The 222,840-nt window shown below is 66.5% G+C and carries 205 protein-coding genes, 4 tRNA genes and 1 riboswitch (1 of these 210 only partly in view); of the genes, 122 read left to right on the top strand and 87 right to left on the bottom strand.

Annotation, left to right across the window (positions count from 1 at the left end; genetic code table 11):
• Positions 1-175, bottom strand: the start of a protein-coding gene (locus tag AC3WMR_RS01045; RefSeq protein WP_492262313.1) for a deaminated glutathione amidase. 617 nt of this gene lie to the left of the window's left edge; 175 of the gene's 792 nt are visible here — the first part of the coding sequence; its start codon is at positions 173-175; its stop codon lies off the left edge, out of view.
• A 185-nt stretch (positions 176-360) separates the two neighbouring features.
• On the opposite strand from AC3WMR_RS01045, the gene AC3WMR_RS01040 reads away from it, so the two are divergent.
• From AC3WMR_RS01040 to AC3WMR_RS01000, 9 genes are all read left to right on the top strand, one after another.
• Positions 361-1,629 (top strand): amino acid deaminase, encoded by a 1,269-nt coding sequence (locus AC3WMR_RS01040; RefSeq protein WP_492262312.1) that lies wholly within the window; start codon positions 361-363, stop codon positions 1,627-1,629.
• 111 nt (positions 1,630-1,740) lie between these two features.
• Positions 1,741-3,300, top strand: a complete 1,560-nt coding sequence (locus AC3WMR_RS01035) for an ABC transporter substrate-binding protein (RefSeq protein WP_492262311.1) — start codon at positions 1,741-1,743, stop codon at positions 3,298-3,300.
• 94 nt (positions 3,301-3,394) lie between these two features.
• On the top strand, positions 3,395-4,336 hold the full coding sequence (locus AC3WMR_RS01030) for an ABC transporter permease (RefSeq protein ID WP_025136906.1): 942 nt from the start codon (positions 3,395-3,397) through the stop codon (positions 4,334-4,336).
• A gap of 126 nt (positions 4,337-4,462) precedes the next feature.
• Positions 4,463-5,329, top strand: coding sequence for an ABC transporter permease (locus AC3WMR_RS01025; RefSeq protein WP_492262310.1), 867 nt, complete (start codon positions 4,463-4,465; stop codon positions 5,327-5,329).
• Positions 5,330-5,331: 2 nt separating this feature from the next.
• Positions 5,332-6,339: an ABC transporter ATP-binding protein gene (locus AC3WMR_RS01020; RefSeq protein WP_025136904.1), complete on the top strand. Its 1,008-nt coding sequence runs from the start codon at positions 5,332-5,334 to the stop codon at positions 6,337-6,339.
• On the top strand, positions 6,336-7,337 hold the full coding sequence (locus AC3WMR_RS01015) for an ABC transporter ATP-binding protein (RefSeq protein ID WP_175190873.1): 1,002 nt from the start codon (positions 6,336-6,338) through the stop codon (positions 7,335-7,337). The genes AC3WMR_RS01020 and AC3WMR_RS01015 overlap by 4 nt, the downstream gene beginning before the upstream one ends.
• 37 nt (positions 7,338-7,374) lie before the next feature.
• The gene (locus AC3WMR_RS01010; RefSeq protein ID WP_025136902.1) at positions 7,375-8,247 is read left to right on the top strand and encodes a MurR/RpiR family transcriptional regulator; all 873 of its coding nucleotides are present in this window, start codon (positions 7,375-7,377) and stop codon (positions 8,245-8,247) included.
• 14 nt (positions 8,248-8,261) lie between these two features.
• Positions 8,262-9,749 carry an N-acyl-D-amino-acid deacylase family protein gene (locus AC3WMR_RS01005; RefSeq protein ID WP_492262857.1) on the top strand — a complete coding sequence of 496 codons (1,488 nt, stop codon included), beginning with the start codon at positions 8,262-8,264 and terminating at the stop codon, positions 9,747-9,749.
• A complete protein-coding gene (locus AC3WMR_RS01000; protein ID WP_492262309.1) occupies positions 9,746-10,177 on the top strand; it encodes a RidA family protein in 432 nt (143 codons plus the stop codon). Before AC3WMR_RS01005 ends, AC3WMR_RS01000 begins: the two co-directional genes overlap by 4 nt.
• A gap of 579 nt (positions 10,178-10,756) precedes the next feature.
• On the opposite strand, the gene lolA is transcribed toward AC3WMR_RS01000, so the two are convergent.
• Positions 10,757-11,392, bottom strand: coding sequence for an outer membrane lipoprotein chaperone LolA (lolA, locus tag AC3WMR_RS00995; protein WP_025136899.1), 636 nt, complete (start codon positions 11,390-11,392; stop codon positions 10,757-10,759).
• Entirely contained in the window at positions 11,392-13,770 is a 2,379-nt protein-coding gene (locus tag AC3WMR_RS00990) for a DNA translocase FtsK (RefSeq protein WP_025136898.1), read from the bottom strand. The genes lolA and AC3WMR_RS00990 overlap by 1 nt, the downstream gene beginning before the upstream one ends.
• A gap of 42 nt (positions 13,771-13,812) precedes the next feature.
• On the opposite strand from AC3WMR_RS00990, the gene trxB reads away from it, so the two are divergent.
• Genes trxB through AC3WMR_RS00975 form a run of 3 tightly spaced genes read left to right on the top strand, consistent with a single transcriptional unit; the run spans position 13,813 to position 15,771 of the window.
• Positions 13,813-14,772, top strand: coding sequence for a thioredoxin-disulfide reductase (gene trxB / locus AC3WMR_RS00985; protein WP_025136897.1), 960 nt, complete (start codon positions 13,813-13,815; stop codon positions 14,770-14,772).
• Positions 14,759-15,445, top strand: coding sequence for a Smr/MutS family protein (locus AC3WMR_RS00980; protein WP_492262308.1), 687 nt, complete (start codon positions 14,759-14,761; stop codon positions 15,443-15,445). Before trxB ends, AC3WMR_RS00980 begins: the two co-directional genes overlap by 14 nt.
• A complete protein-coding gene (locus AC3WMR_RS00975) occupies positions 15,442-15,771 on the top strand; it encodes a DMT family transporter (protein WP_492262307.1) in 330 nt (109 codons plus the stop codon). Before AC3WMR_RS00980 ends, AC3WMR_RS00975 begins: the two co-directional genes overlap by 4 nt.
• 37 nt (positions 15,772-15,808) lie before the next feature.
• Here AC3WMR_RS00975 and AC3WMR_RS00970 read toward each other — a convergent pair whose 3' ends face one another.
• Together AC3WMR_RS00970 and AC3WMR_RS00965 are read right to left on the bottom strand one after the other, a co-directional pair.
• A complete protein-coding gene (locus AC3WMR_RS00970; protein ID WP_492262306.1) occupies positions 15,809-17,902 on the bottom strand; it encodes a sodium:solute symporter family protein in 2,094 nt (697 codons plus the stop codon).
• Positions 17,902-18,180 carry a DUF4212 domain-containing protein gene (locus AC3WMR_RS00965; RefSeq protein ID WP_492262305.1) on the bottom strand — a complete coding sequence of 93 codons (279 nt, stop codon included), beginning with the start codon at positions 18,178-18,180 and terminating at the stop codon, positions 17,902-17,904. The genes AC3WMR_RS00970 and AC3WMR_RS00965 overlap by 1 nt, the downstream gene beginning before the upstream one ends.
• 751 nt (positions 18,181-18,931) lie before the next feature.
• Here AC3WMR_RS00965 and kdpF point away from each other — a divergent pair.
• The 9 genes from kdpF to dapA all read left to right on the top strand — a co-directional run bounded on the left by kdpF (position 18,932) and on the right by dapA (position 29,414).
• On the top strand, positions 18,932-19,021 hold the full coding sequence (kdpF, locus tag AC3WMR_RS00960; protein WP_042884659.1) for a K(+)-transporting ATPase subunit F: 90 nt from the start codon (positions 18,932-18,934) through the stop codon (positions 19,019-19,021).
• Positions 19,021-20,817, top strand: coding sequence for a potassium-transporting ATPase subunit KdpA (gene kdpA / locus AC3WMR_RS00955; RefSeq protein ID WP_492262304.1), 1,797 nt, complete (start codon positions 19,021-19,023; stop codon positions 20,815-20,817). Before kdpF ends, kdpA begins: the two co-directional genes overlap by 1 nt.
• Positions 20,818-20,839: 22 nt before the next feature.
• Positions 20,840-22,999 (top strand): potassium-transporting ATPase subunit KdpB, encoded by a 2,160-nt coding sequence (kdpB, locus tag AC3WMR_RS00950; RefSeq protein ID WP_492262303.1) that lies wholly within the window; start codon positions 20,840-20,842, stop codon positions 22,997-22,999.
• A gap of 30 nt (positions 23,000-23,029) precedes the next feature.
• Positions 23,030-23,638, top strand: coding sequence for a potassium-transporting ATPase subunit KdpC (gene kdpC, locus AC3WMR_RS00945; protein ID WP_492262302.1), 609 nt, complete (start codon positions 23,030-23,032; stop codon positions 23,636-23,638).
• A gap of 51 nt (positions 23,639-23,689) precedes the next feature.
• Positions 23,690-26,476: a DUF4118 domain-containing protein gene (locus AC3WMR_RS00940; protein ID WP_492262301.1), complete on the top strand. Its 2,787-nt coding sequence runs from the start codon at positions 23,690-23,692 to the stop codon at positions 26,474-26,476.
• Between the two features lie 9 nt (positions 26,477-26,485).
• A complete protein-coding gene (gene kdpE, locus AC3WMR_RS00935; RefSeq protein WP_025136886.1) occupies positions 26,486-27,178 on the top strand; it encodes a two-component system response regulator KdpE in 693 nt (230 codons plus the stop codon).
• Between the two features lie 103 nt (positions 27,179-27,281).
• Complete coding sequence (locus AC3WMR_RS00930; protein ID WP_492262300.1) at positions 27,282-28,043, top strand: TorF family putative porin; 762 nt, start codon at positions 27,282-27,284, stop codon at positions 28,041-28,043.
• 141 nt (positions 28,044-28,184) lie between these two features.
• Complete coding sequence (locus AC3WMR_RS00925) at positions 28,185-28,508, top strand: hypothetical protein (RefSeq protein ID WP_232786520.1); 324 nt, start codon at positions 28,185-28,187, stop codon at positions 28,506-28,508.
• A gap of 3 nt (positions 28,509-28,511) precedes the next feature.
• Positions 28,512-29,414 (top strand): 4-hydroxy-tetrahydrodipicolinate synthase, encoded by a 903-nt coding sequence (gene dapA / locus AC3WMR_RS00920; RefSeq protein WP_492262299.1) that lies wholly within the window; start codon positions 28,512-28,514, stop codon positions 29,412-29,414.
• On the opposite strand, the gene AC3WMR_RS00915 is transcribed toward dapA, so the two are convergent.
• The 4 genes from AC3WMR_RS00915 to icd form a co-directional block, all read right to left on the bottom strand.
• The gene (locus tag AC3WMR_RS00915) at positions 29,392-30,936 is read right to left on the bottom strand and encodes a methyl-accepting chemotaxis protein (RefSeq protein ID WP_492262298.1); all 1,545 of its coding nucleotides are present in this window, start codon (positions 30,934-30,936) and stop codon (positions 29,392-29,394) included. The two genes, dapA and AC3WMR_RS00915, sit on opposite strands and share 23 nt — an antisense overlap.
• A 162-nt stretch (positions 30,937-31,098) precedes the next feature.
• On the bottom strand, positions 31,099-32,373 hold the full coding sequence (locus tag AC3WMR_RS00910; RefSeq protein ID WP_492262297.1) for an O-antigen ligase family protein: 1,275 nt from the start codon (positions 32,371-32,373) through the stop codon (positions 31,099-31,101).
• A 139-nt stretch (positions 32,374-32,512) separates the two neighbouring features.
• Positions 32,513-33,490 carry a glycosyltransferase family 9 protein gene (locus AC3WMR_RS00905; protein WP_492262296.1) on the bottom strand — a complete coding sequence of 326 codons (978 nt, stop codon included), beginning with the start codon at positions 33,488-33,490 and terminating at the stop codon, positions 32,513-32,515.
• A 222-nt stretch (positions 33,491-33,712) separates the two neighbouring features.
• On the bottom strand, positions 33,713-34,969 hold the full coding sequence (gene icd, locus AC3WMR_RS00900) for an NADP-dependent isocitrate dehydrogenase (protein WP_175190855.1): 1,257 nt from the start codon (positions 34,967-34,969) through the stop codon (positions 33,713-33,715).
• A gap of 204 nt (positions 34,970-35,173) precedes the next feature.
• Here icd and AC3WMR_RS00895 point away from each other — a divergent pair, with 204 nt between their 5' ends.
• Positions 35,174-35,599 carry a DUF1841 family protein gene (locus AC3WMR_RS00895; protein WP_025136878.1) on the top strand — a complete coding sequence of 142 codons (426 nt, stop codon included), beginning with the start codon at positions 35,174-35,176 and terminating at the stop codon, positions 35,597-35,599.
• Positions 35,600-35,686: 87 nt separating this feature from the next.
• Here AC3WMR_RS00895 and AC3WMR_RS00890 read toward each other — a convergent pair whose 3' ends face one another.
• On the bottom strand, positions 35,687-36,049 hold the full coding sequence (locus AC3WMR_RS00890; protein WP_492262295.1) for a c-type cytochrome: 363 nt from the start codon (positions 36,047-36,049) through the stop codon (positions 35,687-35,689).
• 12 nt (positions 36,050-36,061) lie between these two features.
• Positions 36,062-36,415 (bottom strand): c-type cytochrome, encoded by a 354-nt coding sequence (locus AC3WMR_RS00885; protein ID WP_025136876.1) that lies wholly within the window; start codon positions 36,413-36,415, stop codon positions 36,062-36,064.
• A 178-nt stretch (positions 36,416-36,593) separates the two neighbouring features.
• Between AC3WMR_RS00885 and AC3WMR_RS00880 the strand changes: the two genes are divergently transcribed.
• Both AC3WMR_RS00880 and AC3WMR_RS00875 read left to right on the top strand, forming a co-directional pair.
• Positions 36,594-37,475, top strand: coding sequence for an AAA family ATPase (locus AC3WMR_RS00880; protein ID WP_175190853.1), 882 nt, complete (start codon positions 36,594-36,596; stop codon positions 37,473-37,475).
• Positions 37,476-37,501: 26 nt separating this feature from the next.
• A complete protein-coding gene (locus AC3WMR_RS00875; RefSeq protein ID WP_492262294.1) occupies positions 37,502-38,674 on the top strand; it encodes a vWA domain-containing protein in 1,173 nt (390 codons plus the stop codon).
• Between the two features lie 29 nt (positions 38,675-38,703).
• Here the strand turns inward: AC3WMR_RS00875 and AC3WMR_RS00870 are convergent, their stop codons facing one another.
• The 3 genes from AC3WMR_RS00870 to AC3WMR_RS00860 form a co-directional block, all read right to left on the bottom strand.
• Positions 38,704-39,261 carry a GNAT family N-acetyltransferase gene (locus AC3WMR_RS00870; RefSeq protein WP_492262293.1) on the bottom strand — a complete coding sequence of 186 codons (558 nt, stop codon included), beginning with the start codon at positions 39,259-39,261 and terminating at the stop codon, positions 38,704-38,706.
• 92 nt (positions 39,262-39,353) lie between these two features.
• Positions 39,354-39,734, bottom strand: coding sequence for a hypothetical protein (locus tag AC3WMR_RS00865; protein ID WP_025136872.1), 381 nt, complete (start codon positions 39,732-39,734; stop codon positions 39,354-39,356).
• A gap of 296 nt (positions 39,735-40,030) precedes the next feature.
• Positions 40,031-40,630 carry a GNAT family N-acetyltransferase gene (locus tag AC3WMR_RS00860; protein WP_492262292.1) on the bottom strand — a complete coding sequence of 200 codons (600 nt, stop codon included), beginning with the start codon at positions 40,628-40,630 and terminating at the stop codon, positions 40,031-40,033.
• Between the two features lie 128 nt (positions 40,631-40,758).
• Here AC3WMR_RS00860 and AC3WMR_RS00855 point away from each other — a divergent pair, with 128 nt between their 5' ends.
• The 5 genes from AC3WMR_RS00855 to AC3WMR_RS00835 all read left to right on the top strand — a co-directional run bounded on the left by AC3WMR_RS00855 (position 40,759) and on the right by AC3WMR_RS00835 (position 48,708).
• The gene (locus AC3WMR_RS00855) at positions 40,759-43,512 is read left to right on the top strand and encodes a M16 family metallopeptidase (protein WP_492262291.1); all 2,754 of its coding nucleotides are present in this window, start codon (positions 40,759-40,761) and stop codon (positions 43,510-43,512) included.
• A 294-nt stretch (positions 43,513-43,806) separates the two neighbouring features.
• Complete coding sequence (locus AC3WMR_RS00850; protein ID WP_492262290.1) at positions 43,807-44,196, top strand: DUF4148 domain-containing protein; 390 nt, start codon at positions 43,807-43,809, stop codon at positions 44,194-44,196.
• Between the two features lie 330 nt (positions 44,197-44,526).
• Entirely contained in the window at positions 44,527-45,039 is a 513-nt protein-coding gene (locus AC3WMR_RS00845) for a sigma-70 family RNA polymerase sigma factor (RefSeq protein WP_492262289.1), read from the top strand.
• A gap of 19 nt (positions 45,040-45,058) precedes the next feature.
• Positions 45,059-46,060 carry a FecR domain-containing protein gene (locus AC3WMR_RS00840; RefSeq protein ID WP_492262288.1) on the top strand — a complete coding sequence of 334 codons (1,002 nt, stop codon included), beginning with the start codon at positions 45,059-45,061 and terminating at the stop codon, positions 46,058-46,060.
• A 233-nt stretch (positions 46,061-46,293) separates the two neighbouring features.
• Positions 46,294-48,708, top strand: coding sequence for a TonB-dependent siderophore receptor (locus tag AC3WMR_RS00835; protein WP_492262287.1), 2,415 nt, complete (start codon positions 46,294-46,296; stop codon positions 48,706-48,708).
• A 116-nt stretch (positions 48,709-48,824) separates the two neighbouring features.
• Here the strand turns inward: AC3WMR_RS00835 and dnaJ are convergent, their stop codons facing one another.
• The 7 genes from dnaJ to hrcA form a co-directional block, all read right to left on the bottom strand.
• Positions 48,825-49,952: a molecular chaperone DnaJ gene (gene dnaJ, locus AC3WMR_RS00830; protein WP_025136868.1), complete on the bottom strand. Its 1,128-nt coding sequence runs from the start codon at positions 49,950-49,952 to the stop codon at positions 48,825-48,827.
• A gap of 109 nt (positions 49,953-50,061) precedes the next feature.
• Positions 50,062-51,987: a molecular chaperone DnaK gene (dnaK, locus tag AC3WMR_RS00825; RefSeq protein WP_025136867.1), complete on the bottom strand. Its 1,926-nt coding sequence runs from the start codon at positions 51,985-51,987 to the stop codon at positions 50,062-50,064.
• Positions 51,988-52,068: 81 nt separating this feature from the next.
• Complete coding sequence (locus AC3WMR_RS00820; protein WP_025136866.1) at positions 52,069-52,473, bottom strand: thioredoxin family protein; 405 nt, start codon at positions 52,471-52,473, stop codon at positions 52,069-52,071.
• Positions 52,474-52,487: 14 nt separating this feature from the next.
• Positions 52,488-53,045: a nucleotide exchange factor GrpE gene (gene grpE, locus AC3WMR_RS00815; RefSeq protein ID WP_492262286.1), complete on the bottom strand. Its 558-nt coding sequence runs from the start codon at positions 53,043-53,045 to the stop codon at positions 52,488-52,490.
• A 101-nt stretch (positions 53,046-53,146) separates the two neighbouring features.
• Positions 53,147-53,380: a hypothetical protein gene (locus AC3WMR_RS00810; protein ID WP_492262285.1), complete on the bottom strand. Its 234-nt coding sequence runs from the start codon at positions 53,378-53,380 to the stop codon at positions 53,147-53,149.
• Between the two features lie 12 nt (positions 53,381-53,392).
• Complete coding sequence (gene hemH, locus AC3WMR_RS00805) at positions 53,393-54,484, bottom strand: ferrochelatase (RefSeq protein WP_492262284.1); 1,092 nt, start codon at positions 54,482-54,484, stop codon at positions 53,393-53,395.
• Between the two features lie 45 nt (positions 54,485-54,529).
• A complete protein-coding gene (hrcA, locus tag AC3WMR_RS00800; protein ID WP_492262283.1) occupies positions 54,530-55,534 on the bottom strand; it encodes a heat-inducible transcriptional repressor HrcA in 1,005 nt (334 codons plus the stop codon).
• A 143-nt stretch (positions 55,535-55,677) separates the two neighbouring features.
• On the opposite strand from hrcA, the gene AC3WMR_RS00795 reads away from it, so the two are divergent.
• Positions 55,678-56,577, top strand: coding sequence for an NAD kinase (locus AC3WMR_RS00795; RefSeq protein ID WP_025136861.1), 900 nt, complete (start codon positions 55,678-55,680; stop codon positions 56,575-56,577).
• A 13-nt stretch (positions 56,578-56,590) separates the two neighbouring features.
• Positions 56,591-58,252, top strand: coding sequence for a DNA repair protein RecN (recN, locus tag AC3WMR_RS00790; protein ID WP_492262282.1), 1,662 nt, complete (start codon positions 56,591-56,593; stop codon positions 58,250-58,252).
• 148 nt (positions 58,253-58,400) lie between these two features.
• On the opposite strand, the gene fur is transcribed toward recN, so the two are convergent.
• On the bottom strand, positions 58,401-58,820 hold the full coding sequence (gene fur / locus AC3WMR_RS00785) for a ferric iron uptake transcriptional regulator (protein WP_006223539.1): 420 nt from the start codon (positions 58,818-58,820) through the stop codon (positions 58,401-58,403).
• A 157-nt stretch (positions 58,821-58,977) separates the two neighbouring features.
• Between fur and AC3WMR_RS00780 the strand changes: the two genes are divergently transcribed.
• Positions 58,978-59,514: an outer membrane protein assembly factor BamE gene (locus AC3WMR_RS00780; protein ID WP_492262281.1), complete on the top strand. Its 537-nt coding sequence runs from the start codon at positions 58,978-58,980 to the stop codon at positions 59,512-59,514.
• Positions 59,515-59,532: 18 nt separating this feature from the next.
• Positions 59,533-60,324, top strand: coding sequence for a 4-hydroxy-tetrahydrodipicolinate reductase (gene dapB, locus AC3WMR_RS00775; protein WP_492262280.1), 792 nt, complete (start codon positions 59,533-59,535; stop codon positions 60,322-60,324).
• 114 nt (positions 60,325-60,438) lie between these two features.
• On the opposite strand, the gene murB is transcribed toward dapB, so the two are convergent.
• On the bottom strand, positions 60,439-61,476 hold the full coding sequence (gene murB, locus AC3WMR_RS00770) for a UDP-N-acetylmuramate dehydrogenase (RefSeq protein WP_492262279.1): 1,038 nt from the start codon (positions 61,474-61,476) through the stop codon (positions 60,439-60,441).
• 298 nt (positions 61,477-61,774) lie between these two features.
• Between murB and AC3WMR_RS00765 the strand changes: the two genes are divergently transcribed.
• The 4 genes from AC3WMR_RS00765 (at position 61,775) to AC3WMR_RS00750 (ending at position 63,553) form a co-directional block, all read left to right on the top strand.
• Positions 61,775-61,850: transfer RNA gene (locus tag AC3WMR_RS00765), tRNA-Gly, on the top strand.
• A gap of 279 nt (positions 61,851-62,129) precedes the next feature.
• Positions 62,130-62,561, top strand: a complete 432-nt coding sequence (locus AC3WMR_RS00760) for a hypothetical protein (protein WP_492262278.1) — start codon at positions 62,130-62,132, stop codon at positions 62,559-62,561.
• A gap of 122 nt (positions 62,562-62,683) precedes the next feature.
• Entirely contained in the window at positions 62,684-63,016 is a 333-nt protein-coding gene (locus AC3WMR_RS00755; RefSeq protein ID WP_492262277.1) for an immunity protein Imm33 domain-containing protein, read from the top strand.
• A 63-nt stretch (positions 63,017-63,079) separates the two neighbouring features.
• A complete protein-coding gene (locus AC3WMR_RS00750) occupies positions 63,080-63,553 on the top strand; it encodes a hypothetical protein (protein ID WP_492262276.1) in 474 nt (157 codons plus the stop codon).
• Here the strand turns inward: AC3WMR_RS00750 and AC3WMR_RS00745 are convergent.
• Positions 63,534-64,991, bottom strand: coding sequence for an MFS transporter (locus AC3WMR_RS00745; RefSeq protein WP_492262275.1), 1,458 nt, complete (start codon positions 64,989-64,991; stop codon positions 63,534-63,536). The two genes, AC3WMR_RS00750 and AC3WMR_RS00745, sit on opposite strands and share 20 nt — an antisense overlap.
• Positions 64,992-65,305: 314 nt before the next feature.
• Here AC3WMR_RS00745 and AC3WMR_RS00740 point away from each other — a divergent pair, with 314 nt between their 5' ends.
• Positions 65,306-66,208: a LysR substrate-binding domain-containing protein gene (locus tag AC3WMR_RS00740; protein WP_492262274.1), complete on the top strand. Its 903-nt coding sequence runs from the start codon at positions 65,306-65,308 to the stop codon at positions 66,206-66,208.
• Between the two features lie 48 nt (positions 66,209-66,256).
• Here the strand turns inward: AC3WMR_RS00740 and AC3WMR_RS00735 are convergent, their stop codons facing one another.
• Both AC3WMR_RS00735 and AC3WMR_RS00730 read right to left on the bottom strand, forming a co-directional pair.
• A complete protein-coding gene (locus AC3WMR_RS00735; RefSeq protein ID WP_492262273.1) occupies positions 66,257-66,874 on the bottom strand; it encodes an FMN-dependent NADH-azoreductase in 618 nt (205 codons plus the stop codon).
• Positions 66,871-67,317 carry a GNAT family N-acetyltransferase gene (locus AC3WMR_RS00730; RefSeq protein WP_492262272.1) on the bottom strand — a complete coding sequence of 149 codons (447 nt, stop codon included), beginning with the start codon at positions 67,315-67,317 and terminating at the stop codon, positions 66,871-66,873. The genes AC3WMR_RS00735 and AC3WMR_RS00730 overlap by 4 nt, the downstream gene beginning before the upstream one ends.
• Positions 67,318-67,447: 130 nt before the next feature.
• On the opposite strand from AC3WMR_RS00730, the gene pdxR reads away from it, so the two are divergent.
• A complete protein-coding gene (pdxR, locus tag AC3WMR_RS00725) occupies positions 67,448-68,863 on the top strand; it encodes a MocR-like pyridoxine biosynthesis transcription factor PdxR (protein WP_492262271.1) in 1,416 nt (471 codons plus the stop codon).
• Positions 68,864-68,926: 63 nt separating this feature from the next.
• On the opposite strand, the gene AC3WMR_RS00720 is transcribed toward pdxR, so the two are convergent.
• A complete protein-coding gene (locus AC3WMR_RS00720; RefSeq protein ID WP_492262270.1) occupies positions 68,927-69,406 on the bottom strand; it encodes a carboxymuconolactone decarboxylase family protein in 480 nt (159 codons plus the stop codon).
• Positions 69,407-69,594: 188 nt separating this feature from the next.
• On the opposite strand from AC3WMR_RS00720, the gene AC3WMR_RS00715 reads away from it, so the two are divergent.
• The 5 genes from AC3WMR_RS00715 to AC3WMR_RS00695 all read left to right on the top strand — a co-directional run bounded on the left by AC3WMR_RS00715 (position 69,595) and on the right by AC3WMR_RS00695 (position 71,129).
• Positions 69,595-69,670, top strand: a tRNA-Gly gene (locus tag AC3WMR_RS00715).
• A 187-nt stretch (positions 69,671-69,857) separates the two neighbouring features.
• Positions 69,858-69,933, top strand: a tRNA-Gly gene (locus AC3WMR_RS00710).
• A 54-nt stretch (positions 69,934-69,987) separates the two neighbouring features.
• Positions 69,988-70,061: transfer RNA gene (locus tag AC3WMR_RS00705), tRNA-Cys, on the top strand.
• Positions 70,062-70,167: 106 nt separating this feature from the next.
• Complete coding sequence (locus AC3WMR_RS00700; protein WP_492262856.1) at positions 70,168-70,512, top strand: hypothetical protein; 345 nt, start codon at positions 70,168-70,170, stop codon at positions 70,510-70,512.
• Positions 70,513-70,514: 2 nt separating this feature from the next.
• Positions 70,515-71,129 (top strand): DUF2946 family protein, encoded by a 615-nt coding sequence (locus AC3WMR_RS00695; RefSeq protein ID WP_492262269.1) that lies wholly within the window; start codon positions 70,515-70,517, stop codon positions 71,127-71,129.
• 36 nt (positions 71,130-71,165) lie between these two features.
• Here AC3WMR_RS00695 and AC3WMR_RS00690 read toward each other — a convergent pair whose 3' ends face one another.
• Complete coding sequence (locus tag AC3WMR_RS00690; RefSeq protein ID WP_492262855.1) at positions 71,166-71,609, bottom strand: nuclear transport factor 2 family protein; 444 nt, start codon at positions 71,607-71,609, stop codon at positions 71,166-71,168.
• Positions 71,610-71,720: 111 nt separating this feature from the next.
• A complete protein-coding gene (locus AC3WMR_RS00685) occupies positions 71,721-72,122 on the bottom strand; it encodes a DoxX family protein (protein WP_175191110.1) in 402 nt (133 codons plus the stop codon).
• A gap of 134 nt (positions 72,123-72,256) precedes the next feature.
• On the opposite strand from AC3WMR_RS00685, the gene AC3WMR_RS00680 reads away from it, so the two are divergent.
• From AC3WMR_RS00680 to AC3WMR_RS00660, 5 genes are all read left to right on the top strand, one after another.
• Positions 72,257-73,189: a LysR family transcriptional regulator gene (locus AC3WMR_RS00680; RefSeq protein ID WP_492262268.1), complete on the top strand. Its 933-nt coding sequence runs from the start codon at positions 72,257-72,259 to the stop codon at positions 73,187-73,189.
• A gap of 10 nt (positions 73,190-73,199) precedes the next feature.
• The gene (locus AC3WMR_RS00675) at positions 73,200-73,781 is read left to right on the top strand and encodes an NUDIX hydrolase (protein WP_006393199.1); all 582 of its coding nucleotides are present in this window, start codon (positions 73,200-73,202) and stop codon (positions 73,779-73,781) included.
• The gene (gene aat / locus AC3WMR_RS00670; protein ID WP_492262267.1) at positions 73,778-74,572 is read left to right on the top strand and encodes a leucyl/phenylalanyl-tRNA--protein transferase; all 795 of its coding nucleotides are present in this window, start codon (positions 73,778-73,780) and stop codon (positions 74,570-74,572) included. Before AC3WMR_RS00675 ends, aat begins: the two co-directional genes overlap by 4 nt.
• Positions 74,573-74,650: 78 nt before the next feature.
• Entirely contained in the window at positions 74,651-75,406 is a 756-nt protein-coding gene (locus AC3WMR_RS00665; protein WP_492262266.1) for an arginyltransferase, read from the top strand.
• 51 nt (positions 75,407-75,457) lie between these two features.
• A complete protein-coding gene (locus AC3WMR_RS00660) occupies positions 75,458-76,501 on the top strand; it encodes a quinone-dependent dihydroorotate dehydrogenase (protein ID WP_492262265.1) in 1,044 nt (347 codons plus the stop codon).
• 121 nt (positions 76,502-76,622) lie between these two features.
• Here the strand turns inward: AC3WMR_RS00660 and phaP are convergent, their stop codons facing one another.
• Complete coding sequence (phaP, locus tag AC3WMR_RS00655) at positions 76,623-77,201, bottom strand: TIGR01841 family phasin (protein WP_175190832.1); 579 nt, start codon at positions 77,199-77,201, stop codon at positions 76,623-76,625.
• A 383-nt stretch (positions 77,202-77,584) separates the two neighbouring features.
• Here phaP and AC3WMR_RS00650 point away from each other — a divergent pair, with 383 nt between their 5' ends.
• A complete protein-coding gene (locus tag AC3WMR_RS00650; protein WP_025136844.1) occupies positions 77,585-78,562 on the top strand; it encodes a tripartite tricarboxylate transporter substrate binding protein BugD in 978 nt (325 codons plus the stop codon).
• A 123-nt stretch (positions 78,563-78,685) separates the two neighbouring features.
• Here AC3WMR_RS00650 and AC3WMR_RS00645 read toward each other — a convergent pair whose 3' ends face one another.
• The 3 genes from AC3WMR_RS00645 to AC3WMR_RS00635 form a co-directional block, all read right to left on the bottom strand.
• Positions 78,686-79,549 carry an IclR family transcriptional regulator gene (locus AC3WMR_RS00645; RefSeq protein WP_025136843.1) on the bottom strand — a complete coding sequence of 288 codons (864 nt, stop codon included), beginning with the start codon at positions 79,547-79,549 and terminating at the stop codon, positions 78,686-78,688.
• Positions 79,550-79,710: 161 nt separating this feature from the next.
• Positions 79,711-80,523, bottom strand: coding sequence for a competence/damage-inducible protein A (locus AC3WMR_RS00640; protein WP_492262264.1), 813 nt, complete (start codon positions 80,521-80,523; stop codon positions 79,711-79,713).
• Between the two features lie 46 nt (positions 80,524-80,569).
• A complete protein-coding gene (locus tag AC3WMR_RS00635; protein WP_492262263.1) occupies positions 80,570-81,373 on the bottom strand; it encodes an EI24 domain-containing protein in 804 nt (267 codons plus the stop codon).
• 63 nt (positions 81,374-81,436) lie between these two features.
• Between AC3WMR_RS00635 and AC3WMR_RS00630 the strand changes: the two genes are divergently transcribed.
• Positions 81,437-81,820: a thioredoxin family protein gene (locus tag AC3WMR_RS00630; RefSeq protein WP_492262262.1), complete on the top strand. Its 384-nt coding sequence runs from the start codon at positions 81,437-81,439 to the stop codon at positions 81,818-81,820.
• A 92-nt stretch (positions 81,821-81,912) separates the two neighbouring features.
• On the opposite strand, the gene AC3WMR_RS00625 is transcribed toward AC3WMR_RS00630, so the two are convergent.
• The 3 genes from AC3WMR_RS00625 to AC3WMR_RS00615 all read right to left on the bottom strand — a co-directional run bounded on the left by AC3WMR_RS00625 (position 81,913) and on the right by AC3WMR_RS00615 (position 84,869).
• Entirely contained in the window at positions 81,913-83,406 is a 1,494-nt protein-coding gene (locus AC3WMR_RS00625) for a DEAD/DEAH box helicase (RefSeq protein WP_492262261.1), read from the bottom strand.
• 381 nt (positions 83,407-83,787) lie between these two features.
• A complete protein-coding gene (locus AC3WMR_RS00620) occupies positions 83,788-84,123 on the bottom strand; it encodes an AzlD domain-containing protein (RefSeq protein ID WP_025136838.1) in 336 nt (111 codons plus the stop codon).
• The gene (locus AC3WMR_RS00615) at positions 84,120-84,869 is read right to left on the bottom strand and encodes an AzlC family ABC transporter permease (protein WP_492262260.1); all 750 of its coding nucleotides are present in this window, start codon (positions 84,867-84,869) and stop codon (positions 84,120-84,122) included. The genes AC3WMR_RS00620 and AC3WMR_RS00615 overlap by 4 nt, the downstream gene beginning before the upstream one ends.
• 183 nt (positions 84,870-85,052) lie before the next feature.
• On the opposite strand from AC3WMR_RS00615, the gene AC3WMR_RS00610 reads away from it, so the two are divergent.
• From AC3WMR_RS00610 to AC3WMR_RS00595, 4 genes are all read left to right on the top strand, one after another.
• Positions 85,053-85,973: a branched-chain amino acid transaminase gene (locus tag AC3WMR_RS00610; RefSeq protein ID WP_025136836.1), complete on the top strand. Its 921-nt coding sequence runs from the start codon at positions 85,053-85,055 to the stop codon at positions 85,971-85,973.
• Between the two features lie 77 nt (positions 85,974-86,050).
• A complete protein-coding gene (locus AC3WMR_RS00605; protein WP_025136835.1) occupies positions 86,051-86,269 on the top strand; it encodes a zinc-finger domain-containing protein in 219 nt (72 codons plus the stop codon).
• A gap of 35 nt (positions 86,270-86,304) precedes the next feature.
• The gene (locus AC3WMR_RS00600) at positions 86,305-86,727 is read left to right on the top strand and encodes a YybH family protein (RefSeq protein WP_025136834.1); all 423 of its coding nucleotides are present in this window, start codon (positions 86,305-86,307) and stop codon (positions 86,725-86,727) included.
• A gap of 14 nt (positions 86,728-86,741) precedes the next feature.
• Entirely contained in the window at positions 86,742-87,842 is a 1,101-nt protein-coding gene (locus AC3WMR_RS00595; RefSeq protein ID WP_492262259.1) for a YheT family hydrolase, read from the top strand.
• A gap of 39 nt (positions 87,843-87,881) precedes the next feature.
• Here AC3WMR_RS00595 and AC3WMR_RS00590 read toward each other — a convergent pair whose 3' ends face one another.
• Positions 87,882-89,390: a M48 family metalloprotease gene (locus tag AC3WMR_RS00590; RefSeq protein ID WP_492262258.1), complete on the bottom strand. Its 1,509-nt coding sequence runs from the start codon at positions 89,388-89,390 to the stop codon at positions 87,882-87,884.
• 72 nt (positions 89,391-89,462) lie between these two features.
• On the opposite strand from AC3WMR_RS00590, the gene galU reads away from it, so the two are divergent.
• Positions 89,463-90,314 carry a UTP--glucose-1-phosphate uridylyltransferase GalU gene (galU, locus tag AC3WMR_RS00585; protein WP_492262257.1) on the top strand — a complete coding sequence of 284 codons (852 nt, stop codon included), beginning with the start codon at positions 89,463-89,465 and terminating at the stop codon, positions 90,312-90,314.
• Positions 90,315-90,384: 70 nt separating this feature from the next.
• Here galU and AC3WMR_RS00580 read toward each other — a convergent pair whose 3' ends face one another.
• From AC3WMR_RS00580 to AC3WMR_RS00560, 5 genes are all read right to left on the bottom strand, one after another.
• A complete protein-coding gene (locus AC3WMR_RS00580; protein ID WP_492262256.1) occupies positions 90,385-91,260 on the bottom strand; it encodes a cytochrome c oxidase assembly protein in 876 nt (291 codons plus the stop codon).
• An 87-nt stretch (positions 91,261-91,347) separates the two neighbouring features.
• A complete protein-coding gene (locus tag AC3WMR_RS00575) occupies positions 91,348-92,454 on the bottom strand; it encodes a porin (RefSeq protein ID WP_492262255.1) in 1,107 nt (368 codons plus the stop codon).
• A 57-nt stretch (positions 92,455-92,511) separates the two neighbouring features.
• Positions 92,512-95,313 carry a magnesium-translocating P-type ATPase gene (mgtA, locus tag AC3WMR_RS00570; RefSeq protein WP_492262254.1) on the bottom strand — a complete coding sequence of 934 codons (2,802 nt, stop codon included), beginning with the start codon at positions 95,311-95,313 and terminating at the stop codon, positions 92,512-92,514.
• A 422-nt stretch (positions 95,314-95,735) separates the two neighbouring features.
• On the bottom strand, positions 95,736-96,068 hold the full coding sequence (locus AC3WMR_RS00565; protein WP_445658272.1) for a hypothetical protein: 333 nt from the start codon (positions 96,066-96,068) through the stop codon (positions 95,736-95,738).
• Between the two features lie 456 nt (positions 96,069-96,524).
• Positions 96,525-97,529, bottom strand: a complete 1,005-nt coding sequence (locus AC3WMR_RS00560; protein ID WP_492262253.1) for a sodium:calcium antiporter — start codon at positions 97,527-97,529, stop codon at positions 96,525-96,527.
• Positions 97,530-97,608: 79 nt separating this feature from the next.
• Positions 97,609-97,771, bottom strand: a riboswitch (yybP-ykoY riboswitch).
• A gap of 137 nt (positions 97,772-97,908) precedes the next feature.
• Here AC3WMR_RS00560 and AC3WMR_RS00555 point away from each other — a divergent pair.
• A complete protein-coding gene (locus AC3WMR_RS00555; RefSeq protein WP_492262854.1) occupies positions 97,909-99,252 on the top strand; it encodes an aminopeptidase P N-terminal domain-containing protein in 1,344 nt (447 codons plus the stop codon).
• A gap of 28 nt (positions 99,253-99,280) precedes the next feature.
• Here AC3WMR_RS00555 and AC3WMR_RS00550 read toward each other — a convergent pair whose 3' ends face one another.
• Positions 99,281-99,745 (bottom strand): TM2 domain-containing protein, encoded by a 465-nt coding sequence (locus AC3WMR_RS00550; protein ID WP_025136824.1) that lies wholly within the window; start codon positions 99,743-99,745, stop codon positions 99,281-99,283.
• 80 nt (positions 99,746-99,825) lie between these two features.
• On the opposite strand from AC3WMR_RS00550, the gene AC3WMR_RS00545 reads away from it, so the two are divergent.
• From AC3WMR_RS00545 to ruvA, 6 genes are all read left to right on the top strand, one after another.
• Entirely contained in the window at positions 99,826-100,995 is a 1,170-nt protein-coding gene (locus AC3WMR_RS00545; protein WP_492262252.1) for a UbiH/UbiF/VisC/COQ6 family ubiquinone biosynthesis hydroxylase, read from the top strand.
• Between the two features lie 82 nt (positions 100,996-101,077).
• Positions 101,078-102,100 (top strand): tRNA dihydrouridine synthase DusB, encoded by a 1,023-nt coding sequence (dusB, locus tag AC3WMR_RS00540; RefSeq protein WP_042884647.1) that lies wholly within the window; start codon positions 101,078-101,080, stop codon positions 102,098-102,100.
• 36 nt (positions 102,101-102,136) lie between these two features.
• Complete coding sequence (locus tag AC3WMR_RS00535; protein ID WP_492262251.1) at positions 102,137-102,376, top strand: helix-turn-helix domain-containing protein; 240 nt, start codon at positions 102,137-102,139, stop codon at positions 102,374-102,376.
• A gap of 4 nt (positions 102,377-102,380) precedes the next feature.
• Complete coding sequence (gene purH, locus AC3WMR_RS00530) at positions 102,381-103,970, top strand: bifunctional phosphoribosylaminoimidazolecarboxamide formyltransferase/IMP cyclohydrolase (protein WP_492262250.1); 1,590 nt, start codon at positions 102,381-102,383, stop codon at positions 103,968-103,970.
• The gene (gene ruvC / locus AC3WMR_RS00525) at positions 103,970-104,518 is read left to right on the top strand and encodes a crossover junction endodeoxyribonuclease RuvC (RefSeq protein WP_492262249.1); all 549 of its coding nucleotides are present in this window, start codon (positions 103,970-103,972) and stop codon (positions 104,516-104,518) included. The genes purH and ruvC overlap by 1 nt, the downstream gene beginning before the upstream one ends.
• Positions 104,519-104,612: 94 nt before the next feature.
• A complete protein-coding gene (gene ruvA / locus AC3WMR_RS00520; protein WP_025136819.1) occupies positions 104,613-105,185 on the top strand; it encodes a Holliday junction branch migration protein RuvA in 573 nt (190 codons plus the stop codon).
• A gap of 27 nt (positions 105,186-105,212) precedes the next feature.
• Here ruvA and AC3WMR_RS00515 read toward each other — a convergent pair whose 3' ends face one another.
• The 5 genes from AC3WMR_RS00515 to AC3WMR_RS00495 all read right to left on the bottom strand — a co-directional run bounded on the left by AC3WMR_RS00515 (position 105,213) and on the right by AC3WMR_RS00495 (position 110,743).
• Positions 105,213-106,133 carry a complex I NDUFA9 subunit family protein gene (locus tag AC3WMR_RS00515; protein ID WP_492262248.1) on the bottom strand — a complete coding sequence of 307 codons (921 nt, stop codon included), beginning with the start codon at positions 106,131-106,133 and terminating at the stop codon, positions 105,213-105,215.
• A gap of 115 nt (positions 106,134-106,248) precedes the next feature.
• Complete coding sequence (locus tag AC3WMR_RS00510; protein WP_025136817.1) at positions 106,249-107,214, bottom strand: threo-3-hydroxy-L-aspartate ammonia-lyase; 966 nt, start codon at positions 107,212-107,214, stop codon at positions 106,249-106,251.
• Between the two features lie 94 nt (positions 107,215-107,308).
• Complete coding sequence (ruvB, locus tag AC3WMR_RS00505) at positions 107,309-108,382, bottom strand: Holliday junction branch migration DNA helicase RuvB (protein ID WP_025136816.1); 1,074 nt, start codon at positions 108,380-108,382, stop codon at positions 107,309-107,311.
• Positions 108,383-108,485: 103 nt separating this feature from the next.
• The gene (locus AC3WMR_RS00500; RefSeq protein ID WP_492262247.1) at positions 108,486-110,042 is read right to left on the bottom strand and encodes a sensor histidine kinase; all 1,557 of its coding nucleotides are present in this window, start codon (positions 110,040-110,042) and stop codon (positions 108,486-108,488) included.
• Positions 110,042-110,743, bottom strand: a complete 702-nt coding sequence (locus AC3WMR_RS00495; RefSeq protein WP_492262246.1) for a response regulator — start codon at positions 110,741-110,743, stop codon at positions 110,042-110,044. The genes AC3WMR_RS00500 and AC3WMR_RS00495 overlap by 1 nt, the downstream gene beginning before the upstream one ends.
• A gap of 221 nt (positions 110,744-110,964) precedes the next feature.
• Here AC3WMR_RS00495 and AC3WMR_RS00490 point away from each other — a divergent pair, with 221 nt between their 5' ends.
• Together AC3WMR_RS00490 and recQ are read left to right on the top strand one after the other, a co-directional pair.
• A complete protein-coding gene (locus AC3WMR_RS00490) occupies positions 110,965-112,257 on the top strand; it encodes a fimbrial protein (RefSeq protein WP_492262245.1) in 1,293 nt (430 codons plus the stop codon).
• 94 nt (positions 112,258-112,351) lie between these two features.
• The gene (recQ, locus tag AC3WMR_RS00485) at positions 112,352-114,181 is read left to right on the top strand and encodes a DNA helicase RecQ (RefSeq protein ID WP_492262244.1); all 1,830 of its coding nucleotides are present in this window, start codon (positions 112,352-112,354) and stop codon (positions 114,179-114,181) included.
• Between the two features lie 15 nt (positions 114,182-114,196).
• Here the strand turns inward: recQ and AC3WMR_RS00480 are convergent, their stop codons facing one another.
• Positions 114,197-115,252 carry a cytochrome d ubiquinol oxidase subunit II gene (locus tag AC3WMR_RS00480; protein ID WP_025136811.1) on the bottom strand — a complete coding sequence of 352 codons (1,056 nt, stop codon included), beginning with the start codon at positions 115,250-115,252 and terminating at the stop codon, positions 114,197-114,199.
• Positions 115,249-116,592, bottom strand: coding sequence for a cytochrome ubiquinol oxidase subunit I (locus AC3WMR_RS00475; protein ID WP_492262243.1), 1,344 nt, complete (start codon positions 116,590-116,592; stop codon positions 115,249-115,251). The genes AC3WMR_RS00480 and AC3WMR_RS00475 overlap by 4 nt, the downstream gene beginning before the upstream one ends.
• A 137-nt stretch (positions 116,593-116,729) precedes the next feature.
• Here AC3WMR_RS00475 and AC3WMR_RS00470 point away from each other — a divergent pair, with 137 nt between their 5' ends.
• Positions 116,730-118,496, top strand: a complete 1,767-nt coding sequence (locus AC3WMR_RS00470; RefSeq protein WP_175190810.1) for a glutamine--tRNA ligase/YqeY domain fusion protein — start codon at positions 116,730-116,732, stop codon at positions 118,494-118,496.
• 359 nt (positions 118,497-118,855) lie between these two features.
• Here the strand turns inward: AC3WMR_RS00470 and AC3WMR_RS00465 are convergent, their stop codons facing one another.
• The 3 genes from AC3WMR_RS00465 to AC3WMR_RS00455 are packed head-to-tail and all read right to left on the bottom strand — an operon-like array spanning position 118,856 to position 122,108.
• Positions 118,856-119,851 carry a Bug family tripartite tricarboxylate transporter substrate binding protein gene (locus AC3WMR_RS00465; RefSeq protein ID WP_492262242.1) on the bottom strand — a complete coding sequence of 332 codons (996 nt, stop codon included), beginning with the start codon at positions 119,849-119,851 and terminating at the stop codon, positions 118,856-118,858.
• A 47-nt stretch (positions 119,852-119,898) separates the two neighbouring features.
• Complete coding sequence (locus AC3WMR_RS00460) at positions 119,899-121,185, bottom strand: CaiB/BaiF CoA transferase family protein (protein WP_492262241.1); 1,287 nt, start codon at positions 121,183-121,185, stop codon at positions 119,899-119,901.
• Entirely contained in the window at positions 121,182-122,108 is a 927-nt protein-coding gene (locus tag AC3WMR_RS00455; protein WP_492262240.1) for a hydroxymethylglutaryl-CoA lyase, read from the bottom strand. The genes AC3WMR_RS00460 and AC3WMR_RS00455 overlap by 4 nt, the downstream gene beginning before the upstream one ends.
• 103 nt (positions 122,109-122,211) lie before the next feature.
• On the opposite strand from AC3WMR_RS00455, the gene AC3WMR_RS00450 reads away from it, so the two are divergent.
• The 4 genes from AC3WMR_RS00450 (at position 122,212) to minE (ending at position 125,082) form a co-directional block, all read left to right on the top strand.
• Positions 122,212-122,943, top strand: a complete 732-nt coding sequence (locus tag AC3WMR_RS00450; protein WP_492262239.1) for an IclR family transcriptional regulator — start codon at positions 122,212-122,214, stop codon at positions 122,941-122,943.
• Between the two features lie 90 nt (positions 122,944-123,033).
• Complete coding sequence (minC, locus tag AC3WMR_RS00445; RefSeq protein WP_492262238.1) at positions 123,034-123,921, top strand: septum site-determining protein MinC; 888 nt, start codon at positions 123,034-123,036, stop codon at positions 123,919-123,921.
• A gap of 84 nt (positions 123,922-124,005) precedes the next feature.
• Positions 124,006-124,821 (top strand): septum site-determining protein MinD, encoded by an 816-nt coding sequence (gene minD / locus AC3WMR_RS00440; protein ID WP_025136805.1) that lies wholly within the window; start codon positions 124,006-124,008, stop codon positions 124,819-124,821.
• A 3-nt stretch (positions 124,822-124,824) separates the two neighbouring features.
• On the top strand, positions 124,825-125,082 hold the full coding sequence (minE, locus tag AC3WMR_RS00435) for a cell division topological specificity factor MinE (protein WP_025136804.1): 258 nt from the start codon (positions 124,825-124,827) through the stop codon (positions 125,080-125,082).
• Between the two features lie 178 nt (positions 125,083-125,260).
• Here minE and AC3WMR_RS00430 read toward each other — a convergent pair whose 3' ends face one another.
• From AC3WMR_RS00430 to AC3WMR_RS00405, 6 genes are all read right to left on the bottom strand, one after another.
• Positions 125,261-125,485, bottom strand: coding sequence for a YMGG-like glycine zipper-containing protein (locus AC3WMR_RS00430; protein ID WP_025136803.1), 225 nt, complete (start codon positions 125,483-125,485; stop codon positions 125,261-125,263).
• A 188-nt stretch (positions 125,486-125,673) separates the two neighbouring features.
• Positions 125,674-126,207, bottom strand: coding sequence for an isochorismatase family protein (locus tag AC3WMR_RS00425; RefSeq protein WP_492262237.1), 534 nt, complete (start codon positions 126,205-126,207; stop codon positions 125,674-125,676).
• 70 nt (positions 126,208-126,277) lie between these two features.
• Positions 126,278-126,655 (bottom strand): type II toxin-antitoxin system VapC family toxin, encoded by a 378-nt coding sequence (locus AC3WMR_RS00420; RefSeq protein ID WP_081821580.1) that lies wholly within the window; start codon positions 126,653-126,655, stop codon positions 126,278-126,280.
• A complete protein-coding gene (locus AC3WMR_RS00415; RefSeq protein WP_492262236.1) occupies positions 126,642-126,851 on the bottom strand; it encodes a type II toxin-antitoxin system VapB family antitoxin in 210 nt (69 codons plus the stop codon). The genes AC3WMR_RS00420 and AC3WMR_RS00415 overlap by 14 nt, the downstream gene beginning before the upstream one ends.
• Positions 126,852-126,975: 124 nt before the next feature.
• On the bottom strand, positions 126,976-128,649 hold the full coding sequence (gene ettA / locus AC3WMR_RS00410; RefSeq protein WP_025136800.1) for an energy-dependent translational throttle protein EttA: 1,674 nt from the start codon (positions 128,647-128,649) through the stop codon (positions 126,976-126,978).
• Positions 128,650-128,715: 66 nt separating this feature from the next.
• Positions 128,716-129,660, bottom strand: coding sequence for a DMT family transporter (locus AC3WMR_RS00405; protein WP_492262235.1), 945 nt, complete (start codon positions 129,658-129,660; stop codon positions 128,716-128,718).
• A gap of 99 nt (positions 129,661-129,759) precedes the next feature.
• Here AC3WMR_RS00405 and AC3WMR_RS00400 point away from each other — a divergent pair, with 99 nt between their 5' ends.
• Together AC3WMR_RS00400 and AC3WMR_RS00395 are read left to right on the top strand one after the other, a co-directional pair.
• The gene (locus AC3WMR_RS00400; RefSeq protein WP_492262234.1) at positions 129,760-130,575 is read left to right on the top strand and encodes an AraC family transcriptional regulator; all 816 of its coding nucleotides are present in this window, start codon (positions 129,760-129,762) and stop codon (positions 130,573-130,575) included.
• A gap of 125 nt (positions 130,576-130,700) precedes the next feature.
• Entirely contained in the window at positions 130,701-131,231 is a 531-nt protein-coding gene (locus tag AC3WMR_RS00395; protein WP_492262233.1) for a hypothetical protein, read from the top strand.
• A gap of 448 nt (positions 131,232-131,679) precedes the next feature.
• Here AC3WMR_RS00395 and AC3WMR_RS00390 read toward each other — a convergent pair whose 3' ends face one another.
• The 6 genes from AC3WMR_RS00390 to AC3WMR_RS00365 form a co-directional block, all read right to left on the bottom strand.
• On the bottom strand, positions 131,680-132,669 hold the full coding sequence (locus AC3WMR_RS00390; protein WP_492262232.1) for an ABC transporter ATP-binding protein: 990 nt from the start codon (positions 132,667-132,669) through the stop codon (positions 131,680-131,682).
• Complete coding sequence (locus tag AC3WMR_RS00385) at positions 132,666-133,667, bottom strand: ABC transporter ATP-binding protein (RefSeq protein WP_492262231.1); 1,002 nt, start codon at positions 133,665-133,667, stop codon at positions 132,666-132,668. The genes AC3WMR_RS00390 and AC3WMR_RS00385 overlap by 4 nt, the downstream gene beginning before the upstream one ends.
• Before the next feature lie 8 nt (positions 133,668-133,675).
• On the bottom strand, positions 133,676-134,590 hold the full coding sequence (locus AC3WMR_RS00380; protein WP_025136794.1) for an ABC transporter permease: 915 nt from the start codon (positions 134,588-134,590) through the stop codon (positions 133,676-133,678).
• Positions 134,590-135,579 carry an ABC transporter permease gene (locus AC3WMR_RS00375; RefSeq protein ID WP_025136793.1) on the bottom strand — a complete coding sequence of 330 codons (990 nt, stop codon included), beginning with the start codon at positions 135,577-135,579 and terminating at the stop codon, positions 134,590-134,592. The genes AC3WMR_RS00380 and AC3WMR_RS00375 overlap by 1 nt, the downstream gene beginning before the upstream one ends.
• A 63-nt stretch (positions 135,580-135,642) precedes the next feature.
• Positions 135,643-137,214: an ABC transporter substrate-binding protein gene (locus AC3WMR_RS00370; RefSeq protein WP_492262230.1), complete on the bottom strand. Its 1,572-nt coding sequence runs from the start codon at positions 137,212-137,214 to the stop codon at positions 135,643-135,645.
• A gap of 189 nt (positions 137,215-137,403) precedes the next feature.
• Positions 137,404-137,895, bottom strand: coding sequence for a MarR family winged helix-turn-helix transcriptional regulator (locus AC3WMR_RS00365; RefSeq protein WP_025136791.1), 492 nt, complete (start codon positions 137,893-137,895; stop codon positions 137,404-137,406).
• A gap of 370 nt (positions 137,896-138,265) precedes the next feature.
• Here AC3WMR_RS00365 and AC3WMR_RS00360 point away from each other — a divergent pair, with 370 nt between their 5' ends.
• From AC3WMR_RS00360 to AC3WMR_RS00295, 14 genes are all read left to right on the top strand, one after another.
• Complete coding sequence (locus AC3WMR_RS00360) at positions 138,266-140,494, top strand: thiamine pyrophosphate-dependent enzyme (RefSeq protein ID WP_492262229.1); 2,229 nt, start codon at positions 138,266-138,268, stop codon at positions 140,492-140,494.
• A gap of 11 nt (positions 140,495-140,505) precedes the next feature.
• Positions 140,506-142,062: an indolepyruvate oxidoreductase subunit beta family protein gene (locus AC3WMR_RS00355; RefSeq protein WP_492262228.1), complete on the top strand. Its 1,557-nt coding sequence runs from the start codon at positions 140,506-140,508 to the stop codon at positions 142,060-142,062.
• Positions 142,063-142,086: 24 nt separating this feature from the next.
• On the top strand, positions 142,087-143,064 hold the full coding sequence (locus AC3WMR_RS00350; protein WP_492262227.1) for a PDR/VanB family oxidoreductase: 978 nt from the start codon (positions 142,087-142,089) through the stop codon (positions 143,062-143,064).
• A gap of 26 nt (positions 143,065-143,090) precedes the next feature.
• Positions 143,091-144,410 carry an aromatic ring-hydroxylating dioxygenase subunit alpha gene (locus AC3WMR_RS00345; RefSeq protein WP_492262226.1) on the top strand — a complete coding sequence of 440 codons (1,320 nt, stop codon included), beginning with the start codon at positions 143,091-143,093 and terminating at the stop codon, positions 144,408-144,410.
• Positions 144,407-144,898, top strand: a complete 492-nt coding sequence (locus AC3WMR_RS00340; protein ID WP_492262225.1) for an aromatic-ring-hydroxylating dioxygenase subunit beta — start codon at positions 144,407-144,409, stop codon at positions 144,896-144,898. Before AC3WMR_RS00345 ends, AC3WMR_RS00340 begins: the two co-directional genes overlap by 4 nt.
• Before the next feature lie 9 nt (positions 144,899-144,907).
• Positions 144,908-146,539: an AMP-binding protein gene (locus tag AC3WMR_RS00335; RefSeq protein WP_492262224.1), complete on the top strand. Its 1,632-nt coding sequence runs from the start codon at positions 144,908-144,910 to the stop codon at positions 146,537-146,539.
• Entirely contained in the window at positions 146,536-147,711 is a 1,176-nt protein-coding gene (locus AC3WMR_RS00330) for a thiolase family protein (protein ID WP_492262223.1), read from the top strand. Before AC3WMR_RS00335 ends, AC3WMR_RS00330 begins: the two co-directional genes overlap by 4 nt.
• Positions 147,708-148,949: an SDR family NAD(P)-dependent oxidoreductase gene (locus tag AC3WMR_RS00325; RefSeq protein WP_492262222.1), complete on the top strand. Its 1,242-nt coding sequence runs from the start codon at positions 147,708-147,710 to the stop codon at positions 148,947-148,949. Before AC3WMR_RS00330 ends, AC3WMR_RS00325 begins: the two co-directional genes overlap by 4 nt.
• A 45-nt stretch (positions 148,950-148,994) precedes the next feature.
• Complete coding sequence (locus tag AC3WMR_RS00320; RefSeq protein WP_492262221.1) at positions 148,995-149,780, top strand: cyclase family protein; 786 nt, start codon at positions 148,995-148,997, stop codon at positions 149,778-149,780.
• Between the two features lie 22 nt (positions 149,781-149,802).
• On the top strand, positions 149,803-150,531 hold the full coding sequence (locus tag AC3WMR_RS00315) for an SDR family NAD(P)-dependent oxidoreductase (protein ID WP_492262220.1): 729 nt from the start codon (positions 149,803-149,805) through the stop codon (positions 150,529-150,531).
• A gap of 185 nt (positions 150,532-150,716) precedes the next feature.
• On the top strand, positions 150,717-151,865 hold the full coding sequence (locus AC3WMR_RS00310; protein WP_025136780.1) for an ABC transporter substrate-binding protein: 1,149 nt from the start codon (positions 150,717-150,719) through the stop codon (positions 151,863-151,865).
• 208 nt (positions 151,866-152,073) lie between these two features.
• Positions 152,074-153,114, top strand: coding sequence for a branched-chain amino acid ABC transporter permease (locus tag AC3WMR_RS00305; RefSeq protein WP_492262219.1), 1,041 nt, complete (start codon positions 152,074-152,076; stop codon positions 153,112-153,114).
• Complete coding sequence (locus AC3WMR_RS00300) at positions 153,111-154,907, top strand: branched-chain amino acid ABC transporter ATP-binding protein/permease (protein ID WP_492262218.1); 1,797 nt, start codon at positions 153,111-153,113, stop codon at positions 154,905-154,907. Before AC3WMR_RS00305 ends, AC3WMR_RS00300 begins: the two co-directional genes overlap by 4 nt.
• Complete coding sequence (locus AC3WMR_RS00295) at positions 154,904-155,644, top strand: ABC transporter ATP-binding protein (RefSeq protein WP_492262217.1); 741 nt, start codon at positions 154,904-154,906, stop codon at positions 155,642-155,644. The genes AC3WMR_RS00300 and AC3WMR_RS00295 overlap by 4 nt, the downstream gene beginning before the upstream one ends.
• A gap of 66 nt (positions 155,645-155,710) precedes the next feature.
• Here AC3WMR_RS00295 and AC3WMR_RS00290 read toward each other — a convergent pair whose 3' ends face one another.
• Positions 155,711-156,646 (bottom strand): glycosyltransferase family 2 protein, encoded by a 936-nt coding sequence (locus tag AC3WMR_RS00290; RefSeq protein WP_492262216.1) that lies wholly within the window; start codon positions 156,644-156,646, stop codon positions 155,711-155,713.
• A 225-nt stretch (positions 156,647-156,871) separates the two neighbouring features.
• Between AC3WMR_RS00290 and AC3WMR_RS00285 the strand changes: the two genes are divergently transcribed.
• Both AC3WMR_RS00285 and AC3WMR_RS00280 read left to right on the top strand, forming a co-directional pair.
• Positions 156,872-157,828: a LysR family transcriptional regulator gene (locus AC3WMR_RS00285; protein WP_492262215.1), complete on the top strand. Its 957-nt coding sequence runs from the start codon at positions 156,872-156,874 to the stop codon at positions 157,826-157,828.
• Positions 157,829-158,645: 817 nt separating this feature from the next.
• On the top strand, positions 158,646-158,774 hold the full coding sequence (locus AC3WMR_RS00280) for a hypothetical protein (RefSeq protein ID WP_006226408.1): 129 nt from the start codon (positions 158,646-158,648) through the stop codon (positions 158,772-158,774).
• Between the two features lie 105 nt (positions 158,775-158,879).
• Here the strand turns inward: AC3WMR_RS00280 and AC3WMR_RS00275 are convergent, their stop codons facing one another.
• The 3 genes from AC3WMR_RS00275 to AC3WMR_RS00265 are packed head-to-tail and all read right to left on the bottom strand — an operon-like array spanning position 158,880 to position 161,262.
• A complete protein-coding gene (locus tag AC3WMR_RS00275) occupies positions 158,880-159,803 on the bottom strand; it encodes a sugar kinase (protein WP_492262214.1) in 924 nt (307 codons plus the stop codon).
• Positions 159,796-160,440: a bifunctional 4-hydroxy-2-oxoglutarate aldolase/2-dehydro-3-deoxy-phosphogluconate aldolase gene (locus tag AC3WMR_RS00270; RefSeq protein ID WP_492262213.1), complete on the bottom strand. Its 645-nt coding sequence runs from the start codon at positions 160,438-160,440 to the stop codon at positions 159,796-159,798. Before AC3WMR_RS00270 ends, AC3WMR_RS00275 begins: the two co-directional genes overlap by 8 nt.
• A gap of 24 nt (positions 160,441-160,464) precedes the next feature.
• A complete protein-coding gene (locus AC3WMR_RS00265; RefSeq protein WP_492262212.1) occupies positions 160,465-161,262 on the bottom strand; it encodes an IclR family transcriptional regulator in 798 nt (265 codons plus the stop codon).
• A gap of 243 nt (positions 161,263-161,505) precedes the next feature.
• Here AC3WMR_RS00265 and uvrA point away from each other — a divergent pair, with 243 nt between their 5' ends.
• From uvrA to AC3WMR_RS00250, 3 genes are all read left to right on the top strand, one after another.
• Positions 161,506-167,265, top strand: a complete 5,760-nt coding sequence (gene uvrA, locus AC3WMR_RS00260; RefSeq protein WP_492262211.1) for an excinuclease ABC subunit UvrA — start codon at positions 161,506-161,508, stop codon at positions 167,263-167,265.
• An 8-nt stretch (positions 167,266-167,273) separates the two neighbouring features.
• Complete coding sequence (locus tag AC3WMR_RS00255; protein WP_492262210.1) at positions 167,274-168,410, top strand: aminodeoxychorismate synthase component I; 1,137 nt, start codon at positions 167,274-167,276, stop codon at positions 168,408-168,410.
• An 86-nt stretch (positions 168,411-168,496) separates the two neighbouring features.
• Positions 168,497-169,129: an aminotransferase class IV family protein gene (locus tag AC3WMR_RS00250; protein ID WP_492262209.1), complete on the top strand. Its 633-nt coding sequence runs from the start codon at positions 168,497-168,499 to the stop codon at positions 169,127-169,129.
• A 24-nt stretch (positions 169,130-169,153) separates the two neighbouring features.
• On the opposite strand, the gene AC3WMR_RS00245 is transcribed toward AC3WMR_RS00250, so the two are convergent.
• Complete coding sequence (locus AC3WMR_RS00245; RefSeq protein ID WP_492262208.1) at positions 169,154-170,056, bottom strand: LysR family transcriptional regulator; 903 nt, start codon at positions 170,054-170,056, stop codon at positions 169,154-169,156.
• Positions 170,057-170,211: 155 nt separating this feature from the next.
• Here AC3WMR_RS00245 and AC3WMR_RS00240 point away from each other — a divergent pair, with 155 nt between their 5' ends.
• From AC3WMR_RS00240 to AC3WMR_RS00230, 3 genes are read left to right on the top strand one after another with little or no spacing between them, the layout of a single operon-like run.
• A complete protein-coding gene (locus AC3WMR_RS00240) occupies positions 170,212-171,447 on the top strand; it encodes an aromatic ring-hydroxylating dioxygenase subunit alpha (protein ID WP_492262207.1) in 1,236 nt (411 codons plus the stop codon).
• A gap of 3 nt (positions 171,448-171,450) precedes the next feature.
• Positions 171,451-171,924 carry an aromatic-ring-hydroxylating dioxygenase subunit beta gene (locus tag AC3WMR_RS00235; RefSeq protein ID WP_492262206.1) on the top strand — a complete coding sequence of 158 codons (474 nt, stop codon included), beginning with the start codon at positions 171,451-171,453 and terminating at the stop codon, positions 171,922-171,924.
• Between the two features lie 15 nt (positions 171,925-171,939).
• Complete coding sequence (locus tag AC3WMR_RS00230) at positions 171,940-172,251, top strand: non-heme iron oxygenase ferredoxin subunit (protein ID WP_492262205.1); 312 nt, start codon at positions 171,940-171,942, stop codon at positions 172,249-172,251.
• Between the two features lie 4 nt (positions 172,252-172,255).
• On the opposite strand, the gene AC3WMR_RS00225 is transcribed toward AC3WMR_RS00230, so the two are convergent.
• The 4 genes from AC3WMR_RS00225 to AC3WMR_RS00210 all read right to left on the bottom strand — a co-directional run bounded on the left by AC3WMR_RS00225 (position 172,256) and on the right by AC3WMR_RS00210 (position 178,290).
• Positions 172,256-173,086 carry a tRNA threonylcarbamoyladenosine dehydratase gene (locus AC3WMR_RS00225; RefSeq protein WP_199168079.1) on the bottom strand — a complete coding sequence of 277 codons (831 nt, stop codon included), beginning with the start codon at positions 173,084-173,086 and terminating at the stop codon, positions 172,256-172,258.
• A 635-nt stretch (positions 173,087-173,721) separates the two neighbouring features.
• Positions 173,722-175,143: an efflux transporter outer membrane subunit gene (locus tag AC3WMR_RS00220; RefSeq protein ID WP_492262204.1), complete on the bottom strand. Its 1,422-nt coding sequence runs from the start codon at positions 175,141-175,143 to the stop codon at positions 173,722-173,724.
• 5 nt (positions 175,144-175,148) lie between these two features.
• Positions 175,149-177,107: a MacB family efflux pump subunit gene (locus tag AC3WMR_RS00215; RefSeq protein WP_492262203.1), complete on the bottom strand. Its 1,959-nt coding sequence runs from the start codon at positions 177,105-177,107 to the stop codon at positions 175,149-175,151.
• 1 nt (position 177,108) lies between these two features.
• Positions 177,109-178,290, bottom strand: a complete 1,182-nt coding sequence (locus tag AC3WMR_RS00210; protein ID WP_492262202.1) for an efflux RND transporter periplasmic adaptor subunit — start codon at positions 178,288-178,290, stop codon at positions 177,109-177,111.
• Positions 178,291-178,707: 417 nt separating this feature from the next.
• Between AC3WMR_RS00210 and AC3WMR_RS00205 the strand changes: the two genes are divergently transcribed.
• From AC3WMR_RS00205 to purU, 6 genes are all read left to right on the top strand, one after another.
• Positions 178,708-179,916 carry an MFS transporter gene (locus tag AC3WMR_RS00205; protein WP_492262201.1) on the top strand — a complete coding sequence of 403 codons (1,209 nt, stop codon included), beginning with the start codon at positions 178,708-178,710 and terminating at the stop codon, positions 179,914-179,916.
• Positions 179,917-179,918: 2 nt separating this feature from the next.
• Positions 179,919-180,581 carry a gamma-glutamylcyclotransferase gene (locus tag AC3WMR_RS00200; protein ID WP_492262200.1) on the top strand — a complete coding sequence of 221 codons (663 nt, stop codon included), beginning with the start codon at positions 179,919-179,921 and terminating at the stop codon, positions 180,579-180,581.
• A 127-nt stretch (positions 180,582-180,708) separates the two neighbouring features.
• The gene (gene pdxH / locus AC3WMR_RS00195) at positions 180,709-181,338 is read left to right on the top strand and encodes a pyridoxamine 5'-phosphate oxidase (protein ID WP_175190774.1); all 630 of its coding nucleotides are present in this window, start codon (positions 180,709-180,711) and stop codon (positions 181,336-181,338) included.
• Between the two features lie 45 nt (positions 181,339-181,383).
• Positions 181,384-181,905 (top strand): flavin reductase family protein, encoded by a 522-nt coding sequence (locus AC3WMR_RS00190; RefSeq protein ID WP_025136754.1) that lies wholly within the window; start codon positions 181,384-181,386, stop codon positions 181,903-181,905.
• Positions 181,902-183,005: an NAD(P)/FAD-dependent oxidoreductase gene (locus AC3WMR_RS00185; RefSeq protein ID WP_492262199.1), complete on the top strand. Its 1,104-nt coding sequence runs from the start codon at positions 181,902-181,904 to the stop codon at positions 183,003-183,005. The genes AC3WMR_RS00190 and AC3WMR_RS00185 overlap by 4 nt, the downstream gene beginning before the upstream one ends.
• 77 nt (positions 183,006-183,082) lie before the next feature.
• Positions 183,083-183,937 carry a formyltetrahydrofolate deformylase gene (purU, locus tag AC3WMR_RS00180; protein ID WP_492262198.1) on the top strand — a complete coding sequence of 285 codons (855 nt, stop codon included), beginning with the start codon at positions 183,083-183,085 and terminating at the stop codon, positions 183,935-183,937.
• Here purU and AC3WMR_RS00175 read toward each other — a convergent pair.
• Positions 183,934-184,827 (bottom strand): LysR family transcriptional regulator, encoded by an 894-nt coding sequence (locus tag AC3WMR_RS00175; RefSeq protein WP_492262197.1) that lies wholly within the window; start codon positions 184,825-184,827, stop codon positions 183,934-183,936. The two genes, purU and AC3WMR_RS00175, sit on opposite strands and share 4 nt — an antisense overlap.
• A gap of 142 nt (positions 184,828-184,969) precedes the next feature.
• Between AC3WMR_RS00175 and AC3WMR_RS00170 the strand changes: the two genes are divergently transcribed.
• From AC3WMR_RS00170 to AC3WMR_RS00155, 4 genes are all read left to right on the top strand, one after another.
• Complete coding sequence (locus tag AC3WMR_RS00170; protein ID WP_492262196.1) at positions 184,970-186,673, top strand: acyl-CoA dehydrogenase family protein; 1,704 nt, start codon at positions 184,970-184,972, stop codon at positions 186,671-186,673.
• A gap of 133 nt (positions 186,674-186,806) precedes the next feature.
• On the top strand, positions 186,807-187,787 hold the full coding sequence (locus tag AC3WMR_RS00165) for a Bug family tripartite tricarboxylate transporter substrate binding protein (RefSeq protein ID WP_492262195.1): 981 nt from the start codon (positions 186,807-186,809) through the stop codon (positions 187,785-187,787).
• Between the two features lie 12 nt (positions 187,788-187,799).
• A complete protein-coding gene (locus AC3WMR_RS00160) occupies positions 187,800-188,921 on the top strand; it encodes a CaiB/BaiF CoA transferase family protein (RefSeq protein ID WP_492262194.1) in 1,122 nt (373 codons plus the stop codon).
• 269 nt (positions 188,922-189,190) lie between these two features.
• Positions 189,191-190,597, top strand: coding sequence for an APC family permease (locus AC3WMR_RS00155; protein WP_492262193.1), 1,407 nt, complete (start codon positions 189,191-189,193; stop codon positions 190,595-190,597).
• Between the two features lie 64 nt (positions 190,598-190,661).
• Here AC3WMR_RS00155 and ggt read toward each other — a convergent pair whose 3' ends face one another.
• Complete coding sequence (gene ggt, locus AC3WMR_RS00150) at positions 190,662-192,419, bottom strand: gamma-glutamyltransferase (protein ID WP_492262192.1); 1,758 nt, start codon at positions 192,417-192,419, stop codon at positions 190,662-190,664.
• 135 nt (positions 192,420-192,554) lie between these two features.
• Here ggt and AC3WMR_RS00145 point away from each other — a divergent pair, with 135 nt between their 5' ends.
• Entirely contained in the window at positions 192,555-193,445 is an 891-nt protein-coding gene (locus AC3WMR_RS00145; RefSeq protein WP_492262191.1) for a LysR family transcriptional regulator, read from the top strand.
• Positions 193,446-193,542: 97 nt separating this feature from the next.
• Here AC3WMR_RS00145 and AC3WMR_RS00140 read toward each other — a convergent pair whose 3' ends face one another.
• A complete protein-coding gene (locus AC3WMR_RS00140) occupies positions 193,543-194,535 on the bottom strand; it encodes a tripartite tricarboxylate transporter substrate binding protein BugE (RefSeq protein WP_492262190.1) in 993 nt (330 codons plus the stop codon).
• A gap of 246 nt (positions 194,536-194,781) precedes the next feature.
• Between AC3WMR_RS00140 and AC3WMR_RS00135 the strand changes: the two genes are divergently transcribed.
• Entirely contained in the window at positions 194,782-195,681 is a 900-nt protein-coding gene (locus tag AC3WMR_RS00135; protein ID WP_492262189.1) for an AEC family transporter, read from the top strand.
• A gap of 361 nt (positions 195,682-196,042) precedes the next feature.
• On the opposite strand, the gene fumC is transcribed toward AC3WMR_RS00135, so the two are convergent.
• Entirely contained in the window at positions 196,043-197,434 is a 1,392-nt protein-coding gene (gene fumC, locus AC3WMR_RS00130; protein ID WP_492262188.1) for a class II fumarate hydratase, read from the bottom strand.
• Positions 197,435-197,605: 171 nt separating this feature from the next.
• On the opposite strand from fumC, the gene tsaE reads away from it, so the two are divergent.
• The 4 genes from tsaE to AC3WMR_RS00110 all read left to right on the top strand — a co-directional run bounded on the left by tsaE (position 197,606) and on the right by AC3WMR_RS00110 (position 200,921).
• Entirely contained in the window at positions 197,606-198,145 is a 540-nt protein-coding gene (tsaE, locus tag AC3WMR_RS00125; RefSeq protein ID WP_492262187.1) for a tRNA (adenosine(37)-N6)-threonylcarbamoyltransferase complex ATPase subunit type 1 TsaE, read from the top strand.
• The gene (locus AC3WMR_RS00120) at positions 198,073-199,452 is read left to right on the top strand and encodes an N-acetylmuramoyl-L-alanine amidase (RefSeq protein ID WP_492262186.1); all 1,380 of its coding nucleotides are present in this window, start codon (positions 198,073-198,075) and stop codon (positions 199,450-199,452) included. The genes tsaE and AC3WMR_RS00120 overlap by 73 nt, the downstream gene beginning before the upstream one ends.
• Positions 199,453-199,872: 420 nt before the next feature.
• Complete coding sequence (locus tag AC3WMR_RS00115) at positions 199,873-200,334, top strand: mobile mystery protein A (RefSeq protein ID WP_492262185.1); 462 nt, start codon at positions 199,873-199,875, stop codon at positions 200,332-200,334.
• Complete coding sequence (locus AC3WMR_RS00110; protein WP_492262184.1) at positions 200,325-200,921, top strand: mobile mystery protein B; 597 nt, start codon at positions 200,325-200,327, stop codon at positions 200,919-200,921. Before AC3WMR_RS00115 ends, AC3WMR_RS00110 begins: the two co-directional genes overlap by 10 nt.
• Positions 200,922-200,968: 47 nt before the next feature.
• Here the strand turns inward: AC3WMR_RS00110 and AC3WMR_RS00105 are convergent, their stop codons facing one another.
• Positions 200,969-201,607, bottom strand: a complete 639-nt coding sequence (locus AC3WMR_RS00105) for a VTT domain-containing protein (protein WP_492262183.1) — start codon at positions 201,605-201,607, stop codon at positions 200,969-200,971.
• A gap of 97 nt (positions 201,608-201,704) precedes the next feature.
• Between AC3WMR_RS00105 and mutL the strand changes: the two genes are divergently transcribed.
• From mutL to AC3WMR_RS00090, 3 genes are all read left to right on the top strand, one after another.
• Positions 201,705-203,675, top strand: coding sequence for a DNA mismatch repair endonuclease MutL (mutL, locus tag AC3WMR_RS00100; protein WP_492262182.1), 1,971 nt, complete (start codon positions 201,705-201,707; stop codon positions 203,673-203,675).
• 3 nt (positions 203,676-203,678) lie between these two features.
• Positions 203,679-204,638 carry a tRNA (adenosine(37)-N6)-dimethylallyltransferase MiaA gene (gene miaA, locus AC3WMR_RS00095; RefSeq protein WP_492262181.1) on the top strand — a complete coding sequence of 320 codons (960 nt, stop codon included), beginning with the start codon at positions 203,679-203,681 and terminating at the stop codon, positions 204,636-204,638.
• A gap of 84 nt (positions 204,639-204,722) precedes the next feature.
• Entirely contained in the window at positions 204,723-205,217 is a 495-nt protein-coding gene (locus tag AC3WMR_RS00090) for a hypothetical protein (RefSeq protein WP_492262180.1), read from the top strand.
• A 61-nt stretch (positions 205,218-205,278) separates the two neighbouring features.
• Here AC3WMR_RS00090 and purM read toward each other — a convergent pair whose 3' ends face one another.
• Positions 205,279-206,328, bottom strand: a complete 1,050-nt coding sequence (gene purM / locus AC3WMR_RS00085) for a phosphoribosylformylglycinamidine cyclo-ligase (protein WP_175190754.1) — start codon at positions 206,326-206,328, stop codon at positions 205,279-205,281.
• A gap of 305 nt (positions 206,329-206,633) precedes the next feature.
• Here purM and hda point away from each other — a divergent pair, with 305 nt between their 5' ends.
• The 4 genes from hda to AC3WMR_RS00065 are packed head-to-tail and all read left to right on the top strand — an operon-like array spanning position 206,634 to position 209,894.
• The gene (gene hda, locus AC3WMR_RS00080) at positions 206,634-207,335 is read left to right on the top strand and encodes a DnaA regulatory inactivator Hda (RefSeq protein ID WP_025136728.1); all 702 of its coding nucleotides are present in this window, start codon (positions 206,634-206,636) and stop codon (positions 207,333-207,335) included.
• A complete protein-coding gene (locus AC3WMR_RS00075; protein ID WP_025136727.1) occupies positions 207,332-208,030 on the top strand; it encodes an HAD family hydrolase in 699 nt (232 codons plus the stop codon). The genes hda and AC3WMR_RS00075 overlap by 4 nt, the downstream gene beginning before the upstream one ends.
• Entirely contained in the window at positions 208,031-209,407 is a 1,377-nt protein-coding gene (gene pcnB, locus AC3WMR_RS00070) for a polynucleotide adenylyltransferase PcnB (RefSeq protein WP_025136726.1), read from the top strand.
• A 4-nt stretch (positions 209,408-209,411) separates the two neighbouring features.
• Positions 209,412-209,894 carry a 2-amino-4-hydroxy-6-hydroxymethyldihydropteridine diphosphokinase gene (locus AC3WMR_RS00065; RefSeq protein WP_492262179.1) on the top strand — a complete coding sequence of 161 codons (483 nt, stop codon included), beginning with the start codon at positions 209,412-209,414 and terminating at the stop codon, positions 209,892-209,894.
• An 82-nt stretch (positions 209,895-209,976) separates the two neighbouring features.
• On the opposite strand, the gene AC3WMR_RS00060 is transcribed toward AC3WMR_RS00065, so the two are convergent.
• From AC3WMR_RS00060 to AC3WMR_RS00045, 4 genes are read right to left on the bottom strand one after another with little or no spacing between them, the layout of a single operon-like run.
• A complete protein-coding gene (locus tag AC3WMR_RS00060) occupies positions 209,977-210,891 on the bottom strand; it encodes a sugar kinase (RefSeq protein WP_492262178.1) in 915 nt (304 codons plus the stop codon).
• Positions 210,892-210,898: 7 nt separating this feature from the next.
• Positions 210,899-211,732, bottom strand: a complete 834-nt coding sequence (locus AC3WMR_RS00055) for an HpcH/HpaI aldolase/citrate lyase family protein (protein ID WP_492262177.1) — start codon at positions 211,730-211,732, stop codon at positions 210,899-210,901.
• Positions 211,729-212,922 (bottom strand): CaiB/BaiF CoA transferase family protein, encoded by a 1,194-nt coding sequence (locus AC3WMR_RS00050; RefSeq protein WP_492262176.1) that lies wholly within the window; start codon positions 212,920-212,922, stop codon positions 211,729-211,731. The genes AC3WMR_RS00055 and AC3WMR_RS00050 overlap by 4 nt, the downstream gene beginning before the upstream one ends.
• Positions 212,919-213,749 (bottom strand): HTD2 family dehydratase, encoded by an 831-nt coding sequence (locus AC3WMR_RS00045; RefSeq protein WP_492262175.1) that lies wholly within the window; start codon positions 213,747-213,749, stop codon positions 212,919-212,921. Before AC3WMR_RS00045 ends, AC3WMR_RS00050 begins: the two co-directional genes overlap by 4 nt.
• A 133-nt stretch (positions 213,750-213,882) precedes the next feature.
• Between AC3WMR_RS00045 and AC3WMR_RS00040 the strand changes: the two genes are divergently transcribed.
• Positions 213,883-214,788, top strand: coding sequence for a LysR family transcriptional regulator (locus tag AC3WMR_RS00040; RefSeq protein WP_025136720.1), 906 nt, complete (start codon positions 213,883-213,885; stop codon positions 214,786-214,788).
• Positions 214,789-214,839: 51 nt separating this feature from the next.
• Here the strand turns inward: AC3WMR_RS00040 and paaG are convergent, their stop codons facing one another.
• Genes paaG through AC3WMR_RS00025 form a run of 3 tightly spaced genes read right to left on the bottom strand, consistent with a single transcriptional unit; the run spans position 214,840 to position 218,029 of the window.
• The gene (gene paaG / locus AC3WMR_RS00035) at positions 214,840-215,667 is read right to left on the bottom strand and encodes a 2-(1,2-epoxy-1,2-dihydrophenyl)acetyl-CoA isomerase PaaG (protein ID WP_492262853.1); all 828 of its coding nucleotides are present in this window, start codon (positions 215,665-215,667) and stop codon (positions 214,840-214,842) included.
• A gap of 26 nt (positions 215,668-215,693) precedes the next feature.
• Positions 215,694-216,806: an acyl-CoA dehydrogenase family protein gene (locus AC3WMR_RS00030; RefSeq protein WP_492262174.1), complete on the bottom strand. Its 1,113-nt coding sequence runs from the start codon at positions 216,804-216,806 to the stop codon at positions 215,694-215,696.
• Between the two features lie 32 nt (positions 216,807-216,838).
• On the bottom strand, positions 216,839-218,029 hold the full coding sequence (locus tag AC3WMR_RS00025) for an acyl-CoA dehydrogenase family protein (protein ID WP_492262173.1): 1,191 nt from the start codon (positions 218,027-218,029) through the stop codon (positions 216,839-216,841).
• A gap of 218 nt (positions 218,030-218,247) precedes the next feature.
• Here AC3WMR_RS00025 and AC3WMR_RS00020 point away from each other — a divergent pair, with 218 nt between their 5' ends.
• The 4 genes from AC3WMR_RS00020 to AC3WMR_RS00005 all read left to right on the top strand — a co-directional run bounded on the left by AC3WMR_RS00020 (position 218,248) and on the right by AC3WMR_RS00005 (position 221,942).
• Complete coding sequence (locus AC3WMR_RS00020) at positions 218,248-218,649, top strand: Zn-ribbon domain-containing OB-fold protein (protein WP_492262172.1); 402 nt, start codon at positions 218,248-218,250, stop codon at positions 218,647-218,649.
• Positions 218,646-219,818 carry a thiolase family protein gene (locus AC3WMR_RS00015; protein ID WP_492262171.1) on the top strand — a complete coding sequence of 391 codons (1,173 nt, stop codon included), beginning with the start codon at positions 218,646-218,648 and terminating at the stop codon, positions 219,816-219,818. The genes AC3WMR_RS00020 and AC3WMR_RS00015 overlap by 4 nt, the downstream gene beginning before the upstream one ends.
• A gap of 173 nt (positions 219,819-219,991) precedes the next feature.
• Positions 219,992-220,969, top strand: coding sequence for a Bug family tripartite tricarboxylate transporter substrate binding protein (locus tag AC3WMR_RS00010; RefSeq protein WP_492262170.1), 978 nt, complete (start codon positions 219,992-219,994; stop codon positions 220,967-220,969).
• A gap of 34 nt (positions 220,970-221,003) precedes the next feature.
• Entirely contained in the window at positions 221,004-221,942 is a 939-nt protein-coding gene (locus AC3WMR_RS00005; RefSeq protein ID WP_492262169.1) for an NAD(P)H-dependent flavin oxidoreductase, read from the top strand.
• Positions 221,943-222,840 lie beyond the last annotated feature (898 nt).

The raw sequence follows: 222,840 nt of genomic DNA, 5'->3' as shown, positions 1-222,840 counted from the left end.
GCGCGGCCTTCAGAACGATCTGGGGATCGGTGATATCGCGCGCCAGGATGCCTTCGGGCAGCACCAGCAGGCCGGCGCCGCCCTCGCGGGCGCGCCGCATGAGATCGACACAGACCTGAGCGTTTTCTTCCCAGACGCGGCTGACGGCGAACTGGCCCAAAGCGACTTTCAGCATGACTCTTCCTTGTGTGGGGCAACGGGCGGCAGGCCCGCGAATTCCTCGGCGAATCGCCTATTGTCGCGCCAACCGGTCCGACCCGCCGCCTACGGGTAACTCCCAACTGCCGCTTGTAAATTCTTTTCACGATAATGAAAAAAAACGGATTTGCCGTAAATATTTTCCATAAGCAGGCGCCCACCATGACCCATTCCTCCTCCCCCGCAGCCCCTCTGGACGTCAACGGCAAAGGCCTGGGCGCCTTCCCCGAGGCCTGTACGACCGCCGACGTGGCGACGCTGAACTGGAACCTGCTGGCCGAAGACGTCAGCCTGCCCGTGGCGGTGCTGTACGAGGCCCGGGTGCGGCACAACCTGCAATGGATGCAGCGCTTCATGGAAGCGTATCGCGTCAAGCTGGCGCCGCACGGCAAGACCACCATGAGCCCGGCGCTGTTCAAGCGCCAGATCGACAACGGCGCCTGGGGCATCACGCTGGCGACCGCCCCGCAAGTCGCCGCCGCCTATCAGCACGGCATCCGCCGGGTGCTGATGGCCAATCAACTGGTCGGCCGCGCCAACATGGCCTTGATCGCCAAGCTGCTGCGCGACCCCGCCTTCACCTTTTTCTGCATCGTCGACTCTGCCGCCAATGCCGCCCAGCTGGGCCGCTATTTCGGCGAGCAAGGGCTGGTGCTGCCCGTCCTGATCGAGCTGGGCCCCACGGGCGGGCGCACCGGCGTGCGCGACGACGCGCAACTGCAGGCCGTGGTCGAGGAAATCGGACGCTGGCCCGGCCTGGCCCTGGCCGGCATCGAAGTCTACGAAGGCGTGTTGCAGGAAGAGGCCGCCATCCGCGCCTTCCTGCGCCGCGCCACCGACGCGCTGCGCGGCCTGGCCACCGCCGGCCGCCTGCGCAAGCACGGCCCGGCGCTGATCTCCGGCGCCGGGTCGGCGTGGTTCGACGTGGTGGCCGAGGAATTCTCGCAGCTGGACATCGGCGCGCCGCTGGAAATCGTGCTGCGTCCGGGTTGCTACCTGTCCCACGACGTGGGCGTCTACCGCTCGGCGGCCGAACGCATCAACACCCACAACCCCGTGGCCCACAAAATGGAGCCGGGCCTGCAGCCCGCGCTGCAAGTCTGGGCCTACGTGCAATCGCTGCCCGAGCCGGGCCGCGCCATCGTGGCCATGGGCAAGCGCGACGCGGCCTTCGACGCCGGCCTGCCGACGCCGTCACTGCACTACCGCCCCGGCCAGGCCGCCCCGCAGGGCGCGCCCGCGCAATGGAAGCTGACCGCCATGATGGACCAGCACGCCTTCATGCAGATCGGCGAGGCCGACGACATCCAGGTCGGCGACATGATCGCCTTCGACATTTCCCACCCCTGCCTGACGTTCGACAAGTGGCGCCAGGTGCTGCTGGTGGACGAGCAGTACCGCGTCACCGACGTGGCCGAGACCTTCTTCTGAACGCCCCCTGCCTGACGCATCAGCGCCAGGCCCCAAGGGGGCACATTGGGGAACCCGGCGCCTTTTCCGAATTACGCGACAACCTGTTTTTGACCCTCTGGAGAGAGAATCATGAACTTCCGTACCTCCCGGCGAGGCGGTGGGCTGAAGAGCCTGCTCGCGGCCGGCGCAATTGGCTTGACCGCATTGTCGACCCCCGCCCTCTGTGCCACGCCGGTCAAGGGAGGCACGATTTCGGTGGCCACCATCGGGGAGCCGCCGACGCTGGATCCGATGAGCAGCACCGCCGACCTGGTGGGCATCCTGACCCAGCATTTCTTCGAAACGCTGTACACCTTCGACGCCAAGTGGAACCTGACCCCGCTGCTGGCCGACAAGATGCCCGAGGTGACGCCGGACGGCCTGGTCTACACCATCGCCCTGCGCCAGGGCATCTCGTTCCATGACGGCTCCAAGATGGATTCGTCGGACGTGCTGGCCTCGCTCAAGCGCTGGACCGAGACCGCCACCCGCGGCAAGATGGCCGCCAAGGTCATCGCCAACATCGAAGCGCCCGACGCCAACACGATCCGCATCACGCTCAAGCAGCCCTACGCGCCGCTGACCGCGCTGCTGGCCATGAACAACGCCGCCGCCGTGATCATGCCCAAAGGCAAGATCGCCCCGGTGCTGACCGAGATCGTCGGCACCGGCCCCTACCAGCTCAAGGCGCGCGTGCCGGACCAGTACATCCAGCTGACGCGCTTCGAAGGCTACAAGCAGCGCGAAGGCGAGCCCGACGGCTACGGCGGCGCGCGTAAGCAATACCTGGACGAAATCCGCTTCGTGCCGGTGGGCAACGCCAACACCCGTTCCGAAGCCGCCGCCGCGGGCCAGTTCGACTACGTCGATTCGCTGCCGGTCGAAGCGCTGGACAAGCTCAAGGGCGGCCGTTCCGACCCGGTGATGCTCAAGCCGTTCGGCTGGCCCCGCCTGGTGCTCAACACCAAGCAAGGCATCATGTCCAACCTGGCGGTGCGCCAGGCCGTGCAGTTGGCGCTGAACGAAGAAGACATGCTGTACGCCGCCTTCGGCAACAAAGAGTTCTACAAGCTCAACGGCGACCTGTATCCGGAAGGCTACCCCTGGGCCACGTCGCTGGGCGGCAAGGTCTACAACAAGGCCGACACCGCCGCCGCCAAGAAGCTGCTGGACGGCGCCAACCTGCAAGACAAGAAGATCCGCATCCTGACCAGCCAGCAGTACGAGTTTCACTACAAGATGGCGCTGGTGGCCGCGGAATACCTGAAGGCCGCCGGCTTCACGGTGGACATGCAGGTGGTGGACTGGGCCACGCTGACACAGCGCCGCCAGGACCCCGCCGTGTGGGACATCTTCATTACCCATAGCGTATTCCTGCCCGAACCGGCGTTGATCGACTTCCCGTCCAAGGACGCCCCGGGCTGGTGGGACACGCCGCGCCGCGCACAGGTGATGGACGCCTTCAACCAGGCCCGCACCCAGGAAGAACGCGTCAAACGCTGGGCCGACGTGCAGCAGGCCGTGTACGACGAAATCCCCTTCGTGAAGGTGGGTGATTTCAACGCCCAGGCCGCGCGCTCGCCGTCGTTGCAAGGCGTCAAGCCCGCCCCGTGGCCGTACTTCTGGAACGCCTGGAAGTCGGCGAAGTAACAGCCGCCCCCGCAAGCCAGGCCCCGGGATGGGCCGACACCGGCCCATCCCGCCCGGCGCCTGCCATCCGCGCACTGATCTTTAGGATTCCACTGTGTTGCGTTATCTCTTGAACCGGCTGATCGGGCTGGTGGCCGTGATGTTCATCGTCGCGACCATCGTGTTCGTGATCATCCGCGTCACGCCCGGCAACCCCGCGGCCGTGATGCTCGGGCCCCAGGCCAGCCAGGCGGACATCGCCGCGCTGGAACATCAACTGGGGCTGGACCGCCCCCTGCCCGTGCAGTACGTCTCGTGGCTGGGCAAGCTGGTGCAGGGCGACCTGGGCCAGTCCATCTTCATGAACAAACCGGTGCTGTCGGCGCTGGCCGATCGCGCCGAACCGACCCTGCTGCTGACGCTGATGTCGCTGCTGATCGCCACCGCGATCGCATTGCCGGTGGGCATCCTGTCGGCGGTCAAGCGCGGCACCACGCTGGACCAGTCGGTGCTGTCGTTCTCGATGTTCACGTCCAGCGTGCCCAGTTTCTGGCTGGGCCTGTTGCTGATGCAGCTGTTCTCGGTGAAGCTGGGCTGGCTGCCGGTGTCCGGCTATGGCGGCCCCGATGCGTCGCTGGCGACCCGCGTGTCGCACCTGATCCTGCCCGCCGTGGTGCTGGGCCTGGTCAATTCGGCGCTGATCACCCGTTTCATCCGCGCCAGCATGCTGGACGTGCTGCGTGACGACTACGTACGCACCGCCCGGGCCAAGGGCCTGCCGGAAAGCAAGGTCATCCTGAAGCACGCCGTGCGCAACGCGTTGATCCCGATCCTGACGGTGCTGGGCTTGACAACCGCCCTGCTGATCAGCGGCGCCGTGGTGACCGAAACCGTGTTCGGCCTGCCTGGCGTGGGCAGCCTGGTGGTGTCGGCCGTGCTGCGCCGCGACTACCCCGTCATCCAGGGCGCGCTGCTCATCATTGCCGCGATCTACGTCCTGATCAATCTGTTCATCGACCTGCTCTACCTGCTGGTCGACCCCCGAGTGCGTTACTGAAAGCATGAATCCCACCCCCGACGCGCCTATGGCGCCTCCCCCTCAAGGGGGAGCCCCCAGCGGCCCGGCAAAGCCGGCTCCGCGGCGGCCCCAAGCTGATGTGCCGCGAATGGAGCGGCTGAGATAATGAACAACACTCCTGCAACTTCCGGCGTCGACCGCTGGCAGGTCCTGCGCCTGCTGGTGGCGCGCAAGACGGTGCTGATCAGCCTGATCGTCATCGTCGTGCTGGTGGCCGCCGCGCTGCTGGCCCCCTGGGTCAGTCCGTTCGACCCCTACAAGCTGTCGATCATGAACCGGCTCAAGGCGCCCAGCGCCACCCACTGGTTCGGCACCGACGACTTTGGCCGCGACGTGTTCAGCCGCGTCATCCATGGCGGCCGGCTGTCGCTGATGGTGGGCTTCTCGGTGGTGATCCTGTCCAGCGTGCTGGGCATTGCCCTGGGCTTGATCGCGGGCTTTTTCCGGTCGGCCGACAAGTTCGTGTCGCGCCTGATCGACGCCATGATGGCCTTCCCGGACATCCTGCTGGCCATCTCGCTGGTGGCCGCGCTGGGGCCGTCGCTGGTGAACGTGGTGATCGCGCTGGGCATCGTCTACACGCCGCGCCTGGCCCGCATCGTGCGCGCCTCGACGCTGGTGATCCGCGAACTGCCGTTCGTGGAAGCCGCCCGCGCCCTGGGCGTCAGCACCTGGCGCATCGTCACGGTGCACGTGCTGCGCAACCTGCTGTCGCCCATCCTGGTGCAGGGCACCTTCATCTTCGCCTACGCGATCCTGGCCGAAGCCGGCCTGTCGTTCCTGGGCGTGGGCGTGTCGCCCGACATTCCCACCTGGGGCACCATGATCAACGCCGGCCAGCAGTACATGGGTTCGGCCGACTGGATCATGATTTTCCCCGGCATCGCCATCGTCCTGTCCGTGCTGTCGCTGCAATTGGTCGGCGACGGACTGCGAGACGTCCTCGACCCGCGCCTGCGCAAGGAGCTGTAATCATGACCGCAAGCACCCGAGACGTCGTGCTGTCGGTGGAAGGCCTGAAAACCTGGTTCCACAGCCGCGACGGCATCGCCAAATCGGTGGACGGCGTCACCTTCGACCTGGCCCGCGGCGAAACGCTGGCCATCGTCGGCGAATCCGGTTCCGGCAAGTCCGTGACCAGCCTGTCGATCATGGGCCTGTTGCCCAAGCCGGCCGGCCGCATCGAGGCGGGCAAGATCCGCTTTCGCGATCGCCGCGGCCAGGAACACGACCTGGCCCACGCGTCGGCCTCGACCTTGCGCCGCATCCGCGGCGCCGAGATCGCGATGATCTTCCAGGAACCCATGACCAGCCTGAATCCGCTGTACACGGTGGGCGACCAGATCGCCGAGGCCGTGCTGCAGCACGAAGGCGGTTCGCACGCGGCGGCCATGAAGCGCGCCCGCGAGATGCTGGACCGCGTCGAGATTCCGGCGGCCGACCGGCGCGTGAACGAGTATCCGCACCAGATGTCGGGCGGCATGCGCCAACGCGTCATGATCGCGCTGGCGCTGGCCTGCAACCCGGCGGTGCTGATCGCCGACGAGCCCACCACCGCGCTGGACGTGACGGTGCAGGCGCAGATCCTGGACCTGCTGCGCCGCCTGCAGGCCGAGATGAACATGAGCATCCTGTTCATCACGCACAACCTGGGCGTGGTGGCCGAGATCGCGCATCGCGTCGCTGTCATGTACGCCGGCCGCGTGGTCGAGGACGCCGGCGTCTACGACCTGTTCGAAAAACCTACCCACCCCTATACCCGCGGCCTCTTGTCCTGCCTGCCGACCGCGGCGCTGCTGGCTTCGGGCGAGCGCCTGCGCGCCATTCCGGGCAACGTGCCCAGCGTCCTGTCGCTACCTGCCGGCTGTACGTTCGCGCCGCGCTGCGAGCTGGCTGACGACAATTGCCTGCGCGCCGTGCCCGACCTGGTGACGGTGCAGGACCAGCACCGCGCCCGCTGCATCAAGGTGACCCCGCTATGACCGCAAGCCCCCAGCCCATCCGCGCTGCCGATCCGCTGGTGCGCATCGAGGACCTGAAGGTCCATTTCCCCACGTCGCAAGCTCGCAACGCCCCGGTGGTGCGGGCCGTGGACGGCGTCAGCTTCGACGTGCCGCGCAACACCATCGTCGGCCTGGTGGGAGAATCCGGCTCCGGCAAGACCACCACCGGCCGTGCCCTGCTGCGCCTGTTCGCACCCACCGCCGGCCGCCTGCTGTTCGATGGTCAGGACATCACGCACCTGTCCGAAAAGCAGATGCTGCCCTGGCGCCGCCGCATGCAGATCGTGTTCCAGGACCCCTACGCCAGCCTGAACCCGCGCATGACGGTCGCCGAGATCCTGGGCGAGGCGCTGGACACCCACCGCCTGGCCCAGACCCGCCGCGACGCGCGCATCGGCGAATTGCTCGAACGCGTCGGCCTGAACGCCGACCACAGCCGCCGCTACCCGCACGAGTTCTCGGGCGGGCAGCGCCAGCGCATCGGCATTGCCCGCGCACTGGCGGTAGAACCGGACTTCATCGTGGCCGACGAGCCCGTGTCGGCCCTGGACGTGTCGGTACAGGCGCAGGTGCTGAACCTGCTGCAGGACCTGCAGCGCGACCTGGGTCTGACCATGCTGTTCGTGGCGCACGACCTGGCCGTGGTCGACTACCTGTGCGACGAAGTGGTCGTGATGTACCTGGGCCGGGTGATGGAACGCGGCCCGACCAGCGAGGTCTATGCCCGGCCGCGCCATCCCTACACCCGCGCGCTGCTGTCGGCCGCGCCGGTGCCGGATCCGCGCGCACCGCGTTCGCGTATTCTGCTCAAGGGCGACATCCCCAGCCCGGTCAACCCGCCGTCGGGATGCGTATTCCGCACCCGCTGCCCGCACGCCATCGAGGCCTGCGCCACCACCGAAGCGCGCGACGTCAATGTCGGGCCAGGCCACTTCGCGGCCTGTTCGCGCCTTGGCGACCCTGAGCTGGCCGCGTAGGGGCACACGCCCGCCCGAATCGATCCAGGAATTGCACATGAACATCATCCGCGACATCGTCTTCCAGATCCGCAGCCGCCGGGACGACCTGAGCGTGACCGAGCGCAAGGTGGCCGACGCCATCCTGGACAACATCATCTGGAGCGCCAGCGCCACCGTCGACCAGCTGGCGGCCAAGGCCGGCGTCAGCATCGCCACGATCTCGCGCTTTGCCCGCACGGTCGGCTGCGACGACACCCGCGACCTGAAGATGAAGCTGGCCCAGGCCAGCACCGTGGGCAGCCGCTTCCTGGATCAGAACGCCCCGGCCGAGGAAAGCACGTTCTACGCACGCATCTACGCCGACATCGAAAGCACGCTGCGCGCCCATCTGCCGACCTTCACCGAGCCGCTGTTCGAGGCCGCTGCGTCCATCGTCGACGGCGCCCGCATGATCTACGTATTCGGCATGGGCGGCGCGTCGGCCGTGCTGGCGCAGGAAGTGCAGTCGCGCCTGGTGCGCCTGGGCTATCCCATTGCCGTCTACAGCGACGCCGTGCTGTTGCGCATGGTCGCCGCCACGCTGGACGAGCGCGACGCCGTGCTGGTCCTGTCGGCCTCGGGCCTGACGCCGGAAATCGTCGGCGCCGCCCGCATCGTCAAGCAATACCGTGCGCGCCTGGTCGCCATCACCGACGCCACCTCCGAGCTGGCCAAGCTTGCCGACGTGGTGCTGCCGATCCGCACGGACGAAACCGACTTCATCTACAAACCCTCGGCGTCGCGCTACGCGATGATGCTGGCCATCGACCTGTTGTCCACCGAACTGGCCATGCTGAACCAAGAAGAAAACCGCGAACGCCTGCGCCGCATCAAGCTGGCGCTGGACGAGCACCGCGGCGGCCCCAACCGGCTGCCGCTGGGCGATTGAACCTGGAAACCATGATGTACGACACCCTCATAGGCAACGTCCGCGTCCTCGACGGCTCGGGCGGCGCCGACTACGTCGCCAGCGTCGCGCTGGCCGACGGCCGCATTGCCGCCATCGGCGAACTGCCCGGCGCCACGGCACGCCAGGTCATCGACGGCAGCGGCCTGGCGCTGGCCCCCGGCTTCATCGACGTCCACACCCACGACGACACCAACGTCATTCGCACCCCCGGCATGCTGCCCAAGCTGTCGCAGGGCGTGACCACCGTGGTCGTGGGCAACTGCGGCATCAGCGCCTCGCCCGTCTCGCTGCGCGGCGACCCGCCCGATCCGATGAATCTGCTGGGGCAGCGCGACGACTTTGCCTACCCCACCTTTGCCGCCTACACCCGCGCCATCGAAGCCGCGCAACCGGCGGTGAACGTCGCCGCGCTGGTGGGCCACACCGCCTTGCGCAACAACCACATGGACCGCCTGGACCGCGCCGCCACCCGCGACGAAGTCCTGGCCATGCGCGAACAACTGCGCGACGCCCTGGCGCACGGCGCCATCGGCCTGAGCACCGGCCTGGCCTACGGCTCGGCCATCGAAGCCGACACGGCCGAGGTCAAGCTGCTGGCCGAAGCCCTGGACGAATTCGGCGCGCTCTACACCACCCACCTGCGTTCGGAATTCGCCGCCATCCTGGAAGCCATGCAAGAGGCCTTCGACATCGCCCTGCACGCCCGCGTGCCGGTGGTGGTGTCGCACCTGAAATGCGCCGGCGCCGGCAACTGGGGCCGCACCAGGGAAGTGCTGTTCACGCTGGAAAACGCCGGCCGCCTGCAACACGTCGGCTGCGACTGCTACCCCTATTCCGCCAGCTCGTCCACGCTGGACCTGAAACAGGTCACCGACGAATTCGACATCGACATCACCTGGTCCGTGCCGCACCCCGAGCAGGCCCGCCGCAAACTCGCCGCCATCGCCGCCGACTGGGGCGTCAGCCTGCTCGAAGCCGCCCAGCGCCTGCAACCCGCCGGCGCGGTCTATCACAACATGCACGAAGACGACGTGCGCCGCGTGCTGTCGCACCGCCTGACCATGGTGGGCTCGGACGGCCTGCCCAACGACCCCATGCCGCACCCGCGCCTGTGGGGCGCCTTTCCCCGCGTGCTCGGTCACTACAGCCGCGACGTCGGCCTGTTCCCCCTGGCCGAAGCCGTGCACAAGATGACCGGCCTGTCCGCCGCCCGCTTCGGCCTGGCCGAACGCGGCCTGATCCGCCAAGGCTTTCACGCCGACCTGGTGCTCTTCAACCCTGACACCGTCATCGACCGCGCCACCTTCGCCGCCCCCGTCCAGACCGCCGCCGGCATCGAAGCCGTCTGGGTCAACGGCGCCCTGTCCTATCACCAAGGCCAGCCCACCGGCGACCGCGCCGGCCGCTGGTTGCCCCGCAACGGCGACCTGCGCGCCAGCTTCGCCGCGTCCACCCCCTCTTCCTCCCAGGAGCCCACATGAGCAACGCCCCCACCCCCGACAACAACGGCATCACCCGCTACGGCGTCGCCGGCGGCACCGGCCAAGGCGGCTCCCACATGCCCTTCGCCCGCGCCGTCGCCGCCGACGGCTGGCTCTACGTCTCGGGCCAGGTCCCCATGGAAAATGGCGAAGTCATCGAAGGCGGTACCGTCGCCCAGTGCCACAAGGCCATCCAACAAGTCCTGGCCATCCTGCAGGAAGCCGGCTACGGCCCCGAACACGTCATCCGCTGCGGCGTCTGGCTGGACGACGCCCGCGACTTCCCGTCGTTCAACAAGGTGTTCAAGGAATACTTCGGCAACAACCCGCCCGCACGCGCCTGCGTGCAGTCGCCGCTGATGGTGGACGCCAAGGTGGAAATAGACTGCGTGGCGTATAAGCGCCCCCACGCTGCGCTCACTGCGTGAGCTTGCTGCCCCCCAAGGGGGCTGCCCGGCCTTCGGACGGCCGTGCGACTGGGAGATGAGCCCCCACGCTGCGCACTTCGCGCTTGCTGCCCCCCAAGGGGGCTGCCCGGCCTTCGGGCGGCCGTGCGGCCGGGCGACTATCCTGGCGCGGCGCCTACGCTGCGCGACATAGAAATCTCAACACGGCGCAAGCGCGCAGCGCCAACGCCACGACGCAGCACACTGCCGAAGCCCCAAAAGGCCGCCCGCGCGGCCGGCCTGGGGCAAGCGACGCAAACCTCTCCCCCACCCCTCGGTCTGGCAGCACCCCATTTCTCGCAACCGGTAGCCCGGCGCGGGGTGCGCATACGCTGAGCGCGCCGTCGATGCGCCCGAGGGAATCTGAAGGCCGTCGCCGAAGGCGACAACGAAGATGACGAGGGGGAAGTCCGGAGCGAAGGCTCCGGACCGCAATCGTTGGCGCGCTCAGCGTATGCGCACCCCGTGCCGGGCGGCCTACGAAGCAAAAACTTCAAGCCAACAAAAGACAAGCAGAAGAATAAGACCGCGCCCGTCGCGCGCAGCGACTAGGCCTCAAGCCTACATCTTGACTACATCAACGCCCTTAGGCGCCACAAACTGAAATTCCTTATCCGCCAACTTGGGATTAGGCACAATCCCGGAAAGATCCACCCGAGTCGTCTGCCCAAAAGAATCCAGCAATTCGACCCGAACGGGCAGATTGTCCTTCATCCCGATATCCACCCGCGAAAACCCCGCATCCGCGGTCCGCGGCTTGGCCCGCAGCCAATCGACGCCATCCTTGGAAGGCAAGGCAGACACATCGAACGACTGCTCCAGCGACCCCGACCCGAACAGGATCGCGGCCGGCGACGTGCCGATGGCGGCATCCACCTTGCGCTCGGTCACCTGTGCCAGATCCGGATCGAACTGGAACACCTGACGGCCGTCCGAAATCACGAGTTGTTCATACGGCTTTTGCACCGCCCACTTGAACTTCCCCGGCCGCTGGAACGAAAACACCCCCGTCTGCGCCGGTTGCGTACGCCCTTGCGTATTCACCGTGTACTGCGAAAAAGACCCCGTTGCCGCCGTCACCGTGCTGACGAACGAGCGCAACTGCTCTTGCGCGCTGGCCGCCACGGCCGAAACCGGAACCAGCGCGGGAGCCACGCAAAAAGCCAGGGCGGCGGCCAGGCCGCGAAACGTCTTCATCATGCTTCCTCTCGAGCGGCGGCGGCAGGAACCAGGATTTCCCGGTTGCCATTGGACTGCATCGCCGACACCATACCCGATTGTTCCATCTGCTCGAGTAACCGCGCCGCACGGTTGTAACCAATGCGCAAATGGCGCTGCACCAGCGAGATCGAGGCGCGGCGATGCTTGAGCACCACCTCGCAGGCCTGGTCGTACATCGGGTCGGACTCGGCGTCGCCGCCGATGCCCGTGACGCTGCTGGCGCCTTCGCCGCCGTCGCCATCCAGCCCGCCTTCCAGCAGGCCTTCGATGTAGTTCGGTTCACCCTGCGCCTTCAGGCTTTCGACCACGCGGTGCACTTCATCGTCGCTGACGAAGGCGCCGTGCACACGCACCGGCAACCCCGTGCCCGGCGGCATGTAGAGCATGTCGCCCTGACCCAGCAGCGTTTCGGCGCCCATCTGGTCAAGAATGGTGCGCGAATCGATCTTGGACGACACCTGGAACGCGATGCGGGTCGGGATGTTGGCCTTGATCAGGCCGGTGATCACATCCACGCTGGGGCGCTGCGTCGCCAGGATCAAATGGATGCCGGCCGCACGCGCCTTCTGGGCCAGGCGGGCGATCAGTTCTTCGATCTTCTTGCCCACCACCATCATCAGGTCGGCCAGCTCGTCGATGACCACCACGATGGTGGGCAGCGGCGCCAGCGGCTCGGGCTGGTCAGGCGTCAGCGAGAACGGATTGGGAATCGGCTCTTCGCGCTTGATCGCGTCGCGGATCTTGGTGTTGTAGCCGGCCAGGTTGCGCACGCCCATCTTGCTCATCAGGCGGTAGCGTTTTTCCATTTCGCCCACGCACCAGTTCAGCGCATTGGCGGCCTGGCGCATGTCAGTGACCACCGGGGCCAACAGGTGCGGAATACCTTCGTAGACGCTCATTTCGAGCATCTTCGGGTCGATCAGGATCACGCGCGTGTGGGAGGCGTCGGCCTTGTAGAGCAGCGACAGGATCATGGCGTTGATCCCGACGGACTTGCCCGAACCGGTCGTGCCCGCCACCAGCAGGTGGGGCATCTTGGCCAGGTCGGCCACCACCGGGTTGCCGGCAATGTCCTTGCCCAGCGCCATGGTCACGACCGAATGGCTGGCGTGATAGGTCTGCGACCCCAGGATCTCGGACAGCCTGACCATCTGGCGGCGCGGGTTGGGCAGTTCCAGGCCCATCAGGTTCTTGCCCGGTATGGTTTCCACCACCCGGATGCTGACCAGGCTGAGCGCCCGGGCCAGGTCCTTGGCCAGATTGACGATCTGGCTGCCCTTCACGCCAGTGGCCGGCTCGATTTCGTAGCGCGTGATCACCGGACCGGCCTGCGCCGCCACCACGGTGACGGACACGCCGAAGTCGGCCAGTTTCTTCTCGATCAGGCGCGAGGTGAATTCGATAGTCTCGGCAGACACCGTTTCCTGGTTGGCCAGCGGCGGGTCGAGCAGGCTGATCGCCGGCAGATCGCCTTCGCCGCCCGATGGCGCGAAGAACAGCGACTGCTGCTTTTCCTTTTCGACGCGTTCGGACTTGGGCACCACGGTGATGGCCGGTTCGATCCGCACCGGCTGCTCGTGCACCAGCTTTTCCTGCTTGGCCACGACCTGCTCGGTACGCACGGCCTTGGCCACTTCGCCGACCTTGCGGTCTTCGCGGGCGGCGTAGGAATTGCGCACGCGGCGCACCATGCCTTCCATCCAGGAGCCCACGCGCTCCGCCACGGTCAGCCACGAGAACGAGAAGAACAGGCTCAGGCCGATCGCCAGCATGACCAGGAAGGCCAGGGTGCTGCCGGTAAAGCCGATGCTGCGGCTGGTCAGTTCGGCCAGGGTATGGCCGATGACGCCGCCGGCGCCGCTGGCGTTTTCCGAGGCGCCCGGCAGATGGGTGCCACGGCTGGCCAGGCGCAGGGCTTCCATGCCCAGCGAACCGAACAGCAAGAGGAAGAAGCCGATGCCCTCTTCCCAGTGGACGCGCGGCAACACTTCCGGTTGCTTACTATTGGTAACACGAAGATGGCTGGCCAGGCGGCGGTAGCCCGCCCGCACCCGGTGCAGCAGCAGGATGACCCACCACCAGGCGGAAAAACCGAAAAGATAGAGCAGGATGTCCGCCAGGTAGGCGCCCAGCGTTCCACCCTTGTTGTGAATGGCGCCGGCGGGGACGGAATGCGACCAGCCAGGATCGGCGGCGCTCCAGGTGGCCAGCACCAGCGTGAGCCAGGCCGCCAGGGCGGCGAAGAGAATCCAGCGGGCCTCGCGCAGCAGCGCGGAGATACGCGTCTGCAGGGGCGATGGCCCGTTACGGGTGTTGCGCGAAGCGCGCGGAGAAGCAGTCGAGATACGCGGCATGCGGCTCATTATAATTGGGCGTTAACCTAAAGATACCCGCCCATGTCCACGCCTACGCACGCTAAAGTTTTGATACTCGGTTCCGGCCCTGCCGGTTACACGGCGGCCGTCTATGCGGCACGCGCCAACCTGAGCCCTGTTCTTGTTACAGGTCTGGCCCAAGGCGGCCAGCTCATGACCACCACGGACGTCGACAACTGGCCGGCCGACGCCGATGGCGTGCAGGGCCCCGACCTGATGCAGCGCTTCCAGAAGCACGCCGAACGCTTCAACACCGAAATGCTGTTCGACCACATCGCCAAGGTCGACCTGTCCAAGCGCCCGTTCACCCTCACGGGCGACACCGGCAAGATCTACACCTGCGACGCCCTCATCATCGCCACGGGCGCCTCGGCCAAGTACCTGGGCCTGCCGTCCGAAGAGGCCTTCATGGGCCGCGGCGTGTCCGGCTGCGCCACCTGCGACGGCTTCTTCTACCGCAACCAGGACGTGGTCGTGGTCGGCGGCGGCAATACCGCCGTCGAAGAAGCCCTGTACCTGTCCAACATCTGCCGCAAGGTCACCCTGATCCACCGCCGCGACAAGTTCCGCGCCGAGCCGATCCTGGTCGACAAGCTGATGAGCAAGGTCGAAAACGGCAACATGGAACTGAAAGTGTTCCATACGCTGGAAGAAGTGCTGGGCGACGACAGCGGCGTGACCGGCGTGCGAGTGCGACACGTCGATACCGGCGCCACCGAAGACCTGAAGGTCACGGGCGCGTTCATCGCCATCGGCCACCAGCCCAACACCGAGATCTTCCAGGGCCAGCTGGAAATGAAAGACGGCTACATCGTCACCAAGAGCGGCCTGTCCGGCATGGCCACCATGACCTCCGTTCCGGGCGTGTTTGCCGCCGGCGACGTGCAGGACCACGTCTACCGCCAGGCCATCACCAGCGCCGGCACGGGCTGCATGGCCGCCCTGGACGCACAACGGTGGTTGGAGAATGCGGGGCAGTAAGGTCGGCCAGGCCGACCTGAAACGCCTGAAGAAAGACCTTCAGGCCGAGCAAGAGCGCGCCGCCCTCGCCCAGCGGGTGGCGGCGCTGAAAAAGCCCGCGGCCGCCGCGTCGGCGGATGTCGATCCGGCCGACGGCCTGGCCGCGTTCCGCCGCAGCATGCAGTCGGTCAAGCCGATCAAGCATGCGCCTCGCGTCGAACACAAGCCCGCGCCTGAACCCGCTCCGGCCCTGCGCCGCGCCAACGCCCTGGGCGAAACGCCGCACCGCGCGGATGCCGGCGTGTCCGACGGCGGCGAGATCACGCACCTCTTGTCCGAAGGCGGCACGGCATTCGTGCGCAGCGACGCCGCCCCCGACACCGCACGCAACCTGCGCCGCGGCCAGTGGCGTGCCGGCGCCGAACTCGATCTGCACGGCCTGCGGGTCGAACAGGCGCGCCATGCCCTGCTGTCGTTCCTGGACGAATGCCAGGAACACGGCATCCGCTGCGTGCGCGTCGTGCACGGCAAGGGCTATGGCTCGGAAGGGCTCGAACCCGTGCTGAAAGACAAGGCGCGCACCTGGCTGGTGCAAAAGAACGAGGTGCTGGCGTTTTCCGAAGCCCCCGAACGCGAAGGCGGCGCCGGCGCCCTGCTGGTGCTGCTGCGCCAATCCGAAGGACCGCGCAAATGAAGTGGCTCTACCTGGGCATCGCCATCATCGCCGAGATCTTCGCCACCAGCGCACTGAAAAGCTCCGACGGCTTTTCGCGCCTGGCCCCGTCGATCATCACGGTGTTCGGCTACATGATCTCGTTCTATTTCCTGTCGCTGACGCTGCGCGAAGTGCCCGTGGGCATCGCCTACGCCATCTGGTCGGGCGTGGGCATCGTGCTGATCTCCATTGTCGGCGCGCTGTTCTTCAAGCAGCACCTGGACACCCCCGCGCTGATCGGCATCGGCCTGATCATCGCCGGCGTGGTGGTCATGAACGTCTTCTCGAAGTCCGTCTCGCACTGACTTCGGCCGACCAGGCCCGCCCGCCTGGCGCGGTCGCTCAGGCCTGGCCCTCTTCGAGCGGCGGTTTGGTGGCGCCCGGATTGCGCAGGTAATCCACCAGCGCCAGCGTGGCCCGATCCGGCGGCGGCGTCAGCAACGACACCACGATGATGGTCAGGAACGCCACCGGCGCGCCGAACACGCCCGCCGCGATCGGCTGGATTCCCCACCACAGATCCACCGGCTGCGTACGCGAAATGCCCAGCACCCACTCGCGCAGCCACGGATGCGTGTGCGTCATGTAGGCGAACGTCACCGCCAGCCCCGCCGCCATGCCCAGCGTGGCGCCCCATTTGTTGGCGCGGCGCCAGAACACGCCCATCACCAGCGCCGGAAAGAACGATGAGGCCGCGAACGAGAACGCCGCCGACACCATGAACAGGATGTCGGCCGGCTTGCGCGCCGCCACCCAGGCAGCGCCAAAGGCCACCACCAGCAAGAGAATCTTGGACACCATCACCCGCCGCGCGGCCGACATGCGCGGGGACACCATCCGATACCACATGTCGTGCGACAGGGAATTGGACAGCGTCAGCAACAGGCCGTCAGCGGTGGACAGCGCAGCAGCCAGGCCGCCTGCCGCCACCAGCGCCGAAATCACATAAGGCAGCCCGCCGATCTCGGGCATGGCCAGCACCACCACGTCCGCGCCGATGCTGATTTCGCTGAGCTGCACCACGCCGTCGCGATTGATGTCGGTCACATCCAGCAGGTTGCTGTCGACCGCGCTCCAGGCATGGACCCAGTTGGGCAGGCTGAGGAAATTGGAGCCCACCACTTGCGTGTAGACCTCGTACTTGACCAGCAGCGCCAGGGCCGGCGCCATAAAGTACAGCAGCAGGATGAACAGCAGCGACCAGCACACCGATTTGCGCGCCTCGACCACCGAGGACGTGGTGTATGACCGCATCAGGATGTGCGGCATCCCTGCCGTGCCCAGCATCAGGCACAACACCAGCGCCAGGAAGTTGATGCGCATGTTGCGCCGCTCTTCGGGGTCCTTGGACGGGAACGGCTCGGCGTGCGGTGTCAATGGCGCGGCGCGCGCCTCGAAGGTCGCCTTGGCCTGGGACCAGGCAATCCGCGCTTCGTCGGCATTCGGCGGAAACGCGGCCAGTTCCCGTTCGACCGAGCGGATCTCGACCATGGGCGCATCGCCCGCGTTCAGTTGCGCCAGGCGGCTGCGCAGCTTGTCTTTTTCCAGTGTCCAGGACTCGGGCAGGTCGCGCACCCGCTGCGCCATCTCGTCGGCGCGCTCCTGCCACAGCCGCCGCACTTCGATCTCGGCCGGGTCGTTCTGCAGGTAGACCTCTTTTTCCGTCACCTGCTGCAGCACCACTCCGGCCGACAGCTGGGGAATCGGCATGTCGGTGTGCTTGATGGACAGCCACACCACGGGCACCAGGTAGGCGATGACCAGGATGATGTACTGCCCCACCTGCGTCCACGTGACGGCGCGCATGCCGCCCAGGAACGAACAGACCAGCATGCCGCCCAGCGCCACGAAGATGCCCAGTTCGAACGAAATGCCCGTCATGCGGGTGGTGATGATGCCCACGCCATAGATCTGCGCGACCAGGTAGGTGAACGAACAGAGAATGGCGCAGGCCACGCCCGCCAGCCGCGGCAGGTTGCCGCCATAGCGCGCGCCCATGAAATCGGGAATGGTGTATTGGCCGAAGCGCCGCAGGTAAGGCGCCAGCAGCATCGCCACCAGCACATAGCCGCCGGTCCAGCCCATGATGTAGGCAAGGCCGCCGTAGCCTGTCAGGTAGAGCGTGCCGGCCACGCCGATGAACGAGGCCACCGACATCCAGTCGGCCGCGGTCGCCATGCCGTTGTAGATGGCCGGCACCCGCCGCCCCGCCACGTAGTATTCAACCTGGTCCGAGGTGCGGCAGACGATGCCGATGCCCGCGTACAGGCTGACCGTGACCAGCAGAAACACATAGCCGATCCAGTTGCGCGGCAGGCCCAGGATCTCGGCCAGCGCCATCAGCAGGATCATCAGCGCAAAGCCCGCCGTGTACAGCACATAGATGCGGCGCAGCCGGATATTGAGTTCCTGTGGGGTGTCTCCGCCGAAAGGCATCAGCGGTTCCCCTTGGCCTCTTCGGCGCGGCGATCTTCGCGGTTCATGATCCGCGCGTACACCGCAATGATGACCAGGTAGGCCAGCGGCGCCCCATAGGCCGCCATCCAGAACGAGAACGGCCAGCCGATGAAGTCGAACGACAGGCTACGAGCGAAATAAGACGGAATGAAGGTCAGCGCGGCCCAGACGACCAGCAACAGCACGATCAGCCAGACGTTGCGGCGCCAATAGCGGGTGGGGACGGGCGTAGGGGAGGAAACGCGGGATTCGGGCATAGCTCTAGCGTAAGCAAGACCTGGCGAATAACGCGAAACGCGGCGCTAGAAAAACCCTGGGCGGATGAAATGCGGGATTTTTATGCGACAACGGCCGGCACTGCCTGGTGCCAGCCGTTGTGCGTTTTGCTTTTTTTGAGTACTGCTACTTTTTTATGTACCGGTGCCGCCGGTAATTGCCCATGCAGGGCTTTGTCTCCTCACCTGCATGGGAAGAGATTCTGCACCAGATGCGGGAATGCCACACTAGGGGAATGCCCTAATTCGGCGCATTCATTTACATATTACCTGCACCACATTAGTGCATTTTCGGCGTCGCGTTCCAAATGTTGGGATTTTTAGGCCGAAAACTCGGGTTTTCCGATCCCTGGGCGCCTCCCGGAAACGCCCGATCTTGAGCATGCCTCAAAAAAGAGGCTGTCCCGTGCCCACATCCGGGCCTCCCGCAGGGCGTCGTGGCCGTGTTTTCACCCCGCCATTGTGCCGCGCCGTCTTTACGTTCCGTTTACACCCCCCCGCCAAAGCTATACCCCGTTTTTACCCCCTGCTCCGTAACCTGCCGGTGTCCTGATTGGTCACACCGGCCGCGCGGTCCGCATCCCCTATGCCGCGCTGGTTCGTCGTTCGAAGGGAGCCTGGCTCCCGGGAGGAAAAACGTGGATGCCATCTATATCGCCGTCTTCGCCGTCATGGCCGGGCTGACCTACGCCCTGGTCGCGTTCTGCGACGTCTTGTCTTCGGGAGAGCAACCATGACCTGGCTCTATTGGCTGAGCGGCGTCACGGCCGCGCTGCTGTTCGTGTACCTGCTGGTTGCCCTGTTCAAACCGGAGAAGTTCTGATGACTGCCGAATTCGTCGGACTGCTGGTCGTGTACCTGGTAGTCCTGCTCGCGATCTCGCCCTTTTTGGGGCGCTATATCCGCATCGCCATGGAAAACGGGCAATCCCGGCTGACCGCCTGGGGCCGTCCGCTGGAACGCGGTATCTACCGGCTTGCGGGCATCGACCCGCAGGCCGAAATGGGCTGGAAGCGCTATGCGCTGGCGGTGCTGGCCTTCAACGTGCTGGGCGTGGTGGTCGTGTATGCCCTGCAACGCGTCCAGGGCATGCTGCCGCTGAACCCGGCCGGCCTGGGCGCCGTGTCGCCCGATTCGTCGCTGAACACCGCCATCAGCTTCGTGGCCAACACCAACTGGCAAGGCTACGGCGGCGAATCGACGATGAGCTACCTGACGCAGATGCTGGCGCTGACGGTGCAGAACTTCGTCTCGGCTGCCACCGGCATCGCCGTGCTGTTCGCATTGATCCGCGGGCTGGCGCGCCACTGCTCGGCCACGCTGGGCAACTTCTGGGCCGACATGGTCCGCTGCACGCTGTATGTGCTGCTGCCCCTGTCGCTGGTGCTGGCGCTGGCGCTGGTCAGCCAGGGCGTGATCCAGAACTTCAGCCCCTACCAGGACGTGCAGACGGTGGAAGCCCTGCATTACGACCAGCCGCGCGTGGACGCCCAGGGCCAACCGGTGCTGGACGCCAAGGGCCAGCCCGTCACCGACCCGGCCGTCACCCAGACGCAGACGCTGGCCATGGGCCCGGTGGCCTCGCAGGAAGCCATCAAGCTGCTGGGCACCAATGGCGGCGGCTTCTTCAACGCCAACTCGGCCCATCCGTTCGAGAACTCGACGGCGCTGTCGAATTTCCTGGAAATGCTGGCGATCCTGGCGATACCCGCGGCCCTGTGCTTCACCTTCGGTGAAATGGTCGGCAACCGCCGCCAGGGCATCGCCATCCTGGCGGCGATGACCGTGCTGTTCGCCGTGTTCGCGCTGACCACGGCCTATTTCGAACAGCAGGCCAATCCCATGGCCGCGCAGGCCGGGGCCGACAGCGCCATGACGGCGTTCTCGCCTGGCGGCAACATGGAAGGCAAGGAAACCCGCTTCGGCATTGCCGCCACGTCGCTGTTCGCCACCATCACCACGGCGGCCTCATGCGGCGCGGTCAATGGCATGCATGATTCCCTGACGGCCATGGGCGGCCTGTCGCCGATGCTGCTGATGCAACTGGGCGAAGTGATCTTCGGCGGAGTCGGTTCGGGGCTGTATGGCATGTTGGCCTTCGCCATCCTCGGCGTCTTCATCGCCGGGTTGATGATCGGCCGCACGCCGGAATACCTGGGCAAGAAGATCGAAGCCTACGACATGAAGATGGTGTCGATCGTGATTCTGGCCACGCCGTTGCTGGTGCTGGGCGGCACGGCGCTGGCGGTCTCGGTGACCGCGGGCCAGGCGGGGGTGCTCAATCCCGGCATCCACGGCTTCTCGGAAATCCTGTACGCCCTGTCATCGGCCGCCAACAACAACGGCAGCGCCTTTGCCGGCCTGTCCGCCAACACGCCCTTCTACAACGTGCTGCTCGGCATCGCGATGTGGTTCGGCCGCTTCGCCATCATCGTCGCGGTACTGGCGATGGCCGGCTCGCTGGGGGCCAAGCGCCGCCTGCCCGCCGGACCCGGCAGCATGCCCACCACCGGCCCGCTCTTCGTAGTGCTGCTGATCGGTGCGGTGCTGCTGGTGGGCGCCCTGACATATGTGCCCGCGCTGGCCCTGGGCCCGGTCGCGGAACACCTGCAACCCTGAATGCAACAGGCTAGGAAAGAAAATGGCCAAGATTGAAATGCCAACCCAAGGCGCCGGCGGCGGCGCCGCCCGCGCGCCTTCGGCCGCTGTGCAAGAACGCAAGTTCGGCATGTGGTCGGGCGCGCTGGTCGGCCCCGCCCTGCTGGACAGCCTGCGCAAGCTCTCGCCGGCTGCGCAATTGAAGAACCCCGTCATGTTCGTGGTGTACGTGGGCAGCATCCTGACCACGATCCTGTGGGTCATGGCGCTGCGCGGCCAGGCCGAGGCCCCCGCGGGATTCATTCTCGCGATCTCGGTGTGGCTGTGGTTCACCGTGCTGTTCGCCAACTTCGCCGAGGCGCTGGCCGAAGGCCGCGGCAAGCAGCAGGCCGCCACGCTGCGCGGCCTGCGCACCACCATCAACGCACGGCTGCTCAAGGGCTTTCGTGACGAAGACGCCAGCCGCGCCCTGCCGGACCTGTGGCGCAACCAGGCGGTCAGCCAGCCATCTGGCCTGCTGCGTCGCAATGACGTGGTGCTGGTCGAGGCCGGCGAAACCATCCCCGGCGATGGCCAGGTGATCGCGGGCGTGGCATCCGTGGACGAAAGCGCCATCACCGGCGAATCGGCCCCGGTCATCCGCGAGTCGGGTGGCGACTTCTCGTCGGTCACGGGTGGCACCCGCGTGCTGTCCGACTGGATCTTCGTGCGCATCGCCGCCGATCCGGGTGAAAGCTTCCTGGACCGCATGATCGCCATGGTCGAAGGCGCCAAGCGCCAGAAGACGCCCAACGAGCTGGCCCTGACCATCCTGCTGGTCGGCTTGACGGTGGTGTTCCTGCTGGTGGTCGCCACCCTGATGCCGTTCTCGATCTACTCGGTATCGGCTGCGGGCGGCGGCAGCGCCGTCACGGTGACGGTGCTGGTGGCCCTGCTCGTGTGCCTGATCCCGACCACCATCGGCGGCCTGCTGTCGGCCATCGGCGTGGCGGGCATGAGCCGCATGATGGGCGCCAACGTCATCGCCACCTCGGGCCGCGCGGTCGAAGCCGCGGGCGACGTCGACGTGCTGCTGCTGGACAAGACCGGCACCATCACCTTCGGCAACCGCCAGGCGTCCACCTTCCTGCCCGCGCCCGGCGTCTCGCCGCGTGAGCTGGCCGATGCCGCCCGACTGGCCTCGCTGGCCGACGAAACGCCCGAAGGCCGCAGCATCGTGTCGTTGGCGGACAAGTCCATCCATGCCCCTGCCAACCGTGCGGCGGACGCCGAGTACGTGCCATTCACCGCGCAATCGCGCATGAGCGGCGTGAACCTGAAAGACCGCATGATCCGCAAGGGCGCCGTCGACGCCGTGCAGGCCTGGCTGGCCGCGCAGGACGCCGTGGTGCCGGATCAGGTGCTGCGCCTGGCCGAAGACGTGGCGCGCCGCGGCAGCACGCCGCTGATGGTCAGCGACGGCAACCGCGCGCTGGGCGTGGTCGAGCTCAAGGACATCGTCAAGCCGGACATCCAGTCGCGCTTCGCCGAACTGCGCCGCATGGGCATCAAGACGGTGATGATCACCGGCGACAACAAGCTCACCGCCGCGTCCATCGCGGCCGAAGCGGGCGTCGACGACTTCCTGGCCGAAGCCACGCCGGAAGCCAAGCTCAAGCTGATCCGCGCCTACCAGAGCGAAGGCCGCCTGGTGGCGATGACCGGCGACGGCACCAACGACGCGCCGGCGCTGGCCCAGGCCGACGTGGCGGTGGCGATGAACTCGGGCACGCAGGCCGCCAAAGAGGCCGGCAACATGGTGGACCTGGACTCCAACCCCACCAAGCTGATCGAGATCGTTGAAATCGGCAAGCAGATGCTGATGACGCGCGGCGCACTGACCACCTTCAGCGTCGCCAACGACGTGGCGAAGTACTTCGCCATCATTCCGGCCGCCTTCGCCACCGTGTATCCGCAACTGAACGTGCTGAACATCATGGGCCTGTCCACGCCGGCCTCGGCCATCCTGTCGGCCGTGATCTTCAACGCGCTCATCATCATCGTGCTGATCCCGCTGGCCCTGAAAGGCGTGCGCTATCGCCCGCTGGGCGCATCCATTCTGTTGCGCCGCAACCTGCTGATCTACGGGCTGGGCGGCCTCCTGGTGCCCTTTGTCGGCATCAAGCTGGTCGACATGGTGCTGGCCGCCCTGGGCTGGGTCTGACCCGCGCCCGTCACTGGAAAGGAAACCATCATGAAACAAGCACTCTCCCTGCCGCGCCAAGGCGGCATCCTGCGCCCCGCGCTGGTCGTCTTCGCCGCCCTGTCCCTGGTGACCGGTCTGGCCTACCCCTTCCTCACCACCGGCATCGCCGCCGCCGTGTTCCCGCACGAAGCGTCCGGCTCGCTGATCCGCCAGGGCGACAAGGTAGTCGGATCGGAATGGATCGGCCAGTCGTTCAGCGCGCCCCAGTACTTCTGGGGTCGGCCGTCGGCCACCTCGCCCATGCCGTACAACGGCGCCAATTCGGGCGGCTCGAACCTGGGCCCGCGCAACCCTGCGCTGGCCGAGGCCATCCAGGCCCGCATCGCCGCGCTGAAGGCCGCGGACCCGGACAATCCCACGCCGGTGCCGGTGGACCTGATCACGGCTTCCGGCAGCGGCCTGGACCCGCACATCAGCCCGGCAGCCGCCGCCTATCAGGCCGCCCGCGTAGCCCGCGCCCGCAACCTGCCGCGCGACCAGGTCGACGCCCTGATCCAGGCCAACACCACCAAGCCCTGGCTGGGCGTGCTGGGCGACCCCGTGGTCAACGTGCTCATGCTGAACCTGGCGCTGGACAAGCTGGCGCCGGTCAAATGAAGCGCGGGCGTATAGTATTGCCAGCCGTTCCCACCCTTCACTTGCGCGTCCATGGCTGACAATGCTGGCGAGCGTCCCGATCCGGACGCGCTCCTGAAAACCCTAGACGACGCCGCGCGCCAGGCGGTGCGCGGCAAGTTGCGGGTCTACTTCGGGTCCTCGGCCGGCGTGGGCAAGACCTACGCCATGCTGGTCGCGGCACGCGCCCACGCCGCGCAAGGCGCCCGGGTGCTGGCCGGCATCGTCGAAACGCACGGCCGCCGCGAAACCGCCGCCCTGCTCGACGGCCTGGCGGTCCTGCCCCTCAAAGACGTTTCATACCGCGGCCACTCGCTCAAGGAATTCGACCTGGACGGCGCGCTGGACGCCCACCCCGACCTGGTGCTGGTCGACGAACTGGCGCACTCGAATGCGCCCGGCTCGCGCCACGCCAAGCGCTGGCAGGACATCCAGGAACTGCTGGCCGCCGGCATCGACGTCTGGACCACGCTGAACGTACAGCACCTGGACAGCCTGAACGAGGCCGTCGGCAGCATCACCGGCGTGCGGGTCTGGGAAACCGTGCCCGACGAAGTCTTCGACGCGGCCGACGAAGTCATCCTGGTGGACTTGTCGGCCGACGAACTGCTGCGCCGCCTGAAGGAAGGCAAGGTCTACCTGCCCGAACAGGCGCGCCACGCCACCCGCAATTTCTTCCGCAAGGGCAATCTGATCGCGCTGCGCGAACTGGCGCTGCGTCGTACGGCGGACCACGTTGACGATGACGTCCAGGCCTACCGCCGCGACCGCGCCATCGAACCGGTCTGGCGCACACGCGAAGCCGTGGTTGCCTGCATCGGTGCAGACAGCGATGCGGAATACGTCATCCGCAGCGCCCACCGCCTGAGCCAGCAGCTGGAATGCGACCTGCACGTCGTCACCATCGACGTGCCGCGCGCAGCCCCGCCGCCGCAAGCGGAACAGGAGCGACTGCAACGCAGCCTGGCCCTGGCCGACTCGCTGGGCGCACGCAGCGAAACCCTGGCCGGCGGCGACATGGTCGATGCCGTGGTGCGCTACGTGCGCCGCCACAATATCACCAAGGCCATCGTCGGGCGCACCCGCGCCAGCGGGTTGCAGCGTTTGAAGCTGTCGCTTTCGGCGCTGCTCAATGCGGCCCTCAGCCCCGGTTGGCTCTGGCGCCGCCACAGTTTTGCCGACATGCTGGCCGCCGGTTGCCCCGAAATCGACATCATCCGGCTCGGCGCACCGCCCCTGCCGGCCACCAGCGCGCCCGGACGTGATCCCTTGACGCTTGGCCGCCGCCAACGCCAGGCGGCGGACGAACGTGGCTCCCAAGCCCTGGCCGGCTATGCCTGGGCGCTGTGCTATTGTGCCGCCGCCACCGCGCTGTCGACGCTGGCGTTTCCGGCGCTGCACCAGACCAACATCGTGATGCTGTTCCTGCTGGCCGTGGTGGCCGTGGCGCTGCGCCACGGCCGCGGCCCGGCAGCGCTGGCATCCGTCGTCAGCGTGGGCCTGTTCGACTTCTTCTTCGTTCAGCCCCTGGCCTCCTTCGCCGTATCGGACGTGCAGTACCTGCTGACCTTCGGCGTGCTGCTGGCCGTGGGCCTCTTGATCGGCCAGCTCACGGCAGGCCTGCGCTTGCAGGCGCAGGCCTCGGTCAAGCGCGAGGCCGACGCCCGCAGTCTCTATGAATTCGCCCGCGAGCTGTCGTCCGCGCTGCTGCCCGAGCAGATCGTCGCGTCGGCGGGCGCCTTCGTCCACGCCACCTTCGGCTCGCGTTGCGCGCTTTACATCCTGGGGCTGGACGACCGCCTCAAACTGGCTTCGCCTGCGGCCGACGACATGCCGCCGCTGGAATCGGCGCTGGCGCAATGGGTCTACGACCACGGCCAGCCCGCCGGCGCCGGCACGGCCACCCTGTCCAACAGCGACCTGCTCTACCTGCCGCTGAAGGCGCCGATGCGCACCCGCGGCGTGCTGGCCCTGGCTGCGCCCCGTCGCAGCCTGTTCTCGCATCCGGATTCGCGCCGCCAGATCGAAGCCTACGCCACCCTGATCGCCATCGCGCTGGAACGCCTGCACTACGTCGAAGTGGCGCAGCAGGCCCTGGTCAGCATGGAATCCGAAAAGCTGCGTAACTCCCTGCTCGCCGCCGTATCGCATGACCTGCGCACGCCGCTGACCAGCCTGGTCGGCATGACCGACACGTTGATGCGTCGCCAAGGCGCGCTGCCGGACGACATCCAGGACACGGTCCGCGCCATGCGCGACCAGGCGCAGCGCATGCATGCCCTGGTGGCCAATCTGCTGGACATGGCCCGCCTGCAAAGCCGCGATACGCCGCTGCGGCCGGAATGGCAATCCATCGAAGAGCTGGTCGGCGCGTCACTGGCCGCCATGCGCGAGGCGCTGGCCGCGCACCGCGTCTCGGTCGACAGCCTGTCGGGCCTGCCGCTGGTCGAATGCGACGGCGTGCTGATCGAGCGCGTGCTGTGCAACCTGCTGGAAAACGCCGCCAAGTACACCCCGGCCGGCAGCACCATCCGCCTGCACGCCACGGCGCAGGACGGCGAGCTGCGCGTCGCCGTCTGCGACAACGGCCCCGGCGTCGCGCCCGGCGCCGAACGCCGCATCTTCGAAAAATTCACCCGCGGCGAACGCGAATCGGCCACCCCAGGCGTCGGCCTGGGCCTGGCGGTATGCGAAGCCATTGTCACCGCCCACCACGGCCGCATCTGGGTCGAGCACGCCCCCGGCCAGCCGTCCGGCGCGCAGTTCGTCTTTACGCTCCCCTTGGGCACCCCGCCCCCGATCCAACCCGAAATCGCCTGAGTCCACCGCATGTTCGACTTTCAGCCCACCGTTCTCATCATCGAAGACGACGCCAATATCCGCCGCTTCGTGCGCCAGGCCCTGGAAAGCGAGGGCTGCGCCGTGTATGAAGCCGACACGGTCAAGCGCGGCCTGATCGAGGCCGGCACGCGCCAGCCCGACGCCGTGGTGCTGGACCTGGGCCTGCCCGACGAAGACGGCATGACGCTGATCCGCGAACTGCGCGGCTGGACCGAAGTGCCCGTTCTGGTCCTGTCCGCCCGCACCGCCGAGGCCGACAAGGTGGCAGCGCTGGACGCAGGCGCCGACGACTACCTGACCAAGCCGTTCGGCGTCAGTGAACTGCTGGCGCGGCTGCGCGTGCTGCTGCGGCGCCATGCCCGTGGCGGGGCCGGCAGCGCCGCCGAGATCAGCTTCGGCGACGTACGCGTCGATTTCGCCAAGCGCGTGGTGGAACGCGGCGGCCAACACGTGCACCTGACTGCCATGGAATACCGCCTGCTTGCCGCCCTGCTGGCGCACCGCGGCAAGGTCATGACGCACCGCGAACTGCTGCGCGAGGTCTGGGGCCCGTCGCACGTGGAAAGCAATCACTATCTACGCATCTACATGGGGCACCTGCGCCAGAAGCTGGAAGCCGACCCCGCGCAACCGGTCTACCTGCTGACCGAGATCGGCGTGGGGTATCGCTTCGCGGGGTAGCCGCGCGCGTTGATACGCCTTTTACGCGGGCCAGGTCAGTCTTGTCTCGCCGTTTATGCCGCTTCTCCTATTGTGGCGATCCCGTCCAACACAGGAGAAGTCCATGTCCCGCAATACCCTCGCCGCGCTCACGCTGCTGGCGCTTGCCGCCCCCGCACACGCCGCCGACGCACCTGCCGCCAGCGAGCCCGCCCCGGAATATTCGCTGACCGCCAACGTCACCCTGGCCAGCCAATACCGCTACCGCGGCCTGATGCAGACCAACAACAAGCCCGCCATCCAGGGCGGCTTCGATTTCACCCATGCCAGCGGCCTGTACCTGGGCAACTGGAACTCCAGCATCAGCTGGCTGGGCGACAGCAACCATGACGTGTCCGCCCCCGTGGAAATGGATTTCTACGGCGGCTACAAGGGCAACCTGGCGCAAGACGTCCCGTTCGACCTGGGCGTGCTGCAGTACTACTACCCTGGCGACTACCCCTCGGGCTTCACCAGCCCCGACACCACCGAACTCTACGCCGGCCTGGGCTATGGCCCGGTCATGTTCAAGTATTCCGTCGCCGTGACCAACCTGTTCGGGTTTGCCGACAGCAAGTACAGCCAGTACTTCGACCTGACGGGCAACTTCGACACCGGCGTGTGGGGCCTGACCGTCAACGCCCACGTTGGCCGCCAGACGGTGCGCAACGTCAACGACGGCTCGTACACCGACTGGAAACTGGGGCTGACCAAGGATTTCGGCCAGGGCCTGGCGGTTTCCGTCGCCTATCTGGACACCAATGCCGACCGCGCCGTCTACACCAACAGCCACGGCCGCTACATGGGCCGCGCCACCGGCCTGCTGTCGCTGACCAAGACCTTCTGAACCAGCCCGGGCGTTGACGCGCTTTTTACGCGCCGCGCCCGTATTTATCGGCAGGTTTTATGGCCCGCTTTCTATAGTGGAATCGTCATCAACCAACCGGATACGCGGCACGCCGCCCCAGCGGCCCCGCCCCGCAATGCCATGATCCCCCGACAAGAACGCAGCAGGTCCGCTTCCTTTGACCGTCCGGCCCCGTCCCAGGCGCCGCACGCCCCCGAGATGGTCTCGCTGACCGTCAGGATCGACACGCTGGACGCCTTGAAGGTGCGGCTGGCCCTGCACCGCGAACTGGGCGAACGCATCGGCGTCTATGTGCTGTCGGTGGACCATGCGCATGGCCAGAGCGTGCTGCAGCTGCACTGCGCCCAGGACCAGGTCGATGCGTTGATGCACGCCGTGATGTGCGGCCTGCCCCAGGCGGAGTTCGGCCCGCTGCGCCGCGCCGCTGCCGTCACGGTGCAGTAAGCCATGGATACGCCCATGCAAACCGCCTCTTTCGAAGGTCTCTGGCTGCCGATGGTCACGCCCATGCGTGGCGGCTACGTGGATTGCGAGGCCGCCCAGGCGCTGGCGCGCTACTACCGCAACGCCGGCGTCGCGGGCCTGGTGCTGTTCGGCTCGACGGGCGAAGGCAATCTGTTGGCCATACCCGAAAAGATCGACATGATCGAGGCCATCCGCCAGGATCCGCATGCCCTGCCGCTGGTGTTCGGCGCCGGCGGCGTCGACACGCGCGGCGTGGCCGCCGCCATCCGCCGCCTGGACAAATACGCCCCCGCCGGCTACCTGGTGCCGCCGCCCTATTACCTGGGCCCCTCGCAACAAGGCATCCTGTGGCACTACCGGCAGATCGCCTGGGCCACCGAGCGCCCCATCATCCTGTACAACATTCCCAAGCGCGCGGGCGTCACCATGACGGTCGAAACCATGGAAGCGCTGGCCCTGCTGCCCAATTTCAGCGCCGTCAAGGAATGCAACCCGCCCGTGTTGATGGCCCTGAACGCCCGTGGCCACCTCAATGCCCTGTGCGGCGAAGACCAGGCCCTGCTGGATCACTTCCTGACGGGCGGCCGCGGGGCGATTCCCGCGGCGGCGCACCTGTTCCCCGAGCGCTTCGTCGAAGTCATGCAACTGGCCCGCGACGGCCACGCCGAGGCCGCGCGCGAACTGTTCGAGCCGTTGCGCGGCCTGATCCGGCTGCTGTTCGCCGAACCCAATCCCGCGCCCATCAAACGAGCGCTGGCGCTGCAAGGGCTTATCGCCGACGAACTGCGCCTGCCCATGACCAGCGCCAGCCGTGAACTCACGCCCCGCCTGCAACGCGCCATGAGCGTGGTGCAGGGCTCGCCTAGTAGGCTGCAGACAGCTTGAACACCGCCACTGCGCGTGCCAGGTCGTCGGCCTGATCGTGCAAGGTGGCGGCCGACGCCGCGAACTCCTCGACCAGCGCCGCGTTCTGCTGCGTCACGCTGTCCAAGTGCGTCACCGCCTGGTTGATCTGCTCGATGCCCACGCTCTGCTCGGCCGACGCGGTGGCGATCTCGCCCATCAACGGCGCGCTGGTGGCGGCCGATTCCAGCACGCTGCTCATCGTGGCGCTGGCCTGCTCGACCCGCAGGCTGCCGCGCGACACCGAATTGGAGGAGGCCTCGATCAGCGTCTTGATTTCCTTGGCCGCGGTGGCCGAACGCTGCGCCAGCGCCCTCACCTCGCCCGCCACCACGGCAAAACCGCGGCCTTGCTCGCCGGCCCGGGCCGCTTCCACGGCCGCGTTCAGCGCCAGGATATTGGTCTGGAACGCAATCTCGTCGATCAGGCGAATGATTTCGTCGATACGCTGGGAACTCTGCGAAATCTCGCGCATGGCATCGATGGCGTGCTGGGTTTCCTCGCTGCCCTGGCGCGCCAGTTGCGCCGATTCCCCCGCCAATGCGCTGACTTCACGCACGTGGTCGGCGCTTTGCTTGGACGTTGCCGTGATCTGTTCGACACTGGCCGCGGTCTGCTCCAGCGCGGCGGCTTGCTTCTCGGTGCGGTCGTGCAGGTCCATGCTGCCCGCCGCGATCTGCCGCGACGCCGCCGCGATCGAGCCGGTCGAATGGACGATGCTGCGCACGGCCACGTCCAGGCGCTCCTGCATCAACGCCATGGCGTCGAACAGCCGGCCGATTTCGCCACGATGGTGCCGTGAAATGATGCTGGACAGGTCGCCGTGCGCCACCCGCTCGCAGACCGCCACGGCGTCATCCAGCGGACGAATGATGTGCGACCGGAAGAACCGCAGGGCCGCTGCCAGCAGCAACGCCAACAGCACCAGCGTCACCGCGCCCTGGCGCCACAGGGTCTTGAAGAAAGCCGCGTCAACGTCATCCACGTACAGGCCGGTGAACATCAGCCAGCCCCATTCCTTGTCATAGGCCGCGTAGCTGACCTTGGGCAGCGCCTCGTCGGCGCCCGGCCGCGGAAAGCGATATTCCACGAAGCCGCCACCGTCCTTGCCTTGGGCGTAGAGGTTCTCGAATATCGGTGCGCCGTCGCTATCCTTGATCACGCGCACATTCGTGCCCGCGAGCTTCGCATCGGGGTGCACCAGCAGCGCATAGCCATCGTCGAACACGCCGACATACCCATCTGCGCCATAACGCAACTGGCCCAGCCGCTGTGCGACGTTGTGCTTGGCCTGCTCTGCAGTCAGCCCCTCGTCGACCGCGCGCTGCTTGCCGTTCTGCACGATGCTCTTGGCCAGGTCCAGCACGTGCCGCAATTCCGTCTTGCGTTCGGCCAGCATCTCGGCGCGCCGCTCCCAGGCGTCCCAGGCGCCCAACGCCAGCACGGCAGCGCCGATGGCGAACACGAACCACAGCAGCTCACGACGCAAGCTTGAATTATTCATAGCCCCTCTTCTCCATGCCCCAACCCGCCTAATAACCAAAGGCAGCGAAATGTGACGGTTTATATGTTGCGTACCGTCAGAATACGAGGGCGCGGCAGGGTTTTCACCTACCGCAGGGGGGCTGCTTGATCTACATCAAGCCGGACGGGTATTTGGATGCGCTCAGGATTTTGCCGCGGCCAGGCGCTGTTGCGCCAAACCCGTTCGAGCCGAGGTCAGGGCGTACAGCACCACCACGGTGACCGCGTAGATCGGCACGCTGCGCATGTTGCGGAACATCATTTCCGACAGGCTGAAGGCAAAATAGCCCAGGCAGAACAACAAGCCCACTTGCGACCCCACATGCACGACCGGATCGTTGCTGCGCGAGCGCCGCCAGAACACCACAGCGGGAATCAGGTACAGCGCCAGCATGCTCAGCAACCCCAACGCCCCGTAGCCCGCCAGGGCGCCGAGCATGTCGTTATGCGGCTCGCCGTAATCCGTCGAGACCAGCTTGGTGACGATGCCTTTTTCTTCCAACTTGGCGAGCTCGGACCGGAAACTGGCCCCGCCCACCCCAACGATCGGACTCTCTTTGAACATCAGCCAGGAGGCGTTCCAGAGCTGGATACGAATGCCGACCGATGTGTCGCGATCGTCTTTGGCATAGCTGGTCACGTCGGTCACGACGCCCCGCCAGCGACTTTCCGTCGAATTCCAGGAAACCACCGCCACCACGGCCAGCAGGGCGACCATCGCGGCGACGAAAGAGGCCTTGACCCGCAGCGACCATTGGCGTTTGGTCACCAGATACACGAAACCGAAAACCAGCAGAAGCACCCAGCTGCTGCGCGTCTGCGACAACCAGACCCCGTAGATCGTCAAGGGTACCGCCAGGATCTTCAAGGCGGCTTCCACCCTGGGCCAGGGTGACAGCTTCCAAGGCAACATCAGACAGGACGCCAGCCCGAAGAACATCGTCAGGTCAGCGAAGGCGACGGCGTTGTAGCGGCCACCGAAGTCGGACACCGCGCCCCGCCCCAATTCGGGCGTCAACATGATCACCAGCAACATGATGCCGCCCGCATAGGCCCCGAACAGCATGCTCCATTGAACCTGCTGCAGCCAATTGCGGGGCGCGCGCAAAAGCACCCAGCACACGGGTACGGCCAACGCGAAACGCAGCAATTTCTCGATCTCGGAAGAGCTCCAGATACCAAGATAGAGACTGCTGATCAGCATCGCGATCGCCGGCGCGGTCAACGCAATGGTCATCGCGCGCATCTCGTGAAACTCAAAGGGCTCACGTCGCCGCACGGCGTTGTAGCCCAACGCGAACAGCGCAATGAGTGCGGTCAGGTAGATGACGGCGGGTCCGCCGACGGCACTGGTCAGGGCCAGGGCGGGCACCAGCAATGCCAGGACGACGATAGTGCGTAGACAAAAGGAAGGCATAGGTAGCAAGGGTTCGCCCAGTCAGGACATCGGCCGGGATTTCTAATCAGGGGGGTTCAGGCCGCAGCACCATCATGCTGCGTGCAATGCGAATCTGCCTATAGGTCGTCGACTACGGCACGGCACGGTTCAGCAGGGATCAAAATCGGACCCGTTTCAACGGCGTGATCGATTTCTTGTAGTCTCGCGTCAAACCCTCGAAAGCTGCCATGACGCTGCCTGGCCGCAGCCACTCTCGCCACAGGCGGTCACGCCAGCGACCACCGGGAATATAGACGGGATACGCAATGCGCGACATCGACCAACCGGGTCGCCAGGCCTTCGTACGGGTGGGTCGCCCCGTCAAGGTCAACGTCGGCACGCCGACGCTCGAGGCAAGGTGCCCGATGCCCGATTCGTTGCCGATGAACCAGCCACATTCATGGATGAACGCCGCCACGTCCGCCAGCGATGGCGATTGCTGGATCGCCAGGCCCGCATCGGTCAGGCAGGTCCATTCGGCCCGTTCGTGGGGCGCCAGGATGAACACCGGGTCGTAGCCCTGGCGCTTCAATCTCAACCCCAGCTCGACGAAATGCCGAGGAGCCCAGCATCGCTGCGCCCCGGTGGACGAGGGATGCACCGCCACCCGGGTTTCATAGTGGCGGTGCCGGCCAGCCAGCGGCGGCCGCAGGCCGATATCCGTACCAGACAGCGGCAAGCGCAACACATCGCGGCAAAAATCGCTGATCTGGTTGAGTTTCACGAAGCCCTTGCCGGTAATGACTACGTGGGCGTCGTAATAGAAATAAGACTTCGCGTGCGCATGCAAGGCGTAAGGCCAGCCCACATGCATCTGGGCGGCACAGTCGTAGTCCGCCAATACCGCCGCGGCGTCCTGCTCCAGCAAGGACGGGCGAATATCCAAACCTGGGAACCAGCTGCGCAAGCCGTAGGCAAAATCGCCGAATATGGTGACCTCGCGCCCGTGTGCGACCAGGTTATGGGCCATGGTCATCATCAACAGCGTGTCACCCAGCCTGGGCGCCATCAATAGCGCAATCCGCTTGGCGTCGCGCAGGCCGCGGACACATGCCGGAGCATCGTAAGGCGGCATATCGGAAGCAGGTTGTGCCATATCTAGGAAAAATAAGCGGGACTGGAAAATGGCCGCAAGGGGGCGACGAATTATACTGCTCTGAAACTAACAACCTGATTCAATTTGACGTATATATACGCATCAACATATATACATCAGTCTGATTTTCCATAATGGCCAAGGCGCCGCCTGACGCGAAAAAACCCGCAGGCCTGCGCAGGCTTGCGGGTTTTTCATCAACGATGGTCGGACCGGCCCCGATCACATATTTTCGATCATGACCTGCCCGAACCCCGAGCAGGACACCTGGGTGGCCCCTTCCAGCAGGCGGGCAAAGTCGTAAGTGACCTTCTTGGACAGGATGGATTTTTCCATGCTGGAAATGATCAGGTCGGCCGCTTCGGTCCAGCCCATGTGGCGCAGCATCATTTCGGCCGACAGAATCTCGGAACCCGGGTTGACGTAGTCCTTGCCGGCATACTTGGGCGCCGTGCCGTGGGTGGCTTCGAACATGGCCACCGAGTCCGACAGATTGGCCCCCGGCGCGATGCCGATGCCGCCCACCTGTGCGGCCAGCGCGTCGGAGATGTAGTCGCCGTTCAGGTTCAGCGTGGCGATGACGTCGTATTCGGCCGGGCGCAGCAGGATCTGCTGCAGGAACGCGTCGGCAATGACGTCCTTGACGATGATCTCGCGGCCCGTCTTGGGATTCTTGAACTTGCACCACGGGCCGCCATCGATCAATTGCGCGCCGAACTCCTTCTGCAGCAGTTCATAGCCCCAATCGCGGAAGCCCCCTTCGGTGAACTTCATGATGTTGCCCTTGTGCACCAGGGTCAGCGACGTGCGATCGTTGTCGATGACGTACTGGGCGGCCTTGCGCACCAGGCGCTCGGTGCCTTCGCGCGAGACCGGCTTGATGCCGATGGACGAGGTGTTGGGGAAACGGATTTTCTTGACGCCGAGCTTAGTCTGCAGGAACTGGATCAGCTCCTTGGCCTGCTCGCTTTCGGCCATGTATTCGATACCCGCGTAAATGTCTTCCGAGTTCTCGCGGAAGATGACCATGTTGGTCTTTTCGGGTTCGCGCACCGGCGAGGGCACACCCTTGAAATAGGCCACGGGGCGCAGGCAGACGTACAGGTCCAGTTGTTGGCGCAGCGCCACGTTCAGCGAACGGATGCCGCCGCCCACCGGCGTGGTCAGGGGGCCCTTGATCGAGACCACGTAGTCTTTGACGACTTCCAGGGTTTCATCGGGCAGCCAGACGTCCGGCCCGTAGACCTTGGTGGCCTTTTCGCCGGCATAGACTTCCATCCAGTGGATCTTGCGCTTGCCGCCGTAGGCCTTTTGCACTGCCGCATCGACAACCTTGATCATCACGGGGGTGATGTCCGCACCGGTGCCGTCGCCCTCGATATAGGGGACGATGGGCTGTTCAGGCACATTCAGCGAGAAATCAGCGTTGACCGTGATCTTCTGGCCCCCAGCGGGCACCTTGATATGTTGATAGGACATGAATGCTCCATTTGCTCCGGGTGGTTTTTCTGCACGCGCGCGCCGCATCGGCTGGCGTGCCGTCCGCGGGCCGCACGGCCTGGCGAAATGCGCACGGGATGGCGGATAGCAACCAATTCTATATCGCATTGGCGGCTTCGGGCGGCCGCCACGGCGGCGGGCGGTAAAATAAAGCCCTCTCTAGCCCGTATGGCGTCCCCCCAGATGTTCAACCCCTCCCGCGACCAAGTCCGCGAATTCTTCATCGAAACCTGGCGCAAGCATCGTGCCAACGAGGTCCTGACCCCGCTGGAAGCGATGGCCCTGGACTGGATCATCGAGCACCCCGAGTACCACGGCGACCTCGAAAGCCCCGAAGCCATGACGGCGGAATACGCCGTCGAAAAGGGGCGTACCAATCCGTTCCTGCACCTGTCGATGCACCTGGCCATCGCCGAGCAGTTGTCGATCGACCACCCGCCGGGCATCCGCGCCGCCTACCAGCGTCTGGTGGCCCGCAGCGATGCACACCAGGCCGCGCACGAAATCATGGAATGCCTGGGCCGTGTGGTCTGGGAAGCCCAACGCCTGGGCACGCCGCTGGACAGCGACACCTACATCGACCTGATCCGCCAACGCGCCGAGCGCTGATGCCCGGCCCCGCGTACGCGGGCTGCCCGCCCAAGAAAAAACCCTCGGCTGACCGAGGGTTTTTCGTTGGCGCGGCCCTGGCACGCGCTATTTGCGCACACCCAGGTCGCTGGGCAGGGACGCCAGCCAGGCCGACACGTTGGTGATGTCCTGGTCGGACAGTTGTCCGGCCAAGGCACCCATGGTGGGATTCTTGCGCACATTGGCCGTTGCCGCGCTGCCCGAGGCGCCGCGGCGATAGGCCTTGAGCGCATGGACCAGGTAATCGGCATGCTGCCCCGCCAGTATCGGGTAGGCCGGGTCAGTCACCGTCTTGCCGTCGGCGCCGTGGCAGGAAATGCAGGCGGCCTTCTCGAAAACAGCCTTGCCGGCCGCCAGGTCCTGAGCCTGGACGGTGGCGCCCGAAATGGTCAGCGTTGCGCCCGCGAGGGCAAGCATGATGCGGTTCATGTGGTTGCCCCCTTATTTCAGATTCGAGTAGTACGCGGCGAGATCGGCGATGTCCTGATCGGACAGGCTGCCGGCAATGGCGTCCATCGTGGGATGGCTGCGCGCGCCTTTCTTGTACTCGTTGAGGGCGGCCTCGATGTATTTGGCGTTCTGGCCGGCGATCTTCGGAACGTGGTACAGCTCGGGGAACGTCGCTTTGTAGCCTTCGATGCCGTGGCAACCGATGCACATCGAGACCTTGTCGCGGGCGTTCTGGACATTACCGACCGGCGCTGCGTCTGCAGCAATTGCCTGGCCGGCGATCGCACAGGATGCCACTGCGGCCAACACGGAAACCGTGCACTTCAGAGAGAATCGCAACTTCATTGGGATGGCTCTTCTTGGTATGGCTTATGGACTAGGGCCTGCTCACACGAAAAGGCCCCCGGCAAACACGTTGCGGGTCGAACCCAACTGCAAAACCGCCTGATTGTACGATAATTGCTCAGGATTAATACCTTAAGATGGTCTTGATCCCCGTCAACCCCGAGAAGCCCGCCGATCCATGTCCGCAGCCCAGACCGCCCCTTCCGCATCGCCCGTCCGCTTCGATGGCACCGACAGCTACGTCGCCACCGATGACCTGAAACTGGCCGTGAACGCCGCGCTCACGCTGCAGCGCCCGCTGCTGATCAAGGGCGAACCCGGCACCGGCAAGACCATGCTGGCCGAAGAAGTCGCGCGTGCGCTGGGCCGTCCACTGCTGCAGTGGCACATCAAGTCCACCACCAAGGCGCACCAGGGCCTGTACGAATACGATGCCGTGTCGCGTCTGCGCGACTCGCAGCTTGGCGACGAAAAAGTCCGAGATATTCGCAACTACATCGTGCAGGGCACGCTGTGGCAGGCCTTCGATGCCGAGGAACCGGTGGTGCTCTTGATCGACGAAATCGACAAGGCCGACATCGAATTCCCCAACGACCTGCTGCGCGAACTGGACCGCATGGAATTCCATGTGTACGAAACGCGCCAGACCATTTCCGCGCGCCACCGGCCGCTGGTGATCATCACGTCCAACAACGAAAAAGACCTGCCGGACGCCTTCCTGCGCCGCTGCTTTTTCCACTACATCCGCTTTCCCGATCGCGAAACCATGCGCGAGATCGTGGGCGTGCACTTCCCCGAGCTCAAGCAGGACGTGCTGCGCGCGGCGCTGGACACTTTCTTCAGCCTACGCGATGCGCCCGGCCTGAAGAAAAAGCCGTCCACCTCCGAATTGCTGGACTGGCTGCGCCTGCTGCTCGCCGAAGACGTCAGCGCGGCGCAGATCGATGCGCACACCGCCACCGCGGTACCGCTCATGGCCGGCGCCTTGCTCAAGAACGAACAAGACGTGCACCTGCTGGAACGCCTGGCCGCCATGACCCGCGGCGCACCGCGCCGCTGACCACGCCGTCTGCCCTGGCCGCGCCCATGCTGATCGATTTCTTCTACCACCTGCGGGCCCACAAGCTGCCCGTCTCGGTGCAGGAATACCTGACGCTCGTGGATGCGCTGCGCCAGGACCTGATGACGCCCACGCTGGACGATTTCTATTTCCTTGCCCGCGCCACGCTGGTCAAGGATGAATCACTCTACGACCGCTACGACAAGGCCTTCGGCGCCTACTACAAGGGCATCGAGGCCGCGCTGCCGGCCGGAAAAGACATCCCGCTGGATTGGCTCATCAAGCAGTTCGAGAAAAGCCTGTCGCCCGAAGAAAAGGCCGCCATCGAAAAGCACGGCTGGGACAAGCTCATGGAGCTCTTCAAAGCGCGCATGGAAGAGCAGAAAGAACGCCACGCAGGCGGCAGCAAATGGATCGGCACGGGCGGCACCTCGCCGTTCGGCAATGGCGGCTACCACCCCGAGGGCATCCGCGTGGGCGGCCAGTCGGCCGGCAACCGCAGCGCGGTCAAGGTCTGGGACATGCGCCAGTTCAAGGACTACGACGACCAGGTCGAACTGGGCACGCGCAATTTCAAGGTCGCGCTGCGGCGGCTGCGACGCTTCGCGCGGCAAGGCGCCGAACTCGAACTCGACCTGGACGACACCATCGCCAGCACCGCGCGCAATGCCGGCCACCTGGACCTGCGCATGGTGCCCGAGCGCCACAACACCGTGAAGGTGCTGATGCTGCTGGACGTCGGCGGCAGCATGGATGACCACATCGGCCGCGTCGAGGAACTGTTCTCGGCGGCGCGCAGCGAGTTCCGCAATCTCGAGGTCTACTACTTCCACAACTGCCCCTACGAAAGCCTGTGGCAGAGCAACCGGCGACGCCAGAACGAGCGCTTCGACACCTGGGACGTGCTGCGCAAGTACAACCCGGACTGGCGCCTCATCATCGTCGGCGACGCCACCATGAGCCCCTACGAGATCCTGCAGCCCGGTGGTTCGGTCGAACACTACAACAAAGAACCCGGCGCGCAATGGATGCGCCGCCTGCTCGATGCCTGGCCCAAGTCCGTCTGGCTCAACCCCGAGCCCACGGCGTCCTGGCAGTACCGCCAGTCCATCGCGCTGATGCGCGACATCATGCAGGACCGCATGTACCCCGTCACGGTAGCCGGCCTGGAACAGGCGATGCGGGTGCTCTCGAAATAGCTCGGCCGCAGCCGTTCAGCCGGCCTCGCTCAGCCATCGACGGGCTGTGTCGGCGTGTCCAGCGTCAGCTGGTAGAACGCCAGGTCCAGCCAGCGGCCGAACTTGAAGCCGGCCTCGCGGATGGTGCCCGAATGCGTGAAACCCAGTTTCTCGTGCAGCCGGATGCTGCCCTGGTTGGCGGCATCGATGCCGCCGATCATCAGGTGCACCTGGTTGGCGCGGGCCCGTTCGATCAGCACGCGCATCATCGCCTCGCCCAGGCCCTGCCCGCGAAAACGGCCATCGACGTAGACGGAATGCTCGACCGAATACTTGTAGGCCGGCCAGGCGCGGAAAGTGCCGTAGCTGGCAAAGGCCATCAGGTCACCCGCTGCGTTCTCGAACCCCACCACCGGAAAACCGCCGTTGGCCTTGGCCTGGAACCAGCCCAGCATCGCCTCGCGCGGCCGCGGCTTGTAGTCGTACAGCGCGGTCGACGTGGCGATGGCGTCGTTGAAGATGGCAAGGATCTGGTCCGCATGCCGCTCGTGCGTGCAATCGACCAGGGTGGCGCCTTCCGGGGCGCCGAAGTCTGCGTACGTAGTCATGGCGCAAATTGTAGCGAGCCGTACGCATGGCACCATAAAAAAAACCGGCGATATCGCCGGTTCAGTGAGGGTACTGCCGCTTCTGGCCACTCTCAGGCGGCGCGGCTCTCCACAGATCGGTTGGCGGCATCGGCCATGCCGCGTACGCCCGGACACTGGCGCCACGACAGTTCATCCGCGTCCATGTCCAGGTCGAACAGGTCGTTGGCGGCGGGCCAGGGATGCTGGCGCGCCGCGGCGCCCTCCATCTCGAGCACATGCCCCGCAAAGCCCCTGGGCGAACCGCCGCACTCGGCGAAATAGCGCTGGGTGCTCAGGTCCACCACGTAAGTGGTCATGTCATGGGTCAGTATGGCCACGAATTGGCCGTCATCACTGGCATAGGCGTACTGAAACTGTCCTTTGATGCGGTCGCCGCTCATGGGGCTGCCGGTCAATTGGGACAAGGCACGCGTGACGATCTCGGTCAGCATGGGTCGTTCCTCCGAAAGATGCGCCGGCAGGATGCCGGCGGCGAAGGCGCGAACGACAAGCACCGTCGTCGCCTGCGGAGCAAGAGGGCCAGGACCGGCGAACAACCGATCCCGCTGCCCGCCGAGGCGGCGGCTGGCGTTGGACGGGAAGCCTGTAGACGGCTGTCGCGCATCCCGTCGGCAACAGCAACTACGTTCTGGAAAGCTTACACCCGCGACCGCTCCCACCTCAAATTTGCCCCGCCACGCCAGGACATTGCAGCGCAACATTGCATATTGGCGCGGCTTTGCGCCGTCTATGCCGCGGCAACCGGCGTGCCGCCTGCATTCGCGTCACCATTTTTCTGTGCCTGCCAGGCGTCTCGTTCCAGTCGGTACAGGACGTGGGTCTTCAGGGGATGGCCGTCGGGCACGGCCGGATGCTCGAAGCGTTGCGGCATTTCCCGCATCCCCAGGCGGCGCATCACTGCGCGCGAGCGTTCGTTTTCCAGCACTGTGAACGAGACAATCTCGGGCAGGCCGACCTGCTCGAATCCCACGCGCAGCGCGGCTTGCGCGGCTTCACTGGCGTAGCCCCTGCGCCAATAGGGGCGCGCCAGGCGCCAGCCGATTTCCACGCCGGGCGCGAACGGCAGCGACGGGGGTAATGCCTTGATACCGACAAACCCGATGAAGGGCGCCACCCCGGGGGCCTCGACCGCCCAGAAGCCCCAACCATATTCATCGATGCCCGCGGCCAGCCGATCGGCCAGGGCATCGCTTTCCTGCGCCGTCATGGGCAGCAGGTAGCGGGTGACCTGTGCATCCGTATTCATGTCGGCGAATGGCTTGCGGTCGGCGGCCCGCCATTGGCGCAGCACCAGGCGGGGCGTTTCTATTTCCAGTGATAAGGACATGCGCGATTTCCAGGTCAGGGCCGTGGAACGGCCCGATGCCACGGCGGGCGACGCGGCCGGGCGCGCCCTGAACCATTCCCACCGTATACACTCCAACGGATTCTGCCATGCCAAAGGAATAGTCCGCCATGCGCCTGTCCATATCGAAGCTGCCGCGCCCATTGGGTGCGCTGCTGTTTTCATCCTTCCTGGCCTTCCAGGCCGGAGCCGCCAGCCTGCCGGCCGGCGTCACGGAGGCCGCCTCGATTGAAGGCATCACCGAATATCGCCTGAGCAACGGCTTGCGCGTATTGCTGGTTCCCGACGAATCCAAGCCCTCGACCACGGTCAACATGACCTACCTGGTCGGCTCACGCAACGAAAACTACGGCCAGACGGGCATGGCCCACCTGCTCGAACACATGCTGTTCAAGGGCACGTCCACCACCCGCAACGCCATGGGCGAGTTCTCGCGCCGCGGCCTGCAGGCCAACGGCTCGACCTCCAGCGACCGCACCAATTACTTCGCCAGCTTCGCTTCCAACCCCGACACCCTCAAGTGGTACCTGGGCTGGCAAGCAGACGCCATGGTCAATTCCCTGATCGCCAAGGAAGACCTGGATTCCGAAATGACCGTCGTGCGCAACGAGATGGAAAGTGGCGAAAACAGCCCGTTCCGCATTCTCATGCAAAAGATGCAGTCCGCCGCCTACCAGTGGCATAGCTATGGCAAGAACACCATCGGCGCGCGTTCCGACGTCGAGAACGTCGACATCGGCCAATTGCGCGCTTTCTACCACGAGTACTACCAGCCCGATAACGCGGTGCTGATCGTGGCCGGCAAGTTCGATCCGCAGGCCACGCTGGCCGACATCGAGGAAACGCTGGGCAAGCTGCCCAAGCCCGACCGCAAGCTGCCACCCGAGTACACCGTCGAGCCCACCCAGGACGGCGAGCGCGCCGTGACCCTGCGCCGCACGGGCGGCACGCCGCTGGTCGCCGCGATGTACCACATCCCCGCCGCCGGCAGCGCCGATTTCGTACCGCTGGACCTGGCCGCCACCATCCTGGCCGACACGCCGTCGGGCCGTCTGTACCACGCGCTGGTGCCCACCAAGCTCGCGTCCGGCGTGTTCGGCTTCACCATGGAAAACCTGGATCCTGGCCTGGCGATGTTCGCCGCGCAGTTGACCCCGGGCAAGAGCCTGGATGCCGCCATGAAGGCCCTGACGGGCACGCTGGAAACGCTGGGCAAGAAACCCTTCACCCAGCAGGAACTGGACCGCGCGCGCAGCAAGTGGCTGACCTCGTGGGAGCAGACCTACAGCGATCCCGAGCAAGTCGGCGTGGCGCTGTCCGAAGCCATCGCCGCCGGCGACTGGCGCCTGTTCTTCCTGCAGCGCGACCGCGCCCGCAAAGCTACGCTGGCCGAGGTGCAGCAGGCCGCCACGACCTACCTGGTGCAGAGCAACCGCATTGAAGGCCGCTACATCCCCACCGAGAAACCTGAACGTGCGCCGCAGACGCAACGCGTCGACTTGACCGCGGTCTTCAAGGACTACAAGGGCGACCCGGACTTCAAGGCCGCATCGGCCTTTGATCCCACGCCGCAAAACATCGATCGCCTGACCCAGCGCAAGAAACTGGACCTGCCCAACGGCCCCGTCCAGCTGGCGCTCCTGCCCAAGGCCACCCGCGGCAATCGCGTGCAGGCCCAGATGCTGATCCAGTTCGGCAACGAAAAAGACCTGCTCGGCGAACGCGTCAATTCCGGCGCCGTCGCCGATCTGCTGACCCGCGGCACCGCCAAGCTGTCGCGCCAGGAGATCCAGGACCGCCTGGACAAGCTGCAGGCCGAACTGGGCTTCAGCGGCGCGGGCACCACGCTCAAGATCGCCATGTCGACCAAGCGCGAAAACCTGCCCGAACTGACCCGCCTGGCGCTGGACATCGTGCGCAACGCCAACTTCCCGAAGGATCAGCTCGAGGAATACCAGCGCCAGCTCGAAACGTCGATCCAGAACGCCATGACCGAGCCCCAGGCGCTGGCCGGACGCGCCCTGGCTCGCCAGGACAATCCGTGGCCCATCAACGACCTGCGCTACGTGCCGACGTTTGAAGAATCGCTGGCCGGCGTGCGTGCGCTGAACCGCGATGCGCTCGTCAAGTTCCACGCCAAGTTCTATGGCGCGGGCAAGATCGAATATTCGGCCGTGGGCGATTTCGAACCCGAAGCCGTCGAAAAAGCCATCAAGGACGGCCTGGCCGGCTGGAAGCGCGCCCCCGCCTACACCCGCGTGGGCAACCCGTACCGCGACATCCCCGCCAAGCAATTCGACATCGATACGCCCGACAAGGCCAATGCGTTCTACGTGTCGCGCATGCCCCTGAAGCTGCAGGATACCGATGCCGACTACCCGGCGCTGTACCTGGCCAACTATCTGTTCGGCGCCTCTGAAACCTCGCGCCTGTGGAACCGGGTGCGCGAAACCGAAGGCCTGTCCTACAACGTGCGCAGCTCGCTGTCGGTCTCGTCCTTCGAACCCAGCGCCAGCTGGACCATGTACGCCATCTACGCCCCGCAGAACCGAGAACGCCTGGAAAAGGCCATCGGCGAAGAACTCTCCCGTGTCCTGAAGGACGGTTTCACGGACAAGGAAATCTCGGACGGCATCACTGCCTTGCTGAACTACCGCAACCTGGCCCGCGCCCAGGACGACGTGCTGGCCGGCACCTGGCTGGACTACCTGCAACGCGGCCGCACGTTCGAATGGTCCGCCGAGATGGACAAGAAGATCACCGCGCTCACGCCCGACGCGGTCAACGCCGCCCTGCGCAAGTACCTGCGCCCGGATGGCTTCAGCACCGCAGTGGCTGGCGACTTCAAGAAAAAGGCGCCCTGACGCCCTCTGCCTACCCCGGTAGCCTCCAAGCCCCTGCCTCGGCAGGGGCTTTTTCATGGGCCAATGGGTCGTCGCCTACCTCTTCTTAACGGGTTCTATGGCAGAGACCATGCCATTCACGGGGAGATATTTTCATAATTCGGTGATTACACGGTTATTTGGAAAGATGTTTTCAAGATATACGGGTTTATCCCAGGTGGGATGGCGCGCACAATTCAGTCATCGGGAACAAACAACGAACCACGACGGAGGGCCGCCGGATTCGGCCCCGTTTACGACGAATTGGAGGTCATTATGAAAACCCTGACAACTACCCTGCTGATTTCCCTAGCCCTGGTGGGCGCTGGCGCCCAAGCGGCCGGCGTCGAGCAAGCCAAGTCGAGCGCCCAGGTCGCCACCGAGCTGCAACAAGCCAAGATCAGCGGCCAGTACACCTTCGGTGAACTGGACTACCCGCCCGCCCTGCCCCAGGCCACCAGCCTGAGCTCGCAGGAAGTGCAAGCCCAGCTGCAACAAGCCAAGACCAGCGGCGAATACACCTTCGGTGAGCTGCAATACCCGCCCGTCAAGGCAACCCCGGCCGCCGCCAAGTCGCGTGCCGACGTCCAGCAGGAACTCGCCCAGGCCAAGGCCAGCGGCCAATACACGTTCGGCGAACTCGAATACCCGCCGATCACCCGGTGAGCTGCTTGCTGTAGCCCGGCCGGCCTCAGGCGGCATCATGGCCTGGGGTCGGTTTTTTCCGGCAACAGCGGCGGATCTTCAGCAGTAGAAGTAGCAGTACCTGTAGTCGCAGTATGAAGTCGTAGTTGCGGTACGTAGTCGCTGTAGCAGTAATTGATAGCCGTACGAAGTAGCAGTACGAAGTAGCAGTTGATGGAAGCAGTAGCAGTACCGGCAGTACGAACCGCGGCGCAAGCCGCGGTTTTTTTTCGTCTGCCCGGCAGCGCCATTTCACGGAGCATCCCGGCAATTCAATATAATAATTCTCATTAGCAAATAAATGAGCCTGCCTTGAGTTGCCTTCCCATCGCCTCGTCGGACCTCGCCAGCGACCTCTACCGCGACCACCACGGCTGGCTGCTGACATTCCTGCGGCGCAAACTGAATGGCGACCGCGACAATGCCGCGGACCTGGCCCACGACACCTTCGAGCGGGTGCTGCGGCAAGACATCCGCCCGATCCTGCTGGCGCCGCGCGCTCACCTGACCACCATCGCCAAAAGCCTGGCCATCGACCAGTTTCGTCGGTCGGCACTGGAACGCGCCTACCTGGACGCCCTGGCGCGGCAACCCGACGCACTGGCGCCCTCGCCCGAGCAACTGGCCCTGGTGCTGGAAGCGCTGGACACCCTCTCCGTCATGATCGACGGCCTGCCGCGACGCGCACGCGCGGCCTTCCTCATGGCGCAGCTGGATGGCATGCCCTATGAACAGATCGCCCGCCGGTTGAACGTGTCGGTCAATGTCGTGCAAAAAGACATGATCAAGACCTGGCAGCGCTGCTACCACGTGATGTACGCCTGATGATCAGGAACCTCAGGCCATGACCGCGCCTCCCCTGCTTTCCCCCTTGCGGATCGACAGCTGCACAGCAGTGCCGGCAGACATGGTCGCCCAGGCCGCTGAATGGCTGGTGCGCCTGCACGCGGGTAGCGATGAACACACCCGCCGGGCCTGCGAACAGTGGCGCCAGTCGGATCCCCGCCACGAGCTGGCCTGGCAGCGTCTGCAGGCCATGAGCCAGGGCCTGGGACGTGTCGGCAGCCATGCGCCGGCTGGCGCCGCATCCACCACGGTATTGGCCGCGTCCGTCGAACAGGCCCGCCGCCGCGCTCTCAAATGGATGCTCACGGGCGCAGGCGCGAGCGGTGTGGCCTGGCTCTGCCGCGACCCCCAAGCGCTCTGGACCCGGGGCGATCGCTATCAGACCGCCGTGGGTGAGCAACGTCGTTTTACGTTGCCGGACGGCACCGCCCTGGTGCTGAACACCCGCACTGACCTCTACGTGCAATTCCACGCCCGGGAACGCCGCATCCTGTTGCGTGACGGCGAGATCCAGGTCACGACTGGGCACGAGCCGGAGGACCGCCCCTTCAAGGTCGTCACATCCAATGGCGACCTGGTCCCCCTCGGCACCCGCTTCATCGTCCGCGAACGCATGGACGAAGGCCGCCATAGCCTGGTGGCCGTGCAGGAAGGCGCCGTCGCCATCCATGCGGGCGGTCCCGAGCAAGTGATCCAGGCTGGCGAACAGGCGCTGTTCGGCCCCGCGGGCGCGCAAGCCGCAACCCCGCTGGATCGTGTCACCGCCGCCTGGACGGACGGCATGCTGGTGGCCAACCGCATGCGGCTGGATCGGTTCCTGGTTGAACTGGGACGCTACCGGCCTGGCATGCTCGGGTGCGACGCCGCGCTGGCCGGCAGGCTGGTCACCGGCGCCTTCCGTGTGGACGACACCGATCAGGCGCTAGCGCTGCTGGCCCGCGTGTTGGGAGTGCAAGTCCGCTACCGGACGCGATATTGGGTCACCATCGTCCCGGCCTGATCCTTGCTCCATGCATCGCCGTTCAAGAAATTTGTAACTCTCCGGCAGGTTTTCCGATCTCGTTCGAAAGACAGGCAGACGAACGCGAGGCGCCCGCGTTCCATCGCCCCCAATACGAGACAGGAACATCGACCATCATGGCCAGATCGCAATACCCGCGCACGTTCAGGCGCGGCCCCTTCCCTGAACCGCGCGGCGCCCGCCCCCAGCCATTGCTCGGGACGGCGTTGACCATGGCCCTGCGCACGCTTCCGCTCGTGGCCGGCGCCACCGCATTGACGGCGCCCGAAGCCGTCCAGGCCCAACACGCCGCCACCGATATCTCGTTCGCCATTGACGCCGGCCCGCTGGACCCAGCCCTGGGCGACTTCGGCAGAGCCGCGCAGATCAATATCGCTGCCGCCCCCGAGCTGACCGAGGGCCGTTCGACGGCCGGCCTGCAAGGCCGCTACCCCATCGAACAGGGGCTGCACCGGCTCCTGGCCGGCAGCGGCCTGATGGCCGTGCCGACGCAAGCCGGCGGATTCCTGTTGCGCCGCACGCCCGCGGCCCAAGCCGACGCCGCCCTGTTGGAGCCCGTGACGGTATTGGGCAGCCACGAGGCCACCACAGAAGGCACGGGTTCCTATACCAGCAGCGCAGCCACCATCGGCAAGGGCGCGCAGTCGCTCAAGGACATTCCGCAATCCATCAGCATCGTGACGCGCCAGCGGCTGGACGAGCAATCGCTGACGTCCATCTACGATGCCTTGGCCAACACCACCGGCATCACCCTGCAGCAAAGCCCTCAGGCCGGCAAATATGTGTACTCACGGGGCTTTCGCAATACCTCATACCAATACGACGGCATCCCGCTGGACCGAAGCATGTACGGCCGCGCCAGCAACTTCAGCGGCGGCACCGCGATCTACGACCGCATTGAAGTCCTGCGCGGCGCCGCGGGCCTGCTGCAAGGCGGCGGCGAGCCCGGCGGCGCAGTCAACCTGGTGCGCAAGCGCGCGCAGGCCGAGCCGGGGTTCAGCGTCACCACCAAAGCGGGGCAGTGGGATCACTACGGCCTGCAAGTCGACGGCGGCGGCCCACTGAACGAGTCCGGCACCTTGCGCGGGCGCGCCGTGGCCGATTATGAAACGCGGCGCTCGTACGTCAACGACGTCGACAGCCGCGACCAGACGTTCTACGGCACGCTGGAATACGATCTGACGCCCGACACCCTGGCCAGCCTGGGCTTTAGTTCCGAAGCGACCCGCGGGCGCCCCAACATGCGGGGCTTTCCCGCCTATGCCGACGGCAAGCCGCTGGACGTCTCCCGCGCCTACTTCATGGGCGCCGACTGGAATCATCGCAAGTCCACCACCGAGACGTTCTACTTCGATCTGTCTCACCGGTTCAACGATCACTGGCAGGGCAAGCTGACCGCCATCCGGCTGCGTGAGCGTCACGACATGAAGTATGCGGGGGCCATGCGGGAAGTCGATCCCGAGACCCACGTCGGCGCCGTCTCCGCCGACATCACCGAAGCCGACATCGGCATCACCGGCCTGGATGCCAACCTGCTGGGCAAGGTGCAGGCGTTCGGACGGACGCACGAATGGGTGCTGGGCGCCAACTACGCCCGCAACGATGTGGACACGACGTACGGCGGCATCAACGATTACTGGGTCGGCGATGTCTACGCCTACCGCCCCGGCCAGTTGCGCGACCCCAGCCGCCAGGAGTTGTACTCGTCCTCGCGCGAGCACCGCAACGGCAAGGGCCTGCAATACGGAATCTACAGCGCCGCACGCCTGCAGCTGGCCGACCCGCTCAAGCTGGTGCTCGGCGGCCGCGTCAGCTGGTACGACACGGTCTGGGACACCCGTACCACCGGCCAGGAATACAACGAAGTATCGACCTACGGCACGCGTGAAAATGGCAAGTTCACCCCCTATGCCGGCCTGATCTATGACCTGACGCCGCAATGGGCGGCCTATGTCAGCTACACGGACATCTTCAAGCCGCAAAGCGAAAAAACTCAAAGCGGCCAGCCCCTGAAACCGCTGCTGGGCACGAACTACGAGATCGGCCTGAAGGGCGAATTGCTCGACGGCAGGATCAACACATCGTTTGCCTTGTTCCGCATCGACCAGAAAAATCGTGCCCAGACCGACTACAGCAGCAGTCCCACTTGCGATTCCGGCTGGTATTGCTCGATCGCGTCCGGCAAAGTCCGCAGCCAGGGCCTGGATGCCGAGATCAGCGGCGAGATCCTGCGCGACTGGAACCTGTTTGCGGGCTATACCTTCAACACCACCCGCTACCTGCAGGACGAATCCAACGAGGGCAAGCCGCTCAGCTCGGTGACGCCCAAGCACATGCTGCGCATCTGGACCACTTACAAGCTGCCCGGTGCCTGGAACCGGCTGACGCTTGGCGGCGGCGTCAATGCCGAAAGCAACAGCTACGATGCCGGCTCGATCCGCGTGAACAGCCCCGGCCGCGCCGTCTGGAGCGCCTATGCGCGCTACCAGCTGGACAAGCATTGGGCCGCGTCGCTCAACGTCTACAACCTGTTCGATAAGACGTACTACACCAGCATCGGCAGCAACAACGGCAACTTCTATGGAGAACCCCGCAACGTCATGCTGACGCTGCGCGGGACTTTCTAGGCGAAGCCCCAGCGCCCCGCACGCGAATGGATGCCGCAATAAAAACAGCCCAAGCCCGGCGTCATCCGGTCTTGGGCTGTGGCACACCGCCAGGCGGCGCGATCAGGTCACGCCATTCAGCTAAAGAATTCCTTCACGCGGTCGGTCCAGGACTTGCTTTGCGGCGAGTGGCGATCGCCCCCGTCGTTCAGCGAAGCCTCGAACTGGCGCAGGATGTTCTTCTGGTCGTCGCTCAAGCGCACCGGCGTCTCGACCACCACGTGGCAGTACAGGTCGCCCGGATAGCTGCCGCGCACGCCGCGAATGCCCTTGCCGCGCAGGCGGAAGGTCTTGCCGGACTGCGTGCCTTCGGGAATCGAGATCTCGGCCTTGCCGCCCAGCGTCGGCACCTGTAATTCGCCGCCCAGGGCCGCCGTGGTGAACGGAATGGTCAGCTCGCAGTGCAGATCGTCGCCATCGCGCTGGAAAATCTTGTGCTGCTTGATGTGGATTTCCACATACAGGTCGCCCGGCGGGCCGCCGTTGATGCCCGGTTCGCCATTGCCGCTGGAGCGGATGCGCATGCCGTCATCGATGCCGGCAGGAATCTTGACCTGCAGCGTCTTGTTGCGGCGGATGCGGCCCACGCCGTCGCAGGCGGGACACGGATCGGTGATTTCCTTGCCGTTGCCGTGGCAGGTCGGGCAGGTCTGCTGCACGCTGAAAAAGCCCTGCTGCATGCGCACCGCGCCAGAACCGCCGCAGGTGCGGCAGGTCTTGGGCGACGTGCCGGCCTTGGCGCCGGAGCCGTGGCAGGTATCGCAGTTTTCCCAGCTGGGCACGCGGATCTCGGTGTCGAAACCGGCCGCGGCCTGTTCCAGCGTGATTTCCAGCGCGTATTTCAGGTCGGCGCCGCGGTACACCTGCGGGCCGCCGCCACGACGGCCACCGCCGCCACCACCGAAGATCTCGCCGAAGATGTCGCCGAAGGCATCGGCGAAACCGCCGCCCATGCCCCCGCCCATGCCGGCGGCGTTGGGGTCCACGCCGGCATGGCCGTAGCGGTCGTAAGCGGCGCGCTTCTGTTCATCACCCAGGACCTCGTAGGCTTCCTTGGCTTCCTTGAACTTCTCTTCGGCTTCTTTGCTGTCCGGATTGCGGTCCGGATGGTATTTCATGGCCAGCTTTCGATAGGCCTTCTTGAGTTCGTCGTCCGAGGCGTTTTTCGCCACGCCCAGGACTTCGTAATAGTCGCGTTTTGCCATGATCCGTGGGCTCAAAAAAGAGCCTTCTTTTCAGTGCTACAGAATGAGTTCGCCCGGTAGGCGGATTTCTCCGGCTACCGGGCGGCAGAGGCTGGTCAGCGCCCGGCCATTATTGGTCGCGCTTGACTTCCTTGAAGTCGGCATCGACGACGTTGTCGTCCACCGGCTTCGCGTTGTCGGCCGCTTGCTGCTGGCCGGCGGCTTGTTGCGCCTGCATGTCGGCGTACATCTTTTCGCCCAGCTTCTGCGAGGCGGTCGACAGGGCTTCCACCTTGGCGTCGATCGCGGCCTTGTCGCCGTCCTTCAGCGTGTCTTCCAGGGCCTTGATGGCGGCTTCGATGCTTTCCTTTTCGGACGCCTCGAGCTTGTCGCCGTATTCGGTCAGCGACTTGCGGGTGGCGTGCACCAGCGCATCGGCCTGGTTGCGGGACTGGGCCAGCTCGGCCACACGGTGATCTTCCTCGGCGTTGGCCTCGGCATCCTTGACCATACGCTGGATCTCGTCTTCCGACAGACCCGAGTTGGCCTTGATGGTGATCTTGTTTTCCTTGCCGGTGCCCTTGTCCTTGGCCGACACGTGCAGGATGCCGTTGGCGTCGATGTCGAACGTGACTTCGATCTGCGGCATGCCACGCGGCGACGGCGGGATCCCTTCGAGGTTGAACTCGCCCAGGGCCTTGTTGCCCGCAGCAATTTCGCGCTCGCCCTGGAACACCTTGATCGTCACGGCCGGCTGGTTGTCGTCAGCGGTCGAGAAGGTCTGCGAGAACCGGGTCGGGATGGTCGTGTTCTTCTGGATCATCTTGGTCATCACGCCGCCCAGGGTTTCAATACCCAGGGACAGGGGGGTGACGTCCAGCAGCAGCACGTCCTTGCGGTCGCCCGACAGCACGGAACCCTGGATGGCGGCGCCAGCGGCGACGGCTTCGTCGGGGTTCACGTCCTTGCGCGGATCCTGGCCGAAGAATTCCTTCACCTTTTCCTGGACCTTGGGCATGCGGGTCATGCCGCCGACCAGGATCACGTCGTCGATGTCGGAAACCTTCACGCCGGCGTCCTTGATGGCCACGCGGCAGGGTTCGATCGTGCGTTCGATCAGTTCTTCGACCAGCGCTTCCAGCTTGGCGCGCGTGATCTTCAGGTTCAGGTGCTTCGGACCCGAGGCATCGGCCGTGATGTACGGCAGGTTGATTTCGGTCTGCTGGGCCGAGGACAGCTCGATCTTGGCCTTTTCGGCGGCTTCCTTCAGGCGCTGCAGGGCCAGCACGTCCTTGGACAGGTCAACGCCTTGTTCCTTCTTGAACTCGGCAATGATGTAGTCGATGATGCGCTGGTCGAAGTCTTCGCCGCCCAGGAAGGTGTCGCCGTTGGTCGACAGCACTTCGAACTGCTTTTCGCCATCCACGTCGGCGATTTCGATGATGGACACGTCGAACGTGCCGCCGCCCAGGTCATACACGGCGATCTTGCGGTCGCCCTTTTCGGTCTTGTCCAGGCCGAACGCCAACGCGGCCGCGGTGGGCTCGTTGATGATGCGCTTGACTTCCAGGCCGGCGATGCGGCCGGCGTCCTTGGTGGCCTGGCGCTGGCTGTCGTTGAAGTAGGCCGGCACCGTGATGACAGCTTCGGTCACTTCTTCGCCCAGGTAGTCCTCGGCGGTCTTTTTCATCTTGCGCAGCACGTCGGCCGACACTTGGGGAGGCGCCATCTTCTTGCCGCGCACTTCCACCCAGGCGTCGCCGTTGTCGGCGCGGGCGATGGTGTAGGGCATCAGGTTGATGTCCTTCTGCACCGCTTTTTCTTCGAACTTGCGGCCGATCAGGCGCTTCACCGCGTACAGGGTGTTGCGCGGGTTGGTGACTGCCTGGCGCTTGGCGGGCGCGCCCACCAGCGTTTCGCCGTCGTCCATGTAGGCGACGATCGAGGGGGTGGTGCGGGCGCCTTCGGCGTTTTCGATGATCTTGACCTGGCCGCCGTCCATGACAGCCACGCAGCTGTTGGTCGTGCCCAGGTCGATGCCAATAATTTTGCTCATGGTCGGGTTACCTTGAATAAATCTATGAAAATAGAGAGAAAATTCCTGTCCCCACATAACTGGGGCTACCTGCAGGGTTTTTCAAGACGCCTGGCCCGATTTTTCAGCCGGCGCTTCCTGCAGGCGGTGGATCGCCGCCGTGAACTGGGGCAATCCGGGCCAGCCGGTAATGCGTCCTAGCCGTTTTCCGGCCCGATACAGCACAAAAGTGGGGACGCCATGCAGCGAAAAGCGGCGGCCCAGGGGTTCGTCGGCGTAGACGTCGGCCTCGAACCAGCTCAAACCCAGGCCCAGCAAGGTGTCCTGGTGCAGCAGGGCGGCCTGTTTGAAGAGATTGCAGTTATAGCAATCCTGGCCCCACAGGAATACGCAGCGCAGGTCCGATCCCGGCGCCTGGACCACGGCCGCGTCGAATCCCGCGGTATCGACATGACGCATGCCGAATACCGCGAAAACCTGAGCCGGATCGAAACGGGGATCGTTCATGGCGCGCTTGCCGCTCAGCCTTGGCCAGCGGACACCACCACCAAGGCCGGACGCAGCGTGCGGTCGGCGATGGCATAGCCCTTTTGCAGCACTTGCACCACCGTGTTGGCGGGCTGCGGGGCGGGAATCGACGAAATGGCCTGATGCAGGTGCGGATCGAACTTGTCGCCCTGGGCCGGCGCGATTTCCTTGAGCAGGTTGCGCTCGAAGGCCGCGGCCAGTTGCTTGAGGGTGACTTCGACGCCTTCGCGCAGCGTTTCCACGGTCTGGTCGGCCTGGGCCAGGGCGGCCTCGAGGCTGTCCTTGACCGGCACCAGACTTTCGGCGAACGACTCGATGCCGAACTTGCGGGCCTTGGACACTTCTTCCTGGGCGCGGCGGCGGACGTTCTCGGCCTCGGCGTGCACGCGCAGCAGTTGGTCATGCTGCTCATTGACGGTAGCCTGGGCCGCGTCCAGCTGGGCGCGCAACTCGTTCAGCTCGGCCTGCGTGGCGTCCTGGGCGGCGGGGGCCGCATCGGCGTTTTCGCCGAATCCGGGCGTCTGATCTACAGGCTCGTTGGGTGCCGACATGGGGAATCCTCCAAAAAGAATGGCTTTCGCAGACATGAATGGGGGCCAATACCCCTATTTCAAGCCCGGGAAAGCAAATATTCCCCCGCCCGCCGATCAGGTCATTTCTTGTGCGGCTGCGCCGGTGCAACTGCGTCGCTGGCGGGAAAGCTTTCCTTCAGGGCGCGGTCGACCCGGGGATCGTCGTCGGGTTCGGGGTTGATGGCGATCGGGTCGCTGGCCGGAAAAGTCTCGGCCAGCGCTTCGTCCAGCTCGTGTTCGACCTGATCTTCATCGACTGGGGTGCTGACGCGCCCCTTTTTCACAATCTTGCCCGTCTTGGGATCATGGTGCATGCGCCCTCTCCTTCAAGTCCGTGGATGCGTGGGCCACCCCTGCAAGTGCCGTTCCACCAGGCTGGCCAACCCTGCGATCCAGGCCGGATCGTCGTTGATCGCCGGAATGTAACGGAACTGCTTGCCGCCGGCCCCGATAAAGGCGTCGCGGCATTCCAGGCTGATCTCTTCCAGGGTTTCCAGACAGTCTGCCACAAATCCCGGACACACCACATCCACCTCGGTCACGCCCGACGCGGCCAGCGCCTTGAGCGTGGGTTCGGTATAGGGTTCGAGCCAGCGGGCGGTGCCGAAGCGGCTCTGGAAGGTCACTTCAATCTGCTCGCGCGGCAGCGACAGGCGCTGCGACAGCAGCCGGGCGGTTTCCATGCAGTCGCGGTAATAGGGGTCGCCCAGCTCGATGGAATAGCGCGGCAGGCCATGAAAGCTCATGACCAGCTTCTGCGGCCGGCCATGTTCGGCCCAATAGGCCTCGATGCGGGCGGCCAGGGAATCCAGGTAGGCAGGTTCTTCGTGGAAGCGCTTGATGAATCGCAGTTCCGGCTGGTCGCGCAGGCGCCCGGCATGGCGCGTAACGGCATCGACCACGGTGGCCGTGGTGCTGGCGGCGTATTGAGGGTAGAGCGGCACGGTCAGGATGCGTTCGCAGCCTTTTGCCCGCAGGCGCGATATCGCGTCGGGAATCGACGGATTGCCATAGCGCATGCCCAGTTCCACCACCGCGTCGACGCCAGCCGCCGTCAGGGCCGCCTGCACGCCTTCGGCCTGGCGACGGCTGTAGACCATCAGGGGCGAACCTTCCTTGAGCCAGACGCCGGCGTAGCGCGGCTCGAGCTTCTTGGGCCGCATGGTCAGCACCAGCCCGTGCAGGATCGGCTTCCAGAGGTAGCGCGGGATCTCGATCACACGCGGGTCCGACAGGAACTCGCCCAGGTACTTGCGGATGTCTTTCTTGCTGGGGGTGTCCGGCGTGCCCAGGTTCACCAGCAGCACGCCGACCTTGCCCGGGCCCCGCGGCGGCGGGTCCTCGTTGAAAGGATCGTCCTGCTCGGTTTCGGGCAGGTAGCGTTCAGGCCAGAGATACTTGAACAGGCGAAGAAACACAAAAACTCCCCTTCCTCCGCAAGGAGGATGTCGGTTCGAATGGAACTACTGGTTGTGGCTGAGGGCGTTGGACAAGAGACGCGCCGTGATGTCCACGATGGGAATGACGCGTTCGTAGGCCATGCGGGTGGGGCCGATCACGCCGAGCGTGCCGACCACCTTGCCGTCCACGCCGTAGGGCGCGGTGATGACCGAGACTTCTTCCATCGGCACCAGTTGGGAATCGCCGCCGATGTAGATCTGCACACCCTGCGCCCGGCTGGACACGTCCAGCAGTTGCAGCAGGTCGGTTTTCTTTTCGAACAGCGAGAACATCTTGCGCAGGCGGTCCATGTCGGACGCGATGTCGGTCACGTCCAGGAGCTTGCGTTCGCCGGAAATGACCACGGCGTCGCCGTCTTCGGCGGCCTCGGCGCTGGCCTCGACCGCAGCCTGCATCAGGCGCGAGATGTCTTCGCGCAGTTGCGCCAGTTCGGTGGACAGGGTGCGGCGCACCGCGTCGAACGACTTGCCGGCGAAATGGATGTTGAAGAAATTGCCGGCTTCCAGCAATTCGGCTTCGACGTAGTCGCGCTGCACGAACAGGATGCGGTTCTGGACGTCGCCATCGGGGGTGACGATGATCAGCAAGACGCGCTTGTCGGACAGGCGGATGAATTCGATCTGGCGAAACACCTGGGCCCGCTTGGGCGTGAGCACAACGCCAGCGAACTGCGTCAGGTTCGACAGCAACGCCGCCGCGGCATTGACTGCGCGGGTGGGTTCGGCCGCCGACAGCATCTCGCCCATGTTGTGGGGCTGAATCTGATAGGACTGCACCGCCAGCAGGGAATCGACGAACATGCGGTATCCGCGCGGCGTGGGGACGCGCCCCGCCGACGTATGCGGACTGTGGATCAGTCCCAGCTCTTCCAGATCCGCCATGACATTGCGGATGGTGGCGGGCGACAGATCGAAAACTTTCGAAAGCGTCCGCGAACCGACTGGTTGCCCATCGGCGATGTAGCGTTCGATCAACGCCTTCAGTAATGCGCGTGCGCGGTCATCCATAGCGTGTATTTTAGGGAATCTTTTCCAATTAAGGCGATTTTTGTCCCGCCAACCGATATGCGGCCCCATATAATCGGCTAAGCGGCCGCTTATCGGGCCGATTTCGCCTTCGCTGTTTGGCTTTTCAGATTCGCCTTGCCACCATGCACTTTCCTACCGTCGCGCTGATCGGCAGATACCAGGACACCGGCCTGGACGCCCCGCTAAGAGCGCTTGCGCACGCGCTGACGCAAGCGGGCAGGCAGGTGCTGGTCGATGCCGACACCGCCCGCAACACCGGCCTGACCGAATACCCGGTCGCCACGCTCGAACAGATCGGCCAGAGCGCATCGCTCGCGGTCGTGATGGGCGGCGACGGCACCGTGCTGGGCGCCGCGCGCCACCTGGCGCCCTACGGCGTGCCGCTGGTGGGCATCAACCATGGCCGCCTGGGCTTCATCACCGACATCCCGCTGCAAGATGCACACGGCGCGCTGGCGCGCGTGCTGGAAGGCAGCTACCAGATCGAAGCCCGCATGCTGCTCGAAGGCAGCGTCTGGCGGGGCAACCAGAAAATGTATTCCGCCACGGCCCTGAACGACGTGGTGCTGAACCGCGCCGGGCGCGGCGGCATGATCGAAGTTCGCGTCGAACTCGACGGCGCCTTCATGTACACGCAGCGCGCCGACGGCCTGATCATCGCCACGCCCACCGGCTCGACCGCCTACGCGCTGTCGGCCAACGGCCCCATTCTGCACCCCGGCATGAACGCCATGGTGCTGGTGCCGGTGGCGCCCCAGACCTTGTCCAACCGCCCCATCGTCATCCCCGACAGCGGCGTGCTGAACATGACGCTGACGGCCATGGGCCGCGTCGAAGTCGGTGCCAGCGTGCATTTCGACATGCAGACCTGGTCCGACCTGCAACCCGGCGACCGCATCGTCGTGCAGCGCGCGCCCTATACCATCCGCTTCGTGCATCCGGAAGGCTACAGCTTCTTTTCCACCCTGCGCCGCAAGCTGCACTGGAACCTGATGCCGCAAGCCACCGACAACGTAGAGTAAATAGCGCCCAGACATGCTGCGCACCCTGCACATCCGCGACTTTGTCATCGTCGAACAGACCGAGATCCATTTCGGTCCTGGCTTTACCGTCTTTTCCGGGGAAACCGGGGCAGGCAAATCCATTCTTATCGATGCCCTGGCGCTGGCGCTAGGCGAACGCGGCGACGTCAGCGTGCTGCGTGAAGGCGCCACGCGCGCCGACATCACCGCCGTATTCGACACCCCGCGCGTGCTGCACGCGTGGCTGGCCGAACGCGAGATCGACGCCGACGAAGAACTGGCGCTGCGCCGCGTGATCGACGCGCAAGGCCGCAGCCGTGCCTACATCAACGGCACCCCGGCCACCGTGGCGCAGTTGCGCGAACTGGGCGACAGCCTGGTCGACATCCATGGCCAGCACGCGCACCAGAGCCTCATGCGCCCCGACGCCCAACGCGACCTGCTCGATGCGCACGGCGGCCATGGCGACCTGCGCCAGGCCGTGGGCCAGGCCTGGAAGCAATGGCGCGCCCTGGCGCGCCAACTTGAAGCTGCCGAAAAAGACGCCGCCAGCCTCGCCACCGAACGCGAACGGCTGCAATGGCAGGTCGACGAGCTCGACCGCCTGGGCCTGGCGCCCGACGAATGGGATGCGCTCCAATCCGAACACACCCGTCTGGCGCATTCGCAATCGCTGCTCGATGGCGCCACACAGATCCTCGAAGCCCTGGACGGTGAAGGCGATTCCGCGCATCACCGCCTGACGTCGGCCAACCATCGCATCCAGCAGATGCTGCGCCATGACACCGGCCTGCAAGGCATCTACGACGAACTGGAATCGGCCCGCATCGCCATCAGCGAAGCCGTATCCGACCTGAACAACTACGTCAGCCGCGTCGACCTCGATCCTCAGCGCCTGGCCGACGTCGAAGCGCGGCTGGGCGCCGTCTTCGAAACCGCCCGCAAGTTCCGCACCGAGCCCGACGCCCTGTGCGAACTGCGCGACAGCCTGCACGCCGAACTGGCCGCGCTGCAGGCCGCCACAGACATCGACGCCCTGCGCGCACAAGCCCAGACGGCGCAGGCGCAGTACGACGCCGCCGCCGCCAAGCTGTCCACGGCCCGCCGCAAGGTCGCCAAGGACCTGGGCAAGCAAGTCACGCAGGCCATGCAGACGCTGGCCATGCAGGGCGGCAAGTTCGAGCCGTCGCTGTCGGCCGCTGCCCCCTCGGCCCACGGCAACGAACAGGTCGAATTCCTGGTGGCCGGCCATGCCGGCACCACGCCGCGCCCCTTGGCCAAGGTGGCCTCGGGCGGCGAACTGTCGCGCATCTCGCTGGCGCTGTCCGTCATTGCCAGCCGCGCGGCCCGCGTGCCCACCCTGATCTTCGACGAAGTCGACAGCGGGGTGGGCGGCGCGGTGGCCGAGGCCGTCGGCAAGCTGCTGCGCGAGCTGGGTGAACGCCATCAAGTGTTGTGCGTGACGCACCTGCCCCAGGTGGCCGCCTGCGGCAACAGCCAGTTCCTGGTCAGCAAGACCGAATCGCGCGGCACCACCCGGTCCCGCATCGAAGAACTGGACGACGGCGCCCGGGTCGAGGAAATCGCCCGCATGCTGGGCGGCATCAAGCTCACCGCCACCACCCGCGAACACGCCCGCGAAATGCTGGCCGGTTTCGGGCGTACGCCAGCCTGACCCTCACGCCCGGCTCGCTGGCCGGGCAGCCATCCGCTTTTCATCCCGCCCGCAGGAATAAAAAAAGCCCCTTCCTGGAGAAGGGGCTTTTGCCTTCACTGCACCACGGCGAGCGCGGCCGTGGCCAGTGGGTCCCGCGAGGAAAAGCTCAGCGACCTTTCAGGCAGCTGCCGCAGATGCCGTACAGCACCATCGCGTGGCTTTCCAGCGCGAAGCCGTTGTCCTTGGCGATCTTTTGCTGGCGCTTTTCGATGTCCGGGTCCGAGAACTCGACCACCTTGCCGCAGTTCGTGCAGATGAGGTGATCGTGGTGATCGCCGTCGTTGAGCTCGAACACGGCCTTGCCGCTGTCGAACTGGCTGCGGGCAAGGATGCCGGCCTGTTCGAACTGGGTCAGCACGCGGTAGACGGTAGCCAGGCCGATTTCGACGTTTTCGCCGATGAGGGCCCGGTAGACGTCTTCAGCGCTGAGGTGGCGCTGGTCGGACTTACGGAAGATATCAAGAATTTTCAGGCGGGGAAACGTCGCCTTCAAACCCATGTTTTTCAGTTCGCTTTGGTCGCTCATGGTGTAATCGCTCTCCGTCCGCGTTGGCATGGGCAAGGATACCGGGTAACCGCGAGCCGGCCCCACCAGAATTCCTGCCGCCCCGCAGAACTATCCTTATGAAACCTTTATGATAACGGTTTTGTCTGCTTCCAAATAATAGGGGCGCGTAGTGTCCATGATTGCACGAATTCCTTCCCGCTCGCTCAAGACCGGATTGGCCATCGCCGCCCTGGCCGTCGCCCTCGCGGGTTGCTCGGGAAACAAATGGGGCTTCCCCTATAAGGCAGGCGTCCAGCAAGGCAACTGGATCACCCAGGAGCAGGTTGCCCTGCTGCAGCCCGGCATGACGCGCGAGCAAGTGCGCTTCGCCCTGGGCAGCCCCACGCTGACCAGCGTGCTGCACGCCAACCGCTGGGACTACCCCTACTACTTCAAGCCCGGCTATGGCGAGGCCCAAGAGCGCAAGTTCACGGTCTGGTTCGAAAACGACCGCCTGACGCGCTGGGAAGGCGACAAGCAGCCTGACCTGCAACCGTACCAGCTGAACACGCCCAACGCCGTCGCCGACGAAAAAGCCGACAAGCGCCTGAGCGAAGACGAAGCCCGGATCAAGCAGGAACAAGAGCAGAAGAAGCGTGACGCTGCTGCCCCCGTCAGCCCCATGAACCAATACCCCGGCCAGCCCGGCAACTCGCCCGAGCCGCTGCGCTAACCCCCAAGGATTCACCACATGCGTATTGCAATCGCCGGCGCCAGCGGCCGTATGGGCCAGATGCTGATCGACGCCGTCCTGAAGGCCGACGGCCTGCAACTGGCCGTCGCGCTGGACCGCAAGGGCTCGAACGCCCTGGGCCAGGACGCAGGCGCCCCGCTGGGCCAAACCACCGGCGTCGCCATCACCGACGACCTGAACGCCCTGGCCAACGCCGACTGCCTGATCGACTTCACGCGCCCCGAAGGCACGCTGGAACACCTGCAAGCCTGCGCCAGGCTGGGCGTGAAGGCCGTCATCGGCACCACCGGCTTTGACGACAACGGCCGCGCCGCTATCGAAGTGGCCGCGCAGAAAACCGCCATCGTGTTCGCCCCCAACATGAGCGTCGGCGTCAACGCCACGCTCAAGCTGCTGGACATGGCCGCGCGCATCCTGAATTCCGGCTACGACGTCGAAGTCTTCGAAGCGCACCATCGCAACAAGGTCGACGCGCCTTCCGGCACCGCGCTCAAGATGGGCGAAACCATCGCGTCCGCCTGGGATGTCGCCCTGCCCGACGTCGCCACCTGGAGCCGCCACGGCGACACCGGCGTGCGCAAGCCCGGCACCATCGGCTTCTCGGTGCTGCGCGGCGGCGACATCGTCGGCGACCACACCGTGTCGTTCTGCGGCATCGGCGAACGCATCGAAATCACCCACAAGTCGGCCAGCCGCGCCACCTACGCCGAGGGCGCGCTGCGCGCCGCGCGCTTCCTGCAAGGCAAGCACAACGGCCTGTACGACATGCAGGCCGTGCTGGGGCTCTGAGCCGGGCAGCGCTTGGAGGGGGCCAGGCATTGCCGGCCCTATAAAAAAAGGACCCTCGGGTCCTTTTTTTCGTCGGTGGAGAGGCTACCGCTGCCGCGCAGCGTGCCGCCCCGCTTACACCACCACGGGCTCAGGCTCCAGCAACACGCCAAAACGCGCAACGACGTCTGCCTGGATAGCGCGCGCCAAGGCCATGATGTCGGCCGCCGTGGCCCCGCCCCGGTTCACCAGCACCAACGCCTGTCGATCGTGCACGCCGGCCGCGCCCAGGCTGCGGCCCTTCCAGCCGCACTGGTCGATCAACCAGCCGGCCGCCAGCTTGTAGCGCCCGTCCGGCTGCGGATACGACACCAATCCCGGGTGTTCGCCTGCCAGCGCGTCGCGCTGCGCGGCCGAGACGATCGGATTCTTGAAGAAGCTGCCGGCATTGCCGGTGACCGCGGGATCAGGCAGCTTGGCGCGCCGGATTTCGCAGACGGCCTCGAAGATATCGTGCGCCGTCGGCGAACCCTGGGCCAACCGCGGATGACGCTGCAGGTCCGGATACCCCAGCACCGGCTGCCACGGTCGCGGCAGGCGCAAGCGCACCGACACGATCACCCAGTTGCCCGGCGGTTGATGCTTGAACACGCTGTCGCGGTAGGCATAGCGGCAATCCGCCGCGCTCATCTCGACATAGCGGCCGGCACGCACATCCCAGGCGGTCAGACTGTCGAACCGGTCGGCCAGCTCGACGCCATAGGCGCCGATGTTCTGCACGGGCGCCGCGCCCACCGTGCCGGGGATCAAGGCCAGGTTCTCCAGGCCGTCCCACCCCTGCCGCACACACTCGGCCACGAAGCCATGCCAAGTCTCGCCGCCCGCGGCCTCCACCAGCCAGGCATCTGGCGTGGCCCGCAACAGGCGCACTCCGCGCAACGCCACCCGCGCCACCAGCCCCGGCACGGACTGCGGCAACACCAGGTTGCTGCCGCCGCCCAGCACCAGCAGCGGGCCGCTGCGGGCTGCCAATGCGGAAAGCGCCGGTAATTGGGCAGCGTCTTCCACGGACACGTAAGCCTCGGCCGTTGCGGCCAGGCCCAGCGTATTCAGGGCGGAAAGGTCCTGTTGCCGGGGTACCAGCACAGGCGCCGTAGCGGGAGAATTTGACATGGATACTACTGGCTATGCTATATTTTTGGTCTTCGCTCATATTACTTGATTGAGCTTGGCAGGACGGCTCAGCCGATATCGCCAAGGTCATTGCGATCCGCCAGCGCCAGTGGCAACCCCAACGGCCAGCACGATCCCAAAAATTCATGTAGAATGCGCGCCTTCTGATCGATAACCAAGTTGATCGGGCAACTACCCCGGAACGGTAACCGCAAGGGCACCCGCCAGGCAGTTGGCAATAAAAAATGGTTTGCACGCCGCAAGGCAACCCGCGTCAAGCTGGGCACTGCGAACCCATGCGGGAGTAGCTCAGTTGGTAGAGCGCAACCTTGCCAAGGTTGAGGTCGCGAGTTCGAGACTCGTCTCCCGCTCCAGATTTTGATGCGCAGCGCGCCAACCGCCGCTGCGTAAATTGACGAAAGGGCCTGCGGGCCCTTTTTTCATTGGTGCGCGCATCGCAACCCACGTCGTCGCCCACGCTTGCCCCCCCGCCGCTTTCAGAACTTTCCTAGTCTTTTTCACATCCCGCTCGTCTAGAGTCGCGGGATGAACGGAATATCCCTCAAAGTGTCTCGCTGCCCGGCAGGTGAAAGCCGCGCACGACGCACGCTCCCGACCAGCCCGCGCGCGCGCCCGCGCCGCAAGGCCCTCGAATGAAACGCGGCGTCTTCCTCTTCTGGGGTGGCATGGATGCGCTATATGCCATCCACTTCATCGCATCGAACATCCATCGCGGACGCGTCCCGATCTACGCGGACCTGGTCGAGTTCCATCAGCTGCATCACTCGCCAGCATTCCAGACGCTGGTATTTGGCCTGTCCGTCCTGCTCACGCTCTCCATCGCGGCTTCGGCCATCCTGTTCCTGCGCGGCAATCGCTACGCACCGCGCCTGGCATACGCCCAAGTGCCGCTACGGCTGCTGCTGGCAGTGCCTTCGCTGTCATTCATTCCCCTGTTGCTGCCGCTCTCGGCCACCCCCAGCCTGGCGCTGAACCTCACCTTGTTGCTGGGCTCGGAGGCGCTGAAGGTCTTGACGCTGTACTGGGCCAAAGCGGGCGACAGGGTTGCGGCCAATGCCGGATAGCGCATCCCGCTCAACGCCCCGTTCGGGGATATCATCTAGGCGCTCCACCCTTTCTTTTCTTTCTACGTTTGCATGCGCTTCGGGCAATGCGTCCTATGGCGTAAGCCCCGACCGCTGACCGAATGAACCCTGCTACGTCTGACTCCCTGGCGCAAGCCGTCTGCGCCGCGCACGGCTTGCCGGCCAATCCGCCCGAAGACCACGTGGCGGTGGCCATCTCGACCCTGGGGCAGATGCCCGTCTATGGCACGCGTATCGTCCTGCCGGAAAACGGCACGGTCAGCTGGTTCGTTCACTGCGGCGACTATTCCGATGCGGATGATTTCTATCAGCCTGTCCACACGGCACACCTGGCGGACATGCTGCCCCTGATCGTCCGCTACCTGCACCTGCCGCCCGGAGCGAAATTCATCGTAGATGACCAGGGTTACGAAGACGTGTGGATGGCGCCATGACCCCATGGACGCATTGGACTGACGCCTCGCGTTGAAGCGCGTCGTACATCCCTGGAGAGCGTCATGGCGATATATTTCAATCTAGCGATCGATTGCGGCCCGAACGAACGCGTGGCCTCGGCCGTCATGGCGCACTTCCATGATCTTGTGATCGAACTGCCCGGCAACCCGCCCGCCGTCTGCTCGGCAAGCCATAGTCACCAGCGGGGTCTGTGGTTTGTCGAGGTGTGGCCACTGGGAATGGGTTACGGCATCCCTTCGACGCTGCCGTCACGGCCCGAGCTATGCGATGCCCGTCCGTTGGACATGATCAGCCGCGCGCTCTATGCGCGCCTTCAGGCGCTTTCAGAATATCGTCGCGCGGTTTTTGGCGCCGAAGTCTACGACCTTCTGGCATCCGCTACTGCCGCAGAAGATAACGACCTGGATTATGTGGGGCTGGTCTTTTCTCAAGCCGCGTTCCCTGATGTGCCTGCCGGGTGCGCGATCGAGCCGTTCGCGCCCGGTTACGCCCGGATCACCGAGGTCCGCCGCTGACGGCGCCACGCATCAGCACGGCAACCGCCACCGAGGCCAGCAAGGCCAGCACCGCCGCCGCCAGGAATGCGCTCGAGAAGCCCCGGCCGTAACTGTGGTGGGCGAGGCTGACCAGCGTTTCGCCCAGTGCATGGGGGTACAGCGCCTTGGCGCGCTCCAGGTCACCCGCAACAACGTCATCGGCGAACCCTGCCTGGAGCGGAATTCCAGCACGCAGCATGCCCGCCTGGATCGCCGACCGGACTGCGCTGGCCAGCACGGCCCCCAGGCTGGCAAACCCCAAGAGGATGCCCGAAAACCTGGCGGTGGTGCTGATGCCCGACGCCATGCCTGCACGATGACGCGGCACGGTGCCCATGATGGCTTTGGTCGTTTCGCCGTTGAGCAGCCCGCCCCCGCTGCCAAGCAGCGCCATGGAGGCCACCAGCAACCATTCGCTGTGCTGCGTCGCGGCCACCATCATGGCCAGGTTTCCCGCGCCCACGATGGCCAGGCCGAGCACCAGGATCTGGGGCGATTTCAAATACCTCGACAGCCGACGGCCGATTTGCGGAAACGCCAGCATGGCGAGCGCGAAGGGCAGCATCCCCAGCCCGGCCATCAAGGCGGTCTGCCCTTTTGCATTCTGCAGGAACAGGGGCAGCAGCGACGCCATGACCTGCGCCGAGGCCGCATAGGCGAACATGGCAATCACAGCGCCCAGAAACGCCGGAGCAGCGAAGAGCGACAGATCGAGCATCGGATGCGGCTTGCGGCGCTCGACCCCGCAGAACGCCAGGAACAGTGCGGCACCCGCGACAAGACGAACGACGAACGCCTGGCTGGTCCAGCCGTGCCCGGGGCCGACGATAAGCGCCCAGGTGAGCGCAAACATGCCGCACGCAAATAGCAGAATGCCGGCGAAGTCCAGCGGGCGAGGCGTGGGGTCCTTCGATTCATCCACGATCCTGGCGACCGCCAGCGCCAGGGCCGCACAGATCGGCACGTTGATATGGAATGCCCAGCGCCATCCCAGGGCCGCGCTGACCGCGCCGCCCAGCAAGGGCGACAGGACCATGGTCAGGCCCATGATGCCGCCCCACACCGCCCAGGCGCGCGCCCGCTCGTGCTCTTCGTGGAAAGCATGGCCGATGATCGCCAGCGCGGGCGCCAGCAGAAACGCCGCGCCGACCCCCTGCGCGCCGCGCGCCACGTACAACGCCGTGGCGGTGGGCGCCAGGCCGCAGGCCAGCGATGCCAATGCGAACAGGCAGAGGCCGATCTGGAAGACACGTTTCCTGCCATAGCGATCTGCGACGGACCCGGCAGGCAGGAGCAGCGCGGCAAAACAGAGCACGTAGGTACTGATGACCCACTCGATCTGCGCGAAAGACGCGTTCAGGTCGCGTGCGATGGCAGGCAGGACGATGCCGACGACATTGGTGTCGAGCACGGTCATGGCACACCCCAGGGACCCGACCAGCAGCACGGCGGTTCCACGGTTGATCGAGGCAGAGGCGGCGGTGATTGAACTCATGGTCGGCACTTTTTTCGTTTTGTGCGCCAGGGACTGTTGCGGCAGCCCCAGCCGTATGGACGCCCCGGAGAGCACGTTGAAGGATCTGCGGCCATTGGAGCACCGGCCAAGCATTCCATTCAATAGAACAAAAATTCATCTTTATTAGCTTTAAACTAATTCAAGCCGAGCGAAGGGTGGTCCACCCCAAGGCCTTCATGGCCACGTTGCCCGGCGGCATTGAAAGGAAACAGGAAATGGAGCTGAGACATCTGCGCTACTTCATTGCGGTTGCAGAGCAGCTGCATTTCGCCCGCGCCGCGGAACTGCTGGATATCTCGCCGCCCACGCTGACCGTGCAGATCAAGGAACTGGAGACCAGCCTGCAAGCCCGCCTGTTCAATCGCACCAAGCGGTCCGTGACCCTGACGTCAGCCGGAGAAACCTTTCTGCAGGAAAGCCGCGCGGTCATCGAACGGATGGAGCTGGCAGTGAACGCAGGCCGACGGGCCGGCCGCGGCGAGATCGGCCGAGTCGACATCGGCTATGTCGGCTCGGCGGCGTTTGCCGGTGTCTTGCAAGCACAGGTGCGCGGCTATCGCGCCGCGTGGCCGGACGTGCAGGTCCAGGTCAGCGAATTGCCCATGGACGAGATGCCGGCGCTGCTGGAAGCGGGCAAGGTGGATGTGGCGTTCGTACGCCTGCCGGTGGCCCTGCCGACAGCGCTGTCCAGCCACGTCGTCAGCCGCGACCACTTTTGCGTGGCGTTGCCGGCCGAACACCCCCTGGCCCATGGGCAAGAACCCCTGCCGCCCAGAAAGCTCGCGGCAGAGACCTTCATCGTGCCTGAGCAGGATCTGGGCCTGCGAGAAGTCGCGCATCGGGGCAAGTTCACGCCCCTCATCGGCGCGGTACCGGGCAGCCTGCTGTCCGTGCTGACCCACGTATCCCTGGGCACGGGCGTCGCCATCGTGCCCAACCTGCTTGAAGACGTGATTGCGCTGCCCAACGTGGTCTATCGGCCTATCTCGGGGCCACCGATTGCGTCCGAGGTCGCTGCCGTGTTTCGAAAATACGAACGGGCCCCGGCGGTCGTGCAGATGATCAAGCAATTGCGGCAAGCCTCGCCATCGGATCGCCAGCCCGACCGCCGCGCATGAAAAACGTCGCCCGGCGAATGGCGGCGTGCCCCTCTTTGCAGGGCGGCATTACCGCGCCGCGAAATGCCCCGCGATCTGCTCCTGGGCGCGCTGTCTTGCCGCCTCCAGCGCCTGGCCGCCCATGGCGGTGCCTTCCACCGAAAAGAAGGTCAGGCGCTTCAGGCCGATCGTAGCCAGGGCCACTTTCAGGTAAGGCGTCAGGAAGTCGGGCTGTCGCGCATCCGGCCCAGAGAACAATCCGCCCGACGAGGCCGCGACATACACCGGCCGGTCGGCCAGCACGCCGACCTTGCCCTCGCGCGTGACGCTGAAGGTGCTGCGCACTCGCACCACATGGTCGATCCATACTTTCAGCGCCGACGGCACGGTGTAGTTGTGCATGGGCGTGGCGATGACGACGTAGTCGGCTTCGGACAGCGACTGGATCAACTGGTCGGACTGGCGCAACGAACCGCGGCCGCAGACCTCGGCATCCGGATCGGCGGGCGAACCCAAGGCGCAGGCGTAGTCCACGTCCACGTGGGGCAGCAGGTTGGCATCGATTTCGACGATGTCACGCCCTCGCACGGGATCGTGCCGCGCCAGTTGATCGACGACGATCCGGGACAGGCGATGGCTCTCTGATTCCACGCCACGCGGGCTGCAAGTCAAACGCAGGATACTCATGCTGCCTGGCCTCCCAGCACTTTCGAAAAACGCATGGCGCCGGTCAACAGGCCCTGGCGGAAATAGAAGCGCTGCGCCAGGGCGTTGGCCAGGCCGGTGTCCAGCACCAGCTTGGCGCACCCGGCCTCGCGGGCGATGCCTTCCAGCGCCTGCAGCAGGCGCGCGCCGTGGTGGCCACCGCGGCTGCGCTCGGTGGTCACCAGGTCGTCCACATACAGGAAACGGCCGTAGATCAGGTTTTCCTGGTAGCGGTAGCCTGCCAGCGCCACCGGCTCGCCGCCTTCCCAGACGGCCAGCAGCGCATAGTTTTCGGCACGCATGCGGGCAACGCGGGCGGCAAAATCAGACTCGTCGGCCAGGTGCGGACGCAGTTCCTGCATGACGGGAAAAGCAGCGCGCAGCTCGTCGGCGGTTTCTATGTGGCGGATGTTGGGGTCGCTCATGTGTTGGTAGTCCTAACCTGGCAGTCTTGCCGTGAATCGGGCCTGCGGCCGGAACCGACCGAAGCAGACACCATGCTAGTCAGCCCATGCCATAATTTGAAGAACCATAAATTGAACTTTGGACTAGGCCATGACGCGGTCTCCCATTGATAGCCTTCCGCCCGCCGCCGCCAGTGACGAACCGCTGTACCGCCAGATCTACGACCGGTTCCGCGGGGCCATTGCGCAGGGCATGCTCAAGCCCGGCGACCGGATTCCGTCGGCTCGGGCGCTGGCCAAGGACCTGGGCGTGGCCCGCGGCACGATCGAGATGGCCTACTCGCTGCTGCACGCCGAAGGCTATGTGCAGCCTCGCGGGCAGGCCGGGACCGTGGTGACACCGGGATTGCAGGCACACACCGTGACCAAGCCGGCGCCCGCCCCGGTCAAGCCGGACCCTGACACCTGGCGCCACCCGCCGTCGGTACTGCCCTTCCAGATGGGACTGCCTGCGCTGGATGCATTTCCACGTAAGATCTGGGCGCGACTGGGCGCCCGCCACCTGCGCGCCACGCAGGCGGCCGATCTGTCATATCCGCCGGCCGACGGGCTGCCCGCGCTGCGTACGGCAATCGCCGCCCACCTGCAGGTGGCGCGCGGCATCCATTGCACGCCCTCGCAAGTGTTCATCACCTCCGGCTATCGCGAAAGCCTAAACCTGGTGATCCAGGCATTGCTTCAACCGGGCCAGCAAGTGTGGGTCGAAGATCCGGGCTACCCGCCCACGCGCGAACTGCTGATCCACGCCGGCCTGGAACTGGCCCCGATCGAGGTGGATGCCGAGGGCATCATGGTCGCGCGCGGCATCGAACAAGCGCCACGGGCCAGTGCCGCGGTCGTGACGCCCGCCCACCAAAGCCCGCTGAGCGTGACCTTGTCGCTGACCCGCCGCCAGGCGCTGCTGGAGTGGGCCGAACGCAACCAGCGCTGGATCGTGGAAGACGACTACGACGGCGAATACCGCTACATCAGCCGGCCGCTGCCGGCGCTGAAAAGCCTGGATCGCCATGGCCGTGTGCTGTACGCGGGCACTTTCAGCAAGGTCATGTTTCCCGGCATCCGCTTGGCCTACCTGGTTGTTCCCGAAGCCCAGATCAGGCGTTTCGAGGACGTCAATCGCGTGCTTGGCAATGGCATCCCCGGCCTGACCCAGGCGCTGGTCTGTGCGTTCATGAACGAGGGTCATTTCGCACGGCATATCCAACGCATGCGGCGGCTGTATTCCGAGCGCCGCGAGGCCACGGCAGCGGGATTGTCCAAGGTGTTCGGCCCGGACATGCCCATCAATCCGCAACCGGGCGGCATGCATCTGCTGGTCAGGATGCAGGGACACCACACCGACCGACCGCTGGCCCGCCGCATGGTCGAGAACGGCATCTATGCGCACGCGCTGTCGCGCTGGTCGACGGCCGCGCCCTGCGGCTCGGGACTGTTGATGAGCTTTACCAACATCGAATCGCAGGAACGGGCCGAGCAGCTTGGCCGCAGGATTCTTGCGCTGATGTGAACAAGGCCTGCCCCGACGGGCAGGCCTTGGCAGACCACGATACGGACCAACGCCCGCCGCGCCTCAGTTCAACCCGGCCTTGTCCAGGCCGAACGCGGCATCCGCCGAGCCGGGCTCGGTGCGAAAGGCAACGTTCAAGCGATTCCAGCCGTTGATGCCCACGACCAGGAAGGTCAGGTCCGAGATTTCCGCTTCGGACAACTGGCTGCGGACCTGTTCATAGACCGCGTCGGACACGCCGTGCGGATGCAGCACGGTCAGGGCTTCGGTCCATTCCAGCGCGGCGCGTTCGCGTGCGCTGAACAGGGGGGATTCGCGCCAGATGGCGATATGGTGCAGGCGCAGTTCGCGCTCGCCGCCGATCTTGGCCTGCTTGACGTGCATGTCCAGGCAGAAGCCGCAGCCATTGATCTGCGAGGCGCGGATGGTCACCAGGTCATTGAATTCCTCGATGACGGCCTTCTTTTTCAGGGAGGCGCTGAAGTCCAGGTAGTGCTTGGACAGTTCGGCGGACACCTCGAAGTAATTCAAACGCTGGCTCATTTCACTCGTACCTTTCTTCAATGGGTTGCGGACGACACCGCGTACCGACATAGTGCAACGCGGCCGCCTGGCGAAAAAGCGCCAAGAAGCGCAATTTGGCCTGGGCCATGATGCGCGCGCCCTTCATTGACCCTTGGCGGATTTGATGTATACTCTCGCCTCTTCAAAGCAGTACCGCAGTGCCCAGCGCGGGAGTAGCTCAGTTGGTAGAGCGCAACCTTGCCAAGGTTGAGGTCGCGAGTTCGAGACTCGTCTCCCGCTCCAACACTTACGCAGCAGGCCGGTTTCATTTCGGCGGCGACGTTGTTGGAAGATCCGGTTTCCGGCTCACGCATCGGCACATTTCGGAAAACTGTGTATAATCGCTGTCTTTGGTGGACACGGCCTTTTTTTAGAAAGCCCCGCCAAGACAAGTGAAGTAAGGCTTGAAAACAAGCCCAGCGGTACCCAAGCGGGAGTAGCTCAGTTGGTAGAGCGCAACCTTGCCAAGGTTGAGGTCGCGAGTTCGAGACTCGTCTCCCGCTCCAAATACAAAAAGGAAGCACCGGCCAACACCGAGCTTCCTTTTTTCTTGCAGTACTGGCGCAATGGCAGAGTGGTTATGCAGCGGATTGCAAATCCGTGTACGTCGGTTCGATTCCGGCTTGCGCCTCCAGTAACTCCCCTCCTGCAATACCCCCCCTGCATCTCGTTACCCATCCCTACGCCCGGTCAATCGATTGGTTGCTAAGGTGACGCCGTTTTCATTGAACGACGAAGCCATGCCCCACAATCAGAAAAACCATACCCTGCGGCGCGCGCCCTCTACCCTGCTCGCCTTGTCCGCGGCGACGTTGATGACGCTGGCGCCGCTGGCGGCCGAGGCGGACTCCGACCGCCATCACCACCGCCATAAGCACGGCCATGGCCGCGGCGAGTATAAAGAGAAGTACTGGGACGGCGCCTGTGAGGTCGAGCGCAAATGGAAGCGCAATGGCGACTACCGCGAAAAGCGCAAGTGCCGCGACGACTACCGTTACGGCTACGGCGCGCCGCAACCGGTCATGGTACCGATGCCGGCGCCCGCCATTGTCATCAACCCGCCGCCCATCATCATCCGCCCCTGACCATGGACCCTTCGGTGAAAGACGCCATCGCCCGCTGGCCCGACGTGCCGGCGGTGTTCGGCTGGCTGTCGCTGGACGCACGCGGACGCTGGCGCCTGCATCCGCAAGGCCAGGCCGCGCAAGGCGGCCCGGGCGAGTCCATCACCAACGCGCAGATCCTGGGCTTCATCAACCGCAATTACGAACACGACGAGGCCGGTCGCTGGTTCTTCCAGAACGGCCCGCAGCGCGTGTACTTGCGACTGGATGCAGCGCCCTACGTGCTCCGATTGAGCGATGACAGCCGCACACTGGTGACGCACACCGATGCCGCAGTGGATACCGTCAGCGGCTGGTGGCTGGACGACAGCGGCCAGCTCTATGCCATGACCCCGCTGGGGCCGGGCATCGTGCTGGACCGCGACCTGCCTGCCCTGCTGGACCGGCTGACGACCGAAAAAGACGCGCCGCTGCTGGACGCCCTGGACGGTTTGACTTCCGGGCAAGCCATCGGCGTCAAGCTCCCGAATGCCTATCCGGCTGCGCCGCTGCGCCTGATCGATCAGCGCGATCTGGCCGCCACGTTCGGCTTTCAAACGAACCCCGTCGACGAGGCCGCTCCAGGCCGCGGCGAGTAAGGCAGGTGCCGCCAACGGCTCTCGCGGCGAGCCGCCTCAGAACATGCCGTTGGTATTGGCCGATTGCTCGGGAATCGGCTGGACCGCATCCCAGTGCTCGACGATCTTGCCTTTTTCCAGACGGAAGATGTCGATAATGGCGTTGCCGCGCGAGCCGGGCTCACGCACCGCATGCACGTGCAGGATCACGTAGTCGCCGTCGGTGAAGACGCGCTTGATCTCGCTTTTCGACTGCGGGTATTTGTCGCGCAGGAAGGCGACGAATTTACGAAAGCCCTCGGGCCCGTCGGCCGCGTTGGGGTTGTGCTGCACATAGCGGTCACCGACGTATTTCAGGGCGGCGTCCGCATCCTTTTGGTTCAGGCCCTTTTCGTAGAAGGCCAGCACGGCCTCTTTGTTGGCGGCTTCCTGCTCGGGCGAGGCGTACGCCACGGACGACAAAGCGGCGGCAATCAGGGCAGCGCCAAGAGCGCGTTTCATGAACGTCATGGAATCTCCAGATAAAAAATACCGGGGCGGCCGGACCATTCTAGGAGCCGGCCGCCCCGGGGGCGACGTCCAATCCGGTAGACAGACTGATGCGCGAGGCGATCAGCCGCGACCGCTCTTGACCAATGCGAACTTGCCATCGCCCAGCAGCGCCAGCACGGCGGCCGCGACCGACAGGAAGATCGGGTATTCCCAACCGCCGTTCGGATTGCTGAAGCCCCAGCCGTTGCCGAAGTGGACGGTGGACGCCACGAACAGCTGCACGGTGGCGATGACGGCGATCCAGCGCGGCACCACGCCCAGGATCAACAGCACGCCGGCGCCGATTTCAAAGAAGGTCACCGGATAGGCCAGCCAGCCGGCAAAGCCGATCTTGGCAAAGAACTGCGCGGTGCCCGGCAGGGTGAACACCAGCAGCTTGGTCAGGCCATGGGCCAGGAACATCACGCCCAGCGCGATGCGGAGCAAAAGCGCGGCATAAGGCGCGGTACGGGTATCGATCATTGCACTCTCCGTGAGCGAATCGCCCAGGACGGGAAGATTCTTCATGGCCGCTATTCTTGCGATTCCAAAAACAAAGATAAACATGCAAAATCGCAACTTATTGTTCCCCGATTGGTAACAATACCGGACACGCCATGGACACTCACACCGCGATGCAGACCTACGCCCGGGTCGTCGAACTGGGCTCTTTCGCGGCCGCCGCGGACAAGATGGGCCAGGCCCGTTCCGTGGTCACGCGGCAGATTGCCTACCTGGAAGAAAAGTATGGCGTGCGGCTGCTGAATCGCACCACCCGCAAGCTCAGCATGACCGACGCGGGCCGCGCCTTCTATGAGCGCGTGCGGCCGATACTGGCGGAAGTGGCCGACCTGGAACTGTCGCTGCAGGCCGAAGGCCAGGCGCCCAGCGGCCGCCTGCGGGTCAGCGCGCCGGTGTCGTTCGGCATCCTGCACCTGGGGCCGGCCATCGCCGAATACCTGCTGCGCTACCCGAACGTCGTGATCGACCTGGACCTGAACGACCGCGTGGTGGACCTGGTCGAAGACGGCTACGACGTGGCGGTGCGCATCGGGCCGCTGCAGGATTCGTCGCTGGTGGCACGGCCATTGGCAGCGCAGCAGCTGCTGGTGTGCGCGGCGCCCGCCTACCTGGAACGCCACGGCGTCCCGCAGACGCCCGACGACCTGAAGCAGCACCGCTGCCTGCACTATGCCTATGCCAGCACGGGCAACGAATGGCATTTCGAGAAAGACGGCATCACCCACCTGGTACGGGTCAATGCAGCCTTGCGGGCCAATAACGGCGACGTGCTGCGCACCGCCGCGCTGGCCGGCCACGGCGTGATCCTGCAGCCGGAGTTCCTGGTGGGCGACGATGTGCGTGCGGGCCGGCTGGTGGCGCTGCTGCAGGATTACGGCCACACCCCGATCTCCATGTATGCCGTGTACCCCCACCGGCGCTTCCTGTCGCCCAAGGTGCGTTCGTTCGTCGAACACCTGGACGAACGCTTCGGCAGCCGGACCCCGGCGCCCCCGGCCCGGCGCGCCAGCCGGCGCCGCAGCCGGTAGAATCGACCCCATGACCGCCAAATCGCCCCTCGAATACTTCCCCGCGCCCCGCCGTGCGAATTTCTGCAGCCAATGCGGCTCGCCCGTGAACCGCCGGGTGCCCGAGGGCGACAACCGCGAACGCGACATCTGCGACCACTGCGGCGCCATCCATTACCAGAACCCCCGCCTGGTGGTGGGCACGGTGCCGGTGCTGGACAATCGCGTGCTGCTGTGCCGCCGCGCCATCGAGCCGCGCTACAACACCTGGACGCTGCCGGCCGGCTTCATGGAACTGGGCGAAAGCACGGCACAGGGCGCCGGCCGCGAAACACTGGAAGAATCCGGCGCGCGCATCCGGCTGGGCGAGATCTACACCATCATCGACGTGCCGCAGATCGAGCAGGTGCACGTCTTCTACCTGGCCGAGGTGCTGGGCCCCGAGCTGGATCCCGGCCCGGAAAGCCTGGAAGCCCGCTTCTACGACGAGGCCGACATTCCCTGGGACGACCTGGCGTTTCGCACCGTGGCCACCACGCTGCAGCGCTATTTCGAGGACCGCAAGCGCGGCACGTTCGGCCCTCACCACTACACCCTCGAATCGCACCGTTGAAGCTGCCCTGGCTTGCTGCAGACACGCCGTTTCCGCCGGCCGAATTCGCGCTGACGGATCCGGATGGCCTGTTGGCGGCCGGCGCCGACCTGACCACCGACCGGCTGATCCAGGCCTATTCCAACGGCATCTTCCCCTGGTATTCCGAAGGCGAACCCATTCTGTGGTGGAGCCCGAATCCGCGCATGGTGCTGGCATGCAAGGACTTCGCCCCTTCGCATTCGCTGCGCAAGCTGCTGCGCCAGGTCGCCAGCCAGGAAATCGCTCCGGCCCCGCGCATCGAAGTACGGGTCGACACGGCGTTTGCCGACGTGATGGCGGCATGCGCCGCGCCGCGTGACGGCCAGCCGGGCACCTGGATCACCGCCGCCATGCGCCAGGCCTATCGCGCCTGGCACGAAGCCGGCTATGTCCACAGCATCGAGACCTGGATCGACGGCGAATTGGCCGGCGGCCTGTATGGCATCAGCCTGGGCCGCATGTTCTTCGGCGAATCGATGTTCACGCGCGTGCCCAATGCGTCAAAGATCGCGCTGGCCTACCTGGTGCGCTATGTGACGGCCCAGGGCGTGCAGTGGATCGATTGCCAGCAGCAGACCCGCCACCTGGCCAGCCTGGGCGCCAAGCCCGTGCCGCGCTCCCGTTTCCTGGCGCATGTGCGCGCCGCGACCGCCGCCCCCGCCATCGCCTGGGCGCCCGGCCGCCTGGACAGCGCCGGCCGGCTGATTCCCCTGGCGGCGGGCGCCAGCCGCCAGGGCACCGCTGCGGACTATCCCCAAGCTGGCGCCTGACGCCACATCGGCGTCCGGGTTAGGCGTTAATATGTACCCATCCCGTCACGGACTTGGCGCCGCACGCCGGGACCCAAGATGAGCCAGCTTAAAGAATTACCCTTCTCCACGCTGCAGTTCTACGCGACCGCCCCCTACCCTTGCAGCTACCTGCCAGGACGCCAGGCACGGTCGCAGGTCGCCGCGCCCGGCCACCTGATCAACGCCGGCACGTATTCCCAACTGGTGGAACAAGGCTTTCGCCGCAGCGGCCTGTTCACCTACCGCCCGCATTGCGACAACTGCCACGCCTGTGTGCCGGTGCGGGTCGACACCGCCGGCTTCGCCCCCAACCGCAGCCAGCGGCGCGCGTGGCGCGACCACCGCAACCTGCAATCGTTCGTGGCGGAACTGGCCTGGTCGCCTGAACACTACCGGCTGTACACGCGCTACCAGCAGGGCCGCCACCCCGGCGGCGGCATGGACGAAGACAGCCGCACCCAATACGCGCAATTCCTGCTGACCAGCCGCGTCAATACCCGGCTGGTCGAATTCCGCGATCCCGGCGGCATCCTGATGATGGTGTCCATCATCGACGTGCTGGACGACGGCCTGTCATCGGTCTACACCTTCTACGACCCCGACGTGCCGGGCAGCCTGGGCACCTACAGCATCCTGTGGCAGATCGAACAATGCCGCACGCTGAACCTGCCATGGCTGTACCTGGGCTACTGGATCGAAGACAGCCGCAAGATGTCATACAAGGCCAGCTTCCACCCCGCCCAGTACCTGATCGACGGCAGTTGGCGTGAAGCCCCTGCGCCGACCACGCCCCCGCCTGCCGATCCGGCCTGACCCCAGCCGGTGGCGCCAGGGGCGGCCAAAGACGCTTTACAATCCCGCTCCATGTCGATCCTCTTCCACGCCTATCCCCTGGCCCGCCCGGCGCTATTCGCCATGGACGCGGAAACCGCTCACGAAGTCACCCTGTCGGGACTGCAACGGGCCTACGATTGCGGCGCCACGCGCAAGCTGCTGCACGCGCAGCCCAAGGCGCCCTGCACCCTGATGGGCATGCAACTGGCCAACCCGATCGGCCTGGCTGCGGGGCTGGACAAGAACGGCGCGTATATCGACGCGCTGGGCAACCTGGGATTCGGCTTCGTGGAAGTGGGTACGGTGACCCCGCGCGCGCAACCCGGCAACCCCAAGCCGCGCATGTTCCGGCTGCCGCGCGCCAATGCGCTGATCAACCGCCTGGGTTTCAACAACCAGGGCCTGGATGCCTTCCTGGCCAATGTGCAGCGCAGCCAGTGGCGCAAACAAGGCGGCATCCTGGGGCTGAACATCGGCAAGAACGCCGATACCCCGATCGAACACGCCGCGGACGACTACCTGATCGGCCTGGCGGGCGTGTACCCGCATGCCGACTACGTGACAGTGAACATTTCGTCGCCCAACACCAAGAACCTGCGCGCATTGCAAGGCGGCGACGAGCTGTCTGCCCTGCTGGCGCTGCTGGCGGACAAGCGCCGGGCGCTGGAAGACCAATACCAGCGCCGTGTGCCGATGGCCGTAAAGATCGCCCCCGACCTGACCACCGAACAGATCGACGCCATCGCCGATGCCCTGCCCCGGCACGGCATCGACGGGGTGATCGCCACCAACACGACGCTGTCGCGCGAGGCTGTCACGGGCATGGCGCATGCCGAAGAAGCCGGCGGCCTGTCGGGCGCACCGGTGCATGAATTGTCGCTGGCGGTGATCCGCCGCCTGAAGGAGCGCCTGGGCGACAGCCTGGCGATCATCGGCGTGGGCGGGGTGCTGTCGGGCCGCCAGGCCCAGGAGAAAATGCAGGCTGGCGCCGATGCGGTACAGCTGTATACGGGCCTGATCTACCGTGGCCCCGCCCTGGTGGGCGAATGCGTGCGCGCCGTCGCGCGCCCCTGAAGACAGGCAGAAACGCAGGCAAAAAAAGAGGCCACCCGAAGGGTGGCCCTAATTCCAGCTCTGCTCTGTCACTCAACAGTACTACATAACTGCGATTTGCGCAGCACTGCGCGCCAAATACTTAGGCGCTGCGGCGGCTGCGGCTGGCAACCTTGGTGGCGGCGTCGGCGGCATCCGTCGCAGCCTTGAAGGTCGCGTTCGCGGCGGCATTCAGGTTGGACTCGGCGACTTCGGCGGCCTGCTTGGCGGCCTTGGTCAGCGAATCGTAGGCGCTGTTGGCGGTGGCCAACGACGACTTGATCAGGGCAACGGCGCTTTCCGAACCCGTGGGGGCGTTCTTGGAGAACTGCTCGACGGCGTCGGTCAGTTGCTGTTGGCCTTCGGCGATTTGTTCTTCGGTCAACTTGACCAGATTACCTTGCACGCCGGCAACGATGTCATACACATGCTTGGTGTACGCCAGGGCCTTTTCGGCGCCCGGTTGCAGCAGGCCGGAGGCGAACGCCGCGGCTTCTTGCGGGTCCTTCACTTCGGTGGCTTGTTGCGACTTCTGGGCGACTTCGTCCAGGGTGGCGCGCACGACCTTCAGGTTCAGCTCGACCAGCTTTTCGAAACCGGCGAACACAGCCGACTGGGCGGCCACGAAGGTGTTGATGCTGGCTTTTTGACGGTCCAGGACTTGTTGCGGAATAGCGCTCATAGAATTGCTCCTTTTAGGGGTAGCCGGAGGCTTTCCGGCAGGTAAGGATGGTGTCTGCGACGAAATTAAAAACGTGCGCGGAAACTGGTACTACAAGCTACCGCCGGCCCGTTTGATGCACTGCACAATTCACATTCTACGGGCCAAAAAAAACCTGTCAAGCAATATTGGTGCAACGCAACAACTATTTGCACTTTAACAGTGCATGCCCCTGCGCGCGTTTGATCCCGCGCAAGGATTTCCCATGATTCGGGAAATACCGGACATGACGGCGTATCAATTCTTTTCTACACTGCTTGCACGCTGATGACAGACAAACATAAACGATAAGTCAGCGATCAAAAACACATCGCAGCAAGCAAAACCCTGCAATCGGAGACTTCATGACCTTCATCCCCCGCACGCTTTCGGCCCTGCTCGCGGCCAGCGCCATGCTCGCGGCCGGCGCCGCCCACGCGGAATTCCCGGAACGCCCCATCAACATGGTGGTGCCTTTCGCCGCCGGCGGTCCGACGGACAACGTTGCGCGTTCGCTGGCAGAAGCCATGCGTCACTCCCTGGGCCAGACCGTCGTGGTCGAAAACAAGGGCGGTGCGGGCGGCACCATCGGCACGACGCAAGTGGCGCGGGCTCAGCCGGACGGTTATTCCGTGCTGCTGATGCACGCCGGCTTCTCGACCGCACCGTCCCTGTACAAGAATCCGGGGTACGACCCCTACAAGAGTTTCGAGCCTATCGGCCTGGTGGTCGATGTGCCCATGACCATCATCGCGCGTTCGGACTTCCCGCCCAACACCATCCAGGAACTGGCCGAGTACGTCAAAAAGAACAAGGACAAGGTTTCGCTCGCCAACGCCGGCATCGGCGCGGCCAGCCACCTGTGCGGCACGATGCTGGTCGAAGCCCTGGGCGTGCAACTCTTGACCATTCCCTACAAGGGCACGGCGCCGGCCATGAACGACCTGCTGGGCAAGCAGGTGGACCTGCTCTGCGACCAGACCACCAACACCACGCAGCAGATCGACAGCGGCAAGGTCAAGGCCTACGCCGTCACCAGCCTGCAACGCGTGCCGACCCTGCCGAAGCTGCCGACCATGGACGAGTCCGGCTTCAAGGGGTTCGAAGTCGGTATCTGGCATGGCATGTGGGTGCCGAAGGGCACCCCCAAGCCGGTGGTGGACAAGCTCATCAAGAGCCTGCAGGCTGGCCTGGCGGATCCGAAGTTCCAGGAACGCATGAAGCAACTGGGCGCCACGGTGCTGACCGCCGAAGCCAATCCCCAGTCGCTGGACGCCAAGGTGAAGCAGCAGGTGCCGCAGTGGGCCGAGCTGTTCAAGAAGGCCGGCGTCGAGCAGCAATAACGCTGGCGCGCCTGTTGGACACGTCCGCCACGGCGGGCGTGTTTGCACGGCGCCCCTTCCGGCTCGCGCCAACATTGAAAAAGCCCCTTGCGGGGCTTTTTTTCGTTCGGGCGCAAGCGCCGGTCAGGAGCGCATGGCTTCGGCCGCCAGGCCCAGGCCGCTGAAGCCGCTGGAAACAGAAGGCTCGTAGCCCAGCGCTTCGGAAATGCTGGCGGCGGTATCCACCAGGGCCTTGATCCAGTCGTCCTGCAGCCGCTCGGCGGGAGCCGAGATCGACAGGCCCGCCACCAGCTTGCCCGTGTCGTCGAAAATACCGGCGGCGATGCAGCGCACGCCCAGTTCCAGCTCTTCGTTGTCACGCGCATAGCCGTGGCGCCGCACCAGCGCCAGTTCGCGTTCGAGGCGATCGAGATCGGTCAGGCTGTTGCGAGTATGACCGGCCAGGCCCGTGCGCAGGGCATAGGCGCGCACCTGGCGGGTGTCGCCGGTGGACAGAAACAGTTTGCCGGTGGACGTGAGATGCAGCGGTGCGCGTCCGCCAATGGCCCGCACCACCTGCATGCCGGAGCGCTCGCTCCAGGCGCGGTCGATGTAGACGATTTCGTCGCCCTGCTGAACCGACAGGTTGATGGTCTGGCCGGTCAGCTTGTGCAGCGAACGCATGGCCGAGATGGCGGCCTCGCGCACATTGAGCCGCCCCTTGACCAGCGAGCCCAGTTCCAGCAGCCGCATGCCCAGTTGATACAGGCCGTTGTCCACCCTTTCGACGTAGCGGCCGACAACCAGGTCGTTCAGGATGCGGTGCGCGGTCGAGGCGTGCAGCCCCGTGGTCGCGGACAGTTCCTTGAGCGTGACGGGTTCGGGCTGCGCGGCCAGCGCATCGAGCAGGCGCATGGCACGCTCGATGACCTGGATGGCGATGGGATGGGACGACGCGCCATCGGCCTCGGCGTCCAGGGCATTGCGGGTGGTGGGAAGACGGGACATAGGAAGGGAAAGGGGCTCGCGCGGCGCCACCGAAAGAGACCAGTCTTGCGGCAACGCAGCAAACAGTTCTTTCCCGTATTGTGAAATTTGCGGGAAGATTTGGCAACCGCTTTTTTATCCATCAAAACGGGGACGCCCCCCCGTTTTGATCGTATCCGGCTTCAGTTGGCAGGCGGTGCCAGCTTGCCGCCCAGGCGCAGCACTTCGCCCCGCAGGTACTCCAACGCCTCGGCGGCCGCCCCGGGTTCGCCCTTGACGCCCAGGTCGATATGCGGCGTTCCACCCGCTTCGCCAACGCTGGGCAGGCTGAAGGCGCGCACACCCGGCCAGCGACTTTCGACGGTTTGCATGGCGGGGGTGATGCGCGATTCGGGCATGCTGAACACCAGGAAGGAATGCTCGGCGTGGTGGCGCACATGCTGCAATGCACGATAGCGCGTGTCGAGCGTCCATTCGAGCATCGGCCAGGCCATGACCGGAAAGCCCGGCACGAAGGTATGGTCGCGAATGAAGAACCCGGGAATGCGGTTGTAGGGGTTGGGAACGATCTCGCAGCCCTGCGGAAAGACGCCCATCTGCAGGCGCTGCTGGTTTTCGGGCGCGCTCATGTCGGCCGTGCCCTGCCCCTTGGCCGCCATCTCGGCGGTGCGCAGGGCGATGGCCTGTTCGGCCTCGGGATGCAACGCCAGCGGCAGATCCAGCGCCGCGGCCGCCGCCTGGCGAGTGTGGTCGTCGGGCGTGCCGCCAATGCCGCCGCACGAGAACACCACGTCGCCCGTGGCAAAGCTGCGCCGGTAGGCGGCCACCAGCGTGTCGCGCTCGTCGGGCAGGAATTGCGCCCAGCTCAGTTGCATGCCGCGCGCGGCAAGCAGTTCGACGACCTTGGAGAAATGCTTGTCTTGCCGGCGGCCCGACAGGATTTCGTCGCCGACGATGATGAGGCCGATGCGGCGGGAGGCAGATTCTGCAGCCATGTCCGGTTCCAGATTGAGGCGGTTGAATGAGGGAAAGGCAGGGACGTCAGTCGACGTCGATCGTGCGTTCCTGGCGCAGGCGCTGCACGGCGTCCAACCCGTAGTGTGCATAGACCAGCGCCGAAAACACCGGCAGGATGACCCACGCGGGCGGCAGCAGGTTCAAGAGTGAGCAGATCAGACCGATGATCCAGAAGCCGCCGTTGTTGCGCTTGAGGATGATCTTGCGTTCGGCGGGGCTGGCGTGTTCGACGATGGCGTCCAGGCGCATCATGCGCGAGAACGCAAAGGCCCACCAGAACACCGACAGCACCACGGCCATGGGCGGCACCAGCCACAGGGGCAAGGTGAGCAGCCAGCCGGCGGCGAACGCCGCCGACACCCAGACCGCGTTCCAGACGCTGACGGCAGTGGAAAACTTGCCCTGCCGTCCCAGGCCGGCGTATTCGCGCTGGCCGACATGGCGCAACACCAGCGGCATGACGAATACGGCCGCGATGGCCAGGCCCAGGATGCCCGACACCGGCAGCAGGATGGCGGCCGCGATCACCGGAATCAGGTAGATCTTGAGCGAAAAAAGCCCCATCGCCACGAGCCATTCGTCGGTGCGGTTGACGAAGTCCCAGTGTGAAGCCTCGACGCGCAGCCAATCGGTCAGGGGCGTCCAGAACAGCCAGAGCAACAGGAAGGCGCCGACCAGCGCAATCAGGAAAGGCAGCAGCACCGCGAACAGCATCGACGGGTGGCATTGGGAAACCAGCGCGCGCTTGAAGGCCTGCGCGACGCTGCCCGCGGGTCCGGCAAAACGGCCGGCGCCGGGGGCTTGGGAATCAGTGCGCAAGGCGGTCATGGCATGGCAAATATAAGGTGGGCATCCCGGGTATGATAGTCAAACACGCTTGCCTTCGCTCGTATGACACTCCTGGTACCTGGTTCCGATCTGACCGCCCTGCGCGCCCAACTGGCGGCCTCGCCGCAGTCGTGGCTGATCGCCTGTTTCTGCGCCGCCTGGTGCGACACCTGCGGCGAATATCGGCCCAAGCTGCGCACGCTTTCCGGCACCCTGCGCCAGCACGTGTTCGCCTGGATCGACATCGAAGACCACGCCGAATTGCTGGGCGAAGTCGACGTCGAGAATTTCCCCACCCTGATGGTCCAGATCAAAGACCGAGTCGTCTTCTACGGCCCCATGCTGCCGCATATCGGCCACCTGGAACGCCTGCTCGACAGCCTGAACGAAGACAGCCCGGCAGTGACGTCGGACCTGCCCGACCTGCCCCGGCTGCTCGCGGCCTGATTCGTCAGCGAACGACCCGCAAACAAAAAGCGCCCGGCCAGGGCGCTTTCTCTTTGAGGCATTGGGCGCATACCGGATGCGCCCTGTTTACTTCACTTCCGGCTACCGCCCAGCAACACGGCGATCTGGCGCTTGGGCGCGGACGAATTGCCATTTTGGCGCGGGGCCTGCTCTTGCTCCGGGGCCGGCGCGGCCGAGGGTTCGTAGGGCTTGAGGAAGAAATCGTCCACGGGCTGGCGCGACGAATTGGAACCGTAGCCGCCGCCCGAACGGCGATCCGACGAACGGCCACGCTCGCGGCCGCCTTCGCGGCTGTCACGGCCTTCACGACCTTCACGCGACGAAGAGCCGCGTTCGCGGTCTTCACCGCGGCCGTGGCTGCGGGCCACCAGGTCGGCCGGCACATCAAGCGTGCCACGCGGCACTTCGCGCTTGATCAGCTTTTCGATGTCGAGCAGGAAACGCTCTTCGTCGGGCGTGAACAGGGCAATCGCTTCACCCGAGGCGCCAGCGCGGCCGGTACGGCCGATGCGGTGCACGTAGTCTTCGGCGTTGTACGGCAGGTCATAGTTGATGACGCAAGGCACGCCAGCCACGTCCAGGCCGCGAGCGGCCACGTCGGTGGCGACCAGGACTTCGAGTTCGCCGGCCTTGAAGGCTTCCAGCGCCTTCATGCGATCGGCCTGGGTCTTGTCGCCGTGAATGGATTCGGCCTTGACGCCGTCGCGTTCAAGTTCGCGGGCCAGGCGCGCCGTGCCGATCTTGGTGTTCGAAAACACGATGACCTGCTTCAGGCCGCGTGACTTCACCAGGTGCACCACGGCGGCGCGCTTCTTGTCGCCCGCCATCTTGTAGGCGATCTGCGTGATGGTGGTGGCCGTGGCGTTGCGCGCCGCGACTTCGATTTCAACGGGGTGGTTCAGGTACGAACGGCCCAGCTTGCGGATTTCGTTGCTGAACGTGGCCGAGAACAACAGGCCTTGGCGCTGCGCGGGCAGCAGGCGGATGATGCGTTCCAGGTCGGGCAGGAAGCCCATGTCCAGCATGCGGTCAGCTTCGTCCAGTACCAGGATGCCGACCTGGCTGAGGTTCACGTTTTTCTGTTCGACGTGGTCGAGCAGTCGGCCCGGCGTGGCGACCAGCACTTCGCAACCGCGACGCAGCGCTTCTTTTTGCGGACCGATGTCGACGCCGCCGAACACGACGGCCGAACGCAGGGGCGTCTGCTTGCTGTAGCGCTTGACGCTTTCGTAGACCTGATCCGCCAATTCGCGCGTGGGCGTGAGGATCAGTGCGCGCACCGGGTGCCGCGCGGGCGAGGCGCTGGTGTTGGCCAGCGGCATCAGGCGATGCAGGATGGGCAACGTGAACGCGGCGGTCTTGCCGGTGCCGGTCTGGGCGGCGCCCATGACGTCGCGCCCTTCGACCACGACGGGAATGGCTTGCGCCTGGATCGGGGTGGGCGTGGTGTAGCCGGTTTCGGCGATGGATTGCAACAGCAGGGGATGCAGCCCGAAGTCGGAGAACGTGGGCGTAGGCGCGGGCGCTGCGGCGGTGGGTGCTGCGGATTGAGTGGATTCAGTCATCAGGGTTTGGCAGATACCGGGACCAGTGAAAAAGAACAAAACGAGAGTGCTGCGAGCACTGCACATGCATACGCATCAGGACAACCGGAACGCGCGCCACGCTCGCGCGGCCACGTGCAAACCACCCTGACGCGCGGGCGCGTCGCGGGCAATCTGCACCCTGCCTTGCAGGCCAGGTGGCGCATTCTGGTTTCGATACTTATGAGGGGCAGTACCAGGCCCGGATTGCTGTGGATAAGTTGATTTTAGCGCAGCCGGCCTACCACACGCGCAAGCGCGTGTCAGGAAGGCCCCGCGAATGGCCCCCCAGCCCGCCCAGGCAGCCCTGGCGCGCGCCGAACACGTCCACCTGGTGGACACACACTGTACGATCGGCGGCCGTCAACCTGCCAGCCAGCGCAGGCCCCAGAGGACCACCATGCCGACGACGATCACCAGCACTGCACTGCGGGTGCGCAGGAACACCAGGATGGCCACGATGCCGGCCACCAGCTTGTAGTCGAAAATCGGACCCAGCCCGGCCTTCCAGGGCAGCAGGTCCGGCACCACGATGGCGGTCAGCGCGGCCGCCGGCGCATAGCGCAGGGCCCGGCGCACGCCATCGGGCAAGGGAATGTAATCGCCGAACAGCATGAAGCCGGCGCGGGTCAGCACGCTGCACAGCGCCAGCAGCAGAATGGCGGAATAGACGTAGATCTCGGACGGCCAGAGAGTCATGCGCGCGCCTTGAAGAAGCGTTCGGCCCACATGCCGGCCACGACGCCGGCAATCACCGCCGCCGCCAGGCCCAGGCGCAGCGGCAGCACCTGGCCGGTCCAGGCGACCACGCCGGCCGCCAGCATCGACACCAGCATCGGCTTGGAATTGGCCAGCGGCACCGTGATGGCCAACAGGGCCAGCACCGCCGCGAAATCCAGCGACCAGCCGGCCGGCACCATGGTACCCAGGTAGATGCCGACGATGGACGAGGACTGCCAGACGAGCCAGCCGGGGGCGATGGCGCCGATGAAATACCAGAGCTGCTCGCGGGTGCCGCGTTGGGCCGCATCCCCAAAACGGGGCATGAACAGCACGAAGCCCATGTCGGTGGTGAAGTAGCCCAGCCCCAGGCGCTTGGGCCAGGACAGGTGGCGGAAATAGGGTTGCAGCGCGGCGCCGAAGATCAGGAAGCGCAGGTTCACCACGCAGCCTGCGGCGAAGATCAGCCACAACGGCGCGCCGGTGGCGATCAGGGGCAGGGACGTGAGCTGGGCCGAGCCGGCATACAGCAGCAGGGTCATGGCCAGCGCCATGGATTCGGTCAGGCCGGACTTGACCATGGCCACGCCGGTCACCAGGCCCCAGGTCGCGGTGGCGATCAGGGCCGGCACGATGGCGTGCACCCCGGCCCGGAACGCGGCGACGCGCTCCTGGCGGACCACCCGCGGGTCTTCGGTTTCGGGAAACGCGGACTCAGAGGACAACGGCAGGCCCCTGGGTATTCGGACAGGACGACATGGGAACTCTATGGAAGGAAACTCACGACAACCTGCTCGCCCGCCGGGGCCGCGGCGGCCCGTAGGCACCACGCCGGTGCGCGAATAGGGGCCTATTGTAACCTCGCCGCTTGATACAATACGGCCCTCACATTGAGAGGGGAGCAGACCATGTCGATGGCTGACCGCGATGGCTTCATCTGGTATGACGGCAAACTCGTGCCCTGGCGCGACGCGACCACGCACGTCCTGACGCACTCCCTGCACTACGGCCTGTCGGTCTTCGAAGGCGTGCGCGCCTACCATGCCGAGATCGGCACGGCGATCTTCCGCCTCGAAGACCACACCAACCGTCTCTTCAATTCGGCGCACATCTACCAGATCCCGATGCCCTTCGATCGCGACACGATCAACGAAGCCCAGCGGATGGTGGTACGCGAGAACAAGCTCGAATCCGCCTACCTGCGCCCACTGGTGTTCTACGGCCCCGAGAAAATGGGCGTGTCGCCCAAGGGCGCCAAGGTGCACGTGGCCATCGCCGCCTGGCCGTGGGGCGCCTACCTGGGCGAAGAAGCCCTGTCGCAGGGCATCCGGGTCAAGGTGTCGTCGTTCGCCCGCCAGCACGTCAACGTGACGATGCCGCGCGCCAAGGTGGCCACCACTTACGCGAACTCGATCCTGGCCAACACCGAAGCCCTGCAGGACGGCTACGACGAGGCCCTGCTGCTGGACACTGAAGGCTTCGTGGCCGAGGGCTCCGGCGAGAACCTGTTCATCGTCAAGGACGGCGTGCTCTGCGAGCCCGAGATCGCCTCGGCCCTGACCGGCATCACCCGCTCGACCATCCACGCGCTGGCCGCCGACTTCGGCTTGCGCATTGTTACCAAACGCCTGACGCGCGACGACGTCTACATCGCCGACGAAGCTTTCTTCACCGGGACTGCCGCCGAAGTCACGCCGATCCGCGAGGTCGACAACCGCCAGATCGGCTCGGGCCGACGCGGTCCCATCACCGAGAAGCTCCAGAAAGCGTTTTTTGACATGGTGAATGGCCGCAACCCGAAGTACCATCACTGGCTGAGCAAAGTCTGATTCGCGCCGCCCTGCCCGCCAGGGCGGCATTACTGCCCCAACCTACCGATCACCGGTATTTTTATTCAGGAAATTCCATGACCGCTGCTGCCCCGGCCGCCGTCCCGCACCCCCACGAAGTCATCGAAGTCGGCGCCGAAGACCTGCCCGTCTTCTGTCCGGGTCCCAAGGCCCCGCTGTGGAGCATGCACCCACGCGTCTTCCTGGACGTCGCCCGTAGCGGCTCGGCGCGGTGTGCCTACTGTGGCGCGGAATACCGGCTCAAACCCGGCACCGTGCTGCACGGCCACCACTGAGCCTTCGCCGCAACCGCCAAACCATTCCCGCCATCATGTTCGCCACGCCCGAAGAAGCAGAACACGCGTTCTACGAAGCCCTTGAGCAGGGGGACACCGTCCGCCTGATGCAAGTGTGGGCGGACGACGAGGAAGTCGTCTGCATCCATCCGGGGGGCCTGCGCATCGTCGGCCACTCGGCGGTGCAGGAATCCTGGCAACACGTGCTGGCCAACGGCCCCCTGCACATCCGCCCGCTGCGTCCGCTGGTCATGCTGAGCATGATGTGCGCGGTGCACGTGCTGGTCGAGCAGGTGGCCGTGCGCACGCGGGAAGGCACGCAGTTCGCCAACTGCTACGCCACGAACATCTACCACAAGGGCCCCACCGGCTGGCGCATGGTCATGCACCATGCCTCGTCGGCGCCCACGGAAGCCGGGGTGCTCGATTTGCACGACGTACCCGACATGCTGCACTAAGGCGGGTGGATTTGTTGGCTGCTGCTCGTTTCGATTCAACGCCCTGCCCTGTTCCCTCCTGGCTGCCCGGAGGCGATGCCCAGACGGTCTACGCCGCGCTGTTCGCGCAGTACCACCGCATTGCCTTCGTACGCGACCGCGTTGAAACGCCCGACACCGATTTCGTCGATTTCGACTGGACCGGCCCCGGGCTGTTCCCGCACAAGGCTGCCGATGGCGCGCCGGTCAGCGGCCAGTTGCCCGTGGCCAACGGCAAGACCGCCGCTGCCCGCTGGATGACCGACGCCGACTGGAAATCCCTGCCGCAAACGGCCGACACTCCGGCCCTGCTGCTGTTCCACGGCCTGGAAGGCGGCAGCAACAGCCGCTACGCGCAATCCATCGCACACCACTTCCGCGCACGCGGCTGGATCGTCGTCATCGCGCACTTTCGCGGTTGCTCCGGCGTGCCCAACCGGCTGGCGCGGGCCTATTACTCCGGCGATTCCGCCGAAGTCGGCTTCTTGCTCAAGACGGTACGCGACCGCATTCCGCACGCACGCTGGCACGCCGTGGGCGTGTCGCTGGGCGGCAATGCGCTGCTGAAATACCTGGGCGAGCACCACGAAGACACCACCTGGCTGACCGCCTGCGCGGGCGTGTCCGTACCGCTGGATCTGGTGGCCTGCGGCAAGACGCTGTCCACCGGCTTCTTCAACCGCAAGGTGTACACGGGCCATTTCCTCAAGACGCTCAAGCACAAGGTGCTGGAAAAGGCCCACCGCTACCCGGGTGCCATCGACGTCATGCGCATTGCCCATGCGCGCGACCTGCGTGATTTCGATGATGCCTACACCGCGCCAATGCACGGGTTCCGCAATGCCCTGGATTACTGGACCCGCGCTTCCAGCAAGCCGTGGCTGCCGCAGATCTCGGTGCCCACGCTGGTACTCAACGCACTGAACGATCCGTTCATTCCGGCCAGCGCCCTGCCCAAGCCGGACGAATGCTCGTCCAGCATCCTGCTGCACCAGCCCACCGATGGCGGCCATGCCGGTTTTCCGACAGGGGCATTCCCTGCGCACCTGGGCTGGCTGCCGCAGCGCCTGGGCCGCTTCTTCGAGACCGGGCTGTAGGCCGGGCGCCGGCTTCATGCCGGCGCCATCCGGCCCGCCTCAGCCCGACTTGAAGCGTTCCAGCAACTGGCGTTCTTCGGCCAGCTTGTCTTTCACTTCCTTGATCTGGACATCGATCTGCGACTGCTCGTAGAAGTCGGTGGACATGCCGCGCGCCTGCTGCAGCTGTGACTCGGCCGCGGCAAACGCGCCGGTCATGACGTAGTAGCGGGCCAGGTCGCGGCGCGCCTGCACCGGCTTGCCCGTGCGCTCTTCGCTTTGCGCCAGCATCTGGTAGAGGCTGGGCTCGTCCGAGCCCCACTGCTTGATCTTGGCGCGCAGGTAATCCTGCGCCTCGGCATGGCGGCCATTGCTTTGCAGCGCCGTGGCATACGCCAGCCCCAGCGCCCGCTGCTCGGGCCAGCGCCGGGTGGCGGCCTGCGCCAGGTCCTGGGCGCGCCGGTAGTCCTTGCGGGCCAGTGCAATGTCGACGGCCAACTTGGCCATCTGGGGCGAATCGCGACCATCAGCCGACGCCTGCCCCAGGAAACGCTCGGCCTCGTCCAGGTTGTTGCGCTGGAAGGCCTGCAACGACAGTCCGTAGTAGGCCGCCGAGCGACGTACACCGGAGAGGGCCTGGGCTTCGTCCTGCAATTGCTGGGTTGCCGAGCGCAGGCTGACCGCGTCGCGTCCCTGCACCACGCGCATCTTGGCGCGCACGTACCAGAAGTCGTCGCTGTCGACGTGACGAGACGGTGGCAACGAGCGCACGCGGTTCTGCACGTCGGACATACGCTCGATCGACAGCGGGTGGGTGCTGGCCCACGACCCGCCACCCGCGCCTTCGTTCAAACGCGAGGCATTCATCAGGCGCGAGAACATCTGCGCCATGCCCTGGGCATCGAAGCCCGCCTTGGTCAGCATGGTGAAGCCGGCCCGGTCGGCCTCGCGTTCAGCATCCCGCGAAAAGCCCAATTGGCGATTGATGGCGGCGGCCTGGCCGAATGCCGCCACACCCATCGCCAGGTTGCCACCGCCGCCGGCCAACGCGGCCAGCAGTGCACCCGCCAGGCTGGCCAGCATGACCATGCTGTTCTGGCTCTGCTGGGTCATGCCACGGGCGATATGGCGTTGCACCACGTGGCCGATTTCGTGCGCCAGCACCGCCGCCAGTTCGGATTCGCTGCCCGAGGACACGATCAGTCCGGTGTTGACGCCGATGAAGCCGCCCGGCATGGCGAAGGCGTTGATCTCGGGATCGCGCACGCCGAACATCTCAACGTCCGGGACGGCCCCCGGAGAGAACGACGCCAGCTTGCGCCCCATGGTGGTGAGGTACTGGCTGAGCTCGGGATCGTCGACATAGGTCGGGTCGCGGCGGCCCTGCGACATGATGGCCTCGCCCAGGCTGCGCTCGAGCATGGGCGAAAGATCCGCAGCGGACGCGGCGCCCATGGTGGGCAGTCCCACGGGCTGGGCCCAGGCCGCCACCGGCAAGGTGGGCGCGACCAGGGCGAGGCAGATTCCGGCGATGGCGCTCCGTTGCGCAATCAAGCAAATGGATGGCATTTTCCTGCGGTTCATAAGCCTATGATAGCGATGCGCTTAAAATGTTTCATCGTTACCCCCTATGAGGTCTCAATGCGTCCCGTCCGTAAAGCCGTTTTCCCCGTCGCCGGCATGGGCACGCGCTTCCTGCCCGCCACCAAGGCGATGCCCAAGGAAATGCTGCCCGTGGTCGACAAACCGCTGATTCAATACGCCGTCGAAGAAGCCGTCGCTGCGGGCATTACAGACTTGATCTTCGTTACTGGTCGCAACAAGCGTGCCATCGAAGACCATTTCGACTCCGCCCCCGAGCTCGAATCCGACCTCGAAAGCAAGGGCAAACATGAGCTTCTGGCCATGTTGCGGGGCATTCTACCTGCCCACGTCAATTGCCTCTATATCCGCCAGTCGGCCCCGCTGGGCCTGGGGCACGCCGTGCTGTCGGCCGCCCCCGCCGTGGGCGACGAACCGTTTGCCGTGCTGCTCGCCGACGACCTGATCGACGCCGACACGCCCGCCATGAAGCAACTGGTGGACATCGCCATCGCCCAGAACGCCAGCGTGCTGGGCGTGCAGGACGTCCCCCGTGAAGACACCCGCAAATACGGTATCGTGGCCACCCGCGCGGGGGACACGCAGGCCGACGGCCGCACCGAACGCGTGACCCATATCGTGGAAAAACCCGATCCCGAATCCGCCCCCTCGACGTTGGCAGTGGTGGGTCGCTACGTGCTGGAAGCCGCCATCTTCGACCACCTGCGCTCGACCAAGATGGGCGCAGGCAATGAAATCCAGCTGACCGACGGCATCGCCTCGATGATGCGCGAACGTGCCGTGTATGCGCACCGCTACGAAGGCACGCGCTACGACTGCGGCAACAAGGCAGGCATGTTCCAGGCCACGGTGGCGCTGGGCCGCAAGTACCACGGCCTGCTGACGGATTGATCCGGCAGCCGCGGCGACCGCCGCGGCAGGCCTTCCCACAGAGACTTCAGGACAGCCTCGCGGCCACGCCCTAGGCGGATGCCGCGCGGGCGCGCGCCCGCGCCTTGGCCATCGCGTCCCGGTCAGCCTTGCGCAGCCGCCCCTTGGCCGACAGGCGCATCAGCGTGCCCAAAGCCACCATCAGCCCGATCACTTCCACCAGCGCGGCGGGAATCCACATCGTCAGGCCGCCGATGGTCTGGTCGGTTTGCGCGGACATCGCAATCGCGCGGCCGCACAGCTCGAACAAGGGATAGATGTCGCTTTCCGTGAAAGCGATGACCGCCCCCGCCACCATCTGGGGCAGCATGGTCAGGATCGGTGAAATGACGCGGCCGCCCGGCGTCATTGCGGCAGGCGGACTGGGGCGGCGGTCCAGGATCAGGTTCCAGTACATGAAGCCGCTGATCACCACGGACCAGTTCATCACGCGGTACAGGCGCCAGTCGAGCATGGAATAGAACTGCACCGACGGAATCAGCCAGACCAGCACCAGGAACACGAACAGGGTCGGCACGAAGATCTTGTGGGTCAGCACCGTGACGGTGGCGCGGCCCGCGCCCGTGCGCAGGAAATCACGCAGCCGCAGGCGCCAGGACATCGGCAGCCCTGCCCGCATGACCTGGCCGGGAAACGCCGCCATGACCAGCAACGGCCCCAGGTGGTGCAACACCAGGTGCTGGATGCGGTGGATGAAGAACATACGCTCGGCGTAATAGTCCAGGCGGGTGTGCATGGACAGGTACAGCAGCACCATGCCCGCCCAGAACAGCACACGCCGTGCGGCCGAGACGTGGTGCACGCGTTGACCGCGCACGAACAGCACGATGGCCACCAGGAAGGAGGCCACCAGCGTGGGAGAGAACTCCCAGGGTATGAGCCATTCGAGACTGTCCATGCGTGTCATCCGGAAATTGCCGGCGGGGGGAGCCGCCCGGGCCTAAAACGCGCAACCGGGGTCGATTGTAGTAGACCCGGGCGGCTCCCGTCCGGCTCAGAAGCGGTGCGAAATCCCCGTGCCAAAACGCGACGTGTGGGAATGGCCCGGATCGAACTGGTTATCCAGGGTGTAGTTGGACGTATAGCCGGCGAACGCGTAGAGCGTGGTGCGCGGCGACAGGTCGTAGGTGTACCCCAGCGTCACCAGTTGCGCGTTGCGCGCCTTGGCGCCGTCGTCCCATTTCCAGTCGGGGTTGGCCAGCGACCATTGCACCACCACGGCGCCATGCCCCACCGGCACGCTGGCGCCCAGCAGCCAGGCATTGACCGTGCCGCCGCGCGCGAACGCCGCCGGCCCCAGGTTCTGGCCCAGGTTGTCGGGATCGCCGCCGTCCAGGCCGACATAGCCGTTGCGCTGGCGCGACCAGGCCAGCGATACCTTGACGACCTCGAAGTCGTAGGACGCGCCCAACTGCACGGCCTGGGGCCGCCCGTTGTTGCCGGCCAGCGGTTCGGCCAGGCGCATCTGGTCCCAGGTGGCGACCGCCAGGAGGGGGCCGTCCTCATACTTCAGGCCCAGGCTGATCGCCCGGTTGTTGGCGGCGGTCTGGAAGCGGTCGCGGCCGTCGGCGTCGAACGAATAGCCGATACCCGCCTGGAAGCCCTGCCAGGTCGGCGTGTAGTAATTGACCAGGTTGCTGAACTGGTAGTTGTCGGACGCCTTGAAGGTGGCGCCCATGCCCATTTCCTTCCAGGAGGCGAGCTCCAGCGCGTTGCCGTAGGTCTTGCCGACGGTGTACTGGCGCCCCAGCCGCAGATCGCCGTAGGCCTCGTGCGCCAAGCCGACCCAGGCGCCGTAGTTGAACAAGCGGTCGTCGTCGGCGCGCTTGCCGGTGGACGGATCGAAACCGCTTTCCAGCTGGAAACGCGTGCTCCAGCCATCGCCCAGGTCTTCGCTGCCGCGCAGGCCCCACAGGGAATCGGTCAGCCCGCCGTTGAGCAGGCCGCTATGGCTGCCTTGTCCCGACGTGTGGGTGGTGGCGATGCCCGCATCGACGACGCCATAGAGTTGCACGCCGGGGCCATCGCCCGCCGCATGCGCCATCAAGGGAAACCCTGCCGCGCCCGCCATCAGCGTCTTGGCAACAGTCGTGATTTTCATAGCTATCTCCTGAGTGCGCGGCGGGCGCCCTGCCCGCCGCCAGGTGGTTCGGTTTGACTATTGCCAGCCGTAGCGGCGGACCCAGATGCCCTTGAGCAGTTGCGTCAGGACGCAGTAGCTCAACAGGATGCCTGCCAGCCACGGGAAGTAGGACCACGGCAGTGCCTGCAGCTGGAAGTACCCCGCCAGCGGCGAGAACGGCAGGAACAGCCCCAGCCCGACCACCATGACCGTCATCACCATCAAGGGCCAGGCGGCACGGCTTTGCAGGAACGGGATCTTGCGAGTGCGGATCATATGCACGATGAGCGTCTGCGACAACAACCCTTCGACGAACCAGCCCGACTGGAACAACGTCTGGTGCTCAGGCGCATTGGCCTGGAACACGTACCACATGAGCGCGTAGGTGGTGATGTCGAAGATGGAGCTGATGGGCCCGAAGAACACCATGAAACGGCCCAGGCCGGCCGGGTCCCATTGTTGCGGCTTTTTCAGGAGCTCTTCGTCGACATTGTCGAACGGAATGGCCGTCTGCGATATGTCGTACATCAAATTCTGCAGCAGCAGGTGGATCGGCAGCATCGGCAGGAACGGCAGGAAGGCGCTGGCCACCAGCACCGAGAAGACGTTGCCGAAATTGGAGCTGGCGGTCATCTTCAGGTACTTGAGCATGTTGCAGAAGGTCTTGCGGCCTTCGATCACACCGTCTTCCAGCACCATGAGGCTTTTTTCCAGCAGGATGATGTCGGCAGCTTCCTTCGAAATGTCGACCGCCGAGTCGACCGAGATACCCACGTCCGCCGCGCGCAGCGCCGGGGCGTCATTGATGCCGTCGCCCATGAAACCCACGGTATTGCCCTGAGCCCGCAGCGTATGAACGATGCGCTCCTTGTGCGCCGGAGTCAGCCGGGCGAAGACGTTGGCTTCGCGCACGGCCAGGGCCAGCTGGGTATCGTCCATGGCCTCGATCTGGTCGCCCAGGTAGACCTTGCGGACCTCGAACCCCACTTCGCGGCACACCTTCTGCGTCACCAGTTCGACGTCGCCGGTCAGCACCTTCACTTCGATGCCGGAATCGCGCAGGGCTGCCAGCGCCGGGCCGGTGGATTCCTTGGGGGGATCCAGGAAGGCGATATAGCCCACCAGCACCAGGTCGGATTCATCGGCCACACCATACGCCTGTTGCGTGGGCGGCAGTTCGCGCACCCCCACCGCGATGACGCGCAGCCCATCGCGGTTCAGATCGGCGGTGACCCGGCGAATGTCGGCGCGCCGCGCGTCGGTCAACAGATGCACATCGTTGCCCACCCGCAAGCGGGTGCAGACCGACAGCATTTCCTCCAGCGCGCCCTTGCAGATCAGCTCGTGGTGCTCGCGGCCGTCTTCGGTTTCGCTGACCACCACCGACATGCGGCGGCGCGAGAAATCGAACGGAATCTCGTCGATCTTGCGGTAGCGCGCGGCCAGGTCCAGCTTGCGCTCGACCTCGGCGTGACGCAGCACGGCCACGTCCAGCAGATTCTTCAGGCCGGTCTGGTAGTAGCTGTTCAGGTAGGCATAGGCCAGCACGTCGTCGCTGGTGGCGCCATACACATCGGTGTGGCGCTCGAGCACGATGCGATCCTGCGTCAGCGTGCCGGTCTTGTCGGTGCACAGTACGTTCATCGCGCCCAGGTTCTGGATGGCATCCAGCCGCTTGACCACCACCTTGCGCCGCGACATCCGCACCGCCCCCTTGGCCAGGGTGGCCGTGACGATCATGGGCAGCATTTCCGGGGTCAGGCCCACGGCAATCGCCAGCGCGAACAGCAGCGCTTCGAGCCAGTCGCCCTTGGTGAAGCCGTTGATCAGCAGCACGATCGGCGCCATCACCAGCATGAAGCGGATCAGCACCCAGCTCACGCGGTTGATGCCCTGCTGGAATTGCGTGGGCAGGCGCGAGGTCTGCGTGACGCGCCCGGCAAGCTGGCCAAAGTAAGTGCCTGACCCGGTCGCGATCACCAACGCGCTGCCGGACCCGCTGACCACGTTGGTGCCCATGAAGGCCATGTTCTCGAGTTCAAGCGCATTGGCCGTCTCGACGCGTTGCACGGCGTACTTTTCCACCGGCAGCGATTCACCCGTCAAGGCCGCCTGCGCAATGAACAGGTCCTTGGCGCCCAGGATGCGGCAGTCGGCCGGAATCATGTCGCCCGCAGACAGCAGCACCACGTCACCCGGCACCAGCTCGGCCAGCGGCACTTCGATCTGGCGCGAGCCGGACGCATGCAGGGTGGCGCCGAAGAAGCGCCGGGCGTCGCCCTCGGCCATGCCGGCGGCGTCACTGCGCAGCACGGTGGCGGTGTTCTGCACCATCGCCTTCAAGGCTTCGGCGGCACGATTCGAGCGCCGTTCCTGCACAAAGCGCAGCAACGTCGAGATCACCACCATCGAGCCGATGATGATGACACCCTTCCAGGACTGGTCATCGGGTTCAGCCATGTAGACGTCGGTCACCCAGGACAGGCTGGCCAGGCCCGTCAGGAGCAGGTTGAAGGGATTGCGGAAGGATTGCCACAGGTGGGCATACCAGGTCAGCGGCTTTTCGTGGTCGACCTCGTTGGCGCCGTAGCGCGCCCGGGCCTCGTCGGCCTGGACTTCCGACAGGCCGCCTCGGCCACTGCGAAACAGGGAAAAAAGGGCATCGAAGTCCATGCGGGACACGTCCAGCATGCGGCGGTTGGCACGACGCGACGCGTCGGAGGCGGTGGCGGCCACCGCCTGGCCGGTGCCTTCAAGCATGGGGGAACGCCGGAAGTGGCGCCCCGACCGCCGCAGCCCGGCGGCGGAAGAGAAAAAGGTCTTCAGGAATTTAAACATCGGAGTGCTCGGGTTCTTGGTGTTGTTCTGGGAGACACGGACGACAGGCAGCCGGGCCCGATCGCAGGCAGCACGGGGCCACGACCTGTGCAAGACAGGCCGAATCCGCCACGTACAGGCGTGCGCAGGCACCGGGGCGATGTTGCCGGTGTCCGGATCGCGTCGATGGGCGCGCCGGGAGTGCGTGAAGCGGAACGGGAAACTAGCGGAAGAACCGGGGCCGGCGGAACGGGCGCGCGCGGGGCGGGCCTGGCCGGGGGTTCAGGGCTGCGGATTCCGTACGGACCGGGAGACTATCCGGCCAGTCGGCTCGCAAGGAGAGGACAGGTCAGACAGGCAAGCGGGCGCCACGCACGTGGCGCAATCGAGGCTCGGGGTCTATGGCACTGGGCATGGTCTCTCCTGGGGGGATAGGGGCGGATTCAGGCCGCCAGCGGTTGGGCGCCGAAATGCACGTGGCGCACGGCGGGGTTGGCGCTCAGCCGACGGGCTTGCGACATGAGTTCGCCGCGCAGTTCGGGCGGGCAATTGACGGTAATGCAGGCCGACGCCATGGCGGGGTCGGTGCCCTGGTCGATCTGCACCTGCGAAACGTCGAGTCCGGCGGCGCTGAAGTCCAGGCAGATCTGCTTGCGCAGGGCGCCCAGCTCGTCGCGCGGACAGATGACCGTCAGGCGCGAGGTGCCGCGGCGGCGGCCCAGGGCGGTGGCACGGTCTACGCCTGCGCGGCGCAGGAACAAGTCGAAGAAACGCATAACGACCTCCATTGCAAAATGGGGAGCGGTATCGCGGATACGCGCGCACACACGCACGGCGCTGGGCGGGCGGGCACGAAAAGGACGTGCACGAACGCTGGCGCTGCGACTAGCGGCGGTTCTGGCGGATGATGTTGGGGGAGAATCCCGGCAAGCCGTGGGCTTGCGCTGCCGCCCCGGATGCTGCCTGGGGCTTGGGATACAACCGCAACCTGTTCAACAGGCTGCGGCAGACGGAGTTCTGCGTGGACCTGTTAAACAGCGACGTCGATGCAAGATCGACTACTTTCGCCGGAATCGGTATTCACGAAGACTGCTCCTGAGATGGATAACAGCGGAATTTTACGCGGGTTTCCACTGATGGACAAGGTTTGGGGACAGAAAAGGCCCGCTTTGTGTGTAAAAGGACGCAGACCGCTTGCGGCCTGCATCCCTGCCCTGCATCAAGGCCCTGCCTCAGACGTAGAAATGCCAGCCCAGGTAGGCCGCGAACAAGGCGTAGAAACCGCCCACCGCGGACAGCGCCGGCACGCTCATGACCGACCGGCGGAACCGCAGCCACAAGAGACTGATGGACAGCATGGTGAACAGGCCGGCCGCCAACAGCGGGCCATCGAGCAGCCAGGGCGTCATGAAGATTCCCAGCGCGCTGGGAATGGTGGCCTGGATCATCATGGCCCCGGAAATATTGGCCAGCGCCAGGCGTTCCTTGCCCTGGCGCACCCAGATCAACGCGTTCATGATTTCGGGCAGCTCGGTAGCCACCGGGGCCAGCAGCAATGCCGCCACGTGCGGCGACGCGCCCATGGCCACGCCCAGCAATTCGATCTGGTTGACGAACACGTGCGAGGCGCCGGCGATCACGACCAACGCCAGGATAGTCTGGGTGGCCGCCCAGAACATCGACGGATTCTCATCGCGCGGGCGCAGCTTGAGCGGCTCCAGGTCTTCGCTATCGATGCATTCCTCGTCGTTGCTCAGTTCGCGCTTGATGTACAGGCCGTAGGTGGCCAGGAACAGGATGCCCAGCCAGGGCTTCCAGGCAAAGGCCAACAGGCCCAACCCGACCTTGAAGACGAAGATGCCCATGAACCAGGCCTGGTCGCGGGCCAGCCGGCGCTGGTCCGCGTTGATACAGTTGGCTTGCGCAGGTTGGCCGCGGCGGGCGCGCCACAGGGCGAAGCCGACGACGGCGTAGGCCAGGGTCGCCAGCACCAGCGGGCCGCCCATGGCGGCGCCGACGCCGATGTCTTTCTGTTCGGGGGTCTCGCCGAAGACCACGGCCATGAAGGTCACGGCGCTTTCGGGCAAGGCGGTGCCAAAGGCTGCCAGCACGGTGCCGGTGGCGGTGGCGCCCAGATGGAAGCGATGTCCGACCCATTCGACGCCATTGACGAAGAATTCGCAGGCGAAATAGATCACTGCCGCGGACAGGAAAAACAGGAAAAGGGTGAGCAACATATAGACGCAGCCGGACGAGCGGAAACCAATTGGCGCGACGCAACGGCTCGCCCGGCTAGGGTGAACGCTACGCGGCCAAAGGTCTCGCCTGGCTGATTCGTGTGCGGGCGGGCCGCGACACGAAGACCGTTAGCGCCATGGAGTTCTGGCAACCGCTACGCGGTACCGAACCACCAAGTCTGTTGACGCTAACTCCTTTGGGGACAAAGGATGGCTACTCCCCAATGACAGAGCCGCGATTGTAGCAGCGCCCGCATGACAGTCCAGTGAATCCGCCCGCTGCTGGCGAGACTGCGGCCGCACTGTCGCATCGGCGGCACGGCGAGTAAAGTAAATGGCATTCCAGCTTCCCGCCGGCGCCCTGCGCGCCCCGTTACCCATGAGCCTGCCTCCCGACGACATCGCCCCCTTCGCCGCCCGGCGCCAACGCCTGATGGAGCGGATGCGCGCGGACGGGGGCGGCATCGCCATCCTGGCCACCGCGCCCGAAGCCATTCGCAACCGCGACGCCGAATACCCGTATCGCCACGACAGCGACTTTTTCTACCTGACCGGCTTCACCGAACCCGGCGCCTGGCTGGTGCTGGTGGCCGGCGCCACCGACCGCGCCGTGCTGTTCTGCCGGCCGCGCCACATCGAACATGAAATCTGGGAAGGCCACCGGTTCGGCCCCGAGGCGGCGGCCGAGCATTTCGGGTTCGACGACGCCCAGCCGCTGGACGCCCTGGACGAACTGATGCCCAAGCTGCTGCTGGACCAGCCGACGCTGTACGCGCCGCTGGCCGGCGACAAGCGCACCGACGGCCGCCTGCACCGCTGGCTGGCCGCCGCGCGCGAGGCCAGCCGCGGCGGCCACGTGCCACCGCAGCGGCAACAGGACATCCGCCCCATCCTGGCCGAGATGCGGCTGATCAAGGACCCCTCGGAAATCGCCGCGATGCGCCGCGCGGCCAAGATTTCGGCCGGCGCCCACGCCCGCGCCATGCGCGTGGCGCGAACAGGGATGCGCGAATACGAACTGGAAGCGGAACTGCTGTATGAATTCCGCCGCCATGGCGCGCAGGCGGTGGCCTACAACAGCATCGTGGCCGCGGGCGCCAATGCCTGCGTGCTGCACTACCCTGCTGGCGAAGCCGTCCTGCGCGATGGCGACCTGGTGCTGATCGACGCCGGCTGCGAGGTCGACAGCTACGCCAGCGACATTACCCGCACCTTTCCCGTGAATGGCCGCTACAGCGGGCCGCAGCGCGCGCTGTACGACCTGACGGTGGCGGCACAAGAAGCCGCGGCGCAGGCGACGGCGCCCGGACGCGGCTGGAACGACGGCCACGACGCCGCGGTACGCGTGCTGGCGCAGGGCATGCTGGACCTGAAACTGCTGAAGGGCTCGCTGGATGGCGTGATCGAGTCCGGCGACTACAGCCGCTTCTACATGCACCGCACCGGTCACTGGCTGGGCCTGGACGTGCACGACGTGGGCGACTACCGCCAGCCGGGCTCGGGCCATGGCGCCGACCGCCCGTGGCGCACGCTGCAGGCCGGCATGATGCTGACGATCGAGCCGGGCATCTATGTGCGCCCGGCCGACGACGTGCCCGAGGCCTACTGGAATATCGGCATCCGCACCGAGGACGATGCGCTGGTGACGGACGAAGGCTGCGAATTGATCACGCGCGGCGTGCCGGTGCAGGCCAGCGAGATCGAGGCGCTGATGCGCGAATAGCGCCGGCCGAGGTGGCGGCGAAAGAGCGTCAGAGCGTCAGGCCATCCAGCCAGCCCATGGCCACCCAGACGTACACCACCACCATGGCGATGGCGAACATGGACACCGTCGCCCCGACCAGGCAGGCCAGGATGGCCACCAGCACCGGGCCCCAGCCCGTCTTGCTGGACGGCGGCAGGCCCGGGTTGTAGAGACGGTCGAATTTCTCGTCGGGCATCAGCGAAAACACCGCGCTTTCGATGAAACCGTCGATCATGGGAATGAACAGCACGAAGAAGGCGGGGTTGTCCCACCAGACCGGGTAGTAGCGGAACGCACAGAACAGGCTGACCAGCGCCACGGCCGTCACCAGCCAGGCGTGGCGGCGGCCCAGGTACCACCAGTGCGCCCCCAGCCAGCCGAACAGGCAGGCCAAGAGGCCGACGGCGACCTTGCCGCGCGGACGGCGGGCGATGGCGGCGGAAAGCGAAGAAGAAGCCTCGAGCTGCGTCATGTCGTTCAACCGGTAGAAAGGTCCCTGGCGCCAAGCCGCGCCGGCTGCCCCGGATTGTAGTGGACGGGTAAAATCCGGGCATGACTATCTCCGCCTTCGATATTGCGATTCTTGGCGCCGGCCCCGTGGGCCGCGTGCTGGCGCTGATGCTGGCGCGCGTGGCGCCGGACCCGGCCCGCATCGCGCTGCTGGCCGGTGCGTCGCCGGCGCCCGTCACGCCTGCCGCCGCCATCCCGGTGGCCGATCCCCGCGTGCTGGCCATGAACCACGGCAGCCGGGTGCTGCTGGAATCCCTGGACGCCTGGCCCGCGAAGGCGGCGGACATCCTCAATATCCATGTGTCGCAGCGCGGCAGACTGGGCCGCAGCGTCATCCAGCACACCGATTTCGATGTGCCCCAGCTGGGCTGCGTGGTCGCGTATGCGGCGCTGCACGCCAAGCTGGAAGCGCGCGTGGCCGCCAGCGGCGTGACGCTGCTGGCCGGCCCCCCCGCCCAGATCGACGGCCAGGACGGCGACGGGGTACGCATCAGCCAGGGCGACACCGCACTCAGTTGCCGCATCGCCGTGCAATCCGACGGCGCCGGCGCCAGCGACCTGCGGCGCGACTACGGCCAGCACGCCCTGCTGACCACCGTCCACGCCGCCCTGCCGCGCCGCGGCTGGGCCTGGGAACGCTTTACCGCCGAAGGCCCGCTGGCGCTGCTGCCGCACCCGCAACTGCCCGACGCCTATTCCGTGGTCTGGTGCAGCGCGCCCGAGCGCGCCGCCGAACTGGCCGCGCTGGACAACGCCGCCTTTTCGCAGGCGCTGTCCACAGCCTTCGGCGACCGCCTGGGCCGGCTGTCGTGCCAAGCGCCGCGCCATGTCTTCCCGCTGGCGCTCAGCGCCCGCCGCGCGCTGGTGCAAGGCCGGGTGGCGGCCATCGGCAACGCGGCGCAGACGCTGCATCCGGTGGCCGGCCAGGGCCTGAACCTGGGCCTGCGCGATGCCGCCAGACTGGCCCAGGCCCTGGGCGGCTGGCTGGCCCAGCCCAACGCCAGCCCCACCGCCGCGCTGGCCGATTTCGGCCGCGCACGCCAATTCGACCGCATCGTGACCGCCGGCCTGACCGACCTGATGCCGCGCATCTTCGCCACCGGCCTGGCGCCGGTCGAGCACGCCTGTGGCCTGGCCTTGCTGGGCCTGGACCTGGCCGCGCCGCTGCGGGCGCCGCTGGCGCAGCACCTGCTGACGGGTTTCCGCGCCTGATCGCCCCTGTTTTTCGTCCACTTGTTACCAAACTGTTGCAGGACGGAAAAGAGGGTTCGATCGAGCCGGTTAAAATGTGACCATGCGCATAGGCCCGTGGACCCTTCCCAACAACGTTCTTGTCGCGCCCATGGCGGGCGTGACGGACCGTCCTTTCCGACAGCTCTGCAAGAAATTGGGGGCGGGTTATGCCGTGTCGGAAATGGCCGCCAGCAACCCCAAGCTGTGGGATAGCGTCAAGACCTCGCGCCGCCTGAACCACGACGGCGAAATCGCCCCGGTGTCGGTGCAGATCGCCGGCGCCGATCCGGCCATGATGGCCGAGGCGGCGGCGTTCAACGCCAACAAGGGCGCGCGCATCATCGACATCAACATGGGTTGCCCGGTGAAAAAGGTCTGCAACGTGGCGTCGGGCTCGGCCCTGCTGCGCCACGAAGACCTGATCGCCCGCATCCTGGACGCCGTGGTCGAGGCCTGCGCCCCGCTGGGCGTGCCGGTCACCCTGAAGACCCGCACCGGCTGGGATCGCGACAGCCGCAATGCCCTGCGCGTGGCCCGCATGGCCGAAAACGCCGGCATCGCCGCCCTGACACTGCACGGACGAACGCGCGCCGACCTCTATACGGGAGAGGCGGAATATGACACTATCCGCGCCGTCCGCGCCGAGCTGAAGATTCCGTTGATCGCCAACGGCGACATCGACTCGCCGGAAAAAGCCAGGCGCGTCCTGGATTACACTGGCGCCGACGCGGTCATGATCGGCCGGGCGGCCCAAGGCCGTCCCTGGATCTTCCGCGAAGTCGACCACTACCTGCGCACGGGCGAAACACTGGCCCCTCCCAGCTATGGGGAAATGCGCGAATTGCTGCTCGAACATCTCGACGACCACTACCGCTTCTATGGCGAACACACCGGCGTACGCACGGCGCGCAAGCACATAGGATGGTATCTGGACGGCCTGCCGGATGCGGACTCGTTCCGCGACCGCATGAACCTCATCGACAACACCCGCGACCAGTGGCGGGCGGTGTCGGACTGGTTCCTCACTATTTCTCGCGACGGCAACAACCCGGCGCCTGTCGCGAAAGCCCTGCTGGCGGCATAACCGCCTCAACACCAACATAAAAATATCTGTACTCAAATGAGCAAGAAAGATGTCCTGGAAGAATGCGTGCGCGCCAGCCTGGAGCGCTATTTCGAAGACTTGGGTGAATCCGAGCCCCACGATATGTGGGACATGGTGATGCGCTGCGTGGAGCGCCCGGTGCTTGAAGTGGCGTTGGAACGGTCGGGCGGCAACCAGTCGCGGGCATCCGAAATGCTGGGCATCACGCGCAACACCCTGCGCAAGAAGCTCTTGGCTCACAACATCCACGTTTAGCATCATGAAAATCGAAACCGCCCTGCTTTCGGTGTCCGACAAGACCGGCATCGTTGAATTTGCCCGCGCGCTGGCCGCGCGTGGCGTGCGCCTGCTGTCGACCGGCGGCACCGCCAAGCTGCTGGCCGAGTCCGGCCTGACCGTCACCGAAGTGGCCGCCCACACCGGCTCGCCCGAGATCCTGGACGGCCGCGTCAAGACGCTGCACCCGAAGATTCACGGCGGCCTCTTGGCTCGCCGCGACAGCGCCGAGCACATGGACACCATCAAGGCGGCGGGCATCGATCGCATCGACATGCTGGTGGTGAATCTGTATCCGTTCCGCGAAACGGTGGCCAAGCCGGACTGCACGTTTGCCGACGCGGTCGAGAACATCGACATCGGCGGCCCGGCAATGCTGCGCGCCGCCGCCAAGAACCACGGCACCGAAGCCGGTGGGGTGACGGTTGTGATCGACCCGGTGGACTATTCGCGCGTGCTGTCCGAAATGGACAACGGCGGCGCCACCTCGTACGGCCTGCGCCTGGCGCTGGCCGCCAAGGTCTACGCCCACACCGCGGCCTATGACGGCGCCATCGCCGCCTACCTGACCAGCCTGACCGAAGCCGAGCCCGCGCAGGACGCCGTGCCTGCCCGCCAGGAATGGCCGGGCACGCTGACCCTGCAGGTCAAGCAGGAACAGGCGCTGCGCTATGGCGAGAACCCCCACCAGACCGCCGCGTTCTACGTTGACGCGCAGCGTTCGGCCGGGCTCCTGGGCAACTACCGCCAGCTGCAAGGCAAGGAACTCTCGTACAACAACATCGCCGACGCCGATGCCGCCTGGGAATGCGCGCGCAGCTTCGAAGCGCCCGCCTGCGTCATCGTCAAGCACGCCAACCCCTGCGGCGTGGCCGTGGCGGCCAACACGCTGGGCGCGTACCAGCAGGCCTTCAAGACCGACCCGACGTCGGCCTTCGGCGGCATCATCGCCTTCAACCGTCCGGTGGACGCCGCCACGGCCGAAGCCGTCAGCGCGCAGTTCCTGGAAGTGCTGCTGGCGCCGGCCTATGACGGCGCCGCGCTGGCCATCCTGGCCGCCAAGAAGAATGTGCGCGTGCTGGAAGTGCCGATGGGCACGGGCCAGAACGCCTTCGACGTCAAGCGCGTCGGCGGCGGCTGGCTGGTGCAAAGCCCGGACGCCTACAACGTGCCGCGCGAAGCGCTGAAGGTGGTGTCCAAGCGCCAGCCGACCGAACAGGAAATGAACGACCTGGCATTCGCCTGGAAGGTCGCCAAGTACGTCAAGTCCAACGCCATCGTGTTCGTGGGCGGCGGCATGACCCTGGGCGTGGGCGCCGGCCAGATGAGCCGCATCGACTCGGCCCGCATCGCCTCGATCAAGGCGGAAAACGCCGGCCTGACCCTGAAGGGCTCGGCCGTGGCGTCGGACGCGTTCTTCCCGTTCCGCGACGGCCTGGACGTGGTGGTGGCGGCAGGCGCGACCTGCGTGATCCAGCCCGGCGGCAGCATGCGCGACGATGAAGTCATCGCCGCGGCCGACGAGCACGGCATCGCCATGGTGCTGACCGGTACCCGCCACTTCCGCCACTGATGCGCGTCCTCGGCATCGATCCCGGCCTGCGCCGCACCGGCTTCGGTGTGATCGATGCCGACGGCTCGCGGCTGCGCTATGTGGCCAGCGGGACCATCGTGGTCCCGCCGGCGCTGACGCTGTCCGAACGCCTGAAGGTCATCCTGGACAACCTGCGCCAGGTGGCCCGCGACACGCAACCGGACGTGGCCGCGCTGGAAATCGTCTTCCTGAACACCAACCCCGCCTCGACCCTGCTGCTGGGCCAGGCCCGCGGCGCGGCGCTGTGCGCGCTGGCCGACAGCTCGCTGGCGGTGCACGAGTACACCGCGCTGCAGATCAAGAAGGCGGTGGTGGGCACCGGGCGCGCAGCCAAGGAACAGGTGCAGATGATGGTGCAGCACCTGCTGGCGCTGGACGGCACCCCCGCCGCCGACTCGGCCGATGCGCTGGCCTGCGCCATCTGCCACGCCCACGTGGGACCGCTGCAAGACAAGCTCGAACGCCTGGGGACCAGCCTGCGCATGAGCGGCAAGACCCGCATCCGCAACGGCCGCCTGATCGGCTGAGCCCGCCCCGGCGCCCACGCGCCGTACGGACCCGTATAGAATCCCGGCATTCGCCGCGGCTTTCGCGGCCCCTCTTCTGCCAGGCCATCGCCCCATGATCGGACGCATTACCGGAACCCTGATCGAAAAACTGCCGCCCACCGTCTGTGTGGACGTCAACGGTCTGGGCTATGACATCGACGTGCCCATGAGCACGCTGTACTCGCTGCCGGAAACCGGCGCGCGCGTCACGCTGTACACGCACCTGACGGTGCGCGAAGACGCCCACATCCTCTACGGCTTCGCCACGGCCGGCGAACGCAGCGCCTTCCGCGAGCTGATCAAGGTCAGCGGCATCGGCGCGCGCACCGCGCTGTCGGTGCTGTCGGGCCTGTCGGTGGCCGACTTGGCCCAGGCCATTACCTTGCAGGAATCGGGCCGCCTGACCCGCGTGCCGGGCATCGGCAAGAAAACCGCCGAACGCCTGCTGCTGGAAATGCGCGGCAAGCTGGGCGCGGACATCGGCGCCGCCTCGCACGCCACGCCGGACAATCAGTCCGACATTCTGAACGCGCTGTTGGCGCTGGGGTATTCCGAGAAAGAATCGCTGGCCGCCCTGAAGACGCTGCCCGAAGGCGTGGGCGTGTCGGACGGTATCAAGCAGGCCTTGAAGTCGCTGGTGCGCTGAACGGCGTCAAGCGGGCCGCGCGGCCCGCTAACGCACGGGCGCCAGGTAACCCGGCGCCACCGCTTCCAGGCCGGTCGGCACCACGTTCAGTTCAGGGGCGATCGGCCCCAGGCAGATATTGTCGCGGCGCAGGGAATCCAGGTTGTCGCGCGACATCAGCGGCCTGCCGGGCAGGCATTCGAACAGCATCGCCTGCAAACGCCCCACGCCCATCGGCACCCCGATCACCGGGCGCGGATGGCCGCCCCAGGCCGCGCACAGGCGAGCGATCTCGCCCATCGTATAGACCTGGGGGCCGCCCAGTTCATAGGCCTTGCCACAGGTGTGCGTGTCGCCCAGCGCGGTGACCATGGCCGACACCACGTCGCCCACGTACACCGGCTGCATGCGCGCCTGCGCACCGGCCAGCGGCAGCACCGGCAGCCAGCGCGCCAGCCGCGCGAACATATTGGTGAAATTGTCGTCGGGTCCGAACACCACGGACGGGCGGAATATCGTCCAGCCGCCCTCGCGCCAGTCGGCCAGTTCTTTCTGGATGGCGGCCTCGCCGTCGCCCTTGGAGCGCTGATACATGCTGGCGCCGGCGGAATCGGCGCCCAGGGCGCTGACATGCAACAGGCGGCGCACGCCCTGGCGGCGGCAGGCCCGCGCGATGCGTTGGGGCAGGTGCACGTGCGCCTGGGCGAAATCCGACCCGTACGGACGGCCGGATTTGCCGTGCAGGATGCCCACCAGGTTCACCACCGCGTCACAGCCGCGCGTCAGGTCGTCGAGCGCGGCATCGTCGTGCATGTCGCGGTCAAGCAAGGTGACGGTCGGTAGAAGCTGGAGGTCTCGCCCCTGGCCGTAGCGGCGGGTGGGCACCAGGATCTGGTGCTGCGCGCCGGACAGCCGGGCGATGAGGTGACGGCCGATGAAGCCGGTGCCGCCGATGACAAGGATACGCATGGAGCAGCCCCTGTTCTTCAGGATTCAAGCCCGATTCTGCCCTGCACGGGCGTTGGCCGCAAGCACGCAGGCGGCCATGCCGGGGCGATCAGGCGCCCCGGCGCCGCGGGCAGGCTCAGCCCGCCAGCAACTTGCCGTAGGCCGGAAGGTCGACGTTGCCGCCGCTGATGATGACGCCGACGCGCGCACCGCGCACCGGCACCACGTTCTGCAGCACCGCCGCGGCCGCCAGGCAGCCCGTGGGCTCGACCACCATCTTCATGCGCTCGGCGAAGAATTTCATGGTGGTCACCAACTGGTCGTCCGTGACGGTCACGATATCGCGCACGTACTTCTGGATGAGGGGGAAGGTCAGGTGGCCCAGGTGGGTGGTGGCGGCGCCGTCGGCCAGCGTCTTGGGCGCCGGGATGCGGACGATCTCACCTTTGCGCAGCGATTGCTGGCCATCGTTGCCGGCTTCGGGCTCGACGCCGTAGACCAGGCAGCGCGGGCTGAGCGCGAACGCCGACAAGGCCGAGCCGGACAGCAGGCCACCGCCGCCCAGGCAGACGAACAGGTAGTCCAATTCGCCGACTTCCTCGAACAGTTCCTTGGCGGCCGTGCCCTGGCCGGCGATGACGTCTTCGTGGTCGTAGGGCGGGATCAGCGTGGCGCCGGTCTCGGCCTGGATGCGGCGGGCGATGTCTTCGCGGTCTTCGGTGTAGCGGTCATAAGTGACGATATGGCCGCCGTAGCCTTCGGTGGCGGCGCGCTTGGCCGCGGGGGCGTCCAGCGGCATGATGATCGTGGCCTTGACGCCCTGCAGCTTGGAAGCCAGCGCAATCGCCTGCGCGTGGTTGCCCGACGAGAACGTGACCACGCCAGCGGCGCGCTGTTCGGGTGTCAGGCGCGCGATGGCGTTGAAGCCGCCCCGGAACTTGAACGCCCCCATGCGCTGAAAATTCTCGCACTTGAAGAACAGCGAGGCGCCGGCGATGGCGTCGGCCGTGGTCGAGGTGAGCACGGGGGTGCGGTGCGCATTGCCGGCCAGGCGTTCGCTGGCGCGGACGACATCGTCGAAAGAGGGCAGTTCGGGCAGCATGGAAACGGTCCTTTGATCGCGGAGAGAGTCGAAATCGAAACCCTCGGATCATAAACCCGCGGCGGCATTCGCGCCGCCGCCCCTGCCCGCCCGCTTACTTGCCGAACAGCTCGCCGCTGCCGCTGGCCGCGCCAGCCGGCGGGGTCAGGCCCAGGTGGCGCCAGGTGGTCAGCGTGGCGGTGCGGCCGCGCGGCGTGCGTTGCAGGTAACCATGCTGGATCAGGTAGGGCTCGATCACGTCTTCGATCGTGTCGCGCTCTTCGCCGATGGCGGCGGCCAGGCTGTCCACGCCGACGGGGCCGCCGTCGAATTTGTGGATGATGGCTTCGAGCAGCTTGCGGTCCATCAGGTCCAGGCCTTGCGGGTCGACTTCGAGCATGGCCAGCGCGCGGCCGGCGACGTCGGCGTCGATGGTGCCGCTGGCCTTGACCTCGGCGTAGTCGCGCACACGGCGCAACAACCGGTTGGCGATACGCGGCGTGCCACGGGCGCGGCGTGCGACTTCGGCGGCCCCGTCGGGCGTGATGCCCGCGTTGAGCAGGCCGGCACTGCGGGTCACGATGTGGCCCAGGTCGGTGGCGTTGTAGAACTCGAGCCGCGAGACGATGCCAAAGCGGTCACGCAGCGGATTGGTCAGCATGCCGGCGCGGGTGGTGGCGCCGACCAGCGTGAAGGGTTGCAGGTCCAGCTTGACGCTGCGCGCGGCCGGGCCTTCGCCGATCAAGATGTCGATCTGGAAATCTTCCAGCGCGGGGTAGAGGATTTCCTCGACCACGGGCGACAGGCGGTGGATTTCGTCGATGAACAGGACGTCGTTCTTTTCCAGGTTGGTCAGGAGCGCGGCCAGGTCGCCCGGGCGTTCGAGCACGGGGCCGGACGTCTGGCGCAGCTGCACGCCCATTTCATGCGCAATGATGTGAGCCAGCGTCGTCTTGCCCAGGCCGGGCGGGCCGAACAGCAGCACGTGGTCCAGGGCTTCGCCGCGCTTGCGGGCGGCGGCAATGAAGATTTCGAGCTGTTCGCGGGCGCGCTGCTGGCCGACGTACTCTTGCAGCGCCTTGGGCCGCAGGGCGCGCTCGATCGATTCCTCGTTGGGCGACACCGGTTGGGGCGCCACGATGCGGGGAGCGTCGGGTCGGGAAGAGAGCGAATCGGACTGGATGGCCATGGTGCGGAAAAACGGGATGCGAAGCAGGATGCTGCATCGTACCGTAATGGCCGCGCGCGGGACCGGCCTGTCTCGAAAACAGGGCCGTCCCCCGCGGCCGGCCCTAGACCCCTTCGGCCACCGGCAGCTTGACCCGTACGCACAGCCCGCCGGATTCGGCCTGCAGCAGCTCGAGCGAACCGCCGTGGGCGCGGGCGATAGCCTCGGCCAGGGCCAGGCCCAGGCCGACGCTGCCGGTGCGGGTACGGGCGTCGTCCAGCCGGCTGAAGGGCCGCAGCGCCTCCAGGCGGCGTTCGGGCACGATGCCGGGGCCGTGGTCGGTCACATCCAGCACCGCGAACGCGTCCTCGCGCCGCAGGCTGATGTCCACGGGCGGTGCGCCGTGGTTCAGGGCATTGCCGATCAGGTTGTCCAGCAGGCGGCCCAGCGCCACGGCATCGCCCTGTACCACCAGCGCGGCGTCGTCGCCCGTGGTCTTGAGGTGGATGTCGGTGCCGGCGCCCTGCCAGGCGTTGACGCGTTCGGTCAGCCAGTCGGGCAGCACCATCGAGGCGTAGCGGTAGGCCGCGGGGTCGGTGCCGCGCACGAAGCCGATGAACTGGTCGACCATGTGCTGCATGTCCTGCAGGTCGGTGCGCAGCCCTTCCTTCAGCGAAGAATCGTCGGCCAGTTCGATGCGCAGCCACATGCGCGACAGCGGCCCCTTCAGGTCGTGCGGCAAGCCTGATAGCAGCGTGCGCCGCACCGAGTCGGACTCAGCCAGCGCGTCGAGCATGGCGTTGAAACGCTCGCCCAGCACCCGGGTTTCGTGCGGGCCGGAGGGTTCCACCCGCTGCGGCTGGCCAGCGGCCAGGCGGTCGGCGGCATCGGCCAGGCGGGTGATGGGCCGGGTGATGTGCCACGAAAAGCCCACCGCCAGCAACAGCAACAGGCCCAGCCCGCCCAGCCAGGCGGCGATGAAGGGCGTGGCCACCGGCGGGTCCAGGCGGTCCAGCGGGATGACCAGCCATTCGCGCAGGCGCGGCGCGTCTTCGCTGGCCGGGTTGGGCGCCAGCGAAATGAAGATTTCCGGCGTGGGGCCACGCGACAGCGCCACCCGGGTGCCGTCGTTCAGGCGTTCGTTCAACTGCTGCACCAGCGCCCGCAGGTCACGGCGCACGTCGTCGGGCTCGGGCTTGTAGCGGCGCACGTGCTCTTCGCGTTCACGCTCGCGTTCGCGTTCGCGCTGTTCGTGGCCGTTTTCGACCTCGCGTTCGTCGACCCGCATGTCGGGCGGGGGCGGCGGCCCCTGGAACTGGGTGGACGACGATGGCGGCGGCGGCGGGGGACGTTGCGACGAATGGGGCGGCGGCCGGCGGCCGTTGAAGCGTTGCAGCTTGGCTTCGGCGGGCAATACCCGGGACCACAGGCGCCACTGGTTCTGCGAGGCGGCGCGCACGAAATCAGCGCGGTCTTCGGCGGGCACCTGCGACACGGCGGCGCGCAGGGTGCGGATGGTGGTGGTGATGTAGCCGATAGCCACATCTTCCATGAACTTGTGGCGGAAGTAGGACACCGTGACCAGCGTGGCCGCCTGCGTCAGCAGCACGGACCCGAGGATCAGCAGGATCAGCCGCGCGCGCAGCGACCGCGGCACCAGGAAACCGGGAGACAGGCGCATCAGGGCGAGAACCGGTAACCGATGCCCCAGACGGTCTGGATCCAGCGGGGTTGCTTGGGATCTTCTTCGATGACGCGGCGCAGGCGCAGGATCGCGATATCGATGGCGCGGTCGTTGCGTTCGCCCGCGTCGTCGTCGCGGGCCAGCGCCAGCAGGCGTTCACGCGACAGCGGCTTGCCGGCGTTGCGCACCAGGGCTTCGAGCAGGTTGATTTCGCCGCCGGTGAGCTTGACCACGGTGCCCTCGCGCGACAACTGGCGGGTGGAGGGATCGAACAGGAACGGGCCGAACGACACGGGCGCGTCCTTGGTCAGGGCCGACGGACCGCGCTTGCGCCGCAGCACGGCTTCGATGCGGGCCAGCAGCTCGCGCGGATCGAAAGGCTTGCCGACGTAGTCGTCGGCGCCGGCTTCCAGGCCGATGATGCGGTCGACGGCTTCATCGCGGGCGGTCAAGAGGATGACGGGGATGTCTTCGCCCTGTTCGCGCAGGCGGCGACAGGCGTCGGCACCATCGCCGCCGGGCAGCATGCGGTCCAGCACCAGCAGGTCAGGGGCATAGCGGGTGATACGCGACGGCAGGTCGCTGGCGTCGGGCGCCAAAAGGGTGTCGTAGCCGTGACGATTCAGGTAGTCGGCCAGCAACTGACGCAGGGCCGGATCGTCGTCGACGACCAGCAGCTTGGTGTGGTGAGTGTCCATGGTTGCCATAGTGGAGCCGTACGCGCCCCGGGGCAAGGGGCAAGAAATCATCTGAAATATACCTGTTGCACGATGTTTGCCGGCGTTGGCGCCCACTTGGCGCCGGCATGGCGGAGCGGCGGCAACTGGCCCTAAAATGATCGGCACTGTCCGCATTCCCTGGTCCGGTTTACTAAAGATCGTTTACAGCTGCGGCAGCGTCCCCTTTCTACACTGTCGTTATGGTCGCCCCTGCAATCTGGCGCAGACGGCTGTTGCACGCGGCGTTGACGGCAGGCCTGGCCTGCCCGCTCATGCCGGCGTTCGGCGGCTCGCCCGCAGCCTCCTCCCCCCCGGCTCCCGCCTACGTGGCGCGCGGCATCGGCGTGCTCTCGCCGGTGCAGCCGATGCCCGTGCGCCCCGCACCGTCGATCGAATCCCGGGCGGTGCCGCTGGACCCGACCCCTTGCGACCTGCAAGCGGCCGAACCCGCCATGGACACCAGCGTGGCAGGCGCCGCCGACACGGACTTGATACCGGGGACAGGCTCGCTGCTGTCGGGCGAAGACACGACCGCCGCGCTGGGCTGCCCCACGGCACAGGCCACCGCCGATCCTCCCGAATACACCTTCGACCTGCAAAGCGGGGACATACCCAGCGGCCCCGTCGTCGTGGTGTCCGGCGTTTCGCGCCCCAGCCGGCCCTGGTTCGCTTCGGTCAGCGGACAGGACGGCCTGCGCTACGGCGGCGACCGCAACTGGGTCTACAACAACACCAGCGGTCCGACGGTCGCCGTGGGCAATATCAGCGCCAATGCCCCGGCCTGGGGCAGCAGTGCGCCGGTAGGCGGGCTGCAGATTTCCAATTCGCTCGGCGCGGGCAACACCCTGCCCGCCGGCGGCTTCGGTTATTCGTCGTCGCTGGGCAAGCTGAACCGCATGGACCCCTCGGCCACGTCCGGCGCGGTGGATTACGGCGCCTCGGTCGGCAGCGGCACCGTGCGCTATGGCTTGACGCCCGTGCTGACGCTCGAGGGCCAGATGCAAAGCGCCCCGTCCCTGACCACTCGCGGCATGGGCACCACCTACGCGGCCGGCGACTACGGCACCTTCCAGGCGGGCGCCACCCAAAGCTCGTACGACGCGGCCAGCGCCTGGCGCTACCGCTTCGGCTACAACGTGGACGTGGCCGACGCGGTCAACCTGGGCTACACCAACGAGCAGATCGGCGCCGGCTATGGTGACCTGTCCAATTATTCCGGCGGCGTGGCCGCAGCGCCGCAGACCCGCAATACGCTGTCGGCCGGCGTGCCCATCACTGGCTGGGGCACGCTCAGCGGCACCTATTCGGGGCTGCACGAAGGCTCGGCGCTGGCCGAGCAGCGCGTCGGGCTGTCGCACAGCATGTTCGTAGCGCCCAAGGTGAAACTGGCGGTCGGCGCCGACCGCGACATCATTTCCGGCAACTACGAGTGGCGCGCCAACCTCAGCATGCCGGTCGACACCTTCATGCGCGGCACCTGGCTCAGCTGGTGACGCGGCCCGGCCGGCGGACGAAAATATCCCCCTCGGACCGGCCATCCGGATTTGCGGCTTAAAATCCCCGCCATGATGCTCACGGCCTATCCCCATGTCTGACGCGCGCGCCTTAGGTGTCCTGCAGCGCGTTTTCGGTTACGAATCCTTCCGCGGCGACCAAGAAGCCATTGTCCAGCAAGTCATCGACGGCGGTGACGCGCTGGTCCTGATGCCCACGGGCGGCGGCAAGTCGCTCTGTTATCAAATCCCGTCCCTGGTGCGCGAAGGCACCGGCATCATCGTGTCGCCGCTGATTGCCCTGATGCAGGACCAGGTCGACGCCCTGACCGAATTGGGCGTGCGCGCCGCGTTCCTGAATTCCACGCAGGAATGGCGGGTGGCGCGCGACGTCGAAGAAGCCTTCGTGGCCGGCGAACTCGACATGCTGTACGTCGCCCCCGAACGGCTCCTGACCGACCGCTGCCTGCAATTGCTCGACCGCGGCAACATCGCGCTGTTCGCCATCGACGAAGCCCACTGCGTATCGCAATGGGGCCACGATTTCCGGCCGGAATACCTGGGCCTGTCGATGCTGCACGAGCGCTGGCCCAACGTGCCGCGCATCGCCCTGACCGCGACCGCCACGGCCGAGACCCGTACCGAGATCGCCCACCGCCTGTCGCTGGACGACGCACATCACTTCGTTTCCAGCTTCGACCGCCCCAACATCCGCTACCGCATCGTTGAAAAGAACGAAGTGCGCAAGCAGCTGCTGGACATGATCCGCACCGAGCACGAAGGCGAATCCGGCGTGGTGTATGCCCTGTCGCGCGCCCGGGTCGAGGAAACCGCCGAATTCCTGTGCAACCAGGGCATCGACGCCATGCCCTACCACGCGGGGCTCAGCGCCCAGGTGCGGGCGGCCAACCAGTCGCGCTTCCTGCGCGAAGACGGCGTGGTGATGGTGGCCACGATCGCGTTCGGCATGGGCATCGACAAACCCGACGTGCGCTTCGTGGCCCACATCGACCTGCCCAAGTCGGTCGAGGGCTACTACCAGGAAACCGGCCGCGCCGGCCGCGACGGCCTGCCCGCCACGGCCTGGCTGGCCTATGGCCTGCAAGACGTGGTGCAGCAGCGCCGCATGATCGACGAGTCCCCCGGCGACGAATCCTACCGCCGCCGGCTGGGCCAGCAGCTCGATGCCATGCTGGGCCTGTGCGAAACGGTGGAATGCCGCCGGGTGCGGCTGCTGGCGTATTTCGGCCAGCAGATCACCGCCTGCGGCAATTGCGACGTCTGCCTCGATCCGCCCCAGGCCTGGGACGGCACCGTGGCCGCGCAAAAGGTGCTGTCGGCCGTATACCGCCTGTGGAAAGAACGCGGCCAGCGCTACGGCGCGGGCCACATTATCGACATCCTGCGCGGCAAGGTCACCGACCGCACGCGCCAGCATGGCCATGAAACGCTGAGCGTGTTCGGCGTAGGCGAAGACCTGAGCGACACCGCCTGGCGCGGCGTGCTGCGCCAGCTGCTGGCGCAAGGCCTGCTGACGGTGGACAGCGAAGGGTTCGGCACCTTGGCACTGACCGAAGGCAGCCGCGCGGTGCTCAAGGGCGAACGCCAGCTGATGCTGCGGCGCGAATCCGAAAAGAAGACCCGTTCCAGCAAGACCGGCGGCACCCGGGCCAAGGCCGCGGCGGTGGACCTGCCGGCCGAGCTGCAACCGGTGTTCGAGGCGCTGCGCGCCTGGCGCGGCGAAGTCGCCAAGAGCCACGGCGTGCCCGCCTATGTCATTTTCCATGACGCCACGCTGCGGGAAATCGCGCTGGCCCAGCCTGAATCGATGGATGCCCTGAGCCACATCAACGGCGTGGGCGCACGCAAGCTGGAAGCCTACGGCGAAGAAATCCTGCAACGGGTGGCGCGGCCGGTGCTGTAGCGCGTGCGGCGCCCGTCAGGGTGACGGCGGCGGCAACAGCGGCACGGGCGCGCGCTCTTTGCCGAACACCGAGCGGTAGGCCAGGATGTTGAACACCAGCACCACCGGAATGCCCACCACCGCTCCCGCCATCACCAGACGCATCGAGCCGAGCGCTCCGGCGCCGTCCCACAGCGTCATGTCGTCCAGGATCAGGTAGGGGAACAGACTGTACGCCAGGCCGCTGAGCATCAACAGGAACAGCGCCACGCACAGCACGAACGGCAGCCAGCTGAAGCGGTCGGCGCGACCCGGCAGGCGGGCCAGCAGCATTTCGGCCGCCACGAAGCCGGCCAGCATCAGCACCCACACCGTGGCCGCCAGGCTCAGATGGGCGATGTTGCTCCATTTATAGAAGATGCCGGCGTTGGCCAGGCCCAGCGTGACGGCGATGGCGACCATGCCGACCGCGGTCCAGCGGATCGCGTGGCGCGCCCAGTTGGCGGCACGGCGTTGCAGGTCGCCGTCGACCCGCATCACCAGCCACGAGGCGCCCAGCAGCACATAGGCCGCCACCGCGCACAGGCCGACGAACATTGCGAACCAGCCATAGCCGGCGTCGGACTGGTAGCCAGTGGCGATGCGCCCGAGCAGCATGCCCTGGCCGAAGGCGGTGATCAGCGACCCGGCCCAGAACGCGAAGATCCAGCGCGGCTTGGCCTCGGTGCGGGCGCGAATGCGGAATTCGAACGCCACGCTGCGCAGCACCACGCCCAGCACCATGAAGGTGAGTGGCCCGTAGAGCTTGCCCAGCACCGCGCCCCAGGCGAACGGAAACGCCGAGGCAAACAGGCCCATGCCCAGCAGCAGCCAGAATTCGTTGGCGTCGCGCCAGGGACTGAGCAGGCTCATCATGCGGCCGCGCTCTTGCTCGGGCGCCAGCTGCAGCAAAATGCCCACGCCCAGGTCGAAGCCGTCGAGCACCATGCCGGCGGCAATGACGACGAACAGCAGGCCCATGAACGCCAGCGGCATCCAGAAGGAAGGATCTTCGGGGCTGAGGCCTTGCGACGCGGCCAGCATGGCGATCATGGCGTGCCTCCGGCGAGTTTGCGCACCGGCACCACGCCGTAGCGCGCCGCGTGGAACAGCATGCCGGCAAAGGCGGCCAGCAGCAGCGCATACAGCAGGCCATAGCCCAGCAGGCCATACAGCACGGTGCTGGACGACACGGCGCCCAGCACTTCGGATTGCGTGACGGTGCCGTTCACGGCAAAGGGTTGCAGGCCGATGACGGACACCCACCAGCTGGCCACGACGGCGATGCCGCCCGAGAACATCATGCCGCACAGCACCCGCTGCCACCATTGCGGCAGCACGGCCACGTCCAGACCGCGACGCCAGGTCCAGAGGAAGGTGATCCAGGACACGGCCAGCATCAAGAGACCCAGCCCGGCCGCCACCCGCAGCGACCAGAAGGTCAGCGCCACCGGCGGCAGCATGCCGGAATACTTGTCCAGGCCCTGGTAGGTGCCGTCTTCATTGCGGTGCAGCCACATGCCGCCGGCGTTGCGCACGGTCCAATCGGCCACGTTGGTATGGGCGCGGGCGTCCGGCCAGCCGAACAGCACCAGCCGCGGCTCGGTGCCGCTTTCCCAGTAGCCGGCCGCGGCGGCCGCCTTGGCGGGCTGGTATTGGGCCACCATCTGCCCGGCGCCCGTGGCCACCGGCACCTGCAGCACGGCGGCCAGCGCGGCGATGGCCAGGCCGGTCTTGAAGGTGCAGCGTTCGCCGTCGTCCAGCGGGCGGCGCAGCGCTTGCAGCGCGGTCACGCCCATCATCAGGAAGGCCGCCGCCAGCGCCGATCCCACGACCACGACGCCCATGCGCCAGCTGACGGACGGGTTCAGCACCACGGCCACCCAGTCGTAGACCTGGTAGCGGCCGTCGACCAGGACGGCACCGTCAGGCGTCTGCATCCAGGATTGCAAGGCCAGCACCCAGAACAGCGCGACCAGCTGGCCCACCGCCACCATCAGCACCGCCAGGGTGTGGGCGCCGTCGGACACGCGGCGCTGGCCGAACAGCATGACGCCCAGGAAGCAGGACTTGAGGATGAAGACGGACAGGATGCCGTAGCCTAGCAAGGGACCGGCGATGTTGCCGATCTTGTCCATCAGGCCGGCCCACAGGCTGCCCAGCTGGATCAGCACCGGCACGCAGGCAGCCAGGGTCAGGACGAAAGACAGGGCGAAGATGCGGACCCAGAAGCGGTAGGCGGCCGTCCAGCCGCCCTGCCCGGACACGCGGGCGCGAATCTTGAAGAACAGCAGAACCCAGGCAAGCGCCAGGGCCACGGCCAGGAACAGCGCCAGGAAGCTCAGGCTGGCCACGAATTGCGCACGGGCCAAAGATAGGGTGGAAATATCCATGATGGCCCGTAGTGTAGAGCCAGTTACATGACGATGGGGGACAGTTTGAAACCGCTTGCGGCCCCCCTGGAAATGGCCCTTCTCAGGAACGTGGCAAAATTGACGCTTTGTCGCTGCTTTTTCCTATTCTTTCAAGAATGACCTCCGCCACGACGCCGACCCCCGCTGCATCCAATTTCCTGCTCAACATCGTCGAAGACGACCTGCAAGCCAACCGCTTCCAGGGCAAGCGTTGGGCGGGCAAGCCTGGCCCGGCGGCCGTGCAGCAACAGGGTGAGCCCGATCCGGCCCGCATCCGCACGCGCTTTCCGCCGGAGCCCAACGGCTACCTGCACATCGGCCACGCCAAGAGCATCTGCGTGAATTTCGGGCTGGCCCGCGATTTCGGCGGCGTCTGTCACCTGCGTTTCGACGACACGAACCCCGAGAAAGAAGACCAGGAATACGTCGACGCCATCATCGAGGCCGTGCACTGGCTGGGTTTCGACTGGAAGGCCGACGGCCGCGACAACCTGTATTTCGCCAGCGACTACTTCGGCTATATGTATGAGTTCGCCGAGGCGCTGGTCGAGGCCGGCCACGCCTACGTCGACGAGCAAAGCCCCGAAGAGATCCGCGCCAACCGCGGCACGCTGACCGAACCCGGCACCGACTCGCCCTGGCGCAACCGCCCCGCCGCCGAGTCGATCACGCTGCTGCGCGAGATGCGCGACGGCAAGCACCCGGACGGCAGCCTGGTGCTGCGCGCCAAGATCAACATGGCGTCGCCCAATATCAACCTGCGCGACCCGGTCATGTACCGCGTGCGCCATGCGACCCACCACCGCACGGGCAACCAGTGGTGCATCTACCCGATGTACAGCTGGGCGCACCCGGTGGAAGACGCGCTGGAAGGCATCACGCACAGCGTGTGCACGCTGGAGTTCGAAGACCAACGCCCGTTCTACGACTGGATCCTGACGCGCCTGGCCGAGCTGGGCAAGCTGGCCCAGCCGCTGCCGCACCAATATGAATTCGCCCGCCTGAACCTGAGCTACGTGGTCACCAGCAAGCGCAAGCTGCTGCAACTGGTGCGCGAAGGCCACGTGGACGGCTGGGACGACCCGCGCATGCCGACCATTTTCGGCTTGCGCCGCCGCGGCTACACGCCGGCCTCGATCCGCCTGTTCTGCGACCGCACGGCGGTGTCGAAGTCGGATTCGCGTATCGACTACAGCCTGCTGGAACAAGCGGTGCGCGACGACCTGGACCCGATCGCTGCGCGTTCGGTGGCGGTGCTGGACCCGATCAAGCTGGTGATCACGAATTACCCGGAAGGCCAGACCGAAGTCTGCACGGCGCCGCGCAACCCGCACGACCCGGAAGCGGGCGTGCGCGAATTCCCGCTGTCGCGCGAGCTGTGGATCGAGCGCGATGACTTCCGCGAGGAAGCGCCGAAGAAGTATTTCCGCCTGTTCCCGGGCAATACGGTGCGCCTGAAGTACGGCTACGTGGTGCGCTGCACGGGCTTCACGAAGAACGAGGCGGGCGAGGTGGTCGAGGTGCAGGCCGAGTACCTGCCGGAGACCAAGAGCGGGACGCCGGGCGCGGACAGCGTGAAGGTCAAGGGCAATATCACCTGGGTGAGCGCGGCGCATGCGGTGCCGGCGCAGATCCACCTGTACGACCGGTTGTTTGCGGATGCGCGGCCGGATGGCGGGGACAAGGATTTCCTGGCTTGCCTGAATCCGAATTCGAAGCAGACCGTCACTGCTTGGCTGGAGCCGGGGACCTTGGCGGTTCCTGGGGCGACCTGGCAGTTTGAGCGGTTGGGGTATTTCACTGCGGACTTGAAGGAGTCTTCTGTGGAGAAGCCGGTGTTGAATCGGGTGGTTACCTTGCGGGATTCCTGGGGGCAGGGTTGAGTTGCTGCCTGGGTCTCTGTCTGAGATCTTCTTTTTGAGAAAGGCGCCTCTTTATGAGGCGCTTTTTTTGGGTCGTCCGGGGGACGGGGATGTCGCGGCGTGCGACGGGGCGCGGCCTTTATTGGGGGGGTTGGTTTGCGGGGTTGTTTCTTCGTAGGTCGCCCCTCGCGCCGGGGATCTGTGGGGCTACGGGTTGCGAGCGTTGGGGCGCTGCTGGGCCGGAGTGGGAGGGGGAGTTTGCGGGGCCCGTCCCGGACGGCCGCGCGGGCGGCCTTGCCGGGACTTACGCGGTTTCGTGCGTCGTGGCGGTGTGCGCTGCGCGCTTGCGCTAGGTGCTAGCTCGCAGCGCCCTGTCCTGCTTAGTCCATCTTGATGTTGGCGGCCTTGACTACGTCGGCCCATTTGGCGGTTTCGGATTTCATGTAGGCCTCGAAGTCGGCGGGGGTGCCGCCCAGGGGTTGGCTGCCTTCGGCTTCCAGGCGTTTGATCAGGTCGGGTTCTTTCAGGACGGCCTGCACGCGGGCGTTGAGTTGGGCGACCCTGTCGGGGGGCATGTGGGCGGGGCCGACCAGGCCGGTCCAGGCGGAGGCTTCGAAGCCGGGGTAGCCGGACTCGGCGACGGTGGGGACGTCGGGCAACGCGGCCAGGCGGGTGTTGGAGGTGACGGCCAGGGCGCGCAGTTTGTTGGCGGCGAGCAGGGGGAAGGCGGTCTGGGGGGTGATGAAGTAGAGGTCGGTCTGGCCGCCTACCAGGTCGGTGACGGCGGGGCCGGCGCCTTTGTAGGGGACGTGCAGGAACTCGATGCCGGCGCGGCGGGCGAGCATGACGCCGGACATGTGGCCGATGGTGCCGTTGCCGGCCGAGGCCAGGCGCAGGGACGAGGCGGGCTTTTTCTTGGCGTCGTCGACCAGGTCGGCCAGGGTCTTGTAGGGCGAATCGGCACGCACGACCAGGACGACGGGCTGGGCCGCGATCAGGCCGACCAGGGTGAAGTCCTTCTTGGGGTCGAACGGCATCTTGGGATACAGCGCCGGATTGATCGCGAGGTTGGCGGCCTGGCCCATGCCGACGGTGTAGCCGTCGGGCTGGGCGCGGGCCACGTAGTCCATGCCGATGTTGCCGGTGGCGCCGGGCTTGTTCTGCACCACCAGGCTCCAGCCGGTGGCCACGCCCAGGCGTTCGGCCAGCAGGCGGCTGACGACGTCGGTGCCGCCGCCCGGGGGCATGGGCACGACCAGGTTGATGGGACGCTCGGGATAGGCGGCGGCGGTGGCGGGCGCGGCGCCGGCCAGGGTAGCGACGGCCAGGACGGCCGCGGCAAGGCAGCGCGGAAGAAGGCGCGGGAAGGGATTCATGCGGTTGTCTCCAGAAGGATTCTTGGTGGCGGCCGGGGCGGTCGCGGTCAGTTCACCGGCCCTACGACGCCGGCTTCGGTCAGGGCCGCGATCTGCGTCGCGCTCAGCCCCAGGGTTTCCAGCAACTGGGCGCCCTGCGCGCCCAGTGCCGGGGGATCGGTACGCACGCCGGGGCGGCGGCCGCCCAGCGTGATGGGCAGCAGCGGCACCTTGGCGTGTTTGCCCGCCGCGCCGTTGCCTGCCTCGCCGTTGCCCGCACCGCTGCCCGCACCGCTGCCCGCACCGTCTTGCGGCAAGGTGATGTCGGCCAGGCCGCCGGTGGCGGTCAGGTGCGGGTCGTCGAACAGGTCCTGCGGCCTGGCAATCGGCGCGTAAGGCAGGCCCTGGGCCTCGAAGCGGGCGGCGATGTCGGCGGCGGCCAGCGGCGCCATGCGTTCGCGCAGCATGGGCATGAGCCAAGAACGGGCTTCAACGCGGTCGTTGTTGCCGGCCAGGCGCGCATCCCGCGCCAGGTCGGCAAAACCGAAGGCCTCGCAGAACAGCTTCCATTGGGTGTCCGACACCACGGCCAGGAAGATCTGTTCGCCGTCCTTGACGGTGAAGACGTCATACACGGCCCAGGCCGAGATGCGGCTGGGCATGGGGGCGGCGGGCTTGCCGGTGACGGCGTACTGCATCATGTGATGGCCGACCAGGAACACGTTGTTCTCGAACAGCGCGCTTTGCACTTCCTGGCCACGGCCGGTGCGGGCGCGTTCCAGCAGCGCGGCCATGGCGCCCATGGCGCCGAACATGCCGCCCATGATGTCGTTGACCGCGGCGCCGGCGCGCAGGGGACGGCCTTCGGGGCCGGTCATGTAGGCCAGGCCGCCCATCATCTGCACCACTTCGTCCAGCGCGGTGCGGTGCTGGTAGGGGCCGGGCAGGAAGCCTTTGTGCGAGACGTAGATCAGGCGTTCGTTCAGCCTGGACAGCGTGGCGTAGTCCAGCCCCAGCCGGGCCATGGTGCCGGCCTTGAAGTTTTCGCTGACGATGTCGGCGCTGGCGATCAGCTTGAGCACCAGTTCGATGCCGCGCGGGTCCTGCAGGTTGACCGGCAGGCTTTTCTTGTTGCGGTTGAACATGGCGAAAAAGCCCGCGCCCGAGCCCTTCAGGCGGCGCGTGTTGTCGCCCTGCACCGGTTCGATCTTGATGACCTCGGCGCCCAGGTCGGCCAGCATCATGCCGCAGGTGGGGCCCATGACCATGTGGGTGAATTCGACCACCCGGATGCCGGCCAGCGGCAGCGGCGCCTCGCCGGCTTGTGCGGCGGCGTCGTGCGATTGCGGATTCATGCGGCCTCCCGGGCGTAGGTGAAGCCCTTGGGCAGGCCGGCATCCGGCACGTGGCCGTACAGCGGTTCGCCGGGCAGGCCGTCTCGCAGCGCGTCGCGCGCGGCCAGCAAGCCGTTCATGTCGATGCCGGTATCCAGGCCCATCGACTCGAGCAGGAACACCAGGTCTTCGGTGACGATGTTGCCGGTGGCGCCGGGCGCGTACGGACAACCGCCCAGTCCGCCCTGGCTGGCGTCGAACGTGTCGACGTCGGCCTCCAGCGCGGCCACCACATTGGCCAGCCCCTGGCCGCGCGTGTTGTGAAAGTGCGCGCCGCCCGCGCGTGCGCCGAGTTCGGCGCGCAAGGCCTTGAACAGGCGCGTGACCTGCGCGGGGTTGGCGTAGCCGGTGGTGTCGGACAGCCCCACTTCGTCCACGCCCAGTTGCGCCATCGCGACAGCCAGGCGCAGCGTGTCGGCTTGCGGCACCTGGCCGGCCAGCGTGCAGCCAAACGCGGTGGACAGGCCGGCTTCCAGTTTCACGTCGGGGAATTGCGCGTTGCGCAGGGCCACCACGGCCGCCACTTCGTCGCGCATCTGCGCGTGGGTCTTGCGCACGTTGGCCAGGGAATGGGCCTCGCTGACCGACACGGGCAGCGTGACCTTGACCGCGCCCGCCTCGAAGGCAGCGCGGGCACCGCGCAGGTTCGGGGCCAGCGCGGCCACGCCCAGGCCAGGCAGTTGCCGGGCGCCCGCCACCACGTCGGCCGCGTCGGCCATCTGCGGCAGCAACTTGGGCGGCACGAACGAGCAGACCTCGATTTCGCGCAGGCCGGCCGCGGCCAGTGCGGCGATCCAGCGCAGCTTGGCGGGTGTGGACATGACGGCGGCGATGCTCTGTAACCCATCCCGGGGGCCGACCTCGCTGACTAGAATCTGGGGCATTGACTTTCTCCTTAGCGTTCTATAAGATAGAACGACGTTCTATAAATTATTCCCCATCCGGATTCAGGGTGTCAACCCTGCCTGCCCGAAAGGCCGCTTTGCCATGCCCAGAAAAGCCAGCCAACCCTCCCTTGCCGACCAGCACGCGGCGCCCGGCGGCGCCGCCGCGGTGGACCGCGCCCTGTCGGTGCTGTCCGCTTTCCGCACGGGCGACCGGTCGCTGACGCTGGCCGAATTGGCCGAACGCACCCAGCTCTACAAAAGTACCGTGCTGCGTCTTCTGGCCTCGCTGGAACACGGCCGCCTGGTGCAGCGCACGGCCGACGGCCACTACGCCCTGGGGGCCGAGATCGCGCGGCTGCATGGGGTCTACGCGGCCTCGTTCTCGCTGGAAGCCATGGTCATGCCAGTGCTGCAGGAACTGGCGCGCACCACCCGCGAAAGCGCCGCATTCCACGTGCGCCAGGGCGAACACCGCCTGTGCCTGTACCGCGTCGATTCGCCGCAGCCGGTGCGCGACCACATCAAGGCCGGCGATCTGCTGCCCCTGGACCGGGGCGCGGGCGGCCGCGTGCTGACGGCGTTCGGGGGCGCGCCGGGCGAGCCCTACGAATCCATCCGCCAGAGCGGCGTGGTGGTACTGGAAGGCGACCGCATGCCCGAGCTGTCGGGCATCTCGGCGCCGGTCTTCAATGCCACGGGCGAATTGGCCGGCGCGGTCACGCTGACCATGCCCACGCCGCGCCTGCAGCGCGACCACGCGGCGCTGGTGGTTGCCGCCGCGGCGGATGCCACCCGCAAACTGGGCGGTTTTTACCCTTGGCCGAATGATTGAACGGCCCCGGGGCGGGTTATCATCCCCGACATTGCGCAGCCGGTCGCATGCACCCCTTTCGGGCGCACAGAACCGCCAGCCCCACTCAAGATGAACACTGAATCCCTAGCCCTGGACTTCAAGAGCGCCACCCTGTATGCCATCCGGGTGGTCCTGCACAGCGCCGACCCCGAACGCCTGAACGCCGCGCTGGCCAAGCGCATGGCCGATGCGGGCAGCTTCTTCGAGAACGAACCCGTCGTCATCGACGCCAGCCGCGTCGAGGAAACAATCGATTGGACCGCGCTGGTCGCGGCGCTGCGCGGGCATAACCTGCCTCCCATCGGCGTGGTCGCCGAAGGCGCCAACCTGGCCGCCGCGCGCGCCGCGGGCCTGACGCCCGTGGAACTGTCCACGCCCGCGGCCCGCCCGATGCCGGTGGTGGACACCGCGCCGCCCAACGACGTCGCCACGCCGGTGCCATCGGTGCCGGCCGCCGCAGTCGAGATCGCCTCCGCGCCCACGCCGGCCGACACGCCCGCGGACAAGCCCGCCGAGAAATCCGCCGATACCGCGGCCGCCAAGTCCGCCGAACCCCTGCCCGAGCGCGCCGCCAGCAGCACCACGTCGGCGCCCAGCCCGACGCCGGCCGCGCCGCAATCGTCGTCGGCGCTCGTCATCACCAAGCCCCTGCGTTCCGGCCAGCGCGTCTATGCGCGCCACACCGACCTGGTCGTCATCGGCATGGTCAGCCAGGGCGCCGAAGTCATCGCCGACGGCAACGTGCACGTGTACGGACCGCTGCGCGGCAAGGCCATGGCCGGCGCGCGCGGCGACACGTCAGCACGCATCTTCACCACGCACCTGGATGCGGAGCTGCTGGCCGTGGCCGGCGTGTACCGTGTGGTGGAAGACAAGCTCGATCGCTCGCTGCAGAACCAGCCCGCACTGGTGCGGCTGGATGGCGACACGCTGCGCATCGAAGCGCTCAAGGCCTGACGGCAACACATTCTGTAAGAAGCCTTACATGGGCTTTTTGCTTTACGATAACGCGATTTATTCGAACATAAGGGTTTGATCGTCATGACACGCATTGTTGTGGTGACTTCCGGCAAAGGCGGCGTGGGTAAAACCACGACGAGCGCCAGTTTTTCCGCGGGCCTCGCGATGCGGGGCCACAAGACCGCTGTCATCGACTTCGATGTCGGCCTGCGCAATCTCGACCTCATCATGGGCTGCGAGCGTCGCGTGGTGTACGACTTCGTCAATGTGATCCAAGGCGAAGCCACGCTCAACCAGGCGCTGATCAAGGACAAGCAGCTTGAAAACCTGTTCATCCTGCCCGCCTCGCAAACGCGCGACAAAGACGCGCTGACGCAGGAAGGCGTGGAAAAGGTCATCAACGACCTGAAGGAAATGGGCTTCGACTACATCGTCTGCGATTCGCCCGCCGGCATCGAAACGGGCGCCCTGATGGCCGCCTACTTCGCCGACGACGCGCTGGTGGTGACCAACCCCGAAGTCTCGTCCGTTCGCGACTCTGACCGCATCCTGGGCATCCTGGCGGCCAAGTCCAAGCGCGCGGTCGACGGCGGCGAGCCGGTCAAGGAATTCCTGCTGCTCACGCGCTACAACCCCAAGCGCGTGGTCGACGGCGAAATGCTGTCACTGGGCGACATCGAAGACATCCTGCGCATCAAGCTGATCGGCGTCATTCCCGAATCCGAAGCCGTGCTGCAGGCGTCCAACCAGGGCCTGCCCGCCATTCACCTGAAAGAGACCGACGTTTCCGAAGCCTACAAGGACGTCGTGGCCCGTTACCTTGGCGAAGACAAGGCCCTGCGCTTTACCGACTACGAGAAGCCGGGTTTCCTGAAACGCCTGTTCGGAGGCAAGTAAGCAATGTCCTTCCTGTCGTTTCTGCTTGGTCAAAAGAAATCGTCCGCTTCCGTCGCCAAGGAGCGGTTGCAGATCATCCTGGCCCACGAGCGGGGCCGCGGCGACTCGCCCGACTACCTGCCGCAGCTGCAGCAGGAACTCATCGCGGTCATTTCCAAGTACGTGAAGATCAACCCCGAAGACATCAAGGTGCACCTGGAACGCCAGGACACGCTCGAAGTGTTGGAAGTGAAGATCGAAATGCCGCAAAGCGAAGCCTGACGCATGCGCCGCGCAGATTCTCTGCGCGGCACGCGACAAGCTCGCGCGCAAACGAGAAAACCCTCGGTTTCCCGAGGGTTTTTTCATGGGCGAAGCATTCAACGCAGGCGGCGGCAGACACGGATACCTGCCCCGGCCACCGGCCCGCCCAGGACCGGTGTGCCTTGCCGCAGCGAACTTAGTGCTTGCCGACCTGGTCACCGATGACACCGCCGATGGCTGCGCCACCCACGGTCCCCAGGATGCCGCCGTTGGTGATGACGGCGCCCGCCACACCACCCAGCGCCGCACCGCCCACCGTGCTCTTCTGGCGATGGCTCATGCTGTCCCAGGACGAGCAACCTGCCATCGTGGCAGCCATGGCAACAGCGACACAGATTTTGGAAACAGAGGCGATTTTCATGATGAGGCTCCTATTCTTGTACCCGGGGCCGCACCTGAACACGACGCGAGCGCACGACACCCCTATGGGTTTGGAGCCTTCAGGATCGCAAAATATCCCGGGGGACGGTGTGAGGTTTACCCAGGAATTGTGTCAAAGGGCGAGGGAATCTTTGCGGTTCCCCGGGACCGTGTTGCAGGGCTTGCCGACTATTTGACCAGACGTAACACATCGCGGAAGCGCGGATGCTCGCAGGTGTCCATCCATTCGAAAATCGCCATTTCCGAGGTGACGATCTCGGCGCCATGGGCGCGTGCCCGGCGCAGCGCGGCGTGGTGGTCGGACGGCTTGCGCGAGCCTGCCGCGTCGGATACCAGCACCGCCTTGTAACCCGCATCGATCAAACCGATGACGGTCTGCAACACGCAGATGTGCGCCTCGCAGCCCGCCACCAGCACGGTCTTGCGCGCGACCGGCAGCCAGGCGTCAAAGCCGCGTTCGCGCGTGGAAGAAAAATGCATCTTCTGGAACGTGGACTGCACCAGCTCGTTCAGCGGCGCCACGGTCACGCCGAGCATCTTGCTGTGATGCTCGGTCGCCACCACCGGCACCTCGAGCAGGCGCGCGGCCTGCGCCAGCTTGTGCGCCGTAGCCAGCACCGCATCGCCGTCGTGGATCACGGGCATCAGGCGGCCCTGCATGTCGACGATGAGCAAGGTGGAATCGGAGGCTTGCAGCAACATGGTGGATCTCCAGAAATCAGTGGGACAACGCCAGCATAGCGCTCTGGTCGACAGGCAACGTATTGCGGGTTCAATGATATTGAGGGGGTTCGGCGAACAAGCTGAGTTCACTGGCAAGCGACCGCAGACGCTTGTCCTTGGTCCACAACGTTGCACCCGGAGTCAATCGAGTTGAGGCCAAAAGGTGCAAATCCACATAGCCGATTCCTTTGCCAAATAGTCTCTCGGCCTGCAGAAAATGCATCACCTCGTTGTGACTCGCTCTCACGACTTGGGGTAGCAACGTCAATGCATCCATTACCGTTTCGCGTCTTCCCAAGGAGCCAAGCGCGAGCTCCCCAACCACGAATGGATGCATCAGCACGCTTTCATCATTCAACAGGCGTTCCAGGCGGGGTTCACCCTCTGCCAAATGATCGATCCAGACAGAGGTATCAACCAAGATCATCGGCAGTCTCCGTTTGACGCCTGGGTATCGGCTTCAGCTTGGGAGAGCTTCCGCCCAGCTTGGCCAGCCGCTTCGCGGCTTCTTTCTGCACAAGCTGGGTCAGCGCTTGCTGGAGCAGCGCCGACGTTTCCTGAATACCCGTGTAGGTTCGGGCCAGTTCCAGCAGATCGTCGTCGAGTGTCACAGTGGTACGCATGCGGACCTCCCCGTTGTGAATTTGAATCAAAAATATCATCAAATGATGCTGTTTTTGATTCTAACTCCTCAAAAAAAATCCCGGCACAACGGCCGGGATTTCTCGGACTGCGTTACAGGCAGGATTACTTCAGGGCCTTGTAGCGCAGGCGCTTGGGCTTGGCGCCCTCTTCGCCCAGGCGGCGTTTCTTGTCGGCTTCGTACTCTTGGTAGTTGCCGTCGAAGAACACCACTTGCGAGTCGCCTTCGAATGCCATGATGTGCGTGGCGATGCGGTCCAGGAACCAGCGGTCGTGGCTGATCACCATGACGCTGCCGGGGAACTCGAGCAGCGCGTCTTCGAGGGCGCGCAGGGTTTCGACGTCGAGGTCGTTGGACGGTTCGTCCAGCAGCAGCACGTTACCGCCGGCGATCAGCGTCTTGGCCATGTGCAGGCGGCCGCGTTCGCCGCCGGACAGCTGGCCGACCACCTTGTTCTGGTCGCCGCCCTTGAAGTTGAAGCGGCCCAGGTAGGCGCGCGACGACATTTCGAACTTGCCCACGGTGAGGATGTCGGCGCCGTCGGCCACCGCGTCGAACACGGTCTTCTTGTCTTCCAGCGCATCGCGCGACTGGTCGACGAAGGCCAGCTTGACGGTCTGGCCGACCTTCACTTCGCCCGAATCCGGCTGCTCGCGGCCCGCGATCATGCGGAACAGCGTCGACTTACCGGCGCCGTTGGCGCCGATGATGCCGACGATGGCGCCCGGCGGCACCTTGAAGCTGAGGTTGTCGATCAGCAGGCGATCGCCATAGGCCTTGCTGACGTTGTTGAATTCGATGACCTCGTTGCCCAGGCGCTCGCCCACGGGAATGAAGATTTCCTGGGTTTCGTTGCGCTTCTGGTATTCGTAGGACGACAGTTCCTCGAAGCGGGCCAGACGCGCCTTGGCCTTGGCCTGGCGGCCCTTGGGGTTCTGGCGCACCCATTCGAGTTCTTTCTTGATGGTCTTCTGGCGGGCCGATTCAGAGGACTCTTCCTGCTTGAGGCGGTCTTCTTTCTGTTCCAGCCACGAGCTGTAGTTGCCCTTCCAGGGGATGCCGTAGCCGCGGTCCAGTTCGAGGATCCATTCGGCCGCGTTGTCCAGGAAGTAGCGATCGTGGGTCACGCCCACGACGGTGCCCGGGAACTTGTGCAGGAACTGTTCCAGCCATTCGACGCTTTCGGCATCCAGGTGGTTGGTCGGTTCGTCGAGCAGCAGCATGTCGGGCTTGGACAGCAGCAGGCGGCACAGCGCCACGCGGCGCTTTTCACCACCGGACAGGTTGCCGACGATGGCATCCCAGGGCGGCAGGCGCAGCGCGTCGGCGGCGATTTCCATCTGGTGCTCGATGTCGTCGGCGCCGCTGGAGGCGGCGGCCGCGATGATGGCTTCGAGTTCAGCCTGTTCGGCGGCCAGCGCGTCGAAATCGGCGTCCGGCTCGGCGTAGGCGGCGTAGACCTCGTCCAGGCGCTTCTTGGCGGTGACCACGGCGCCCAGGCCTTCTTCGACGGCCTGGCGGACCGTGTGCTCGGGGTTGAGCTGCGGTTCCTGCGGCAGGTAGCCGATGTTCAGGCCCGGCATGGGCGTGGCTTCGCCTTCGATCTCGCGGTCCACGCCTGCCATGATCTTCAGCAGCGTCGACTTGCCCGAGCCGTTCAGGCCCAGCACGCCGATCTTGGCGCCAGGAAAAAACGAAAGCGAGATGTCACGCAGGATCTGCCGCTTGGGCGGCACGATCTTGCCGACGCGGTTCATGGTGTAGACGTATTGGGCCATGGGCTCGTATAGGGTAAGAAAGCTGATGAACCGTTGATTGTAGGCCGGAACCCTGACAGGCGCGCGTCAGCCTTGCGCGGCGGGCTTGCCCCCGGCGAAAGGCGCGCGCATCTGCGCCAGCATCACCCCCGCCAGCGCCATGGCGCCGCCCACGATATGGAACAGGTGCGGCTTTTCGTCCAGGAACAGCGCCGCGATCGCCACCGTGGCCACCGGCATCACGTTCAGGAACATGCTGGCGCGGCTCGGCCCCAGGTGCCGCACCCCCTGCATCCACAGGAACGGCGCGAACAGCGACGGAAATACCGCGGCGTACAGCACCAGCGGCAGATTGTCGCCATTGAGCGACGCGGCCGGCGCCATCAGGAAGGCCGGCAGCTGGAACAGCACGCCGAACGCCACCTGCACATACAGCGACTGCCATGGCCCGACCGGCAGGCCCCAGCGGCGCAGCAGTACGCCGTACAGCGCATACGCCAGCGCCCCCAGGCCCATCAGCACGTCGCCGTGATTCGCGCCCACCGACAGCAGCCGCGCCGGATCGCCCTCGCCGATCAGCAGCGCCAGCCCCGCCAGCGACAGCAGGCCGCCCAACAGCGCCATCGCCGACGGCCGCTCGCGCAGCACCAGCGCCCCCACCGCGATCGTCATCAGCGGAATCATCGCCGTGATGATGCCCATATTGGTCGCCGTGGTGTTGCCCGCCGCCACATAGGCCAGCCCCTGGTACAGCGCCATGCCCAGCCCGCCCAGCACCGCGAACTTGGGCAGGTAGGGCAGCACCACGCGCCGGTTGCGCCACACCCCCGGCAGCGCGAACGGCGTCAGCACCACGCCCGCCAGCGCCCAGCGATAAAAGCCGATGACCGCCGGCGAAATCACGCCGGCCGCCATCTTCGTGACGATCATGTTGACCGACCAGATCAGCGCCGCCAGCAGCGGAAACAGGAAATAGCGGGCCGGAATCGGAGAAGAAGCCGGGGTCGTGCCCGGAGAAACTGCGCGCGTCATGGAAGCGGTATTGCCAAACAGGAATGGCTGGCCAGTGTAGGGCCATGTCCGACTCGATGTATATAATGAAAATCGGACAAACTCCTGCGAACTTCGGACATGGCGGCTACGCCCCCGGACCTCGGCCCTGGCCGCCCCTACCCCCTGGCCTGCCGCATCCTGCACTTCCTGCCCCATTCCCGCGTCAGGCGGCACACCTCGCCCTGGGGCGAACTGAACTTCGCCCTGTCCGGCATCATGGAAATCGGCATCGAAGGCGCCACCTACCTGTCCCCACCCCAGTACGCCATCTGGATACCGCCCCAGATAGAGCACTGCTGCCAGAACCAGGACGACGTCCACTACGCCTGCATCGACATCCCTGCCGCGGCCTGCGCCGACCTGCCCGCCGCCCCCTGCACCCTCGAAATCAGCCCCGTCATGCGCGCCGTCCTGGCCGACTTCGAACGGCGCGGCATCACCTACCCCGACACCCCCGAAGATCGCCGCCTGGCCCAGGTCGTCATCGACCAGGTCCGCGTCGCCCGCGCCTACGCCAGCTACCTGCCATCCGCCAGCGAACCCGTCCTGGCCCCCATCCTGGCCGCCCTGCAAAGCCAGCCCGGCGACAAGCGCAGCGCCGCCCACTGGGCCGCCACCGCCGGCATCACCGAACGCACCCTGCTGCGCCACTGCCAGCAGCACCTGGGCATGACCTTCAACGAATGGCGCCAGCGCCTGCGCGTCGTCAGCGCCCTCGGCATGCTCGAGGCCGGCCAGTCCGTCCAGGCCATCGCCCGCGACCTCGGCTACAGCACCCCGTCCGCCTTCATCGCCATGTTCCAGCGCCTGACCGGCCAATCCCCCGACAGCGCCCGCAAGCGCACCGTCCCGCCCCGCCCGTCGCACCATCCCGGTGCGCCCGCTCCGCCATAGCCGCACTCCCCCCCCGCGTAAATCGTCATCCACCCGTGCGATGCACGGCTTGCGCGATCGCGAGACAATAGCGGTTGTTTTTTCGTAACGCCGTACCCGCGGCATCATCGCGCCCAGGAACCCTCATGTCCGCCTCTGCCACGCCCCCGCCTTCCCTGACCCACTTCAGCGCGACCGAGCTCGACATGCTGGCCAAGACCGCCGACGCCCTCAGCGCCTACCTCGGCAAGCCCGTCCTGGCCGAGGTCGTCCTGGGCGACGAAGGCACCGAATGGGTCACCTACGGCGTGCCCATCGACGAAAACGCCAAGACCGACGAAGCCCAGACTCACGTCCAGCTGGGCGGCCCCGGCGCCCGCCTGCTCGGCAACCGCGGCGGCCTGCCCCAGACCGACGACGACACCTACGACTGCCTCTACCTCTGGGCCATCCAGATCTCGCTCAACGAAGGCGAACGCTTCATCAAACTCGACCACGACGGCGAAGAATCCGCCTGGTCCGACAACCTGGAAGACGTCCTGCCCTTCGCCCTGACCGAAGAACCCCTGCCCGACCCCGACGAAGAAGACGACGACGCCGAAGACGACGACGAAGAAGACGCCCCCCTGGGCCACGACCACCCGCACGACCCCAACGACCCCGGCCACCGCCACTGAGCAACACGGCGAAGCAACAGTCGAACACTCAAAGCTGGAAAGGGACCGCCCAGAACGGGCCGGTCCAGCAAAGCGGCCAGGCCGCAACGACGCCCCACAAGCCAAATGCGGCGACGGGCCGCCCGCGCGGCCCCGTTGCCGCGGCCCCGCAAGACGCTCCTCCCCCAAGAAACCCGAGGCAAGAACGCCAAGCAAACCCGTCGCCTCAGCAACGACGGCGAGCAATCAATGCGAGTCTGGCACGGCGTGGGGCGGGGTGCGCGGGGCGTGTAGATGCGCCCGACGGAATCGGAAGGGAAGGCCGAAGGCCTGGACGACGATGAGGAAGGGGGGGGCCGCCGAGGCGAGTCCGGAGCGAAGGCTCCGGACCGCAATCGTAGCCCCGCGCACCCCGCCCCACGCCGTGCCAGACGTCTAAAGAACCCAAAAAACGCCAAGAAAAAGAAGCCTAAATCCTCCCCTCCTGCACCGCATGACAAGCCACCACCGACACCCCCGCCAACACCGCCACAGGCGCCTCGGCCTTGCACCGCTCATTCGCATGTGGACAGCGGGGATGAAACGTACACCCTGAAGGCGGATTCAGCGGATTCGGCACTTCTCCTGCCACCGCCGTGCGCGGCTTGCCCGCCCCGTTGATATCCGGAATCGCCTCCAGCAACATCCGCGTATACGGATGCCGCGGCCGGGCAAACAGCTCGTCCCGGGGCGCCACTTCCACCATCCGCCCCAGATACATCACCCCCACCCGGTCCGCCACGTGGTGCACCACCGCCAGATTGTGCGAGATGAACAGATACGTCAGCCCCAGCTCGCGCTGCAGGTCCTTCATCAGATTCAGCACCTGCGCCTGCACCGACACATCCAGCGCCGACGTCGGTTCATCGCACACCAGGAATTCCGGATTCACCGCCAGCGCCCGCGCGATCGAAATGCGCTGGCGCTGCCCGCCTGAAAACTGGTGCGGATAGCGGCCCTGATCAGCCGGGTCCAGCCCTACCTGCCTGAGCAGATCCCCCACCCGCGCCGTGCGCTCGGCCGGCGTCATCGCCGTGTGCGTCAGCATCGGCTCCGCGATGATCCGCCCCACCCGCCAACGCGGATTCAGGCTCGCATACGGGTCCTGGAAAATCATCTGCAACCGCTTGCGCAGCGCCCGGCCGCCCGGCTCCGACATCTTCGACAGCGGCTGGCCATCGAAGCGGATATCGCCGCGCGTCAGGCCATACAGCCCCACCAGCATCCGCGCCACCGTCGACTTGCCGCAGCCCGACTCGCCCACCAGCGCCAGCGTCTCGCCACGCGCAATCTCGAACGACACGCCGTCCACCGCCCGCAGCATCACCCGCGGCTTGCCCGCCAGCTTGCGTTCCAGCCAGGGCGGCGACACATCGAACCAGCGCGCCGCGTCCTTCACTTCCACCAACGGCGCGCTCATGCTGCCACCTCCGATTGCTTGCCACTCGGGGCCGCGGCCCCCTCATGCAGCCAACAGGCCGCGCGCGACGTGCCGGCCGGCATCAGCTCGGGCCGGTCCTGGGCGCAACGCGGCAGTCGCCGCCCGCAGCGCGGGTTGAATGCACAGCCCGGCGGAATCGCATTCAGCCGCGGCATGCTGCCGTCGATCTGCACCAGCCGCTCAGTGTGCCCTTCCAGCGACGGGATCGACCCCATCAGCCCCGCCGTATACGGGTGGCGCGGCTGGTGGATCACATCGGCCACCGGGCCGATCTCGGCCACCCGGCCCGCATACATCACCGCCACCCGGTCCGCTGTTTCCGCGATCACGCCCATGTCGTGCGTGATCAGCATCACCGCCGTGCCGTGCTCGCGGCACAGCCGCTTGAGCAGCTCGATGATCTGCGCCTGGATCGAGACATCCAGCGCCGTCGTCGGCTCGTCCGCCACCACCAGCTTCGGTTCGGCCGCCAGGGCCAGCGCGATCACCACGCGCTGGCGCATGCCGCCCGAGAACTGGTGCGGGTAATGGTCGATGCGCTCGCGCGCGGCGGGGATGCCCGTCGACGCCAACAGTTCCACCGCCCGGTTGCGCGCCTGCGACCAGCTCAGGTCCAGGTGCGTCACGATGGTCTCGGCCAATTGCCGGCCCACCGTGTACAGCGGATTGAGCGAGGTCAGCGGGTCCTGGAACACCGCACCGATCTCGCGGCCGCGTACGCGGCGCATCTGCTCGTCCGGCAGATTGTCGATGCGGCGGCCGGCCAGCAATATCTCGCCGCCCGCGATGCGGCCCGGCGGTTCCAGCAGGCCGATGATGGACGCGCCCGTCAGGGACTTGCCCGCGCCCGATTCCCCCACCACGCCCAGGACTTCGCCCGCCTGGATCGAAAAGGACACGTCGTCCAGGGCGCGCAGGGTGCCGCGGCGCGTCGGAAATTCGACGCGCAGATTGCGGACTTCAAGAAGTGCGCTCATGTAAGACCTCAATTCAAGCGCGGATTGAGCGCGTCGCGCAGCCAGTCACCCAGCAAGTTGACCGACAGCACCAGCAGCACCAACGCGGCGCCCGGGAAGATGGTGATCCACCACTCTCCGGAAAACAGGAAATCGTTGCCGATGCGGATCAGCGTGCCCAGCGACGGCGCCGTCGGCGGCACCCCCACCCCCAGGAACGACAGCGTCGCCTCGGTGATGATCGCGGTGGCCAGGTGCACGGTCGCCAGCACCAGCACCGGCCCCAGCACATTGGGCAGCACATGGCGGAACATGATGACCGGCGAAGCCACCCCGATCACCCGCGCGGCCTGCACGTATTCGCGGTTCTTCTCCACCAGCGTCGAGCCCCGCACCGTGCGGGCGTACTGCGGCCAGCCGGCAAGCGCGATGGCGCCGATCAGCACCGGGAACGCGATGATCTCGTGCAGCTCGCGCGGCACCGCCGCACGCGCCACGCCGTCGATCAAGAGCGCGATCAGGATCGCCGGGAACGACAGCTGCACGTCCGCGATCCGCATGATGAACGCGTCGATGCGTCCGCCCGCGTAGCCCGAGATCAGCCCCAGCACGATGCCGATCAGCATCGACAGCAACACCGACGCCAGGCCGATCAGCAGCGACACGCGAGTGCCGTACAGAATCGCCGAATAAAGGTCGCGGCCCTGACTGTCGGTGCCCAGCAGATAGGTCTGCTGGCCGTTGGCCTCCCAGGCCGGCGGCAACAGCGCATCCAGCAATTCCACCTTGGTCAGGTCGAACGGATTGTGCGGCGCGACCCAGCCGGCGCCGAACGAGCCGATCAGCAGCAAGGCCAGCAAGACGGTGGCCACGATGGCCACGGGCGCCCGGCGCCAGGCCCAGGCAATGTCGCTGTCCCACCAGCGTTTCATGACGGCGCGCATCAGTGGCCACCTCCGCCGCGGGTCAATCCCGAGCGCAAGCGCGGGTCCACGACAAAATACAGAAGATCGACGATCAGGTTGATCACCACGAACACCAGCGCGATCAGGCACAGGTACGCGGCCATCACCGGCACGTCGGCGAATTGCACCGCCTGGATGAACAACAGACCCATGCCCGGCCACTGGAACACCGTCTCGGTCACGATGGCAAAAGCGATGATGCCGCCCAGCTGCAGGCCGGTGATGGTGATGACCGGCACCATGGTGTTCTTCAGCGCATGGCCGAAGTGGATGGCGCGGCGCTTCAGGCCGCGGGCGCGGGCGAACTTGATGTAGTCCGACCGCAGCACCTCCAGCATTTCCGACCGCACCAGCCGCAGCACCAGGGTCATCTGGAACAGCGACAGCGTGATGGACGGCAGGATCAGGTGCTTCCAGCCCGTGGCGGTGAACAGCCCCGACGTCCACCAGCCCACGCTGACGGTATCGCCGCGGCCATAGCTGGGCAGCCAGCCCAGCTGCACCGAGAACACCAGGATCAGCAGGATGCCGATCAGGAAGGTCGGCAGCGACACCCCCAGAAGCGAGCCGGCCAACAGCAGCTGCGACAGCAGGCTGTTGCGCTTGAGCGCGGTATACACGCCCAGCGGCACCCCCACCACCAGCGCCAGCAACGCCGCCACCATGGACAGTTCCAGCGTGGCCGGCAGGCGCGATTTGAGCAGGGTGGAAACGGGTTCGCTCTGGCGCAGGGAGATGCCGAAATTACCCTGGGCGGCGTTGGCCACGAAGTGGCCGAATTGAACGATGGCAGGCTCGTTCAGGCCCAGTCGTTCACGCAGTTCGATGCGTTCGGCATCGGTGGCGTCCTGCCCCAGCATGATGGTGACAGGGTCGCCGACGTATTGAAAAAGTACAAAGGCCAGTAGCGCGACGGTGAGCATCACCGCTACGGCCTGCAACAGGCGACGCAGTATGAAAGCAAACATAGGCGGGAAAAGCAAAGACGGCGAAGCCCCTCAGCAGGGGCTTCGCTGTCTGGTTAGCCGGGATCAGTCGACCTTGACCCAATCGGCAACAAGGCGATTGTCGGCGCGGTGGATGACCGAGACGTTCTTGCGCATGGCCCAGGGAATGACCTGGTCGTGCAGCGCGATGTGGCCGAATTCCTTGGCGTGAACTTCCAGCACCTTCTGGATGTCCGCGTCGCGTTTGGCTGCGTCGGTTTCCGTCTTGATGCGATCGATGATCGCGTCCAGTTCCTTGTTGCTGTAGTTGCCCAGGTTGTACATGCCGTCCGCGCCTTCGCCCTTGGTGCGGATCAGGTTCTGCAATGTGTACATGGCGTCGAACGTCGGCACGCCCCAGCCGAACAGGTAGGCGCTGGTGTCGGAGTTCTGCACCTTGGGGAAGTAGGTCGAACGCGGCATGGCGTTCATCGTGGCCTTCACGCCCACCTTGGCCCACATGCCCACCACGGCCTGGCAGATCGCCTCGTCGTTGATGTAGCGGTTGTTGGGGCAGTCCAGCGTGAAGTTCAGGGTGCCGTCGTAGCCGGCATCCTTGAGCAGCGCGCGGGACTTCTCGGGATCGTAGGGCACGCGCTTGTGCAACGATTCGGTCCAGCCATGCACCTGCGGCGCAATCATGGTGCCGGTAGGCGCCGACAGGCCGCGCATCACGGCGCGCTTGATGGCGTCCACGTCGATGGCGCGGTACAGCGCCTCGCGCACGCGGATGTCCTGGAACGGGTTCTTGCCCTTGATGTTCGAGTACTGCAGCTCGGGGCGCTTCTGGTCCAGGCCCAGGTAGATGGTGCGGTATTCGTTGCCCTCGACCACCTTGGCCGACTGGCGCAGGCGGTCCAGGTCCTGCGCGGCCGGGTCCAGCACGAAGTCGATCTCGCCCGACAGCAGCGCGGCGGTGCGGGTGGCGTTCTGCTTGATCGGCGTGAACACCACTTCGGTGACGTTGCCGACCTTGCCGGCCTTGTTCCACCAGTCCTTGTTTTCTTCGAACACCGTGCGCACGTCCACTTCGCGCGACTTCAGCTTGTAGGGGCCGGTGCCGTTGGTGTTGCGCGCGCCGAAGGTCTCTTCCTTGTTGACGAAGTCCTGCGGCTTGGCGATGTTGTTCTTTTCCGACCAGGCCTTGTTCATGATGAACACGTTGGGCAGCTGGCGCAGCAGCACGGGGTTGGGCGCCGAGGTCTCGATCTCGACCGTCAGGTCGTCGATCTTGCGCGCTTCCTTGATGCCGGTGGTGTAGGCCTTGTAGTTCGACGTGGGCGCCATGGCGCGATGCACCGAGAACACCACGTCGTCGGCGGTGAAGGCGGCGCCGTCATGGAACTTCACGCCGGGGCGCAGCTTGAAGCGATACAGCGTGGGCGAGACCTGCTCCCACTCGGTCGCCAGGCGCGGCACCACCTTGAAGTCCTTGTCGTAGTCCACCAGCGGTTCGTAGATGTAGCTGTTGGCGGCGATCGTCATGCCTTCGTTCTGCGAATGCGGATCAAAGGTGAGGATGTCGCCCTGGGCGGCCCAACGGAAGGATTTGGCCTGCCCGATCGAGGGCACGGCCACGGCGGCGGCGATCGCGATGGCAATCAAAGTGCGGCGCATAGGTGTCAACTCCTGACTGTAGTCTGAATACCGGCGCGATATTGCCTAGCCGCAAGACCCTCGTCAATTAAGGGTTTATGCGTACCGGAGCCGGTTTTCACAGGAGAAACACAATTAGGGACATATAAGGACATGACGAAAAAATCGCATATCCGCCCAAGTAAACAGTGTTCACCTGTCGGACAAGCCCTATTCGTCCGTGTCCAGCGGCAGGTCCAGCGGCACGTGTTCCGTCATCAGCACGCGCAGCATGTCGATCAGCAGCGCTGCCTTTTCTTCGCCGAAAGGCGCCAGCACCGCCTTCTGGTGCTGGGTGGCCTGCTCGCATAGCGCCGCAATCAGGTTGCGGCCCTTGGTGGTGATGCCGACCCGCGTCTGGCGGCGGTCGGCGCGCACGCCGGTGCGCGCCACCAGCCCCTCGGTTTCCATGCGCTGCACCACCTTGCTCAAGGTCGGCTGCTTGGTGATGGCCAGCACCGCCAGGTCGCCGATGGTTTCGCCCGCGCTGCCTTCCAGGCTGGCCAGCACCCGCCATTCGGTGACCGACAGGCCGGCCGACTTCACCTGCTGATGGAATTCGGCCGAGATGCGCTGGCTGGCCTGCGCCAGCAGGTAGGCCAGGTAATCGTCGACGAACCGCGTGCCGGTGGCCAGGGTCCCGCTCTGCTTGTCCGACCGCATGTTGCTTTGCTCCCACGCACCAATATGGATAGGCGGCGTCATGCCGCAGGGCGCATTGCACCACGGCGGCGCGAAGGCGCGCCATGACGCGATGCAATGCTGTTGCGCAGCACAGGGTATACCCCGAATCGCAACCCGTTTTTGCACCATCAAGAGGCTTTTCACGAGCATCGAATGCTGAGGACAACCAGTATATACACCCTTGTTTTAGCGTGATATTTTTTTGATTCCATGAAATTTCATCTTTTTTGTTGACAGCTAAAACGTTGACTCCTAAAGTATTTTTCAGAGTGAAATTTCGTGACGTGGCCTTGCTGCGAAGCAGCAACGCTTGAGGACCCGCAAGCCGGTCCGCGTGGAGGAGTTCGAGATGGCTGAAAGGTCTTTCAAGAAAGAAGTCCAGCAGTTGCGTATCGGGGCCGGAGAAGAGTTTCGCGGCGAGGGCATTCTTGCCGTCACCAAGGCGCTGCTGCAATCCGGCGTGGGCTACGTGGCCGGTTACCAGGGGTCGCCGATCTCGCACCTGATGGACGTGCTGGCCGACGCCAACGACATCCTGCAGGAGCTGGGCGTGCACTTCGAGGCCAGCGCATCCGAAGCCACCGCCGCCGCCACGCTGGCCGCGTCCGTCATGTACCCGATACGCGGCGCCGTCACCTGGAAGTCCACCGTGGGCACCAACGTCGCGTCCGACGCGCTGGCCAACCTGGCCTCGGGCGGCGTCACCGGCGGCGCGCTGGTGATCGTCGGCGAAGACTACGGCGAAGGTTCGTCCATCATGCAGGAACGGTCGCACGCATTCGCCATGAAGTCGCAGATCTGGCTGCTGGACCCTCGCCCCAACCTGGAAAGCATGGTCAAGGCGGTGGAAGACGGCTTCGCGCTGTCGGAAGCCAGCAAGACGCCGGTGATGCTGCAACTGCGCATCCGCGGCTGCCATGTGCACGGCCGCTTCATCGCCAAGGAAAACAAGCGCCCGGCGTTCTCGCTGGCCCAGGCGCTGGAAAGCCCGGCGCGCGACACGAGCCGCATCGTGCTGCCGCCCGCCTCCTTCCTGCACGAACAGGAAAAGATCAAGGAACGCTGGCCCGCCGCCATCCGCTATATCAAAGCGCACAAGCTCAACGAGCACTTCGACGGCGACCAGGACGACATCGGCCTGATCCTGCAGGGCGGGCTGTACAACGGCGTGATCCGCGCCTTGCAGCTGCTGGGCCTGGCCGACAACTTCGGCAACAGCCGCATTCCGCTGTATGTCATGAACGTGGCCTACCCCGTCATCGAAGACGAGGTCATCGACTTCTGCCGCGGCAAGCGTTCGGTGCTGTTGCTGGAAGAAGGCCAGCCCGACTACCTGGAACAGAACCTGCACGCCGTGCTGCGCAAGGCAGGCATCGACACCCGCCTGTCCGGCAAGGACGTGCTGCCGATGGCGGGCGAATACACCACCCAGGTCATGCGCGACGGCCTGCGCGAATTCCTCAAGCGTGAACGCCCGCAATCGTTGCAGACGCATGCGGCGGTGGCCGTGGACCGCGAGGCCAGCGCCGCGCCGCAGCTCGAGATCACCGAGATCGCAAGGCCCAAGCCGGCGCCGCGTCCGGCCGAACAGCCCATCACCTTCCACAAGCAGGTGGCCGACCTGGCCGCCGTGGTGCCGCCCCGCCCCGCCGGTTTCTGTACCGGCTGTCCGGAACGGCCGATCTTCTCGGCCCTGACCCTGGCGCAGGAAACGCTGGGGCAGCACCATATTTCTTGCGACATCGGTTGCCACCTGTTTTCGATCCTGCCGCCCTTCAACCTGGGCGCCACCACCATGGGCTACGGCCTGGGCGCGTCCAGCGCGGCCGCGTTCAACGTGCCGGCGGCCAAGCGGCCGATCTCGATCATGGGCGACGGCGGCTTCTGGCACAACGGCCTGGCCTCGGGCATCGGCAACGCGGTGTTCAACAAGTACGACGGCGTCATCGTCATCGTCGACAACTTCTACGCGTCGGCCACCGGCGGGCAGGACATCCTGTCGTCCCGCGCCGAGAACCCCGACCGGTCCACCAACAACCCCATCGACCAGGCCGTGCGCGGCGTGGGCGTGAAGTGGGTCCGCACGCTGGACCGCACCTATGACGTGGCCAAGGTGCGCGCCACGATCGAAGAGGCGCTGACCACCGACATCAAGGGCCCCAAAGTCATCATCGCCCAGTCGGAATGCATGCTGAACAAGCAGCGTCGCATCAAGCCGCTGTTCAACAAGGCGGTCAAGGAAGGCCGCCGCGTGGTCAAGGAACGCTTTGGCGTCGACCCCGACGTATGCACCGGCGACCACGCCTGTATCCGGCTGTCGGGCTGCCCGTCGCTGACGGTGAAGGACAGCGGCGACCCCTTGAAGGAAGACCCGGTGGCGCACGTGGAAAGCAGCTGCGTGGGCTGCGGCAATTGCGGCGAAGTCGCCCATGCCGCGGTGCTGTGCCCGTCTTTCTACCGTGCCGACATCGTGCACAACCCCAGCGGCCGCGACCGTTTCCTGGCGCGCGTGCGCCAGGGCGTGATCGGCTACCTGCAGCGCCGTCGCGCCGCGCGCCTGGCCAAATTCGCCCTGTGAGGACCCGCCCCATGAACCCGGTGGCATTGCAGCAAGGCACCCCCATCAAGATCGCTATCCTGGCCATGGGCGGCCAGGGCGGCGGCGTGCTGGCCGACTGGATCGTCGACATGGCCGAACACGCCGGCTGGTGGGCCCAGACCACCTCGGTGCCCGGCGTGGCCCAGCGCACCGGCGCCACCATCTATTACCTGGAACTGCTGCCCGAAGCCGATGTGGCCCGTGCCGGCCGTCCGCCCGCGCTGGCGCTGATGCCCACGCCCGGCGACGTCGACCTGGTGGTGGCAGCCGAACTCATGGAAGGCGGCCGCGCGATCCAGCGCGGCCTGGTCACGCCCGACCGCAGCGTGCTGATCGCCTCGTCGCACCGCAGCTACGCCGTCAGCGAGAAGTCGGCGCCCGGCAACGGCATTGCCGACCCCAACAAGGTGCTGGAAGCCGGCCGCGCCGCCGCCCGCCGCTTTTTGTGCTTTGACCTGCAGGACCTGGCCGATCGGGCCGGCAGCGTCATCAGCGCCAGCCTCTTCGGCGCGGTGGCCGGCAGCGGCGCCCTGCCGTTCTCGCGCGAAGACTATGAAGCCACCGTGCGCCGTGCCGGCGTCGGCGTGGACGCCAGCCTGCGCGCCTTCGCGCTGGGCTTTACGGCTGCCGACCAGGCGCCCGCGCAACCGGCCGCGATCGACCTGACCCGCCCCGTGCCGCTGCTGCCCGAACGCGCCGCCAGCCCGCGCACGCAGGCGCTGCTGGACACCATTGCCCGCGATTTCCCGCCCTGTGCCCAGCCCATGCTGGTGGCCGGCGTGCGCCGCCAGATCGAATTCCAGGACCTGGCCTACGCGCAGGATTACCTGGCGCGCATGCAAGCCATCCGTGAACTGGACGCGCGCCACGGTGGCGAGGCCAGGCAATGGGCGCTGACCTGCGCCGCCGCGCGCTACCTGGCCACCGCCATGGCCTACGACGACGTGATCCGCGTGGCCGACCTGAAGACCCGCGGCTCGCGCTTCGAGCGCGTGCGCAGCGAAGTGGGCGCCAAGCCGGACCAGCTGGTCTACACCACCGAATTCATGCATCCGCGGCTGGAAGAGATCTGCGGCACGCTGCCCGCGGGCCTGGGCCGCTGGCTGGAGCAGTCCAAGGGCTTTGGCGGCTTTGTCGAGCGGCGCCTGGGCAAGGGCCGCCGCATGCAAAGCGGCACGCTGGGCGGCTTCATGATGCTGTACCTGCTGGCCGGCATGCGGCGCTTTCGCCGTCGCACGCTGCGCCACCAGATCGAATCGGCCGCGCTGACGCAGTGGCTGGACCTGATATCCAGCCTGGCGCCGCGCGACTACGACCTGGCCGTGGAAACGGTCAATTGCCGCCGCCTGGTCAAGGGCTACAGCGACACCCACGTGCGCGGCGGCGGCAAGTACCGCCAGCTGATCGCGGCCGCGGCCCAACTGGCGGGCCGGCCCGATGCCGCGGCGTCGCTGCGGTCGCTGCGCGAAGCCGCGCTGGCCGACGAGAAATGCGGCCCCATGGAACGCCAGCTGGCCGACGTACTGGCCCAGAAAATGGCCGCCTGACCCCAGAACCTAGAGACGAACGCCGTGCAAACCCTGAAACTCATCGTCCGCGAGATCCGCCAGGAATCGCCTCTGATCCGTTCGCTGCGCCTGGCGCGCGAAGACGGCGGCGCCCTGCCCGCCTTCGGCCCCGGCGCCCACCTGAAAGTCTCGGTGCCCGGCCTGCGCGAGCCGCGCTGTTATTCGCTGGTGCAACTGGCGCCCGAGGCTGGCCGCTTTGCCGAGCCCGCCGAATACCGCCTGGGCGTGCGGCTGGAAGAAGCCAGCCAGGGCGGTTCGCGCCACATGCACGGGCTGGCGGTGGGCGACACGCTGACCGTCGAAGGCCCCAGGAACGACTTTCCGCTGCACGAATCCCCGGCCGGCGACGAACCGGTGGTGCTGATCGCAGGCGGCATCGGCATCACGCCGGTAGCGTCCATGGCGGCGGCCTTGAAATCCGCCGGCCGCGCCTTCCGCCTGCACTACAGCGGCCGCAGCCGCGACCAGCTGGCGTTCCTGCCGGAACTGCAGGCCCTGGCCGGCGACGCGCTGGCCCTGCACGCCGACGATGAGCCGTCGTGCCGCTTCGATCTGCAAGCCCTGCTGGACGCCGCCACCCCGCGCCAACACCTGTACGTGTGCGGCCCCAAGGGCCTGATCGACGCCGTCATCCAGGGCGCCCGCGCGCGCCACTGGCCCGACGCCCACATCCATTTCGAACTGTTCGCCAGCGCCGCGCCCCAGGCCGGCGACCAGCCGTTCGAGGTGGAACTGCGCCAGTCCGGCCGCGTGCTGACGATTCCCGCCGACAAGACCATCGTCGACGTCATGGAAGAAGAAGGCTGCGATCCCATGTTTGACTGCAAGCGCGGCGAATGCGGCGTTTGCCAGGCCACCGTGCTGGAAGGCGAGCCCGACCACCGCGACTACTACCTGTCGGACACCGAGAAAGCCAGCGGCAAGATCATCCAGATCTGCATTTCGCGCGCCAAGTCGGCGCGCCTGGTGCTGGACCTGTAGAGCCAGTCCGCAGAAAGGAGACGAGCATGGCCAAATACCGCGACAATCCCGACGCCATCCGCGCCCTGCTGCGCGAGACCGAGGTGCACAAGGACCTGTTCATCGACCAGGAACTGTTCGACCTGGAAATGGAACGCCTGTACGCCAACACCTGGGTCTACGTCGGCCACGACAGCCAGGTTCCCAACCCGGGCGATTACATCACCACCACCGTCGGCAACCAGCCGGTGGTGATGGTGCGCCACAGCGACCGCACGGTGCGCGTGTTGCACAACCGCTGCCCGCACAAGGGCACCATGGTGGCGGGCGAGGCCTGCGGCAATACGGGCAAGTTCTTCCGCTGCCCCTACCATGCCTGGACCTTCAAGACCGACGGCAGCTTGCTGTCGATCCCCCTGAAAAAGGGCTACGAGAACACCGGGCTGGAACAATGCGAAGCCAGCCAGGGCATGGCGGCCGTAAAAGACGTGCGCAACCATCGCGGCTTCGTGTTCTGCCGCCTGAATCCCGAGGGTCAGTCGTTCGAGGACTTCTTCGGCGACGCGCTGTCGACCCTGGACAACATGGTCGACCGCTCGCCCGAAGGCCGCCTCGAAGTGGCCGGTGGCGTGTTGCGCTACATGCACCGCTGCAACTGGAAGATGCTGGTGGACAACCAGACCGACACCTGCCACCCGATGGTGGCGCACGAGTCGTCGGCCGGCACTGCCGTCAAGGTCTGGGAAGCTGCCCCCGCCGGCACGCCCAAGCCCATGGCGGTGGAACTGTTCGCGCCCTTCATCTCGCCCTATGAGTTCTTCGAAAACATGGGCATCCGCGTCTGGGAAAACGGCCACGGCCACACGGGCGTGTCGGATTCGATCCATGCGGCGTATTCCGGCATTCCAGGCTACTGGGAATCCATGGTGGCAGCCTATGGCGAAGAACGCGCGCACCAGATCCTGGGCGACGTACGCCACAACACGGTGTATTTCCCCAACATCATGGTCAAGGGCCCGATCCAGACGTTGCGCGTGTTCAAGCCGATCGCCGCCGACCGCACACTGGTGGAGTCCTGGACCTTCCGCCTGGTCGGCGCGCCCGACCTGCTGCTGGAACGCACCCTCATGTACAACCGGTTGATCAACGCCCCCACATCCGTGGTCGGCCACGACGACCTGGAAATGTACGAGCGCGCGCAGGACGGGCTGCAATCGCGGGCCCGCGACTGGGTCAACGTCGGCCGGCTATATACGCCCGACGAGGCCGGACGCAAGAACGTGACCACCAACGGCACCAACGAATGGCAGATGCGCAACCAGTACCGCGCCTGGGGCCGCTACATGACGCAGACGGAGGCAGCATGAGTTTTTCCGAACGCGACCTGATCGATTTCGTCTACGCCGAGGCCCGCCTGCTCGATGAGCTGCGCTTCGAGGACTGGCTGGACCTGTATTCCGAAGACGGCTACTACTGGATGCCGCTGGCCCACGGCCAGACCGACGCCAGGCTGCACGCCTCGCTGATGTACGAAGACAAGCTGCTGCTGCGCGTGCGGGTCGAGCGCCTGGCCGGCCAGCGCACCTTTTCGCAGCAGCCCAAGAGCCGCTGCCACCACTTGCTGCAGGCGCCCACCGTCGAGCGCGACCATCCGGAATCCGCCCCCGACGAAGGCCGCCACGTGCTGCGCACCGCGTTCCACTATGTCGAGACGCGTCAGGACGCGCAGACGCTGTACGCCGGCTGGATCACCCACCACCTGGTGGAACAGGACGGCGCGCTGCGCATCCGGTTAAAGCGCGTTGACCTGGTCAATTGCGATGCCGCTTTCGGCAACATCCAACTGTTCATGTAGGAGCGGCTTGTGAGCACCACCGTCCATCAGGCTTTCCGCGATACCGCGGCCCGCCACGGCGCCAGGCCCTTCCTGTGCATCCTGCCGGAAACGGCCGAGGCCTACGGCATCGGCGCCGGCGAACTGGGCTATGCGCAGGCCGCCAGCGCCATCGAGACGCTGCGCGCCGCCTACGCCCAGGCCGGCTACGGCCATGGCCACCGCGCCGGCCTGCTGCTGGAGAACCGCCCGGCCTTCTTCCTGCACTGGTTCGCGCTGAACGCGCTGGGCGTGTCGGTGGTGCCCATCAACCCCGACCTGCGCGCGGCCGAACTCGAATACCTGACCGGCCATTCCGAGATCGCGCTGGCGGTGGCGCTGCCCGACCGCCATGCCGACCTGCTGGCCGCGGCCGAACGCGCGGGCCGCCCCTTGCGGGTGATGGCGCCGGACGACGCGCCGCCCGCCGCGCCGTTTGCCGCACCGCTGACCGGCGAACCCGGCGAACTGACCGAATGCGCGCTGCTGTACACGTCCGGCACCACCGGCCGGCCCAAGGGCTGCATCCTGCCCAATCGCTATTTCCTGCATGCGGGCGGCTGGTATGCGCGCATCGGCGGCCTGGCCGAGCTGCGGCCCGGCGAAGAACGCATGCTGACGCCGCTGCCGCTGGTGCATATGAACGCCATGGCCTATTCCGCCATGGCGATGGTGCTAACCGGCGGCTGCCTGATTCCGCTGGATCGCTTCCACCCCAGGACCTGGTGGGATAGCGTGCGCGATTCCCGCGCCACGGTGCTGCACTACCTGGGCGTGATGCCGGCCATCCTGATGAAGGCCGAGCCGTCCGCGCAAGACCGCCAGCCCGCCATCCGCTTCGGCTTCGGCGCAGGCGTGGACCGCAAGCTGCAGCAGCCGTTCGAAGCGCGCTTCGGCTTTCCGCTGCTGGAGGCCTGGGCCATGACGGAGACCGGCGCGGGCGCCGTCATCATCGCCAATAAGGAACCCCGCCATATCGGCGAAAGCTGCTTCGGCGCCGAAGAAGACGATGTCGAAGTTCGCATCGTGGCCGACCACGGCGGCGATGCGGCGGCCGGCGAACCGGGCGAGCTGCTGGTGCGCCACGCCGGCAGCGACCCGCGCTACGGCTTTTTCGCCGGTTACCTGAAAGACGCGGACGCCACCGACCAGGCCTGGGAAGGCGGCTGGTTCCATACCGGCGACATCGTGCGGCGCGAGGCCGACGGCGCGCTGCGCTTTGTCGATCGCAAGAAGAACGTGATCCGCCGCAGCGGCGAGAACATCTCGGCCGTGGAAGTGGAAAGCGTGCTGCTGCAGCACCCGCTGGTCAAGGCCGTGGCGGTGGCCGCCGTGCCCGACCCGGTGCGCGGCGACGAGGTGCTGGCCTGCGTGGTGGCGGAAACGGCGCCCGCCGACGCTGCCGCCCGGGCCGACGCCGCGCGCGGCATCGTGCAATGGAGCCTGCAGCAACTGGCCTACTACAAGGCGCCCGGCTATGTGGCGTTTGTCGACAGCCTGCCGCTCACCACCACCAACAAGATCCAGCGCGGCGAAATGAAGACGCTGGCGCCGACGCTGCCGGGCACCGCCTGCTGCGTCGACACCACCGCCATGAAAAGGCGCCAGGAGCCCGCCCGATGACCGCGCCGCGCGCCCGTTATGACGGCGTGGTGGCGGCCCTGCCCGTCAGCATTCCGTACGAGCGCTATTCCACGCTGGCCGCGCATGGCTGGCTGGGCCGGGCGCTGGCCGCGCTGATCCGCCAGGCCGGCATCGCCAAGACCGACGTCGACGGCCTGTGCGTGTCCAGCTTCACGCTCGCGCCGGACACCGCCGTGGGCCTGGTGCAGCACCTGGGCATGAGCCCGCGCTGGCTCGACCACATTCCGATGGGCGGCGCCAGCGGCGTGGCCGCGTTGCGCCGCGCCGCCCGCGCGGTGCAGACCGGCGACGCCAATATCATCGCCTGCATCGCGGGCGACACCAACCAGGTCGACTCGTTCCGCAATACCGTCAGCCAGTTCTCGCGCTTCGCCCAGGATGCTGTCTATCCGTATGGCGCGGGCGGCCCCAACGCCAGCTTCGCGCTGCTGACGGCGCACTACATGCGGGCCACCGGCGCTACCCGTGAAGACTTCGGCAAGGTCTGCGTGGCGCAGCGCGACAACGCCCTGCGCTACCCGCTCGCGCTGATGAAAAAGCCGCTGACGCTGGCCCAATACCTGGACGCCCGCGTCATCGCCGACCCGATCCACCTGTTCGATTGCGTCATGCCCTGCGCCGGTGCCGACGGCTTCCTGGTCATGACCGAGGCCCGCGCCCAGGCGCTGGGCCTGCCCTACGCCCGCATCCTGTCCACCATCGAACGCCACAACGCCTGGATCGAAGACCCGATCCAGACCCGCGGCGGCTGGACCGTGGACATCGACGAACTCTATGGCATGGCCAACGCCGCGCCGGCCGACATGGATTTCCTGCAGGCCTATGACGACTACCCGGTCATCAACCTGATGCAGATGGAAGACCTGGGCTTTTGCGCCAAGGGCGCGGCACCCGAGTTCGTGCGCGCCAACACCTTCACGGTGGACGGCAGCCTGCCCTTCAACACCAACGGCGGCCAGTTGTCGGTGGGCCAGGCAGGCGCGGCCGGCGGCTACCTGGGCATGGTCGAAGCCCTGCGCCAACTGACCGGCACGGCGGGCGGCACCCAGGTGGCCGGCGCGCGCCTGGGGCTGGTCAGCGGCTTCGGCATGATCAATTACGACCGCGGGCTGTGCACCGCCGCGGCCATCCTGGCAAGGAGCGACGCATGACCGAGCCGCTAGCCAAGCCGCCGCGCAAGAACCCGGTGGCGCGCACCCGCCAGCCGACCCTGCCGCCCGGCGCTCGCAGCCGCGCCGCGCTGGGCCTGACGGCCGCGGCCGCCGAAGGCCGCTTCGACCTGCAGACCTGCGCCGACTGCGGCGCGGTGCAATATCCGCCGCGCGACGCCTGCAGCCATTGCCTGTCCGACCGCCTGCCGTGGCGGCCGGCGGATCCTCATGGCGTGCTGCTGGTCAGCACCACCCTGCATCACAGCAACGACCTGTACTTCCGCGAACGCCTGCCCTGGCGCGTGGGCACCGTGCGCATGGACGCCGGCCCCTCGGTCGTGGCCCACGTCCACCAGGACTGCGCCGACGGCGCCCGCGTGCGGCTGGCGCTGAAGCTGGACCGCGCCGGCCAGGCCGTGATGATCGCCCTGCCCGAAAGGAATACGCCGAACATGGAAGATGACAAGACCCTGCGCGAAACCTCGTGCGATCCGAAGTTCCGCCGCGCGCTGGTCACCGACGGCAAGTCGGCCGTGGGCCAGGCAGTGGCGCGCGCGCTGCTGGACGCCGGCAGCCCGGCCGTGTTTCTAGGCGATCCGCAGGCCTGGCGCCAGGACGCCGGCTTCAATGCACTGGCGGCCGACCCGCGGGTTCAGGTGCTGGCGCTGGACGTGACCGACTCCGATTCCGTCGAACGCGCCGCGGCGTCCATCGGCGGCAAGGTCGAGATTCTGGTCAACACGGCCGACCTGGAACGCGAAGGCGGCCTGCTGGACCGGCGCGACGTGAACACCGCCCGGGATGCCATGGACGTGAACGTGCTGGGCCTGATGCGGCTGGCGCAAGGCTTCGGCCCGGCGTTGTGTGGCCGCGCGGCCGATGGCGTCAACAACGCGGCGGCCTGGGTCAATGTGCTGTCGATCTACGCCCACATGAACCTGCCGTCGCGCGGCATGTGGTCGGCCTCGAAGGCCGCCGCGCTGTCGCTGGCGCAGTGCCTGCGCGCCGAGATGCGGCCGGCGGGCGTGCGGGTGGTGAACGTGTTTCCGGGCCCGGTCGACCATGAATGGGAGCAGCGCACGCCGCCCCCGCGCGTGGCGCCCAAGGCCATCGCGAGCGCCATCGTGCGCGCGCTGCAAGACGGCGTCGAAGACGTGTATGTCGGCGACGTGGCGCAGGAATTCCGCGCACGGCTGGCGGAAAACCCCAAGGGACTGGAGCGGGAACTGGGCGCCTGACGGCCGGCCCACGCCCGACGACACGAAAACCAAAAGGAGCAACAGATGAGCCAACCCATTCTTGCCCAATTCATGACCGAACTGGTTTCGGGCCGCATCCGCCTGGTGGACCTGACCGAGACGCTGACGCCGGAATTCCCGACCATCGTGCTGCCGCCGGAATTCGGCCAGGCCTGGCCGTTCCGCATCGAAGAGATTTCGCGCTACGACGAGCGCGGCCCGGCCTGGTATTGGAACAACTTCTCGTGTTCGGAACACACCGGCACGCACTTCGACGCGCCGGTGCACTGGGTCACGGGCAAGGACCAGCCGGACAACACGGTGGACACCATTCCGGTGGACGCCTTCATTGCCGGCGCCTGCGTCATCGACTGTTCCGAGCAAGCCCGCGACAACCCCGACTTCCTGCTGACCATCGACTTCGTCAAGGCCTGGGAAGAAAAGCACGGCCGCATCCCGGCCCGGTCGTGGGTGCTGATGCGCACCGACTGGTCAAAGCGCGCCAAGCCCGCCGAATACCTGAACATGAAAGAAGACGGCGCCCATTCGCCCGGCCCCGACGCCGAGGTGGTGCCCTGGCTGATCAAGGAACGCGACGTGCACGGCTTCGGCACCGAATCGGTGGGCACCGACGCCGGCCAGGCGCATCACCTGAATCCGCCTTACCCCTGCCACTACTACATGCACGGCAATAACCGCTACGGTCTGCAGTGCCTGACCAACCTGGACCAGCTGCCGCCGACCGGCGCCGTGATCTTCTCGGCGCCGCTGAAGATCCGCAGCGGCTCGGGCAGCCCGTTGCGGGTCCTGGCCCTGGCGCCCCGCGCCTGACCCGCACGCAAAGGAAATCCGCATGACTCAATCCAACGTCGCGATCGTCACCGGCGGCAGCGCCGGCATCGGCGCCGAAATCTGCCGCAGCATGCTCGATGCCGGCTACGAAGTGATCTCGCTGGCGCGCCGCGCGGCCGATTTCAGCCACCCGCGCCTGCACAACGTGCAGGTGGACCTGCTGGACGCAGACGCCACCGCGCAGGCCGGCGCCGAGATCGTGGCGCGTTTTCCCGTCAGCCACGTCATCCACAATGCCGGCGTGATCTGGCCCAAGCTGCTGCCGGACGTCACGCAGGAAGAACTGCATGGCCTGACGCAGATCCACCTGGGCGCCGCCATCAGCCTGGTGCAGGCAACCCTGCCCGGCATGCAGGAACGCAAGTTCGGCCGCATCGTCATGATGTCGTCACGCGGCGCGCTGGGCCTGCCCACCCGCACCGCCTATTCCGCCACCAAGGCCGGCATGGTCGGCATGGCCCGCACCTGGTCGCTGGAACTGGCGCCCTACGGTATTACCGTCAACGTGGTGGCGCCCGGCCCGATCCAGACCGACATGTTCTACGAGGTGATCGAGCCCGGCAGCGAGCGCGAAAAGCAGCTGGCCAATGGCATTCCCGTCAAGCGCCTGGGGCGTTCGGACGACGTGGCGCGCGCCGTCATGTTCTTTGCCGACCCGGCCAACAGTTTCGTCACCGGCCAGACGCTGTTCGTCTGCGGCGGCGCCAGCGTCAGTTCCATCACCATCTGAACGGCCTTTTTCACGCCCGCTTCGGGTTTTGACGGATAGGTAAGCACGGGGACCGGGTCTACAGTGCTGAGCCTTGCCTCTCAGAAAGTTTAAGCCGCAAGTAATTCCAGCCGTACCCGCGCAGTTCCCGTTTTCTCCGTTTTTCAGCCGCACTCCTTTTACGCTCCCTATCCGGAGGTTTTGCCATGCTGTCGAAGAAACTCCCCCTGGCCGCCGCCGTCCTGGCCGCGCTGTGTTCCCTGCCCGCCCTGGCTCAGGTCAAGGTCGGCGTGGTGTCCTCGTCCACCGGCCCCACGGCGCTGGTGGGCATTCCGCAGAAGAACACCGTGCCGCTGCTGCCTAAGAAGATCGGCGACCTGACGGTGGAATACATCTCGCTGGACGATGCCAGCGATTCCACCAACTCGGTCACCGCCTTCAAGAAGCTGATCACCGAGCAGAACGTGGACGCGCTGATCGGCCCGTCGGGCTCGCCCAACGCCATGGGCGTGATCCAGTTCGCCGCCGAAGCCGGCGTGCCGATGCTGGCGCCGGTGGGCACCGCGGCCGTGGTGCTGCCCATGAACGAGCAGAAGAAGTGGGTGTTCAAGACCACGCAGAACGACGACATCATCGCCCGCGCGCTGGTCGACCACATGGCCAAGACCGGCATCAAGACGGTCGGCTTCATCGGCCTGAACGATCCCTACGGCGAGAACTGGTACAAGGTCTTCTCGGGCCTGGCCGCCGAGAAGGGCATCAAGATTGCCGCCAACGAGCGCTATCTGCGCTTTGACAGCTCGGTCACCGGCCAGGCGCTGAAGATCCTGGCGGCCAAGCCGGACGCCGTGCTGATCGCCGCCCCCGGCGCGGCCAGCGTGCTGCCGCAGACGACGCTGTTCGACCAGGGCTACAAGGGCAAGTTCTACCAGACCCACGGCGCCGCGCTACCCGACTTCCTGAAGCTGGGCGGCAAGAAGGTCGAAGGCACGGTGCTGGCCGCCAGCCTGATGCTGGTGCTGCCGGAAATGCCCGACAGCAACCCGTCCAAGAAGGTCGCCAGCGACTACATCGCGGCCTACGAGAAGCTCAACGGTTCCAAGCCCGCCACCTTCGGCGCCAACGTCTACGACGCCGGCCTGCTGCTGGAAAAGGCCATTCCGCTGGCCGAGAAGGCCGGCAAGCCGGGCACCAAGGAATTCCGCAGCGCCCTGCGCGATGCACTGGAACAGACTCGCGAGCTGGTCGGCACCCAGGGCGTCTACAACATGAGCGCCGCCGACCACAGCGGCTTCGACGACCGCGGCCGTGAGTTGATCACGGTGAAGGATGGCAACTGGACGCTGGTGAAGTAAAGGTAAAGACCCCCCGAAGCGCTACGCGCCTCCCCCCAGGGGGCATGCCTATGGACCGGTGGTGGAGCCCCCCCCCGCAGCGCTACGCGCTTCCCCCCAGGGGGCATGCCTATGGACCGGCAAAGCCGGCTCCATGGCATCCCGCTGGGGAGCGCTTAGGTCACGATAAGGTCGCCGTCATGTTTGTCTGTTTTGTCCGGAAGTACTGATGAATGCTCAGATCGCCCTGATACTCGGGCAGGACGGCATCACCAACGGCGCCATCTACGCGCTGCTGGCCTTGTCCATCCTGCTGGTCTTTACCGTTACCCGCGTGCTGTTCATCCCCCAGGGCGAATTCGTCGCCTTCGGCGCGCTGACCATGGCCGCCCTGCAAGCCGGCAAGCCGGTGCTGCTGGTGTGGCTGCTGCTGGCCTTTGCGCTGGCCGAGGCCGTGGCCGACCTGCTGGCGCGCGCCAAGCGGCCGGGCCGCCAGCGCGGCGCCTGGCGCATCGGCGCCAAGGTGGCGTATCCGCTGATCCTGGCGGCGCTGTTCTACCGGCTGCCGCTGGCGCAGTTGCCGATGGCCGTGCAGGCGCTGTTGACGCTGCTGCTGGTGGTGCCGATGGGGCCGCAGTTGTACCGCCTGTTCTATCAGCCCATCGCGTCCGCCTCGACGCTGGTGCTGCTGATCGTGTCGATCGCGGTGCACCTGGCGCTGGTGGGCCTGGGCCTGTTGGCCTTCGGCGCCGAGGGCGCGCGCACCGCGCCGTTCAGCGATGCCAGCCTGACGCTGGGCCCCATCAACGTCAACAGCCAGGCGCTGTGGGTGGTGGCGGTGTCGGCGCTGCTGATCATCGTGCTGTACCAGTTCTTTGAACGCTCCATGTACGGCAAGGCCCTGCGCGCCGCTGCCTTCAACCGGCTGGGTGCGCGCCTGATGGGGATTTCGCCGGTGTTCGCCGGCAAGGCCACGTTCTTCCTGGCCGCGCTGATCGGCACCGTCTCGGGCATCCTGATCGCGCCCATCACCACCATGTATTTCGATTCCGGCTTCATGGTCAGCCTGAAAGGCTTCGTCGGCGCCATCATCGGCGGCCTGGTGAGCTACCCGCTGGCCGCCGCCGGCGCGGTGCTGGTCGGCCTGATCGAAGCGTTTTCCTCGTTCTGGGCCAGCGCCTACAAGGAAATCATCGTCTTCACCCTGATCATCCCCGTGCTGCTCTGGCGCTCGCTGAAAAGCCACCACGTCGAGGAAGAAGAAGAATGACCCCGCGCCATCTCGTCCTCGCGTTCCTGGCGCTGCTGGCGGCCGCGCCGCTGGTCCTGCCGCCGTTCTACGTGACCTTGCTGAACTACATTGGCCTGTACGCCATGGTGGCGTTGGGGCTGGTGCTGCTGACCGGCGTCGGCGGCCTGACCAGCTTCGGCCAGGCCGCGTTCGTCGGCGTGGGCGCCTACACCACCGCGCTGCTCACCACCCAGGCCGACGCCCTGCCCGCCTGGCTGGCCTGGCTGGGCGCCTCGCCCTGGCTGACGCTGCTGGCCGGGCTGCTACTGACGCTGGTGATCGCCTACCTGCTGGGCGCCATCACGCTCAAGCTGTCCGGCCACTTCCTGCCGCTGGGCACCATCGCCTGGGGCCTGTCGCTGTATTTCGCCTTCGGTTCGGTCGAAGGGCTGGGCGGCCACACCGGCATCCCCGACGTACCCGCCATCCATTTATTCGGCTGGGCGCTGACCCAGGGCGGCGAGATCTACTACCTGATCTGGGCCTTCCTGCTGGTGGCCATGTGGTCCACCAGCAACCTGCTGGATTCGCGCGAAGGCCGTGCGATCCGCGCCCTGAAGGGCGGCCGCGTGATGGCCGAATCCATGGGCGTGGACACCGCGCGCTCGCGCATGGTGATCTTCATCATCGCGGCGTTGCAGGCCTGCGCGTCGGGCTGGCTGTACGCGCACATGCAACGCTTCGTCAATCCGAACCCGTTCGGCCTGCAGATGGGCATCGAATACCTGTTCATGACCGTCATCGGCGGCGCCGGGCAGGTCTGGGGCGCGCTGGTCGGTGCAGGCGTGTTCACGGTGCTCAAGCAATGGTTGCAGGACTGGCTACCCAAGCTGCTGGGGCAAACCGGCAACTTTGAAGTCATCATCTTCGGCTTCGGCATGGTGCTGCTGCTGCATCGTGCCCGCGGCGGCCTGTGGCCGGTGCTGGCGCGGCGCTTTCCGGTCAGGAAAAGCGTGCGCAAGGTCGATGCGCAGGCCGAGCCGCTGCCGCGCAAGCCCATGCCGCCCCGCGGCGAAGTGGTGCTCAAGGCGGTGGATGTGACCCGCAAGTTCGGCGGCCTGGTGGCCAACAACGCCATGAACCTGGAGATCCGCGCGGGCGAGATCCTGGCGCTGATCGGCCCGAACGGCGCCGGCAAGAGCACCATGTTCAACCAGATCTCGGGCGTGGACACGCCGACCTCGGGCCAGGTCACGCTGCTGGGCCAGCCGGTGGCCGGCGCCGGGGCGCGCAAGATCGCGCGCCTGGGCCTGTCGCGCACCTTCCAGCACGTGCGCCTTCTGGGCCGCATGAGCGTGCTGGAAAACGTGGCCATCGGCGCCCACCTGCGCGGCCATCGCGGCGTGTTGCCGGCAGCCTGGCGGCTGGACCGCGCCGAAGAGGCCCGTCTGCTGGCCGAAGCTGCCCGCCAGGTCGAACGCGTGGGCCTGGGCAAGCACCTGCACGACGAAGCCGGCTCGCTGGCGCTGGGCCAGCAACGCATCCTGGAGATCGCGCGGGCGCTGGCATCGGACCCCTGCATCCTGCTGCTGGACGAACCGGCCGCGGGCCTGCGCTACCAGGAAAAATGCGAGCTGGCCGAGCTGCTGAAAAAGCTGCGCGCCGAAGGCATGGCCATCCTGCTGGTCGAGCACGACATGGACTTCGTGATGGGACTGGTGGACCGGGTGGTGGTGATGGACTTCGGCGAGAAGATCGCCGAGGGGCTGCCGGCCGAGATCCAGCACAACCCCGCGGTGCTGGAAGCGTATCTGGGCGGAGTGGAAGAATGAGCGCGAAACTGCTGGAAGTACGCGACCTGCGCGTGGCCTACGACAAGGTCGAGGCCGTCTCGGGCGTGAGCCTGTCGGTGGACGAAGGCAAGATCGTCACCGTCATCGGCCCCAACGGCGCCGGCAAGACCACGCTGCTGTCGGCCATCATGGGCGTGCTGCCCTCGCGCGGCGAGATCGTCTTCGGCGGCAAGCGCCAGGAACACGCCGAGATAGAGGAAATGGTGGCCGCCGGCATGAACCTGGTGCCCGAAAAGCGCGAACTGTTCGCCGAAATGACGGTGGAGGATAACCTGGCGCTGGGCGCCTTCGACCGCTTCCGCCGCGGCCTGCGCGACCAGGACAAGACACTGGCCGAGGTCTACGCGCTGTTCCCCCGGCTGCAGGAACGCCGCGCCCAGCTGGCCGGCACGCTATCGGGCGGCGAACGCCAGATGCTGGCGGTGGGCCGCGCCCTGATGGCCAAGCCGCGCCTGCTGATGCTGGACGAACCCAGCCTGGGTCTCGCCCCGCGCATCGTGCGCGAGGTCTTTCGCATCGTCGCGCACCTGCGCGAGATGGGCGTGTCCATCCTGCTGATCGAACAGAACGCCCGCGCCGCGCTGCAAGTGGCCGACTACGCCTACGTGCTGGAAACCGGCGCGGTCACGCTGGAAGGCCCCGCCGCCGAGGTGGCGGTGGACCCGCGCGTGGTCGAGGTCTACCTGGGACTGGGCCACGCGGCCGCCGCAACGTAAAGGGCCAGGCGGGGGCTGATGCCTCCGCGCATGCGGCAGCACGATTCGTGTACCGGCGCCCGCGCCTCAAGCCACGCCACGCCGCCGGTCGCGCCGATACAGCGCATAACCCAGCGGCCACATGATGCCGACCATCACGCGCGCCCACGGCTGCGTCAGGCGGTAGGCCTGCACGGCTGTCGGCACGCCGGAATGCTTCAGGTGCAGCCGGAACCGCGTATAGCGCGCGGCGGCCATGATGAATTCGCGCGGCCGGAAGCGGAAGAATTCCAGGTGGTGCTGCAGCATGTCCCAGGCCAGCAGGTACAGCCCCTGCGCGTTGTTGCGCACCGACACGGCCCCCTGGCTCAAGCCGCCCGGGGTGTCGTGATAGGTGCGCACGACCTGGTTGATGAAGCGGCTGAGATAGCCCGCTCGCGCAATCGCCCACCACACCAGGCTTTCGGGCACGAAGCCGGCGACGTCTTCGGGAAACGGGAATTTGCGCAGGATATCGGTGCGCATGCAGCCGAATTTCTCGCCCTTGATGCGATAGCGGAAATACACGTCGACGGCGGTGCTGTCGAAGACGTCCTGCGGATAGCGATCGCCGACGATGCTGCCGTCGGGCCGCGCACAGAGCCCGGTGATGGCCACGTAGGAATCGCGGCGCGCAGGCGGAATGGCGTCCCAGGCGGCCTTGAAGGTGGCCAGGGCGTCAGGCGGCATTTCGTCGTCGCTGTCGAGCCCGACGATCAACTGGCCATGCGCCTCGCGCACGCCCCGGTTGAAGGCGGTTTTCTTGTGCTGGTTGTTCTGCCAGACATAACGGATGGGAAAATCGGCCCGCTGCTGCCAATCGAGCACGGCTTCGTGGGTGTTGTCGGTGGAGCCGTCGTCCACGATGACCCATTCGAAATCCCGAAAAGTCTGGAGGGATAGCGATTCATACACCCGGTGCAGGGTGCCCGCCCGGTTGTAGGTCGGCGTCAGAACGGTAAAGAACGTCGGCGTGTCAGTCATGCCTGCTGTGCCCTTTTGCGATTTCCGGATAACCGCTGCGGTCTTGGTATGCGTGTTTTCGCCTGAAGTGTAGGGGATATGCCTGCGCCAACCCATGGCACGGCATGCAAATTTGCAATCAAATCTGACAATGTGCGGCTTCCAGGACGGACTCAACCTGCTTGGGAAGCCGTTGGGGCGGGCGCCGGAGTGGCGTAAACTCGGGCGGCCCCAACCGGAATGCCTATGGAAGCTTCGACCGTCCAGCTCAATGACATCGCCTTGTTCGTAGAGGTTGCCAAGCGCAAGAGCTTCAGCCTGGCCGCCCGCGCGCTGAATATGCCCACGTCCACGCTGTCACGCCGGATCAACGAGCTGGAACGGGCGATCGGGCTGCGCCTGATCAACCGCAATACGCGCCGCCTGGACCTAACGGAAGCGGGCGCGGCCTACATGAGCCGCTGCCAGGGCCTGATCGACGAAGCGCGCCTGGCGCACGAACAACTTCAGACGCTGTCGGGCGGCCCCTCGGGCAACCTGCGGGTATCGATGCCCTACAGCCTGGCCATCTGGCTGCTGCCGGAAACGATCAACGATTTCACGGACCGCTATCCGGAAGTGGAATGCGAGTTCGACCTGAGCATGATGACGGCATCGGACGCACAAGGCACGCCGTTCGATATCGTGCTGCGATTCGGCCGCAACAGCGATTACCCAACCGCCAGCCTCGACAACGGCAACGGCGCAGTGACGCCGCGCAGCGACGGCGCAGTGATCCAGGAACTGGTGTCGCTGGACAATTACCTGTACGCCTCGGACCGCTATCTGGAACGTTTCGGCGAGCCGAAGACGCCCAGCGACCTGACGCAACACCAATGCCTGCGCACGACGATCGACGACGCCCATTCCCACTGGACGCTGCACAACGGCAAGGTGAGCGAGCGGATTCCCGTGAGCGGCCACCTGGCCGCCAACAATATGAGCATCGCAGGAACGCTGGCCGGTCTGGACCTGGCCATTACCCGAATGCCCCATTGTCAGGCGTTGGATCCGATCATCAAGAGGAACTCTTTGCGGCGAGTGTTGCCGGGGTGGTCGGTGGATCCTATTTCTATCTATGTTGTTTATCCTTCGAGTATTCAGCCGGCTAAGACTCGGGCGTTTATGGATTTCATTCGGCCTAAGTTGGGGCCGGCTGAGTAGTTTTTTTGTTTACAGCGGTTTGAGTTCTTGAGCCGCGCGTGACGGGGTGGGTGTGGGGTGGGCGCCGTCTTGCGTACCCCGATGCCGCTATCGCGCTTGCGGAGCACGCGCGCGTTTTGGTCACCTGTTGAATTGACGCCCGACCAGCCCCGGTCTTCTAGCGGCGCGGATGCCGTGGCGTTCGACATGAATGCGCAGCGCCCGATGGGCGGCGCGCGAGACAGTCGTCACGCGCAAGCCAGCCCATGCCGCGCCGCCCATCACCGCCCCCCCCAAAAATAATTGCGTAACCTTAAGAACCCCTACCTCCACCAGCGCGAAGCGCCCCCGCCACACAGTCAGCAACACGAATGCCAAACGTGGCCGCCCGCGCGGCCGCGGCTTGGCGGCCCCGTAGGTTTCATGCCCTGACCACAGGTCCAGCAGCGCGACAAACCGAGACGCACGTAGCCCCTCGCGGGGGTGGCATGCGGGGTGGGCAACCTCGATGCGCCCGAGGGAATCGGAAGGCAGTCGCCGAAGGCGACAACGACGATGACGACGGGGAAGTTCGGAGCGAAGGCTCCGGACCGCAATCGTGGGCGCCCACCCCGCATGCCACCCCCGCGAGGGGCGACCTACGAAGCTCGACGCCCGCCCCAAGAAGCACAGCCCCCCAAAAACCCAAATTAGCGCTCCACCAAATTTCAAGCTAGAATACCGAGTTACCCAATTTCCCCGCCAGCCCAGTATCCGGTTGTGCGGTCGGTTGGAAGCACCGCAAGTTGGACCTTCCAACCGCAAATCCGATTTCCGCAAATTCAACAGGAGAATCAACATGGCTGAACGCAAACGCGTGCGTCGTAACACCCTGGAACGCCGTTGCCTGGGCAAGGCCTTCAAGCGCTTGTTCGTCAAGTCGCCCAAGGGTGTTTTCAAGATGCTGGAAAAGATCAAGCGCGTCTGAATGACCGCTGATTGCCCGGGCTTTGCCTGGGTAGCTTGATCGAAAAATCCCCGCCAGGCGCGAGCCTGACGGGGATTTTCCTTTTGGGGCCGGGATTTCCGAGGCCTAGCGCTTCAGCTTTGCCAGCACCTGCTCTGCCCTGGGCAGCGGATTCACCGCGCCATAACCCAGCGTCGACAGCGCCGCCGCCACGTTCGCATAGCGCACCGCGTCCACCCAGCCGTCGCCCTGACAGCGCCGCGCCAGCAGGCTGCCAGCGAAACAGTCGCCCGCGCCCGTTGCATCCACCGCGTCCACCCGCAGCGCCGCCACCGGCGTGCGGGTCTTGCCGTCGTCGATGATCGAGCCGTCCTTGCCCAGTTTCAGTACCACCACGCCGGTCGCGCCCGCGTCGCGGATCCAGTCCAGCGTGCGTTCCGGGTCGTCGTTGCCGGTCAGGTGCTGCATGTCGTCCATGCTCGGCAAAAACAGGTCCGCATGGCAGAGGGCTTCGCGCAGCGTCGCGCGGGCGCGATCCAGCGGCCATAGGCGCAGGCGCAGGTTCGAATCCAGACTGACCTCGACGCCGGCCGCGCGGGCGCGGGCCATCGCGGCGAAGACGGTATCGCAAGCGCTAGTGCTGATCGCCAGGCTGATGCCCGAGACGTGCAGGAAGCGGGCGCGCTCGATCAGGCCGCCGGCCAGGCTGGCGGGCGTCATCAGGCTGGCGGCCGAGCCGCGACGCAGGTAGCTGAAGGCGTGGCCGTCGGGGCCGTGCTGCACGAAATACAGGCCCGTGTGGGCCGAGGCGTCGACCTCGACGCCCGACGTGTCCACCCCTTCGGCCTGCCACAGCGCCAGGAACTGGGCGCCGAACGTGTCGTCGCCCACCCGCGTCAGGTAGGCGCAGCGCGCGCCCTGACGCGCCGCCGCGATCACCGCGTTGGACGTGTCGCCGCCGAACCCTTGCAGGTATTGCAGCTGGTCCTGGTGGGTCTGGTTCAGTTCGACCAGCGGTTCGCCCAGCGCGACGATATCGAAATCAGCCATGGGAGGCCTCGCGGGTGCGGGTAATCTGCGCCACCAGCGCCGCCGTGTCTCGGGCGGCGAAGGCGGCCTTGTCGTACAGGTTGCTGCCGATGCCGACCAGGCCGGCGCCGGCCGCGAAATAGGTGTTCATGTTTTCGGCCGTAATGCCGCCCGTGGGGCAGAACACCGTGTCCGGGTACACCGACTTCAACGCGGCCAGGTGCTTGGGGCCGCCCGTGTCGGCCGGGAACACCTTGACCACGTCCACGCCCGCGCGGCGTGCGGCCAGCACTTCGGTGGGCGTGAAGGCGCCGAGCAGGCACAGGGCGTCGGCGGCGTGAGCCATATCCACGATGTCCGTGGCCAGGGCGGGCGACACCAGGAAGTCGGCGCCGGCCACCAGGGCCTCGCGCGCCTGTTCTTCATTCAATACCGTGCCCACGCCCAGCAGCAGGCTGGCGCCGTGCTTGTCGCGCAGCGCACGCACCAGGTCGGTCACGCCGGGAATGGTCCAGGTCAGTTCCAACGTGGTGCAGCCGGCGGCCACGGCAACTTCGGCCGCATAGGCGGCGGTGGCGGCGTCGGTGTAGCGCAGCACGGGCACGACCCGGGCGGCCAGCAGGGCGGCGAGCTTTGAAGCAAGGGGAGCAGCGGTCATGGATTTCCTCGGGGACGGGGTCGTTCAGGCGCCGCCGGACGGCACGGGCAGCACGGCGAGTTTGGCTGAGGCGGCATCGCGCAACCGCAGCAGGGGTTCTATATAGGCGGCTTGCGGATCGTCGCGGCGCCGGAACAGCAAGGTGCTGACGCTGACGCAGGCCACCGGCTGGCCGGCGGCGTCGCGCAGCGCCACGCCGTAGCAGGCGATGCCGGGCTCGTTTTCCTCGTTGTCCAGGGCATAGCCGCGCGCGGCGGTGTCGGCCAGCGCCGCGCGCAGGGCCGGCAGCGTCGACAGCGTGCCGGGCATGCGGGATGCCAGCGGCAGGTCGCGTAGCAGGCGTTCGCGCGCCGGCTCGGGCAGCGCCGCCAGGTAGGCCTTGCCCACCGCGCTGGAATGCAGCGCCACGGCCGCGCCCACGCGCGAGGCCATGCGCACCGGGCCGGGGCTTTCGAGTTTGTCGATGTAGATCATTTCGGCGCCGGCCGGCACCGCCAGGTGCACGGTTTCGCCGGTTTCGTCGCGCAGGGCCTGCAAGTCGGCCGACAGCGCGGCGCGCAGGTCGAACTGCGACCAGGCGCGGCTGGCCAAGGCCAGCAGGCGCGGCCCCAGGCGGTAGGCGCCGTCGGTTTCGGCCACCATGCCCTGCTCGGCCAGCGCCGCCACGATGCGGTAGGCGGTGGGCCGGGGATAGCCGCAACTGCGCGCCAGCGCGGCCGCCGTGGGCGGATGCGGGGCGTCGGCCACCGCCTGCAGCACCGTCATGAACTTGGCGAACGCCGCAGCGCCCGCCACCTTGGTTTCCGACACGACCACCCCCATGTTGGGAAGATGCCCAGCGTTAACAATGCTTATGCAGAATGCGCAAGGCAAACCGCGCGAATATCAGACGAATCTGCGATACTGTTTATTTGTACAGCAGCTGAGCGCGTGATTGATCACAGTGAGTGACCACATTGTGGACTCATGCCTCACTATATAGGCAATTATTCCACATCGCCGCGCCCGGAACCAGCGACCGCTCGTCGCCCCGGCGGCCCCCTCCCTCAGGCTACGATACCGTCCATGAGCTCCCAAATCCGCATCGTTGGCGCCCGCCAGAACAATCTCAAGAACCTGGACCTGACCATCGCCACCGGCGAATTGGTTGTCGTGACCGGCGTATCGGGGTCCGGCAAAAGTTCGCTGGCCTTCGACACGCTGTACGCCGAGGGACAGCGCCGCTACGTGGAAACCTTCTCGCCCTATGCGCGCCAGTTCCTGGACCGCATGGACAAGCCGCAGGTGGACCGCATCGAAGGCATTTTGCCGGCCATCGCCATCGACCAGACCAATCCGGTGCGCAGCTCGCGCAGCACGGTCGGCACGATGACCGAGCTGAACGACCACGTGAAGCTGCTGTTCGCGCGCGGCGCCCGGCTGCACTGCCGCGGCTGCGGCAAGGTGGTGCGGCGCGACACGCCCGATTCCATCTACCACTCGCTGGCCGAACGCTCGGCCGTGGCCGGCGATCCGCGCCTGGTGGTGACCTTCCCCATCGCGGTGCCGGCCAACTTCACCGAAGACGAAGTGCGCGGCTTCCTGGAGCAGCAGGGCTACACCCGCGTGCACGCCGAGGAAACCGCCGTGCCGCGCGCCACCGCCGCGGCCAAGGGCGCCAAGAAGGGCAAAGGCAAGGCAAAGGCCGATACCGACGAGCGCCGCATCCTGCATGTCATACAGGACCGTTTCCGCTTTGCCGGCACCGAACGCGAACGCGTAATGGAAGCGCTGGACACCGCCCTGCGCATGGGCGCCGGCCACCTGGCGGTGTACGTGATGGACGCCGAGGGTGCCGATGCGCACATCTGGAAATACAGCGACCGCCTGCACTGCGCCGACTGCAACATCGAATACACCGACCCGCTGCCCAGCAGCTTCTCGTTCAATTCGCCGCTGGGCGCCTGCGAGGCCTGCCGCGGCTTTGGCCGCGTGATCGGCATCGACTTCGGCCTGGTCATCCCCGACGAAAACAAGACCCTGCTGGAAGGCGCCATCAAGCCCTGGACCACGCCGTCGTACAAGGAATGCCAGGACGAGCTGCAGAAGTACGCGCCGCGCGCCGGCATCCCGCTGGGGGTGCCCTGGAAGAGCATGAGCGAAGAGCACAAGCGCTGGGTGCTCTACGGCACGCCCGACTGGAAGGGTGGCAACGACGCCTGGAAGCACCAGTGGTACGGCGTGCAGCGCTTTTTCGATTGGCTCGAGACCAAGTCGTACAAGATGCACGTGCGCGTGCTGCTGTCGAAATACCGCAGCTACACGCCCTGCCCCACCTGCAATGGCGCGCGCCTGAAGCCCGACGCGCTGCTGTGGCGCCTGGGGACCAAGGAGGAAGCCGATGCCGTGCTGCCGCCCGACGACGGCCGCTACAAGCGTTTCATGCCGGTGGGCGCCAACTGGACGCGGCCGCAGCTGGACGCCATGGACGGCCTGTCGGTGCATGACGTCATGCTGCTGCCCATCGAGCGCGTGCGCACCTTCTTCGACAAGCTGTCGTTCTCCGGCGCGCTGGACGCGGCCACCGATCTGCTCATGACCGAAGTGCGCGCTCGCCTGAAGTTCCTGTGCGATGTCGGCCTGGGCTACCTGACGCTGGACCGCCAGAGCCGCACGCTGTCCGGCGGCGAGGTGCAGCGCATCAACCTGACCACCGCGCTGGGCACGTCGCTGGTGAACACGCTGTTCGTGCTGGACGAGCCATCCATCGGCCTGCACCCGCGCGACATGCACCGCGTGGTCGAAGTGATGCACCGGCTGCGCAACGCCGGCAACACGCTGGTGGTGGTGGAACACGATCCGCAGGTCATGGTGGCCGCCGACCGCATCATCGACATCGGCCCCGGCCCGGGCGAGCGCGGCGGCAACATCGTGTTCGACGGCACGCCCGCGCAATTGCGCGCGGCCAACACGCTGACGGGCAACTACCTGGGCGGCCGCCAGCGCGTCGAAGCGCCACGCCCCATGCCGGTCGCGGCCAACACGCCACGCCTGCTGCTCGAAGGCGTCAGCGCGCACAACCTGAAGAACGTCTCGGTCGAACTGCCGCTGGGCCGGCTGGTCTGCGTGACCGGCGTGTCCGGCTCGGGCAAGTCCACGCTGGTGCAGGACGTGCTGTACCCCGCCCTGCTCAAGCAGAAAGGCAAGCCGTCCGAAGCGCCGGGGGCGTTCGAGCGCCTGCTGGGCGCCGAGCAGATCGCCGACGTCGTGATGGTGGACCAGACCCCCATCGGCAAGACCGCGCGGTCCAACCCGGCCAGCTACGTGGGCGCGTTCGACGCGATCCGCAAGCTGTTCGCCCAGGCGCCGCTGGCGCGTGAACGCGCCTACACCGCGGGCACCTTCAGCTTCAACGGCGGCGACGGCCGCTGCCCCACTTGCGGCGGCACCGGCTTCGAACACGTCGAAATGCAGTTCCTGTCCGACGTCTACCTGCGCTGCCCCGACTGCGACGGCAAGCGCTTCCGCCCCGAAGTGCTGGAAGTGCGCGTCGAGCACCTGGGCAAGAGCGCCTCGATCGACGAGGTGCTGGAGATGACCGTCAGCGAGGCGCTGGAATTCTTCAAGGGCCTGCGCGACGTGCAGACAGGCCTGGCGCCGCTGGCCGACGTCGGCCTGGAATACGTGCGGCTGGGGCAACCCGTGCCGACGCTGTCGGGCGGCGAGGCCCAGCGGCTCAAGCTGGCCGGCCATCTGGCCGAGGCCGCGCGCAGCGGCATCTCGACGGCCAAGGTCGCCAAGAAGGGCAGCCTGTTCCTGTTCGACGAACCCACCACCGGCCTGCACTTCGACGACGTGGCGCGCCTGATGCGCGCCTTCCGCAAGCTGCTGGCCGCCGGCCACACGCTGCTGGTCATCGAGCACAACCTGGACGTCATCCGCGCGGCCGACTGGCTGATCGACCTGGGCCCCGAAGGCGGCGACGCCGGCGGCCTGGTGCTGGGCGTGGGCACGCCGCAGGACCTGATGGCCAACCCCGCCTCGCACACCGGCGCGGCGCTGCGCGACTACGAAGTGAGCATCCTGCCGGCCGATGTGGTGGTGACCAGCGACGCCGACGCGCAAGAAGTCGAGCAAGCCGGCCTGACCGCCCGCATCGCCGAACCGGCCGCCGCCTATGGCGCCGGCGAAGGCACGCCGCTGCAGTCGGTGATGCGCAAGCGCCGCCAGGACAACATGTCCATCGAGATCCGCAACGCGCGCGAGCACAACCTGAAGAACATCAGCGTCGAGATTCCGCGCGACAAGTTCACGGTGATCACCGGCGTGTCGGGTTCGGGCAAGTCGACCCTGGCCTTCGACATCCTGTTCAACGAAGGCCAGCGCCGCTACCTGGAATCGCTCAACGCCTACGCCCGCGCCATCGTGCAGCCGGCCGGCAAGCCGGACGTGGACGCCATCTTCGGCATTCCGCCCACGGTGGCGATCGAACAGCGCACCAGCCGCGGCGGCCGCAAGTCGACCGTGGCCACGATGACCGAGATCCATCACTTCCTGCGCCTGCTGTACGTGAAACTGGGCACGCAATACTGCCCCGACTGCAACGTGGCGGTGGAACCGCAGAATGCCGACCAGATCGTGGCGCGCCTGCTGCGCGACCACAAGGGCGAGCACATCGGCCTCCTGGCGCCGCTGGTCACCGCGCGCAAGGGCTACTACACCGACCTGGCCAAGTGGGCCGGGTCCAAAGGCCACACGCACCTGCGCGTCGACGGCGAATTCATTGCCGTCGCGCCGTGGCCGCGCCTGGACCGCTACAAGGAACACACCATCGAACTGCCGGTGGCCGACGTGGTGGTGGACCCCGCCAACGAGGCCGACCTGCGCGCCGCGGTCAAGAGCGCATTGGAAAACGGCCAGGGCGTGATGTCGGTGGTGTGGCCCGTGAACAAGCTGCACGAAGCGCTGAACAGCGAATTGCAGCAGCAGCACTTCTCGGTCAAGCGCGCCTGCCCGTCTTGCGGCACCAGCTTCCCCGAACCCGATCCGCGCCTGTTCTCGTACAACTCCAAGCACGGCTGGTGCACCGGCTGCTTCGGCACCGGCCTGCAACTGCAAGGCTTCGACGAAGAACAGACCGGCGAGGAAACCGCCTGGAACGCCTGGTACGAAGGCGAGGCCAAGGCCTGCACCCAGTGCGACGGCCAGCGCCTGAACCGGGTCGCCCGCGCGGTGCGCTGGCGCGACAAATCCATCGCCGAACTGGCCTCGCTGCCGGTGTCGGACGCGCATACCTTCTTTACGGGCCTCGTGGCGCGCGGCCGCGAAGGCGAGATCGCCCGCGACATCCTGACCGAAATTCGCGGCCGCCTGAATTTCATGCAGGAAGTGGGCCTGAACTACCTGGCGCTGGACCGCGCCGCGCCGACGCTGTCGGGCGGCGAAGCGCAGCGCATCCGCCTGGCGGCGCAGCTGGGGTCCAACCTGCAGGGCGTCTGCTACGTGCTTGACGAACCCACCATCGGCCTGCACCCGCGCGACAACCGCATCCTGCTGGACGCGCTGGCGCGCCTGGAAGGCAACGGCAACACGCTGGTGGTGGTCGAGCACGATGACGACACCATCCGCCGCGCCTCGCACATCATCGACATCGGCCCCGGCGCCGGCATCCGCGGCGGCCGCGTGGTCGCCCAGGGCACCGCACAGGACCTGATCGACGCCCCCGAATCCGTCACTGGCCGCTACCTGGCCAAGCCGCTGCAGCATCCGCTGCAGGGCCGCCGCCCGGTCGAGGCCGACACGCCCATGATCGAAATCAAGGGCGCGCGCCTGCACAACCTGCGCAGCGTCGACGCCAAGATCCCGGTGGGCCGCTTGAGCGTCGTCACCGGCGTGTCGGGCTCGGGCAAGTCGACCCTGGCGCGCGAAGTGCTGCTGGACAACCTGATGCAGGCCGTCTCGCAGGGCAAGGCGCCCGGCTGGGCCGGCTGCGAAAGCATCAAGGGCTGGGAAGCGATCGACCGCGTGCTGGAAGTGGACCAGACCCCCATCGGCAAGACGCCGCGCTCGTGCCCGGCCACCTACGTCGGGTTCTGGGACGACGTGCGCAAGCAATTCGCCGATACCCGCGAGGCCCGCATGCGCGGCTGGACGGCGGCGCGCTTCTCGTTCAATACCGGCGACGGCCGCTGCCCGATCTGCGAAGGCCAGGGCATGCGCACCATCGAAATGAACTTCCTGCCCGACGTGAAGGTGCCGTGCGATGCCTGCAACGGCGCGCGCTTCAACAACGACACGCTCAGCGTGCAGATGCGCGGCAAGAACGCAGGCGAATTGCTGGCCATGGAAGTGGACGACGCCATCGGCTATTTCGCGGCGCACCCGAAGATCCACCGCCCCCTGCAACTGATGCAGGACGTCGGCCTGGGCTACCTGACGCTGGGGCAGCCGTCGCCCACGCTGTCCGGCGGCGAGGCCCAGCGCATCAAGCTGGTGACCGAGCTGTCCAAGGCGCGCCTGACCGACGGCCTGATCAAGACCGGCCGCGCCTCGCGCATTCCTCACACGCTGTACGTGCTGGACGAACCGACGGTGGGCCTGTCGATGGCCGACGTGGAAAAGCTGATCCACGTGCTGCATCGCCTGGTCGAAGCCGGCAACACCGTGGTGGTCATCGAGCATAATCTCGACGTCATCGCCGAAGCCGACTGGCTGCTGGACCTGGGCCCCGAAGGCGGCACGGGCGGCGGCAAGCTGGTGGGCCAGGGATCGCCGGAACACGTCATGGCCCAAAGCGCCCAATCGCACACCGGACGGGTCCTGGCGGAGTTCCTCGCACAACAATAAAGAGCGTCATGCATTGTCGTTTTGAAGACCGGCTGGCCGGCCGCGCCCTGCGGCTGGACGGCCTGCTGGCCCGTATCGAGGCGCGCGCGGCGGCCGAGGTCGGCCCCGCGCTGGCCGCCATCGACGCGGCCCGCCGCCAGGGCCATTGGGTGGCCCTGCTGCTGGATTACGAACTGGGGGAATGGCTGCTGCCCGAGGCTACCCGGCCCGCGCCCGCCGGCCCCTGGACGCCGCCGCGCGACGACGGCGCGGCGCGCCTGACCGCGCTGGTGTTCGAACACAAGACCGACGAAACGCCGTGGGACGCCCCCGCGGCCGACAGCGCCCCCGCCGCCCTCAGCATTCCGGCGCCGCGCATGCTGGAAGCCGACTACGTGCGCCAGATCGACGCCATACGCGGCCTGATCGCCGACGGCGAGCTCTACCAGGTCAACTACACCCAGCCGCTGGACCTGCAATACCAGGGCGACGCGGCCACGCTGTACCGCCGCATCGCCGCGCGCAATCCCGTCGCGCACGCCGCCTTCATCCAGGACGGCGCACGCACGGTGCTGTCGTTTTCGCCCGAATTGTTCGTGGCCCGCCGCGGCCCGCAGCTGACCACCCGGCCCATGAAAGGCACGGCGCCGCGCCACGCCGACCCGGCCGAAGACGCCCGGCTGGGCCAGGCGCTGCTGGCCAGCGACAAGAACCGCGCCGAAAACCTGATGATCGTCGACCTGCTGCGCAACGACCTGGGCCGCCTGGCCGAGCCGGGTTCGGTCAAGGTCGATGCCCTGTTCTCGCTGGAACGCTATCCCACCGTCTGGACCATGACGTCGACCGTGTCGGCCCAGGCCCCCGGCGCCACGCTGGAAGACGTGCTGCGCGCGCTGTTCCCGTGCGGCTCGATCACCGGCGCGCCCAAGGTGGCCGCCATGCGCCGCATCCGCCAGATGGAAGCGGCGCCGCGCGGCCTGTACTGCGGCAGCATCGGCTGGCTGGCGCCGGACGGCGATTTTTCGCTGAACGTGGCGATCCGCACGCTGGTGCTGGATGCCGCGGGCCACGGGGTCTACAGCGTGGGCGGCGGCATCGTCCACGATTCGGACCCCGCCGAGGAATGGCAGGAATGCCACTGGAAGGCCCGCATCTTGCGCGCCTGAATGCGCAAGCGACGCGGGCAGAGTAGGATAGAGCGCGGCCCCGCCCGCCGCTGTCCGCCGCTATCCGCCGTTACCCAGGAGCCCCCATGCAACCCGAACTGATCGAGACCATCCTGGTCGATGCCGAGCGCCGCGTGCCGCTCTTGACGCGCCATCTGCAACGGCTGGAACAGTCCTGCAAGGCGCTGGGCTACACCTGGGGCGGGCGCAAGGTCGAAAGCGACATCATGATCGCGGCGCTCAGCCTGGTCACGCCGGGCGCGCACCGCCTGCGCCTGCTGGTCGCGCGCGACGGCAGCCGCCACATCCAGACGGCCGTGCTGCCGCCCCTGCCCGCCGTGCAGGAGATCATGCTGGCACCCGAGGCGCTGCGCTCGTCCGAACCGCTCTTGCGCTACAAGACCACCTACCGGCCCTGGTACACCAAGACCATCGAATGGCTGCCCGCGCATCCGCATATTTTCGACCTGGTCTACCTGAACGAGCGCGGCGAGCTGTGCGAGGGCAGCCGCAGCAACGTCTACCTGCGGCTGGACGGCGACTGGTACACCCCGCCGGTGGACAGCGGCTGCCTGCCCGGCGTGCAACGCGGCGAATTGTTGGATAACGGCAACGTGACCGAACGGGTGCTGACCCTGGCCGACCTGCACGCCGCCGACGAGATCCGCCTGTCCAACGCCCTGCGCGGTTGGTTCGACGTGACGCTGCGCGAAGCCTGACGCCGCGGGGCGCGTCAATTGGCCCTAATCCGCGAACTGCTCCACCACCACCTGCCGCAGCCATTGATTGGCTGGCTCGCGGTGGTTGCGCGCGTGCCAGAACACGTTGATGACGGACTCCGGGATCTTCACCGGACAGGGCGCGGTGGCCAGGCCGAACGGCCTGCAGGCGCAGTCTGCGAAGCGCTGCGGCACCACCGCGATCATGTCGGTGGTCTGCAGCACCGGCCCCACCGCCATGAAATGGGGCACCGTCAACCGCAGGCGGCGGCGGATGCCTGCCCGCTCGATGACCTGGTCCACCACGCCGTGCCCGGTGCCTTCGGACACGATGGCCACGTGCTCGGCCGCGCGGAACTGCCGCGCCGACACGCCGCCGTGCGCCAGCGGATGGTCCTGCCGGAAGATGCACACATAGGGCTGGCGGAACAAGCGCCGCTGAAAGAAGCCCTGCTTCAGCCCCGGCAAGAATCCCATCGCCAGGTCGATGCGGCCGCGTTCCATTTCGTCCTTCACGTCGATCGACGTCGTGCGCACGGTACGGATGGTGACGCCCGGCGCCGCCGCATCCAGCGCCCGCATCAGCCGCGGCAGAAAATAGGTTTCACCCACGTCGTTGACCCCTATGACGAAGGCCCTTTCGCTCTGCGCCGGATCAAACGAGGTCCGCGCATTCAGCGTGCCGTGCAAGGCGCCCAGCGCATCGGCGATGGGCTGCGCCAGCGCCTCGGCATACGGCGTGGGCACCATGCCGCGCGAGGTCCGCAGGAACAGCTCGTCGCCCAGCAGCTTGCGCAACCGGCCCAGCGCGTTGCTGACCCCAGGCTGCGAAATGCCCAGGTTGCGCGCCACCGTCGACACCCGGCCGTGCTTGCATAACTCGTTGAAGACGACCAGCAGGTTCAGGTCCATGTCTTGCAGGTTCATGCTTGTCTCCACCAATATTGATTTTGGTGATTGTTGTCATAATCCAGATTCTATTTATTTATTTCACGCCCGGGTCGAAGATGCAACAAACGCCGCGCCCATGTCGCGTGGCCCCTGCCCGGCCGCACGGCGGCCACGGATGAAGGAGACAAATCATGCAAGCCTGGCCGGCCGACGGCACCCACCGCATTCCCTTCGGCGTCTACACCGACGCCGCCGTGCATCAAAAGGAACTGGACCGCTTCTTCTACCAAGGCCACTGGAACTACGTCGGCCTGGAAGCCGAAATCCCCCATCCCGGCGACTTCAAGCGCAGCGTCGTGGGCGAGCGCTCCGTCATCCTGCTGCGCGACAACGACGGCCAGGTGCGGGTGGTGGAAAACGTCTGTGCGCACCGCGGCGTGCAGTTCTGCCGCGAACGCTCAGGCAACCGCAGCGAATTCGTCTGCCCCTACCATCAGTGGAATTACGACCTGCAGGGCAACCTGATCGGCGTGCCCTTTCGCCGCGGCGTCAAGCAGGACGGCCGCGTCAACGGCGGCATGCCGCCGGATTTCAAGCCCGAGGAACACGGCCTGACCAAACTGGCCGTAGCCTGTCGCAACGGCGTCGTCTTCGCCTCGTTCGACCACGCCGTCGAACCCCTGGAAGACTACCTGGGCCCCGACATCCTGCACTACTTCGACCGCGTCTTCGACGGCCGACAATTGGTGATCCATGGCTACAGCCGCCAGCGCATCCCCGGCAACTGGAAGCTGATGCAGGAGAACATCAAGGACCCCTACCACCCCGGCCTGCTCCACACCTGGTTCGTCACCTTCGGCCTGTGGCGGGCCGACAACCGCTCCGAACTGAAGATGGACCGCCACTTCCGCCACGCCGCCATGATCTCGACGCGCGGCCAGGGCGGCAAGGGCAGTGTCACCAGCGGCGTATCCAGCTTCAAGGAACAGATGTCGCTGAACGACGACCGCTTCCTGGACATCGTGCCCGAACCCTGGTGGAACGGCCCCACGGCGGTGCTGATGACGCTGTTTCCCAGCGTCATCATCCAGCAGCAGGTCAATTCACTGTCGACCCGCCACATCCAGCCCGTCGGCCACGACGCCTTCGATTTCGTCTGGACGCACTTCGGCTTCGCCGACGACACGCCCGAGATGACCCAGCGCCGCCTGCGCCAGGCCAACCTGTTCGGCCCCGCCGGTTTCGTATCGGCGGACGACGGCGAGGTGATCGAGTTTTCGCAGTCCGGCTTCCAGCAAAAGCCCTGGCACCGCAGCGTGGCCGAACTGGGCGGCAAGACCGCCGAGAACACCGACCACATGGTGACCGAAACGCTGATCCGCGGCATGTACGCCTACTGGCGCCGCGTGATGGAAACGGAGGCCTGAAAAATGCTGGACTTTCCCCTCTATTACGCGCTGACCCGCCTGTACACCGACTACGCCGCCGTGCTGGACGCCGAACAATGGGACCAGTGGCCGGACTTCTTCCTGGAAGACTGCACCTACAAAGTCCTGCCCCGCGAGAACCACGAGCGCGGCTACCCCCTGGCCACGATGTCCTTCGAAAGCCGCGGCATGCTGCGCGACCGCATCTACGGCGCCACCGACACGATCTTCCATGACCCCTACTACCAGCGCCATGTCGTCGGCGCGCCCCGGGTCCTGTCGGCCGTCGGCGACCGGATCGAATCCGAAGCCAACTACGCCATCTTCCGCACCAAGCCCAACCAGCTGACGACCGTCTTCAACGTAGGCCGCTACCTGGACGTCATCCGCCAGACCCCGGATGGCCTGAAATTCGAATCAAGACTGTGCATCTTCGACAGCGAGCTGATCCCGAATTCGTTGATCTATCCCATCTGACAGAACAGACACACCATGACAACCCAATGGATCAAGGCCATCCCGCTGGCCGACGTACCGGAAGAAGACATCATCGCCGTCCAAGCCGGCGACCACGAAATCGCGCTCTACGGCGTCGAAGGCACCGTCTACGCCACCGCCAACCTCTGTACCCACGGCAACGCCCGCCTGTGCGACGGCTTCCTGACCGGCCACGAAATCGAATGCCCGCTGCACCAGGGCCGCTTCGACATCAGAGACGGCCGTGCGCTGTGTTCGCCGCTACGCGACAACCTGGCAACCTACCCCGTCAGAATCGAAAATGGCATGGTGTTCGTGGCGCTGTAGCAGCTCAGCCCAACGCCAAGCGCAAGGCCTCATTGGCCGCCGCCATCCCCATGGCGGCCGTCACGGTCACGACAGACCCATACCCCGCACAAGACAACCCTTGCGGCGCAGCCGCTTGCGCGGCCACCCCCATGTCGTCTTCCATCTCGCCCGCCCGCGTCCATTCATCCGGCAAGATCGCCGGCTGATCGAACCACAACGCATGCACCCCCATCTTGGGCACCCGCTTCAAGGCCTTGCCGTTCTTGTCCGACGCCCGAGGAAACCCATGCTCACGCCGCAGCTTGTTGCGCAACTTGGACAACAAGGCATCATTGACCGCCGCCGACAGATCCCCTGCCCGCAGGGCCAGCGGATCCGTCTTGCCCCCCGCTCCACCACACAGCAACATGGGCACACCCAACGCCCGCGCATGCAAGATCATCGCAATCTTGGCCGCCGCCTGATCGGTACAGTCAATGATGACGGTATAGGGCCCAGGCAAGACCTCGCCCACATTCTCAGGCGACACAAAGTCATCCACCCGCGTCAACCGGCAAGCCGGATTGATCCCCAACACCCGCTCGGCCATGGCATCCACCTTGGACTGCCCCACGGTATCCGTCAGCGCATGAATCTGCCGATTGACGTTGGACTCCGCAATATGGTCCAGATCAATCAGGGTCAACGCCCCAATGCCGCAACGCGCAAGCGCTTCCACCGTCCACGAGCCAACGCCACCCAGGCCGGCAACGGCAATGTGCGCGTCTTGAAAACGTCTGGGAGCGTCGGGGCCGTACAGGCGTGACAGGCTGGAGAAGCGGCGGTCGAGATCGACGGAATCGAGGGTGTTCATGAAAGATATTTTATATGGCCGCCAAACCCGCCCCATGCCGGCCAAGCGGAGGGCCTTGCGAGGAATACCCACCATCCGCGCAATCCAATGCCATGCCCCCCACTCATGCCCTTCTATCGGCGCGGATGCCGTGGCGTTCAACATGAATGTGCAGCGCCCGATGGGCGGGCGCGCGAGACAGTCAGCATGCGCAAGCCAGTGCCTGCTCGCGCCGCCCATCACCGCCCCACCCCCACGACGTGCGAACCACTAGAAAACAACTCTCCACCAGCGCGAAGCGCCACCGCCACACAGTCAGCCACACGAATGCCAAACGTGGCCGCCCGCGCGGCCGCGGCTTGGCGACCCTGTGAGTTCCATTCCCCGACCACAGGTCTAGCAGCACAACAAACCCAGACACTCGTAGCCCCTTGCGGCGGCGGCATGCGCAGTGGGCAACCTCGATGCGCCCGAGGGAATTCGAAGGGAGCCGAAGGCGGACGAGAATGACGAAGGGGCAGTCCGGAGCGAAGGCTCCGGACCGCAATCGTGGGCGCCCACTGCGCATGCCGCCGCCGCAAGGGGCGACCTACAAAGAGCCACCCTCACGCCACCAACAATATCCCATCAAACCAAAAACCACAAAAGTAGAAAACCTACTCCACATTCGTAGCAACAACAGAATCATCCCCACCGAGCGCCTGATAAACCTTCACCTGATTCACCAACCGATTCAACACATTCTCATCCCGAGCAATCTCCGCCCCCCGCCGCTTCTCCTGCGCATCCAACCAGAACCGCAACGACACAGACCCTGCCCGATACCGGACTTCGTACAGCCGCTCAGCCTCCCGAGCCGCCTTCAAAGAAGCCTCAAGCTGCTCCCCCTGCACCCGCAACTGCGTCCGATTCGACAACGCATTTTCCACATCCGCCATCGCCTGATAAAGAGATTGCCTGAACGTCACCACCAACTCATCGAACTCCGTGCGCGATACTTTCAGATTCAGCCCCAGCCGGTTCCACTGCAAGAATGGCAGCGTCACCGCCGTCGTCAGCGCCCCCACCGGATTTTGCAGAATGTTCGACAGCGTCGGGCTGCTCGTTCCCAACGAGCCCGTCAGCGTCAGCGTCGGATAGAAACTTGCCCGCGCCGCGTCCACATTCGACAGCGCCTCGCGCAGCCGAAGTTCCGCCGCCCGCAGATCCGGCCGGCGTCCCAGCAGCTCCGCCGGCACGCCTGCCCGCGCCTCGGGCAACGGATATTGCGGAAGCCGCGGCGGATCTGCCATCGTGCGGTCCGGCGGGCCGTCGAACAGAATCGTCAACGCATTCACGTATTCCACACGTTGCTGCACCAGCAGCGCGTGCGCCGCCTGCTGGCTCGCCACCGTCTGCTCCGCTTCCGCCATCTCCAGCGCCGACGCCCCGCCCGCCGCATATTGCGCCCGCACCAGGTCCTGCGTCCGGCGTGCATACGCAATGCTTTCCAGGCTGCTCGCAATGCGTTGATTGATGAACGCCGTCTGCCAATACAGCGTCGCCGTCGTGCCCACCAGCGACAGCGCCGAACTCTGGCGGTCCTGCTCGCTGGCCAGCGCCTCCCAGTCGGCCGCATCGCGCTGGCGCGACAGCTTGCCCCACAGGTCCACCTCGTAGCCGATCGACAGCTCCGTGCCGTTAGTGCGAGTAATCGCGCGGTCGCCGTAGAAATTGCGTGAGCGGGTCACGCTGGCGTTGCCCGTCAGTTGCGGAATCAGCTGATCTTCCGCCAGGCCCGCCTGGTATTGCGCGCGGCGCACCCGGATCGCGGCCGCGGCCAGGTCGTTGTTGCGCGCCAGCGCGCCTTCGACCAGCCCGTTCAACACCGGGTCATTGAAATTGCGCCACCACGCCCCGCCCACCGCCAGCGCCGCGGCCGGCGCCATCGGGGCTGCCGCATCGGACGCATAGGTCCAGGCCGCCGGGGCGCGCGTCTCGGGCGCCTGGTACTCGGTCTTGAGCAGGCCGCCACAGCCCGACAGGGCCAGCGCCAAGGCCAGCGCGGCGGGTTTGTAGATCAGGGAAACTGCTTTCATCGTCCTCATTCCCGGGCCAAGGCCTCGACGGGATCCAGGCGCGCCGCATTGCGCGCCGGTAAATAGCCGAACAGCACGCCGATCAGCGTCGAGCACGTGAATGCCGCCACCATCGACGCCGTCGAATAGATCATGCGGAACGAGCCGCCCGTGGCTTTCGCCACCAGCACACCCAGGCCCAGCGACAGCGCGATACCCACCGCCCCGCCAATCAGGCACACCAGCACCGCCTCGATCAGGAACTGTTGCATGATGTCGCTGCGGCGCGCGCCCACCGCCATCCGCACCCCGATTTCCCGGGTGCGCTCGGTGACCGACACCAGCATGATGTTCATCACCCCGATGCCGCCCACCATCAGCGAAATCAGCGCAATCAGCGACACCAGCAGCGTCATCGTCGCCGTCGTGCGTTCGATCGTCTTGCGGATCGCGTCCGTGTTGAACACGAAGAAATCCTTCACCACGTGGCGGCGCATCAGCACCCGCGTGATCGCCTGCTCGGCCGCGGCCGGCGGCGACGCGTCGTTCACGCGCACCGTGATGCTCTTCAGGTGTTGCTGGCCCAGCACGCGCGACAGCGCCGTGGTGTAGGGAATCCAGACGTTCAGCGTTTCGTTGTTGCCGAAGACCGTGTCGTTCTTCTTGGTCACGCCGATCACGCGGGCGGGCATCGCGCCCAGGAACACGATCTGGCCGATGGCATCGGTGTGCGAGCCGAACAGCGCCTTGCGGGTGCTTTCGTCGATCACCACTTCCTGCGCGCGGCGGGCCACGCTGGTGGCGTCGAAGAACTTGCCCTGCGCGAGCTTGACGTTGCGGACCCGGAAATATTGCTCGCCCACGCCCTGAATCGAACCGTTCACCGCCACGTTGCGATAGCGCAGCGTGCTGCTGGTGGAGACTTCCGGCGTCACGCTGTCCACGTACGACTCCCGGGCCAGCGCGTCGGCGTCGGCTGGCACCAGCGTGCGGATGTTGACGGCCTTTTCGTCGCCGAAGTCCTTGCCCGGAAACACCTCGACCGTATTGGTGCCGATCTCGCTGATGTCTTCCAGGATCTTCTGGCGCGAGCCCTCGCCCAGCGCCACCACCGACACCACCGCGGCGATGCCGATGATGATGCCCAGCATGGTCAGCGAGGTGCGCAGGCGATGCGCGTTCATGGCCAACAACGCCATGCGCAGGGCCTCGCCGCAACGGTCCAGGTAGGCCTGCCAGTTCGGTCGCGGCGGCAGCGGCGCGGCGTCCTCGCGCTCGGCCAGCACGCGCGGTGCATCGGGGTTGCGCTTGTCCGACACGATTTCGCCGTCGCTGATCTCGATGATGCGCTGCGCGTGGCGCGCCACGTTCATGTCGTGCGTGACCAGGATGATGGTGTGGCCGGCCGCGTTCAGTTCTTCCAGGATGCGCAGCACTTCCTGGCCCGTGTGCGTGTCCAGCGCGCCGGTCGGTTCGTCCGCCAGGATGATGTCGCCGCCGTTCATCAGCGCGCGCGCAATACTTACCCGCTGCTGCTGGCCGCCCGACAGCTGCCCGGGGCGATGGCCGGTGCGGTCGCCCAGGCCCAGGCGCCGCAACAGTTCGGCGGCGCGTTCCAGCCGGGCCTCGCGGCGCTTGCCGGCATAGACGGCCGGCACCTCGACGTTGCCCTGCGCCGTCAGGTCGGACAACAGGTGATAGCGCTGGAAAATGAAACCGAAGTGTTCGCGGCGCAGCTCGGCCAGTTCGTCCGGGTCGAGCTCGCCCGTGCTGCGGCCGTCCACGCGGTAGTCGCCGCTGGTGGGGCGGTCCAGGCAGCCCAGGATGTTCATCAGGGTCGACTTGCCCGAGCCCGACGCGCCGACGATGGCCACCATTTCCCCGGCCTCGATGGTCAGGTTGATGTCCTTGAGCACGGCGATAGTCTGCTCGCCCGCGGGAAACTCGCGGCGGACCCCGGCCAGCGAAATAAGCGGTCCGGCCATCTCAGCGTCCTGCAGTGGCAACCGGCGCGGCGTCGGCCGACACCACGCGTTCGCCCGCTTCCAGGCCTTCCAGCACCTGCGCCTGCACGTTGTTGTTCATGCCGATCTTGACCTGGCGGGTCTCGGTCTGGTTGTTCTTGCCGACCACCCGCACGGCATAGCGGCCGTCTTCGCCGCGCTTGCCCAGGGCCGAGGCCGGCACCACCACCGCGTCGCGGGCCTCGCCCAGCACGATGGACACCTGCGCCGTCATGGAGATGCGCAACTTTTCTTCGGGGTTGGGCACATCGAACAGGCCGTTGTAGTACACCGCGGCGCTGGTGGAATTGGAGCCGGACGACGTCAGGGACGCGGTGGCGTCGTCTTTCTGGATCGATTCGGGCGCCGGTTCCACCGCCCGCAGGGTGGCCTGGTAGCGCTGGTCGGGTTCGCCCAGGATGGTGAAGTACACCGGCAGGCCGGGCTTGACCCGGGTCACGTCGGCTTCGGAGATCTGCGCCTTGATGGTCATGGTGGCCACCTGGGCAACCTTGATGATGGTGGGCGCGCTCTGGAACGAGTTCACCGTCTGGCCTTCCTTGGTGACCACGGCGACCACGATGCCGTCGATGGGCGACACGATGCGGGTGTAGCCCAGGTTGACCTTGGCGGTGTCCACCTGGATTTCGGCCTGCACGATCTGCGCGTCCAGCGACGAGATGTCGGCGCGGGTCACGCCCAGCGTGGCCTCGGCGGTTTCATAGGCCTCGCGCGAGCTGGCGTCGGCCGCCAGCATCTGGCGCTGCCGGCGGAAGGCCAGTTCGGCCTGCTTCAGGGTGGCGACCTTGGCGGCGCGCTCGGCCCGGCGGGTCTGCAAGGCGGCCTGGGCGTTGCGCAGTTCGTTCTGCTGGGTCAGGTCGTCGATCTCGGCGACCAACTGCCCCTTCTTGACGCGGTCGCCCAGCGCCACCTTCAGCGACTTGAGCTGGCCGGTGGCCTGCGCGCCGACGCTCACGCGTTCGATGGCGTCCATCGTGCCGCTGGCCAGCACACTGTCTTCGAGGTTGCCACGCGTGACTTCCGCCACGGCGAAGGTGGGCGGCGGCGGGGCCGAGAAAAAGGCGGCCCGGACGCCATAGGCAATGATCAGGAGAACAACGGCGATAAGGACGTAGCGCTGGACTTTGCTGCGAGGCTTTTTCATTGAACCAGTTCGGATGGGGCGGCGAGGGCATGGCCCGCCACTCGAATAACTAAAAACGGATAGGGCTGGCGGCGCTTGCCCAGACTGCCTGCACATCCTAAACGCTGGTTTGCGCCAAAAGGATGCCCAATCTGTGGCGAAAGGGTGAAAAACGGTAAAGCGGGCCAGCGTTGGGCCGCCGTATCGAATGATTGTTCCGTTGCGTGAACGATACATCTGTTGCAGCGCATTAATGCAACCCGTGTAACCGACCTTGCGGCGAACGTGCCGCCATCTTGCCCCAACCCTATCCGACTTGGGCCATAGATGGCGCCTATCTTGTCGCCACCGCCGAAACACGATTGCCGCAGCGCAAAAAAACCGCGCCTCGACATAGCGCGACGATAGGCACAGAATGAATGCAGTTAAGTCGTATCCGTGCCTACTTCGCCCCCTTCCCCCTCTTCAAATCACGCCGCCCCGGAATTCTCCGGGGCGGCGCTGTTGTGCGTGCTGGCCATGCTGAACCACGTGGCGCTCACTGGGGGACGGATCACCGTATCCCTGACGGCGCTGCAGATGGGCCTGTCCACTTTCAAGGTGGGCACGCTGATCGCCGTGTTTGCCGTGCTGCCGATGCTGTTTTCGGTGCGCGCCGGCCGCTGGGTCGACCGGGTCGGCATCGTGCGCCCGCTGGTCACCGGGACCACGCTGGTGGTGATCGGCACCGCGCTGCCCTTCGTGTCGCAAACCCAGTTCGCGCTGCTCATCGCGTCCTGTTCCATCGGCATCGGCTTCATGCTGGACCAGGTGGCCACCCAGGATCTGCTGGGTCACGCCGAACCCACGCAGCGCCTGCGCAATTTCTCGTACATGTCGCTGGCCCTGGCGGGATCGGGGTTTTCGGGGCCATTGATCGCCGGCCTGGCGATCGACCACCTGGGCACCCGGCTGGCCTTCGGCCTGCTGACGCTGGGTCCGCTGCTGTCGGCGGCCGGGCTGTACACCTTGCGTCACCAATTGAAGGCGGTCGATTCGCTGCTGGCCGGCGCCAAGGAAGCCCAGCGCCGCCGCGTGACGGAGCTATTGGCCGTGCCGGCGCTGCGCCGCATCCTGATGGTCAACACCATTCTGTCCGGCGCCTGGGACACCCACCTGTTCGTCGTGCCCATCTTCGGCATCGCGATCGGCCTGTCCGCCACCACCATCGGCGTCATTCTTGCGTCCTTCGCGGCGGCAACGTTCATCATCCGCCTGGTATTGCCGCTGATCCAGCGCCGTGTGCGGTCTTGGACGCTGGTGCGCGTGGCCATGGCCACCGCCGCAATCGACTTCATGCTTTACCCGCTGTTCACCGACGTTAGCGTCCTGATCGTGCTGTCGTTCATCCTGGGGCTTGCGCTGGGGTGCTGCCAACCGAGTATGCTTTCACTGCTGCACCAGCATTCGCCGCCGGGCCGCGCCGCCGAAGCCGTGGGCCTGCGGATGGCGCTGATCAACGGTTCGCAGGTGTCCCTGCCGCTGACCTTCGGCGCGCTGGGTGCGGTCATCGGCGTCGCTCCGCTGTTCTGGGCCTATTCCGTGGCCCTGATGGCCGGAGGCTGGGCCAATCGCAACCCCCCGCTCGAGTCTGACCGGAAACCGTAGTCGTGAACACGCAGTCCCCTCCCTCCGCCGCCGGCATTGCCGGCGCCAGCCTGCCCTTTCGCCTGTGGACGCCCGAAGAACGCCAGGCGTCGCTGACCACTGCGCTGCAACATTGGCAGGCCGGCGAGGACGTCTGGGTATATGGGTACGGGTCCCTGGTCTGGCGCCCCGATTTCGATTTCGAAGAGCGTCGCCTGGCCACCTTGCATGGCCATCACCGGGCCCTGTGCCTGTGGTCGCGCGTCAACCGTGGCACGCCCGAATGCCCCGGCCTGGTGTTCGGCCTGGACCGCGGCGGCTCGTGCCGCGGCGTGGTCTACCGCCTGGCGGGCGGCCAGGTGCCGACGTATTTTCCGGCCCTGTGGGACCGGGAGATGTCCACTGGCGCCTACCTGCCCCGCTGGCTCAACTGCACCACCGAGGCCGGCACCGTCAAAGCGCTGGTATTTGTCATGAACCGCGCCAATCCGGCGTACATCCGCGCCCTGCCCGAACCCGAGCTGCTGGCCATCGTGCGCCGCGCCGCCGGCCGTTACGGCCCCTGCACCGAATACGTGGTGCAAACGGCCCAGGCGCTGCGCGCGGCCGGCATCCATGACGCCCGCCTGGAGGCCATCGCCCGCCGCCTCGAACAGGACGGCCGGCCGTTGCCCGAAGGCGCCTAGGGCGGCCACCGCCCCGGATCGGCTTACTGCGGACCGGAAACTTGCCCGGACCCTGCGCGGGGTCAATAAGGGGGGCATCCCAGCGGCGGTATAAACTGCTTGTTATCAACGCTGAATCAAACGCCCCATGTCTGTCTCAGATCTGCGTCAAAGCTACGACAAGAACGTGCTGCTGGAAAGCCAGGCCGCCGCCTCGCCGTTCGAGCAATTCACCCGCTGGTTCGACGAGGCCCTGGCCGCCAAGGTCCCCGAGCCCAACGCCATGACCCTGGCCACGGTCGATGCCGACGGCCAGCCCAGCGCGCGCATCGTCCTCATCAAGGGGTTCGACGAGCACGGTTTCACGTTCTTCACCAATTACGAATCCCGCAAGGGCACCGACCTTGCCGCCGAGCCGCGCGCCTGCCTGCTGTTCTTCTGGCAGCCGCTGGAACGCCAGGTGCGGATCGAGGGCGTGGTGGAAAAAGTCGCGGCCGAGGAATCGGACGCCTACTACCACAGCCGCCCGGCCGGCTCGCGCATCGGCGCCTGGGCCTCGCGCCAGAGCCAGCCGATCACCCGCGCCGAGCTCGAAGCCCGCGAACTGGAATTCCGCGAGCGCTACGGCGACCAGCCGCCGCGCCCGCCGCACTGGGGCGGTTATCGCCTCAAGCCCACTTCCCTGGAATTCTGGCAAGGCCGGCCCTCGCGCCTGCACGACCGCCTGCGCTATGTCGCCGACGGCCAAGGCTGGAAGATCGAACGCCTGTCGCCTTGACGCCGCCGGGCGCCGTTCCCGGCGCCCGCTCCCTCCCCTATCTGCATGCCCGCCTCCTCCCCTGATTTCGACGCTGCTTTCTTTCGCACCGCGCTGGGCCGCTACGCCACCGGCGTCACGGTCGTGACCACTTCCGACCTCGATGGCGCGCCCATCGGGCTCACGGTCAGCTCGTTCAACTCGGTTTCGCTCAACCCGCCGCTGGTGCTCTGGAGCCTGTCGCGCAATTCCTCGTCGCTGGCCGCCTTCGAGCAGTGCCAGCGCTACGTGGTCAACGTGCTCGGGGCCGAACAGATCGCCCTGGCGCGGCGCTTTGCTACCGGCAAGACGCCCGACCGCTACAACGGCCTGACGGTGCACCATGCGCCGGGCGGCACGCCGATGCTGGACGGCCACTGCGCCGCCTGGTTCGAATGCCACAACCGCAGCCGCTACGTCGAAGGAGATCACGTCATCATGGTCGGAGAAGTCGAGCGTTGCGGCCACAGCGGCGAACCGCCCCTGGTGTTCCATGCGGGCGGTTTCGACCTGACGCCGGCCGGCGCCCGCGCCGGCAAGACCCCATGAGCGCCGATATCGATTGCGTGGTGATCGGCGCCGGCGTGGTCGGCCTGGCCATCGCGCGCGCGCTGGCCCAGTCCGGCCGCGAAGTGCTGGTGGCCGAAGCCACCGAGGCCATCGGCACCGGCACCAGCTCGCGCAATTCCGAAGTCATCCACGCGGGCATCTATTACCCGGCCGGCAGCCTGAAGGCCCGCCTGTGCGTGCGCGGCAAGCACCTGCTGTACGCCTATTGCGCCGAACGCGGCATTCCGCACCGGCGCCTGGGCAAGCTGATCGTCGCCACCACCGCCGAACAGGCCACCCAGCTCGAAGGCATTGCCCAGCGCGCCCGCGCCAACGGCGTGGACGACCTGCAATTCATTTCCGGCGAAGACGCCATGCGGCTGGAGCCGGCGCTGCAATGCACGGCCGCGCTGGTGTCGCCGTCCACCGGCATCGTCGACAGCCACGCGCTGATGCTGGCCTACCAGGGCGACGCCGAGAACGCGGGCGCCCAATGCGTGTTCCACACGCCGCTGGTGTCCGGCCGCGTCCGCCCCGAAGGCGGCTTCGAATTGCAGTTCGGCGGCGATGACGCCATCAACCTGACCTGCAACGTGCTGATCAATTCGGCCGGCCTGCAGGCGCCGGCGCTGGCCCGCCGCATCGACGGCGTGCCGCCCGCCAGCATTCCCACCGATTACCTGTGCAAGGGCAGCTACTTCACGCTGGCCGGACGCGCCCCGTTCTCGCGCCTGATCTACCCGGTGCCGCAGCACGCCGGCCTGGGCGTGCACCTGACGCTGGACATGGGCGGCCAGGCCAAGTTCGGCCCCGACACCGAATGGGTCGGCACCGAGGACTACACCCTCGATCCGGCCCGCGCCGACGTGTTCTACGCCGCCGTGCGCAGCTACTGGCCGGCGCTGCCCGACGATGCCCTGACGCCGGGCTATACCGGCATCCGTCCCAAGATTTCCGGCCCGCACGAACCGGCCGCCGATTTCGTCATCGCCGGCCCCGCCGTGCATGGCGTGCCCGGCCTGGTGAATCTGTTCGGCATAGAATCGCCAGGCCTCACGTCCAGCCTGGCCTTGGCCGAAGAGACCCTGGCCAGACTGTGAATCTCTGCGTCGCGCGCTGACTGCCCCGTGGGCAAGCGCCGAAGCTCCCTTCATTCCTTTCCTTTTTCCTCTTAGCCATGCAGCACAACGACTACATCCTGACCCTGTCCTGCCCTGACCGCACCGGCATCGTCTTTCGCGTCAGCGGCCTGTTGTTCGAATTGGGTTGCAACATCCTGGATTCGCAGCAGTTCGGCGACGAGGAAACCGGCCGCTTCTTCCTGCGGGTGCACTTCGACCTGCCCGTGGGCGTGGCCCCCGAGGCCCTGCGCGGCCGGCTGGACGAGGTGTCGGCCGAGTACGGCATGGACCTGCAGCTGCATGACGCCCGCCGCAAGGAACGCCTGCTGATCATGGTCAGCAAGCAGGGCCACTGCCTGAACGACCTGCTGTTCCGCGTGCACAGCGGCCAGCTGCATGCCGAAGTGGCGGCCATCGTGTCCAACCACAACGACTACGCCGGCCTGGCTGCCTCGTATGGCATTCCGTTCCACCACCTGCCCGTCACGCCCGAAACCAAGGCACGGCAAGAGCAGGACGTGCTGGCGCTGGTGGACCAGTACAGCATCGACCTGGTGGTGCTGGCCCGCTACATGCAGATCCTGTCGGCCGACATGTGCCGCGCGCTGAACGGCCGCGCCATCAACATCCACCACAGCTTCCTGCCCAGCTTCAAGGGCGCGCGCCCGTACCACCAGGCGCATGCGCGCGGCGTAAAGATCATCGGCGCCACCGCCCACTTCGTGACCTCGGACCTGGACGAAGGCCCGATCATCGACCAGGACATCGAGCGCGTGGACCACACAATGACCGCGCAGGACCTGACCCAGGTCGGCAGCGACATCGAATCGCTGGTGCTGTCGCGCGCCGTGCGCAGCCATGTCGAACACCGCATCCTGCTGAATCGCAACAAGACCGTGGTGTTCCGCTAGGAACCCTGCGGGAACTGGCGCTCGACCAGCGCCAGCGCCTTGTCCTGCAGCGGCGAGCGTGCCGCCGCCGGCCAGATCACCTGGCTGACCGAGCGCGCCTGGTGCTCGAACGCGATGAAGCGCGTGCCCGCCAGCCCGCTGCGCGACAGGCAGGCGGGCACGATCGACACGCCCAGCCCCTGCGACACCAGCGAGGCCACGCTGAGCCAGTGGCGCACCTCGTGGCGAATCACCGGCATGAAGCCTGCCCCCACGCACAGCGACAGCACGGTTTCGTAATAGCTGGGCGAGGCGGCCCGGGCGAAGAACACGAAATCGTCCGTGGCCAGCTCCGCCAGCCGCAGCGACCGCCGCCGGGCCAGCGGGTGGCTGTCGGGCAGACACACCACGAACGGCTCGGCCAGCAGGTCGCGCGCGGCCACCCCGGCCGGCACCGGGTTGGCATGGATGAAGCCCAGGTCCTGTTCGCCACGCCGCACGGCCTCGATCTGGTCGTGCGAATTCTGCTCGGTCAGCACGTGCTCGACGTCCGGCAGTTCGGCGCGCATGGCCGCCAGCAGCGCTGGCAGGCCGCGATACAGCATCGACCCCACGAAGCCGATGCGCAGCCGTCCGCGCAGGCCGGCGTCCACCCGCTGCACCAGCGTGCGCACGTCCTCGGCCTGGCGCAGAAGCGTCAGGGCCTCGCGGTACAGCACCTGGCCGGCCGCGGTCAGTTCCACCTGGCGGCTGGTGCGCGCCAACAGCCGCGCGCCGACGTTGTCTTCCAGCTGGCGGATGGCGTAGCTGAGCGGCGGCTGCGAAATGTGCAGGCGCGCCGCCGCCCGGCTGAAATGGCGTTCTTCGGCCACGGCGATGAAATAGCGCAACAGGCGCGGGTCCAGGTCCATCGGTCTCCTCCCTGAGCGCCGCGGGGCGGCGCCGTCCGAGATCCATATTTTTTTTGGATAGGTCTACACCAAAACGGTATTTGTATAGATTAATCCATCGTCGCACCATGCCAGGCAACCCATTCCCCCGCAGGAGGCCGCCATGGATACCCCCGCCCAGCCCGCCACCCCGGTTTCGGCCACGCCCGTACCGGATTCTCGCGGCCTGAACCTGTTTCGCGCCGACCCCTACGCCGCGCCGCTGGCCCGGCACTACCTGCCCGCCGCGCTGCATGCGCACCTGCTGCCGCACCTGGACCGCCTGGGCGAACTGGCCGGCGGCCGCATGGACGAGCTGGCGGCCACGGCCGACAAGCATCCGCCCACCCTGTCGGTGCGCAGCCGCGCCGGGGCCGACGAATCGCGGGTGGACAAGCACCCGGCCTACGTCGAACTGGAACGCCTGGCCTACAGCGAATTCGGCCTGGCGGCCCTGTCGCACCGGGGCGGCGTGCTGGGCTGGCCGGAACCCATGCCGGCGGCCGCCAAGTACGCGCTCAGCCACCTGTTCGTGCAGGCCGAGTTCGGCCTGTGCTGCCCGGTCAGCATGACCGATTCCCTGGCCCGCACGCTGCGCAAGTTCGGCGACCCGGCGCTGGTGGAACGGGTGCTGCCGCAGGTCACCAGCCAGGATTTCGACACCCTGCGCCAGGGCGCCATGTTCATGACCGAGCAAGGCGCCGGGTCCGACGTCAGCGCCACCGAAGTCACCGCCCAGCCCCAGGATGACGGCACCTGGCGCGTATCCGGCGACAAGTGGTTCTGCTCCAACCCCGACGCCGGCTTTGCCATGGTGCTGGCGCGCAGCGAAGCCGAGCCGGGCCTGAAGGGCGTATCGCTGTTCCTGTTGCCGCGCGACCTGGAAGACGGCACGCACAACCGCTACCGCATCCTGCGCCTGAAGGACAAGCTGGGCACGCGCTCGATGGCCAGCGGCGAGATCCGGCTGGAAGGCGCCACGGCCTGGCTGGTGGGCGAACGCGGCAAGGGCTTCAAGCACATGGCCGACATGATCAACAACTCGCGCCTGTCCAACGGCATGCGCGCGGCCGGCCTGATGCGCCGCGCGGTCACCGAGGCCGTCTACGTCTCGCAGCACCGCCGCGCCTTTGGCAAGCGCCTGATCGACATGCCGCTGATGCAGCGCCAGCTGGTCAAGATGACGGTGTGGGCGGAGCAGGCGCGCAGCGTCATGTTCCAGACGGCGCGCGCGCTGGCCGACGCCGACCAGGGCCGCGGCGACCCCGCGCTGGCCCGCATCCTGACGCCGCTGATCAAGTTCCGCGCCTGCCGCGACGCACGCAAAGTCACCGGTGACGCCATGGAAGTGCGCGGCGGCTGCGGCTATATCGAAGAATGGACCGAACCGCGGCTGGTGCGCGACGCCCACCTGGGTTCAATCTGGGAAGGCACCAGCAACATCGTGGCGCTGGACGTGCTGCGGGCCATCAAGAAAGAAGGCTCGCTGCCCGCGCTGCGCCGCCACATCGACCACTTGCTGGCCGACGGCCTGCCCTGCCCGCCCGCCCTGGCCGACACCCAGGCCCGCGCGCTGGAACAGACCTATGCGCTGGCCGAGCACGCCGCCCAGGGCGACCGCGCCGAACTGGCGCGCCAGGCCGCCGCGCTGCTGTACCACGCGGTTTCCATGGCGGCGCTGCGCTGGGAAGCGGCTGGCGAGGGCCTGGCCAGCCGTGCCTTGCTGGCTGACCAGGTGCTGCAGCATCGCCTGGCGCCGCGCGATCCCTACGCCATTGCCGCCGACGAAAGCGCCGCCTGCCGCGGCATCCTGCAGTACGCGCTGTAGGCTGGCGCCCTTTGCCGCACCCGTAGCAGGACGGGTGCGCACGCTTGACCTGGCGATGCGGCATGGCCCGCATGCCTGTTCGACCCACGACGCCGGCGGCACAGTCGGCGCGCCCCTACCACTGGAGACTTCCATGAAACGCTTGTTCACCCCCTTGCTGCTGGCCGCCGCCGCGCTCACGGCCGGCGCCGCGCCCGCGCTGGCCGCCGACGCCTACCCGTCCCGCCCCGTCACGCTGGTGGTGCCCTTCCCGCCCGGTGGTCCCACCGATGCCCTGGCCCGCCGCCTGGCCGAAAAACTGAAGACGCCGCTGGGGCAGACCGTGATCGTCGAGAACCGCGCCGGCGCGGGCGGCAACATCGGGTCCGAATACGTGGCCGCCGCCAAGCCGGACGGCTACACCATCCTGTTCGGCACCTCCGGGCCGCTGGCCATCAACGTCAGCCTGTACAAGAACCAGGGCTACAACCCCGAGACCAGCTTCGCGCCCATCATCCGCATCGGCCACCTGCCCAACATCCTGGTGGTGAATCCGTCGGTGCCCGCCAACAACGCACAGGAACTGATCGCCTACGCCAGGAAGAACCCGGACAGGCTCAGCTACGCCTCGTCCGGCAACGGCGCCTCGTCGCACCTGGCGGGCATCCTGTTCAACCAGATGGCCGGCACCCAGGTCATGCACATCCCCTACAAGGGCACGGGGCCGGCGCTGAACGACCTGCTGGGTGGACAGGTGTCGATGTCGTTCACCGACATCCTGACCGCGCTGCCGTACATCAAGGCCGGCAAGCTGCGCGCCATCGGCCTGGCCAGCGCGCAACGCTCCGACGCCCTGCCCGACCTGCCGACCCTGTCCGAGCAAGGCCTGAAGGGCTACGACGTCAGCGTGTTCTTCGGCATCGTCGCGCCCAAGGACACGCCCGCCGCGGTGACGGCCAGGCTGAACCAGGCGTTCCAGACCGCGCTGGCCGACCCCGCCATCGAACAGACCCTGCGCAGCCAGGGCATCGTGCGGGCCGAAGACCAGACCCCGCAAGGCCTGTCCGCCTTCATCGCCAACGAAGTGCCCAAGTGGCGCACGCTCATCCAGAGCGCCCACGTTTCCATCGACTGACCCCGAGGCTCCATGGCTCCACAGCTTCCCGATGCCGGCGCCCTGGCCGGCTGCAAAGTGATCGACCTGTCCCGCGTGCTGGGCGGCCCCTACTGCACCCAGATCCTGGCCGACCACGGCGCCGACGTGCTCAAGATCGAGCCGCCCGGCGGCGACGAGACCCGTGGCTGGGGCCCGCCTTTCCTGGGCGACACGGCCTCGTACTTCGTCGGCGTCAATCGCAACAAGCGCGGCATGACGCTGGACCTGTCGCAAGCCGCGGGCCAGGAACTGCTGCGCCACCTGCTGGCCGATGCCGACGTGCTGGTCGAGAACTTCAAGCCCGGCACGCTGGAAAAGTGGGGCCTGGGCTACGACACGCTGAGCCAGCAGTTTCCCCGGCTGGTGCACTGCCGCGTCAGCGGCTTCGGCGCCGACGGCCCGCTGGGCGGCCTGCCCGGCTACGACGCCTGCGCCCAGGCCATGTGTGGCCTGATGAGCGTGAACGGCGAGGCCGACGGCGAAGCCACTCGCGTGGGCCTGCCGGTGGTGGACATGGTGACGGGCCTGAACGCCGCGGTGGCGATCCTGCTGGCGCTGAACGAGCGCGTGCGCAGCAACCTGGGCCAGTTCCTGGACATCACGCTGTACGACTGCGCGCTGTCGTTGCTGCATCCGCACGCGCCCAACTACTTCTACAGCGGCAAGACGCCGGGCCGCAGCGGCAACGCGCATCCCAACATCGCGCCCTACGAAACCCTGCCCACCGCCAGCGGCCCGATCTTCCTGGCCGTGGGCAACAACCGGCAGTTCGCCCAGTTGGCCCAGGTGCTGGGCGCGCCCGCCCTGGCCGACGACCCGCGCTACGCCGCCAACGCCGACCGCCTGGCGAACCGCCCGGCGCTGCGCGACGACCTGGCGACGCTGCTGGCCCGCCACGAGGCCGCCGCGCTGGCCGACCGCCTGCTACGCGCCGGCGTGCCGGCCGCCGCCGTACAGACGGTAGACCAGGCACTGGCGCATCCGCACACCCGGCACCGCGGCATGGTGCTGGAACAAGGGGACTACCGCGGCGTGGGCTCGCCCATCAAGCTGTCGCGCACGCCGGCCACGCTGCGGCGGCTGCCGCCGGACCTGGCGTCACCGACCGACTGAGCTCGTCGCGGCCTGCTTGGGTACGGCCTGCTTGCTGTGGGCCGTCCTGCCCATCACGTTCGCTTCATCGCCCACCTTGCGTGGGCGTTTTCATGCCCTCGCAGTCTCTCTTGCATGTTTTTCATGCACAGACAATTCGTTGCATCACTGTTGCATTGCCTGGCGTCCGGCCGATTTAGACTTTTTCCCGTACTTCGGGCCTGCTGCAACGGCAGGCCCTGACGTTGCCCTGGCGCGACTCCCATCGAAAGAGAACAAGGAGAAAGACTATGGCTGCGAATGCCTCCAGCGGTGATGCGCCGCAAGAGAACGCCCCGCTCAAGCGGGTGATGGGACCCAAGCTGCTGTTGCTGTTCATCGTCGGCGATATTCTCGGCACCGGCGTGTATGCGCTGACCGGTCAGGTGGCCAAAGAAGTCGGCGGGGCCGCCTGGCTGCCGTTCCTGGTGGCGTTCGGCGTGGCGCTGCTGACCGCGCTGTCCTACCTGGAACTGGTGACCAAGTACCCGAAAGCGGCCGGCGCGGCGCTGTATGTGCACAAGGCGTTCGGCGTGCACTTCCTGACCTTCATCGTCTGCTTTACCGTGATGTGTTCAGGCCTGACATCGGCCGCGACCGCCTCGCAAGCCTTTGCCGCCAATATGTTTGCGGCCTTCGGCATGGAGGCTGACAAGACCTGGATCACGATCGGCGCGCTGGGCTTCATGGCGCTGGTGATGCTGGTGAACCTGCGCGGCGCCTCGGAAAGCGTGCGCGCCAACGTGGTGCTGACGTTGATCGAACTGTCGGGCCTGCTGATGGTGATCCTGCTGGGCTTTTACGCCATGTCCGAAGGCCAGGCCGATTTCTCGCGCGTCATCGCCTTCGACACGCCGGAAGACAAGAGCGTGTTCCTGGCCGTCACCTCGGCCACCGCGCTGGCGTTCTTTGCCATGGTCGGCTTCGAGGATTCGGTCAACATGGCCGAGGAAACCCACAACCCCAGCCGCATCTTTCCCAAGGTGATGCTGACGGGCCTGGGGCTGACCGCCGTGATCTACGTGCTGGTGTCGATCTGCGCCGTGGCGCTGGTGCCGGTGGGCGAACTGGCCAGCAGCAGCACGCCGCTGGTGCTGGTGGTCAAGCGCGCCGCGCCGGGCCTGCCGGTGGAATACATCATGCCGGTGATCTCGATGTTCGCGGTCGCCAATTCGGCGCTGATCAACATGATGATGGCCAGCCGCCTCCTGTACGGCATGTCGCGCCAGGGCGTGCTGCCGTCGTTCCTGGCCCACGTGCATCGCCGCAACCAGACGCCCTGGACGGCCATCCTGTTCACCACCGTGCTGGCCTTCGGCCTGATCATCCTGGTGGCGCTGGGCGATTCCGAAGCCATCCGCGCGCTGGGCGGCACCACGGCCTTGCTGCTGCTGGGCGTGTTCGCCTTCGTCAACGTGGCGGTGCTGGTGCTGCGCCGCCACCCGGTCAAGCACGAGCACTTCCGCATCAACCGCGTCGTGCCCTGGCTGGGGGCTGCGGCCTGCCTGTTCCTGGTCACACCGCTGACCGGCCGCGACGTGATCCAGTACCAGGTCGCCGGCTGGCTGCTGCTGCTGGGCGTGGTGATGTGGGGCGTGACCTACCTGGCGCGCCGCAAGGAAGACAAGATGCAGCTGGACCCCGCGGCGCTGGACTGAACCGGCGGGCGGCCGGCCCGGCCACGCGGTGGCAGGCCGGGCTGCCCTGCCCCCCCGGGCTGCCTTAGCCGCCCTTCGCCAGCCCTTCGCGCCGCGGGTCGACCCCGCCTTGCAGGCCGTCCGGCGTGATCACGATGCCATGGATGCCGCTGGGAAACTCGGTGATCTTCACCGGGTGCCCCATGCGTTCCAGGGCCGGCGCCAACGCTTCCAGCGCGGTGCCCTTTTCCAGTTCGGTTTCCTTGTTGCGGCTGCCCATGTTGGGCAGCGCCGCCGCGGCCTGGATGTCCAGGCCCCAATCCAGCACCGCCACCACCGTCTTGGCAACGTAATTGATGATGGCGCTACCGCCGGGCGAACCCACCAGCAGGTAAGGCTTGCCGTCGCGCAGCACGATCAGCGGCGACATCGCGCTGCGCGGGCGCTTGCCAGGTTCGACACGATTCGCCACCAGCCGGCCTTCGGGGTCCTTGAACGATGACGAGAAATCGGTCATCTCGTTGTTCAGCAGGAAGCCGCGCACGAAGATCTTGCTGCCGAATTCGTTTTCGATGGTGGTGGTCATGGACAGCGCATTGCCGTCCGCGTCCGCCGCCACCAGGTGGCTGGTCGATGGCTGTTCCAGCGCGTTGTCCCGGCCCCGCGACAGCAGCTTGCCCTCGGGATCGCCGGGCAGCGCGACCTTCATGCTTCGATCCGGCTGGATCAACGCGCCGCGGGCGCGCAGGTAGGCCGGGTCCAGCATGGCGCGCACCGGCACCTTGACGAAGTCGGGGTCGGCCACGTAGAAGTCGCGGTCGGCAAACGCCAGCCGGCCGGCTTCCGAAAAATAGTGCACCGCCTCGACGCTGCCGGGCGCATAGTGCGACAGCGGGTACTGCTCCAGTTCGCCCAGCATCTGCAGCACGGCGATCGGGCCGCTGCTTGGCGGCCCCATGCCGCACAGCTGGTAACCGCGATAGGCGCCGCAGACCGGCTCGCGCTCGCGCGCCTGGTAGCCCGCCAGATCGGCCAGCGCCAGGTCGCCCGGCTTGGCGTGGGCATGCACCGCCGCCACGATGTCGCGCGCGATATCGCCTTGATAAAAAGCGTCGGCGCCGCCCTGGGCCACGGCCCGCAGCGTGGCCGCCAAGGCCGGGTTCTTCAGCACATGGCCGACGGGCCACGCGGCGCCGTCGGGCGCATAGAAATAGGCGGCGGCCGCCGCCTGGCGCGGCAGTTCCTTGTTGCCCGCCAGCAGCTTGTGCAGGCGCGGCGACACCGCGAAGCCCTGTTCGGCCAGGCGGATGGCCGGCTGGAACAGATCGGCCCACGGCAGCTTGCCCTGGCGCCGGTGCGCCATTTCCAGCCCGCGCAGCAGGCCCGGCACGCCCACCGCCATGCCGTTGTTGACCGACTGCACGAACGGCAACGGCTTGCCCTCGGCATCCAGGAAGCGGTCGGGGCGCGCGGCGGCTGGCGCTGTCTCGCGGCTGTCGTACGTGACGATGCGGCCCTGCCTGGCCGAGTACACCACCATGAAGGCGCCCCCGCCGATGCCGGACGATTGCGGCTCGACCAGGTTCAGCACCAGTTGCGCCGCGATAGCGGCGTCGACCACGCTGCCGCCCCGGCGCAGCATCTCGTCGCCGGCCTCGGTGGCCAGCGGGTTGGCCGCCACCATCATGAAATGCGGCGCACGCACCAATTCGCGCGCGCGGGTGCCGGTGGCGGCTTCGGGGTTGAGGTCGTCGGTGGCGACGGGCGAACGGGCCCAGGCGGATGGCATCGCGGCCAGCGCGGCGGCGAGCAGGACGGCGGCGGCGCAGGGACGCATGCGCATGACAGACTCCACGGATGACGCCGGCGGGCCGGCATGAGCTTGCATGATAGACAAATCGGCGCGGTCCTTGATACCGCCACATGCCGTCTCGCCGCGCCGTAGAATGCCGCTTTGCGCCGACACTTTCCCTTTCCCATGCGCCTGCGCCACATCGAGATCTTCGAAGCGATCCGCCGCACCGGCTCCCTGACGCAGGCCGCGGCGGCGCTGCACATCACGCAACCGGCCGCCAGCAAGCTGCTGGCCAGCGCCGAGGCGCAGCTGGGCTTCAAGCTGTTCGAACGCGTGAAAGGCCGCCTGGTCGCCACTCGCGAGGCCGACATCCTGACGCCCGAGGTCGCCCGCCTGAACCAGGACCTGGACAGCGTGCGCCGCCTGGCCGCCAGCCTGCGCGACCGGCCCCATGCCCATCTGCGGCTGGGCTGCGCGCCGGCGTTGGGCCTGGGCCTGTTGCCGGGCGTGGTGCGCGACAGCCGCCAGGCCCAGCCCGGCCTGACTTTCGACATTCATACCCACCACAGCACCGAGCTGGTCAACGGCATGCTGACGCGCGAGCTGGACCTGGCGGTGACCTTCGACACCCGCGACACGCCGGGCCTGACACGCATCGAGCTGGGCCACACCGAACTGGTGCACCTGAGCGCGCAGCCCGGCCACGGCCCGCTGGCGTTGGCCGACATTGCGGGCGACGCACTGATCCTGCTGGACGCCAGCGATGCGTCCGGCGCGCTGTTGCAGATGGCGCTGGATGCGCACGGCCTGGCCCCGCGCGCCGCGGTGCGCGTGCAAACGCACTACGTGGCCTGCGCACTGGCCCAGGCGGGCGCGGGAGACGCCATCGTTGATGCGGTCACGGCGCAGGCGATGCTGCGCCCCGGCATGCACCTGCGGCGGCTGGCGCCGACCTTGCAGGTGCCGATCAGCGTACTGGCGCGCGAGCAGGACCCGTTGTCGGCGCTGCACCGCGACCTGATCGACCGGCTGCGCGGCGCGTGCGAAGCGAGCCAGGCCGCGCTGCACGCCTAGCCACGACGAGCGTACTGTCGCCCAATGAAAAAGAGCGCCCGAGGGCGCTCTTTGCTTGACGGTTCAGGCAGCGGGCCAGGCCCGCGCCATCACGCCATCAGTCCAGCTTGATGTTCTGCTTTTTCACGACGTCCTTGGCCCAGTCGTACTGCTCCTGGATTTCCTTCGTGAATTCTTCCGGCGTGTTGCCCGACGGGGCCGAGCCCTGATCGTCCAGCGCCTTGATGACCTTCGGGTCCTTCAGGGCCACGACAGCGGCGTCACGCAGCTTGTTCACGACTTCCATCGGGGTGCCCTTGGGCGCCAGCAGGCCGTACCAGACCGGCTGGTTCAGCACGGGGAAGCCGGCTTCCTTGAAGTTCGGCACGCCCTTGAGCGCGGCGATGTCTTCCGGCCACGCGATGGCCATGGCGCGCAGCTTGCCCGCCTGGATCTGCGGCATGGAGGACGGCAGGTTGTCGAACAGGATTTCGATCTGGCCGCCGACGGCGTCGGCCACGGCCGGGCCCGACCCCTTGTAGGGCACGTGCACGATGTCGGTGCCCGTGGCCATCTTGAACGATTCACCCATCAAGTGCAGCACGCCGCAGGTGCCCGAACTGCCGTACGAGTACTTGCCGGGGTTCTTCTTGAGCTCTTCGACGAAGCCCTTGAAGTCCTTGGCCGGGAACTTCGGGTTCACGGCCACGACGTTGGCGGTGTTGGCGAAGTTGGTGACGGCCTGGAAGTCCTTGATCGGATCGTACGGCAGGTCGTTGGGGCGGCACGCCGGGTTCACGGCCATGGTCGACACGGTGGCGATCGACAGCGTGTAGCCGTCCTTGTCGGCACGAGCGGCTTCGGCCGCGCCGATGGCGCCGCCGGCGCCGCCCTTGTTTTCAACGACCATCGGCTGACCCAGTTCCTGGCTCATGCGCTGCGTCACGAGACGGGCGATGATGTCGGTGGAACCGCCCGGCGCGAACGGAACGATGACGCGAATCGGCTTGCTGGGATACTTGTCGGCGGCGTGGGCGACGGAAGCGCCGAGCGTGCCTGCGGCACCGGTTGCCACTGCGATGGCCAGAGCCAGGGAGCGAACTTTATTCATGGGTGTGTTTCCTCCAAGTGTGCGAGCCCGTATGTGAACGGACCGTTTTGTGGTGCACCCGCCTGTGGGCGGGTCAGCAGTTAACGGTGGGGGCGCATTGCTTAGTGTGCAGGGCAGAAAGCCGTGCTGTTTATGAGTTGCTTGTGGCACACGCGCCCGCCGGAATGACGGAGAATAGCAGCAAATGCTTACAGTCGCATAGGGCGCCGGTCCCCGGCCCAGACCTCGAAAAAAACACATCACACCATGTCGGTCGCACTGCTGGTTTTCCCTGATTTCTTGCTGGTCGCGCTGGGTTGGGCGCTGCGCCACAAACTGAATTTCTCACGCGAGTTTTTCGCCGGCACCGAGCGCCTGGTGTACTTCGTGCTGTTCCCCGCGCTGCTCTTTCAATCGATCCTGCGCACGCCGATCAGCGCGGGCAATGCCGTAATACTGTTGCAGGCGACGGCCGCGGTGATCGTGTCGGGCGTGGCGCTGTCGTGGCTGGCGGGGCTGGTGCTCAAGCCGTCGTCGTTGGGGCTGGCGTCGTCGGCGCAATGCGGCTTCCGGTTCAACACGTACATCGGGCTGGCGCTGTCGGCGAGCCTGGGCGGCGCGCAGGGGCAGACGGTGATGGCGCTGATCATCGGCTTCGCGGTGCCGATGGCGAATGTGGCGGCGGTGTACGGATTGGCGCGGCACAACGGCGGCAATCTGCTGCGCGAGCTGGCGCGCAATCCGCTGGTGGTGTCGACGCTGGCGGGGCTGGCGTGCAATCTGGCGGGGCTGCATCTGCCGGGGCCGGTGGATACGGTGCTGGCGCGGCTGGGCGCGGCGGCGATCGCGTTGGGGATTCTATGCGTGGGGGCCAGTCTGGCTTGGGAAGGCGGCAAGGGGTACGGGGGGTTGATTGCCTGGATGCTGGTGGTGAAGCTGGTGGGGTTGCCGCTTGTGGCGTTGGGGGTGGCGAACTTGCTGGGGTTGCCTGCGCTTGAGGCGCGGATGCTGTTGTTGTTTGGGGCGTTGCCTACGGCTTCTGCGGCTTATGTGTTGGCGATGCGGATGGGGGGGGATGGGCGGATGGTTGCCGTCTTGATTTCCCTTGGAACGTTGCTTTCTGCTTTGACGATTCCTTTGTGGATGATGCTTGCTGGGGGCCGTTGATTTTTTGCTTGCGGTGATTGGTGCTTCGTAGGTCGCTCCTCGGGGTGGCGGCTTGCCGAGCGGGCGCCCACGATTGAGTGAGAGATTTGCGGGGCCCGCAAAAACCGGCTGCACAGGCAGCCGGTTTTTGCATACGCGGTGTCTTGCGTCGGGGCGGTGATCGCTGCGCGCTGATGAGGGATCGATTTCTTTTGGGGTAGGCGCTGCATGCCGTGTGGGGTGGGCGGTGGTCGCTGCGCGCTTGCGGGGGGCTTGGTGCAAGGGCGGGCCGCGCATGCGGGGGCTGGCGAAAAAAAACCGCCCCATGGGGCGGTTTATTTGTGGCGCTTTGGCTGGGTGGTGGCGGCGCCGGTCGTTTGGCTTATTTGCCGGCGTTCGTCATGCTGCTGGGGACGACCCAGTCGGCGAATTGGGCTTCGGTGACGTAGCCCAGGGCCAGGGCGGACTCTTTGAGGGAGAGGCCTTCCTTGTGGGCTTTCTTGGCGATCTGGGCGGCCTTGTCGTAGCCGATGTGCGGGTTCAGGGCGGTGACGAGCATCAGCGAGCGGTCGACGAGTTCGGCGATGCGTTCGCGGTTCGGTTCGATGCCGGCGGCGCAGTGTTGGTCGAAGCTGGCCATGCCGTCGGTCAACAGGCGCACCGATTGCAGGAAGTTGTGGATGACCAGGGGCTTGTAGACGTTCAGTTCGAAGTTGCCGCTGGCGCCGCCGATGTTGATGGCGACGTCGTTGCCCAGGACCTGGGCGGCCAGCATGGTGATGGCTTCGCACTGGGTCGGGTTGACCTTGCCGGGCATGATCGAGCTGCCGGGTTCGTTTTCGGGGATGCTGATTTCGCCCAGGCCGGAACGCGGGCCGCTGGAGAGCCAGCGCACGTCGTTGGCGATCTTCATCAGGCCGGCGGCCAGGGACTTCAGGGCGCCGTGAGCGAACAGCAGGGCTTCGTGGGAAGCCAATGCCTGGAACTTGTTGGGGGCCGAGACGAAGGCAGTTTCGGTGGCATGGGCCAGTTCGGCCGAGACCTTGGCGGAAAATTGCGGGTGGGCATTCAGGCCGGTGCCGACGGCGGTGCCGCCGATGGCCAGCTGGTGCAGGCCGGGCAGCGTGGCGCGGATCTGTTGTTCGGCCAGATCCAGTTGGGCGACGTAGCCGGACAGTTCCTGGCCCAGGGTCAGGGGCGTGGCGTCTTGCAGGTGGGTACGGCCGATCTTGACGATGTCGTAGAACTCGGCGCTCTTGGCGGCGAAGGTGGCGCGCAGGGTCTTCAGGGCCGGCAGCAGGTGGTGTTCGACCTGGACGGCGGCGGCCACGTGCATGGCGGTGGGGAAGGTGTCGTTGGACGACTGGCCGCGGTTGACGTGGTCGTTGGGGTGGACCTTGCGTTCTTCGCCGCGCACGCCGCCCAGGATTTCCGAGGCGCGGTTGGCCAGCACCTCGTTCATGTTCATGTTGCTTTGCGTGCCCGACCCGGTCTGCCAGACGGACAGCGGGAATTCGTTGGGCCACTTGCCGGCGATGACTTCATCGGCGGCGCGGATGATGCCGTCGGCGATCTTGGGATCGAGCTCACCCAGGTCGGCGTTGACCTTGGCGGCCGCGCGCTTCAAGCGCGCCATCGCGTTGACCAGGGGTTCGGGCATTTTCTCGGTGGAAATCGCGAAAAAATGCAGCGAGCGCTGGGTCTGTGCACCCCAGAGGTGGTCTTCGGGGACTTCGATGGGGCCGAAGGTGTCTTTTTCGATGCGGGTCTTCATGGCGCGTACAGCTCCGTAGCAGCGTCCGTCGCGGTCGGCGGAGGAGCCGCCAGGCACGACTTATTTGAGAATAGCAATCACTTATAGATTAGCAGAAACCCGAATTCCTATAATTGCGTTCAATCCGCGTTTCCATCCTGATCTTTTACCACTCGCCCACTGCCCCGCGCCATGTCCGCTCCCCTCAGCAGCCTGACCCTGCACCTGCCCGACGAAGCCGCTACCGACGCCCTCGCGCGGCAGCTGGCGCCGCTTGTTTCCGGCAAGCAAACCGGCCTGGCAGGCGCATGTATCCATCTTCGGGGGGACCTGGGGGCAGGAAAGACGGCCTTCACCAGGGCATTGTTGCGCGAATGCGGCATCACAGGCCGAATCAAGAGTCCAAGCTACGCGCTGCTTGAATCCTATAAAGTTTCTAACTTATACTTCTATCATCTTGATTTTTATAGATTTAGTGATTCGCGCGAATGGTTGGACGCAGGATTCCGGGATTTACTGCGTGAAGATGCGGTCGTTTTGATCGAATGGCCGGAGCGGGCCGAGGGTCTTTTGCCCCCGCCCGACCTGCAGATTTCCCTGGCCTACGCCGGCCCGGGACGCGACGCCACCCTGACCGCGTACACCGCTCGAGGACAAACATGGTTGAACGCGATTGTCCCCCCGCCCGTCACGGCGCCCTCCCCGCAGCAGGCGCCACCCGACGCCGCCTGATCAGCGTCGCCGCCACCCTGCTCGTGCTGCCGGTGGTGCCGCGGCTGGCCCAGGCCGCCACGATCCTGGCGGTACGTACCTGGCCGGCCGATGAATACACCCGGGTCACGCTCGAACTCGACAGCGAGCTCAAGGCCGAACAATTCACCCTGGAAAACCCCCACCGCCTGGTGGTCGATATCGAGGGTCTGACCCTGAGCGCCGCGCTGAATGACCTGGTGTCCAAGGTCCGGCCCGACGATCCCTACATCCAGAGCCTGCGCGTGGCGCAGAACCGCCCGAACGTGGTGCGGCTGGTGTTCGACCTGAAGCAGGCCGTGGCGCCGCAGGTGTTCACGCTGAAACCGGTGGCGGACTACCAGTACCGCCTGGTGCTGGACCTGTATCCCAAGGTCGCCCAGGATCCGCTGGTGGCCATCCTGAACAAGAGCGGCCCCGACGCGGACGATCCGCTGGCCCGCATCCTGGAAGACATCCAGCGCAACCCGGCCACCCGCGCCGACCCGCCCGAACCGCCGCGCGTGCGCGGCCAGCAGCCGGCCCCGCCCCTGGCGGTGCCCAAGGCGCCACCGGCCACCGCGGGCCGCGGCAAGCAGCGCATGCTGACCATTGCGCTGGATCCGGGCCATGGCGGCGAAGATCCCGGCGCCATCGGCAGCAGCGGCCTGCGCGAAAAAGACGTGGTGCTGCGCATTGCCCGGCGGCTCAAGCAGCTGATCGACAGCCAGCCCTATATGCGCGCCTACCTGACGCGCGACGACGATTTCTTCGTCCCGCTGCATGTGCGGGTGCAAAAGGCCCGCCGCGTCCATGCCGACCTGTTCGTGTCGATCCACGCCGATGCCTGGATCAAGCCTTCAGCCAATGGTTCGTCGGTGTTCGCGCTGTCCCAGCGCGGTGCTTCCAGCACCCAGGCACGCTGGATGGCCGACAAGGAAAACGCGGCCGACCTGATCGGCGGCGTCAACCTGGGCAGCCACGACCGCCAGGTGGCCAAGGTGCTGCTGGACCTGTCCACCACCGCGCAGATCAACGATTCGCTCAAGGTCGGCAACGCCTTCCTGGACGAGATCAAGAAGATCAACCGGCTGCACAAGAACAGCGTGGAACAGGCCGGCTTTGCCGTGCTGAAGGCGCCGGACATCCCCTCGGTGCTGGTCGAAACCGCCTTCATCAGCAACCCGCAGGAAGAAGCGCTGCTCAAGACCCAGGCGCACCAGGAAAAGCTGGCGCAGGCCATGATGACGGGCATCCAGCGCTACTTCACGGCCAACCCGCCGCTGGCGCGGCTGGGCGACGTCAGCTGACACAATACGGACTATCAAGCTAATAAACGCCGAGGCCCGCATCCCGTAGGGGATTGCGGGCCTTCTTCTTGCCGGGAAACACTTCCCGCAGGAAGTGGTCCACGTAGAATTTCTCGACGTTGAGTCCGAGCCTGGCCGGTAGGAGCACGGGAAAAAGCGCTTGGAGACCCGATCCAGGAGCTCGCCTCCGAAGTACCGGGACGACCGCCGCTCGGCGCAAAGCACCTCTCACCAGCGCGCTTTCAGCGCGGTAATTCATGGAAATTTGCTTCTATTTGATGAAGCAAATAATTATGTATTGCGTCACTATATTGACGCAAATTAATATTTCTTGCTTCTTATTAGTGAAGCAAAATATTGATGGAAACTTCACTACAGGCTATCATTTTCTGCATATTTGATAGCCTATAGGCCAGCAAAATGGATTCTAAATTAAGACAGCTCCGGCTTGAGCAGGTCCAGGCGTCGGCCGCCGCGTACACGGATTTGACCAACCGTCGCCCTCCGCCGCGTGGATGGCTGAAGGCCATCCGAGAGTCGCTAGGGCGCACCGAGCGACAGCAAGCCGAGAGGTTGAACATTACCGGTTCGACCCTGCACAAATCGGAGTTGGCAGAAGCTGAGGAGCGAATCACGCTCGGACAACTGCGCAAGTTGGCTGACGGGCTGGACTGCGAGCTGGTCTATGCCCTGGTGCCCAGAAAGCCACTGACTCAGGTGGTCGAAGACCGGGCGCGCTCAATTGCCCTGCAGGAAGTGAGCGCAGTTGCACACACCATGAATCTGGAAGACCAACGTCCGGCAACCGACCGACTCCGCAAACAGGTTGAGCAGAGAACGGCTGAGCTACTCCGGGGCCGCTGGTCCGACCTATGGCGATAGATTTTGACGAACAGGAAGGACAGACACCGCTCGACCCAGACGAGCTTGCAGGGCTCATACCGACACACCTGACCACCCAGGGCGAACTGAATGACTGGGAACAGCTGAACATCCTGCAAGCCGTGCAATGGGTTAGCCGCCAACGCAAGGTCGATGTCCTCAGCGAAGCGTTCTGTCGCAACCTTCACAAGAAAATGTTCGACCAGACCTGGTCATGGGCAGGCACGTTCCGCAAGTCCGACAAAAACATCGGATGTGACTGGACGCAGATCAGCGTCAAGCTGAGAAACCTGTTCGATAACACGCGATGGTGGGTCGACAACGGCATATTCCCGCCCGATGAAATGGCCGCGCGATTTCACCGCGAGCTGGTGTGGATCCATCCTTTTCCAAACGGCAATGGTCGACATTCACGAATGATGGCTGATGCGCTCTTGCGCAGCATGAAACAGGAGCCTTTTTCGTGGGGTGGCGGCGGGACATTGGTTAAAGCAGATAACGCCCGTTCTGATTACTTGACCGCCTTGCGTGCTGCGGACAAAGGTGATTACCGCTTGCTCTTCGTCTTCGTACGAAGTACTGCTTAGCCGTCACACGGCCAAGCAGGACGTCAAGCCCTCTGTGCCGGGCCGCCCTACTGCTGCCGGCGCGCGCGCAGCAGCTTGAACAGCGCCGCGCCCACCACCGGCACGATGGCCGCGGCCAGGCCCAGCAGCACGATGGTGTTCAGGTGTTCCTTGACCAGCGGGATGTTGCCGAAGAAGTAGCCCGCGGCCACCAGGCTGATGACCCACAGCAGCGCGCCCAGGATGTTGAACAGCTGGAAGCGCGACAGCGGCATGTCGGCCACGCCCGCCACGAACGGCGCGAACGTGCGCACCACCGGAATGAAGCGCGACATGACGATGGTCTTGCCGCCATGCTTTTCGTAGAAGGCGTGGGTGCGCATCAGCGCGCCACGGTCCAGGAAGCGCAGGTTCATCGAAAACACGCGCGGCCCGATGTAGCGGCCGATGGCGTAGTTCAGCGTATTGCCCGTTACAGCCGCCACGATCAGCAGCGCCGACAGCAGGACCGGATCCAGGCTGCCCGTGGCGCCGAAGGCGCCGGCAATGAACAGCAGCGAATCGCCCGGCAGGAAAGGCAGCACCACCAGCCCGGTCTCGGCGAACACGATCAGGAACAGCACCAGATAGACCCACACGCCGTATTGCTGGACCCAGACGCCCAGCGTCTGGTCGATGTGGAGCACCATTTGGAAAAATTCAAGCATCAATGCGGCCCTGGAAGCGGATGGGGGATCAGCCAGGGAATATAGCCCACCGAGTCAAGAGGCTAAAATCATCCTTATAGCTACACCGGGACACCCCATGACAGAACGCCGCTCCATTCTTGCGCTTCCCGACCTGCTGATCAGCCAGATCGCCGCGGGTGAAGTGATCGAGAGACCCGCATCGGTACTCAAGGAAATCCTTGAGAACGCCATCGACGCGGGCGGACGCGCGATCGAAGTCCGCCTGGAAGGCGGCGGCATCCGCCGTATCGCCGTCACCGACGACGGCGGCGGCATTCCGCCCGAAGAGCTGCCGCTGGCCCTGGCGCGCCACGCCACCAGCAAGATCCGCAACCTGAACGAGCTGGAATCCGTCGCGTCCATGGGGTTCCGCGGCGAAGCGCTGGCCTCGATCGCGTCGGTGGCCCAGGTGTCCATCATTTCGCGCACCCGCGACGGCGAGCACGCCTGGCAGATCGATGCCGGCAGCATGCAGGTCGGTCCCGCCTCGGGCCCGCCGGGCACCACCGTGGACGTGCGCCAGTTGTTCGACGCCGTGCCGGCGCGGCGCAAGTTCCTGCGCTCGGAGGCCACGGAATTCGGCCATTGCGTCGACGCCATGGAGCGTATCGCCATGGCGCATCCGCAGATCGCCTTCCGCCTGTTCCACCACGACCGCGCGCAGCGCCAGTGGCTGCCCGCCGAACCGCCGCAGCGCATCCGTGACGTGCTGGGCGCGGAATTCGCCGAACACGGCCTGCTGCTGTCGCACAGCGTGGGCACGGTCAGCCTGGCCGGCATGATCACCCGCCCCACAGCCGCCCGCGCCCGCGCCGACCGCCAATACCTGTACGTGAACGGCCGCTACGTGCGCGACCGCACGGTCAGCCACGCCCTGCGCGCCGCCTACGCGGACGTACTGCACGGCGACCGCCAGCCGGCCTACGTGCTGTTCCTGGACATCGACCCCGCCGCCGTGGACGTGAACGTGCACCCGGCCAAGCACGAAGTGCGCTTTCGCGACAGCGGCGCGGTGCACCGGTTCGTGACGCACGCGGTCAGCCAGACGCTGGCGCAGACGGGGGGCTCGTCGGCAGTGGCCCCGGCCGGCGCCGCGCGCGATGAGGAATTCGAGACCGTGGCGCCGTCGGGCACATCTGCGGAGGCAGCCGTGCCCGCAGACGGCGGGGCAAGCGCGCCGGGCGCCCGGCACGCGGCCGGCGAAGCCTCGCCCCGCCCCGGCTACACCGGCGCCGGCAGTGCCGCCCCGTACGGCCTGCGGCCCTCGCCCACCGCGCCGCGTCCACACACGCAGGTGCCGTTTCGCCTGCATGCGGAACCCGCCGGCATCCCCGTGGCCGACTGGCAAGCGCTGTATCGCCCGCTGAACGACGACACGGCCCCGCGCACCGAACCGCTGCGCGATGCGGCCACGCCGGTTGCCCCGCAAACCTCGGCCGTCGCCTCCCTGCCCGCCGATGAAGAGCATCCGCTGGGCATGGCGGTGGGCCAGTTGCACGGCATCTACATCCTGGCGCAGAACCGCCGCGGCATGGTGCTGGTGGACATGCACGCCGCGCACGAGCGGGTGGTCTACGAGCAGCTCAAGCAGGCGCTGGACGCTCGCAGCCTGCCGCGCCAGGACCTGCTGGTGCCGGTGGTGTTCCACGCCCAGGAAAAGGACGTGGCAGTGGTCGAGGAATTCGAGGAACAGCTCGAAGACCTGGGCTTCCAGATGCGGCCGTCGGGGCCCACGTCGATCGCCGTGCGATCGGTGCCCGCCATCCTGGCGCGCGGCGACATCGAGACGCTGGCCCGCGCCGTGCTGCGCGACCTGGCCGGCGTGGGCGTGTCGCGCCTGTTGACCGAACAGCGCAACGCGCTGCTGTCGACCATGGCCTGCCATGGTTCGGTGCGCGCCAACCGCAAGCTGACCCTGGAAGAAATGAACGGCCTGCTGCGCCAGATGGAAGCGACCGAGCGCGCCGACCAGTGCAACCACGGCCGCCCGACCTGGGTGCAGTGGTCCGTGTCGGACCTGGACAAGCTGTTCCTGCGCGGCCAATAGATCTTGCCCGTGCCGTCCCCCGCCCCCGTCGTCATCTGCCTGGCCGGCCCCACCGCGGCCGGCAAAAGCGCATCCACCCTGGCGCTGGCCGAACGCTGGCCGCTGGAAATCATCAACGTCGATTCCGCCACGATCTACCGCGGCATGGACATCGGCACCGCCAAGCCGTCGCCGGCCGAACAGGCGCGGGCGCCGCAGCACCTGCTGGACATCCGCGACCCGGCGCAGTCGTATTCCGCCGCCGAATTCCGCGCCGATGCGCGTCGCCTGATCGACGAGATCCGCGCGCGCGGCCGCATTCCGCTTCTGGCGGGCGGCACGATGATGTACTACAAGGCGCTGCGCGACGGCCTGGACGACCTGCCGCAGGCCGACCCCGTGCTGCGCGCCGAACTCGAAGCGCGCGCCGCCCGCCTGGGCTGGCCGGCGCTGCATGCCGAACTGGCCGTGCTGGACCCCGTCACGGCGGCGCGCCTGGCGCCCAACGACAGCCAGCGCATCCAGCGCGCGCTGGAAATCTGCCAGCTGTCGGGCCAACCCATGTCCGCCCTGCTCAGCCGCGGCCTGCGTCCGCCCGACGATGACGCCGACCGCTACCTGACCCTCAGCCTGGAACCCTCCGACCGCGCCGCGCTGCACGCGCGCATCGAACAGCGCTTTGACGCCATGCTGGACAACGGCCTCTTGGACGAGGTGCGCGGCCTGCATGCGCGCGCCGACCTGCACCCGGGCCTGCCGTCGGTGCGCTGCGTGGGCTACCGCCAGATGTGGGCCCACCTGGATGGCGCGATCAGCCTGGACGAGGCCCGCGAACAGGGCATCGCCGCGACCCGCCAACTGGCCAAGCGCCAGATCACCTGGCTGCGGGCCCAGCCTGAACGCATCATCGTCGACTGCCTGGCGGCCGACGCGGTGGCGCAGACCATCGACGCGGTGGCCGTGGCGCTGGCCGACGCGCCTTGATGCACGGGGATTCCGGCCTTCGGGCCTGACCATTCGCCGCAGCCGGCCATCCACGGCGGCGGCAAGACACAGGGGATCGGGTTCATGGATGTCAACGAAGCGAACAAATCCTTTGCGGCCGCGCTGCGCAAGCAGGACAAGGCCCTGATCGGCTCGATCCAACGGCTGCTTCAGGAACGGCCGTTCTCACTGGACCCGGGCGCTTCCAAGGACACCGTGGACGCCATCCACTTCGAGTACGACTGGGAGTCGTTCGCCCCCGTCGCCATTCCGTTGAATACGCGTTCCGGCTACTGCGGACGCGGCCTGCCGCTGGCCTTGCCGGCCCCGCTGATTCCGCCGGCCGTCGACGCCGCGCTGGACGAGGCCATGGACAACGAAGACGATGATTTTGGCGACGACGTGCGCGAGGCCATGACGGACACCTATGTCGCGTGGTTCCAGGCGGCCTGGCGGGAGGCACGAGCCGCCAACCCCTCCCTGCGCGGCTTTCTGTCCGTGCACGACACGATCTGGCGCACGGACCTGGATACGGGCGAGGAATTCCGCGAGGACGCGGGCCGGGTCAAATTCTTTTGATGATCCGGCGCAAATAAAAAAAACCGCCACCAGGGCGGTTTTTTTACGCGAGCCTGCCGGCTCAGACCACCACGGTCTGGGGCATGCCGTCGGTCTGCTCGACGATCTCGCCCAGCTTGCTGACCGTTTCGCCCTGCTCGCGCAGCGTCGCGGCAATGGCGTCGGCCTGGGCCGGGTCCACCACCAGCACCATGCCGATGCCGCAGTTGAAGACGCGGTACATCTCGGTATCTTCGACGCCGCCCTGGGCTTGCAGCCACTGGAACAGCTTGGGCATTTCCCAGCTGTCGCGCTGCAGCTTGGCCGCCAGGCCGGGCTGCAGGATGCGCGGCACGTTGTCCAGCAGGCCGCCGCCGGTGATGTGGGCCAGGCCCTTGATGGCGGTGCCGTGCTTGGCCAGCGCGGCCAGCACCTGCTTGACGTAGATGCGGGTCGGGGCCATGACCACGTCGACCAGCTTCTGGCCGTGGAAGTCGTCGTCGGGCTTGGCGCCGGCGCGTTCCAGGATCTTGCGCAAGAGCGAATAGCCGTTGGAATGCGCGCCGCTGGACGCCAGGCCCAGCACCACGTCGCCGGTCTTGATCGACTTGCCGTCGATGATGGCCGACTTTTCGACCGCCCCCACCGCGAACCCGGCCAGGTCGTATTCGCCGTCCGGGTACATGCCCGGCATTTCAGCGGTTTCGCCGCCGATCAGGGCGCAACCCGACAGCTCGCAGCCCTTGGCGATGCCGCCCACCACCGACGCCGCCGTGTCCACCGAAAGCTTGCCGCAACCGAAGTAGTCCAGGAAGAACAGAGGCTCGGCGCCCTGCACCAGGATGTCGTTGACGCTCATGGCCACCAGGTCGATGCCGACCGTGTCGTGGCGGTTCCAGTCGAACGCCAGGCGCAGCTTGGTGCCCACGCCGTCGGTGCCCGACACCAGCACCGGCTCTTTGTAGTGCTTGGGCACTTCGAACAGGCCGCCAAAGCCGCCGATACCGGCCAGCACCCCGGGGCGCATGGTGCGCGCCGCGAGCGGTTTGATACGGTCGACCAGGGCGTCGCCCGCGTCGATGTCGACACCGGCATCGCGGTAGGTCAAGGGAGCTTTGGGTTGATTCGTCATGAGAAATGCCGTGGGGTATGTAACAATTGCTGGGAATTTGGGTGGAACGCCCTGCATTTTACGATGTTGCGGCCCGGTCCAGGCTGACGGGCGCCGAAAGCCGCCCGGGGCGGGCGGGCCGGCGGGTCGGCATTTTCGCGCAAACCCAAGCCAGGCAAAGGCCTTGGACGCGACACCGCCCCCCCGGGTGGTTTAAAGTGTAGGGTTGGCCGATAGCGATTTTGCCAGTTTCTGGCGGGCAATGCCGCCTTCGGCCTTGGGCAAGAGCCAACGCCCCGCGTCACCCGCCTGATCGATAACCTCTCATGAACCGCCAGCTGCTGCTTGACGTTCTTCCCGCGCCAGCGCCATCGCTGAACAATTACATCGCCGGTCCCAACGGAGAGGCGCTGGCGGCCGTGCGCACGCTCGCCCCGGGCCGCGCGCTGTATATCTGGGGTTCCGCCGGCTGCGGCCGCAGCCATCTGCTGCGCGCCCTGACCGCGCGCGCGGACGCCGTCTACATCGAAGCCGCCAACAGCGCCAATATCCTGCGGGTGCTGGCCGAAGCCGATTCCAAGTCGCCCATGCCCAAGTTCGTGGCCGTGGACGACGTGCACCGCATGGACGAACACCGCCAGGCGGGCCTGTTTGCCCTGTACAACCGCTGGCGCGAATCCGCCGCCACCGGCCGCGCCTTTGCGCTGGCCGTGGCCGGCGACCGCGCACCGCTGTCGATGCCGCTGCGCGAAGACCTGCGCACCCGGCTGGGCTGGGACCTGGTGTTCCGCCTGGATCCCCTTTCCGACGCCGACAAGCTGGCCGCATTGGCCGCCCAGGCCGCCGAACGCGGCCTGCACTTGGCGCCCGAAATCATCAATTGGATGCTCACGCACCACGAGCGCGACATCCGCAAGCTGGCCGCCTTGCTGGACGCGCTGGACCGCTATTCCCTGGCCACTGGCCGTCCCATCACCCTGCCCCTGTTGCGCGCCATGCTCGCAGACCCTGATTCACAACGCCCATGACCTCCCGACGTCTTGCCCTGTTCGACCTGGATCACACCCTGTTGCCGCTGGACAGCGACTACCAATGGGCCGACTATCTGGCGCGCACCGGCCGCGCGGGCGACCCCGACCAGGCCCGTCGCCGCAACGACGACCTGATGGACCGCTACAACCGCGGCGAACTTACCGCCGAGCAGGCCGCCGAATTCATGCTGGGCCTCTTGGCCGCGCACGCGCCGTTCGAACTGGCCGCCTGGCACGAGGAATTCATGGCCGAGGTCATCCGGCCGTCGATCACGCCCGCCGCGCGCGAGCTGGTCGAATCGCACCTGGAAGCCGGCGACCTGTGCGCGGTGGTCACGGCCACCAACAGCTTTGTCACCGCCCCCATCGCCCGCGCCTTCGGCGTGCCCCACCTGGTCGCCACCGACGCCGAAGTCCAGCGCGGCCGCTACACCGGCCGCATCCTGGGCACGCCCAGTTTCAAGGAAGGCAAGGTGGTGCGCGTGAACGATTGGCTGGGCGCCATGGGATTAGGACTTGCAGATTTTTCCGAATCGTTTTTCTATAGCGATTCGGTCAATGATGTCCCGCTGCTCGAAAAGGTGACCCGTCCGATCGCCGCCAACCCCAGCCCGACCCTGCGCAAGATCGCCCAGGAACGCGGCTGGCAAGTGATCGACCTGTTCGACCACGTCATAGATGCCAAGTCCTAAATGATCACCGAAACCATAAAAAAATTCGTCGGCCGACTATTCGCGCCGGCAGCCCGGGGGCCTTTGCGCATCGGACGCGACAAGCACGGCATCGACCGGCGCAACGTGTCGCGCCACGCCATCAAGGTGTGCGAAGTATTGCGCCAGCATGGCTATGAGGCCTATATCGTCGGCGGCGCAGTGCGCGACCTGATCGTCGGCCTGGAACCCAAGGACTTCGACGTGGCCACCAACGCCACGCCCGAGCAGATCCGCCCGCTGTTTCGCCGCGCCCGCATCATCGGCCGCCGCTTCCAGCTGGTGCACGTGGTGTTCGGCCAGGAAATCATCGAAACCTCGACTTTCCGGGCCCCGGCCTCGGAAGACCAGGAAACCGACGAACACGGCCGCATCCTGCGCGACAACGTGTTCGGTTCGCACGAAGAAGACGCGGCCCGCCGCGACTTCACCATGAACGCGCTGTATTACGACCCGCACAACGAGGAAGTCATCGACTTCCACAACGGCGTAGCCGACCTGAAGAAGCGCCAGGTCCGCATCATCGGCGACCCCGCCAAGCGCTACCGCGAAGACCCCGTGCGCATGCTGCGCGCGGTGCGTTTCGCGGCCAAGCTCAACGGCACCATCGATCCGGCCACGCGCCAGCCCATCCGCACGATGGCCAACCTGATCGAAAACGTGCCGGCCTCGCGCCTGTTCGACGAAATGCTCAAGCTGCTGACCTGCGGCCATGCCATGGACTGCCTGCGCCAGTTGCGCGCCGACGGCCTGCACAACGGCCTGTTGCCGCTGCTGGACGTGGTGCTGGAACAGCCGGGCGGCGAGAACTTCGTCGAACTGGCCCTGGAACGCACCGATGCCCGCGTGCGCGCCGGCAAGACCATCAGCCCCAGCTTCCTGTTCGCCGCGTTGCTGTGGCAACAGGTGGACGTGCGCTGGAAGCAGCTGCGCGCCCAGGGCGAGCACACCATTCCCGCGCTGTCGCAGGCAGCCGACTCGGTGCTCGACGAACAGACCGAAAAGCTCGCCATCCAGCGCCGTTTCTCGTCGGACATGCGCGAAATCTGGTTCATGCAGCCGCGTTTCGAGCGCCGCATGGGCAAGACCATTTTCCGCATGATCGAACAGCCGCGCTTTCGCGCCGCCTGCGACTTTCTGCAGCTGCGCGCCGCGGCCGGCGAGTTCGACAGCGTGCTGGCGCAGTGGTGGATGGACCTGGCCAACGCCGATGACGCCACCCGTGCCGACATGATCGAAGACCTGGGCCGCCAGCCGCGCGATCCGGCCGAGGCGCCCGCGCCGTCGGCGCGCAAGCGCCGCCCGCGCCGCCGTCCCAGCTCGCGGGCCGCCAGCGGCGGCGCCGGGTCCGCCGAATAAGGCCATGGCCGCCCCCGTGCGCGCCTACATCGGGCTGGGCGCCAACCTGGGCGACAGCGCGGCCACCTTGCGCACCGTGCTGGCCGAACTGGCCGGCGCGGACGGCATCGACGCGGTAACCGCGTCGCCGTTCTACCGCAGCGCCCCGGTGGACGCCACCGGGCCGGATTTCGTCAACGCCGTCGCGGCGCTGGACACCACCCTGGCGCCGCTGGCCCTGCTGGACCTGCTGCAAACGCTGGAACAGCGCCACGGCCGCGAACGTCCCTACAAGAACGCCCCCCGCACGCTGGACCTGGATCTGCTGCTGCATGGCGACACGACCCTGGCACACGAACGCCTGGTGCTGCCCCACCCCCGCATGCAATGGCGCGCCTTCGTGCTGCGACCGCTGCGCGACCTGGCGCCCACGCTGACGCTGGCCGGCCGCAGCCTGGATGCCTGGCTGGACGACATCACCGACCAGCCGATCGATCGCATTGCCTGAGAACGTATGGCCTGAACGTGGCGCGCCCGGTTCCGGCCACGCTTTCCCCTGATCGCTGCCCCGCACCCTACCCGGCTTTCCGTTAACCGGACGCGGGCTGCCAGGCCTTGGGCGTGAACGCCAGCATGGCGCGTTCGACATCACTCACCGTGGGCAGGCCCGCCTCGTTGCCCAGGTGCTGGATCTTGTGCGCCGACGCGGCGCGCGCGAAGGTGAAGTGTTCTTTCCAGGGCAGTTCGGGCCGGTTCAAGTACGACCACACATAGGCGCCGTGGAACACGTCGCCCGCGCCCGAGGTATCGACGATGCGTGCGGCAGGCACGTCCAGAGACGGCAGCGTGTCGACGGTGCCGCTTTCGTCGTACCAGAGCATGCCGCGCTCGCCCATCGTCACCGCGCCGATGCGGCAGCCGCGCTGGCGCAGCAGGTCCAACAGGCCTTGCGGCGACAGGCCCAGTTGTTCGCACATGCGCTCGGCGCATACGGCCACGTCGATATGGCGCAGCAACTCATCCGTGTTCTCGCGCACCCCGCCGCCGTCCAGCGACGTCAGGATGCCGGCCTGGCGGCAGGCGCGCGCGTAGTGCAGCGCGGCGTCGGGCTGATGGCCGTCCAGGTGCAGCGCGCGGTAGCCGGACACGTCCAGGCGCGGAAAATCGTTCAGGTAGTCGGTATCGCGCGCCCGCACGATGGCGCGCTTGCCGTGGTTGGGCATGATGAACGACAGCGACGAGCGGCGCACCTGCCGGCCGTGCAGCGTCACGCCATGCGCGGCGGCCATGTCGGTGTACATGTGGCCCAGCCAGTCGGGCGCCAGCGAGCACACCAGGTCGGGCTGGGTACCCAGCTTGCCGCAGGCGAACGCCGCGGTGACGGCATTGCCGCCGAACGACACGGCGTAATCGCGCGCCACGCTCTTGTCGTCGCCGGTGGGCCACTCGTCGGCCAGCACGGTGACGTCGATGTAGGTATGCCCGATGAACAGCGCTTCGCTCATGGGTTCATCAACCACCGACGGCTTCCCCGGCCTGCGCCAGCACGCGGCGCGCGCGGGTAATGACAGGCGCATCCACCATCTTGCCGTCCAGCATGAAGGTGCCCGTGGACTTGTCGCGGTGGGCGTCGACGACGCGGCGGGCCCAGGCCAGTTCGGCCGGGTCGGGCGCGAACGCCGCGTGGATGACGGGGACCTGCGCGGGATGGATGCACAGCATGCCGCCAAAGCCCATCTGCTGCGCGCGCGCGGCGGCGCGCGACAGCCCGGCGTGATCTTCGACCCCCGCGAACACGCCGTCCAGCGCGGGCGCCAGCCCGGCCGCACGCGTCTGCAGCAGCACCTGCACCCGGGCCTGGTCCAGCACGACCTGCGCGCCGTCGGTATCGGGCGCCAGGCCCAGGTCCAGGCCGTAATCGAGGCTGCCAAAGGCCAGCCGGGCCACCCCGGGGGTGCCGGCCACCTCGGCGGCGTTGAGCACGCCGCGCGCGGTTTCAATGATGGGAATGACGGGCAGCCCGGTCTGCGCCACGTGGCGCACCTGGGCCAGGCTTTCGGCCTTGGGCAGCAGGATGCCCGCCACCGCCGGCCGGCCGCGGCAGGCTTTGAGGTCGTCGTCGTGCCACGAGGTGGACGCATCGTTGATGCGCACCCACACCCGTGCCTGCGGGTGGGTGCCCAGGAAGTCGCACAGGGCTTCGCGGGCCGAGGCCTTGGCCAGGTGCTCGACCGCGTCTTCCAGATCGACGATCACGGCGTCGGCGCCCGCGGCCAGGGCCTTGGGGATACGCTCGGGGCGCGAGGCCGGCACGAACAGCGCGGTACGAACGACGGGATGCATCACACGACCTCCGAGGCATGGAATTGCGCCACCTGATCCGGCGCGTATCCCAGAGATGCTAGCACCGCATCCGTGTTTTGGCCCACGGCGGGCACCGCCGCCATGCGTGGCGCGAAGGCGTTGCTGCTGGCCGGCGGCAGCAGCGCCGGCAGCGCGCCGGCAGGGCTGTCGACCTGGCTCCAGCGGGCCCGCGCCTGCAACTGCGGGTGCGCCCACACGCCGGCCATGTCGTTGACGCGCGCATTGGCGATCTGGGCGTCTTCGAGGCGCTCGGTGACCTGCTGCACCGACAGGTCGGCAAAGGCCGCCACGATCAGCGCCCGCAAGGCATCGCGGTTGGCGGTGCGCAGCGAATTCGAGGCAAAGCGCGGGTCTTCGGCCAGTTCGGCCTGGCGCAGCACCTGGGCGCAGAACACACGCCATTCGCGTTCGTTCTGCAGGCCCAGCATGATGGTGTTGCCGTCGCCGGTGGGAAACGGGCCGTAGGGGTAGATGGACGCATGGGCCGCGCCGGCGCGCACGGGCGGCGCCGCGCCTTCGAACGCGTAGTACATCGGAAAGCCCATCCACTCGACCATGCTTTCGAGCATGGAGACGTCGAGCCGGCTGCCCAGCCCGGTTTTCTGGCGCAGCAGCAGCGCATTGAGAATGGCCGAATAGGCGTACATGCCCGCGGAAATGTCGGCGATGGAACAGCCGGCCTTGACCGGATCGTCGGCTGTGCCGGTGACCGACAGAAAGCCGCTTTCGCTCTGGATCAAGAGGTCGTAGGCCTTTTTGTCCTGGTAGGGGCCGCCTTCGCCGTAGCCCGAGATATCGCAGACGATCAGGCGCGGATACCTGGCGTGCAGCGCCTCGAACGACAGGCCCAGGCGGGCCGCGGCGCCGGGCGCCAGATTCTGTACCAGCACGTCGGCCTGTTGCAGCAGGCGGTCCATGATGTCGCCGGCTTCGCCGCGCTTGAGGTCGAGCGTCAGGCTTTCCTTGGACCGGTTGGTCCAGACGAAGTGCGACGACAGGCCGCGCACGCGCTCGTCGTATCCACGGGCGAAGTCGCCGGCGCCGGGGCGTTCGATCTTGATGACGCGCGCGCCCATGTCGGCCAATTGGCGGGTGCAGAACGGCGCGGCGATGGCGTGTTCGAGGCTGACGACGGTAATGCCGTCCAGCGGGCGGGGGGCCGGGTTGCTCATTCGGTGAACCTCAGTTCGGCTTGATGGGCCAGCGTGCCGTCCTGCTCGGCCCACAACTGGGCCACGCCGGCTTGCTCGATGCGGCCGGCCACGTGGAACGGCGCGGGCGAGATCAGCGGGCGCAGGCCACGGTAGGTCAAATGTGTGGGCCGGGCCTTGGGATGGGCGCGCTGGAACGCGGCGACCATCTCGGTGGCGATCAGCGGCCCGTGCACCACCAGGCCGGGGTAACCCTCGGTGCCCGTGACGTAGGGATGGTCGTAGTGGATGCGGTGGCCGTTGAACGTCACGGCGGAATAGCGGAACAGCAGCACCGCCGACGGCTCGACCGGGTCGCGCCATTGCGCCTGGGGCGCGGGCTCGGTGCCGGCCAGCTTGGGCGGCGTGGGCTGGCGGTAGACGATGTCCTGTTCTTCCAGGATGGCCAGTTCGCCTTCCTGGCGGTATTCATGGCGCACGGTGACGAACAGCAGCGCCCCGCTGCGGCCGGCCTTTTCCTTCACCTCCGCCACGGCCGAGATGCGCTCGGCCGGCACGCCGACGCGCAGGGGGTGCAGGAATTGCACCCGGCCGCCGGCCCACATGCGGTTGCGGTCGTGCGCCGGGGGCAGGAAGCCGCCGCGCGCGGGGTGGCCATCCGTCCCCAAGCCGTCCACGCCCACGGTGCTGATGAAGAACGCCCACTGCCACAGGGGCGGCAAGGGGTCGCCTTGCGCAGGCGCCGGGCCGCCCAGCGTGGCGGCGATGCGGGCGGCGTGGCCGGGGTCCAGCGCATCCGCCTGGCGTTCGCCGCTGCCGATCCAGGCGGCCGGGTCTGTCGATGTCATGCCGATATCCTTGTCATAGGGGTTACGGGTAGCATCCCGCAAGCCGCGCAGGCTGTGAATTCGTTTTTCCTCAAGGCGGGGTTTGCGGCGCATGAATCGTGCGCCCCGCGCCCGCCGCCGTAATATAGGCGCCATGCACTTCGACCTTGCCGACCTACGCCTGTTCATCCACATCGCCGAGTCTCCCAGCCTGACCCAGGCCGCCAAGCGGGCGCACCTGTCGCTGGCCGCGGTCAGCGTGCGCATCAAGGCGCTGGAAAATCAGCTCAATACCCGCCTGTTGTACCGCGACAGCCGCGGCGTGGAAATCACCCCGGCCGGCCAGCGGTTGCTGCAGCACGCCCGGGTCATCATGCGCCAGGTCGATCACCTGAAGCATGACTTCCAGGAACAGGCCGACGGCGACGCGGGCCATATCCGCATTTTCGCCAACACCACCGCCGTCACCGAGTTCATGCCCGACATCCTGGCGCACTTCCTGTCGGGCCACCCGGGCGTGACGGTGGACCTGCAGGAACGCCTGACGCGCGACATCGTGCGCGGCGTGCTGGACGGCACCACCGACCTGGGCATCGTGGCCGGCCCGGTCGACGCGCCCGAACTGCAGACGATTCATTTCAGCACCGACCGCCTGGTGCTGGTGGTGCCCAACGGCCACGCGCTGCAGGCGCAGGACAAGGTCAAGCTGGCCGACGCCGTGCGCTACCCGTTCATCACCATGCACGAAGGCTCGACCCTGGTGGCGTTTCTGCGCGATCAGTTGGAGCGCATCGGCCAGCGGCTGCCCCAGCGCATCCAGCTGTACAGCTTCGATTCCATCTGCCGCATGGTGCAGGCCGGCGTCGGCGTGGGCGTCATTCCCGATTCGGCCGCGCGCCGCTACGGCACGGAAATGAAGCTGCGCGTGGTAGAGCTGGACGAACCCTGGGTAGTGCGTGAACGCAAGCTGCTGGTGCGCGACATCGACGCCCTGCCCGGCTGTGCGCGCGAGCTGATCGAGCAGATCCGGCAGCCGGGCGAGGCCGCACCCGCGGCCTGATCCCGGGCTGGCTTTGAGCCCGCCCCGCTCACGTCGCCCCCTTCTGCGAGATCAACGCCCCTTGAACGCCGGTGCGCGTTTCTGCGCGAACGCCTGCATGCCTTCCAGGTAATCGTCGGTGTAGCCCAGCTCGCGCTGCAGCCTGCATTCCAGGTCGAACTGCTCGGCCAGCGTATTGCCGCTGGACGCATGCAGCGCCGCCTTGGTGGCGCCGTAGGCCCGCGTCGGCCCCGCCGCCAGCGTGGCGGTCACCTCGGCCAGCGTGTCGGCCAGGGTCTCGTCCGGCACTACCCGCCAGATCAGGCCCCATGCTTCGGCCTGTCGCGCGCTGACGGCTTCGCCGAACAAAGCTGCGCCCATGGCCCGCGCCGAGCCCACCAGGCGTGGCAGGAACCACGTGCCGCCGGCATCGGGCAACAGGCCGATCTTGCTGAACGCCTGGATGAAGCGGGCCGATTCCACCGCAAACACCACATCGCAGGCCAGCACCAGGCTGGCGCCCGCGCCGGCGGCCACGCCGTTCATCACGCACACCACCGGCACCGGCAACGCGCGCAAGCGCATGATCAGCGGGCGATACGACTTGGCCAGGATTGCACTGAGGTCGCGCCGGCTGCCGTCTTCGGGCGGCTTGCGCTCGCCCAGGTCCTGCCCGGCGCAAAAGCCGCGGCCGGCGCCGGTGATGACCACGCCGCGCAGGCCGGCGTGCGCCTCCAGCTCGTCCAGCGCTCGCGCCAGTTCGGCGTGCATCACGGCGGTGAAACTGTTCAGCCGTTCGGGACGGTCCAGCGTGATGACGCCCACGCCCTGGTCCAGCACGAAGCGGATCTGCGTGTAGCCGGCGCGGGCCGCGCTGGCATCGGAATTGGCGGTGCTCATGTCTGTGGCTTCCGATGATGTGGGCTTCATGCCAATTCCTCCAGCACGGCCAATTGCTCAGCGCTGTCGCCCAGCAGCAGGTCCACCACCGTCAGGCGCTTGAAGTAGTCGCCCACCTCCAGCTCGTCCGTCATGCCCATGCCACCATGCAGCTGCACCGCCATCTGCGCCACCTGCCGGCCAGCGCGCGCAGCTTCCAGCTTGGCCGAGGCCAGCATGCGGCGGCGCTGGGCAGCGTCCGGCTCGGTCAGCGCCGCCACCGCCACATAGGCCATGGACAGTGCCAGTTCCTTGGCCACCAGCATCTCGGCCAGACGATGTTGCAACGCCTGGAACGAGGCCAGCGGCTGGCCGAACTGCTGGCGCGTCTTGAGGTAGTCCACGGTGATTTCCAACAGACGCTCCATGGCGCCGGCCGCGTGCGCGCACAGCGCGGCCGTGCCCCATTGCAGCGCCTCGGCCAAGGCCGCGTCGGCCTGCGCGCCTTGCGCCAGCAGGGCGTCCGCCGGCAAGGCAACCCCCGCGAAATCCAGCCGCGCGCAGCGCGCGCCGTCCAGCGTCGGCGTATCGGTGACGCACACGCCCGCAGCGTCCGCCGGCACCGCCAGCAACACCGTCGCGCCGCTCTCGTCGCGTGCGCTGACCCACCAGGCCTGCGCGGCCGCACCGTGCCACACCAGGTGCTTGGCGCCATCCAGCCGCCAGCCCGCACCGCTGCGCACCGCACGGCAGACGTCGGGCGTGGCCTCATAACGCCGCCCCGGTTCCTGCCAGGCCACGCTGACCACGCATTCGCCCGAGGCAATGCCAGGCAGCCAACGCTGGCGCGCCTGCCCGCCGCAGGCCTCGATCAGGGCGGCGCCCATCACCGCGCTGGGAATGACCGGCTCGGCCACCAGGCCGCGGCCCAGCTCCACATGCACGGGCAGCAGGCTGGCGGGCACTTCGCCAAAGCCGCCCGCGTCCTGCGCGATGGTCAGGCCCAGCACACCCACGTCGGCCAGCGCGGCCCAGGCGCGGGCATCGAGCCGCCCCGCCGTTTCGCGGGCACGGCGTTGCGGCCGGGTCCATGCCTGGTCCACCAGGCGGCGCAGGCTGTCGGCCAGCATGCGCTGTTCTTCGGAATAGAGAAAGTCCATGCGTCGTGTTCCTAGTCTTGGAGCGATGGGGCCTACAGGCCCAGCACCAGGCGGGCGATGATGCCCTTCTGCACTTCGGTGGTGCCGCCGTAGATCGAGGTCTTGCGCATATCGGCGTAGCCGGCGCCCGAGGCGGCGGCCATCTCGGGGCCGGGCCCGTGCCAGTCGGCGTCAGCCAGCATCCAGGCCGGGTCATAGGGCCAGGCGTCCGGGCCGGCCACTTCCATCTGCAGCATCGCCAGGTCCTGCTGGATCTCGGAGCCGCGGATCTTCAGCACCGACGCCTCCGGCCCCGGCGTGCCGTCGTTGCTGGCCGCCACGCGCAGCAGCAGCATCTCCAGCGCCATGATGTCGACCTCGATGCGCGAAATGCGGTCGCGCATGCGGCTGTCGGCCAGCAGTGGCCGGCCTCGCGAGGTGGCTCGGGCGGCCATGCCCTTCAAGATGTCGAGTTCACGATGGCAATGGCCCAGGCCGGCGATGCCGGTGCGTTCGTGGCCCAGCAGATATTTGGCGTAGGTCCAGCCGTGGTTTTCTTCGCCCACCCGGTTTTCCACAGGCACCCGCACGTTTTCCAGCCACACCTCGTTGACGTCGTGGCCGCCGTCGAGCGTGCGGATCGGGCGCACCGTCACGCCGGGAGCGCGCATGTCCAGCAGCAACATCGAAATGCCGCGCTGGGCCCGCGCATCGGGATCGGTGCGCACCAGGCAGAACATCCAGTCGGCGTACTGCGCCAGCGTGGTCCAGGTCTTCTGGCCGTTGACGACGTAGTCGTCGCCGTCGCGCACCGCGCGGGTCTTGAGCGACGCCAGGTCCGACCCGGAGCCCGGTTCGGAATAGCCCTGGCACCACCAATCCTGCACCCGCGCCATGCGCGGCAGAAAGCGCGCCTGCTGCGCGGCGCTGCCGTACTTCATCAATACCGGGCCGATCATCGACAGGCCGAACGGCAGCAGCCGCGGTGCGCCTGCCTTGAAGCATTCCACTTCGAAGATCAGCCGCTGCAACGCGTTCCAGCCGGTGCCGCCGTGTTCCACGGGCCAATTGGGCGCCCCCCAGCCCTGGTCGGCCAGGAGGTTGTGCCAACGCACGTAATCGTCCCGCTCCAGCCGCTGATGGCGGCGCACCTTGGCGCGGATGTCCGCCGGCAATCGGTCGGCGGCAAACGCGCGCACCGTCTCACGAAACTGGCGCTCTTCGGGCGTCCAAGTCAGATTCATGGTCTGTCTCCTTTGACCGGTATCTAGCCATGGCCCGCCCCGCCGGGACAATCTGCGGTTGCCGAAGGGCGGCTTTTGCGGCGATGTAGGGACCCGGCCCAGCGTCGCCCCACCGCAGGCACTACGGGCCGGCAAAAGGCCTGCTTCAGCAATGAAGAATGGCACGCGCCGGCACCAGCCCCGACACTGGCGGCTCGTCAACCCGGAAACCCCACGCAATGACCGCTACCGCCCCGAACGACGCCACCACCGGCGTCGACGCGCAGTACCGCCAGGCGCTGGACCAGGGCCGCTTCCTGATCCAGCACTGCGCCGCCTGCGACCGCGCCGTGTTCTATCCCCGCATGCTCTGCCCGCATTGCGGCGCCGACCAGCTGTCCTGGAAAACGCCCGACGGGCGCGGCACCGTCTATTCGACCACCGTGGTGCGGCGCAAGCCCGAGGCGGGCGGCGACTACAACGTGGCGCTGATCGACCTGGCCGAAGGGGTGCGCCTGATGAGCCGGGTGGAGGGCATCGCGCCCGACGCCGTGCGCATCGGCATGGCGGTGCGGGCACAGGTGGCGGTCGCCGAGGGCCGCGGCCTGGTGGTCTTCGTTCCCAACAAGGAGGCGCCATGACGCTGAACGATCTGCGCGGCGCCGTCGCGGTGGCCGGCGTGGGCCATGCCGGCCTGGGCCAGGCCAACGGCTATACCGAAATGGAAATCCTGGTGCAGGCCGCGCAGCGCGCCGTGGCCGACGCCGGCCTGACGATGCAGGACATCGACGGCCTGTGCACGGCCAGCGTGGCCGCGCCCATGTGGGCGATGCCGGTGATCGAACACCTGGGCATCCGCCCGACCTTCATCGACAGCACCATGTTGGGCGGCTCCAGTTTCGTGGCCCACCTGTTGCCCGCGCTGCACGCGCTGGCCTCGGGCCAATGCAACGCGGTGCTGGTCTGCTACGGCAGCACCCAGCGCACGTCCGCCCTGAGCCGCGCCGAAATCGGCCGCGTGCGCAAGCAGTTCGATCCGCAACCCTACGAAACGCCGTACGACCCGCTCAGCCCGCTGTCGTCGTATGCATTGGCCGCCGCGCGCCACATGCACCAGTACGGCACCCGCCGCGAAGACCTGGCCCGGGTGGCGCTGGCCGCCAACCAGTGGGCCCAGCTCAACCCCGAGGCGCAGCTGCGCGAGCCGGCCACGCTGGAACAGATCCTGTCGGCGCGCATGGTGTCGGACCCCTTGAGCGTGCGTGACTGCTGCCTGGTGACGGACGGCGCCGGCGCCTATGTGCTGGTGCGCGCCGAACGCGCCCGCGACCTGCCGCGCCCGCCGGTGTACGTGCTGGGCAACGCCACCGCCGTCTGGAACCGGCAGATCTCGTCCATGGAAGACCTGACGGTAACGGCGGCGGCGGAGTCCGGCCGCCGCGCCTATGCCATGGCCGGCGTGACGCCGCGCGACATCGACGTGGTGGAGCTGTACGACGCCTTCACCATCAACACGCTGCTGTTCCTGGAAGACCTGGGCTTTTGCGCCAAGGGCGAGGCGCGCGACTTCATTGCCGACGGCGCGATCGCCCCGGGCGGACGGCTGCCGGTGAACACCAACGGCGGCGGCCTGTGCTGCGTGCATCCCGGCATGTACGGCGTCTTCATCATGATCGAGGCGGTCAGGCAGTTGCGCGGCGAAACCGGTGCACGCCAGGTGTCCGGCGCCGACCTGGCGCTGGTGCATGGCAACGGCGGCACGCTGTCCAGCCAGTCCACCGCCATTCTCGGCACCGCCGCCACGCTGTAGCTCGCACCACGATGTTCCCGGCAGCCCCCGATATCCGCAGCGACAAGATTTTTCCCCACCGTCTTTCCCAAACTCGCGGCGCCACTTATTCCCAGCCGCTGAAACAAAGGCCGGCGTAGGCGCGCACATGTCGTTCCGCTCCGCGACCGGCCTATCCCCAAGGAGACATGAGCGTGAACATCAAGCCCCTGCTGGCCGCGGCGACCTTCGCCGCGGCCCTGGCGACCGGCGCCCCCGCCAGCGCCGACAATGCCTACCCCGACCGGCCGATCCGCCTGCTGGTGGGCTACGCCCCGGGCGGCCCGGTGGACACCACCGCGCGCGTCTTCGCCAAGTACCTGGGCGACAAGCTGGGCCAGGCGGTGGTGGTGGAAAACCGCGCGGGCGCCAGCGGCATGATCGCCTCCGACGCCACGGCCAAGGCGCCGCCAGACGGCTACCTGCTGGGCTTTGCCGCCAGCCCCACGCTGACGATGTCGCCGCTGGTGCAGCGCAGTACGCTATTCGATCCGCGCAAGGACTTCTCGCTGATCGGCCTGATCGTGGACTACGCCAACGTGCTGCTGATCGGCCCGCAGGCGCCCGCCAAGAGCGTGGCCGAACTGGTGGACTACGCCCGCGCCCACCCCGACGCGGTGTCGTTCGGATCGGCAGGCATCGGCGCATCGAACCATCTGTCGGCCGAGCTGCTGAAAAAGCAGGCGGGCGTGCCGATGCTGCACGTGCCCTACCGCGGCAATTCACCGGCGATGATGGATGTGGTGAGCGGCAAGATCACGTTCATGTTCGACATCACCAGCACGGCGATCCCGTTCATCAAGAGCGGCAAGGCGCGCGCGCTGGCGGTCACGTCACGCACGCGCAACCCCGAGCTGCCGGACGTGCCGACGATGATCGAGGCGGGCATGAAAGACTACGAGGTGGTGGGCTGGTACGCGCTGGTCGCGCCGAAGAAGCTGCCGGACAACATCCGCGCCCGCCTGATCCGCGCACTGTCGGACGTATCGCAAGACCCGGCGTTTCGCCGCGCGATGACGGAAGGCGGCTACACGATCAACACGGGCGACGCCGCCGCGCTGCAAGACCGCATCGACCGCGAGTACGCGCTATGGGCGGACGTGATCCAGAGCGCGAACATCCAGGCGAACTGACCCCTTTCTGTTGAACCGCACCCGGAACCTGCCTATGAGCCGAACGCCCGCCTTGCGCACGCAAACCCGATTGCCGATCATCGGCGCCCCCATGTTCCTGGTCTCGGGCCCGGACCTGGTGGCCGCGCAATGCGGCGCCGGCATCATCGGCACGTTCCCATCGCTGAACGCCCGTCCGCAGGAACAGCTGCACGAGTGGATCACCCGCATCGAAACCCGCCTGGCCGCGACTCGCCGCGCGGCGCCAGGCACGCAGGTCGCCCCCTACGGGGTGAACCTGATCGTGCACCCCAGCAACGCCCGCTGGCAAGGCGACCTGGCAATCTGCGCGGAACGCCAGGTGCCGCTGCTGATCACATCGCTCTACCCACCGGAAGCCGTAGTGCGCGCCGCCCACGCCTACGGCGGCCAGGTCTACCAAGACGTCACAACGGTCCGCCATGCCAAGCGCGCGCTGGACGCGGGCGTGGACGGCCTGATCCTGGTGGCCGCCGGCGCGGGCGGCCACGCGGGCCAACTGAACCCGATCGCCCTGGTCAACGAAATCCGCGCGTTCTACGACGGCCCGCTGGCCCTGTCGGGCTGCATCAGCCACGGCAAGGACATCCTGGCCGCCGAGGCCCTGGGCTGCGATTTCGCCTACATGGGCACGCGTTTCATCGCGACCCACGAATCCCTGGCAAACGAAGCCTATCGGGAAATGGTGCTGACGGCACAGGCTACAGACGTGGTCTATACATCGTATTTCTCAGGCATTCCGGCAAATTATCTGAAGCCAAGTATTGAAGCGGCAGGGTTGGATTGGAGAAATCTGCAAGGCCAGAATGATGTTCAGCGCAAAGCCTGGAAGGACATCTGGAGCGCGGGCCAGGGCGTGGGTTCAAGCCAAGAGATCTTGGCGGTGGCAGATCTTGTGGCATTGCTGGAGGCAGAGTATCGAGAGGCAAGGAAAACATTGCTTCGTATTTCTTGATGTTGTTTTATTACTTCTTATGTAGTTTTATTTTTTACTTATGTGATTTGGTTTGGGTTGTGCGGTCGATTGATCTTCGTCGGTCGCCCCTGGCGGGGGTGGCTTGTGGAGTGAGCGCCCACGATTGCGGTCCGGAGCCTTCGCTCCGGACTTCCCCCTCGTCATCGTCGTACGCCTTCGGCTCCCTTCCGATTCCCTCGGGCGCATCGAGGTTGCCCACTCCACAAGCCACCCCCACCAGGGGCTACGTGCATCTGGGTTTGATGCGCGGTTAGACCTGTGGTCAGGGAATGGAATCTGCAGGGTCGCCAAGCCGCGGCCGCGCGGGCGGCCACGTTTGGCATTGCGCTGCTGGAATGTGTTGCGGCGGCGCTTCGCGCTGGTGGAGAGTGGGGTTCTTTTGACTCCCCGCGTCGGGGGGAGGGGCGGTGATGGGCGGCGCGATCAGGCACTGGCTTGCGCATGCTGACCGTCTCGCGCGCCGCCCATCGGGCGCTGCACACTGACGTCGAACGCCACGGCATCCGCGCCGATAGATACTGCCGCATGTCCATCAGCACTAGGCGCTCACAAAACAGGCCGCTCTAACACCACCAGCATCGCCACCCACACGCGATAGCGCCATCGGCGCCCGCAAGACAACGCGTAAGTCTCGCCGCCCGCGCGGCCGGCACGAGACGGGCACCGTCCCACCCCACTCTGACCGTGATTACCATGCCAAGCACACCGCTCTACCCAGCTATCGTGGCTAAACGGCATCCTGAGCGCTTGGCGGTGTCGGTGTGCGGTGGGCGGGGCGTTAGATGCGCCCGAGGGAATCTGAAGCCCAATAGTCGTCATGCACGACACCCGTGACGAAGAAACTGTCTTCGTGGCCCCGCCTGTGGCAAGGTGGAAT

The organism is Achromobacter sp. FW305-C-28, assembly GCF_058783235.1.
The sequence above is the reverse complement of the archived record's forward strand: the minus strand, read 5'-3'. Positions and strand labels throughout refer to the sequence as shown.

What these genes read in the sequence shown, in the direction of transcription:
- AC3WMR_RS00005 (WP_492262169.1), top strand. Translation starts at nt 221,004, where the DNA reads ATGAGCCGAACGCCCGCCTTGCGCACGCAAACCCGATTGCCGATCATC.
- AC3WMR_RS00580 (WP_492262256.1), bottom strand. Translation starts at nt 91,260, where the DNA reads ATGACACGCATGGACAGTCTCGAATGGCTCATACCCTGGGAGTTCTCT.
- AC3WMR_RS00045 (WP_492262175.1), bottom strand. Translation starts at nt 213,749, where the DNA reads ATGACATCGACAGACCCGGCCGCCTGGATCGGCAGCGGCGAACGCCAG.
- AC3WMR_RS00385 (WP_492262231.1), bottom strand. Translation starts at nt 133,667, where the DNA reads ATGAGCGCACTTCTTGAAGTCCGCAATCTGCGCGTCGAATTTCCGACG.
- AC3WMR_RS00325 (WP_492262222.1), top strand. Translation starts at nt 147,708, where the DNA reads ATGACCGAGCCGCTAGCCAAGCCGCCGCGCAAGAACCCGGTGGCGCGC.
- AC3WMR_RS00925 (WP_232786520.1), top strand. Translation starts at nt 28,185, where the DNA reads ATGATCCCCCGACAAGAACGCAGCAGGTCCGCTTCCTTTGACCGTCCG.
- AC3WMR_RS00735 (WP_492262273.1), bottom strand. Translation starts at nt 66,874, where the DNA reads ATGAGTATCCTGCGTTTGACTTGCAGCCCGCGTGGCGTGGAATCAGAG.
- paaG (WP_492262853.1), bottom strand. Translation starts at nt 215,667, where the DNA reads ATGAGCACCGCCAATTCCGATGCCAGCGCGGCCCGCGCCGGCTACACG.
- AC3WMR_RS00645 (WP_025136843.1), bottom strand. Translation starts at nt 79,549, where the DNA reads ATGTCCCGTCTTCCCACCACCCGCAATGCCCTGGACGCCGAGGCCGAT.
- AC3WMR_RS00265 (WP_492262212.1), bottom strand. Translation starts at nt 161,262, where the DNA reads ATGGGGGTGGTCGTGTCGGAAACCAAGGTGGCGGGCGCTGCGGCGTTC.
- kdpB (WP_492262303.1), top strand. Translation starts at nt 20,840, where the DNA reads ATGGCCAAGATTGAAATGCCAACCCAAGGCGCCGGCGGCGGCGCCGCC.
- hrcA (WP_492262283.1), bottom strand. Translation starts at nt 55,534, where the DNA reads ATGGATGACCGCGCACGCGCATTACTGAAGGCGTTGATCGAACGCTAC.
- AC3WMR_RS00840 (WP_492262288.1), top strand. Translation starts at nt 45,059, where the DNA reads ATGACCGCGCCTCCCCTGCTTTCCCCCTTGCGGATCGACAGCTGCACA.
- AC3WMR_RS00480 (WP_025136811.1), bottom strand. Translation starts at nt 115,252, where the DNA reads ATGATCGCCATGCTGGCCGCGTCGCAAGGCCTCAGCCCCGAAGATCCT.
- AC3WMR_RS00395 (WP_492262233.1), top strand. Translation starts at nt 130,701, where the DNA reads ATGTCCGCCTCTGCCACGCCCCCGCCTTCCCTGACCCACTTCAGCGCG.
- AC3WMR_RS00500 (WP_492262247.1), bottom strand. Translation starts at nt 110,042, where the DNA reads ATGCGCCTGTCTCCCGGTTTCCTGGTGCCGCGGTCGCTGCGCGCGCGG.
- AC3WMR_RS00295 (WP_492262217.1), top strand. Translation starts at nt 154,904, where the DNA reads ATGAGCGCGAAACTGCTGGAAGTACGCGACCTGCGCGTGGCCTACGAC.
- phaP (WP_175190832.1), bottom strand. Translation starts at nt 77,201, where the DNA reads ATGAGCGCTATTCCGCAACAAGTCCTGGACCGTCAAAAAGCCAGCATC.
- AC3WMR_RS00600 (WP_025136834.1), top strand. Translation starts at nt 86,305, where the DNA reads ATGTTCGCCACGCCCGAAGAAGCAGAACACGCGTTCTACGAAGCCCTT.
- AC3WMR_RS00245 (WP_492262208.1), bottom strand. Translation starts at nt 170,056, where the DNA reads ATGAACCTGCAAGACATGGACCTGAACCTGCTGGTCGTCTTCAACGAG.
- AC3WMR_RS00910 (WP_492262297.1), bottom strand. Translation starts at nt 32,373, where the DNA reads ATGCCTTCCTTTTGTCTACGCACTATCGTCGTCCTGGCATTGCTGGTG.
- mutL (WP_492262182.1), top strand. Translation starts at nt 201,705, where the DNA reads ATGACAGAACGCCGCTCCATTCTTGCGCTTCCCGACCTGCTGATCAGC.
- AC3WMR_RS00310 (WP_025136780.1), top strand. Translation starts at nt 150,717, where the DNA reads ATGCTGTCGAAGAAACTCCCCCTGGCCGCCGCCGTCCTGGCCGCGCTG.
- AC3WMR_RS00965 (WP_492262305.1), bottom strand. Translation starts at nt 18,180, where the DNA reads ATGCCCGAATCCCGCGTTTCCTCCCCTACGCCCGTCCCCACCCGCTAT.
- AC3WMR_RS00635 (WP_492262263.1), bottom strand. Translation starts at nt 81,373, where the DNA reads ATGACCGCCTTGCGCACTGATTCCCAAGCCCCCGGCGCCGGCCGTTTT.
- kdpA (WP_492262304.1), top strand. Translation starts at nt 19,021, where the DNA reads ATGACTGCCGAATTCGTCGGACTGCTGGTCGTGTACCTGGTAGTCCTG.
- dapB (WP_492262280.1), top strand. Translation starts at nt 59,533, where the DNA reads ATGCGTATTGCAATCGCCGGCGCCAGCGGCCGTATGGGCCAGATGCTG.
- AC3WMR_RS00285 (WP_492262215.1), top strand. Translation starts at nt 156,872, where the DNA reads ATGGAAGCTTCGACCGTCCAGCTCAATGACATCGCCTTGTTCGTAGAG.
- AC3WMR_RS01025 (WP_492262310.1), top strand. Translation starts at nt 4,463, where the DNA reads ATGAACAACACTCCTGCAACTTCCGGCGTCGACCGCTGGCAGGTCCTG.
- purM (WP_175190754.1), bottom strand. Translation starts at nt 206,328, where the DNA reads ATGACGAATCAACCCAAAGCTCCCTTGACCTACCGCGATGCCGGTGTC.
- uvrA (WP_492262211.1), top strand. Translation starts at nt 161,506, where the DNA reads ATGAGCTCCCAAATCCGCATCGTTGGCGCCCGCCAGAACAATCTCAAG.
- AC3WMR_RS00690 (WP_492262855.1), bottom strand. Translation starts at nt 71,609, where the DNA reads ATGAAACGCGCTCTTGGCGCTGCCCTGATTGCCGCCGCTTTGTCGTCC.
- AC3WMR_RS00650 (WP_025136844.1), top strand. Translation starts at nt 77,585, where the DNA reads ATGACCTTCATCCCCCGCACGCTTTCGGCCCTGCTCGCGGCCAGCGCC.
- AC3WMR_RS00620 (WP_025136838.1), bottom strand. Translation starts at nt 84,123, where the DNA reads ATGACTCTCTGGCCGTCCGAGATCTACGTCTATTCCGCCATTCTGCTG.
- AC3WMR_RS00835 (WP_492262287.1), top strand. Translation starts at nt 46,294, where the DNA reads ATGGCCCTGCGCACGCTTCCGCTCGTGGCCGGCGCCACCGCATTGACG.
- AC3WMR_RS00555 (WP_492262854.1), top strand. Translation starts at nt 97,909, where the DNA reads ATGAGCCTGCCTCCCGACGACATCGCCCCCTTCGCCGCCCGGCGCCAA.
- AC3WMR_RS00290 (WP_492262216.1), bottom strand. Translation starts at nt 156,646, where the DNA reads ATGACTGACACGCCGACGTTCTTTACCGTTCTGACGCCGACCTACAAC.
- AC3WMR_RS00610 (WP_025136836.1), top strand. Translation starts at nt 85,053, where the DNA reads ATGTCGATGGCTGACCGCGATGGCTTCATCTGGTATGACGGCAAACTC.
- AC3WMR_RS00905 (WP_492262296.1), bottom strand. Translation starts at nt 33,490, where the DNA reads ATGGCACAACCTGCTTCCGATATGCCGCCTTACGATGCTCCGGCATGT.
- AC3WMR_RS00155 (WP_492262193.1), top strand. Translation starts at nt 189,191, where the DNA reads ATGGCTGCGAATGCCTCCAGCGGTGATGCGCCGCAAGAGAACGCCCCG.
- AC3WMR_RS00270 (WP_492262213.1), bottom strand. Translation starts at nt 160,440, where the DNA reads ATGACCGCTGCTCCCCTTGCTTCAAAGCTCGCCGCCCTGCTGGCCGCC.
- recN (WP_492262282.1), top strand. Translation starts at nt 56,591, where the DNA reads ATGCTGCGCACCCTGCACATCCGCGACTTTGTCATCGTCGAACAGACC.
- AC3WMR_RS00375 (WP_025136793.1), bottom strand. Translation starts at nt 135,579, where the DNA reads ATGTTTGCTTTCATACTGCGTCGCCTGTTGCAGGCCGTAGCGGTGATG.
- AC3WMR_RS00760 (WP_492262278.1), top strand. Translation starts at nt 62,130, where the DNA reads ATGAAACGCGGCGTCTTCCTCTTCTGGGGTGGCATGGATGCGCTATAT.
- AC3WMR_RS00860 (WP_492262292.1), bottom strand. Translation starts at nt 40,630, where the DNA reads ATGTCCTTATCACTGGAAATAGAAACGCCCCGCCTGGTGCTGCGCCAA.
- AC3WMR_RS00415 (WP_492262236.1), bottom strand. Translation starts at nt 126,851, where the DNA reads ATGCGTACCACTGTGACACTCGACGACGATCTGCTGGAACTGGCCCGA.
- AC3WMR_RS00990 (WP_025136898.1), bottom strand. Translation starts at nt 13,770, where the DNA reads ATGCCGCGTATCTCGACTGCTTCTCCGCGCGCTTCGCGCAACACCCGT.
- AC3WMR_RS00700 (WP_492262856.1), top strand. Translation starts at nt 70,168, where the DNA reads ATGCCCCACAATCAGAAAAACCATACCCTGCGGCGCGCGCCCTCTACC.
- AC3WMR_RS00370 (WP_492262230.1), bottom strand. Translation starts at nt 137,214, where the DNA reads ATGCGCCGCACTTTGATTGCCATCGCGATCGCCGCCGCCGTGGCCGTG.
- AC3WMR_RS00880 (WP_175190853.1), top strand. Translation starts at nt 36,594, where the DNA reads ATGTCCGCAGCCCAGACCGCCCCTTCCGCATCGCCCGTCCGCTTCGAT.
- AC3WMR_RS00685 (WP_175191110.1), bottom strand. Translation starts at nt 72,122, where the DNA reads ATGATCGATACCCGTACCGCGCCTTATGCCGCGCTTTTGCTCCGCATC.
- lolA (WP_025136899.1), bottom strand. Translation starts at nt 11,392, where the DNA reads ATGAAGACGTTTCGCGGCCTGGCCGCCGCCCTGGCTTTTTGCGTGGCT.
- AC3WMR_RS00565 (WP_445658272.1), bottom strand. Translation starts at nt 96,068, where the DNA reads ATGCGTTTCTTCGACTTGTTCCTGCGCCGCGCAGGCGTAGACCGTGCC.
- AC3WMR_RS00450 (WP_492262239.1), top strand. Translation starts at nt 122,212, where the DNA reads ATGCCCAGAAAAGCCAGCCAACCCTCCCTTGCCGACCAGCACGCGGCG.
- AC3WMR_RS01020 (WP_025136904.1), top strand. Translation starts at nt 5,332, where the DNA reads ATGACCGCAAGCACCCGAGACGTCGTGCTGTCGGTGGAAGGCCTGAAA.
- AC3WMR_RS00015 (WP_492262171.1), top strand. Translation starts at nt 218,646, where the DNA reads ATGACGCTGAACGATCTGCGCGGCGCCGTCGCGGTGGCCGGCGTGGGC.
- ruvB (WP_025136816.1), bottom strand. Translation starts at nt 108,382, where the DNA reads ATGGCCATCCAGTCCGATTCGCTCTCTTCCCGACCCGACGCTCCCCGC.
- AC3WMR_RS00020 (WP_492262172.1), top strand. Translation starts at nt 218,248, where the DNA reads ATGACCGCTACCGCCCCGAACGACGCCACCACCGGCGTCGACGCGCAG.
- AC3WMR_RS00640 (WP_492262264.1), bottom strand. Translation starts at nt 80,523, where the DNA reads ATGGCTGCAGAATCTGCCTCCCGCCGCATCGGCCTCATCATCGTCGGC.
- AC3WMR_RS00145 (WP_492262191.1), top strand. Translation starts at nt 192,555, where the DNA reads ATGCGCCTGCGCCACATCGAGATCTTCGAAGCGATCCGCCGCACCGGC.
- icd (WP_175190855.1), bottom strand. Translation starts at nt 34,969, where the DNA reads ATGTCCTATCAACATATCAAGGTGCCCGCTGGGGGCCAGAAGATCACG.
- grpE (WP_492262286.1), bottom strand. Translation starts at nt 53,045, where the DNA reads ATGTCGGCACCCAACGAGCCTGTAGATCAGACGCCCGGATTCGGCGAA.
- AC3WMR_RS00230 (WP_492262205.1), top strand. Translation starts at nt 171,940, where the DNA reads ATGACAACCCAATGGATCAAGGCCATCCCGCTGGCCGACGTACCGGAA.
- AC3WMR_RS00110 (WP_492262184.1), top strand. Translation starts at nt 200,325, where the DNA reads ATGGCGATAGATTTTGACGAACAGGAAGGACAGACACCGCTCGACCCA.
- AC3WMR_RS00980 (WP_492262308.1), top strand. Translation starts at nt 14,759, where the DNA reads ATGCGGGGCAGTAAGGTCGGCCAGGCCGACCTGAAACGCCTGAAGAAA.
- kdpF (WP_042884659.1), top strand. Translation starts at nt 18,932, where the DNA reads ATGACCTGGCTCTATTGGCTGAGCGGCGTCACGGCCGCGCTGCTGTTC.
- AC3WMR_RS00235 (WP_492262206.1), top strand. Translation starts at nt 171,451, where the DNA reads ATGCTGGACTTTCCCCTCTATTACGCGCTGACCCGCCTGTACACCGAC.
- AC3WMR_RS00975 (WP_492262307.1), top strand. Translation starts at nt 15,442, where the DNA reads ATGAAGTGGCTCTACCTGGGCATCGCCATCATCGCCGAGATCTTCGCC.
- AC3WMR_RS00225 (WP_199168079.1), bottom strand. Translation starts at nt 173,086, where the DNA reads ATGAACACCCTCGATTCCGTCGATCTCGACCGCCGCTTCTCCAGCCTG.
- purH (WP_492262250.1), top strand. Translation starts at nt 102,381, where the DNA reads ATGAAAATCGAAACCGCCCTGCTTTCGGTGTCCGACAAGACCGGCATC.
- AC3WMR_RS00475 (WP_492262243.1), bottom strand. Translation starts at nt 116,592, where the DNA reads ATGGATATTTCCACCCTATCTTTGGCCCGTGCGCAATTCGTGGCCAGC.
- AC3WMR_RS00165 (WP_492262195.1), top strand. Translation starts at nt 186,807, where the DNA reads ATGAAACGCTTGTTCACCCCCTTGCTGCTGGCCGCCGCCGCGCTCACG.
- AC3WMR_RS00190 (WP_025136754.1), top strand. Translation starts at nt 181,384, where the DNA reads ATGCCCGCCTCCTCCCCTGATTTCGACGCTGCTTTCTTTCGCACCGCG.
- AC3WMR_RS00680 (WP_492262268.1), top strand. Translation starts at nt 72,257, where the DNA reads ATGGACACTCACACCGCGATGCAGACCTACGCCCGGGTCGTCGAACTG.
- AC3WMR_RS00050 (WP_492262176.1), bottom strand. Translation starts at nt 212,922, where the DNA reads ATGAGCAACCCGGCCCCCCGCCCGCTGGACGGCATTACCGTCGTCAGC.
- AC3WMR_RS00160 (WP_492262194.1), top strand. Translation starts at nt 187,800, where the DNA reads ATGGCTCCACAGCTTCCCGATGCCGGCGCCCTGGCCGGCTGCAAAGTG.
- ggt (WP_492262192.1), bottom strand. Translation starts at nt 192,419, where the DNA reads ATGCGCATGCGTCCCTGCGCCGCCGCCGTCCTGCTCGCCGCCGCGCTG.
- AC3WMR_RS00365 (WP_025136791.1), bottom strand. Translation starts at nt 137,895, where the DNA reads ATGCGGTCGGACAAGCAGAGCGGGACCCTGGCCACCGGCACGCGGTTC.
- AC3WMR_RS00105 (WP_492262183.1), bottom strand. Translation starts at nt 201,607, where the DNA reads ATGCTTGAATTTTTCCAAATGGTGCTCCACATCGACCAGACGCTGGGC.
- pdxH (WP_175190774.1), top strand. Translation starts at nt 180,709, where the DNA reads ATGTCTGTCTCAGATCTGCGTCAAAGCTACGACAAGAACGTGCTGCTG.
- hda (WP_025136728.1), top strand. Translation starts at nt 206,634, where the DNA reads ATGAACCGCCAGCTGCTGCTTGACGTTCTTCCCGCGCCAGCGCCATCG.
- AC3WMR_RS00795 (WP_025136861.1), top strand. Translation starts at nt 55,678, where the DNA reads ATGCACTTTCCTACCGTCGCGCTGATCGGCAGATACCAGGACACCGGC.
- pcnB (WP_025136726.1), top strand. Translation starts at nt 208,031, where the DNA reads ATGATCACCGAAACCATAAAAAAATTCGTCGGCCGACTATTCGCGCCG.
- AC3WMR_RS00120 (WP_492262186.1), top strand. Translation starts at nt 198,073, where the DNA reads ATGGTTGAACGCGATTGTCCCCCCGCCCGTCACGGCGCCCTCCCCGCA.
- AC3WMR_RS00865 (WP_025136872.1), bottom strand. Translation starts at nt 39,734, where the DNA reads ATGCTGACCGAGATCGTCACGCGTGCCTTGTCCCAATTGACCGGCAGC.
- AC3WMR_RS00695 (WP_492262269.1), top strand. Translation starts at nt 70,515, where the DNA reads ATGGACCCTTCGGTGAAAGACGCCATCGCCCGCTGGCCCGACGTGCCG.
- AC3WMR_RS00885 (WP_025136876.1), bottom strand. Translation starts at nt 36,415, where the DNA reads ATGAAGTTGCGATTCTCTCTGAAGTGCACGGTTTCCGTGTTGGCCGCA.
- trxB (WP_025136897.1), top strand. Translation starts at nt 13,813, where the DNA reads ATGTCCACGCCTACGCACGCTAAAGTTTTGATACTCGGTTCCGGCCCT.
- AC3WMR_RS00220 (WP_492262204.1), bottom strand. Translation starts at nt 175,143, where the DNA reads ATGAAAGCAGTTTCCCTGATCTACAAACCCGCCGCGCTGGCCTTGGCG.
- AC3WMR_RS00660 (WP_492262265.1), top strand. Translation starts at nt 75,458, where the DNA reads ATGTCGATCCTCTTCCACGCCTATCCCCTGGCCCGCCCGGCGCTATTC.
- AC3WMR_RS00870 (WP_492262293.1), bottom strand. Translation starts at nt 39,261, where the DNA reads ATGACTACGTACGCAGACTTCGGCGCCCCGGAAGGCGCCACCCTGGTC.
- AC3WMR_RS00675 (WP_006393199.1), top strand. Translation starts at nt 73,200, where the DNA reads ATGACCGCCAAATCGCCCCTCGAATACTTCCCCGCGCCCCGCCGTGCG.
- AC3WMR_RS01015 (WP_175190873.1), top strand. Translation starts at nt 6,336, where the DNA reads ATGACCGCAAGCCCCCAGCCCATCCGCGCTGCCGATCCGCTGGTGCGC.
- AC3WMR_RS00550 (WP_025136824.1), bottom strand. Translation starts at nt 99,745, where the DNA reads ATGACGCAGCTCGAGGCTTCTTCTTCGCTTTCCGCCGCCATCGCCCGC.
- AC3WMR_RS00300 (WP_492262218.1), top strand. Translation starts at nt 153,111, where the DNA reads ATGACCCCGCGCCATCTCGTCCTCGCGTTCCTGGCGCTGCTGGCGGCC.
- AC3WMR_RS00750 (WP_492262276.1), top strand. Translation starts at nt 63,080, where the DNA reads ATGGCGATATATTTCAATCTAGCGATCGATTGCGGCCCGAACGAACGC.
- AC3WMR_RS00625 (WP_492262261.1), bottom strand. Translation starts at nt 83,406, where the DNA reads ATGACTGAATCCACTCAATCCGCAGCACCCACCGCCGCAGCGCCCGCG.
- AC3WMR_RS00740 (WP_492262274.1), top strand. Translation starts at nt 65,306, where the DNA reads ATGGAGCTGAGACATCTGCGCTACTTCATTGCGGTTGCAGAGCAGCTG.
- AC3WMR_RS00255 (WP_492262210.1), top strand. Translation starts at nt 167,274, where the DNA reads ATGCATTGTCGTTTTGAAGACCGGCTGGCCGGCCGCGCCCTGCGGCTG.
- AC3WMR_RS00575 (WP_492262255.1), bottom strand. Translation starts at nt 92,454, where the DNA reads ATGAAAATCACGACTGTTGCCAAGACGCTGATGGCGGGCGCGGCAGGG.
- AC3WMR_RS00850 (WP_492262290.1), top strand. Translation starts at nt 43,807, where the DNA reads ATGAAAACCCTGACAACTACCCTGCTGATTTCCCTAGCCCTGGTGGGC.
- fur (WP_006223539.1), bottom strand. Translation starts at nt 58,820, where the DNA reads ATGAGCGACCAAAGCGAACTGAAAAACATGGGTTTGAAGGCGACGTTT.
- AC3WMR_RS01005 (WP_492262857.1), top strand. Translation starts at nt 8,262, where the DNA reads ATGTACGACACCCTCATAGGCAACGTCCGCGTCCTCGACGGCTCGGGC.
- AC3WMR_RS00355 (WP_492262228.1), top strand. Translation starts at nt 140,506, where the DNA reads ATGAACCCGGTGGCATTGCAGCAAGGCACCCCCATCAAGATCGCTATC.
- AC3WMR_RS00940 (WP_492262301.1), top strand. Translation starts at nt 23,690, where the DNA reads ATGGCTGACAATGCTGGCGAGCGTCCCGATCCGGACGCGCTCCTGAAA.
- AC3WMR_RS00090 (WP_492262180.1), top strand. Translation starts at nt 204,723, where the DNA reads ATGGATGTCAACGAAGCGAACAAATCCTTTGCGGCCGCGCTGCGCAAG.
- AC3WMR_RS00345 (WP_492262226.1), top strand. Translation starts at nt 143,091, where the DNA reads ATGGCCAAATACCGCGACAATCCCGACGCCATCCGCGCCCTGCTGCGC.
- AC3WMR_RS00215 (WP_492262203.1), bottom strand. Translation starts at nt 177,107, where the DNA reads ATGGCCGGACCGCTTATTTCGCTGGCCGGGGTCCGCCGCGAGTTTCCC.
- AC3WMR_RS00275 (WP_492262214.1), bottom strand. Translation starts at nt 159,803, where the DNA reads ATGGCTGATTTCGATATCGTCGCGCTGGGCGAACCGCTGGTCGAACTG.
- AC3WMR_RS00075 (WP_025136727.1), top strand. Translation starts at nt 207,332, where the DNA reads ATGACCTCCCGACGTCTTGCCCTGTTCGACCTGGATCACACCCTGTTG.
- ruvC (WP_492262249.1), top strand. Translation starts at nt 103,970, where the DNA reads ATGCGCGTCCTCGGCATCGATCCCGGCCTGCGCCGCACCGGCTTCGGT.
- AC3WMR_RS00545 (WP_492262252.1), top strand. Translation starts at nt 99,826, where the DNA reads ATGACTATCTCCGCCTTCGATATTGCGATTCTTGGCGCCGGCCCCGTG.
- galU (WP_492262257.1), top strand. Translation starts at nt 89,463, where the DNA reads ATGCGTCCCGTCCGTAAAGCCGTTTTCCCCGTCGCCGGCATGGGCACG.
- AC3WMR_RS00515 (WP_492262248.1), bottom strand. Translation starts at nt 106,133, where the DNA reads ATGCGTATCCTTGTCATCGGCGGCACCGGCTTCATCGGCCGTCACCTC.
- AC3WMR_RS00330 (WP_492262223.1), top strand. Translation starts at nt 146,536, where the DNA reads ATGACCGCGCCGCGCGCCCGTTATGACGGCGTGGTGGCGGCCCTGCCC.
- tsaE (WP_492262187.1), top strand. Translation starts at nt 197,606, where the DNA reads ATGTCCGCTCCCCTCAGCAGCCTGACCCTGCACCTGCCCGACGAAGCC.
- AC3WMR_RS00820 (WP_025136866.1), bottom strand. Translation starts at nt 52,473, where the DNA reads ATGAACGATCCCCGTTTCGATCCGGCTCAGGTTTTCGCGGTATTCGGC.
- AC3WMR_RS00380 (WP_025136794.1), bottom strand. Translation starts at nt 134,590, where the DNA reads ATGCGCGCCGTCATGAAACGCTGGTGGGACAGCGACATTGCCTGGGCC.
- AC3WMR_RS00915 (WP_492262298.1), bottom strand. Translation starts at nt 30,936, where the DNA reads ATGAATAATTCAAGCTTGCGTCGTGAGCTGCTGTGGTTCGTGTTCGCC.
- AC3WMR_RS00730 (WP_492262272.1), bottom strand. Translation starts at nt 67,317, where the DNA reads ATGAGCGACCCCAACATCCGCCACATAGAAACCGCCGACGAGCTGCGC.
- AC3WMR_RS00025 (WP_492262173.1), bottom strand. Translation starts at nt 218,029, where the DNA reads ATGAATCTGACTTGGACGCCCGAAGAGCGCCAGTTTCGTGAGACGGTG.
- dnaJ (WP_025136868.1), bottom strand. Translation starts at nt 49,952, where the DNA reads ATGGCAAAACGCGACTATTACGAAGTCCTGGGCGTGGCGAAAAACGCC.
- AC3WMR_RS00065 (WP_492262179.1), top strand. Translation starts at nt 209,412, where the DNA reads ATGGCCGCCCCCGTGCGCGCCTACATCGGGCTGGGCGCCAACCTGGGC.
- murB (WP_492262279.1), bottom strand. Translation starts at nt 61,476, where the DNA reads ATGTCAAATTCTCCCGCTACGGCGCCTGTGCTGGTACCCCGGCAACAG.
- mgtA (WP_492262254.1), bottom strand. Translation starts at nt 95,313, where the DNA reads ATGTTTAAATTCCTGAAGACCTTTTTCTCTTCCGCCGCCGGGCTGCGG.
- recQ (WP_492262244.1), top strand. Translation starts at nt 112,352, where the DNA reads ATGTCTGACGCGCGCGCCTTAGGTGTCCTGCAGCGCGTTTTCGGTTAC.
- AC3WMR_RS00490 (WP_492262245.1), top strand. Translation starts at nt 110,965, where the DNA reads ATGGTCGCCCCTGCAATCTGGCGCAGACGGCTGTTGCACGCGGCGTTG.
- dnaK (WP_025136867.1), bottom strand. Translation starts at nt 51,987, where the DNA reads ATGAGCAAAATTATTGGCATCGACCTGGGCACGACCAACAGCTGCGTG.
- AC3WMR_RS00590 (WP_492262258.1), bottom strand. Translation starts at nt 89,390, where the DNA reads ATGCCATCCATTTGCTTGATTGCGCAACGGAGCGCCATCGCCGGAATC.
- AC3WMR_RS00560 (WP_492262253.1), bottom strand. Translation starts at nt 97,529, where the DNA reads ATGTTGCTCACCCTTTTCCTGTTTTTCCTGTCCGCGGCAGTGATCTAT.
- AC3WMR_RS00115 (WP_492262185.1), top strand. Translation starts at nt 199,873, where the DNA reads ATGGATTCTAAATTAAGACAGCTCCGGCTTGAGCAGGTCCAGGCGTCG.
- AC3WMR_RS00455 (WP_492262240.1), bottom strand. Translation starts at nt 122,108, where the DNA reads ATGCCCCAGATTCTAGTCAGCGAGGTCGGCCCCCGGGATGGGTTACAG.
- kdpC (WP_492262302.1), top strand. Translation starts at nt 23,030, where the DNA reads ATGAAACAAGCACTCTCCCTGCCGCGCCAAGGCGGCATCCTGCGCCCC.
- AC3WMR_RS00405 (WP_492262235.1), bottom strand. Translation starts at nt 129,660, where the DNA reads ATGACGCGCGCAGTTTCTCCGGGCACGACCCCGGCTTCTTCTCCGATT.
- AC3WMR_RS00895 (WP_025136878.1), top strand. Translation starts at nt 35,174, where the DNA reads ATGTTCAACCCCTCCCGCGACCAAGTCCGCGAATTCTTCATCGAAACC.
- AC3WMR_RS00745 (WP_492262275.1), bottom strand. Translation starts at nt 64,991, where the DNA reads ATGACCGTGCTCGACACCAATGTCGTCGGCATCGTCCTGCCTGCCATC.
- AC3WMR_RS00185 (WP_492262199.1), top strand. Translation starts at nt 181,902, where the DNA reads ATGAGCGCCGATATCGATTGCGTGGTGATCGGCGCCGGCGTGGTCGGC.
- AC3WMR_RS00175 (WP_492262197.1), bottom strand. Translation starts at nt 184,827, where the DNA reads ATGGACCTGGACCCGCGCCTGTTGCGCTATTTCATCGCCGTGGCCGAA.
- minE (WP_025136804.1), top strand. Translation starts at nt 124,825, where the DNA reads ATGTCCTTCCTGTCGTTTCTGCTTGGTCAAAAGAAATCGTCCGCTTCC.
- AC3WMR_RS00890 (WP_492262295.1), bottom strand. Translation starts at nt 36,049, where the DNA reads ATGAACCGCATCATGCTTGCCCTCGCGGGCGCAACGCTGACCATTTCG.
- AC3WMR_RS00340 (WP_492262225.1), top strand. Translation starts at nt 144,407, where the DNA reads ATGAGTTTTTCCGAACGCGACCTGATCGATTTCGTCTACGCCGAGGCC.
- AC3WMR_RS00390 (WP_492262232.1), bottom strand. Translation starts at nt 132,669, where the DNA reads ATGAGCGCGCCGTTGGTGGAAGTGAAGGACGCGGCGCGCTGGTTCGAT.
- AC3WMR_RS00360 (WP_492262229.1), top strand. Translation starts at nt 138,266, where the DNA reads ATGGCTGAAAGGTCTTTCAAGAAAGAAGTCCAGCAGTTGCGTATCGGG.
- minD (WP_025136805.1), top strand. Translation starts at nt 124,006, where the DNA reads ATGACACGCATTGTTGTGGTGACTTCCGGCAAAGGCGGCGTGGGTAAA.
- AC3WMR_RS00250 (WP_492262209.1), top strand. Translation starts at nt 168,497, where the DNA reads ATGCAACCCGAACTGATCGAGACCATCCTGGTCGATGCCGAGCGCCGC.
- ettA (WP_025136800.1), bottom strand. Translation starts at nt 128,649, where the DNA reads ATGGCCCAATACGTCTACACCATGAACCGCGTCGGCAAGATCGTGCCG.
- AC3WMR_RS00430 (WP_025136803.1), bottom strand. Translation starts at nt 125,485, where the DNA reads ATGAAAATCGCCTCTGTTTCCAAAATCTGTGTCGCTGTTGCCATGGCT.
- AC3WMR_RS00780 (WP_492262281.1), top strand. Translation starts at nt 58,978, where the DNA reads ATGATTGCACGAATTCCTTCCCGCTCGCTCAAGACCGGATTGGCCATC.
- AC3WMR_RS00665 (WP_492262266.1), top strand. Translation starts at nt 74,651, where the DNA reads ATGAGCCAGCTTAAAGAATTACCCTTCTCCACGCTGCAGTTCTACGCG.
- AC3WMR_RS00425 (WP_492262237.1), bottom strand. Translation starts at nt 126,207, where the DNA reads ATGTTGCTGCAAGCCTCCGATTCCACCTTGCTCATCGTCGACATGCAG.
- AC3WMR_RS00855 (WP_492262291.1), top strand. Translation starts at nt 40,759, where the DNA reads ATGCGCCTGTCCATATCGAAGCTGCCGCGCCCATTGGGTGCGCTGCTG.
- AC3WMR_RS00460 (WP_492262241.1), bottom strand. Translation starts at nt 121,185, where the DNA reads ATGAATCCGCAATCGCACGACGCCGCCGCACAAGCCGGCGAGGCGCCG.
- AC3WMR_RS00810 (WP_492262285.1), bottom strand. Translation starts at nt 53,380, where the DNA reads ATGCACCATGATCCCAAGACGGGCAAGATTGTGAAAAAGGGGCGCGTC.
- pdxR (WP_492262271.1), top strand. Translation starts at nt 67,448, where the DNA reads ATGACGCGGTCTCCCATTGATAGCCTTCCGCCCGCCGCCGCCAGTGAC.
- AC3WMR_RS00420 (WP_081821580.1), bottom strand. Translation starts at nt 126,655, where the DNA reads ATGATCTTGGTTGATACCTCTGTCTGGATCGATCATTTGGCAGAGGGT.
- AC3WMR_RS00400 (WP_492262234.1), top strand. Translation starts at nt 129,760, where the DNA reads ATGGCGGCTACGCCCCCGGACCTCGGCCCTGGCCGCCCCTACCCCCTG.
- AC3WMR_RS00320 (WP_492262221.1), top strand. Translation starts at nt 148,995, where the DNA reads ATGAGCCAACCCATTCTTGCCCAATTCATGACCGAACTGGTTTCGGGC.
- AC3WMR_RS00605 (WP_025136835.1), top strand. Translation starts at nt 86,051, where the DNA reads ATGACCGCTGCTGCCCCGGCCGCCGTCCCGCACCCCCACGAAGTCATC.
- AC3WMR_RS00140 (WP_492262190.1), bottom strand. Translation starts at nt 194,535, where the DNA reads ATGAATAAAGTTCGCTCCCTGGCTCTGGCCATCGCAGTGGCAACCGGT.
- AC3WMR_RS00970 (WP_492262306.1), bottom strand. Translation starts at nt 17,902, where the DNA reads ATGCCTTTCGGCGGAGACACCCCACAGGAACTCAATATCCGGCTGCGC.
- AC3WMR_RS00030 (WP_492262174.1), bottom strand. Translation starts at nt 216,806, where the DNA reads ATGGACTTTCTCTATTCCGAAGAACAGCGCATGCTGGCCGACAGCCTG.
- AC3WMR_RS00875 (WP_492262294.1), top strand. Translation starts at nt 37,502, where the DNA reads ATGCTGATCGATTTCTTCTACCACCTGCGGGCCCACAAGCTGCCCGTC.
- ruvA (WP_025136819.1), top strand. Translation starts at nt 104,613, where the DNA reads ATGATCGGACGCATTACCGGAACCCTGATCGAAAAACTGCCGCCCACC.
- AC3WMR_RS00170 (WP_492262196.1), top strand. Translation starts at nt 184,970, where the DNA reads ATGGATACCCCCGCCCAGCCCGCCACCCCGGTTTCGGCCACGCCCGTA.
- AC3WMR_RS00040 (WP_025136720.1), top strand. Translation starts at nt 213,883, where the DNA reads ATGCACTTCGACCTTGCCGACCTACGCCTGTTCATCCACATCGCCGAG.
- kdpE (WP_025136886.1), top strand. Translation starts at nt 26,486, where the DNA reads ATGTTCGACTTTCAGCCCACCGTTCTCATCATCGAAGACGACGCCAAT.
- AC3WMR_RS00930 (WP_492262300.1), top strand. Translation starts at nt 27,282, where the DNA reads ATGTCCCGCAATACCCTCGCCGCGCTCACGCTGCTGGCGCTTGCCGCC.
- AC3WMR_RS00630 (WP_492262262.1), top strand. Translation starts at nt 81,437, where the DNA reads ATGACACTCCTGGTACCTGGTTCCGATCTGACCGCCCTGCGCGCCCAA.
- AC3WMR_RS00495 (WP_492262246.1), bottom strand. Translation starts at nt 110,743, where the DNA reads ATGGACACTCACCACACCAAGCTGCTGGTCGTCGACGACGATCCGGCC.
- AC3WMR_RS01040 (WP_492262312.1), top strand. Translation starts at nt 361, where the DNA reads ATGACCCATTCCTCCTCCCCCGCAGCCCCTCTGGACGTCAACGGCAAA.
- AC3WMR_RS00210 (WP_492262202.1), bottom strand. Translation starts at nt 178,290, where the DNA reads ATGAAAAAGCCTCGCAGCAAAGTCCAGCGCTACGTCCTTATCGCCGTT.
- AC3WMR_RS01035 (WP_492262311.1), top strand. Translation starts at nt 1,741, where the DNA reads ATGAACTTCCGTACCTCCCGGCGAGGCGGTGGGCTGAAGAGCCTGCTC.
- AC3WMR_RS00755 (WP_492262277.1), top strand. Translation starts at nt 62,684, where the DNA reads ATGAACCCTGCTACGTCTGACTCCCTGGCGCAAGCCGTCTGCGCCGCG.
- AC3WMR_RS00305 (WP_492262219.1), top strand. Translation starts at nt 152,074, where the DNA reads ATGAATGCTCAGATCGCCCTGATACTCGGGCAGGACGGCATCACCAAC.
- AC3WMR_RS00240 (WP_492262207.1), top strand. Translation starts at nt 170,212, where the DNA reads ATGCAAGCCTGGCCGGCCGACGGCACCCACCGCATTCCCTTCGGCGTC.
- AC3WMR_RS00060 (WP_492262178.1), bottom strand. Translation starts at nt 210,891, where the DNA reads ATGAGCGAAGCGCTGTTCATCGGGCATACCTACATCGACGTCACCGTG.
- AC3WMR_RS00510 (WP_025136817.1), bottom strand. Translation starts at nt 107,214, where the DNA reads ATGCTGCCCGAACTGCCCTCTTTCGACGATGTCGTCCGCGCCAGCGAA.
- dapA (WP_492262299.1), top strand. Translation starts at nt 28,512, where the DNA reads ATGGATACGCCCATGCAAACCGCCTCTTTCGAAGGTCTCTGGCTGCCG.
- AC3WMR_RS00280 (WP_006226408.1), top strand. Translation starts at nt 158,646, where the DNA reads ATGGCTGAACGCAAACGCGTGCGTCGTAACACCCTGGAACGCCGTTGC.
- AC3WMR_RS01000 (WP_492262309.1), top strand. Translation starts at nt 9,746, where the DNA reads ATGAGCAACGCCCCCACCCCCGACAACAACGGCATCACCCGCTACGGC.
- AC3WMR_RS00465 (WP_492262242.1), bottom strand. Translation starts at nt 119,851, where the DNA reads ATGAATCCCTTCCCGCGCCTTCTTCCGCGCTGCCTTGCCGCGGCCGTC.
- fumC (WP_492262188.1), bottom strand. Translation starts at nt 197,434, where the DNA reads ATGAAGACCCGCATCGAAAAAGACACCTTCGGCCCCATCGAAGTCCCC.
- AC3WMR_RS00535 (WP_492262251.1), top strand. Translation starts at nt 102,137, where the DNA reads ATGAGCAAGAAAGATGTCCTGGAAGAATGCGTGCGCGCCAGCCTGGAG.
- purU (WP_492262198.1), top strand. Translation starts at nt 183,083, where the DNA reads ATGCAGCACAACGACTACATCCTGACCCTGTCCTGCCCTGACCGCACC.
- AC3WMR_RS00470 (WP_175190810.1), top strand. Translation starts at nt 116,730, where the DNA reads ATGACCTCCGCCACGACGCCGACCCCCGCTGCATCCAATTTCCTGCTC.
- dusB (WP_042884647.1), top strand. Translation starts at nt 101,078, where the DNA reads ATGCGCATAGGCCCGTGGACCCTTCCCAACAACGTTCTTGTCGCGCCC.
- AC3WMR_RS00720 (WP_492262270.1), bottom strand. Translation starts at nt 69,406, where the DNA reads ATGAGCCAGCGTTTGAATTACTTCGAGGTGTCCGCCGAACTGTCCAAG.
- AC3WMR_RS00315 (WP_492262220.1), top strand. Translation starts at nt 149,803, where the DNA reads ATGACTCAATCCAACGTCGCGATCGTCACCGGCGGCAGCGCCGGCATC.
- AC3WMR_RS00135 (WP_492262189.1), top strand. Translation starts at nt 194,782, where the DNA reads ATGTCGGTCGCACTGCTGGTTTTCCCTGATTTCTTGCTGGTCGCGCTG.
- AC3WMR_RS01010 (WP_025136902.1), top strand. Translation starts at nt 7,375, where the DNA reads ATGAACATCATCCGCGACATCGTCTTCCAGATCCGCAGCCGCCGGGAC.
- minC (WP_492262238.1), top strand. Translation starts at nt 123,034, where the DNA reads ATGAACACTGAATCCCTAGCCCTGGACTTCAAGAGCGCCACCCTGTAT.